208 protein-coding genes, 1 tRNA gene, 1 other RNA gene, 4 pseudogenes and 1 other annotated feature (2 of these 215 cut by a window edge) are annotated in these 229,656 nt (G+C 58.4%); of the genes and pseudogenes, 98 read left to right on the top strand and 116 right to left on the bottom strand.

Going from position 1 to position 229,656, the window contains the following annotated elements; all coding sequences use genetic code 11:
* On the bottom strand, positions 1 to 188 hold the 5' end (the start) of the coding sequence (locus LGL98_RS18460) for a transporter substrate-binding domain-containing protein (RefSeq protein WP_002893184.1). It extends 664 nt beyond the left edge of the window; 188 of the gene's 852 nt are visible here — the first part of the coding sequence; the start codon lies at positions 186 to 188; the stop codon falls past the left edge of the window.
* A 240-nt stretch (positions 189 to 428) separates the two neighbouring features.
* On the opposite strand from LGL98_RS18460, the gene pdxR (LGL98_RS18465) reads away from it, so the two are divergent.
* On the top strand, positions 429 to 1,892 hold the full coding sequence (gene pdxR / locus LGL98_RS18465) for a MocR-like pyridoxine biosynthesis transcription factor PdxR (RefSeq protein ID WP_136033262.1): 1,464 nt from the start codon (positions 429 to 431) through the stop codon (positions 1,890 to 1,892).
* Here the strand turns inward: pdxR (LGL98_RS18465) and LGL98_RS18470 are convergent.
* Positions 1,889 to 3,223, bottom strand: a complete 1,335-nt coding sequence (locus LGL98_RS18470; RefSeq protein ID WP_136033264.1) for an aminotransferase-like domain-containing protein — start codon at positions 3,221 to 3,223, stop codon at positions 1,889 to 1,891. The genes pdxR (LGL98_RS18465) and LGL98_RS18470 overlap by 4 nt on opposite strands.
* A gap of 123 nt (positions 3,224 to 3,346) precedes the next feature.
* Here LGL98_RS18470 and LGL98_RS18475 point away from each other — a divergent pair, with 123 nt between their 5' ends.
* Complete coding sequence (locus LGL98_RS18475) at positions 3,347 to 4,255, top strand: DMT family transporter (protein ID WP_136033266.1); 909 nt, start codon at positions 3,347 to 3,349, stop codon at positions 4,253 to 4,255.
* Between the two features lie 103 nt (positions 4,256 to 4,358).
* On the opposite strand, the gene LGL98_RS18480 is transcribed toward LGL98_RS18475, so the two are convergent.
* The 6 genes from LGL98_RS18480 to LGL98_RS18505 all read right to left on the bottom strand — a co-directional run bounded on the left by LGL98_RS18480 (position 4,359) and on the right by LGL98_RS18505 (position 11,301).
* Complete coding sequence (locus LGL98_RS18480) at positions 4,359 to 5,627, bottom strand: Zn-dependent hydrolase (RefSeq protein ID WP_012542516.1); 1,269 nt, start codon at positions 5,625 to 5,627, stop codon at positions 4,359 to 4,361.
* A gap of 97 nt (positions 5,628 to 5,724) precedes the next feature.
* Positions 5,725 to 6,735, bottom strand: coding sequence for an ABC transporter ATP-binding protein (locus LGL98_RS18485; RefSeq protein WP_023322195.1), 1,011 nt, complete (start codon positions 6,733 to 6,735; stop codon positions 5,725 to 5,727).
* Complete coding sequence (locus tag LGL98_RS18490; RefSeq protein WP_004223507.1) at positions 6,725 to 7,762, bottom strand: ABC transporter ATP-binding protein; 1,038 nt, start codon at positions 7,760 to 7,762, stop codon at positions 6,725 to 6,727. The genes LGL98_RS18485 and LGL98_RS18490 overlap by 11 nt, the downstream gene beginning before the upstream one ends.
* Before the next feature lie 3 nt (positions 7,763 to 7,765).
* Positions 7,766 to 8,659: an ABC transporter permease gene (locus LGL98_RS18495; protein WP_136033268.1), complete on the bottom strand. Its 894-nt coding sequence runs from the start codon at positions 8,657 to 8,659 to the stop codon at positions 7,766 to 7,768.
* A 2-nt stretch (positions 8,660 to 8,661) separates the two neighbouring features.
* Positions 8,662 to 9,615: an ABC transporter permease gene (locus tag LGL98_RS18500; RefSeq protein ID WP_012968749.1), complete on the bottom strand. Its 954-nt coding sequence runs from the start codon at positions 9,613 to 9,615 to the stop codon at positions 8,662 to 8,664.
* Positions 9,616 to 9,633: 18 nt separating this feature from the next.
* Positions 9,634 to 11,301, bottom strand: a complete 1,668-nt coding sequence (locus LGL98_RS18505) for an ABC transporter substrate-binding protein (RefSeq protein ID WP_023297185.1) — start codon at positions 11,299 to 11,301, stop codon at positions 9,634 to 9,636.
* Positions 11,302 to 11,624: 323 nt separating this feature from the next.
* Between LGL98_RS18505 and LGL98_RS18510 the strand changes: the two genes are divergently transcribed.
* Both LGL98_RS18510 and LGL98_RS18515 read left to right on the top strand, forming a co-directional pair.
* The gene (locus tag LGL98_RS18510) at positions 11,625 to 12,740 is read left to right on the top strand and encodes a YbdK family carboxylate-amine ligase (RefSeq protein WP_136033270.1); all 1,116 of its coding nucleotides are present in this window, start codon (positions 11,625 to 11,627) and stop codon (positions 12,738 to 12,740) included.
* A 47-nt stretch (positions 12,741 to 12,787) separates the two neighbouring features.
* Positions 12,788 to 13,507: a phosphodiester glycosidase family protein gene (locus LGL98_RS18515; RefSeq protein ID WP_136033272.1), complete on the top strand. Its 720-nt coding sequence runs from the start codon at positions 12,788 to 12,790 to the stop codon at positions 13,505 to 13,507.
* 260 nt (positions 13,508 to 13,767) lie between these two features.
* On the opposite strand, the gene LGL98_RS18520 is transcribed toward LGL98_RS18515, so the two are convergent.
* The 3 genes from LGL98_RS18520 to LGL98_RS18530 are packed head-to-tail and all read right to left on the bottom strand — an operon-like array spanning position 13,768 to position 20,729.
* Entirely contained in the window at positions 13,768 to 16,860 is a 3,093-nt protein-coding gene (locus LGL98_RS18520) for an efflux RND transporter permease subunit (protein WP_128206650.1), read from the bottom strand.
* 13 nt (positions 16,861 to 16,873) lie between these two features.
* A complete protein-coding gene (locus LGL98_RS18525) occupies positions 16,874 to 17,953 on the bottom strand; it encodes an efflux RND transporter periplasmic adaptor subunit (protein ID WP_136033274.1) in 1,080 nt (359 codons plus the stop codon).
* A 52-nt stretch (positions 17,954 to 18,005) separates the two neighbouring features.
* A complete protein-coding gene (locus tag LGL98_RS18530; protein WP_168435361.1) occupies positions 18,006 to 20,729 on the bottom strand; it encodes a cation-transporting P-type ATPase in 2,724 nt (907 codons plus the stop codon).
* 502 nt (positions 20,730 to 21,231) lie between these two features.
* On the opposite strand from LGL98_RS18530, the gene LGL98_RS18535 reads away from it, so the two are divergent.
* The gene (locus LGL98_RS18535; protein WP_002893037.1) at positions 21,232 to 21,480 is read left to right on the top strand and encodes a DUF1158 domain-containing protein; all 249 of its coding nucleotides are present in this window, start codon (positions 21,232 to 21,234) and stop codon (positions 21,478 to 21,480) included.
* A 17-nt stretch (positions 21,481 to 21,497) separates the two neighbouring features.
* On the opposite strand, the gene LGL98_RS18540 is transcribed toward LGL98_RS18535, so the two are convergent.
* Positions 21,498 to 21,839: a RamA family antibiotic efflux transcriptional regulator gene (locus LGL98_RS18540; protein WP_002893035.1), complete on the bottom strand. Its 342-nt coding sequence runs from the start codon at positions 21,837 to 21,839 to the stop codon at positions 21,498 to 21,500.
* Between the two features lie 30 nt (positions 21,840 to 21,869).
* The gene (locus LGL98_RS18545) at positions 21,870 to 22,985 is read right to left on the bottom strand and encodes an MBL fold metallo-hydrolase (protein WP_168435362.1); all 1,116 of its coding nucleotides are present in this window, start codon (positions 22,983 to 22,985) and stop codon (positions 21,870 to 21,872) included.
* 179 nt (positions 22,986 to 23,164) lie between these two features.
* Between LGL98_RS18545 and LGL98_RS18550 the strand changes: the two genes are divergently transcribed.
* The 3 genes from LGL98_RS18550 (at position 23,165) to nfsB (ending at position 24,887) form a co-directional block, all read left to right on the top strand.
* Positions 23,165 to 23,749: a TetR/AcrR family transcriptional regulator gene (locus LGL98_RS18550; protein WP_002893026.1), complete on the top strand. Its 585-nt coding sequence runs from the start codon at positions 23,165 to 23,167 to the stop codon at positions 23,747 to 23,749.
* The gene (locus LGL98_RS18555; protein ID WP_002893024.1) at positions 23,746 to 24,114 is read left to right on the top strand and encodes an MmcQ/YjbR family DNA-binding protein; all 369 of its coding nucleotides are present in this window, start codon (positions 23,746 to 23,748) and stop codon (positions 24,112 to 24,114) included. Before LGL98_RS18550 ends, LGL98_RS18555 begins: the two co-directional genes overlap by 4 nt.
* A gap of 119 nt (positions 24,115 to 24,233) precedes the next feature.
* Complete coding sequence (nfsB, locus tag LGL98_RS18560; protein ID WP_012542524.1) at positions 24,234 to 24,887, top strand: oxygen-insensitive NAD(P)H nitroreductase; 654 nt, start codon at positions 24,234 to 24,236, stop codon at positions 24,885 to 24,887.
* A 447-nt stretch (positions 24,888 to 25,334) separates the two neighbouring features.
* Here the strand turns inward: nfsB and LGL98_RS18565 are convergent, their stop codons facing one another.
* Both LGL98_RS18565 and LGL98_RS18570 read right to left on the bottom strand, forming a co-directional pair.
* Positions 25,335 to 26,378, bottom strand: a complete 1,044-nt coding sequence (locus LGL98_RS18565; protein ID WP_136033276.1) for a DUF2157 domain-containing protein — start codon at positions 26,376 to 26,378, stop codon at positions 25,335 to 25,337.
* Positions 26,379 to 26,974: 596 nt separating this feature from the next.
* Positions 26,975 to 27,841 carry a helix-turn-helix transcriptional regulator gene (locus tag LGL98_RS18570; RefSeq protein ID WP_004151823.1) on the bottom strand — a complete coding sequence of 289 codons (867 nt, stop codon included), beginning with the start codon at positions 27,839 to 27,841 and terminating at the stop codon, positions 26,975 to 26,977.
* Between the two features lie 108 nt (positions 27,842 to 27,949).
* On the opposite strand from LGL98_RS18570, the gene LGL98_RS18575 reads away from it, so the two are divergent.
* The gene (locus LGL98_RS18575) at positions 27,950 to 29,377 is read left to right on the top strand and encodes an MFS transporter (protein ID WP_136033277.1); all 1,428 of its coding nucleotides are present in this window, start codon (positions 27,950 to 27,952) and stop codon (positions 29,375 to 29,377) included.
* Positions 29,378 to 29,447: 70 nt separating this feature from the next.
* The gene (locus tag LGL98_RS18580) at positions 29,448 to 30,692 is read left to right on the top strand and encodes a mechanosensitive ion channel family protein (RefSeq protein ID WP_004142570.1); all 1,245 of its coding nucleotides are present in this window, start codon (positions 29,448 to 29,450) and stop codon (positions 30,690 to 30,692) included.
* A gap of 2 nt (positions 30,693 to 30,694) precedes the next feature.
* Here the strand turns inward: LGL98_RS18580 and LGL98_RS18585 are convergent, their stop codons facing one another.
* Complete coding sequence (locus tag LGL98_RS18585; protein ID WP_136033279.1) at positions 30,695 to 31,675, bottom strand: LacI family DNA-binding transcriptional regulator; 981 nt, start codon at positions 31,673 to 31,675, stop codon at positions 30,695 to 30,697.
* 234 nt (positions 31,676 to 31,909) lie between these two features.
* Between LGL98_RS18585 and LGL98_RS18590 the strand changes: the two genes are divergently transcribed.
* The gene (locus LGL98_RS18590) at positions 31,910 to 32,326 is read left to right on the top strand and encodes an Exc2 family lipoprotein (protein WP_136033281.1); all 417 of its coding nucleotides are present in this window, start codon (positions 31,910 to 31,912) and stop codon (positions 32,324 to 32,326) included.
* 8 nt (positions 32,327 to 32,334) lie between these two features.
* Here the strand turns inward: LGL98_RS18590 and LGL98_RS18595 are convergent, their stop codons facing one another.
* The 7 genes from LGL98_RS18595 to LGL98_RS18625 form a co-directional block, all read right to left on the bottom strand.
* Positions 32,335 to 33,486 carry a Gfo/Idh/MocA family protein gene (locus LGL98_RS18595; protein ID WP_136033283.1) on the bottom strand — a complete coding sequence of 384 codons (1,152 nt, stop codon included), beginning with the start codon at positions 33,484 to 33,486 and terminating at the stop codon, positions 32,335 to 32,337.
* Position 33,487: 1 nt separating this feature from the next.
* The gene (locus LGL98_RS18600) at positions 33,488 to 34,510 is read right to left on the bottom strand and encodes a sugar phosphate isomerase/epimerase family protein (RefSeq protein ID WP_136033286.1); all 1,023 of its coding nucleotides are present in this window, start codon (positions 34,508 to 34,510) and stop codon (positions 33,488 to 33,490) included.
* Positions 34,511 to 34,526: 16 nt separating this feature from the next.
* Entirely contained in the window at positions 34,527 to 35,732 is a 1,206-nt protein-coding gene (locus LGL98_RS18605) for an MFS transporter (RefSeq protein WP_168435378.1), read from the bottom strand.
* Between the two features lie 187 nt (positions 35,733 to 35,919).
* Positions 35,920 to 37,296, bottom strand: a complete 1,377-nt coding sequence (gene pheP / locus LGL98_RS18610) for a phenylalanine transporter (protein WP_136033289.1) — start codon at positions 37,294 to 37,296, stop codon at positions 35,920 to 35,922.
* 107 nt (positions 37,297 to 37,403) lie between these two features.
* Complete coding sequence (locus LGL98_RS18615; protein ID WP_064177580.1) at positions 37,404 to 39,602, bottom strand: TonB-dependent receptor; 2,199 nt, start codon at positions 39,600 to 39,602, stop codon at positions 37,404 to 37,406.
* A 59-nt stretch (positions 39,603 to 39,661) separates the two neighbouring features.
* On the bottom strand, positions 39,662 to 40,744 hold the full coding sequence (locus tag LGL98_RS18620; protein ID WP_136033291.1) for a YncE family protein: 1,083 nt from the start codon (positions 40,742 to 40,744) through the stop codon (positions 39,662 to 39,664).
* A gap of 395 nt (positions 40,745 to 41,139) precedes the next feature.
* Entirely contained in the window at positions 41,140 to 42,624 is a 1,485-nt protein-coding gene (locus tag LGL98_RS18625) for an aldehyde dehydrogenase family protein (protein WP_136033293.1), read from the bottom strand.
* 158 nt (positions 42,625 to 42,782) lie between these two features.
* Between LGL98_RS18625 and LGL98_RS18630 the strand changes: the two genes are divergently transcribed.
* The 4 genes from LGL98_RS18630 (at position 42,783) to LGL98_RS18645 (ending at position 47,011) form a co-directional block, all read left to right on the top strand.
* The gene (locus tag LGL98_RS18630; protein WP_136033295.1) at positions 42,783 to 44,084 is read left to right on the top strand and encodes an NAD(P)/FAD-dependent oxidoreductase; all 1,302 of its coding nucleotides are present in this window, start codon (positions 42,783 to 42,785) and stop codon (positions 44,082 to 44,084) included.
* A 13-nt stretch (positions 44,085 to 44,097) separates the two neighbouring features.
* Entirely contained in the window at positions 44,098 to 44,463 is a 366-nt protein-coding gene (locus LGL98_RS18635) for a cupin domain-containing protein (RefSeq protein WP_002892824.1), read from the top strand.
* A 477-nt stretch (positions 44,464 to 44,940) separates the two neighbouring features.
* Positions 44,941 to 46,440, top strand: a complete 1,500-nt coding sequence (locus LGL98_RS18640; RefSeq protein WP_136033299.1) for an APC family permease — start codon at positions 44,941 to 44,943, stop codon at positions 46,438 to 46,440.
* Positions 46,418 to 47,011: a DUF3156 family protein gene (locus LGL98_RS18645; RefSeq protein WP_136033301.1), complete on the top strand. Its 594-nt coding sequence runs from the start codon at positions 46,418 to 46,420 to the stop codon at positions 47,009 to 47,011. Before LGL98_RS18640 ends, LGL98_RS18645 begins: the two co-directional genes overlap by 23 nt.
* A gap of 6 nt (positions 47,012 to 47,017) precedes the next feature.
* On the opposite strand, the gene LGL98_RS18650 is transcribed toward LGL98_RS18645, so the two are convergent.
* The 3 genes from LGL98_RS18650 to LGL98_RS18660 form a co-directional block, all read right to left on the bottom strand.
* Positions 47,018 to 48,133 (bottom strand): class II histone deacetylase, encoded by a 1,116-nt coding sequence (locus tag LGL98_RS18650; protein WP_136033304.1) that lies wholly within the window; start codon positions 48,131 to 48,133, stop codon positions 47,018 to 47,020.
* A gap of 16 nt (positions 48,134 to 48,149) precedes the next feature.
* Positions 48,150 to 49,322: an MFS transporter gene (locus LGL98_RS18655; protein ID WP_136033306.1), complete on the bottom strand. Its 1,173-nt coding sequence runs from the start codon at positions 49,320 to 49,322 to the stop codon at positions 48,150 to 48,152.
* Positions 49,323 to 49,438: 116 nt separating this feature from the next.
* Entirely contained in the window at positions 49,439 to 50,122 is a 684-nt protein-coding gene (locus LGL98_RS18660; RefSeq protein WP_136033307.1) for a response regulator transcription factor, read from the bottom strand.
* Positions 50,123 to 50,547: 425 nt separating this feature from the next.
* On the opposite strand from LGL98_RS18660, the gene LGL98_RS18665 reads away from it, so the two are divergent.
* The 4 genes from LGL98_RS18665 (at position 50,548) to LGL98_RS18680 (ending at position 55,194) form a co-directional block, all read left to right on the top strand.
* The gene (locus LGL98_RS18665; RefSeq protein WP_136033309.1) at positions 50,548 to 51,735 is read left to right on the top strand and encodes an anaerobic sulfatase maturase; all 1,188 of its coding nucleotides are present in this window, start codon (positions 50,548 to 50,550) and stop codon (positions 51,733 to 51,735) included.
* Positions 51,736 to 51,779: 44 nt separating this feature from the next.
* Positions 51,780 to 53,513, top strand: a complete 1,734-nt coding sequence (locus tag LGL98_RS18670; RefSeq protein ID WP_136033311.1) for an arylsulfatase — start codon at positions 51,780 to 51,782, stop codon at positions 53,511 to 53,513.
* Between the two features lie 87 nt (positions 53,514 to 53,600).
* On the top strand, positions 53,601 to 54,377 hold the full coding sequence (locus tag LGL98_RS18675) for an SDR family NAD(P)-dependent oxidoreductase (RefSeq protein WP_136033313.1): 777 nt from the start codon (positions 53,601 to 53,603) through the stop codon (positions 54,375 to 54,377).
* Between the two features lie 25 nt (positions 54,378 to 54,402).
* Positions 54,403 to 55,194 carry a MoaF C-terminal domain-containing protein gene (locus LGL98_RS18680; protein WP_136033315.1) on the top strand — a complete coding sequence of 264 codons (792 nt, stop codon included), beginning with the start codon at positions 54,403 to 54,405 and terminating at the stop codon, positions 55,192 to 55,194.
* A gap of 394 nt (positions 55,195 to 55,588) precedes the next feature.
* Here LGL98_RS18680 and LGL98_RS18685 read toward each other — a convergent pair whose 3' ends face one another.
* From LGL98_RS18685 to LGL98_RS18695, 3 genes are all read right to left on the bottom strand, one after another.
* Positions 55,589 to 56,542, bottom strand: coding sequence for an aldo/keto reductase (locus tag LGL98_RS18685; protein WP_136033317.1), 954 nt, complete (start codon positions 56,540 to 56,542; stop codon positions 55,589 to 55,591).
* A gap of 127 nt (positions 56,543 to 56,669) precedes the next feature.
* Positions 56,670 to 57,446, bottom strand: a complete 777-nt coding sequence (locus LGL98_RS18690; RefSeq protein ID WP_136033319.1) for an ABC transporter substrate-binding protein — start codon at positions 57,444 to 57,446, stop codon at positions 56,670 to 56,672.
* 19 nt (positions 57,447 to 57,465) lie between these two features.
* Positions 57,466 to 58,644, bottom strand: coding sequence for a M20 aminoacylase family protein (locus LGL98_RS18695; RefSeq protein WP_136033321.1), 1,179 nt, complete (start codon positions 58,642 to 58,644; stop codon positions 57,466 to 57,468).
* Between the two features lie 540 nt (positions 58,645 to 59,184).
* Here LGL98_RS18695 and LGL98_RS18700 point away from each other — a divergent pair.
* Positions 59,185 to 59,466, top strand: coding sequence for a lipid-binding SYLF domain-containing protein (locus tag LGL98_RS18700; RefSeq protein ID WP_229588915.1), 282 nt, complete (start codon positions 59,185 to 59,187; stop codon positions 59,464 to 59,466).
* Between the two features lie 64 nt (positions 59,467 to 59,530).
* On the opposite strand, the gene LGL98_RS18705 is transcribed toward LGL98_RS18700, so the two are convergent.
* Both LGL98_RS18705 and LGL98_RS18710 read right to left on the bottom strand, forming a co-directional pair.
* Positions 59,531 to 59,986 (bottom strand): RcnB family protein, encoded by a 456-nt coding sequence (locus LGL98_RS18705; RefSeq protein ID WP_136033324.1) that lies wholly within the window; start codon positions 59,984 to 59,986, stop codon positions 59,531 to 59,533.
* Positions 59,987 to 60,154: 168 nt separating this feature from the next.
* Positions 60,155 to 60,544: a KPN_00521 family repetitive protein gene (locus LGL98_RS18710; protein WP_136033326.1), complete on the bottom strand. Its 390-nt coding sequence runs from the start codon at positions 60,542 to 60,544 to the stop codon at positions 60,155 to 60,157.
* A 271-nt stretch (positions 60,545 to 60,815) separates the two neighbouring features.
* Between LGL98_RS18710 and LGL98_RS18715 the strand changes: the two genes are divergently transcribed.
* The 3 genes from LGL98_RS18715 to LGL98_RS18725 are packed head-to-tail and all read left to right on the top strand — an operon-like array spanning position 60,816 to position 63,817.
* Positions 60,816 to 61,934, top strand: coding sequence for an ABC transporter substrate-binding protein (locus LGL98_RS18715; RefSeq protein WP_136033331.1), 1,119 nt, complete (start codon positions 60,816 to 60,818; stop codon positions 61,932 to 61,934).
* 60 nt (positions 61,935 to 61,994) lie between these two features.
* A complete protein-coding gene (locus LGL98_RS18720) occupies positions 61,995 to 63,023 on the top strand; it encodes a FecCD family ABC transporter permease (RefSeq protein ID WP_168435379.1) in 1,029 nt (342 codons plus the stop codon).
* Positions 63,020 to 63,817 (top strand): ABC transporter ATP-binding protein, encoded by a 798-nt coding sequence (locus LGL98_RS18725; protein WP_021314466.1) that lies wholly within the window; start codon positions 63,020 to 63,022, stop codon positions 63,815 to 63,817. Before LGL98_RS18720 ends, LGL98_RS18725 begins: the two co-directional genes overlap by 4 nt.
* Before the next feature lie 41 nt (positions 63,818 to 63,858).
* Here the strand turns inward: LGL98_RS18725 and LGL98_RS18730 are convergent, their stop codons facing one another.
* From LGL98_RS18730 to LGL98_RS18740, 3 genes are all read right to left on the bottom strand, one after another.
* A complete protein-coding gene (locus LGL98_RS18730) occupies positions 63,859 to 65,001 on the bottom strand; it encodes an HlyD family secretion protein (RefSeq protein WP_136033335.1) in 1,143 nt (380 codons plus the stop codon).
* Positions 65,001 to 65,345, bottom strand: coding sequence for a DUF3302 domain-containing protein (locus tag LGL98_RS18735; protein ID WP_131025546.1), 345 nt, complete (start codon positions 65,343 to 65,345; stop codon positions 65,001 to 65,003). Before LGL98_RS18735 ends, LGL98_RS18730 begins: the two co-directional genes overlap by 1 nt.
* Before the next feature lie 135 nt (positions 65,346 to 65,480).
* Positions 65,481 to 66,122 carry a Crp/Fnr family transcriptional regulator gene (locus LGL98_RS18740; protein WP_168435363.1) on the bottom strand — a complete coding sequence of 214 codons (642 nt, stop codon included), beginning with the start codon at positions 66,120 to 66,122 and terminating at the stop codon, positions 65,481 to 65,483.
* A gap of 238 nt (positions 66,123 to 66,360) precedes the next feature.
* Between LGL98_RS18740 and cscK the strand changes: the two genes are divergently transcribed.
* The 5 genes from cscK (at position 66,361) to LGL98_RS18765 (ending at position 72,875) form a co-directional block, all read left to right on the top strand.
* Entirely contained in the window at positions 66,361 to 67,284 is a 924-nt protein-coding gene (gene cscK / locus LGL98_RS18745) for a fructokinase (RefSeq protein WP_136033339.1), read from the top strand.
* Between the two features lie 164 nt (positions 67,285 to 67,448).
* Entirely contained in the window at positions 67,449 to 68,966 is a 1,518-nt protein-coding gene (locus tag LGL98_RS18750) for a carbohydrate porin (protein ID WP_136033341.1), read from the top strand.
* Between the two features lie 104 nt (positions 68,967 to 69,070).
* Positions 69,071 to 70,441, top strand: coding sequence for a sucrose-specific PTS transporter subunit IIBC (locus LGL98_RS18755; RefSeq protein ID WP_136033343.1), 1,371 nt, complete (start codon positions 69,071 to 69,073; stop codon positions 70,439 to 70,441).
* Entirely contained in the window at positions 70,441 to 71,841 is a 1,401-nt protein-coding gene (locus LGL98_RS18760; RefSeq protein ID WP_136033344.1) for a sucrose-6-phosphate hydrolase, read from the top strand. Before LGL98_RS18755 ends, LGL98_RS18760 begins: the two co-directional genes overlap by 1 nt.
* Positions 71,842 to 71,864: 23 nt before the next feature.
* Entirely contained in the window at positions 71,865 to 72,875 is a 1,011-nt protein-coding gene (locus tag LGL98_RS18765) for a LacI family DNA-binding transcriptional regulator (protein WP_168435365.1), read from the top strand.
* A 44-nt stretch (positions 72,876 to 72,919) separates the two neighbouring features.
* Here the strand turns inward: LGL98_RS18765 and LGL98_RS18770 are convergent.
* The 5 genes and pseudogenes from LGL98_RS18770 to LGL98_RS18790 form a co-directional block, all read right to left on the bottom strand.
* Positions 72,920 to 73,529, bottom strand: a pseudogene (locus LGL98_RS18770) (hypothetical protein).
* Between the two features lie 184 nt (positions 73,530 to 73,713).
* On the bottom strand, positions 73,714 to 74,736 hold the full coding sequence (locus tag LGL98_RS18775; RefSeq protein WP_004152946.1) for an ABC transporter permease: 1,023 nt from the start codon (positions 74,734 to 74,736) through the stop codon (positions 73,714 to 73,716).
* Between the two features lie 19 nt (positions 74,737 to 74,755).
* Positions 74,756 to 76,240, bottom strand: a complete 1,485-nt coding sequence (locus LGL98_RS18780; protein ID WP_004142660.1) for a sugar ABC transporter ATP-binding protein — start codon at positions 76,238 to 76,240, stop codon at positions 74,756 to 74,758.
* A gap of 32 nt (positions 76,241 to 76,272) precedes the next feature.
* Positions 76,273 to 77,196 (bottom strand): sugar ABC transporter substrate-binding protein, encoded by a 924-nt coding sequence (locus tag LGL98_RS18785; RefSeq protein ID WP_136033350.1) that lies wholly within the window; start codon positions 77,194 to 77,196, stop codon positions 76,273 to 76,275.
* A gap of 428 nt (positions 77,197 to 77,624) precedes the next feature.
* Positions 77,625 to 78,644, bottom strand: coding sequence for a LacI family DNA-binding transcriptional regulator (locus LGL98_RS18790; protein WP_040187963.1), 1,020 nt, complete (start codon positions 78,642 to 78,644; stop codon positions 77,625 to 77,627).
* A gap of 101 nt (positions 78,645 to 78,745) precedes the next feature.
* Here LGL98_RS18790 and LGL98_RS18795 point away from each other — a divergent pair, with 101 nt between their 5' ends.
* Positions 78,746 to 79,753, top strand: coding sequence for a Gfo/Idh/MocA family oxidoreductase (locus LGL98_RS18795; protein WP_136033352.1), 1,008 nt, complete (start codon positions 78,746 to 78,748; stop codon positions 79,751 to 79,753).
* Between the two features lie 183 nt (positions 79,754 to 79,936).
* Complete coding sequence (locus LGL98_RS18800) at positions 79,937 to 80,560, top strand: hypothetical protein (protein ID WP_226651766.1); 624 nt, start codon at positions 79,937 to 79,939, stop codon at positions 80,558 to 80,560.
* A 563-nt stretch (positions 80,561 to 81,123) separates the two neighbouring features.
* Here the strand turns inward: LGL98_RS18800 and LGL98_RS18805 are convergent.
* The 3 genes from LGL98_RS18805 to iolE are packed head-to-tail and all read right to left on the bottom strand — an operon-like array spanning position 81,124 to position 84,254.
* The gene (locus LGL98_RS18805) at positions 81,124 to 82,155 is read right to left on the bottom strand and encodes a Gfo/Idh/MocA family protein (protein WP_136033356.1); all 1,032 of its coding nucleotides are present in this window, start codon (positions 82,153 to 82,155) and stop codon (positions 81,124 to 81,126) included.
* Positions 82,156 to 82,164: 9 nt separating this feature from the next.
* The gene (locus LGL98_RS18810) at positions 82,165 to 83,337 is read right to left on the bottom strand and encodes a Gfo/Idh/MocA family protein (protein WP_136033358.1); all 1,173 of its coding nucleotides are present in this window, start codon (positions 83,335 to 83,337) and stop codon (positions 82,165 to 82,167) included.
* On the bottom strand, positions 83,334 to 84,254 hold the full coding sequence (iolE, locus tag LGL98_RS18815; protein ID WP_136033360.1) for a myo-inosose-2 dehydratase: 921 nt from the start codon (positions 84,252 to 84,254) through the stop codon (positions 83,334 to 83,336). Before iolE ends, LGL98_RS18810 begins: the two co-directional genes overlap by 4 nt.
* 571 nt (positions 84,255 to 84,825) lie before the next feature.
* On the opposite strand from iolE, the gene LGL98_RS18820 reads away from it, so the two are divergent.
* Entirely contained in the window at positions 84,826 to 85,251 is a 426-nt protein-coding gene (locus LGL98_RS18820; RefSeq protein ID WP_136033362.1) for a hypothetical protein, read from the top strand.
* A gap of 44 nt (positions 85,252 to 85,295) precedes the next feature.
* On the opposite strand, the gene LGL98_RS18825 is transcribed toward LGL98_RS18820, so the two are convergent.
* The 8 genes from LGL98_RS18825 to LGL98_RS18860 all read right to left on the bottom strand — a co-directional run bounded on the left by LGL98_RS18825 (position 85,296) and on the right by LGL98_RS18860 (position 96,351).
* Positions 85,296 to 85,727: a cell envelope integrity TolA C-terminal domain-containing protein gene (locus LGL98_RS18825; RefSeq protein ID WP_136033364.1), complete on the bottom strand. Its 432-nt coding sequence runs from the start codon at positions 85,725 to 85,727 to the stop codon at positions 85,296 to 85,298.
* A gap of 157 nt (positions 85,728 to 85,884) precedes the next feature.
* Positions 85,885 to 87,402, bottom strand: coding sequence for a lysine--tRNA ligase (gene lysS / locus LGL98_RS18830; protein WP_136033366.1), 1,518 nt, complete (start codon positions 87,400 to 87,402; stop codon positions 85,885 to 85,887).
* Positions 87,403 to 87,732: 330 nt separating this feature from the next.
* Positions 87,733 to 89,208, bottom strand: coding sequence for a dipeptide permease DtpD (gene dtpD / locus LGL98_RS18835; RefSeq protein WP_136033367.1), 1,476 nt, complete (start codon positions 89,206 to 89,208; stop codon positions 87,733 to 87,735).
* A gap of 59 nt (positions 89,209 to 89,267) precedes the next feature.
* On the bottom strand, positions 89,268 to 91,415 hold the full coding sequence (cadA, locus tag LGL98_RS18840; RefSeq protein WP_002892486.1) for a lysine decarboxylase CadA: 2,148 nt from the start codon (positions 91,413 to 91,415) through the stop codon (positions 89,268 to 89,270).
* Between the two features lie 82 nt (positions 91,416 to 91,497).
* Positions 91,498 to 92,832 (bottom strand): cadaverine/lysine antiporter, encoded by a 1,335-nt coding sequence (cadB, locus tag LGL98_RS18845; protein ID WP_025714894.1) that lies wholly within the window; start codon positions 92,830 to 92,832, stop codon positions 91,498 to 91,500.
* Between the two features lie 365 nt (positions 92,833 to 93,197).
* Complete coding sequence (gene cadC / locus LGL98_RS18850) at positions 93,198 to 94,766, bottom strand: lysine decarboxylation/transport transcriptional activator CadC (RefSeq protein WP_136033369.1); 1,569 nt, start codon at positions 94,764 to 94,766, stop codon at positions 93,198 to 93,200.
* Positions 94,767 to 95,057: 291 nt separating this feature from the next.
* The gene (locus LGL98_RS18855; protein ID WP_002892402.1) at positions 95,058 to 95,330 is read right to left on the bottom strand and encodes a YdgH/BhsA/McbA family protein; all 273 of its coding nucleotides are present in this window, start codon (positions 95,328 to 95,330) and stop codon (positions 95,058 to 95,060) included.
* A gap of 100 nt (positions 95,331 to 95,430) precedes the next feature.
* A complete protein-coding gene (locus tag LGL98_RS18860) occupies positions 95,431 to 96,351 on the bottom strand; it encodes a Kdo(2)-lipid IV(A) acyltransferase (protein ID WP_136033370.1) in 921 nt (306 codons plus the stop codon).
* 509 nt (positions 96,352 to 96,860) lie between these two features.
* Here LGL98_RS18860 and LGL98_RS18865 point away from each other — a divergent pair.
* Entirely contained in the window at positions 96,861 to 97,727 is an 867-nt protein-coding gene (locus LGL98_RS18865) for a GNAT family N-acetyltransferase (RefSeq protein ID WP_136033372.1), read from the top strand.
* Positions 97,728 to 97,799: 72 nt separating this feature from the next.
* Here LGL98_RS18865 and LGL98_RS18870 read toward each other — a convergent pair whose 3' ends face one another.
* Together LGL98_RS18870 and LGL98_RS26350 are read right to left on the bottom strand one after the other, a co-directional pair.
* A complete protein-coding gene (locus LGL98_RS18870; RefSeq protein ID WP_136033374.1) occupies positions 97,800 to 99,104 on the bottom strand; it encodes a citrate synthase in 1,305 nt (434 codons plus the stop codon).
* A gap of 46 nt (positions 99,105 to 99,150) precedes the next feature.
* A pseudogene (locus tag LGL98_RS26350) lies at positions 99,151 to 99,237 on the bottom strand (hypothetical protein); the annotation flags it as partial.
* A gap of 367 nt (positions 99,238 to 99,604) precedes the next feature.
* Here LGL98_RS26350 and LGL98_RS18880 point away from each other — a divergent pair.
* Positions 99,605 to 99,775, top strand: coding sequence for an ATP-NAD kinase (locus tag LGL98_RS18880; RefSeq protein ID WP_136033377.1), 171 nt, complete (start codon positions 99,605 to 99,607; stop codon positions 99,773 to 99,775).
* Positions 99,776 to 99,853: 78 nt separating this feature from the next.
* Here LGL98_RS18880 and uraH read toward each other — a convergent pair whose 3' ends face one another.
* Positions 99,854 to 100,255 carry a hydroxyisourate hydrolase gene (gene uraH, locus LGL98_RS18885; RefSeq protein WP_002892366.1) on the bottom strand — a complete coding sequence of 134 codons (402 nt, stop codon included), beginning with the start codon at positions 100,253 to 100,255 and terminating at the stop codon, positions 99,854 to 99,856.
* Between the two features lie 378 nt (positions 100,256 to 100,633).
* Here uraH and LGL98_RS18890 point away from each other — a divergent pair, with 378 nt between their 5' ends.
* The gene (locus tag LGL98_RS18890) at positions 100,634 to 101,173 is read left to right on the top strand and encodes a hypothetical protein (protein WP_004183237.1); all 540 of its coding nucleotides are present in this window, start codon (positions 100,634 to 100,636) and stop codon (positions 101,171 to 101,173) included.
* Between the two features lie 468 nt (positions 101,174 to 101,641).
* Here the strand turns inward: LGL98_RS18890 and LGL98_RS18895 are convergent, their stop codons facing one another.
* The 3 genes from LGL98_RS18895 to LGL98_RS18905 all read right to left on the bottom strand — a co-directional run bounded on the left by LGL98_RS18895 (position 101,642) and on the right by LGL98_RS18905 (position 103,726).
* Positions 101,642 to 101,926: a hypothetical protein gene (locus LGL98_RS18895; RefSeq protein WP_004183235.1), complete on the bottom strand. Its 285-nt coding sequence runs from the start codon at positions 101,924 to 101,926 to the stop codon at positions 101,642 to 101,644.
* A gap of 328 nt (positions 101,927 to 102,254) precedes the next feature.
* Positions 102,255 to 103,468 (bottom strand): IS3 family transposase gene (locus tag LGL98_RS18900; RefSeq protein WP_136033379.1). Its coding sequence is split into 2 segments (ribosomal slippage): positions 102,255 to 103,174 and positions 103,174 to 103,468, totalling 1,215 coding nucleotides; the frame shifts between segments, so codons are not numbered across the junction.
* A 181-nt stretch (positions 103,469 to 103,649) separates the two neighbouring features.
* Positions 103,650 to 103,726, bottom strand: a tRNA-Arg gene (locus tag LGL98_RS18905).
* Between the two features lie 340 nt (positions 103,727 to 104,066).
* On the opposite strand from LGL98_RS18905, the gene folD reads away from it, so the two are divergent.
* Positions 104,067 to 104,933, top strand: a complete 867-nt coding sequence (gene folD / locus LGL98_RS18910) for a bifunctional methylenetetrahydrofolate dehydrogenase/methenyltetrahydrofolate cyclohydrolase FolD (RefSeq protein ID WP_004143017.1) — start codon at positions 104,067 to 104,069, stop codon at positions 104,931 to 104,933.
* 1 nt (position 104,934) lies between these two features.
* Positions 104,935 to 105,147 (top strand): ribosome-associated protein YbcJ, encoded by a 213-nt coding sequence (ybcJ, locus tag LGL98_RS18915; protein WP_004143016.1) that lies wholly within the window; start codon positions 104,935 to 104,937, stop codon positions 105,145 to 105,147.
* 45 nt (positions 105,148 to 105,192) lie between these two features.
* Here ybcJ and cysS read toward each other — a convergent pair whose 3' ends face one another.
* Entirely contained in the window at positions 105,193 to 106,578 is a 1,386-nt protein-coding gene (gene cysS / locus LGL98_RS18920; protein WP_004143010.1) for a cysteine--tRNA ligase, read from the bottom strand.
* A gap of 175 nt (positions 106,579 to 106,753) precedes the next feature.
* Between cysS and ppiB the strand changes: the two genes are divergently transcribed.
* From ppiB to mnmH, 6 genes are all read left to right on the top strand, one after another.
* Positions 106,754 to 107,248, top strand: coding sequence for a peptidylprolyl isomerase B (gene ppiB, locus LGL98_RS18925; protein WP_004151319.1), 495 nt, complete (start codon positions 106,754 to 106,756; stop codon positions 107,246 to 107,248).
* Between the two features lie 3 nt (positions 107,249 to 107,251).
* On the top strand, positions 107,252 to 107,974 hold the full coding sequence (gene lpxH / locus LGL98_RS18930; protein WP_136033381.1) for a UDP-2,3-diacylglucosamine diphosphatase: 723 nt from the start codon (positions 107,252 to 107,254) through the stop codon (positions 107,972 to 107,974).
* A gap of 106 nt (positions 107,975 to 108,080) precedes the next feature.
* Positions 108,081 to 108,419: a hypothetical protein gene (locus LGL98_RS18935; protein ID WP_136033382.1), complete on the top strand. Its 339-nt coding sequence runs from the start codon at positions 108,081 to 108,083 to the stop codon at positions 108,417 to 108,419.
* Positions 108,420 to 108,515: 96 nt separating this feature from the next.
* Positions 108,516 to 109,025 (top strand): 5-(carboxyamino)imidazole ribonucleotide mutase, encoded by a 510-nt coding sequence (gene purE / locus LGL98_RS18940; protein WP_136033384.1) that lies wholly within the window; start codon positions 108,516 to 108,518, stop codon positions 109,023 to 109,025.
* Positions 109,022 to 110,089 carry a 5-(carboxyamino)imidazole ribonucleotide synthase gene (gene purK, locus LGL98_RS18945; RefSeq protein ID WP_004143002.1) on the top strand — a complete coding sequence of 356 codons (1,068 nt, stop codon included), beginning with the start codon at positions 109,022 to 109,024 and terminating at the stop codon, positions 110,087 to 110,089. Before purE ends, purK begins: the two co-directional genes overlap by 4 nt.
* A 111-nt stretch (positions 110,090 to 110,200) precedes the next feature.
* Positions 110,201 to 111,277: a tRNA 2-selenouridine(34) synthase MnmH gene (gene mnmH, locus LGL98_RS18950; RefSeq protein WP_136033386.1), complete on the top strand. Its 1,077-nt coding sequence runs from the start codon at positions 110,201 to 110,203 to the stop codon at positions 111,275 to 111,277.
* Between the two features lie 108 nt (positions 111,278 to 111,385).
* Here the strand turns inward: mnmH and LGL98_RS18955 are convergent, their stop codons facing one another.
* Positions 111,386 to 112,531, bottom strand: coding sequence for a porin (locus LGL98_RS18955; protein WP_025714049.1), 1,146 nt, complete (start codon positions 112,529 to 112,531; stop codon positions 111,386 to 111,388).
* A 90-nt stretch (positions 112,532 to 112,621) separates the two neighbouring features.
* Here LGL98_RS18955 and LGL98_RS18960 point away from each other — a divergent pair, with 90 nt between their 5' ends.
* On the top strand, positions 112,622 to 112,735 hold the full coding sequence (locus tag LGL98_RS18960) for a hypothetical protein (protein WP_042929758.1): 114 nt from the start codon (positions 112,622 to 112,624) through the stop codon (positions 112,733 to 112,735).
* Here the strand turns inward: LGL98_RS18960 and ybbP are convergent.
* Positions 112,712 to 115,126, bottom strand: a complete 2,415-nt coding sequence (ybbP, locus tag LGL98_RS18965; protein ID WP_136033388.1) for a putative ABC transporter permease subunit YbbP — start codon at positions 115,124 to 115,126, stop codon at positions 112,712 to 112,714. The two genes, LGL98_RS18960 and ybbP, sit on opposite strands and share 24 nt — an antisense overlap.
* On the bottom strand, positions 115,123 to 115,809 hold the full coding sequence (ybbA, locus tag LGL98_RS18970) for a putative ABC transporter ATP-binding protein YbbA (protein WP_009484704.1): 687 nt from the start codon (positions 115,807 to 115,809) through the stop codon (positions 115,123 to 115,125). Before ybbA ends, ybbP begins: the two co-directional genes overlap by 4 nt.
* Here ybbA and tesA point away from each other — a divergent pair.
* The 3 genes from tesA to LGL98_RS18985 are packed head-to-tail and all read left to right on the top strand — an operon-like array spanning position 115,780 to position 118,115.
* Positions 115,780 to 116,403: a multifunctional acyl-CoA thioesterase I/protease I/lysophospholipase L1 gene (gene tesA, locus LGL98_RS18975; RefSeq protein ID WP_029503605.1), complete on the top strand. Its 624-nt coding sequence runs from the start codon at positions 115,780 to 115,782 to the stop codon at positions 116,401 to 116,403. The two genes, ybbA and tesA, sit on opposite strands and share 30 nt — an antisense overlap.
* Positions 116,393 to 117,202, top strand: a complete 810-nt coding sequence (locus LGL98_RS18980; RefSeq protein ID WP_009484702.1) for an SDR family oxidoreductase — start codon at positions 116,393 to 116,395, stop codon at positions 117,200 to 117,202. Before tesA ends, LGL98_RS18980 begins: the two co-directional genes overlap by 11 nt.
* Before the next feature lie 58 nt (positions 117,203 to 117,260).
* On the top strand, positions 117,261 to 118,115 hold the full coding sequence (locus tag LGL98_RS18985) for a co-chaperone YbbN (protein WP_136033390.1): 855 nt from the start codon (positions 117,261 to 117,263) through the stop codon (positions 118,113 to 118,115).
* 108 nt (positions 118,116 to 118,223) lie between these two features.
* Here the strand turns inward: LGL98_RS18985 and fetB are convergent, their stop codons facing one another.
* Positions 118,224 to 119,006 carry an iron efflux ABC transporter permease subunit FetB gene (fetB, locus tag LGL98_RS18990; protein WP_065808268.1) on the bottom strand — a complete coding sequence of 261 codons (783 nt, stop codon included), beginning with the start codon at positions 119,004 to 119,006 and terminating at the stop codon, positions 118,224 to 118,226.
* Positions 118,993 to 119,670 (bottom strand): iron efflux ABC transporter ATP-binding subunit FetA, encoded by a 678-nt coding sequence (fetA, locus tag LGL98_RS18995; RefSeq protein ID WP_136033393.1) that lies wholly within the window; start codon positions 119,668 to 119,670, stop codon positions 118,993 to 118,995. Before fetA ends, fetB begins: the two co-directional genes overlap by 14 nt.
* Positions 119,671 to 119,810: 140 nt before the next feature.
* Between fetA and LGL98_RS19000 the strand changes: the two genes are divergently transcribed.
* Together LGL98_RS19000 and LGL98_RS19005 are read left to right on the top strand one after the other, a co-directional pair.
* A complete protein-coding gene (locus LGL98_RS19000) occupies positions 119,811 to 120,728 on the top strand; it encodes an SPFH domain-containing protein (protein WP_002892258.1) in 918 nt (305 codons plus the stop codon).
* A complete protein-coding gene (locus LGL98_RS19005; RefSeq protein WP_136033395.1) occupies positions 120,725 to 121,183 on the top strand; it encodes an NfeD family protein in 459 nt (152 codons plus the stop codon). Before LGL98_RS19000 ends, LGL98_RS19005 begins: the two co-directional genes overlap by 4 nt.
* On the opposite strand, the gene cueR is transcribed toward LGL98_RS19005, so the two are convergent.
* Positions 121,180 to 121,590: a Cu(I)-responsive transcriptional regulator gene (gene cueR / locus LGL98_RS19010; protein WP_069197067.1), complete on the bottom strand. Its 411-nt coding sequence runs from the start codon at positions 121,588 to 121,590 to the stop codon at positions 121,180 to 121,182. The genes LGL98_RS19005 and cueR overlap by 4 nt on opposite strands.
* 106 nt (positions 121,591 to 121,696) lie before the next feature.
* On the opposite strand from cueR, the gene copA reads away from it, so the two are divergent.
* The 3 genes from copA to ybaK all read left to right on the top strand — a co-directional run bounded on the left by copA (position 121,697) and on the right by ybaK (position 125,804).
* Positions 121,697 to 124,198 carry a copper-exporting P-type ATPase CopA gene (gene copA, locus LGL98_RS19015; protein ID WP_136033397.1) on the top strand — a complete coding sequence of 834 codons (2,502 nt, stop codon included), beginning with the start codon at positions 121,697 to 121,699 and terminating at the stop codon, positions 124,196 to 124,198.
* 130 nt (positions 124,199 to 124,328) lie between these two features.
* Positions 124,329 to 125,123, top strand: a complete 795-nt coding sequence (locus LGL98_RS19020) for a TraB/GumN family protein (protein ID WP_136033398.1) — start codon at positions 124,329 to 124,331, stop codon at positions 125,121 to 125,123.
* Between the two features lie 201 nt (positions 125,124 to 125,324).
* Complete coding sequence (gene ybaK / locus LGL98_RS19025; protein ID WP_002892205.1) at positions 125,325 to 125,804, top strand: Cys-tRNA(Pro)/Cys-tRNA(Cys) deacylase YbaK; 480 nt, start codon at positions 125,325 to 125,327, stop codon at positions 125,802 to 125,804.
* A gap of 105 nt (positions 125,805 to 125,909) precedes the next feature.
* On the opposite strand, the gene ushA is transcribed toward ybaK, so the two are convergent.
* On the bottom strand, positions 125,910 to 127,562 hold the full coding sequence (gene ushA, locus LGL98_RS19030) for a bifunctional UDP-sugar hydrolase/5'-nucleotidase UshA (RefSeq protein WP_032734896.1): 1,653 nt from the start codon (positions 127,560 to 127,562) through the stop codon (positions 125,910 to 125,912).
* A 269-nt stretch (positions 127,563 to 127,831) separates the two neighbouring features.
* Here ushA and LGL98_RS19035 point away from each other — a divergent pair, with 269 nt between their 5' ends.
* Positions 127,832 to 129,052 carry an MFS transporter gene (locus LGL98_RS19035; RefSeq protein ID WP_023341120.1) on the top strand — a complete coding sequence of 407 codons (1,221 nt, stop codon included), beginning with the start codon at positions 127,832 to 127,834 and terminating at the stop codon, positions 129,050 to 129,052.
* Positions 129,053 to 129,277: 225 nt separating this feature from the next.
* Positions 129,278 to 130,954, top strand: coding sequence for a YbaL family putative K(+) efflux transporter (ybaL, locus tag LGL98_RS19040; protein ID WP_002892195.1), 1,677 nt, complete (start codon positions 129,278 to 129,280; stop codon positions 130,952 to 130,954).
* A 34-nt stretch (positions 130,955 to 130,988) separates the two neighbouring features.
* Here ybaL and LGL98_RS19045 read toward each other — a convergent pair whose 3' ends face one another.
* The 9 genes from LGL98_RS19045 to LGL98_RS19085 form a co-directional block, all read right to left on the bottom strand.
* Positions 130,989 to 132,293, bottom strand: coding sequence for an inosine/guanosine kinase (locus LGL98_RS19045; RefSeq protein ID WP_136033401.1), 1,305 nt, complete (start codon positions 132,291 to 132,293; stop codon positions 130,989 to 130,991).
* A gap of 63 nt (positions 132,294 to 132,356) precedes the next feature.
* A complete protein-coding gene (hemH, locus tag LGL98_RS19050; RefSeq protein WP_136033403.1) occupies positions 132,357 to 133,319 on the bottom strand; it encodes a ferrochelatase in 963 nt (320 codons plus the stop codon).
* Between the two features lie 128 nt (positions 133,320 to 133,447).
* Positions 133,448 to 134,092 (bottom strand): adenylate kinase, encoded by a 645-nt coding sequence (gene adk / locus LGL98_RS19055; protein ID WP_002892184.1) that lies wholly within the window; start codon positions 134,090 to 134,092, stop codon positions 133,448 to 133,450.
* 445 nt (positions 134,093 to 134,537) lie between these two features.
* Positions 134,538 to 136,412, bottom strand: a complete 1,875-nt coding sequence (gene htpG, locus LGL98_RS19060) for a molecular chaperone HtpG (RefSeq protein WP_136033405.1) — start codon at positions 136,410 to 136,412, stop codon at positions 134,538 to 134,540.
* Between the two features lie 112 nt (positions 136,413 to 136,524).
* Positions 136,525 to 137,130: a recombination mediator RecR gene (recR, locus tag LGL98_RS19065; RefSeq protein WP_002892177.1), complete on the bottom strand. Its 606-nt coding sequence runs from the start codon at positions 137,128 to 137,130 to the stop codon at positions 136,525 to 136,527.
* A complete protein-coding gene (locus LGL98_RS19070; protein ID WP_008805448.1) occupies positions 137,130 to 137,462 on the bottom strand; it encodes a YbaB/EbfC family nucleoid-associated protein in 333 nt (110 codons plus the stop codon). The genes recR and LGL98_RS19070 overlap by 1 nt, the downstream gene beginning before the upstream one ends.
* Positions 137,463 to 137,519: 57 nt before the next feature.
* On the bottom strand, positions 137,520 to 139,430 hold the full coding sequence (gene dnaX / locus LGL98_RS19075; protein ID WP_136033407.1) for a DNA polymerase III subunit gamma/tau: 1,911 nt from the start codon (positions 139,428 to 139,430) through the stop codon (positions 137,520 to 137,522).
* Positions 138,123 to 138,187: a sequence feature (DnaX frameshifting element), on the bottom strand. It overlaps the preceding gene by 65 nt.
* A 92-nt stretch (positions 139,431 to 139,522) precedes the next feature.
* On the bottom strand, positions 139,523 to 140,074 hold the full coding sequence (gene apt, locus LGL98_RS19080; RefSeq protein ID WP_025710700.1) for an adenine phosphoribosyltransferase: 552 nt from the start codon (positions 140,072 to 140,074) through the stop codon (positions 139,523 to 139,525).
* 150 nt (positions 140,075 to 140,224) lie between these two features.
* Positions 140,225 to 140,602, bottom strand: coding sequence for a DUF454 family protein (locus tag LGL98_RS19085; RefSeq protein ID WP_002892144.1), 378 nt, complete (start codon positions 140,600 to 140,602; stop codon positions 140,225 to 140,227).
* A gap of 69 nt (positions 140,603 to 140,671) precedes the next feature.
* On the opposite strand from LGL98_RS19085, the gene priC reads away from it, so the two are divergent.
* From priC to LGL98_RS19100, 3 genes are all read left to right on the top strand, one after another.
* The gene (gene priC, locus LGL98_RS19090; RefSeq protein WP_136033409.1) at positions 140,672 to 141,199 is read left to right on the top strand and encodes a primosomal replication protein N''; all 528 of its coding nucleotides are present in this window, start codon (positions 140,672 to 140,674) and stop codon (positions 141,197 to 141,199) included.
* Between the two features lie 11 nt (positions 141,200 to 141,210).
* Complete coding sequence (gene rsmS / locus LGL98_RS19095; protein ID WP_136033410.1) at positions 141,211 to 141,384, top strand: pleiotropic regulatory protein RsmS; 174 nt, start codon at positions 141,211 to 141,213, stop codon at positions 141,382 to 141,384.
* A 67-nt stretch (positions 141,385 to 141,451) separates the two neighbouring features.
* Complete coding sequence (locus LGL98_RS19100) at positions 141,452 to 142,351, top strand: Rpn family recombination-promoting nuclease/putative transposase (protein WP_136033412.1); 900 nt, start codon at positions 141,452 to 141,454, stop codon at positions 142,349 to 142,351.
* A gap of 35 nt (positions 142,352 to 142,386) precedes the next feature.
* Here the strand turns inward: LGL98_RS19100 and mscK are convergent, their stop codons facing one another.
* Both mscK and acrR read right to left on the bottom strand, forming a co-directional pair.
* Positions 142,387 to 145,734 carry a mechanosensitive channel MscK gene (mscK, locus tag LGL98_RS19105; protein WP_136033414.1) on the bottom strand — a complete coding sequence of 1,116 codons (3,348 nt, stop codon included), beginning with the start codon at positions 145,732 to 145,734 and terminating at the stop codon, positions 142,387 to 142,389.
* Between the two features lie 129 nt (positions 145,735 to 145,863).
* Positions 145,864 to 146,514, bottom strand: a complete 651-nt coding sequence (acrR, locus tag LGL98_RS19110) for a multidrug efflux transporter transcriptional repressor AcrR (protein WP_136033416.1) — start codon at positions 146,512 to 146,514, stop codon at positions 145,864 to 145,866.
* Between the two features lie 142 nt (positions 146,515 to 146,656).
* On the opposite strand from acrR, the gene acrA reads away from it, so the two are divergent.
* From acrA to maa, 5 genes are all read left to right on the top strand, one after another.
* Positions 146,657 to 147,850, top strand: coding sequence for a multidrug efflux RND transporter periplasmic adaptor subunit AcrA (gene acrA / locus LGL98_RS19115; protein ID WP_136033418.1), 1,194 nt, complete (start codon positions 146,657 to 146,659; stop codon positions 147,848 to 147,850).
* A gap of 22 nt (positions 147,851 to 147,872) precedes the next feature.
* On the top strand, positions 147,873 to 151,019 hold the full coding sequence (acrB, locus tag LGL98_RS19120) for a multidrug efflux RND transporter permease subunit AcrB (RefSeq protein ID WP_136033420.1): 3,147 nt from the start codon (positions 147,873 to 147,875) through the stop codon (positions 151,017 to 151,019).
* 484 nt (positions 151,020 to 151,503) lie between these two features.
* Positions 151,504 to 151,878: an Hha toxicity modulator TomB gene (gene tomB / locus LGL98_RS19125; RefSeq protein ID WP_025710692.1), complete on the top strand. Its 375-nt coding sequence runs from the start codon at positions 151,504 to 151,506 to the stop codon at positions 151,876 to 151,878.
* 26 nt (positions 151,879 to 151,904) lie between these two features.
* Positions 151,905 to 152,123, top strand: coding sequence for a hemolysin expression-modulating protein Hha (gene hha / locus LGL98_RS19130; RefSeq protein WP_002892050.1), 219 nt, complete (start codon positions 151,905 to 151,907; stop codon positions 152,121 to 152,123).
* A 157-nt stretch (positions 152,124 to 152,280) separates the two neighbouring features.
* Positions 152,281 to 152,847, top strand: coding sequence for a maltose O-acetyltransferase (gene maa / locus LGL98_RS19135; protein ID WP_136033421.1), 567 nt, complete (start codon positions 152,281 to 152,283; stop codon positions 152,845 to 152,847).
* Here maa and LGL98_RS19140 read toward each other — a convergent pair.
* Positions 152,819 to 152,947, bottom strand: a pseudogene (locus LGL98_RS19140) (hypothetical protein); the annotation flags it as partial. The gene maa and the pseudogene LGL98_RS19140 overlap by 29 nt on opposite strands.
* 36 nt (positions 152,948 to 152,983) lie before the next feature.
* Here LGL98_RS19140 and LGL98_RS19145 point away from each other — a divergent pair.
* Complete coding sequence (locus tag LGL98_RS19145; protein ID WP_025710690.1) at positions 152,984 to 153,454, top strand: YlaC family protein; 471 nt, start codon at positions 152,984 to 152,986, stop codon at positions 153,452 to 153,454.
* Here the strand turns inward: LGL98_RS19145 and pdxR (LGL98_RS19150) are convergent.
* Positions 153,429 to 154,880: a MocR-like pyridoxine biosynthesis transcription factor PdxR gene (gene pdxR, locus LGL98_RS19150; protein ID WP_136033423.1), complete on the bottom strand. Its 1,452-nt coding sequence runs from the start codon at positions 154,878 to 154,880 to the stop codon at positions 153,429 to 153,431. The genes LGL98_RS19145 and pdxR (LGL98_RS19150) overlap by 26 nt on opposite strands.
* Before the next feature lie 100 nt (positions 154,881 to 154,980).
* On the opposite strand from pdxR (LGL98_RS19150), the gene LGL98_RS19155 reads away from it, so the two are divergent.
* Positions 154,981 to 155,679, top strand: coding sequence for a GNAT family N-acetyltransferase (locus tag LGL98_RS19155; RefSeq protein ID WP_136033425.1), 699 nt, complete (start codon positions 154,981 to 154,983; stop codon positions 155,677 to 155,679).
* Here the strand turns inward: LGL98_RS19155 and ykgO are convergent.
* From ykgO to LGL98_RS19170, 3 genes are all read right to left on the bottom strand, one after another.
* A complete protein-coding gene (ykgO, locus tag LGL98_RS19160; RefSeq protein WP_136033621.1) occupies positions 155,676 to 155,816 on the bottom strand; it encodes a type B 50S ribosomal protein L36 in 141 nt (46 codons plus the stop codon). The two genes, LGL98_RS19155 and ykgO, sit on opposite strands and share 4 nt — an antisense overlap.
* A complete protein-coding gene (locus tag LGL98_RS19165; RefSeq protein WP_080924893.1) occupies positions 155,816 to 156,079 on the bottom strand; it encodes a type B 50S ribosomal protein L31 in 264 nt (87 codons plus the stop codon). The genes ykgO and LGL98_RS19165 overlap by 1 nt, the downstream gene beginning before the upstream one ends.
* A 115-nt stretch (positions 156,080 to 156,194) precedes the next feature.
* Positions 156,195 to 157,265, bottom strand: a complete 1,071-nt coding sequence (locus LGL98_RS19170) for a LacI family DNA-binding transcriptional regulator (protein ID WP_136033427.1) — start codon at positions 157,263 to 157,265, stop codon at positions 156,195 to 156,197.
* Between the two features lie 270 nt (positions 157,266 to 157,535).
* Here LGL98_RS19170 and LGL98_RS19175 point away from each other — a divergent pair, with 270 nt between their 5' ends.
* Entirely contained in the window at positions 157,536 to 158,807 is a 1,272-nt protein-coding gene (locus tag LGL98_RS19175; protein ID WP_025710684.1) for a maltoporin, read from the top strand.
* 136 nt (positions 158,808 to 158,943) lie between these two features.
* On the opposite strand, the gene LGL98_RS19180 is transcribed toward LGL98_RS19175, so the two are convergent.
* The 6 genes from LGL98_RS19180 to LGL98_RS19205 form a co-directional block, all read right to left on the bottom strand.
* Positions 158,944 to 159,258: a PTS sugar transporter subunit IIB gene (locus LGL98_RS19180; protein WP_095033402.1), complete on the bottom strand. Its 315-nt coding sequence runs from the start codon at positions 159,256 to 159,258 to the stop codon at positions 158,944 to 158,946.
* 64 nt (positions 159,259 to 159,322) lie between these two features.
* Entirely contained in the window at positions 159,323 to 161,380 is a 2,058-nt protein-coding gene (locus LGL98_RS19185; RefSeq protein WP_136033429.1) for a beta-galactosidase, read from the bottom strand.
* A gap of 30 nt (positions 161,381 to 161,410) precedes the next feature.
* Complete coding sequence (locus LGL98_RS19190) at positions 161,411 to 162,613, bottom strand: glycoside hydrolase family 53 protein (RefSeq protein WP_136033430.1); 1,203 nt, start codon at positions 162,611 to 162,613, stop codon at positions 161,411 to 161,413.
* 4 nt (positions 162,614 to 162,617) lie between these two features.
* Complete coding sequence (locus LGL98_RS19195; protein ID WP_000079398.1) at positions 162,618 to 163,469, bottom strand: sugar ABC transporter permease; 852 nt, start codon at positions 163,467 to 163,469, stop codon at positions 162,618 to 162,620.
* Positions 163,470 to 163,479: 10 nt separating this feature from the next.
* Positions 163,480 to 164,787: a carbohydrate ABC transporter permease gene (locus tag LGL98_RS19200; protein ID WP_008805425.1), complete on the bottom strand. Its 1,308-nt coding sequence runs from the start codon at positions 164,785 to 164,787 to the stop codon at positions 163,480 to 163,482.
* A 62-nt stretch (positions 164,788 to 164,849) separates the two neighbouring features.
* The gene (locus LGL98_RS19205; RefSeq protein ID WP_025710680.1) at positions 164,850 to 166,082 is read right to left on the bottom strand and encodes a maltodextrin ABC transporter substrate-binding protein; all 1,233 of its coding nucleotides are present in this window, start codon (positions 166,080 to 166,082) and stop codon (positions 164,850 to 164,852) included.
* Positions 166,083 to 166,438: 356 nt separating this feature from the next.
* Here LGL98_RS19205 and LGL98_RS19210 point away from each other — a divergent pair, with 356 nt between their 5' ends.
* Both LGL98_RS19210 and LGL98_RS19215 read left to right on the top strand, forming a co-directional pair.
* Complete coding sequence (locus LGL98_RS19210; RefSeq protein WP_136033432.1) at positions 166,439 to 167,548, top strand: ABC transporter ATP-binding protein; 1,110 nt, start codon at positions 166,439 to 166,441, stop codon at positions 167,546 to 167,548.
* Between the two features lie 235 nt (positions 167,549 to 167,783).
* Positions 167,784 to 169,343: a cyclic di-3',5'-guanosine monophosphate phosphodiesterase PdeB gene (locus tag LGL98_RS19215; protein WP_136033434.1), complete on the top strand. Its 1,560-nt coding sequence runs from the start codon at positions 167,784 to 167,786 to the stop codon at positions 169,341 to 169,343.
* 34 nt (positions 169,344 to 169,377) lie between these two features.
* Here LGL98_RS19215 and LGL98_RS19220 read toward each other — a convergent pair whose 3' ends face one another.
* On the bottom strand, positions 169,378 to 169,650 hold the full coding sequence (locus LGL98_RS19220; RefSeq protein ID WP_136033436.1) for a metal/formaldehyde-sensitive transcriptional repressor: 273 nt from the start codon (positions 169,648 to 169,650) through the stop codon (positions 169,378 to 169,380).
* A 165-nt stretch (positions 169,651 to 169,815) separates the two neighbouring features.
* On the opposite strand from LGL98_RS19220, the gene LGL98_RS19225 reads away from it, so the two are divergent.
* Positions 169,816 to 170,652 (top strand): nickel/cobalt efflux protein RcnA, encoded by an 837-nt coding sequence (locus LGL98_RS19225; RefSeq protein WP_136033439.1) that lies wholly within the window; start codon positions 169,816 to 169,818, stop codon positions 170,650 to 170,652.
* 44 nt (positions 170,653 to 170,696) lie between these two features.
* Here LGL98_RS19225 and yczE read toward each other — a convergent pair whose 3' ends face one another.
* Positions 170,697 to 171,311: a membrane protein YczE gene (yczE, locus tag LGL98_RS19230; RefSeq protein ID WP_136033441.1), complete on the bottom strand. Its 615-nt coding sequence runs from the start codon at positions 171,309 to 171,311 to the stop codon at positions 170,697 to 170,699.
* 88 nt (positions 171,312 to 171,399) lie between these two features.
* Here yczE and yczR point away from each other — a divergent pair, with 88 nt between their 5' ends.
* A complete protein-coding gene (gene yczR / locus LGL98_RS19235) occupies positions 171,400 to 172,827 on the top strand; it encodes a MocR-like transcription factor YczR (RefSeq protein WP_136033443.1) in 1,428 nt (475 codons plus the stop codon).
* A 134-nt stretch (positions 172,828 to 172,961) separates the two neighbouring features.
* On the opposite strand, the gene LGL98_RS19240 is transcribed toward yczR, so the two are convergent.
* From LGL98_RS19240 to ffs, 3 genes are all read right to left on the bottom strand, one after another.
* Positions 172,962 to 173,177, bottom strand: a complete 216-nt coding sequence (locus LGL98_RS19240; RefSeq protein ID WP_004142688.1) for a hypothetical protein — start codon at positions 173,175 to 173,177, stop codon at positions 172,962 to 172,964.
* A complete protein-coding gene (locus tag LGL98_RS19245; protein ID WP_136033445.1) occupies positions 173,174 to 173,431 on the bottom strand; it encodes a hypothetical protein in 258 nt (85 codons plus the stop codon). The genes LGL98_RS19240 and LGL98_RS19245 overlap by 4 nt, the downstream gene beginning before the upstream one ends.
* 310 nt (positions 173,432 to 173,741) lie before the next feature.
* Positions 173,742 to 173,838, bottom strand: an RNA gene (gene ffs, locus LGL98_RS19250) — signal recognition particle sRNA small type.
* A 242-nt stretch (positions 173,839 to 174,080) separates the two neighbouring features.
* On the opposite strand from ffs, the gene LGL98_RS19255 reads away from it, so the two are divergent.
* A complete protein-coding gene (locus tag LGL98_RS19255; protein WP_136033447.1) occupies positions 174,081 to 174,488 on the top strand; it encodes a dTDP-glucose pyrophosphorylase in 408 nt (135 codons plus the stop codon).
* 67 nt (positions 174,489 to 174,555) lie between these two features.
* A complete protein-coding gene (locus LGL98_RS19260; RefSeq protein ID WP_136033449.1) occupies positions 174,556 to 174,867 on the top strand; it encodes an MGMT family protein in 312 nt (103 codons plus the stop codon).
* Between the two features lie 37 nt (positions 174,868 to 174,904).
* Here the strand turns inward: LGL98_RS19260 and LGL98_RS19265 are convergent, their stop codons facing one another.
* Positions 174,905 to 175,396, bottom strand: a complete 492-nt coding sequence (locus LGL98_RS19265; protein ID WP_136033451.1) for a YbaY family lipoprotein — start codon at positions 175,394 to 175,396, stop codon at positions 174,905 to 174,907.
* Positions 175,397 to 175,612: 216 nt separating this feature from the next.
* Between LGL98_RS19265 and tesB the strand changes: the two genes are divergently transcribed.
* A complete protein-coding gene (gene tesB / locus LGL98_RS19270) occupies positions 175,613 to 176,476 on the top strand; it encodes an acyl-CoA thioesterase II (protein ID WP_136033453.1) in 864 nt (287 codons plus the stop codon).
* 50 nt (positions 176,477 to 176,526) lie between these two features.
* On the opposite strand, the gene amtB is transcribed toward tesB, so the two are convergent.
* From amtB to LGL98_RS19295, 5 genes are all read right to left on the bottom strand, one after another.
* On the bottom strand, positions 176,527 to 177,813 hold the full coding sequence (gene amtB, locus LGL98_RS19275; RefSeq protein ID WP_168435370.1) for an ammonium transporter AmtB: 1,287 nt from the start codon (positions 177,811 to 177,813) through the stop codon (positions 176,527 to 176,529).
* 33 nt (positions 177,814 to 177,846) lie between these two features.
* Positions 177,847 to 178,185: a P-II family nitrogen regulator gene (gene glnK, locus LGL98_RS19280; RefSeq protein WP_002891893.1), complete on the bottom strand. Its 339-nt coding sequence runs from the start codon at positions 178,183 to 178,185 to the stop codon at positions 177,847 to 177,849.
* 243 nt (positions 178,186 to 178,428) lie between these two features.
* On the bottom strand, positions 178,429 to 180,207 hold the full coding sequence (locus tag LGL98_RS19285; protein ID WP_136033455.1) for a SmdB family multidrug efflux ABC transporter permease/ATP-binding protein: 1,779 nt from the start codon (positions 180,205 to 180,207) through the stop codon (positions 178,429 to 178,431).
* Positions 180,200 to 181,972, bottom strand: a complete 1,773-nt coding sequence (locus LGL98_RS19290; RefSeq protein WP_136033457.1) for a SmdA family multidrug ABC transporter permease/ATP-binding protein — start codon at positions 181,970 to 181,972, stop codon at positions 180,200 to 180,202. The genes LGL98_RS19285 and LGL98_RS19290 overlap by 8 nt, the downstream gene beginning before the upstream one ends.
* Before the next feature lie 43 nt (positions 181,973 to 182,015).
* Positions 182,016 to 182,474: an Lrp/AsnC family transcriptional regulator gene (locus tag LGL98_RS19295; RefSeq protein ID WP_002891873.1), complete on the bottom strand. Its 459-nt coding sequence runs from the start codon at positions 182,472 to 182,474 to the stop codon at positions 182,016 to 182,018.
* Positions 182,475 to 182,589: 115 nt separating this feature from the next.
* Between LGL98_RS19295 and LGL98_RS19300 the strand changes: the two genes are divergently transcribed.
* Positions 182,590 to 183,642, top strand: a complete 1,053-nt coding sequence (locus LGL98_RS19300) for a PLP-dependent cysteine synthase family protein (protein ID WP_136033459.1) — start codon at positions 182,590 to 182,592, stop codon at positions 183,640 to 183,642.
* 44 nt (positions 183,643 to 183,686) lie between these two features.
* Here LGL98_RS19300 and cof read toward each other — a convergent pair whose 3' ends face one another.
* Positions 183,687 to 184,505: an HMP-PP phosphatase gene (cof, locus tag LGL98_RS19305; RefSeq protein ID WP_136033461.1), complete on the bottom strand. Its 819-nt coding sequence runs from the start codon at positions 184,503 to 184,505 to the stop codon at positions 183,687 to 183,689.
* A gap of 127 nt (positions 184,506 to 184,632) precedes the next feature.
* On the opposite strand from cof, the gene LGL98_RS19310 reads away from it, so the two are divergent.
* The gene (locus LGL98_RS19310) at positions 184,633 to 186,333 is read left to right on the top strand and encodes an SgrR family transcriptional regulator (protein ID WP_136033463.1); all 1,701 of its coding nucleotides are present in this window, start codon (positions 184,633 to 184,635) and stop codon (positions 186,331 to 186,333) included.
* Between the two features lie 66 nt (positions 186,334 to 186,399).
* The gene (queC, locus tag LGL98_RS19315; RefSeq protein ID WP_061155548.1) at positions 186,400 to 187,101 is read left to right on the top strand and encodes a 7-cyano-7-deazaguanine synthase QueC; all 702 of its coding nucleotides are present in this window, start codon (positions 186,400 to 186,402) and stop codon (positions 187,099 to 187,101) included.
* Positions 187,102 to 187,212: 111 nt separating this feature from the next.
* Here queC and LGL98_RS19320 read toward each other — a convergent pair whose 3' ends face one another.
* From LGL98_RS19320 to bolA, 9 genes are all read right to left on the bottom strand, one after another.
* Positions 187,213 to 187,614, bottom strand: coding sequence for a YbgC/FadM family acyl-CoA thioesterase (locus LGL98_RS19320; protein WP_008805405.1), 402 nt, complete (start codon positions 187,612 to 187,614; stop codon positions 187,213 to 187,215).
* 111 nt (positions 187,615 to 187,725) lie between these two features.
* On the bottom strand, positions 187,726 to 188,094 hold the full coding sequence (locus tag LGL98_RS19325; protein ID WP_136033465.1) for a helix-hairpin-helix domain-containing protein: 369 nt from the start codon (positions 188,092 to 188,094) through the stop codon (positions 187,726 to 187,728).
* 148 nt (positions 188,095 to 188,242) lie between these two features.
* Positions 188,243 to 190,117 carry a peptidylprolyl isomerase gene (gene ppiD, locus LGL98_RS19330; protein ID WP_136033467.1) on the bottom strand — a complete coding sequence of 625 codons (1,875 nt, stop codon included), beginning with the start codon at positions 190,115 to 190,117 and terminating at the stop codon, positions 188,243 to 188,245.
* A gap of 214 nt (positions 190,118 to 190,331) precedes the next feature.
* The gene (hupB, locus tag LGL98_RS19335; RefSeq protein ID WP_002444653.1) at positions 190,332 to 190,604 is read right to left on the bottom strand and encodes a nucleoid-associated protein HU-beta; all 273 of its coding nucleotides are present in this window, start codon (positions 190,602 to 190,604) and stop codon (positions 190,332 to 190,334) included.
* 209 nt (positions 190,605 to 190,813) lie between these two features.
* Positions 190,814 to 193,168 (bottom strand): endopeptidase La, encoded by a 2,355-nt coding sequence (gene lon, locus LGL98_RS19340; protein ID WP_004151336.1) that lies wholly within the window; start codon positions 193,166 to 193,168, stop codon positions 190,814 to 190,816.
* Positions 193,169 to 193,351: 183 nt separating this feature from the next.
* Positions 193,352 to 194,626, bottom strand: coding sequence for an ATP-dependent protease ATP-binding subunit ClpX (gene clpX, locus LGL98_RS19345; RefSeq protein WP_002891807.1), 1,275 nt, complete (start codon positions 194,624 to 194,626; stop codon positions 193,352 to 193,354).
* Between the two features lie 250 nt (positions 194,627 to 194,876).
* Positions 194,877 to 195,500, bottom strand: coding sequence for an ATP-dependent Clp endopeptidase proteolytic subunit ClpP (clpP, locus tag LGL98_RS19350; protein ID WP_002891804.1), 624 nt, complete (start codon positions 195,498 to 195,500; stop codon positions 194,877 to 194,879).
* A 309-nt stretch (positions 195,501 to 195,809) separates the two neighbouring features.
* The gene (tig, locus tag LGL98_RS19355; protein WP_136033469.1) at positions 195,810 to 197,108 is read right to left on the bottom strand and encodes a trigger factor; all 1,299 of its coding nucleotides are present in this window, start codon (positions 197,106 to 197,108) and stop codon (positions 195,810 to 195,812) included.
* 345 nt (positions 197,109 to 197,453) lie between these two features.
* Complete coding sequence (gene bolA, locus LGL98_RS19360) at positions 197,454 to 197,771, bottom strand: transcriptional regulator BolA (RefSeq protein ID WP_025710659.1); 318 nt, start codon at positions 197,769 to 197,771, stop codon at positions 197,454 to 197,456.
* Positions 197,772 to 198,073: 302 nt separating this feature from the next.
* On the opposite strand from bolA, the gene LGL98_RS19365 reads away from it, so the two are divergent.
* The 8 genes from LGL98_RS19365 (at position 198,074) to LGL98_RS19400 (ending at position 206,018) form a co-directional block, all read left to right on the top strand.
* Positions 198,074 to 198,652 (top strand): lipoprotein, encoded by a 579-nt coding sequence (locus tag LGL98_RS19365; RefSeq protein ID WP_136033471.1) that lies wholly within the window; start codon positions 198,074 to 198,076, stop codon positions 198,650 to 198,652.
* Positions 198,653 to 198,695: 43 nt separating this feature from the next.
* Positions 198,696 to 200,171, top strand: coding sequence for a muropeptide MFS transporter AmpG (gene ampG / locus LGL98_RS19370; protein WP_136033473.1), 1,476 nt, complete (start codon positions 198,696 to 198,698; stop codon positions 200,169 to 200,171).
* Positions 200,172 to 200,650: 479 nt separating this feature from the next.
* The gene (gene cyoA, locus LGL98_RS19375) at positions 200,651 to 201,595 is read left to right on the top strand and encodes a cytochrome o ubiquinol oxidase subunit II (protein ID WP_025710657.1); all 945 of its coding nucleotides are present in this window, start codon (positions 200,651 to 200,653) and stop codon (positions 201,593 to 201,595) included.
* 19 nt (positions 201,596 to 201,614) lie between these two features.
* The gene (gene cyoB / locus LGL98_RS19380; protein WP_004204804.1) at positions 201,615 to 203,606 is read left to right on the top strand and encodes a cytochrome o ubiquinol oxidase subunit I; all 1,992 of its coding nucleotides are present in this window, start codon (positions 201,615 to 201,617) and stop codon (positions 203,604 to 203,606) included.
* The gene (locus LGL98_RS19385; protein ID WP_002891635.1) at positions 203,596 to 204,207 is read left to right on the top strand and encodes a cytochrome o ubiquinol oxidase subunit III; all 612 of its coding nucleotides are present in this window, start codon (positions 203,596 to 203,598) and stop codon (positions 204,205 to 204,207) included. Before cyoB ends, LGL98_RS19385 begins: the two co-directional genes overlap by 11 nt.
* Positions 204,207 to 204,536, top strand: coding sequence for a cytochrome o ubiquinol oxidase subunit IV (locus LGL98_RS19390; protein WP_002891634.1), 330 nt, complete (start codon positions 204,207 to 204,209; stop codon positions 204,534 to 204,536). Before LGL98_RS19385 ends, LGL98_RS19390 begins: the two co-directional genes overlap by 1 nt.
* 11 nt (positions 204,537 to 204,547) lie before the next feature.
* Complete coding sequence (gene cyoE / locus LGL98_RS19395) at positions 204,548 to 205,435, top strand: heme o synthase (RefSeq protein ID WP_136033475.1); 888 nt, start codon at positions 204,548 to 204,550, stop codon at positions 205,433 to 205,435.
* A 250-nt stretch (positions 205,436 to 205,685) separates the two neighbouring features.
* Positions 205,686 to 206,018 (top strand): hypothetical protein, encoded by a 333-nt coding sequence (locus tag LGL98_RS19400; protein WP_136033477.1) that lies wholly within the window; start codon positions 205,686 to 205,688, stop codon positions 206,016 to 206,018.
* A 39-nt stretch (positions 206,019 to 206,057) separates the two neighbouring features.
* Here LGL98_RS19400 and LGL98_RS19405 read toward each other — a convergent pair whose 3' ends face one another.
* Positions 206,058 to 206,816 carry an IclR family transcriptional regulator domain-containing protein gene (locus LGL98_RS19405; RefSeq protein WP_136033479.1) on the bottom strand — a complete coding sequence of 253 codons (759 nt, stop codon included), beginning with the start codon at positions 206,814 to 206,816 and terminating at the stop codon, positions 206,058 to 206,060.
* 152 nt (positions 206,817 to 206,968) lie between these two features.
* Here LGL98_RS19405 and LGL98_RS19410 point away from each other — a divergent pair, with 152 nt between their 5' ends.
* From LGL98_RS19410 to LGL98_RS19445, 8 genes and pseudogenes are all read left to right on the top strand, one after another.
* A complete protein-coding gene (locus LGL98_RS19410) occupies positions 206,969 to 207,790 on the top strand; it encodes a shikimate dehydrogenase family protein (RefSeq protein ID WP_136033481.1) in 822 nt (273 codons plus the stop codon).
* Positions 207,787 to 209,463, top strand: a complete 1,677-nt coding sequence (locus tag LGL98_RS19415; RefSeq protein ID WP_136033483.1) for an FAD-dependent oxidoreductase — start codon at positions 207,787 to 207,789, stop codon at positions 209,461 to 209,463. The genes LGL98_RS19410 and LGL98_RS19415 overlap by 4 nt, the downstream gene beginning before the upstream one ends.
* Positions 209,464 to 209,476: 13 nt before the next feature.
* A complete protein-coding gene (locus LGL98_RS19420) occupies positions 209,477 to 209,797 on the top strand; it encodes an NIPSNAP family protein (RefSeq protein WP_004204812.1) in 321 nt (106 codons plus the stop codon).
* 10 nt (positions 209,798 to 209,807) lie between these two features.
* Positions 209,808 to 211,504, top strand: a pseudogene (locus LGL98_RS19425) (FAD-dependent oxidoreductase).
* A 57-nt stretch (positions 211,505 to 211,561) separates the two neighbouring features.
* Positions 211,562 to 212,380 carry a sugar phosphate isomerase/epimerase family protein gene (locus tag LGL98_RS19430; protein WP_136033487.1) on the top strand — a complete coding sequence of 273 codons (819 nt, stop codon included), beginning with the start codon at positions 211,562 to 211,564 and terminating at the stop codon, positions 212,378 to 212,380.
* A 10-nt stretch (positions 212,381 to 212,390) separates the two neighbouring features.
* A complete protein-coding gene (locus LGL98_RS19435) occupies positions 212,391 to 213,752 on the top strand; it encodes an MFS transporter (protein WP_136033489.1) in 1,362 nt (453 codons plus the stop codon).
* A gap of 345 nt (positions 213,753 to 214,097) precedes the next feature.
* Positions 214,098 to 215,276 (top strand): Gfo/Idh/MocA family protein, encoded by a 1,179-nt coding sequence (locus LGL98_RS19440; RefSeq protein WP_004191717.1) that lies wholly within the window; start codon positions 214,098 to 214,100, stop codon positions 215,274 to 215,276.
* 158 nt (positions 215,277 to 215,434) lie between these two features.
* The gene (locus LGL98_RS19445) at positions 215,435 to 216,799 is read left to right on the top strand and encodes an MFS transporter (RefSeq protein WP_136033491.1); all 1,365 of its coding nucleotides are present in this window, start codon (positions 215,435 to 215,437) and stop codon (positions 216,797 to 216,799) included.
* Between the two features lie 43 nt (positions 216,800 to 216,842).
* Here LGL98_RS19445 and LGL98_RS19450 read toward each other — a convergent pair whose 3' ends face one another.
* Positions 216,843 to 217,334, bottom strand: a complete 492-nt coding sequence (locus LGL98_RS19450) for a YajQ family cyclic di-GMP-binding protein (protein ID WP_002891465.1) — start codon at positions 217,332 to 217,334, stop codon at positions 216,843 to 216,845.
* Positions 217,335 to 217,525: 191 nt separating this feature from the next.
* Here LGL98_RS19450 and panE point away from each other — a divergent pair, with 191 nt between their 5' ends.
* Genes panE through LGL98_RS19465 form a run of 3 tightly spaced genes read left to right on the top strand, consistent with a single transcriptional unit; the run spans position 217,526 to position 219,520 of the window.
* Positions 217,526 to 218,437 carry a 2-dehydropantoate 2-reductase gene (panE, locus tag LGL98_RS19455; protein ID WP_136033493.1) on the top strand — a complete coding sequence of 304 codons (912 nt, stop codon included), beginning with the start codon at positions 217,526 to 217,528 and terminating at the stop codon, positions 218,435 to 218,437.
* The gene (yajL, locus tag LGL98_RS19460) at positions 218,400 to 218,993 is read left to right on the top strand and encodes a protein deglycase YajL (protein ID WP_136033495.1); all 594 of its coding nucleotides are present in this window, start codon (positions 218,400 to 218,402) and stop codon (positions 218,991 to 218,993) included. Before panE ends, yajL begins: the two co-directional genes overlap by 38 nt.
* Before the next feature lie 50 nt (positions 218,994 to 219,043).
* Positions 219,044 to 219,520 (top strand): SRPBCC family protein, encoded by a 477-nt coding sequence (locus tag LGL98_RS19465; RefSeq protein ID WP_136033497.1) that lies wholly within the window; start codon positions 219,044 to 219,046, stop codon positions 219,518 to 219,520.
* A 66-nt stretch (positions 219,521 to 219,586) separates the two neighbouring features.
* Here LGL98_RS19465 and thiI read toward each other — a convergent pair whose 3' ends face one another.
* Positions 219,587 to 221,035, bottom strand: coding sequence for a tRNA uracil 4-sulfurtransferase ThiI (gene thiI, locus LGL98_RS19470; RefSeq protein ID WP_136033499.1), 1,449 nt, complete (start codon positions 221,033 to 221,035; stop codon positions 219,587 to 219,589).
* 181 nt (positions 221,036 to 221,216) lie between these two features.
* On the opposite strand from thiI, the gene xseB reads away from it, so the two are divergent.
* Genes xseB through LGL98_RS19490 form a run of 4 tightly spaced genes read left to right on the top strand, consistent with a single transcriptional unit; the run spans position 221,217 to position 225,276 of the window.
* Complete coding sequence (gene xseB, locus LGL98_RS19475; protein ID WP_002891398.1) at positions 221,217 to 221,459, top strand: exodeoxyribonuclease VII small subunit; 243 nt, start codon at positions 221,217 to 221,219, stop codon at positions 221,457 to 221,459.
* A 1-nt stretch (position 221,460) separates the two neighbouring features.
* Entirely contained in the window at positions 221,461 to 222,360 is a 900-nt protein-coding gene (gene ispA / locus LGL98_RS19480; RefSeq protein WP_136033501.1) for a (2E,6E)-farnesyl diphosphate synthase, read from the top strand.
* 18 nt (positions 222,361 to 222,378) lie between these two features.
* Positions 222,379 to 224,241 carry a 1-deoxy-D-xylulose-5-phosphate synthase gene (gene dxs / locus LGL98_RS19485; protein ID WP_136033503.1) on the top strand — a complete coding sequence of 621 codons (1,863 nt, stop codon included), beginning with the start codon at positions 222,379 to 222,381 and terminating at the stop codon, positions 224,239 to 224,241.
* Between the two features lie 60 nt (positions 224,242 to 224,301).
* A complete protein-coding gene (locus tag LGL98_RS19490) occupies positions 224,302 to 225,276 on the top strand; it encodes an aldo/keto reductase (RefSeq protein WP_136033505.1) in 975 nt (324 codons plus the stop codon).
* A 45-nt stretch (positions 225,277 to 225,321) separates the two neighbouring features.
* Here LGL98_RS19490 and pgpA read toward each other — a convergent pair whose 3' ends face one another.
* The 6 genes from pgpA to nrdR form a co-directional block, all read right to left on the bottom strand.
* The gene (gene pgpA / locus LGL98_RS19495) at positions 225,322 to 225,789 is read right to left on the bottom strand and encodes a phosphatidylglycerophosphatase A (protein ID WP_004204830.1); all 468 of its coding nucleotides are present in this window, start codon (positions 225,787 to 225,789) and stop codon (positions 225,322 to 225,324) included.
* Positions 225,790 to 225,817: 28 nt separating this feature from the next.
* The gene (gene thiL / locus LGL98_RS19500) at positions 225,818 to 226,789 is read right to left on the bottom strand and encodes a thiamine-phosphate kinase (protein ID WP_136033506.1); all 972 of its coding nucleotides are present in this window, start codon (positions 226,787 to 226,789) and stop codon (positions 225,818 to 225,820) included.
* Between the two features lie 71 nt (positions 226,790 to 226,860).
* On the bottom strand, positions 226,861 to 227,280 hold the full coding sequence (nusB, locus tag LGL98_RS19505; protein WP_002891356.1) for a transcription antitermination factor NusB: 420 nt from the start codon (positions 227,278 to 227,280) through the stop codon (positions 226,861 to 226,863).
* A 19-nt stretch (positions 227,281 to 227,299) separates the two neighbouring features.
* Positions 227,300 to 227,770: a 6,7-dimethyl-8-ribityllumazine synthase gene (gene ribH, locus LGL98_RS19510; RefSeq protein ID WP_001021161.1), complete on the bottom strand. Its 471-nt coding sequence runs from the start codon at positions 227,768 to 227,770 to the stop codon at positions 227,300 to 227,302.
* 87 nt (positions 227,771 to 227,857) lie between these two features.
* Complete coding sequence (gene ribD / locus LGL98_RS19515) at positions 227,858 to 228,961, bottom strand: bifunctional diaminohydroxyphosphoribosylaminopyrimidine deaminase/5-amino-6-(5-phosphoribosylamino)uracil reductase RibD (protein WP_136033508.1); 1,104 nt, start codon at positions 228,959 to 228,961, stop codon at positions 227,858 to 227,860.
* 3 nt (positions 228,962 to 228,964) lie between these two features.
* Entirely contained in the window at positions 228,965 to 229,414 is a 450-nt protein-coding gene (gene nrdR, locus LGL98_RS19520; protein WP_002890417.1) for a transcriptional regulator NrdR, read from the bottom strand.
* 147 nt (positions 229,415 to 229,561) lie between these two features.
* Between nrdR and LGL98_RS19525 the strand changes: the two genes are divergently transcribed.
* Positions 229,562 to 229,656, top strand: the start of a protein-coding gene (locus LGL98_RS19525) for a SadB/YajI family lipoprotein (protein WP_136033510.1). Its footprint extends 442 nt past the window's final position; 95 of the gene's 537 nt are visible here — the first part of the coding sequence; its start codon is at positions 229,562 to 229,564; its stop codon lies beyond the right edge, outside the window.

The following is a 229,656-nucleotide window of genomic DNA, read 5'->3' on the forward strand; positions in this document are numbered from 1 at the left end:
AGCATATCTTTGTTAAAGCCATCGGCCTGGCCATTATTCATAAAGTTAAACGGCGCATAATCATCTTCTGTCGCCACTTTCAAGGTGCCGGATTTTTCTATTTCCGGAAGATCGGCCGCGACGGCGTGATAAGAAAAAGCGACCGTTAATACGGCGCTCAGACACATTGATGCCAATGATTTTTTCATTATTTCACCCCTGATGGATTGGCCAGACGGGTTCATTCCAGAACGCGAAAAGGTTTATGCAAAATAGAGGCCGGGAGGTTCCGATCCGCGGCGGCTGAATGCGTTTTTAATGTGGGAGCGTTTTGCAATTCCGTATAGAGCCAGATGGGCCGCATCGCTGTGTCAGATGGCGGAAGGGTGGTATGGAATTTGCTGAGCTTAGCGGGTGGTCGCAATGCGTTATTGCCAAAGGAGCCCCCTATGATCCGTCACCTGTTACACGTTGATTTTCAGCCTGGCCGCGGTTTGCAGGAGCAGGTGCGAGAGACGCTGGTGAATGCCATTCTCAGCGGGATCTTCGCCGCCGACACCCCGCTGCCCTCCTGTCGCCAGCTGGCCAGCCAGCTTCGCGTCTCGCGCAACACCACCGCGCTGGTGTTTGAAAGTCTGGTCAACGAGGGCTACCTGATTAGCCGCCCACGAAGCGGTTACTACCTGCATCCCGACTATCATGAAGCTTCGCCTGCCGCCGTCGAGAGTGCACCGCAGCGCGAAGCCGCTGCACCACGCTGGGGCGACCGGCTGCAGATGACCCCCAGCCAGCAGGAGTCGATCCTCAAACCGGCGGGCTGGATGCACTACCGCTACCCGTTTATCTACGGCCAGCCTGATACCCGGCAGTTCCCGCTGGCCACCTGGCGCTCGGCGGCAAACTGGCTGCACGGCGGGGTGCGCGACCCGGCGTGGGTCATCGACCATATTGACCAGGATGTGCCGATGCTGATCGAGCAGATCCGCACCCGGGTGCTGCCCAAGCGCGGCATTGTCGCCGCGCCGGATGAAATTCTCATCACCCTTGGCTCGCAAAATGCGCTCTACCTGCTGACCCGACTGCTGCTCTCTTCCACCACCCGCATTGGCGTCGAAAACCCCTGCTTTCGCGAAGCCATCAACACCTTTCTGCTCGCCGACGCCGAGGTGGTGCCGCACCCGGTTGATGAAGAAGGGATCGTGCTTAATGAGCGTCCCTGCGATTACTACTATGTCACCCCCGGCCATCAGGTGCCCACCGGGGTGGCGATGAGCAGTGCGCGGCGTCGCCAGCTGCTGGAGCATGCCGCCCACCATGACGCGGTGATTATTGAAGATGATTATGACTCGGAGAGTAACTTTACCCTCAACCCGCTGCCAGCGCTGAAGGCCAGCGATCGCAGCGGCCGGGTGGTGTATGTCAGCAGCCTGTCAAAAGCGCTGTCACCGGGGCTGCGGTTGGGGTTTATGGTCGCCGACCCGGACCTGATCGACGAGGCGCGCGCCCTGCGCCGGCTGGTCTATCGCCATCCGCCGACCAACATTCAGTACCAGATGGCCCACTTCCTTGCCCAGGGCCATTATGAAACCCATCTGCGGCGATACCACTACGACTCCGCCCAGCGCTGGGAGCGCCTGCACGCCGCCCTGCAGCGCTATCTGCCGTCGTGTCGCGCGCTGGCGGGGAGCGAACATGCTAACGCCTTCTGGCTGCAGACCCCGGTGCAGATCAACACCCAGCAGCTCACCTGGCGCGCCGCCCACGCCGGCGTACTGATTGAGCCCGGGGCGCGCCATTTTCTCAGCGCCGCGCCGCCGGATAACTATTTTCGCATGGGATTCCACGCCATTAACCCTGACGCCATTGCCCAGGGGGTGGAAGTCCTGCGCGGCCAGCTGGAGCAGATGGGTTAGCGGTATTGTTCATACTCAACGGCATCGCGCACGCTGAGCAGCGCCGGGCGCAGGCTGTCGAAAGGCACCGATCCGAGCGCGATGCGCAGCGCCTGTGGGATCGTGGCGGAGACGCAGAACGGCTCGGCGGTCGATACCGAAATACGGCGTTCCATCAGCGCGTTCGCCAGCCGATCGGCCCGGCTCTCTTCACCCAGAGGCAGCCAGACGAAGTACGAATCGGGATGAGTCACGACGGGAAGCCCACAAAGCACCTCGCGGGCCACCTGCTGCCGCTGTCGCGCATCCTGTCGTTTCTGCGTTTCAAAGCGGGCCACCGTGCCATCTTCAATCCAGGCGCAGATCAGCGAACTTATCAGCGTCGGCGTATTCCACGTCGTGGCCCGGATGGCGCGCTCAATCTCCGGCCGGTAGCGCGGCGGAGAGATCACCACGCCCACGCGCAGTCCGGTGGCGATATTTTTTGAAAATCCGGTGACATACACCGTTCTTTCCGGCGCATAGCTGATCAACGGTGGCGGCGGACGGCTCACCAGCCGGGCGTAGGCGGCATCTTCAATAATCAGCAGGTCGTGCTGGCGCGCGAGATCGGCCAGCGCCTGCCGCTGCCCGGCGTTGAGCACCCAGCCCAGCGGATTGTGCAGCGTCGGCATGGTATACACCGCCCGCACCCGCCGCTGCTGGCACAGGGTATGAAGCGCCTGCAGGTCCGGTCCCTCCGGCCGACAGGGGATCGCCGCCAGCTCCAGATGATACAGCGCCGCCAGAACTTTGAAGCCCGAATAGGTCAGCGCATCCACCGCCACCACATCCCCCGGACGTAACAGCCCCATCACGGTCACCGCCAGCCCGTGCTGTGCACCGTTGACGATCAGGACATTTTCCGCGTCCGGGGCAAAGTGCTGGCAGGTTAAATGGCGGGCGATAATGTCCCGCTCGGCGAGCCGTCCGGCATGGGGCTGATAGCGCAGATGCGAGTCAATATCGCCCGCCATCGCCAGCTGCCTGAGCGCCTCGCGCAGCGCATCGCCCTGCTCCGGCAGCGAAGGGTAGTTGAAATTGAGATCCACGACATCGGCAGCCACCACCTGCTGATCGACCCCGTGCCCCGGCGGCAGCGAGAGGTCGCGCACGAAGGTGCCGCGGCCGGTTTCGCCGCTGACCAACCCCATCTCTTCCAGTTCACGGTAGACCCGCGTGGCGGTGGCCAGCGAGAGGCGTTCTTCGGCGGCAAGGGTGCGGTGCGTCGGCAGACGGGTGCCTGCGGGCAGCTGCCCGCTGCGAATCGCCTGGGCATATCGGTCGACAACGGCTTTATATCGGGCTTTCATCGTGAAATGTATCTATGACAATAATTTGATTGTATTAGATTGGCCACATTACCATCGCCGCTGACGATGCTCAAGCGGGTGCAGCCCATCTGATAACGCGAGGTTAACGTGGTAGATTCAACATTGGATAAATCAGTGCCCGGCCCCTGGTCCGGATGGCTTCATGGTTTACTGGGGGTGATTATTTTTAGCGGTTCACTGCCCGCGACGCGGCTGGCGGTGCAAGATATGGATCCGTTGTTATTGACCTTTCTGCGCGCCTCCATTGCCGGGCTGCTTGCCGTCGTGCTGCTGGCAGGCTTTCGCCAGAAACGCCCGCACCTGGGGCAGCTTGTGCCCTTGATCATCGTCTCATCAGGGGTGGTGATCGGCTTTCCCCTGCTCACGGCGCTGGCCCTGCAGCACATCACCTCGGCGCATTCGATTGTGTTTATTGGCCTGCTGCCGCTGATGACCGCCCTCTTCGGCGTACTGCGCGGCGGCGAACGTCCGCGGCGCGCTTTCTGGATCTTTTCGCTGCTGGGCAGCCTGCTGGTGATGGGATTCGCCCTGACGCAAAGTACGACGGCATCGCTCAGCGGCGATCTGCTGATGCTGGCGGCGGTTATCGCCTGCGGCCTCGGCTATGCGGAAGGGGCAAAGCTGACGCGGGAGCTCGGCGGCTGGCAGGTGATCTGCTGGGCGCTGGTGATAGCCCTGCCGTTGATGCTCCCCGCCTCGCTGCTGGTTCAGCCCGCCTCCTGGCATGCCATCTCGGCTTCCTCCTGGGCGGCGCTCGGCTATGTGTCGCTGTTCAGCATGCTGATCGGCTTCATCTTCTGGTACAAAGGGCTGGCCGCGGGCGGGATCGCCGCCGTCGGCCAGCTCCAGCTATTGCAGCCGTTCTTCGGCCTTGGCCTGTCGGCGGCGCTGTTGCACGAAACCGTCAGCCCCTTGATGCTGGCGGTCACGCTGGGCGTGGTGCTGTGCGTGGTGGGCTCGCGCAAATTTGGCCGCCAGCGGGTAAGCGCAGGGAGCGGGAGCCGTGATTGACCGCCCCGTCATCCGCCGTCCCGGGTCGCGGCGGTGTAACCGCCTTACCCGGGTGACAGCATGATAAACCGCTGGAGGACGCGCCGCCGGGGAGGACGACCGTCTACACCGGCCGCGCGTACTGAAGCATCACCTGCAGCAGCACGTTGGCCCCGGCGGCGACGTGCTCCGGCGAGGCATACTCAATTTCGTTATGGCTGATCCCGTCCTTGCAGGGGATAAAAATCATCCCGGTGGGCGCCAGGTAGCTCATATACACTGCGTCATGCCCGGCGCCGGAGACGATCGGCCGCGCCGGATAGCCCAGCCGCTGCGCGGCATCGGCAATGGCCTGCTGGCATTCAGCATCGAACGGCGCCGCCGGATAGTGGCTTACCTGCTTCAGGGCCACCTGCAGACCGCTCTCCCGCTCAACCTCCGCGATAAACGCCCGCAGCTGGCGATCCATCTCGTCCACCAGCGCATCGCTGAGATTGCGCATATCAATGGAGAAGGTGACCTCCCCTGGCACCACGTTGCGGCTGTTGGGCCACACCTGCACGCTGCCGACGGTGCCGCGTCCCTCTTCGCTGCGCCCGGCAATGGCCACCACTTCCTGCATAATGCGCGTCGCCACCTGCAGGGCATCCTGACGCAGGCGCATCGGCGTGGGTCCGGCGTGCGAGGCCTGGCCGGTGACCACGCAGTCGTACCAGCGGATCCCCAGCACGCCCTGCACGATACCGATGGTTTTCGCTTCATCTTCGAGAATCGGCCCCTGCTCAATGTGCGCCTCAAAATAGGCGCCGATGGGATGCTCCCCCGGGGTCTGCTCGCCGATATAGCCGATCTGCGCCAGCGCCTCGCCAACGCTGACACCCTCTTTATCCGTGACGGCCCAGGTCTCTTCCAGCGGGAAGACGCCGGCAAAGACCCCGGAGCCCATCATCACCGGCACAAAGCGCGACCCCTCTTCGTTGGTCCAGAACACCACCTCAATCGGCGCGTCGGTATCAATCTGCAGATCGTTGAGCGTGCGCACCACCTCCAGTGCCGCCAGCACGCCGTAGTTGCCGTCAAATTTGCCGCCGGTGGGCTGGGTGTCAATATGGCTGCCCGAGACGATGGGCGGCAGGCCGGGGTTGCGGCCTTCCCGGCGCATAAACACATTGCCGATTTTATCGATGGTGACGCTCATCCCGGCCTCCCGCGCCCAGCCTATTACCTTGTCCCGCCCCTGGCGGTCGAGGTCGGTGAGGGTCAGACGGCGGCAGCCGCCCTTCGGCGTGGCGCCGATCTGCGCGAGATCCATTAACGACGCCCACAGGCGGTCGCCATTGATGCGCCAGCCGGTGGTGTCGGTCGCGGGGGTAAAAAGTACATCACTGCTCATGGTAGTCTCCTGACATCAAGGTCGCCGCCAGCGTAACCGGCGGTGGGAATGCGCTATCAACGCCTGGTCTTCATCCTGTATGGTTTTTTGCCGCCGATCAGACGGCCAGGGCCTGGGCGTTAGCGTCAATCGCCAGCTCGCGCCAGCGGTGGCAACTCACCGCGTGGCGCTCCGCGACGGATTCCGTCGGCGGCAGACTCTGCTCACAGACCGGGCGACGGTGCGGGCAGCGCTCGGCAAAAGCGCAGCCGGGCGGCAAGCGCGCCAGATCCGGCGGCGCGCCGGGAATGCAGTGCAGGGCATCACCTTTCTTAAGCCCCTCTTTCGGCCGACTGCCCAGCAGCACCTGGGTATAAGGATGGCGCGGGTGGCGCAGGATCTCGCTCATCGACGCTTCCTCGACGATCCGCCCGGCGTACATCACCGCCACCCGGTCGGCGATCTCCACCGCGGCGCCGATATCGTGGGTCACAAACACGATCGACAGCCCGCGCTGCTTTTGCTGCTCACGCAGCAGGATCAGGATCTGGATTTGCACCGTGGCGTCGAGGGCGGTGGTCGGCTCATCCGCCAGCAGCAGCTGCGGGTTACAGGAGAGCGCAAGGGCGATCATCGCCCGCTGGCGCATCCCGCCGGACATCTCGTGCGGGTAAGCATCCAGCCGCCGCTCGGGGCTGGGAATGCGCACCTGGCGCAGGGCCTCCAGCGCCCTGTCCCGGGCCGCCTGGCGCGATAGCCCTTCGTGGCGGCGCAGCCCTTCAATAATCTGCTGCCCGACGGTGTAGACCGGATCGAAGGCCAGCAGCGGCTCCTGAAAAATCATCGCGCAGCGTCCGCCGCGATAGCGCCGCAGCTGACTGGTGCTCATCGTCAGCACCTCGTCGTCCCCCACCTGCAGGGTGCCGGAGAGCTCACTGCTCCCTGGCGGGTGCAGGCGCATCAGCGCCCGCAGGGTCACGCTCTTGCCGGAACCCGACTCGCCAATCAGCGCCATCACCTCCCCCTTTTGTACGTCAAAGGAGACTCCATTGACCGCGTTGATGGTCTGTCCGTCGCGGCGAAAGACGACCCGCAGGTCGTGCACATGGACAAAGGCGTTATCCGACATGGCTGACCTCCTTAAGGGGGATGCTTTGATGCCAGGGCGAGGCCGGCTGCGCCATCAGGCAGGCGCTCTGGTGCCCCTCCCCGACCGCCTCCAGCCGCGGTTTCACCTCGGCGCAGACCGCCTTCGCATGCGGGCAGCGGGTGTGAAAGCGGCAGCCGCTCGGCGGCGCGATGGGGCTGGGGGGATCGCCGCTCAGCGGTGAGGTCAGGGTGCGGTTTTCCGGGTCCATGGAGGGCATCGAGCTTAACAGCGCCCGGGTATAGGGGTGGGCGGAGGCGGTAAACAGCTGCTCCGCAGGGCCAATCTCCACCACTTCGCCAAGGTACATGACGAGGATCCGATCCGACAGCCAGCGAACCACGTGCAGATCGTGGCTGATGAACACGTAGGTCAGCTCGAGAGTCCGTTTCAGCTCCTGCAGCAGCTGCAGCACCTGAGCTTCCACCGATTTATCCAGCGCCGACACCGCCTCATCGAGGATCACCAGCCGCGGCTTCATCGCCAGCGCGCGGGCGATATTCACCCGCTGCCGCTGGCCGCCGGAGAGCGCATGCGGGTAGCGGTCGGCAAAGCGCGCCGGCTCAAGGCCAACGTGCGCCAGCAGATAGCGGGCATATTCGCTGGCCTCTCTGGCGCTGACGCCATGGACGCGCTGGCCGAAGGCGATGCTCTCCTCCATGGTCAGGCGCGGATTGAGCGAAGCATAGCTATCCTGAAAGACCATCTGCACCTGGCGACGGTAGGCTTTCAGCGGCAGACGCGACGAGCCGACCCCCTGTCCGTCGAAGATCAGTTCGCCGCTGTCCTGGGTGAGCAACTGCATCAGCAGCCGGGCGGTGGTCGATTTGCCGCAGCCCGACTCGCCGACCACCCCCAGGGTTTCGCCTTTCATCACCGTGAAGCTGATATCGTCCACCGCCTGCACCACCTCCCGGCCTTTGCCGCCGCGAAAGTACTTCAGCAGGTGATTGACCTTCAGCAGCGGCTGCGCCGGCCCGCCAAGGTCGATATTGATAAAGGGTTGCATCGCTTACTCCTTAATCGCCATTGCCGCACGCAGGCGGTCCGCGAGGATATTGAACGAAATGGAGGTGATAAAAATCATCAGGCCCGGCAGGGCGGCCACCCACGGCTGGGTATAGATTGCCGTGCGCAGCGTATTGAGCATCAGCCCCCACTCGGGCTCCGGCGGCCGCACGCCGAGGCCGAGAAACGACAGGCCGGAGGCGAGGATCATGCACACCGAAATCAGTCCGGTGGAGAAGACGAAGATCGGCCCGAGCACGTTGCCCAACACCTGGACGCGGATAATGGTGAACGCGCTGGCGCCAGTGGCCCGGGCGGCGTCGATATAGTCCATATGTCGCACCTGGGCGGTCACGCTCTCGGCAATCCGCGCCACCTGCGGGACAAACACGAGGATCAGCGACAGCAGCGCATTGCCGATGCCCGCCCCCAGCGCTCCCGACAGCGCAATCGCCAGCAGGACGGAGGGAAAGGCATAGAACACATCCACGGTGCGCATAATCACGGTATTGGTTTTGCCGCCCGTATAGCCGGCGATAATCCCGATGGCCCCGCCGATAAAAAAGGCGAACACCACCGGGACAATTCCCATAAACAGCGACAGTCGGGTGCCAAGGATCAGCCGCGACAGCATGTCGCGTCCCAGCTCATCCGAGCCCAGCGGGAAGCCGTCGCTGCCGATGGGTTTCAGGCGCAGGAACATCGACGTTTGATAAGGATCTTTGACGATAAGCCACGGACCGAACAGCGCCAGGGCCAGCAGCAGGAGGATCACCACGCCCACCACCACCCCGCCGGGGTCGCGCAGTAAGCGGCGCAGCACGCCGCGCCAGTAACCTTGCCGGGAAGCGTGGGCCGCTGCGGCCGGGACCGCTTTCGTCGTTGCTGTATCCACCATGGTCAGCTCCTCTTAATACGCGGGTCGAGGGTGGTCTGCAGAATATCCACCAGCAGGTTGAGCAGCACGAAAAACAGCGCCAGCACCCAGATGGTGCCCTGCAGCAGGGGCAGGTCGCGCTGAAAAATGGCGGTATTGAGCAGCAATCCGGTTCCCGGCCAGGAGAAAACGGTCTCCACAAGGATCGAGCCGCCCATCAGATAGCCCACCTGCAGCCCCATCACCGCCAGCGCGGTGGGCGCGGCATTTTTCATGACGTGGACGAAGATGCGCGACTCGTTGAGCCCGCGAGCGCGCAGGCCAACGATAAACTCCTGGCTGAGGATATCGGCCACCTGCGAGCGCACGGTGCGGGCGATAATCCCGGTGGGGATCACCGACAAGGTGAGGGCTGGCAGCAGCATGAACTGCAGGTGCGCCCAGTCCCATTGCCAGCCCACCTCGCCTATCGGCCCGCCGCCGGTGGCCGGCAGCAGCGCGAACTTGACGCTGCAGAGGATCACCAGCAGCATCCCCAGCCAGTAGTGCGGCACGCTGACGCCAAATACCGACAACACTGAGGCCAGACGGTCAATGACGCTGTTGCGAAAATAGCCGGCGACAAAGCCGAACAGGCTGCCGAGGACAAAACCGATCGCCGTCGCCAGCAGCGCCAGGCGCAGGGAGTAAGCCACCGCGGTCATCACTTCGTCTATTACCGGGCGGCCGGTGGCGACCGACATACCAAGGTCGCCGTGCAGCGCCCGCCACAGCCAGTGGATAAACTGCATGGGCAGCGGCTTATCAAAGCCGTAAGCCTGCATTAACGTCTGACGCAGCGCCTCCGAGGCGTCCGGCGGCATTACCGACACCAGCGGGTCGCCCGGAGCGATCTGCACCAGCATGAAACAGATCACCGCCACCCCAAGCATGGTGGGGATAGCCAGCAGAATGCGGTATAGTAGCGTATTGATCATCAGTCGCCCCTTTCGCGATTACTCTTTTTTGCTCACCAGGCTGAGGTCGATAAACCAGCTCTGCGGTTGCACCACCCCGGTCACCGCAGGGGAAATCGCACGCGGCCCGACGTCGTGGGCGACAAACAGGAATGGCACCTGATCTACCAGCGCGGCGTGCAGCTCACCGGCCGCTTGGTTCATCTCCGCCGGGGTAAAGGCGTGCTTGACGGCGGCGGCCAGCTTCTCCGTCTCCGGAGTGGAGAAGTAACCCCAGTTGGTCGCCACCGGCGGAAACGCTTTGGCGGTCGAGAAGCGGATCAGGCCAAAGTAAGGATCGTTAACCGCGGCGCTGACGTTGATCGCATCGATCCCTTTCGCCGAGGGGTCCCGGGCGCCCAGGCGCCAGTTGGTAAACAGGGTGTTCCATTCCACCACTTTGATATCCACATTGAAGAAGCAGCTCTTCAGGCTCTGCTGGATATACTCGTTCATCGGCAAGGGCTGCATCTGCCCGGAGCCGGAGGCCGAGGTGGCCACCGTGACGTGCAGCGGTTTGCTGGCGCTGTATCCGGCCTCGGTCATTAGCTGGCGGGCGGTATCCGGGTCATATTTGATCTGGAAGGTGGGTTTGCCATGCCACGGGCTGTCAGCCTCATAAACCCCGGTGGCCTCGGTCATGTAGCCGCCGAGGTAGCTCTTCAGCTCGGCACGGTTCAGACACAGGTTGGCCGCTTTGCGCACGCGGATGTCCTGCCACGGCGATCCTTTTTCAAAGGAGAACTGCCAGGGCCACAGGTGCGGCTGGGTATTGGCGTAGAGGTGAAAACCCTGAGACTTGATCTGATCGATGGCGTCCGGCGCCGGGGCTTCAATCCAGTCCACCTGCTTCGACAACAGCGCCGCGGTACGGGCGTTGGCCTCCGGCAAGGGGATCAGCACCACTTTATCCACCCGGGGAATGCGATCTTTGTTCCAGTAGTCGGGGTTTTTATCGAGGATCAGCTGCTGACGCGGCACCAGCTTCTCCAGTTTGAACGGGCCGCTACCCACCGCGTGGGCGGCGAAGGCGGTCCACGCCTGTTTGCTGCGCGCGGCGCTATCTCCCGCGCTGGCCGGCACCGCGTCATACTGTTTCTGCCACGCCGTCGGCGAGACGATAAACAGGTTGGTGATGTTGTACGGCAGCAGCGCGTCTGGTTCCGAGGTGGTCAGCGCCACAGTGTGGTCGTCAATTTTCTCTGCGCCGGTGAGGGTCGGCATGCGCGACAGGGTGTTGCCGATCTGCCCCGGGGCGTACTGCGGCGCCGCTTTATTCAGCACCTTATCCACGTTCCAGACGATGGCGTCGGCGTTCACCTCCGTCCCATCATGGAACCTGACGCCCGGACGCAAGGTGAAAATCCAGCGGCTGGTGTTCTGCGGATCGATGTGCCACTCGGTCGCCAGCCCCGGCACCAGACCGCTGGGCTTTTCACCTTGCGACAGATCCCACTCCACCAGCGCGTCGTACAGCGGGATGCCGGTAAAGCGGTTGCCCTCATAGCCTTGATCCGGCTGGCCAAGGGTTAACGGAATATCCGCGGCGGTCATGGCAATCCGCAGCGTGGAGGCGTTGGCAGGTAAGGCGGCGCCCGCCAGGGCCAGTGCGCCGCTCACCGCCACGGCGAGACGACCGGCACGCGAAAATAACGTCTTTTTGTGCATCACATGATCCCTGTTAAATAAAGTGTCACGGATTAACAGGCAAAATGCGTACCAGCTCTTACGCGGGCGATAATAGGCCAAAACCGACCGGTAAAATAAGAAGGACTTATATTATCACCATGATAATTATGGGAAAATAATTGCGCCTTATTCCGCCGCACCGCCAGCGGGAAATATGTTGCAGAATTGCACCAGCCGCTATATGGCAAATTTCAAATAATCACGCTGCGTCACTTTTTATTCATCCCCCGTCCGCCGCCGCGTATTCTCCGTCGGGATCAATCCCTTCTATACTTCAGGGAACACATCGACCGGGAGAGACTATGCCTTTAGCCGATTTTCACCGCTCCGATCCTTTTACCCTGGGTATCGAACTGGAGCTGCAGGTGGTGAACCCGCCGGGTTATGACCTCAGCCAGGATGCCTCGACGCTGATTGCCGACGTCCAGCATGAGCTGACCGTGGGAGAAGCCAAACACGACATCACCGAGAGCATGCTGGAGATTGCCACCGGGGTGTGCCGCGACATCAGCCATGCCCAAACCCAGCTCAGCGCCATCCAGCAGGCGGTTCAGCGCGCGGCGCTGCGCCATCATCTGCAGATCTGCGGCGGCGGTTCGCACCCCTTTCATGCCTGGCAGCGCCAGCAAATCAGCGACAATCCGCGCTATGTCAAAACCGTCGAGCATTTTGGCTATCTGGCGCAACAGGCGACGGTCTTTGGCCAGCATGTGCACGTCGGCTGCCAGAGCGGCGACGACGCCATCTATCTGCTGCACGGCCTGTCGCGCTTTGTGCCGCACTTCATCGCCCTTAACGCCGCCTCGCCGTGGTTTGACAGTACCGACAGCCGCTTCGCCTGTTCACGCCTGAACCGCTTCTCCTCCTATCCCGACAACGGTCCGATGCCGTGGGTGGCAGACTGGCAGGGGTTTCGTCGACTGTTCCGCCAGCTGAGCTACACCAGCATGATCGACAGCATGAAGGATCTGCACTGGGACATTCGCCCCAGCCCGCAGTTTGGTACCGTCGAGGTGCGGGTGATGGACACCCCCCTGACTCTCGCCCAGGCGATCCATATCGCCGGCTTTATTCAGACCCTGGCCTGCTGGCTGTTGACGGAGCGCCCTTTTAAGCACCAGCCTGACGATTATCTGCTGTATCCCTTCAACCGTTATCAGGCGTGCCGCTATGGGCTTGACGGGACCCTCACCGACGTGCGCAGCGGAGAGCAGCGCAGCATCCGCCAGGAGATCCTGCAGCTCGCCGACCGGCTGGCCCCCTTCGCCCATCAGCTGAAGGCGACGGCGGCGCTGGAGGCGGTGGTTCGCCAGGCGAAATCGCCGCATAGCGAGGCGCAGCAGATGCGCGAGTTTATCGCCAACGGCGGTTCGCTTTCCGGGCTGGTGCAAAAACACTGTGAGATTTGGGCGGCATAAGGCAGCGAGGCGGGTATACTCGGCGCAGACTATAGAAAGGACTGCCCATGTTATTACGTTGCCTGCTCCCCCTGGCGCTGCTGCCCCTGGCCGCCGTCGCCAGCGCCACCTGTACCCTCACCGACCCGTCGCTGACTCTGCAGAGCTATCGGGTGGATGCGCAGAAAGAGCGCATTGCGATGTACTGGCAGGATCGGCACGGCAAAGCCTGGGGGTCCCTGCGTTCGCTGCTGGCGGGTATTGATGGCGATGGCCGGGTGCAGATGGCGATGAACGGCGGCATTTACGATAAAGCCTACGCGCCGCTGGGGCTGTATATCGAAGACGGCAAACGGCTGACGCCGGTAAACCGTTCCGCCGGCGGCGGGAACTTCTTTATCCGCCCCGGCGGCGTGTTCCTGGTGGCGAACGGCCGGGCGAAAATCGTGCCGCTGCCGGCGTACAAACCCTCTCCCGCCATCCGCTATGCGGTGCAGTCCGGCCCGATGCTGATTGAGAATGGCGTCATCAACTGGCGGCTGAAGCCCTCCGCCAGTTCGCGCAAGCTGCGTAACGGGGTGGGCATCGATAAGCAGGGCCGGGTGGTGTTTATGCTCAGCGATCGCGAGACCAACTTCTATGATTTTGCCTGCTATGCGCAGTCAAAGCTCGGGGTGCGGCAGATGCTCTATCTCGACGGCACCCTGTCGAAGATGTACCGCAAAGGCGGCAGCGTGCCGTGGCAGTATCATCCGTTCGTGACCATGATAACGGTGGAGAGGAAGTAGCGGGCGCCCGGCACAAAAGCAGCGCCGTGCCCGCCGTCCTTACCCGTTCACCAGCGAAGGACTACCCTTTTCTGCCAAACGCAACGTGAACGGAAAATTCCCCCTCACCCTAACCCTCTCCCACAGGGAGAGGGGACCGCCCGGCAGTCGCTGTTGCTCCGGCAGATAAGGCCAAACGCGACGTGAACGGAAAATCCCCCTCACCCTAACCCTCTCCCACAGGGAGAGGGAATCGACAGGCAGACGCTGTGGCGCAACGCTTACCCCCGCCGATGCGCCCACTCACGCATACGCTGAAACAGCACATACAGCGACGGGATAAACAGGATGCCAATCATCGTCGCCACCAGCATACCGCTGAATACCGTGGTGCCGATGATCCGCCGGCTCTGCGCCCCGGCGCCGGTGGCGAGCATCATCGGCATGATGCCGATAATAAACGACACCGCGGTCATCATCACCGCGCGGAAGCGGCGGGTGGCCCCCTCGCGCGCAGCGTCAACTATCGACAGCCCCTCCTCGCGCCGGCTGCGGGCGAATTCAACAATCAGAATCGCGTTCTTCGCTGCCAGGGCAATCAGCAGCACCAGCCCTATCTGAACATACACATCGTTGGCATAGCCCGCGGTCCACAGCCAGAGCAGCGCTCCGCCGATGGCGAACAGCACCGAGAGCATGACGCTCGCCGGCAGCGTCCAGCTCTCATACTGCGCCACCAGGAACAGCCACGCCATCGCCACCGCCGCCAGCACGATCCACACTGCCTGATTGCCGGTCTGCTGCTCCTGCCAGGAGATCCCGCTCCAGGCGTAGTCATATCCCGGCGGCAGATGGGCCTGCAAAATCTGCTCCATGGCCGCCATCGCCGTGCGGCTGCTGACCCCCTCGGCCGCTGAACCGCTCACTGAAACGGACGGGAACTGATTGTACTGCTGAATAAACGGCGCCCCCACCGTCGGCGTAATGGTGACCAGATTGCTCAGCCGCACCCGCTCGCCGTCGCGGCTGCGGACGTACAGCTCGCTAATCTGCTCTGCCCGCTCGCGCCACTGCATCTCATTTTGCATCACCACATGATAGACACGATTGTTACGGCTGAAATCGCCGGCGCGCGTGCCGCCGAACGCCGTCTGCAGGCTGCTGAAAATCTGCGCCACCGGCACATCCAGTAGCGCCGCCCGGTCGCGGTCGACCGTCAGGGTCAGCTGCGGCACGTTGCTGCTCCAGGTGGTAAACACCCGGCTCAGTTGAGGATGCTGGTTCGCCAACTGGAGGATCTCCCGCGTCACCTGCTCCAGCTCCGCCGACGACTGACCGGCCTGCGCCAGGATGCGCAGGTCAAATCCCGAGGCATTGCCCAGGCCCGGCAGGGTCGGCGGCGCGAAGGTCATGATCGTCGCCTCGGGTAGCGACAGCAGCTGGCGCTGAATATCCGCCATCACCGCATCCAGCGGCGGCCGCTGGTGCCAGTCCTTGAGCATCACCGAGATAAACCCGCCGTTAGAGGCGCTGGTGCCGTTGAGAATGTTGAACCCGGACACCTGAATCACATCCTCCACCGCCGGGTTAGCCATCAGCAGCTTGCGCGCCTGGGCCATCACCGCTTCGGTACGCTCCAGCGACGCCGCCTCCGGCAGCTGCACGCTGGCAAACAGGTAACCCTGATCTTCCTGCGGCAGGAAGCCTTTCGGCATCGAGGTGAAGCTGAACGCCACCAGCGCGCCTGCCGCCACCGTCGCCGCCAGCGCCAACCAGGGACGGCGGTTCATCCAGCCCACCAGCCGGCCATAGCCGTCGCGGGTGCCGTCGAGAAGACGGTTAAACGCCCGCCACACCGCCGCTGGCCGGGCAGGACGCGGGCGCAGGAGCAGCGCGCAGAGGGCCGGCGTCAGGGTTAGCGCCACCAGGCTCGACAGGGCCACCGCGGTGGAGAGCGTCACGGCAAACTGCCGGTACAGCTCGCCGACGATCCCCGGGAGCAGCGCCACCGGCACAAACACCGCCAGCAGCACCAGGGTCGTGGCGATCACCGGCCCGGCGATCTGCCGCAGCGCCTGGGCGGTGGCCTGCAGGCGATCCAGCCCTTCCGCCATTTTGGTTTCCACATTCTCCACCACCACAATGGCGTCATCCACCACCATCGTCAGGGCGAGAATGATCGCGAACAGGCTGAGGGTGTTGGCGCTGTAGCCCAGCAGATAGAGCACCGCAAAGGTGCCGATCAGTGACACCGGGATCGCCAGCACCACGATCAGCGTCGCCCGCCAGCTCTGCAAAAATAGCGACACCACCACGACCACCGCCAGCAGGGTCAGCGCCAGCGAGACGCCGATCTCTTTGATCGTCGCCGCCACAAAGCGGGTGGTATCAAACTTCACCTCCCAGGTGAGATCCGCCGGAAAGCGAGTGTGCAGGCGGTTAAGCTCCGCACGCACTGCGCTGGCGACCTGCAGGGCGTTGGCGGTGGGCGTCGGATAGATCCCCAGATAGGCCGACGCTTTACCGTTCAGCTGGGCGCCGGAGCTGTAGCTGCGGGCGCCCAGCTCAATGGTCGCCACGTCGGCGAGGCGCACCAGCTGCCCCTGCGCGCCGCGGCGGATAATAATCTCGCCAAAGCTGGCCGCCTCGTTCAGACGCCCCAGCCCGTTGATGGTCAGCGTCTGCTGCTGGCCGTTAAATACCGGCGGGGTGCCCACCTGCCCCGCCGCGCCCTGCACATTCTGCTCGCGCAGCGCCTGGGCGACATCATCCGTGGTGATGTTGAGCGCGTTCATGCGGTCCGGGCGCAGCCAGATACGCATGCTGTAATCCCGGGCGCCAAACATCTGGACCTCGCCGACGCCGGGCAGGCGGGCCAGCGCCTCGCGCACCTGGGTGCTGGCGTAGTTGCTGACAAACAGCGGCGACAGCGTGCCCAGCGGCGAGTAGAGGCTTACCCCCATAAGCAGATTGCTGGCGCGCTTGCGGACCTGGACGCCATTCTGCTGCACCTCCGCCGGGAGCTGCGCCAGCGCCTGCGCCACCCGGTTTTGCACGTCGATCGCCGCCAGGTCGGCATCGGTGCCCGCCGCGAAGGTTATGCTCAGGCGGTACGTCCCCTCATCCGAGCTGGTGGACTCCATATACAGCATATGATCGACGCCGTTGAGCTGGGTCTCCAGCGGGGCGGCGATGGCTTCCGCCACGTCTGACGCGCTGGCGCCCGGCCAGCTGGCGCTGACGTTCACCACCGGGGGGGTGATCGCCGGGTACTGCTCCACCGGGATCAGCTTCAGCGACACCGCGCCGACAAAGGTCAGCAGCAGCGCGATCACCATGGCAAATCGCGGACGACGGATAAAAAAGGTCAGCATCCCTTCTCCTTACTTAGTTCAGCACCTGTACCGCGGCGCCTTCGCGTAAACGCTGCGCGCCGTCGGTGATCACCTGCTCGCCCGCCTGCAGCCCTTTCTCAACCGCAAACTGCTGCCCCTGCTGCCCCGCGAGGGTCAGACGACGCTGTCCGGCAGTGTGGTCCGGCTTCAGCACCCAGCTGAAAAAGCCCTGCGGATCCTGCTGCACGGCGGCGGCCGGAACCATCACCCGCGACTGCAGTTCCTGCGGACGGAACAGGATCGTCACGCTGCCGCCCGGCAGCAGACGGTGCTGCGGATTGGCGAACTCCGCCCGCACTGCCACGCTGCCGGTGCGGGCGTCAATCCGGTTATCGATAGAGGTCAACACCCCGTCGCGCCGTTTGCCATCAACCTCAATCTGCGCCAGCCACGCCTGCTTCAGGGCGTGGATGTCGGCGTGCTGGCCGGTTTTGCTGAAAAACGCGGCTTCGTCGAGGGCGAACGACACCCGCACCGGATCCAGCTGCACAATGTCCACCAGCACGCCGCTGGATGGGTTAATCAGCGTCCCGACGTGAAAGGCGCTGTGCCCCACGCGACCGGTCACCGGCGCCGCAATCCGGGTGTAGCTGAGCACTATCTGCTGGGCCTCGACGCGGGCTTTGGCCTGCTGTACGGCGGCGGCGGCGACGTCGCGCTGCATCCGGGCTGTATCGACGTCGTTGCGGCTGATGGAGTGGTTGTTGATAAGCCGCTCGTAGCGAGTGAGCAGCTGCTGCGACTGGCGTAATGAGGCTTCGGCGCTTTTCAGCTCGGCTTGCGCCAGGGCCAGCGCCGCGCGGGGCTGCGCGTCGTCGAGGGTAAACAGCAGATCGCCTTCGGTAACATACTGCCCGTCCTGGAAGTGGCGCTGAACAATCACTCCTTCGGTGCGCGCGCGAATGTCGACGGCGCGGATCGCCTCGACCCGTCCGGGGATAGCGCGTTCTTCAGCGTGAGGCGCCAGTTCAACCGTGGCGACGCGGACCGGCACCGCCGGCGCGGCGGTCGCCGTCAGGGCGCCGCCGGCCAGACCGCAGGCCAGCAGAGCAAAGCGGAAGGTTTTAATCATAGGGGATCCTTGCGACAGTAACGCGCGCCTGCAGCGAGGCGCGCGAGATTGTTCAGGCCGTTTTGCGGAACCGGCGCGTCAGACGCTTCTCGACTTCCACCACCAGGAACATGGCGATACCGATAACCAGGGTAACAAACCAGTAGCGCAGCGGCAGCGCTTCCGTACCAAACATGCTCTGCATCAGCGGGACATAGATAATGACCAGCTGCATCAGCAGCAGGACGCCGGTCACCAGCCAGATGCCTTTGTTGCGCAGCAGACCCATGCTCAGAGAGAAGCTGTCGCTGCTGCGGCAGTTGATCATGTAGACCCACTGCGCCGTCACCAGCATCTGCAGCAGCACGGTGCGGATAAACTCCGGGCTGTGGCCGCGCGGCGCCAGCCAGGCCTCAAGGATAAAGGCGGCAATGGCAATCATAGACCCGACGAAAGCCACTCGCCACACGGCGAAACCATCCATCACGTGCTGGCCGGTTTTACGCGGCGGGCGGTTCATCACGTTGCGCTCTGCGGCTTCAAAGGCCAGGCCGAAGGAGAGCGTCGCCGACGTCGCCATGTTCATCCACAGGATCAGCACCGGGGTCAGCGGAATCATGTTCCCCGCCAGCAGGGCGATGATGATCAACAGCCCCTGCGCCAGGTTGGTCGGCATGATGAAGAGGATGGTCTTCTTCAGGTTGTCATAGACCCGACGGCCCTCTTTCACCGAGCTGGCGATGGTCGCGAAGTTATCATCGGTCAACACCATGTCGGCCGCCTCTTTGGTGACTTCGGTGCCTTTGATACCCATGGCGATACCCACGTCGGCCTGGCGCAGCGCCGGCGCGTCGTTGACGCCGTCGCCGGTCATGCCGACCACTTCGCCGTTATCCTGCAGGGCTTTCACCAGACGCAGCTTATGTTCCGGGCTGGTACGGGCGAAGATGTCGTACTCCACTGCCGCCTTCGCCAGCGCCGCATCGTCCATGTGCTCCAGCTGGTAGCCGGTCATGGCCTGGCTGCTGTTGGTGATCCCCAGCATCTGGCCGATGCTCATCGCCGTCTGCGGGTGGTCGCCGGTGATCATCTTCACGCGGATGCCAGCGGTCTGGCAGGCGTGGATGGCGTCAATGGCCTCTGGCCGCGGCGGATCCATCATCCCGGCGATGCCGAGGAAAATCAGCCCCTCCTGCAGGTCCTCATGGTTCAGCGTGGTGGCATCTAGGCTGGCAGGCTTACAGGCCGCCGCCACCATCCGCAGTCCCTGACGGGCGAAGCGCGCCATCTCCTCTTCCCAGTACTGCGCCTCGAACGGTACCGCGCCCTGGCGGCTCATCTGCTCGCGGCACATGGCGAAGATAACGTCCGGCGCACCGGTGATCAGCACCCGGGCATCGCCATCAATGTGCTGCAGGGTCGACATATATTTGTACTGTGAGTCAAAGGGGATCTTGGCCACCAGACGGGCCTCCACCGCCGGGAGCTGCGCTTTCGCCGCCAGCACCTTCAGCGCCCCTTCGGTCGGCCCGCCGGTGATCCCCCACAGACCGCGTTCATCCTGGATAAGCTGGCTGTCGTTACACAGGTCGATGGTGCGCAGCCAGGTCTCCAGCACGGTGCCGGGCTGAACCTGCACAGGCTCATCGCTCCCCTCGAGGAAGATCCGCCCCTGCGGCTCATAGCTGTCGCCTTCCACCCGGTAGCAGCAGTCTGCCGTGATGATCGCTTTGACGGTCATTTCGTTCATTGTCAGGGTGCCGGTTTTATCCGAGCAGACTACGGTCATGGCGCCGAGGGTTTCCACGGTCGGCAGCTTACGAATAATCGCCCGCTTGCGCGCCATCGTCTGCACGCCGAGCGACAGGATAATCGAGATGATCGCCGGCAGCCCTTCCGGTACCGCGGCTACCGCCAGGCTAATCAGCGACAGCAGCAGCTCGCCCATCGGGATATCCCGCAGCGCGAGGCTGAAGATAAACAGCGCCACCATCATGGCGAGAATAATGGCGAAAATCGCTTTGCCGAGCTTATCCATCTGCACCAGCAGCGGGGTACGGTGCTTCTCAATGCCCGCCATCATCTGGTTGATATGGCCGAGTTCAGTCTGCGCGCCGGTGGCAGTCACCACGCCGACGCCGCCGCCGGCGCTGACGGTGGTCCCGGAGAAGACCATATTCACCCGGTCGCCCAGCGGCAGATCGCCCTCCAGCGCGTCGGTGATTTTATCGACGACCGTCGACTCGCCGGTAAGGATCGCCTCTTCCACCCGCAGGTTGTGGGTTTCAATCAGGCGCATATCCGCCGGTACGCGGTCGCCGGCGCGCAGGATAACGATATCCCCCGGAACCAGGTCGCGCGTCGGGATAGTCTCATGCTTGCCGTTACGCTGAACGCGGGCATCGCTGGAGAGCATGTTGCGGATCCCCTGCAGGGATTTTTCGGCGTTGCTCTCCTGGATATGACCGATCAGAGCGTTGATCACCGTCACGCCGAGGATCACCAGGGTATCGACCCAATGCCCCATGATGGCGGTCAGCGCCGCGGCGGCCAGCAGCACGTAAATCAGTACGTCGTTAAAGTGGGCGAGAAAGCGCAGCCAGGCCGGCTTGCCTTTCTTTTCCGGCAGCGCGTTCGGCCCACAGCTATTCAGGCGCTCGGCGGCGTCTGCGGAACTTAACCCAGCGGCCTGGCTTTTGGTCTGCGCCAGCACTGCGTCAACGGTCTGCTGCCAGACCTGCCGTGGCGCGGTGTCGCCCGAGGGCGTCGTAAACTTTGGGTTATTCATCTTGGTCAATTTACATTTTCCTTATAAATTCCGTGAGTCGGAAAGCCTGAAATCATTCCTGGCCAATGAAGTAAAAGAGGGCAAAAATGCCGATAAAAATGTGAACCAATACAAGTCTAAATTTTTCGCAAAATAAAAAAATTGTGATAAGTTAATTCCACAAACCAACTATTACAGAATATTAATAAACCAAAACTAAACGAGGTAAAATATGTTTGGAATCTACCGAGGACGCCGTCTGGTGCTGTACATCGCACTAGCCATCATCATTGCTACGCTGGTGGGATATAGCACTTACAGTTTTGTAAAAGCGCTGGCATAATAATGACGTTAATTTACAGAGAAGCGCATTTAATTTAATTACAAATTATTTCACATTAATTAACATGAGAATAAAAGGCAGGCAATTATATTTAAAAAAGACGTATTAAGATGAGTAAAAAAACAAAGCATATTGCGTTAAGCATTATTTTACCGGACAATATGTTTTTTAACTGACGATTAACATGACATGAAACATCCGCTGGAAACACTGCTCTCCGCCGCCGGGATCTTACTGCTGGCCCTGCTCTCCTGTCTGCTGTTGCCCGCGCCTTCGCTGGGCCTGACGCTGGCGCAAAAGCTGGTTGAGACATTCCATATGATGGATCTCAACCAGCTTTATACGGTGCTGTTTTGTCTGTGGTTCTTAGCGCTGGGCGCCATTGAGTATCTGGTGCTGCGCTGGGTGTGGCGTCGCTGGTTTTCCCTCGAGCGGTAAACCAGGAGGGGCGCGCCTCAGTGGGCGCGACTGTGGTTCTCTTTGCGGTAGGCGCCCGGCGGCTGATTGAAGGTCCGGGTGAAGACGCGGGTAAAGGTTTGTTGCGAATCGAAGCCATACTTCAGGCAGATATCGTAGACCCGCTGATCGGTGTCGCGCAGATCGCGGGCGGCCAGCAGCAGCTTCCTTTCGCGAATATAGCGCCCCAGGCTCTCCCCTTTGTACTGTAAAAACAGCCGTTGCAGATGCCATTTCGAATACCCGGCATGGCGAGCGATATCATCAATACGCAGCGGTTGATGCAGGTTATCATCAATCCACTCGACGATAGTATCAATCACCTGAGCGGAAATCGTCATATGCTCTCTCCTCTGATACTGCACTGGCGCTTAGCGCCACCAGGCGTTAAATGATTGCGTCTTATCGGCGACCCACACCGGCTCGCCCTGCACAGGCGTCAGCAGACGCCAGGCCCTTCCTTCGCTGGCAGCCGCCAGCCGTTGATACGGTTCATCCCAGCTGTGTTTCGCCAAAACGAATCGTCCTGCATGCCCAGGCAGCACCGCGCGAGCGCGTAGGTCGTCGGCAGCCTGAGCCGTTTCATCCGGCATCATGTGGATATATTTCCAGTCCTGGTCATACTGCCCGTTCTCCATGATCGCCAGATCGACCGGACCGAACTCATCGCCTATCGCTTTGAAGTGCGGCCCATAGCCGCTGTCGCCGCTGTAATAAATTTTTTGCTGCGGGGTGACGAACAGAAAACTGGCCCACAGCGTCTGGTTACGCTTCAGCCCACGGCCGGAAAAGTGCCGCGCCGGCAGAACGTGAACGGTTAACTCATCGCTGACCGATACCGCCTGCTGCCAGTCCGCTTCAGTAATCAGCGCCTCGTCCATTCCCCAGTAACGCAGGTGCGACCCTACCCCCAGCGGCGTAATGACCCGCTTAATTTTCGGCAGCAGAGCGCGGATGGTGGCGTAATCCAGATGATCGTAATGATCGTGGGAGATGATCAGCAGATCGATCTCCGGCATCCCTTCCGCCCGCCACGGATAGTCGCCGGGGAAAGCTTTATTAATAAAGGAGAACGGCGCCGCGTAATCGCTAAACACCGGGTCGATCAGGATGCGTTTTCCCGCCAGCTGCAGGTACCAGGAGGAGTGGCCGAGCCAGACCATCACGTCCTGCCCGAGGGGCAGCGTCGCCAGATCGGTCTTCACCAGCGGCAGCGGTTGCGCGGGACGGGCGTTCTCCCGTTTGGTCATCAAAAAATCCCACCATGCCGCCAGCATATTTTTCTGCCCGGTGAACCCCGGCGTGGGCAATTGGTTATGGAACTGGCCGTCCCGGTAGTGGGGAGACGCTTCCACCTGGCTAAGCTGTGCCCCCTGCGGTGCCTTACCAAAACCGGCATTAAGAACAAACGGCAATGTCGTTGCTGCTGCGAGTAACATGATGGCGACCACGCTAAAAGTGACACGGTTCATATCCTGACCAGACAAAAGCCCCCATCCCGGAGGCTTTGTGATATAACTTGATTATGAGTGAGTACGCACTCATTATTAGGAAAGCGATGAAAGTCGTCAAGGCGATTTTCAATTTTTGCGTTCCGCCGTTGCAGCAACCTGGTCAGACGTGCAAAGATCGGCGGTTTGTTTAAACCTGCGTGAGGAAAAAAGTAGTGGCTCGTCCAAAGAGTGAAGATAAAAAGCAAGCGTTACTGGAAGCTGCCACCGCGGCTTTCGCCCAGTCCGGCATCGCCGCCTCGACGTCGGCCATCGCCCGCAGCGCCGGTGTGGCCGAGGGGACGCTGTTTCGCTATTTCGCCACCAAGGATGAGTTGCTCAACGAGCTATACCTCGCGATTAAGCTGCGCCTGGTGCGCACAATGATCGCCGGGCTGGATCCGGACGAAAAGCGCCCGAAAGAGAACGCGCGCAATATCTGGAACAGCTATATCGACTGGGGCGTGCGCAACCCGATGGAGCACAAGGCGATCCGCCGGATGGCGCTCAGCGAGCGCATCACCGACGAAACCCGCCGCCAGGTAAAAGAGAGCTTTCCGGAGCTCAACGAAATGTGCCAGCTGTCGGTGAAAGAGATATTCCTCAGCGAGGCGTACCGCGCCTTTGGCGACGCCCTGTTTCTGTCGCTGGCGGAAACCACCATCGAATTCGCCAGCCACGATCCGCAGCGCGCCCGGGAGATTATCGCCCTCGGCTTTGAAGCCATGTGGCACGCCCTGCATGAGGCGGACGCCAAATGACCCCCGAGATGCTGCATCCCTGTGCTCACCGTATCGCCCTGACCTACCCGTTTACCGAGCACTGCTGGCCCTTTGGGCCAGAGTACGACGTGTTTAAGGTCGACGGCCGCATTTTTATGATCACCATGACTATTCGCGGTCGGGCGCTGGTCAATCTCAAGGCCGAGCCGCAGAAGTCGCTGCTCAATCAGCAAATTTATCGCAGTATCGAACCCGGCTACCATATGAACAAGAAACACTGGATCACGGTGGTGCCAGGAGAGGATATCAGCGAGGATTTGCTGGCCGAGCTGATTGATGATTCGTGGCATCAGGTGGTGAACAAACTGAGTAAAAAGGCGCAGCAGCGGCTGCGTCCGCGCTGATTTTCAGCCAAATGCGATAAGTGTTATCGCATTTTTCACCCTTATCATTTTGCGATCTTCGCTGTACTCTTCCTCTCCTGAACGCACCGGTAAGGTGCTGTAAACTGTGAGGATGAGTTATGGATATCGTATCGGTCGCTTTGAAGCGCTATTCCACCAAGGCCTTTGACGCCACGAAAAAGCTGACTGCCAGCGAAGCCGAACAGCTGAAAACGCTGCTGCAGTATAGCCCGTCTAGCACCAACTCCCAGCCGTGGCACTTTATCGTCGCCAGCACCGATGAAGGGAAAGCCCGCGTAGCCAAAGCCGCCAGCGGTACCTACGTGTTCAACGAACGTAAAATTCTCGATGCCTCGCACGTGGTGGTGTTCTGCGCGAAAACCGCGATGGACGACGCCTGGCTGCAGCGCGTGGTGGATCAGGAAGAGGCCGATGGCCGTTTCGCCACCCCGGACGCAAAGGCCGCTAACCACAAGGGTCGTACGTTCTTTGCCGATATGCATCGCAAAGAGCTGAAAGATGACGATCAGTGGATGGCGAAGCAGGTGTATCTCAACGTCGGTAATTTCCTGCTGGGCGTAGCGGCGATGGGTCTCGACGCCGTGCCGATCGAAGGGGTCGATTTTGCGATCCTCGATGAGGAATTTGACCTGAAAGCCCAGGGCTACACCAGCCTGGTGGTGGTCCCGGTTGGCCACCATAGCGTGGAAGATTTCAACGCTACCCTGCCGAAGTCGCGTCTGCCGCAGTCGACGACCATCACCGAGATTTAATCTCTCCACCAGGCGCCTTTCACCGGGCGCCTCTGGTGCCGCTTGTTATTGCCGGGTGGCGGCTACGCCTTACCCGGCCTACGTAACCATCTCTCTATCAGATTGTTACCCCTCAACGTAGGCCCGCGCAAGCGCAGCGCCGCCGGGCAGGGGCCGCGGGTGCGGGGCGGCTTTTATGCCGGGCGGCGGCTCACGCCTGACCCGGCCTACATAACCATCCATATATCAGATTGTTACCCCTCACCGTAGGCCCGCGCAAGCGCAGCGCCGCCGGGCGATGACAACGGGCACGGAGCCGATTTTATGCCTGGTGGCGGCTACGCCTGCCCCGGCATACGGGATCCTCTTACAGGCTTACACCTCGCAGCGCCGCCAGGCGCGTTAATTTAGTAAAGTAAAAGGCCGCGACTGAGCGCGGCCTGAGTGGTTAGCGTTCTCAACGCGAGCTTATTTTTTCTCCACCTGCCCTTCGCCGGCGTGCCAGATGCGCTCGGCATAGCGGCCAATCACCGCCAGCGAGACGGCAAGGATCAGGAAAAACAGCACCTTGTGCATCCCGTTCCAGAAAAACTCAAAGAAACGGGTATAGAGATTGATCGCCAGGAAGGTTAGTCCGAAGCCGCGCAGCATTCCGTCATCGGTTTTCAGGCTGATAAAAATGCAGACGCCGGCCGCTACGGCAAACAGCAGCCCCCACGGCAGGAGTCGCGCCTGGCTCACCTGGTACCAGCTGTCTGCGTCGTAATTGCCGAAAATCGACATGATCCACAGCGCAATAAACAGGTACGTGAGGCCCATCGCCTTACTGACGGTAAACAGCTGCCGCTGGCGAAGCAGGGATTGCGCGCCGTAGCAGAGCGCCAGCAGCGCGCCGCCGAAGAGGACGAAGCGAATCGGGTAGTTCATGCCCAGCCAGTAGGCGCCCCACCCCGAGACATAGCCGGTTTCCGCGCCGAACCAGTTACCCAGCGCCAGCAGAAAAAAGAGCCACACCAGCCCGGAGCGGGCAATATAGCCGATGGCGCCGTAAATCACGCATCCGGCCAGAAACAGCGGTGCGATATGGCCACTGCCGTTATCCAGCCGTTCGCCAAGCTGCCATATCGCCACGGCGGTAAAGACGACGCCCAGAAACAAAATCGCCTCGGTGCTGTAGTGCCACTGCGTCTCCCGCCGCTGGCGGCGAAAACCCCAGCCGTAGCAGGCGACTGCCAGCAGCGCAGGCAGCAGGATCCGCATCAGCGCCGAGTGGCTGAACAGGCTCAGCAGCCACGCCACCAGCTCGCTGTCGGCGAACAGACTGCCCAGGGAAATCAGCACGCAGGCCAGCGCGGTCCAGAAGGCATAGCGGCTCAGGCGCCGCCAGTCGAAGGGGGAGACGCGCATCGTTTGCGCCAGCCGCTGGCTGTCCGACGGGGTTAACTCCCCGCTGGCCTGCCAGGCATTCAGCGCGCGCTGAATAATGCGCTGCTCTTTTCGGGTTACGTTCATAGGCATTCCTTGAGACTGATGACAAACCTGTTCGCTAATGTGCTCGCCTTTCTGCCGGGCAGCAGCTGTCGCCTTCCCCGGCCTACTTAATCATTTATATATCAGATTGTTACCCCTTACCGTAAGCCCGCGTAAGCGCAACGCCGCCGGGCATGATATCAGGCTCGATACCCGTCATATTGCCGGGTGGCGGCTACGCCTGACCCGGCCTACAGCCCCAAATCACCGCTGGCGCAGGGGCTGCTGAAACTGCCGGTGCTGGCGGCCTCAACATCGCTGAGACGTTCCCGGAAGGCCGGGGCAGCCCGCATGGATGCGGGCTGAGGGCCGTGTTTTGCATGGACGCTGCCTCGGCCCGACCCGAAGCCTGCAGGGATAAGTCGAAGGCACCACGCAGTGGCGATGTTGCTGGCCGGAGCCCGGGGGTACAGGGGGCGGCGGCGACTGGCCGCCCCCTGTGCGCTCCCTGCGCCGTAAGAGACATAACGCAGAAGACTAACCGGGAGCGCAATGTGCGCTGAAGCCACAGATAACATAAAAGCCCTGCCGGGCAATACCCGAAGATGGCACATTGCCAGCCATCTGATTCCTTGTGATTAATGTTGGTCCAGCCACGCCAGCGCCTGCTCGCCCGCCTCGTCCATCGGCAGATAGACCAGCAGGCGCGAACCGTTGCGCGGCGCCGAATACCAGTACATCTGCTGCAGACTGAATCGCCCGAGCTGCGGGTGGTTAAAATGTTTAATCTGGTTTTCCACACCACGCACCTCGTAGCGCTGATGCCACAGCGCTTCAAACTCCGACGAGGCGGCGAAAAAGCGCGCCAGTTTGTTTTCCCACGCCGGATCGCCGCGGTGCTCGGCCATCGCGGCGCGAAAATAAGAGACGAAGGTCGGCAGCACATCGCGATTTTCGATCCGGCTGCGCCAGGTCTCATGGGTCAGATAGAGATAAATGCAGTTGCGATCTTCTTCCGGAAGGGTGGCAAAATCGATGCCCATCAGGCGGCAGAAGCTGTCGTTCCACGCCACAATATCAAAGTTCGGTTTCTGAATGCTGGCCGGCTGCGGCATCAGGCTATCCAGCATGCGGCGGGTACCGGGGCTGATGCCTTCGCACACTGTCACCTGGGTGGCTTCCGGCGGGGTCAGCCCGGCGAGCACGAACAGATGCCGGGTCTCCAGCGGACTGCACTGCAGGGCATTCGCCACCCCCACCAGCACCGCCTCCGACGGATTCACCTCCCGCCCCTGCTCCAGCCAGGTGTACCAGGTGACGCCGACGTCGGCGAGCATCGCCACCTCTTCCCGGCGCAGACCCGGCGTGCGCCGGCGGCCTACCCTGGGCAACCCAAGGCGCTGCGGATCGAGGCTTTCACGGCGGGCGCGCAGAAAGGCCCCCAGCTGTTTGCGTCGATCGTCCGGCACGGCGATCGTCGACTCCCGTTGCGGCATCGTGGTCATCACCCCTCCAGCATAGTAGTGCCAATACCAGTATAGACAGGAACTGGTACCCGTTTAATTTATCGGTAATGCTACGTCGGTCTGCTGAATGACGCAATGGAGAATCCCATGAATACGTCTGCTGTTTCACCCGGCCGCGCCGGTCTGTTGCTGCTGCTGAGCGGCCAGATGCTGCCGCTTATTGATACCTCGATCACCAATGTGGCGCTGGACGCCATCACCCACACCCTGGCGGCCAGCGCCACGCAGCTGGAGCTTATCGTCGCGCTGTACGGCGTCGCCTTTGCCGTCTGCCTGGCGATGGGCAGTAAGCTCGGCGATAACTACGGTCGCCGGCGCCTGTTTATGTGGGGCGTCGCCCTCTTTGGCATCGCTTCCCTGCTGTGCGGGATGGCGAACAGCATCGGCGCCCTGCTGGCGGCCCGCACCCTGCAGGGTGCCGGGGCGGCGCTGATTGTGCCGCAGATCCTCGCGACCCTGCACGTCACCCTCAAAGGCCCCGCCCACGCCAGGGCCATCAGCTTATATGGCGGCATCGGCGGGATCGCCTTTATCGTCGGTCAGATGGGCGGCGGCTGGCTGGTGTCGGCGGACATCGCCGGGCTGGGCTGGCGCAACGCCTTTTTTATCAATGTGCCGATCTGCCTGCTGGTGCTGGCTCTGAGCCGCCGCTATGTGCCGGAAACCCGTCGCGAGACGCCGTCGCGGATTGACTGGCAGGGTACGCTGTACCTCGCGCTGATCCTCTGCTGCCTGCTGTTCCCGATGGCCCTCGGTCCGGAGCTGCACTGGCCGCTGTGGCTGCAGCTGATGCTGGTGGCGGTCCTGCCGCTGCTGTTCGCCATGCGTCAGAGCGCTCTGCATCAGCAGCAGCGCGGCGACCATCCCCTGCTGCCGCCGCGTCTGCTGCAGTTAACCAGCATCCGCTTCGGGATGGCCATCGCCCTGCTGTTTTTCAGCGCCTGGTCCGGCTTTATGTTCTGCATGGCGCTGACCATGCAGGAGGGGCTGGGGATGGCGCCGTGGCAGTCCGGCAATAGCTTTATCGCCCTCGGCGTGGCCTATTTTATTTCGGCGCTGTATGCCCCGCGGCTTATCGCCCGCTATAGCATGGGGCGGATCCTGTTGACCGGTCTGGCGGTGCAGATTGCCGGACTCCTGCTGCTGTGCGCCACCTTCTCCCGCTTCGGCGTCGCCACCAGCGCCCTGACGCTGGTCCCCGCCACGGCGCTGATCGGCTATGGCCAGGCGCTGATCGTCAACAGCTTTTACCGGATTGGTATGCGCGATATCAGCGCCAGCGACGCCGGGGCCGGGAGCGCAATCCTCAGCACCCTGCAGCAGGCGACCCTCGGTCTCGGACCGGCTATCCTTGGTTCGCTGTTCCTGGCGCTGGCCCGTCGCGGCGGCGGAAACTATCCGCAGGCGCTGATTGATTTTCTGCTGGTCGAGGTGGCCATGATGCTGTTGCTGGGGGCGATAGCGCTGTGGCTACGCCATCATCTCAACCGACAGCCGGCGACGGTGGCCTCGTAATACCGGCGGCGGTAATTTGCATAATAGCTATCCAGCGGTCATCATACCCGCTGGATATTCAGGAGACGTTATGCAGGAATTAATATCGCAAATTGCCGCCTTAGGAATCGAAATAACCCCCACCCGCTCGCTGATGATTATCTTCGGCATTATCTTGTTCACCGCTGTGGTCGTGCATCTGATATTGCACAAAGTGGTCCTGCGCGCATTTGAAAAACGGGCGCTGGCCAGCAGCCATCTGTGGCTGCAAATCATCACGCAGAATAAACTCTTTCACCGACTGGCCTTTACCCTGCAGGGGATCATCGTCAACGTCCAGGCGGTGCTGTGGCTGCAAAAAGGCAGCGAGGCCGCGGAAATATTAACCACCGTGGCCCAGCTATGGGTGATGATATATGCCATGCTGTCCTTCTTCTCGCTGCTGGATGTGATTTTAAAGCTGGCGCAGAAATTTCCCGCCGCCTCACAGCTGCCGCTGAAGGGCATATTCCAGGGAATTAAGCTGGTGACGGCGATTATTATCGGCATTCTGATTATTTCGCTACTGATAGGTCAGTCACCGGCGATCCTGATTAGCGGGCTCGGCGCGATGGCCGCGGTGCTGATGCTGGTGTTTAAAGATCCGATCCTCGGCCTGGTGGCCGGTATTCAGCTCTCGGCTAACGATATGCTCAAGCTTGGCGACTGGCTGGAGATGCCGAAGTACGGTGCCGACGGCGCGGTGATCGATATCGGCCTCACCACGGTCAAGGTGCGCAACTGGGACAACACCATCACTACCATTCCGACCTGGTCGCTGGTCTCCGACTCGTTTAAAAACTGGAGCGGCATGTCGGCCTCCGGCGGCCGCCGCATCAAACGCAGCCTTAACATAGACACCACCAGCATTCATTTTCTTGATGAACAGGAGCAGCAGCGCCTGATCCGGGCGAAATTACTTAAACCCTATATGGATTCACGCCACGAAGAGATAAGCGCCTGGAACCAGCAGTACGCCGGGGAGCAATCGATCCTCAACGAGCGGCGGATGACCAACGTCGGCACCTTCCGCGCCTATCTGCAGGAGTATTTACGCCATCATCCGCGCATCCGCCAGGATATGACCCTGATGGTGCGCCAGCTGGCGCCGGATGCCAACGGCTTGCCGATCGAGATCTACTGCTTCACTAACACCGTGGTATGGGCGGAATATGAGGGCATCCAGGCGGATATTTTCGACCATGTCTTCGCCGTGGTGGATGAGTTTGGCTTACGCATTCATCAAACGCCCACCGGCAACGACATTCGCGCGCTGACCGGCGCCTTCTCCCGCTGACCTCAGGCGCTGGCGCGGGCTATCACGCGCCAGTCCATCATCACCCGCTCGACGGCGGCGTCGGGATCGTCGATGCGTTTCATTAACAGAGACACCGCCGTGCGGCCGATCGCCCGGGAGGGCTGTTCGACGGTGGTCAGTTGCGGGGAGACAACTTCCGCCAGCTCGGTGCCATCGAAGCCGATCACCGCGATATCCTCCGGCACCCGCAGTCCGGCCTGGTCAATCGCCCGCAGCGCCCCGGCGGCGAGGGAGTCCGAAACGGCAAACACTGCGTCGGGCTGCTCGTCTTGCGACAGCAGTTGCTCCATCGCCCGTTTACCGGCCGCCGCGCTAAGATCCTGCGCGTAGGTCACCTGCTGATACGCCAGACCGTGCACGTGCAGCACGCTTTTATAACCGCGCTCGCGCAGACGAGCGTAGCGATAGCTGAGGTCATGATTAATGAGCGCGATGCGGCGGCGGCCGCCGTCGGCCAGTCGGGACACCGCCCCCTGGGCCGCCTCGACGTCGTTAATCCCGACGCAGGAGATGCTGCCGGTGTCGGCATACTCCGCGCACTGCACCCAGGGCGCATCGCCAATCATGGTGGTCAATTCCGGCAGGCTGGAGAGCGCGTTCATGGTAATAATGCCGTCGACCATTTTGCCGGAGAGCAGCTGCAGGCCCGAGGTCGATCGGGCCAGATCCGACCCGGAATTACACAGCAGAATGCGGTAGCCATTCTTCTCCGCCTCTTCTTCTATCCCCTTCACCACCTCGGCGCAAAAGGGGTTAGCGATATTGGAGACCATCACCAGGATCATATTGCTGCGAGCGGTTCGCAGCTGACGCGCCAGCAGGTTCGGCTGATAGTTGCTCTCTTTGATCGCCTGCAGCACGCGCTCACGGTTTTTGGCTTTTACCGTATCGCTGTTGTTCAGCACCCGCGACACCGTGGCCACCGAGACGCCGGCCAGACGAGCAATTTTCTGAATAGACATAAACCCTGCACTTCCTGCGATAGAGGTGGATCCTGCAGGCTATCATAAATGACCTCTGGTCAGCCTGCCAGCCTGACGCGAAAGCGCGGGAGCGGCCGAGAAAACTATTAAAAATCAGGGCTTCTCTCCCACGCCGTTAACGCGCATCCTTTTTCCGTTCCACCCGGTTCGCGCTCTGGCGACAGCCCCCCCTGGCGCCCTGTTTCTTCGTTTATGATTAAGGATGATATCTTCATGAGGCTCTCTACCGCGGTTCTCGCCCTCAGCTGTGCCCTGGCTACACTTACCGGCTGCACCTCGTCAAAATCGTCACCGGAACGCCACGCTTACGCGTTTGTCGCCCACCGCTCCGATTTTGTCGGCGGTAATTTCACCGTCAACCGCCAGGAAAATTACCGTTTAAACCTGCCGACCTTCACGGCAATGTACGCCCGCGGCCAGCAGGATAAAGCCACTGGCATGAGTGAAAGCGACGCCCGCCGCACCGCCGAGGCCATCAAACAGCAGGCGGCGCAGGGCACCCGCACCGAGCACGCCTTTACCGGCAACGCCAGCGACAAATGGGATAATGCGATGGAAAATAAAGATGCCATCCTGTTCGGCAACGAGCTCTCCGGTGCCTATCTCGACGGCTATCTTGGGGTGAAATAATCCTGCGCTCAGCGTTCGACGCTGACCCAGCGCTGTTCCTGATGGCTTTTGACGATCGCCTCGATGATGTACATCACATCGGCGCCGTCGTCGAAAGCGGCGAAGCGCCGGGCCCCGGCCGCCGGCATCTTCCCGGCGCGCACTGCCTGATAAAAATGCCCCATCATATTTTTAAAGGCGTCCGGCCAGCCCTCAATATGGCCGCCGGGGTAATGGGCGCTGGCGGCGGCCTCCGGCCGCAGCAGGCTCGGGTCGTCGCTGAGCAGGCGATCCGGCTGCTCGCGGTGACCGATCCATAGCCGCTGGGGCACTTCCTGATCCCAGGCCAGGGAGCAAAGGCTACCGTTAATCTCCACCGCCAGACGGTTTTTCCGCCCGGCGCTCACCTGGGAGACCATAAAGCTACCCTTGCTGCCATCATCAAAACGCAACAGTACTGAGCCAATGTCCTCGGTATTGACAGGCCGCGTTTCATACTTCTGCGTCTCGTGAACGGCGCTGAAGGTCGCTTTGCCATTGACCAGCGCTTTACGCGTTGGCCAGACGATAGACAGATCCGCCATCACCTCGACAATCCGCCGACCGGTCATAAACTGCACGGTATCGCACCAGTGGGAGCCGATGTCGGCCACCGTCCGCGACGCACCGCCCTGCGCCGAATCGACCCGCCAGTTGTAGTCGGTCTCCAGCAGCATCCAGTCCTGCAGATAGCTGCCGTGGGCCGCGAAGATTCTGCCGACCTCGCCATGGCGGATCATCGCCGCCGCCTGCTGGACCATGGCGAACTGGCGATAGACGAAGCTGACGCCATGCACCACGCCAGCCCGGGCGGCAAGCGCCACCAGCTCCCGCGCCTCCCCCGCCGTCATACACAGCGGTTTTTCGGAGAAGACGTGCAGCCCGGCGGCGAAGATCTGCCGGTTAATCTGGGCGTGCAGATGGTTCGGCGTACAGTTATGCACCACCTGCAGCCCAGGATGCGCCAGCAGCGCTTCCACGCTGTCGTAGGCATGGGCAATGTTCAGCGCGTTTGCTTTGTGCTGCGCCGCTTCAAGGCTGCTGTCGCACAGCGCCACGACCTCAACATCACCCAGACGCCGCAGCGCCTCCAGATGCGCCGGGCCAATAAACCCTGCCCCGATAATCGCAACCTGAATCATGTTATTCCCTCCCGCCGGCGGCAAAGTCATCAAAGGCCCGCCCGGAAACGGGAATGATATGGCGGCGGATAAACTCGCTACCCTCGCGCGCGCCGGTCTCACTATCCTTCAGGCAGCACTCCCACTCCAGCACCGCCCAGCCGGCAAAATCATATTCGGTCAGCTTACTGAACACCCCCTTGAAGTCGATCTGCCCGTCGCCGGGAGAGCGGAAACGCCCAGCCCGCTGCTGCCAGGGCTGGTATCCGCCGTAGACGCCATTGCGCCCGTTGCGGCGAAATTCGGCGTCCTTGACGTGAAACGCTTTAATTCGCGAGTGATAGATATCGATATAGGTCAGGTAGTCCATCTGCTGCAGGTGCAGATGACTCGGGTCATAGAGCATATTGCAGCGCGGATGGTTATCCACCAGCGCGAGAAAACGCTCAAAGGTCACGCCATCATGCAGGTCTTCGCCGGGGTGGATCTCATAGCAGACATCGACGCCCTGTTCGTCGAAGAGATCCAGCAGCGGCCGCCAGCGCCGGGCCAGCTCGGCAAAGGCCTCATCCAGAAGCGGCTGATTGTGCGGCGGCCACGGATAAAAAAAGGGCCATGCCAGCGCCCCGGAAAAGGTCGCATGCGCTTTCAGCCCCAGGCGGCCGGAGGCCACCGCCGCCTGGCGCACTTTCTCCACCGCCCAGCGCTGGCGCGCCTGCGGATCGCCATGCAGCGCCGCCGGGGCGAAGGCGTCAAACGCCGCATCATACGCCGGATGCACCGCCACCAGCTGTCCTTCAAGGTGAGTGGACAGCTCGCTGATCACCAGCCCATGCTCCGCCAGGGTGCCGCTGACCTCGTCGCAGTAGGTCTGGCTCGCCGCCGCCCGCTCGACATCGAAAATCGCCGGATGGTTGCAGGGGATCTGTAATGCCTTGTACCCCAGGCCGGCGGCCCACTGCGCCACCCCCGCCAGGGTGTTAAACGGCGCCTGCGAGCCGATAAACTGCGCCAGAAAAATGCCCGGACCCTTAATCGTTTTCATACCACCTCCTGAAAAATTAGTGCGGCTCTTTCTCGTTGTACTGGAAAGAGAAAAGGAAAATCAGCGCGATAACCGCGGCGGCCACCGCCGGGATCCACCAGAAGGTCACCCAGGCCTGCGGCACGCTCTGGCCGGCCACCAGGCGGTTATACAGCGCGCCGGAGATCTGCGAGCCCAGCAGCATGCCGATCCCGTAGGTGAACATTACAATCATGCTCTGCGCCTGGCCTTTGACCTTCTCGCCCGCCACGCGGTCGGTGTAGATAAAGCCGACGACAAAGAAAAAGTCATAGCACACGCCGTGCAGCAAAATGCCCAGATAGAGCAGGAAGCGCCCCTCCTCGCTGACCCCGAGGGCGAAAAAGGCGTAGCGGACAAACCACGCCGCCATGCCGATGAGCAGCATGTATTTCACCCCGAGACGACGGAACAGCAGCGGGATCACCAGCATAAAGACGATCTCTGACATCTGGCCGAAGGACATCGCGGTGCTGACATCTTTGACGCCGGCATCCGCCAGATACGACGCGGTATAGGCGTAATAGGTGCCTAACGGCACGGAAATTAAGGTGGCGCAGAGGGAGAAAATCAGGAAATGGCGGGTTTTCAGCAGCGCGAAGGCGTCCGCGCATAGCAGGTCGCGAAACTGAACCGGCATACCTTTGGCCGGCGCCGGGGTGTGGGGCAGCGTCAGGCTGTAAATCGCCAGCGCGACCGAACAGAGCGCCGCCAGGGTGAAGATGCCGGTGGTATCAGAGATACCGGTCACCCCGATGCAGATCCCGGCGATAATCCAGCCGATGGTGCCGAACACGCGAACCACCGGGAAGGTTTTATCGATGTTCGCCAGGCTGTGAAAGGCGATATTGTTGGTCAGCGCCAGGGTCGGCATATAGCACAGCGTATAGCCGAACAGCAGGCCAATCAGCAGGGCGCCGTTCTGCGCCACCAGCGCCTGGGGGACAAACCACAGGATCGCCGCCCCGGCCAGGTGCATCACCGCCATCACCTTCTGCGAGGCGAAAAAGCGATCCACCAGCATCCCCAGCACAAAGGGAGACAAGATGGAGGCGATTGGCCCGGCGGAGAACGCATCGCCGATCAGCAATGACATCTCATAGCGGGTCATCACCAGCCCCAGGGTCACCGACCAGCTGCCCCAGATAAAGAACTGCATAAACATCATTAACGACAGCCGCGGCACCAGAAAACGGTGGCTCACGCGGGCACTTACCTGACCTTCTGTTGTGGTGATCATGTTGTTCGCCCTCATAAAAGTAATCGATTACAAAATCGCTCAAGACAAAAGTAATCGATTACAAAAAGAAGATCGCCAGGCAAATGCCCCACCTGCGAAGAGGATCACAATAAAAAGACAGGCAGCCCCGCCGGACGGCGGGGCGTCTCGCTTACGCCGGACGGCGCAGCAGTTTGAAGGCGATAAACAGGAAGATAATCCACACCGGCAGCAGGATCGCCGACAGACGCATGCCGTCGATAGTGCACATCAGCACCAGAATCAGCCCAAGGAAAGCAATGCAGAAGTAGTTGCTGGCGGGCGCCAGCAGCGCTTTGAACTTCGATTCACGCCCTTTGCGGCGCTGGGCGGCGCGGAACTTCAGGTGCGCCATACAGATCATGCTCCAGTTCAGCAGCAGCGTCGCCACCACCAGGGCCATCAGCAGTCCCAGCGCTTCATGCGGCAGCAGGTAGTTCAGCACCACCACCAGCGAAGTGATAATCCCCGACAGCAGCAGGGAGTTCACCGGCACGCCGCGTTTGCTGACGCGGGCGAGGAACGTCGGCGCATTGCCCTGTACCGACAGGCCGAACAGCATCCGGCTGTTGGAATAGACGCCGCTGTTATAGACCGACAGCGAAGCCACCAGAATGACGAAGTTTAGCGCGGAGGCCACCACGTTGCTGTCAAGATTATGGAAAATCATCACAAACGGGCTGCTGTCAGATTTGATCTCCACCCACGGGTAGAGCGCCAGCAGCACTACCAGCGAACCGATATAGAACAGCAGGATACGATAAACCACCTGGTTGACCGCTTTTGGAATGCTCTTTTCCGGATTTTGCGCTTCGGCGGCGGTAATGCCGATAAGCTCCAGCCCACCGAAGGAGAACATAATTACTGCCAGCGACAGAATAAGGCCGTGCCAGCCGGTGGCGAGGAAGCCGCCGTGTTTCCACAAGTTGTCGAACCCGGCGTTGCTGCCGCCGTGGCCGCCAAACAGCATCCACAGGCCAAAGGCAATCATACCGATAATCGCCAGCACCTTGATCAGCGCGAACCAGAACTCCGCTTCGCCATACAGTCGCACGTTGACCAGGTTGACGGCGTTAATAATGAGGAAGAAAGCCGCCGCCCAGACCCAGGTCGGGACATCGGGCAGCCAGTACTGCATATAGATCCCGGCGGCGGTCAGCTCCGCCATTCCCACCAGCACGAACATCACCCAGTAGTTCCAGCCGGACAGGAAGCCGGCGAACGGGCCCCAGTATTTGTAGGCAAAGTGGGCAAAGGAGCCGGATACCGGCTCTTCCACCACCATCTCGCCCAGCTGGCGCATAATTAGAAAAGCGACAATCCCGGCCACGGCATAGCCCAATAAGACCGCCGGACCGGCCATCTGGATAGCGGGACCAATGCCGAGAAACAGGCCGGTGCCAATCGCGCCGCCAAGGGCGATAAGTTGAATGTGTCGGTTCTGTAAACCGCGATGAAGCGTCGGGCCGCTCTCTTCTACGGCATCCGACGACGTTGACGCGTCTTTCACGTCGTTCCCCTGTGTGTTTTTGTGAAGGGGCACCTTTTATCACTTAGGGGGGATTGTCGCAAGTTGCGTGGGGCGAGCGTCAGCCGCCCGCCCCGCTTTTTTTAGCGTCAGAAGTCGTAGCTCATTGAGACGCGGACGGTACGCGGATCGCCTTCGAACAGGTAAGTACCGGTATCGTCAATGCCAGACCAGTACTTCTCGTTGGTCACGTTGGTCACCCCGACGCGCCAGATCATTTCGTTCTGGTCGGCGTTCAGACGCATACGATAGCGCAGGCCTAAATCCAGGGTGGTGTAGCTATCCAGCTTCTTGGTATTGGCCGCATCGGCATACTGCGAGCCGCTATGATTGACGCGCGCGGTGGCGGTCAGGCCTTCCACCGGCTTGATGTCATATTCGGCGCCGAGTACCGCGTAGAAGTTAGCCACCCCGATGGCATCTTTACCGTCGGTTGCGCCTTCAGCGGTTTTAGTCTGTTTGGCATCCAGCCAGACGGTACTGGCGTTAAGACGCAGTCCCAGCATCGGCTCGCCAAAGACGTTCATCTCTACGCCGCGGTTACGCTGCTCGCCGTCGAGGCCGTAATTGCCAGCGGTATCGGAAATGGCGTTCGGTTTTTTGATTTCAAACAGCGCCAGCGATCCTCCGATCGTACCGTAGTCGATCTTGACGCCCACTTCGTCCTGCTTCGAGTGCGCGATCCCGGTACTCTGCCCGGCATTGGCCGCCGTCGTCGGCGCCACAGAGCCCGGCTGCAGCGCTTCGGTATGGTTAGCATACAGCGACAGCTGCTCCCACGGCTTGTACACCAGGCCAAACGTCGGCATCCAGCGGCTTTGGGTATAACGCGAAGAGGTATCTTCCAGCCCGGTGGCGTTGCTGTAGTTGCGCACAACCACTTTCTGATGACGAGCAGCGGCGGTAAACAGCACTTTATCGTTAAAGAAGCCGAGGGTATCACTCAGCAGCCAGCCCTGCGTACGGCTGCGCGAGGTGACCAGCGGATCGTGGTAGTTGCCGCCAAAATAGGCGTTATCCGGCATCGCCACATCATGATTGTCATAGATATTAGTGGTCGGGTTTCTGGCCGACATCCGCCAGGCGGTCGCATCGGTATGCACCTGCGCCGCATAGCCGAGGTTCACCTTATGCGAAATCGCGCCGGTATTGAAATCGCCGCGTACCCCGCCCATGCCGCTGATCGCGTCGATAATGCGGTTAGTATCCAGGCGGCCCACCGTCGCATCGCCGTTTTTATTCAGAAGCTTCGGCGCGCTGTAGGTACCAATTTCATGCGAATGCTGGCCGCCGAGGGCGCTGTATACCGTCCAGCTATCGGTCAGGTCATATTCTGCCTTCGCCATGCCGAACTCGCTTTCAATATCGCTATAGCCCCACTTCTGGCTGTAGTTTTTGCTGTTGTCCGGCAGCGTCGGAACGAAATCCACGCCGCTGATATTGACGCCCATCGTACCGCCGTGGAACGTTTTCTTCTGATAGCCGAAATCGAGCGAGGAGCGGAAACGGTCGCCGCGGTAATCAAGCCCCAGCGAAGCCAGCGTGGTACGGCGTTTATCATTATCGATAGCGCCTTCACCCTCGCGGTGCACCAGGTTGACCCGGGCGCCGAACTGGTTGTTGTCGCCGAAACGGCGCCCCAGGTCGAGGGTGCCGCCCACCTGAGAATCAGAGGTATAGTCGACGCCAACGCGTGCGGTCGGCAGATCTTCCGCCCGCTTCGGCTCGAGGTTAATCATCCCGCCGACGCCGCTGCTGGCCGCGCCGTTAAGCAGGCTGTTAGCCCCTTTGAAAATTTCAACGCGCTCCAGCATCTGGGTGTCCATCACCTGACGCGGCACCACGCCCGCCAGGCCGCCCATGGTCATGTCGTCGCCATCGAGCTTAAACCCGCGGATTCGATAGGTCTCGGCGAAGTTGCCGTAGCCCTGTACGGCCTGCACGCCAGCGTCGTTACTGACGACATCGGCGATAGTTTTCGCCTGCTGATCCTGAATCAGCTTCGAGGTATAGCCGATGACGTTAAACGGGACGTCCATCGCTTTTTGTTCGCCAAGCATCCCCAGACGGCCGCCGTGGGCGATCTGGCCATCGAGGAATGCCGGAACCACCAGGTCGCCGCCGGATTTAAAATCGCTGGTTTCGTTAGCCTCGACGATGAGGGTCTCTTCGCCAGGCTGCTTCGCGGCGGCAGCGTCCGCGGCCATCGCCGTTTGACTGGCGGCGCCGATGGCTAAGGCCAGCAGCGTTTTACGCAGCGGGAAGGATGAATAGTGCGTGGTGTGCATAATTTGCCCCATGGATGAGGATAAATGAATCAAAGGGCCCGTCGCCGGACCCGTTATTTTTATTGCGCGTTCAGGTCGATACGTACGACGCTGTCCGGGCCTTTAGTGGAGTGGTCTTTATTGAAGGGCTGTTTGACGGTGACAAACAGCGTCTGACCATCGGCGGAAAGCAGCAGGCTGTTGGGATTGGCCGGCAGCGCCCAGCTTTTCTTCAGCGTGTAGCGGCTGGCGTCAAGGCTGATGACCTTGCCGGATTCACGCTGTGAAATATAAATTTCGTGGCGTTTCTTATTGAACTGCACCGCCAGCGAATCGCCGACGTCGAGCTGTTTAAGCAGCTTGCCGCTGTGGATATCCAGCACCAGAGTGGTTTTCGCTTTCGAGTTGTCGGTCACGAACAGACGGCCGGTGTCGCTATCTTCGGCCATATTAAGCAGCAGCGCCGGCTTGTCGCCCAGCGGCTTCCAGCGCTGTTCAATGCGTTGGTTACGCGGGTTGATCACCAGAATTTCACCGCTGCCGTTAGCGGCGTACACGCGACCGGTTTGCGCGGAGTAGTGCAGGCCGGTCATCCATTTACCGGTATTTTTAATCCGCGTTTTCAGCTTCAGGGTAGTGGCGTCAACCACCCAGATTTGCGCCGGGTCGGCGACCGCGCCAACGTAGAGAGTATTATTCAGCAACAGCAGCTGACGGGCCCCATAAGGGCGACCTTTTTCATTGCGCTCGCTGAACAGCAGGCGGTTTTTTACCGTGCCGGTGGCGGTGTCGATAGCGCTGATGCCGCCGTCCAGCGAATTGCTGACATACAGCGTTTTACCCTCCGCAGAGAGCTGTAAAGCGAAGTTTTTCAGATCGGTATGCGTCAGGCCGATGGTATTGAGGGTGTGCGGATCCAGTGTGTAAACCGCCCCGCCCTGCACATTTTTAAAGCCTTCAGCGCTGGCGACGTACAGCGTATCACCCTGCGGGCTTAACGCCATCTCGTACAGCCCTTCCGCTAGCTGGCGCTGCAGCGGTTGCGCCACGTTAGGGACTGGCGAGTCGACAACCGGTTGGGAAACGGCAGAGGAATGAGGCGTCGCGCAGCCGCTTAACGCCGCGCTGATGGCCAGCGTCAACGCCGGAAGTGTGTATTTCATTGGATCAACCCTATAAAAAATCAATGACCCGATGGACGCACAGCGGCCGATATTGTGTGTTTCCAGCCTGCTGTCTTTACGTCACCCTACGCCTTCGCGACTCTTAGTGAACGACTCACTGGCGCAGCTCGAACCTTGCCAAAATTACGAATGAAAAAGAGAATGAGAACTATACTCATTATCTAATGTCAAACAAGTCCTGGCGGGCAAAAAAGATAATCTGCTGATTTTTTTTACGGCAATGGCGGATTAGGAGGGGAAGAAAGGATCCGTGACGGGAAAAGCGTCCCGGAAGCGATGCCGTGCACCGCCCGGGTTGCAGGCCAGAAGGCACACAATGTGTTGCCTATCTGGCGCAAAGCGACACATGACAGCGCTATGTCGCTGAACGGCGATTAATAGCGCACCATCACCGACTTCAGCTCCGTATAATCATCGATAAACGCGCTGCCGAATTCGCGCCCGATGCCCGAGCCCTTCATGCCGCCGAACGGTACCGCCGGGTCGAGGAAGGTATGCATATTGACCCATACGATGCCGGCCTCAATGGCCTCCGAGTAGCGTAGCGCCTGACGAATATTATCCGACCAGACGCTGGCCGCCAGGCCATACGGTGAGGCATTGATCCGCGCCAGCGCCTCTTCTTCACTGCGATAGCCGATAAAGCTGCACACCGGACCGAAGGTCTCTTCGCGCATCAGGGTGCTCGCTTCGCTGCGGACTTTGACCGCCGTCGGCTGCAGGAAATAGCCCTCGCCGGGCAGCGCTTCGCCGCCGCAGACGATGGTATCGCCCTCGTCGCGGGCGGTCTGGATCAGTTTGAGCACTTTCTCGTACTGCTGGCGGTTGGCCAGCGGCCCCATCAGCGTCCGTTCATCCAGCGGCGATCCCGGCGCGAAGGCGCTGAGTTTGTCTTTCAGCAGCGCCAGCACCACATCCAGTTTGCCCTCCGGCAGATAAAAACGCTCCGCAGCGGCGCAAATCTGCCCCTGGTTCAGATAGCCGGCTTCAATAATGCCGTTGACCATCGCCTCCGGCGTCAGGTCATCGAGGAACAGCGCGGCGTTTTTGCCTCCCAGTTCAAGGGTTACCCGTTTACCGAAAGCGCTGGCCGACTGCTGGACTTTTTCACCGGTGGCCACCGAACCGGTGAAGCTCACCTTGGCGCAGGCCGGATGCGCGATCAGCCGCTGGGCAATCTCGCCGCCGGCGCCGTTGACCACGTTAATCACCCCATCCGGGATACCCACCGCTTTCGCCAGCTCCGCCACGCGCAGCAGCGTCAGCGGCGTATACTCGCTTGGCTTGAGGACGATGGTGCAGCCGCAGACCAGGGCCGCCGCCAGCTTCCAGATGGCAATCATGATGGAGAAGTTCCACGGCACGATGCCGACCACCACCCCCAGCGGCTGGCGGCGGGTAAAGGCGGTATATTTCTCACCATTCATGGAGGGGAGCGAGACATCCAGCGTTTCGCCGGTGACTTTCCCCGCCCAGCCGGCGAAGTAGCGCAGGAACGCCACCGATTGATCCAGCTCGAGCATCCGCGCCAGCATGATGGTTTTACCGGAGCAGAGACTTTCCAGCTGCGCCAGCGCTTCACGATGTTCGGCCAGGGCATCCGCCAGCTTCAGCAGCAGCGCGCCGCGCGCCAGCGTCGGCATCTCGCGCCACTGATTAAACGCCTGGCGGGCGCTCTCCATCGCGCGATCCGCCTGGCCGACATCCGCCGCCGTGACCTCAGCAATCGCCTGTCCGGTCGCCGGGTTGATCACCGCGAACGGCGCGCCGCGGCCCGCTTCATGTTGACCAGCAATAAACTGCCCGTGCGGCTGGCGTAAAAAGGCGGTCACTTCCGCCAGTAAGGTTATCTCGCTCATCGTCAGCACCCGTTTTTCAGCAAAGTGAGTCCATCACAACACGGCTTATCGCCGCCGCCCATCGTTCTAAAGAACGTCATTCTTCCGGACGATATTCAACGCCCGCGCGGCGTGCTGTGATGAGGACCTTGAGCCAGGCAAGACCACAGGGTAACGCGATGAATATTAAAATCGATGCGCTGAACTACTACGGCGCGACGAAGAAATACCAGCTCCATTTTCCGGCGCTGCGGGAAGATATTGAAGCCGATGTGGTGATTATCGGCGGCGGCTTCTCTGGCATTAACACCGCCCTTGAGCTGGCGGAACAGGGGATCACCAACGTGGTGGTGCTGGAAGCGCGCCATCTCGGCTACGGCGGCACCGGGCGCAATGGCGGCCAGGTGATGGCCGGGATCGGTCACGATATCGAAGCGGTGAAAAAACACGTCGGCAAAGAGGGGCTGGAGACGCTGTTTAAAATCGCCAACCTCGGCGCGGGCATCATTCGCGAACGCATCCGCAAATACAACATCGACGCCGATTTCGTCCCCGGCTACGGCTATCTCGCCTATAACCAGCGACAGCTCAAAACGCTGCGCCAGTGGGAAAAGGAGTTTAAAGCCGCCACCCCCGATGAAGAAATCGAACTGTATACCGGGAAAGAGGTGCAGCAGGTGGTCGGCTCCGAGGTCTACTGCGGCGCGCTGAAACATATGGGCGGCGGGCAGATCCACTCCCTGAATATGCTGCTCGGTTCGGCGCAGGCCGCCCACTCGCTGGGGGTGAAGATTTTCGAATCCTCGCCGGTGGTGGAGGTGACTTATGGCAAACAGGTGCGGGTGCGCACCGCGATGGGCAGCGTCAAAGCCGCCAAACTACTGTGGGCCTGCGACAGCTTCCTCAACAATATGGAGCCGGAGATCTACAACAAGACGCTGGTCACTTACTCCTACCAGGTGTCGACCGAGCCGCTCTCCGATGAACTGATCGAGCGCATCAGCCCGCTGCGCGGCGCCTTCAGCGATATTCGTCCGGTGATTAACTACTATCGCGTCACTCGTGAAAACCGCCTGCTGTTCGGCAGCGCCACCCGCTTTGTGGAGTATACACCGAACGATTTCGCCGCCTGGAATCGCACCCTGCTGGCAGAGGTCTTCCCCTATCTCAAGGATGTGAAGATTGATTTCGCCTGGGGCGGGCCGATGGCCTGTAGCGCCAACCTGTTCCCGCAGATCGGCACCTTACGCGATCACAACAACGTCTTTTACGTCCAGGGGTACTCCGGCTTCGGCGTCACCCCGTCGCACATCGTATGCAAAATCCTCGCCGAAGGGATCAACGGCGGTTCCGACCGCTATCGTCTGCTGAGCAGCATCCCCCACGCGACCATCCACGGCCGTGACAGTCTGCGCTTGCTATTAGTCACCGCCGGAAAACTGATGCATCAAACCGCCGGTTTCTGGAAAGGCCGGAGTTAACCAGGAGAACGCTATGCACGCTTTTAAACTTAAACACCCGGTACCTGATCTGCAGCCGATCGGCAGCGTCAGCCTGCTCGGCGCGACGCCGACCGCAGGTGACCCGCAGGTAGCGGGCGCGATGATCTACGGCGAGCCGCAGGACGCCTTTACCTGCGGACTGTTTTCGTCCACAGAGGGGAGCTTTACCATGACCTATCCGTTTACCGAACACGCCACCGTCCTGGAGGGCGAAGTGGAGCTGACCGTCGCCGGCGGCGAGCCGCAGCGCTTTGCGCCGGGCGACAGCTGGTTTGTCAAACAGGGCACCGAAGTGGAGTGGAAAATTCTGACGCCGCGCTTTGTGAAGCACTACCTGGCGAACGTCGAGACCCGCTAACAAACTGATAATGCCCGGCGGCGCTGCGCTTGCACGGGCCTGGGAGACTCTCTTGGCGTAGGGAGCGCACAGGGGAGGCCCCGGAGGCGGCGCATTACGCCTTTTCCGGGCTACCAAATCGCGCAGCGCTGTAGCCCCGGTAAGCGGCAGCGCCACCGGGGGTTTTGAGGCCGCCAACACCGGCAGTTTCAGTCAGCATGGTGAATAAATTAAAGGCAGGCCGCACGGACCGTCGGCCGGATAAGGCGCAGCCGCCACCCGGCAGAAACAGGCGCAATGTGACAGGACGAATGGCCCCGGTTTTCGGGGTCATGTTGTTTATCAGCCGCCACATTCATCGACGCCGTCACAGAATCATGCGCCGCCCTCCACCTTCCGGACGATATTCGTTGAGCAGGATGCCCGCCTAAATTATGACTATCCGGGAGTGGCGCTGGCTATTCCCTGCCCTACCCCATTATTGTGCAGAGGTTGACTATGTTTAGTAACAGACTCGCCAGCCATCTTGAGCGCGGCGTCGTCGGCTTCCCGACCACCCTCGCCAGCTCCGTCGGGCTGATCATGGCCAGCCCGGTGATCCTGACGGTGACCAGCGGCTTCGGCATGGGCGGCGATACCTTCGCGCTGGCGGTACTGCTGGCCTTTATTATGATGCAGGCGCAGGTCACCACCTTCGCCGAGGCAGCGACGCTGATCCCCACCACCGGTTCGGTGTACGACTATATCTCCTGCGGCATGGGCCGCTTCTTCGCCATTACCGGCGCGCTGTGCGCCTATCTGATCGTGCATATTTTCGCCGGGACGGCGGAGACGATCCTGGCGGGCATTATGGCGCTGGTGAACTTCGAGTCGATCAACGCCCAGATGGCCGCTCGCCAGAACACCTGGATGGTCGGCGTCGGCATGGTGGTGATTTTCGGCCTGCTCAACGCCATCGGCGTGGAAATCTTCGGCAAGGTCGAAGTGGTGCTGACCTTCGGCATGTGGACCACGCTGACCATTTTCGGCCTGTGCGGCATTTTTATGGCGCCGGTCACCCATCTTTCCGGCTGGTTCGGCACGCCGCTGAACGTTAGCGATATCAACGGCCTGTTCGGCTATATCGGCATGGCGATGTTTATGTTCGTCGGTTGCGAACTGGTGACGCCGATGGCGCCGGAGATCAAACAGGCCCACCGCACCATACCGCGGGCGATGGCGCTGGGCCTGCTGGGGGTTGCCAGCTGCATGTTTATCTACGGCGCGGCGATTAACCGCCAGGTGGAGAACACCGTGCTCGACGCGGCCAACAACGTCCATCTGCTGGATACGCCGATGGCGATCCCGGCCTTCGCCGAGCGAGTGATGGGCCACGCCGGCCAGTACTGGCTCGGGGTCGGCCTGCTGCTGGCCGGCTGCGCCACCATCAATACGCTGATGGCCGCCGTGCCGCGTATTATCTACGGCATGGCGCTGGACGGCGCGCTGCCCCGCTTCCTGACCTGGCTGCATCCGCGCTTTAAGACGCCGGTGATCGCCATTGCCATCGGGGTGGCGATCCCCTGCCTGCATGCCTGGTATCTGAACGGCGATCTGGACCGCATCGTGCCGCTGATCCTCGCCGCGGTCTGCGCCTGGGGCGTCGCCTATCTGCTGGTCACGCTGTCGGTGGTGATGCTGCGTATCCGCCGCCCGGACCTGCCTCGTGCCTACCGCTCGCCATGGTTCCCGCTGCCGCAGATTATCTCCAGCGTCGGGATCATCATCGCTATCGTCAATATCACGCCGCCGGGGATGGACAGCCGCCAGGTACTGGTGCCGTTCGGCATTATGCTCGGCCTGACCGCCGCCTACGCCCTGTTCTGGACGGTGTGTGTGCAGCGCGTCAATCCGTTCAAGCCGCTGGTAGTGGAAGAGGTGGTTGAGCGCGCCATCAGCAATTATGAAAAGCAGACCCGCGGGGAGATGACGCCAGATGTCCTCCGTCCCCTGGTTTGAAACGCCGTTAATGAACGCGGTGCAGCGCGATCTGGCGGGATGGCCCTGCGAAAAGCTCAGCGAACGCAGCGCGCTGCTGCGCTTGAACGACGCCACCGCCGTCACCTTCAGCGTGCGTCAGAAGCGGCTATTTATGGCCAGCATTCACAGCTGCGAGTTTGTCGTCGAGGGGCGGGTGACCCGGCCCGTGCGCGGTAACATTCGCGGCCATCAATCCGGCTGGTGGAAACGCCAGCCGATCCGCTTTATCGGCAGTAAAGAGAGCGCGGAACTCGCCGGCTATCTCAACGGTTTTCCTAATCTCCAGCAGACCTTAAGCGAGCTGGACTACCGCCGCTTTTCGTTGACCTTTGACGATAGCGGCTGGCGCTGCTGCATTGAACCCTGGGCCGCCAGCGAAGTGGTCTGTAAAATGCCGCCGCTGCGCCGTTATCTGAAGCTCGAAGCGCAGCAGCGGATGCTGCTGCTCAGCGTACTGGCGATGATTAATCAGGCGATAAGTCAGTGGATGCGCGGTGAAATCGCAGAAGAGAAAGCATTGACTTCCCCGCCATCACCGCGGGGAAGCTGAGGTGGTTTATAGCAGACCAAACTGTTGCGCCAGCCGATCGAGAGCCTGCCTCTGGAACTGCGCAAACTCCGTCCGCGGCTGCTGCTGTTGAATAAATTCCAGCAGCGGATCCTGGACCTCGGTGCGGATGCCGCTCAGGGCTTCCATCACCGCCAGGCCGCAGAACGGCACGTAGGATTCGGCGTAGCCGCCCTCGTGCACCATCACCAGTTTCCCGCCGCACAGGCGATCCGCCGCCTGCTGGACCTGTTCAGTCATCGCCCGGAAGCTATCGCTGTGCAGCTGCATCCGCGCTAATGGATCCATGGCGTTGGCGTCATAGCCGCAGGCGATAATAATCAGCTCCGGCTCAAAGCGCACCAGCGCCGGAAGAACGATAGTTTCCAGCGCATAGCGCCAGCTGTCGTCGCCCGCCCCGGCCAGCAGCGGAATATTAATGTTGTAACCTTCGCCCGCGCCCACGCCGCGATCGTCTTCGCCGGCGTAGCCCGGCGGGAAGCAACCATCCTGATGCAAGGAGATAGTCAGTACGTCGTCGCGCTGCAGGTAGATATGCTGGGTGCCGTTGCCGTGGTGAACATCCCAGTCAATGATCGCCACCTTGCCCAGCCCCAGCCGCGCTTTCGCCCGCTCGACGGCAATGGGAATATTGGCGAGGAAACAAAATCCCATCGACTGATCCGGCAGACAGTGGTGTCCGGGCGGGCGCGACAGCGAATAGGCGTTATCCAGCTCCCCCTTCAGCACCGCTTCCACCGCCGCACAGGCCAGTCCGGCGGAAAGACAGGCGATTTCATAACTGCCCGGCCCCAGCGGCGCCTCTTTGCCAAGCATGCCGCCGCCGTTATCGCTTATCGCCTTAAAGCGCTCCAGATAGCTGTCGGGGTGGATCCGCCGCAGGTCCTCAAGGCTCGCCGGCGCCGCGCTGCGCAGCGCCAGCTGCGGCGTCAGCCCGGAGACATCCATCAGGTTTTTCATCCGCCGCTTGGTCTCCGGCGATTCGGCATGGCCGCCGCCGGCGGGCGGCTGCACCCAGCCACCCACCGGCAGCGTCACCGCGTGCAGGCCGGTACTGTGCCAGAAACAACGTTCATCAAAGAAGAAACCGGTTTTTCTTTTCACTCAATCCTCCCGTGGGCTAAGCCTTCCCGGCGGCGGACGCCGCCACAATTAAAATCAGTGACAGCAGCGCGCAGACGCCTGCCGCCGCCAGCAGCGGGTCGGCGCTGGCGAAGTGTTGCAGTAAGGCCCCCGCAAGCGCCGGGCCAGCCGCCATGCCGCCGCCGATCACCAGATTGATGCTGTTCATCAACCGACCGCTGTTATCAAGCCCGGCCACGCGGGCGAGAATAAAGGGCAGCACGAAGGTCCAGGTGAACTTAAACAGCAGCGCCGCAATGGCGTAGCGCACCAGCAACGGCTGGCCGATCAGCAGCCCAACGCTGACGATCAACAGCCCGTAGCCCAGCCACACCGGTAAACGATCGGCCCGCCGGGTGCCGCGCAGGGCCGCGCCGCCGGCGCCGATAATGCCGCAAACCGTCGCCGCCGCCAGCACCAGACCGACCTGCGTCGGGCTCAGTCCCGCCGCACTGCCGATGGTGCCGATAAAGGTCCACACGGCGCTGAGGCTGATATAGAAAGTGAGCACCGCCAGCACCGCCAGCGCCTGACGCCACAGCGCCGTCAACGGCTGCTGGCGGGAGGCTGAGAGCGGTTGAAAGCGCGGAGGGAAAGCGGATACCAGCGGCAAACAGCAGAGCATGATGGCGGCGAGGATCAGATACACCACCTTCAGGCCAAAGGTCGCGAACAGGCCGGGCAGCGCCAGCAGGCCAAGCATCCCTAACAGCAGTTGCCCTAGCACCCAAAAGGCGTAGACCCGCGACGGGTTCGGCGTTCCCGCCGCGCAGCTGATGCACAGAATCATCAGCGTGCCGCCCGCCAGCGAGGCGATAAAGCGCGCCGCCAGCAGCGCCTCATACTGGGTGACCACCGCCGAGGCGAGGTTGGCGGTCAGAAACACTACTCCGGCCGTTAGAGCGACCTGCCGCCAGTCCAGACGGCTCATCCACCACCACGCCGGAAGCGTCGCCAGACTCATCGCCCCCAGCTCCGCTGAGAACAGCCAGCCGATCTGCCCAGGTTTTAGCTGCCATTCGCTGGACAGCTGCGCCGCCACCGCCGGCGCGGTCATTAAAATCCCCGGCGCAATGGCGGCAAAAATCACGATCGCCGCCAGCAACCGCGGGGACACCACCAGCCCGGCGGGCCGGGAAAGCGCATTATCAGTGAGAGGTGTACTCGACATCGTAGGGCGTGCTCCGGTCAAAAAAGCCTCCCCCCGGAGGATCTCCAGGGAGTGATACCCACAGGCATCAGGAAAACGCCGTGCTGCCACGGCGCGCGCGGGATGCGAAAGTCAGATTACAGATGCAGCGTACGCTGAGCGGCCGGCATCCAGGTTCGGGAAACCAGTTCGGTACGATTGACCACTTCGGTCTTGGCGAAAATATTGCGCAGGTGCGTTTTTACCGTCGAGAGCGAGATATCCAGCTGGCGGGCAATCAGCTTATTGCTGGCGCCTTCGCGCACCATGCCGACGATTTCCCGCTCTTTGGCCGTCAGGATGGCGGGCAGGTCATCTTCTTCCTGCAGACAGTCGCGAATGGCCAGCTCCACCAGCGGCAGCACCGCCTGCGCCCGGTGACGCTCTTCGCAGGAGAAAGGCACGTCACGCATCAGCGAGATACCGGCGATGATCCGACGCTCGCGGCGAATAAAGATCTCGGTCATGTCGCGCACGTTATTCGGCAACATAAATTCATGATAATAATGCCGGTTGCGATCGCAGAGCCGCGGCGTCATCGCCGCCACGGTGGTGTTCTGGTGGCTAAAGTGCGCCGGTAAATGCGGATCCAGCGGCTGGAAGTTTTCCAGATATTGTTGGTGCGTATTATCGGAAATATTATGCAATATATAGTTTTCGGGTTTTAACCGGTTATTTACTCGATAAAACACCGCTGAAGTCAGTGGAATTAACTGGGAAATAGTCTGTAAACAACGGGCTATTATCGCATCATTACGGCTGGCTTTTAACAAAGCAGACATGATAGGGCCTCCCCGTCGAGATGATGGAACATGACACATGGATGACTACCGATAATTGAAGCATACATTTCACATTTAAGTAACACAATCATTAACATATTAACAATGTGATAGCCGTTACAAAATTTTCAGCAATGCATTGTTATATAAAGCATTTAAAAAACACCCTAACCATGCTTTACGATAGTGGCGTTAAAACATAAACAAAAAAGATTAACCCCCGGCGTACCTGCCTCTGGTGATAAAAAAACCCTATCCCCGACGCGTTATTCTCATCCTAAAGAACGATGGATTTTTGTTTTTTTTCACTTATACCCTTAACAGGATGCAATTAATTTTCGCCGCGGCTTAATCATGTGATTACGCCTGACCCGCTGTTGCCAAAATAATATCAACAGCACCGGTCATTTACCGAGGATAAGCCGATGCTGAATATCGCCGCCCTGCGCCAGCAGCAAATTCCGCTGGCCGCTGAGCCGCGCTCGCCGGTGCCGTTTCATATTCTGATGAAGCCAATTGGCCCCGCCTGCAATCTCGCCTGCCGCTATTGCTATTACCCGCAGGACGAAACGCCGGTCAACAAGATGGATGACGCGCGGCTGGAGCAGTTTATCCGCCGCTATATTGCCGCCCAGCCGGCCGGCGCGCGGGAAATCAACTTTGTCTGGCAGGGGGGCGAGCCGCTGCTGGCCGGCCTGAGCTTCTACAAAAAAGCGCTCGCCCTGCAGGCGCACTATGCCCCCGACGGCGTGACTATCAGCAATAGTCTGCAGACCAACGGAACGCTGATCAACGACGCCTGGTGCCGGCTGTTTCGCGAACATGGTTTTATTATCGGGTTAAGCCTCGAGGGCAACGAAGCGCTGCAGGACTACCATCGTCCGGATAAACGCGGCCGGTCGACCTGGTCGGCGGCGCTGCGCGGCATTGACCTGCTCCATCAGCATCAGGTGGACTTTAATCTGCTGGTGGTGGTGCATAACGAGATGGCGGCGCACGCGGCGGCGATTTATGACCGGCTGGTCAGCCTCGGCGCGCGCTATCTGCAGTTTCAGCCGCTGATGAGCGAAGGCGCGGCCCTGCGCGAAGGATACCAGCTCAGCGCCGATAACTGGGGACGTTTTATGGTCGGCATCTGGCGACAGTGGCGGAAGCGCTGCGATAGGGGGCGGGTGTTCGTTATCAATATCGAACAGGCGTGGGCGCAGTATTTCACTCATACCAGCGGCAGTTGCGTGCACAGCGCCCGCTGCGGCAGCAACCTGGTGATGGAGCCCGACGGACAGCTCTACGCCTGCGACCACCTTATCAACGCCGAACATCGGCTCGGCCGCCTCGATGAGCAGACGCTCGCCGCCGCGGTCGACGCCTCGGTTCAACTGCCTTTCGGTCAGCAGAAAAGCCTGCGCCGCGAATGCCAGACTTGCGCGGTAAAAATGGTCTGCCAGGGCGGCTGCCCGGCGCATCTCAACGCCGCGGGCAACAACCGCCTCTGCGGCGGCTACTACCGCTTCTTTAGCGAAATTCTGGCGCCCGTGCGCCCCTTTTCCCGCGACCTGCAGGGGCTGCAAGCCTGGCGGGCCGCGTTTGTTGGGACTGCGCATACTGCGTAGCACCTTACCCTGATGATATCCCCCTCTGAACAGGAGAGTCAGTCGTGAACAAAAAAGCCATGGCCGCGGCGGTCAGTATGATCCTCGCCGGTGGCGCGCACGCCGCGCAGCAGGAGCGTCCGAACGTCATCGTGATTATCGCCGATGATATGGGCTACTCGGACATCAGCCCCTTTGGCGGCGAGATCCCCACCCCTAACCTGCAGGCGATGGCCGAGCAGGGAATGCGCATGAGCCAGTATTACACCTCGCCGATGTCGGCCCCGGCGCGCTCAATGCTGCTCACCGGCAACAGCAACCAGCAGGCCGGGATGGGCGGCATGTGGTGGTACGACAGCACCATTGGCAAGGAGGGTTACGAGCTGCGGCTGACCGACCGCGTCACCACCATGGCCGAGCGCTTTAAAGATGCCGGCTATAACACGCTGATGGCCGGCAAATGGCATCTCGGTTTTGTTCCCGGCGCCACGCCGAAGGACCGCGGCTTTAACCACGCCTTCGCCTTTATGGGCGGCGGCACCAGCCACTTTAACGACGCGATTCCGCTCGGAACCGTCGAGGCGTTCCACACCTACTACACCCGCGACGGCGAGCGCGTCTCCCTGCCGGATGATTTTTACTCCAGCGAAGCCTACGCCCGCCAGATGAACGGCTGGATTAAAGCGACGCCGAAGGAGCAGCCGGTCTTCGCCTGGCTGGCCTTCACCGCCCCTCATGACCCCCTGCAGGCGCCGGATGAGTGGATCAAACGTTTTAAAGGCCAGTATGAGCAGGGTTACGCCGAGGTCTATCGCCAGCGCATCGCCCGCCTGAAAGCGCTGGGGATTATTCATGACGACACCCCGCTGCCGCATCTGGAGCTGGATAAAGAGTGGGAGGCGCTAACGCCAGAGCAGCAGAAATATACGGCGAAAGTGATGCAGGTCTACGCGGCGATGATCGCCAATATGGACGCGCAGATCGGCACCCTGATGGAGACGCTGAAGCAGACCGGACGCGATAAAAACACCCTGCTGGTCTTTTTAACCGATAACGGCGCCAACCCGGCGCAGGGTTTTTATTACGAATCCACCCCGGAATTCTGGAAGCAGTTCGATAACCGCTATGAAAACGTCGGCCGCAAAGGCTCATTTGTCTCCTACGGCCCGCACTGGGCCAACGTCAGCAACGCCCCCTACGCCAACTACCATAAGACCACCAGCGCTCAGGGCGGCATTAACACCGACTTTATGATCTCCGGCCCCGGGATCACCCGCCACGGTCACATCGACGCCTCGACGATGGCGGTGTATGACGTGGCGCCGACCCTGTATGAATTCGCCGGTATCGACCCGAACAAGTCGCTGGCGAAGAAGCCGGTGTTGCCGATGATCGGCGTCAGCTTTAAGCGCTATCTCACCGGTGAAGTCCAGCAGCCGCCGCGCGGCAACTACGGCGCCGAGCTGCACCATCAGGCGGCGTGGGTGGATGGCGAATGGAAGCTGCGGCGGCTGGTGCCGCGCGGCCTCACCGCCGGCGACGCGCCGTGGCAGTTGTTTAATCTGCACGACGACCCGCTGGAGACGCATGATGTCGCGGCCGAACACCCCGATCGGGTCAAAGCCATGAGCGAGGCCTACGAGGCGTTCGCTAAACGCACCATGGTCACCCGGGCAGAGGGCAAGATGATCGACTACGTCGGCATCGACAGCAAAACCGGGCGCTATCTGGCAGTCGACCCCGCCACCATGAAGCCGGTTCCGGCGCCGCAGGCGATCCCTGTGAGCGAACTCCACTAACTGGCACGGCTATCGTTCTTCCGGGCGATAGCCGGGACCTGACGCGCTTTTTAAGGTAATTGGAAACCCCATTACAGGAGAGTGCGGATGGCGAGAGTCGTGGTGATCACCGGTGGCGGAACCGGAATTGGCGCCGCCTGCGCGCGGCTGATGCGCGCCGCGGGCGATCGGGTGTTTATTACCGGACGGCGCGAGGCGCCGTTGCAGGCTGTCGCCGCTGAGACCGGCGCCACGGCGCTGGTGGGCAATGCCGCCGACGGCGAGGTGTGGCGCCAGCGGCTGCTACCGATCATTCTCGCCCAGACCGGCGGGATTGATGCCCTCATCTGCAGCGCCGGCGGGATGGGCAACAGCCCCGCCGCCGAGACCAGCGACAGCCAATGGCGCGAGGCGCTGGACGGCAATCTCACCAGCGCGTTCGCCAGCGTTCGCGCCTGCCTGCCTTCGCTGATTGCCCGCCGCGGCAATGTGCTGTTTGTCGCCTCCATCGCTTCTCTGGCCGCCGGGCCGCAGGCCTGCGGCTACGTCACCGCCAAACACGCCTTGATCGGCCTGATGCGCTCCATCGCCCGCGATTATGGCCCACAGGGGGTACGCGCTAACGCCGTCTGCCCCGGCTGGGTCACGACGCCGATGGCGGATGAAGAGATGATCCCGCTGATGCAGGCGGAAGGGCTATCGCTGACTGAGGCTTATCAGCGGGTCTGTCGCGACGTTCCGCTGCGCCGCCCCGCCAGCCCCGAGGAGATAGCCGAGGCCTGCCATTTTCTCTGTTCGCCACAGGCCGCCATCATCAGCGGCGCTACGCTGGTCGCCGACGGCGGCGCCAGTATCGTCGATGTACCCACTCTGGCGTTTGCCTAACGCCCTACTCTGTTCAGGAGCCCCTATGACTTCAGAAGCCGTATTTATCCAGGTCGGCGCGCTGGCCGATGGTTTTGCCCCGCACGGTAATTTACTCGCCACCACCAACCTGCCCACCGGCGAAAACTTTACCTTTTATGTCGCCGGGAGCGAACCGCAGCAGCTGGTTATCGAAGATGAGCAGACGCTAAGCTGGAACGGCAAGCGCGCCCCCTGGCGGGCGACCGCCCTGCGCCCGGACATTCTGTTTATCGACTTCCTTGACCCGGAGCGGGATAACGCCAGCATTAGCGCGGTATGCAACCTGACGCAGCGCAACGCCACCCTGGTATACGGCCAGTTGCCGGACGAAGCCGCCGCGCGTCTGGACGCCTTCAGCCGGGTGGAGCGAGGCCTACCGCTGACCGCAGTAGAAGCGCGCTTTGTCTTCACCCGCCTGGATGCGCAGCCGGGGCCGCTGCCGGACTTTACCACTGCGCTGGTCGGCATGCGCAATCAGTACACCTACAGCCCGACCGAGCGCTATGAGCACATCTATCTCAACGACAATTTTTACGCCTGGCAGTGTCTGGACGGCGTGGAAAAGGGGCTGGCGGATGTCGATCGCTGCCACTACGTGCAGGTGGCGGAAGATCTCTATCTGTTTGTCTGGCGGGAGAAAATCATTCCGACGCTGGGCGTGATCCTCATCGATCTGCAGCAGATGCGCACCGACGGCAAGATCATGGGCTATCAGGGCAGCGATTTCGGTGCCATGAGTAATTTCCCGGTCGGCGCCAGCGCGAAGATCCTCAATGTCACCCGCCATCAGGAATAAAGGGGCGCCGCCGGGCACGCTTTCAGGCGCCCTGCCCGTCATGTTGCCGGGTGGCGGCTGGCGCCTTACCCGGCCTACGGCAGCCTCTCACAGGATCACACCTCCCAGGCCCGGTAAGCGCAGCGCCACCGGGCGATGCCATCAGGCACGGAGCCGCTTTATTGCCGGGTGGCGGCTGCGCCTTACCCGGCCTACCAGGGCCTCTCACAGGCTCACACCTCCCAGGCCCGGTAAGCGCAGCGCCACCGGGTGAAGACAACGGATACGGAGCCGCTTTATTGTCGGGTGGCGGCTGGCGCCTTACCCGGCCTACCAGGGCCTCTCACAGGCTCACACCCCGTAGGCCCGGTAAGCGCCATTTATCGCCCTCTCCCCTCCGGGGAGAGGGAGTGACTCAGGCGCTGGCGCTGTCCAGCCGCGCCACTTGCTCCGCGCTCAGGCTCAGCGCTGCCGCGCGGGCAAAACTCTCCACCTGAGCCACGCTGGTGGCGCTGGCGATCGGCGCGGTCACCCCTTCGCGGCCGATCAGCCACGCCAGGGCCACCTCAGCCGGCTTCGCGCCCTGCTCGTCCGCGACCGCCACCAGGGTATCGATAATCCGCATCCCGCGCGGATTCAGGTACTTACCAATCCCGCTTCCGCGCTGGCTCTGCGCCAGATCCGACGGCTGGCGGTACTTACCGGTTAAGAACCCGGAGGCCAGGCTGTAGTAGGTCACCACCCCGATGTCGCGGCTGACGCAGAGATCGCACAGCGCGCCTTCAAACGCGGAGCGGTGGTAGAGGTTATATTCCGGCTGCAGCACCTGCCAGGCAGGTAAGCCGCCTTTACGCGCTACCTCCAGCGCCCCTGCCAGCTGCATCGCATCGAGGTTAGAGGCCCCCATCGCGCGGATTTTTCCGGCCTGCTGCAGGCTATGGAAAGCCTCCAGCGTTTCCGCCACCGGGGTTTGCGGATCCGGCCAGTGGGAGAAGTAGAGGTCGATATAGTCGGTATTCAGGCGACGCAGAGAGTCGTCCACCGCCTGTTGGATCCAGGCTTTGCTGAGCCCTTTATGGCCGGGGAGGCCTAAATCGGAGCCGACTTTGGTGAAGATTTTCACCTTATCGCGCATGCCCGGGCGCGCCTGCAGCCAGCGGCCAATTATGGTTTCGGATTCGCCGCCCTGGTTGCCCTCCGCCCAGCGGGAATAAACATCCGCCGTATCGATAGCGTCAAAACCGTGGTCAACAAAAGCATCAAGAAGAGCAAAACTGGTTTTTTCATCGATGGTCCAGCCAAAGACGTTACCGCCAAAGACTAATGGGGCGATGGAAAATCCGGTTTTGCCCAAAGGACGTGTCATCATGCCGAGTACTCCTTAGCTTATATTCTGCTTCCCTCAGGTAACCACAATGGTCAGGAGAGGAGGTGAATGGATAATCAGAAAAGGAATCATACGGCGGGCGCTCCATGCCCGCAGGTACACTCAGACATTATGTCCCGGAATAAACATCAAAGCTAAAATATTTGCCGGCTAATTTTTTATAGGTGCCGTCGGCAAGAATCTTCGCAATCGCGCCGTTTATTTCCTGACGCAGCGCCTCATCGTCTTTACGCAAGCCTATCGCCGCCCCGGCGCCAAACAGCGTATCGTCCTGCAGATGGCCGCCGACAAAGGCGAATTCCTTACCCTGCGGCTGCTGCAGGAAGCTGTAGTCGGCCATCATCCCGGAGAGCACCGCGCCGTCGATGCGCCCGGACTCCAGGTCACGCACCACGCTATCGGCCCCCTGGTAGGCCACAATGTTGATCCCCTGCGGCCGCCAGTGCTGATTAACATATGTCTCCTGCGCCGAGCCCTGCTCCACGCCGATGGTTTTGCCCTTCAGCTGTTCCGGCGTATTGCCTTGCAGGGTATTTTTACGCGCCACGAGGAACACCGGTCCGTTATACAACTTGTCGCTAAAGGCAATCTGCGCTTTGCGCTTCTCGGTCATGTACATCCCGGAAAGGATCGCGTCGAATTTACGCGCCTTCAGCGCCGGGATAATGCCGTCGAAATTGCTTTCCACCCACACGCATTTCGCCTGCAGCTGCTGGCAAATGGCGTTGCCTAAATCAATATCAAACCCCGCCAGCTTGCCCTGCGGATCTTTCCATTCAAACGGCGCGAAAGTCGGGTCGACGCCGAAGCGGATTTCCTTTGCTCCTTCGGCCAGCGCCGACGTCGACGCCATTAATGCCAGCCATAGCAACAGTGATTTTTTCATTCGCGTTCTTCTCCAGAGATTAGCGACAGTGTTTTTCCACCAGGCGGGCGAACAGCGTCGCGCCGGTGGTGATAATGTCATCGTTAAAGTCGTAGCCGGGGTTATGCACCATGCAACCGCCCTTTTCCCCTTTCTCACCATTGCCGAGCAGGAAGTAGCTGCCCGGACGTTCGCGCAGCATAAAGGCGAAATCCTCGCTGGCGTTCATCGGCGAGACTGACTCCAGGACCCCTTCGCTGCCAAACACCTCCAGTGCCAGCGCCCGGGCGAAATCGGTCTCTTCAGGACTGTTGGTTAATACCGGATAGGAGTCGTAAACCTCCACTACACTGCTGGCGCCATAGCTTTTGGCGGTAAAGTCAGCGAGCTCGTGAATACGCTTGATCAGCAGGTCGCGGATTTCCGGCTTCATTGCCCGCACGCTGAGCTCCATCACCGCGCTCTCCGGAATGACGTTGGAGGCGATACCGGCCTGGAAGGTGCCGACGCTGACCACTGCCGTTTCCCCCGGCGGCACGTTGCGCGCCACAATGCTCTGCAGGGCCATCACCAGCGCCGCACCGGCGACGATCGGGTCGACGGTGCGCTCGGGGTGGGCGCCGTGGCCGCCGTAGCCGGTAATCGTGATTTTGACGGTGTCCGCCGAGGCCATAAAGTTGCCGGCATAGAAGCCCAGCTTGCCTACCGGCAGGCCTGGCATGTTGTGCAAGCCAAAGATGCGTTCGCAGGGGAACTGCTCGAACAGCCCGTCTTTAATCATTAAATCGGCGCCGCCGATAGCCTCTTCCGCCGGCTGGAAAATCAGATGTACCGTGCCGTTAAACTGGCAGGCCGGCGAGGCGATATATTTTGCCGCCGCCAGCAGAATGGTGGTGTGACCGTCATGGCCGCAGGCGTGCATTTTCCCTGGCGCCGTGCTGGCCCAGGGTAAACCGGTGGTTTCCTCGATCGGCAAGGCATCCATATCGGCGCGTAAACCGATGGTGCGCGGAGAATCGCCTTTGCGCAGGCTGCCGACCACGCCGGTCTTGCCGAGACCGCGCGTCACCTGATAGCCCCACTCCGTCAGCTTGCTGGCGACCAGTTCGCTGGTATTAAACTCTTCCAGACTTAATTCCGGATTGGCATGTAAATAATGACGGATAGAAATCATTTCCGCTTCCGTCGCTTTAATTTCTGGAATTACATAATCACTCATGCCGCTCTCCGGGAAATAAATTAAGGACTTAACACGGTATCGCGGTCAAAAGTTTATGCAAGCAGCATTTCTAATACCTGGAATGAACTCATCTTATTTAATAATCTGCTCATTACAGCGTAATTAATAAACAAAATAGCAAAATTTAAAAATAAACGTTTATTTTATAGAGAGTTTACCGTTATTTACCCTACCATCCACGGCCATATTCAGATTTAAATAAAATAAACGTGTATGAAATTACAGACACTTTTCCTCGCCGCCATCGTCATGCTGGCGGGCTGCAGCGCGCAAGGCGATACCGCCAGCCAGCAGCAGGCCAGCATCCAGAAGATGCGCAGCGAAACCCTCAATAAACTTTACGCCCTGCAGCCTGAGGCCCGTAGCGATATTCAGCATGCGAAAGGGTATGCGGTATTTGCCAATAACAGCAGCAAGATCCTGCTGTTCGGGTTTGGCAGCGGTTACGGCGTGGTGCGGAATAACGCCACCGGAAAGGACACCTATATGAAAATGGCCCAGGGCGGCGCCGGCCTGGGGATGGGGATTAAGCAGCAGCGCACGGTGCTGGTTTTCCATGATAAAGCGGCCCTGGAGACCTTTATCCGCCAGGGATACATGGTTGGCGCCGATGCGAACGCCGCGGCAAAATATGATGACAAAGGCATCGCGCCGATCGCCGCCTCCACCAGCGGCGTGGCGTCAGATACCGCCTCGCTGCCCTCGAAGGTCAACGTCTACGACCTGACCGAAAAAGGTCTGGCCGCCCAGGCAATGATCAATGGCTATAAATACTGGCCGGATGATGCGCTGAACCCATAGCTTTCCGCGAGTGCGCCGTCGCCGGATCAGGCTTTCCCTGACCCGGCGTCGCGGAGCAGCGCATTTAGTGGCCGAGGGCGCCGCTCACCAGAATCGAGGTGATGATCCCGGTCGCCGCAGCGATCAGCACATAGTTACCGTCGATATAGGACCAGTGATGGCCTTCCGGCGGGGGCGGCAGGCCGCGGTCGCTCCAGTCGCGGACGCGATATTCATCGCCACGGAACGGCGCCGGGGCCGGATGGCCTTTACGGAAATCGTTGCCACGCCAGGCGAAATGGTCCTGCTCGTGACGCCCTTGATCGTGCCCGTCATGCCCATCGCGATCCGGTGCACGGTGATCATGATCGCCCTGATGATGGGCGTCAGGTCCCCCCTGCGGTGCATGCCTGTCATGGTCCGGTCCGTTCTGCCACACCGTGGGCTGCCCCGGACGATGCCCGTCGTTCGGGCCATCGGCAAAGGCCGGGACGCTCAGCACACAGGATAAAATTACTGCCAGAGAAATCATCTTTTTCATGGTACACCTCCTGATTCAGCTCCTTTGTACCGGGCAAATGTGAAGAAAGAGTGAGTAACTGGTTAACCAGGACGATTCCTGGCATCCGCTGTCAGCAAGTGGTTGTGCTGATGGAGGTGCAATAAAAAAGGCCGCTTTCGCGACCTTTATTCAGACAGGTAAAAGGACTTATTCAGTCGCTTTATTTTTTAACTCTTCGGCGCCGGTTTTGGTTTTATCCCAGCCCTTTTCCGCACCGGATTTGGTGGCGTTCCAGCCTTTTTCACTGACCTCTTTGGTCTTATCCCATCCCTTCTCGGTGCCTTCTTTGGTCTTGTTCCAGGTTTTCTGCGCGCCCTCGCTCACCTGGCTGCCGACGCTGTCCTGCTTGCCTTCGGCGGCGTGTTTCGCCTTCAGCTGCTGCTCTTCACCCTCATGCTGGGCCTGATGCAGCTTCTCTTTGGCGGTGTTGGCGTTAGCGTTCGCCGCCGCGACGGTATCATCTGTTGCATGTGTTGTCGCAGCAAAAACCGGAGCCGCAACCAGAATAGCCGATAACGCAATCATTGCTTTTTTCATAATATCCTCTCTCACGTGTCGTGTTATGAGTCGCATTCAGGATGGCACAACGAACCGGGGATGACATTAGGAATTAGCCTGAAAAACGTCTTCGATCTCCAGCCATGGTAGAAAATGCTGCCGCCGTGCGCGCCCTGTCGGCGTTCACATAATTTCCAACATGTTTGTTACATTTTATGAAATTTGCCCTTGATATACTTGCCGTTGATGTTTGTTCGAGAATAATTCTCAGAATCATTATATTTATAAATTAGCAAACGGAACTCCTTTTATGGCAAGAAAATCAGTAAGATCGCTGTTGCTTACTGCGCTGATCGCGACGCCCTTCCTCAGCTATGCGACCCAATATCCCCTGACGGTCACCGACCTTGACGGCCGGCAGGTCACCCTCGCCAAAGAGCCGCAACGTATTATTCTGCAGGATGGCCGCGACATTATGACCCTCGCCCTGCTGGACCGGGACAATCCGTTTAAACGGCTGGTGGCATGGAATAATCTGGCGAAAAAGCAGGACGTTGCCACCTGGCAGATGCTGAAAACGACGTGGCCGCAGTCGGCCACGATCCTTGACATGGGCTTCAGCGACAAGGGCAACGTCGATCTTGAAAGCGTCATCGCCCGCCAGCCGGATCTGATGATCGCCCAGCTGCGCGCCAGGCCCGCACTGATGGAGAGCGGCGTCATCGACAAGCTCAGCGCCCTGCACGTTCCGGTGCTGTTTGTCGACTATGAGATCAACCCGGCGAAAGATACCGCCCCCAGCATCGATCTGCTGGGCAAAGTCCTTAACCGCGAGAGCCAGGCCAAAGCCTTTACCGATTACTATCGTCAGCAGCTGCAGACGATTCGCCAGAAAACCGCGGCCATCACGCCGAAGGCCAACGTCTTCGTGGAAGCGCTGGCCGGCAACAGCGACGCCTGCTGCTTTACCCACGGCCACAGCGGCTGGGGCGGACTGGTGGAGGCGGTCGGAGCGAACAATATCGGTTCGCAGCTGCTGCCGGGCGCCTCCGGGTTCGTCTCGCTGGAGAAAATCATCAGCATGAAGCCCGACGCCTGGATCATGACCGGCTCGAAGCGCGGCAACAGCCAGGTGCTGCCCCTGGGCTATGAGGTTAAGCCAGAGGTGGTGAACGCCCAGGCACAGACGCTGCTGGCGCGACCTGGGGTCAGCCAGATCCCGGCGGTACGGGAAAAGCGGGCCTATGGCGTCTATCACCACTTCTATAACCACCCGTGGAATATTGTCGGCATGGAATACCTGGCGAAAGATATCTATCCGCAGGCCTTCGGCGATCTCAACCCGGATGAGACTTACCATTATATTGTGCGTCATTTCACCGACCTGCCGGACCAGCCGTTCGTCTTCTCCTGGCAGCAGAGCGAGTAATCCGGCATGCGTTTAACCTCCGACTCCGTGCTCGACGGGCTGCCCGCCGGGACCTCTGGCGTGATGGATGACTATCGCCGTATCGTGCGTCGCCGCCTGCTGCTGATGCTCCTGCTGGCGCTGTTGATTGTCGCGTCGCTGCTGCTCGATTTTATGCTCGGCCCCGCCGGTCTGCCGCTGCAGAGCCTGTGGCAGACGTTAACCGATCCGGCCAGCGCCGATCCGGGCACGCGCGCCATCGTCTGGGATATCCGCCTGCCCTATGCGGTGATGGCGATTATCGTCGGTCTGGCGCTGGGACTGGCCGGCGCCGAAATGCAGACCATCCTCAATAACCCGCTGGCCAGCCCGTTTACTCTCGGCGTCTCCTCGGCTGCGGCGTTTGGCGCCGCGCTGGCGATTGTGCTGGGTATTGGTCTGCCCGGTATTCCCGGCCAGTGGTTTATCTCGGCCAACGCCTTTATCTTCGCCCTGCTGGCGGCCCTGCTGCTGGACGGCATCACCCGCTGGACCCAGGTTGCCACCTCCGGCGTCATTCTGTTCGGTATCGCGCTAGTCTTTACCTTTAACGCCCTGGTCTCGATGCTGCAGTTCATCGCCAACGAAGACACGCTGCAGGGGCTGGTGTTCTGGACCATGGGCAGCATCGATCGCGCCTCCTGGAGCAAAGTCGCCATCCTGCTGGTCGCCCTGGCGCTGGTGATGCCCCTGTCGCTGCGCAGCGCATGGAAGCTGACCGCCCTGCGGCTGGGTGAGGACCGGGCCGTCAGCTTTGGCATTAACGTTCGCCGCCTGCGCCTGACCACGCTGCTGCGGATCAGCATTCTGTCGGCGCTTTCGGTGGCCTTTGTCGGGCCAATCGGCTTTATCGGCCTGGTGGCGCCGCATATTGCGCGGATGCTCTTCGGCGAAGACCATCGCTTTTATCTGCCCGCCAGCGCGCTAATCGGCGCTCTGGTGCTCTCCCTGGCCTCCATCGCCTCGAAGAACCTGATCCCGGGGGCCATTATTCCGGTGGGGATCGTCACTTCCCTGGTCGGGGTCCCGTTCTTTTTGAGCATTATTTTACGTCACCGGGGGCAGGTATGAGCGACCAGACGTTATCCGGGCTGTCGCTGTCTCACTTCAGCGCTGGCTACCCCAGACGCAAGGTGATCGAGAACCTGACGGTTCCCCATCTGCCGCGGGGAAAAATCACCGCGCTGCTGGGGCCAAACGGCAGCGGTAAATCGACGTTAATGCGGGCGATGGCGGGTCTGGGCCCCTGCCGTGGCGAGCTGCTGCTGGAGGGGGAAAATCTGCTGACGCAGCCGTTCTCACGTCGCGCGGAGCAGGTGGTCTATCTTCCACAGACGCTGCCTGCCGGCGTGCATCTGCATGTGCTGGAGTCGATTATCGTGGCCCAGCGCGCCGCCGGAGGACGCCACAGTCCGCAGCACCAGGAGGAGGTGATGGCGCTGCTGCGACAGCTGGGGATTGCCCACCTGGCGATGAGCTACCTCGATCAGCTCTCTGGCGGACAAAAGCAGCTGGTGGGGCTCGCTCAGTCGCTGATCCGCCAGCCGCGCCTGCTGCTACTCGACGAACCGCTCAGCGCCCTTGACCTCAACTACCAGTTTCACGTGATGGATCTGGTGCGTAGGGAGACCCGGCGGCGCAACATCGTGACCCTGGTGGTGGTGCACGACATCAATATAGCCCTGCGTCACGCTGACCACGTGCTGATGCTCAAGGCGGGCCAGCTGCTCGGCGACGGCACCCCGGCCGCGGTCATCACCCCCGAGACCCTGGCGGCCGTCTATGGCGTGCGCGGGCGTATTGAACCCTGTTCGCAGGGGGTGCGGCAGGTAATTATTGACGGGCTGGTAGACAGCGAGGCCTGAGCGCGGCGCGGGGATGGTTCGTCCTCCCCGCGTCCGCCGGCTTAGTGATCGAGATAGAGGTAGTTTTCCCAGCTTTTCATGCGGATCAGGATCTTCCGGATCAGCGACAGCTCTTTCAGGTGATCCGAGTAGACCGCCGCCTCGAGGGTGGCCCCCTGCGGTAGAGCGTATTCGGCAAAACGCGGATCGGTCACCTTCAGCACCACCAGCGCCCGGCCATGGGTATTGAGCGCGTCTGTGGTCAGCAGTTTGCCCTGCCCCTGGAACTGACTCTCGCCAATCGCCGGCAGCACGTCGGCCACTTCTCCGCGAAAGACGGTGCCCGGGATGGCCGGGAACATCAGTTCCGCAGGCTCGCCTTTGTGCAAACGCTGCAGGGCGTTCTGGCGAAATGCCGCGACGTACTCCCGCGAGGCGGCACCCTCCACCGGTACAAAGGTCATCAGCGGGATCATCCCCAGCGCAGTGGACATCGTACCCGGCCGTAAGCCGACGGTGCTGACGTAGCCGTCTTCCGGGGCGCGGACAACGGTGTTCTCCAACTGAAACTGCGCCTTTTGCAGCTGCGCCAGCAGGGAGGCCACGGTGGTATTTTTGCCCTTCACTACCGAGTCCAGCGCGTTGCGCGCCTGTACCACCTTCGCCTGAGCGGCGCTGACGCTGGCTTCATCGGCTTTCCACGTCTGCAGACGGGTATCAACCATTTGATCGGAGAAGGCGCCCTGGGCGTGGCCCGCCCGATAGCGAGCATACTCCCGCCGCGACTGGTCGCGCTGGGCCACCGCACGGCTCAGCTCGGCCTGCGCCTGGCTTAACGCCGCGTTTAAGGAGAGCGCATCCTGACTGGCCGCTTTTATCTGCGCCTGCAGATCGTCTACTTTCGCCTGGAACGGCGTCGGGTCGAGGGTAAACAGCACATCGCCCTTATGCAGCATCTGGTTAGGCTTCACCGGTACGCTCTGCACCCGGCCGCGCACCTGCGACACAATCGGCACGGTGCGAAACACCTGATTACCGACATCGGTATAAGGGAAGTTGTAGTTCATCCCGAAGATCACTGCGCCAATCAGGGCGATACCGCCGAGCACCGCCGTCGGTACGGTCCACTTATTGAGCGGAATGCGGAAGACTTTAAACACCACGATGCATAGCGCAGCGTAGGTGAGCAACATTAACGTTTCCATTATTTTGCCTCCTTCGCTTTCAGGGCGTCGACCTCGCGCTGGACCTGTTCCAGCTGCTGGGCCACCGTTTCCAGACGCTGATGCAGCGCTTGCTGATCGTCGGCAATATGGCGCATTCCCCACCCGCGATCTTCGCGCCACAGCGTTGCCCAGATCCATAACAAAGGCCACAGGGCGTGGAGGGTAAATAAGCTGACCCAGCCGGCATAATGAATCGCATCCTGATGAGGATGGCGCCGCTCTTTGGCAATTTCATAAGGAATATCGTGAATAACAATGACGCCATAAAAAAGTATTAAGGCCACAGCGATTAGAATGGCCAACGCAACATAATCCAGGGTCATAAAATAACTCCAGAGTGAAAGGTTAACTAAATAAAACGGCCAGATTCAGGCGTAACGGGGCCGGGGAAAACGCGCGCTTAGCGCTTTTCCCTGGCGGTGATAGCAACGTGATGGCGTGAATCTGCCGAATCGGGTTCAGAATTTCTCAGGAATATGACGGTCGATGGAGATCAGCTTGCCTTTTTTCACCGTGATATATCCCCCCTCGCGCAGGGCGGCCAGCACCTGGTACACATAGCTGCGCGAAAGATTGGTTCGTTTAATAATAAATGCCGACAGGCTCTCATGCTGACCCCCATCAATTTCGCCACGATATAAATAGCGCGACAGCATCGATTTAATGGTCTGAAAGCTGGTCTGGCTGCCGCGTTCATAGTGGGCATCAAGGGCAAATATACCCATGTAGGCCAGGATCGTGGTCAGCTCTTGCATATAGGCCGGGGACGACTGAAAAAATATTCGCTCAAAGTCGCTGACGGTTATTTTCGCCAGCTGGCACTCGCCCAGACACTGATAATAGAGCGCCACCGACGGACAATAATGTTCCAGTAATCCTAACGGCATATGCGCAATAACAATGCCGATCAGGTTCTGCTCATCGCCGAAGGCCAGCGTCATTTGCCCCTGCAGCAGAAAATAGAGATAGCCCGGCTGCGGAATAAAGCGCTGGTCTTTGCTCAGATTCAATGTTTCACTGCAGGCGATCACCGCCGGCAGATGCGTGGTCAACGTCAGCTTCTGGTACCGATCGTAAATATCGCCAAAACCGGGGTTCATCGCGCTACGCACTCCTTTACCGTTGGCCACCGCGGCGGGGCTAACCGCGACCTGTTGAACTATACCTAAGCGGGTGGGGAAGGAAAAGTCCAGATCTGGAGTGGCGAAATATTCCGCCTGGCTCACATTTTTTACCCTCGCCTCCCTGTTTCGTGACCCGATCGTTCCGCTTACCACCAGGCTGTGCTTTAATGAGCTAAACCGGTTTAACAAAGTTTAGCTTAGAGGAGTTTGTCGTATGAATGGAAAAATCTGGGTACTCGGCGATGCGGTCGTCGACCTCCTGCCTGATGGAGAGGGTCGCCTGCTGCAATGCCCCGGCGGCGCGCCGGCCAACGTCGCGGTCGGCGTGGCACGGCTCGGCGGCGACAGCGGGTTTATCGGCCGCGTCGGCGACGATCCCTTCGGGCGCTTTATGCGTCACACCCTGGCGCAGGAGCAGGTAGATGTGAACTATATGCGCCTCGATGCGGCGCAGCGCACTTCCACGGTGGTGGTCGATCTCGATCAGCACGGGGAGCGCACCTTTACCTTTATGGTCCGCCCGAGCGCCGACCTGTTCCTTCAGCCCGAGGATCTCCCGCCGTTTGCCGCCGGCCAGTGGCTGCACGTCTGCTCTATCGCCCTCAGCGCCGAGCCGAGTCGCAGCACGGCATTCGCGGCGATGGAGGCGATAAAGCGCGTCGGGGGCTATGTCAGCTTCGACCCCAATATTCGCAGCGACCTGTGGCAGGATCCGCAGGAGCTGCGCGACTGTCTCGACCGGGCGCTGGCCCTCGCCGACGCCATAAAACTCTCGGAAGAGGAGCTGGCCTTTGTCAGCGGCAGCGACGACATCGTCAGCGGCATCGCCCGGCTGAATGCCCGCTTCCAGCCGACGCTGCTGCTGGTGACCCAGGGCAAAGCGGGGGTCCAGGCCGCCCTGCGCGGCCAGGTTAGCCACTTCCCCGCTCGCCCGGTGGTGGCCGTTGATACCACTGGCGCCGGCGATGCCTTTGTCGCCGGGCTGCTCGCCGGCCTCGCCGCTCACGGTATCCCTGACAACCTCGCCGCGCTGGCTCCCGACCTTACGCTGGCGCAAACCTGCGGCGCGCTGGCCACCACCGCCAAAGGCGCCATGACCGCCCTGCCCTACAGGGACGATCTTCAGCGCGCGCTGTGATCCCGTTGGGCCGGCTAACGGCCCACTTTGCTGGCGATATCACAATTCTTAAACCGGTTTAGCAATTTTTATTTTCACCGCGTAACCGACATGTTTACCATATCAACTAAACCGGTTTAGCAAACATTAGCACACTCACTGATTTACCTTTGGATGTCACCAACATGTATAAAAAACGGAAGTTAGCCATTCTTATTGCTTTGCTAACCGGCACCGCCGCCGCCCATGGGCAGACAGACCTGAACAGCATTGAAGCGCGTCTCGCCGCCCTGGAAAAACGCCTGCAGGATGCCGAGACCCGCGCCAGCACTGCCGAAAGCCGTGCCGCCTCGGCGGAGCAGAAAGTTCAGCAGTTAACCCAGCAGCAGCAGCAAACCCAGGCCACCACCCAGCAGGTGGCCAGGCGCACCACTCAACTGGAAGAAAAAGCCGAACGGCCCAGCGGCTTTGAGTTCCACGGCTATGCCCGCTCCGGGGTGATCATGAACGACTCCGCCGCCAGCACCAAATCCGGCGCCTATATGACTCCCGCCGGGGAGACCGGTGGCGCCATTGGTCGTTTGGGTAACCAGGCCGACACCTATGTGGAAATGAACCTCGAACATAAGCAGACGCTGGACAACGGGGCAACCACCCGTTTCAAAGTGATGGTGGCCGACGGGCAGACCACCTATAACGACTGGACGGCAAGCAGCAGCGACCTGAACGTGCGCCAGGCGTTTGTCGAGCTGGGCAACCTGCCCACCTTCGAAGGCCCGTTCAAAGGCTCGACCCTGTGGGCTGGGAAACGCTTTGACCGTGACAACTTCGACATCCACTGGATTGACTCGGATGTGGTGTTCCTCGCCGGGACCGGCGGCGGGATCTACGACGTGAAATGGAACGACAGTCTGCGCAGCAACTTCTCGTTATACGGGCGCAACTTTGGCGATATCGCTGACAGCAGTAACAGCGTGCAGAACTATATCGTCAGCATGAATAACTTTGCCGGCCCGGTGCAGATGATGGTCAGCGGGATGCGGGCGAAAGATAATGACGACCGCCAGGACGCGAACGGCAACCTGGTGAAAGGCGATGCCGCTAACACTGGGGTTCATGCCCTGCTGGGCCTGCACAATGAGAGCTTCTATGGCCTGCGCGACGGGACCAGCAAAACGGCCCTGCTGTACGGCCACGGGCTGGGCGCTGAGGTTAAAGGCATCGGCTCCGACGGCGCGCTGCGCCCGGGGGCCAATACCTGGCGCTTCGCCAGCTATGGCACCACGCCGCTGAGCGATCGCTGGTTTATTGCCCCGGCCGTGCTGGCGCAGAGCAGTAAAGATCGCTATGTCGAAGGCGATAGCTATCAGTGGGCCACTCTCAACCTGCGTCTGATTCAGGAAGTGACGCAGAACTTCGCTCTCGCCTGGGAGGGTAGCTATCAGTACATGGATCTGCAGCCTGAAGGCTACAACGATCGCCATGCGGTGAACGGCAGCTTCTACAAGCTGACCTTCGCCCCGACCTTCAAGGTGGGCAGCATCGGCGACTTCTTCTCGCGGCCGGAGATCCGCTTCTATACATCGTGGATGGACTGGAGCAAAAAACTGGATAACTACGCCAACGATGATGCATTAGGCAGCAACGGGTTCAAATCGGGCGGCGAATGGTCGTTCGGTATGCAAATGGAGACCTGGTTCTGACGGCAACCGGGGCAACAGGGTAAGTAACACATAAATATAAGGTTCGCGGTGCCTGCCACGGCCGGCACCGCCCACGCCATATCATCATGCATTCAGAGGGTACTATGGATTTTGAACAAATTTCCCGCTCACTGCTTCCCCTGCTGGGCGGCAAGGAAAATATCGCCAGCGCCGCGCACTGCGCCACCCGCCTGCGGCTGGTGCTGGTCGACGACGCGCTCGCCGACCAGCAGGCGATTGGCAAAATCGACGGGGTGAAAGGCTGCTTTCGCAATGCCGGTCAGATGCAGATCATCTTCGGCACCGGGGTGGTCAATAAAGTCTATGCCGCCTTTATCCAGGCCGCAGGCATCAGCGAATCGAGCAAATCCGAAGCCGCCGACCTGGCGGCGAAAAAGCTGAACCCTTTCCAGCGCATCGCCCGCCTGCTGTCCAACATCTTCGTGCCGATTATTCCCGCCATCGTCGCCTCCGGCCTGCTGATGGGGCTGCTGGGGATGGTCAAAACCTACGGCTGGGTCGACCCGAGCAACGCTATCTATATCATGCTGGATATGTGCAGCTCGGCGGCGTTTATCATTCTGCCGATCCTGATCGGCTTCACCGCCGCCCGCGAATTTGGCGGTAACCCCTATCTGGGCGCGACCCTCGGCGGGATCCTCACCCACCCGGCGCTGACCAACGCCTGGGGCGTCGCCGCCGGCTTCCACACCATGAATTTCTTCGGCATCGAAGTGGCGATGATCGGCTACCAGGGCACCGTCTTCCCGGTGCTGCTGGCGGTGTGGTTTATGAGCCTGGTCGAGAAGCGGCTGCGCCGCGTGATCCCTGACGCGCTGGACCTGATCCTCACCCCGTTCCTGACGGTGATTATCTCCGGCTTTATCGCCCTGCTGCTGATCGGCCCGGCCGGTCGCGCGCTCGGCGACGGCATTTCGTTTATCCTCAGCACGCTTATCAGCCACGCCGGCTGGCTGGCGGGCCTGCTGTTCGGCGGCCTCTACTCGGTGATCGTCATTACCGGCATCCATCACAGCTTCCATGCTATCGAGGCGGGTCTGCTGGGCAACCCATCGATTGGCGTCAACTTCCTGCTGCCGATCTGGGCGATGGCCAACGTCGCTCAGGGTGGCGCCTGCTTTGCGGTGTGGTTTAAAACCAAAGATGCCAAAATCAAAGCCATCACCCTGCCCTCGGCGTTTTCGGCGATGCTGGGGATCACGGAAGCGGCAATCTTCGGCATTAACCTGCGCTTTGTGAAGCCGTTCATCGCCGCGCTGGTGGGCGGTGCCGCCGGCGGCGCCTGGGTGGTGTCGATGCATGTCTATATGACCGCGGTGGGCCTGACGGCGATCCCGGGGATGGCCATCGTACAGGCCAGCTCGCTGCTGAACTACATTATCGGTATGGCGATCGCCTTCGCCGTGGCCTTCATGCTTTCTCTGACGCTGAAATACAAAACGGACGCTGAATAATGTCATTACCGTCACGCCTGCCTGCGATCCTGCAGGCCGTTATGCAGGGCCAGCCGCAGGCGCTGGCCGACAGCCATTATCCGCAATGGCATCTGGCGCCGGTCAGCGGACTGCTGAACGATCCCAACGGCTTTTGCCAGGTCGCCGGGCGTTACCACCTGTTTTATCAGTGGAACCCGCTCGCCTGCGACCATACCTATAAGTGCTGGGGACACTGGAGTTCAGCCGATCTGCTGCACTGGCGGCATGAACCTATCGCCCTGATGCCGGACGAAGAGTATGACCGCAACGGCTGCTACTCCGGCAGCGCGGTCGAGTTCGAGGGCGCCCTGACCCTGTGCTACACCGGCAACGTGAAATTCCCCGACGGCGGGCGCACCGCCTGGCAGTGCCTGGCGACAGAGAATGCCGATGGCACCTTCCGCAAGCTGGGGCCGGTGCTGCCGCTCCCTGACGGTTACACCGGCCATGTACGCGACCCTAAAGTGTGGCAGCAGGACGGGCGCTGGTACATGGTCCTCGGCGCGCAGGATGTACAACAGCGCGGTAAAGTGCTGCTGTTTACCGCCAGCGATCTGCGGGAGTGGCGCCTGGTGGGCGAGATCGCCGGACATGGCGTGAACGGTCTGGCGAACGGCGGCTATATGTGGGAGTGCCCGGATCTCTTTCCGCTGGCGGACACCCACCTGCTGATCTGCTGCCCGCAGGGGCTGACCCGCGAAGCGCAGCGTTTTCTCAACACCTACCCGGCGGTATGGATGGCAGGCCGCTTCGACGCCGAACGCGGCACCTTCGACCACGGCCCGCTGCACGAGCTGGACAGCGGATTTGAGTTCTACGCGCCGCAGACCATGCAGGCCGAAGATGGCCGCCGCCTGCTGGTCGGCTGGATGGGCGTCCCGGACGGGGAAGAGATGCATCAGCCCACCCGCGCGCAGGGCTGGATCCACCAAATGACCTGCGTGCGCGAGCTGGAGTGGCAGGCGGGCACCCTGTATCAGCGCCCGCTGCGCGAGCTGGCCGCCCTGCGCGGGGAAGCCCAGGGCTGGCGCGGGCAGAGCCTGCCCCTCGCCCCGATGGAGCTGGCCTTTGACATCGCCCCCGACAGCACGCTGGGGCTGGACTTTGCCGGCGCCCTGCAGCTTACCGTCAACCGCGACGGCTTACGCCTGTCGCGCCGAGGGCTGCAGACGGCCGAGATGCATCACCGCTACTGGCGCGGCGACGCGCGGCGCCTGCGGATCTTTATCGACCGCTCCAGCGTGGAGATTTTCATCAACGATGGCGAAGGGGTAATGAGCAGCCGCTTCTTCCCGGGTTATCCGGGGCAGTTAATCTTCAGCGGTGCGACGCCGGTGGCATTCTGCCGCTGGCTGCTGCGGCCATGCATGGTAGTATAAGCGTTTTGCTTTCAGGCTCCTGAGTGGTGATGAAAACCAAACGCGTAACTATCAAAGATATCGCCGAACTGGCGGGCGTCTCCAAAGCGACCGCCAGTCTGGTGCTCAACGGTCGTGGTAAAGAGCTGCGCGTGGCGCAAGAGACGCGCGAGCGCGTGCTGGCGATCGCCCGCGAACAGCACTATCAGCCGAGCATTCACGCGCGCTCGCTGCGCGATAACCGCAGCCATACCATTGGCCTGGTGGTGCCGGAGATCACCAACTACGGGTTTGCCGTTTTCTCCCATGAGCTTGAGACGCTCTGCCGGGAAGCCGGCGTGCAGCTGCTTATCTCCTGCACCGACGAAAACCCCGGCCAGGAGAGCGTGGTGGTCAATAACATGATCGCCCGCCAGGTCGACGGCCTGATTGTCGCCTCTTGTATGCACAGCGATGCCGACTACCTGAAGCTCAGCGAACAGCTGCCGGTGGTGCTGTTTGACCGCTCCCCCAGCGACAGCGCCCTGCCGCTGGTGATGACCGACTCGGTGACGCCAACCGCCGAGCTGATCTCCCGTATCGCGCCTCAGCATGCGGACGAGTTCTGGTTCCTCGGCGGCCAGCCGCGGCTGTCGCCGTCGCGCGACCGGCTGGCGGGGTTCACCCAGGGCCTGGCCCAGGCGGGGATCACGCTGCGCCCTGAGTGGGTGATCAACGGCAACTACCACCCCAGCTCCGGGTATGAGATGTTCGCGGCGCTCTGCGCGCGGCTGGGACGTCCGCCGAAGGCCCTGTTTACTGCGGCCTGCGGGCTGCTCGAAGGGGTGCTGCGCTATATGAGCCAGCACCATCTGCTGGGCTCCGATATTCATCTTGCCAGCTTCGACGATCACTATCTGTATGATTCGCTTTCCCTGCGCATTGATACCGTGCAGCAGGATAATCGCCAGCTGGCCTGGCACTGCTACGATCTGCTCAGCCAGCTGATCGACGGTCAGGCCCCCGAGCCGCTCCAGCGCTACCTGCCCGCCACCCTGCAGATTCGCCATCCCTGACGGCGCGGTTGGCAATTAGCGTTTTTGCCGGCGCGCCGCCTGTTTCAGCGCCAGCAGCGCGCCGGCAAACAGCATGCCCAGGCCGATCGTTACCGGCCAGCGGTAAGCTACCAGCAACGAGGGCAATCCGCCATCCGGCGCCAGCATCACCAGATTCCAGCCCGCCAGCCCCGCGTTGCCGTTTAGCGCCCGGCTTAACATCCGCTGATGCGGGGCGAATGGCTGAATGGTCTGGTAGTGGCTGCCGAACAGCGGAGGCTGCATCTCCCTGGGGAACTGCACCTGCACCTGGGCCAGTACGCTGGCCGGCAGCGCGTGCGATGCCGCCAGCAGATGCCCGTCGCCATTCACCAGCAGCAGCTGATAATGCCGCTCCCGGGCCAGGGTATGAAGTTCGGCGCGCATCACCGCCAACGGCCAGACGGCCTCCCGCTGCGGCGCCGGGGTGTTCATCCGGCGTTCAAGGCGTTGCGCCACCCACTGTGCATCCTCCTCCAGCTGGCGGGTCTGCATCTCACGGTAAACCTCTCTGGCCGGCAAATTCACGCCCCGACCGAGCGCCAGGATCGCCAGGCCGGCGATCAGTGTGACGATAATGCCCCTGCTTGCCGGTCGCCAGCGCGGCGAGGATTTGACGACGGATGGTGTATTCATACGACTCCAGAAACAAGAAGCCACGCATGGGCCCCTGACGAATGGACAACGGAAGTGGCAAAACTGTACAGGATGCGCAGCGCGGGCAAAACAGACAGGCGGAGCCTGGCGGGGAGTATTTTGTTTATTTCTGGACAGGACGGGCGGCAACGACATCCTTCGCCGTTACCGCCCGTTGATAAGATTAGTGTTTTTTCCGGTTGCGGCGCATGTCGATAGTCACCGCCGCGACGATAATGATGCCTTTAATAATATCCTGCACGTAGGCATCGACGCCGACAAAGGTAAAGCCGCTTTTGATCAGGCCAAGGATCATCGCGCCAATCAGGGTGCCGGTAATGCGCCCCACCCCGCCCATCAGGCTGCTGCCGCCGATCACCGCGGCGGCAATCGCGTCCAGTTCATAGGACATCCCCATGCTCGACTGGCCGCTGCTGACGCGCGCCGCCAGCACCACCCCCGCCAGCCCGGAGAGCGCCCCGGCGATGGTGTAGACGATCACCAGATATTTATTCACGTTGATGCCGGACACTTTGGCCGAGGTCATGTTGCCGCCGATGGCATACACATATTTGCCATACCGGGTATGCTTCAGCGCAATGTGAAACACGGCGGCGATCACGAAGAAGATAATCACCGGCATCGCCCCCTGGCCTATCGCCGTAAAGCTGTCGGAGAGGAAGCTGATCGGGTTGCCCTGGGTGTAATACTGCGCCAGACCGCGCGCCGAGACCATCATCCCGAGGGTGGCGATAAACGGTGGAATACCGGTCCGCGTCACCAGAAAACCGTTGGTCAGCCCGCACAGCAGGCCGACGCCGATCCCCGCGCAAATCGGGATCACTGCCGGCAGGTTGACCAGCGCCGGGAACATCGGCGACAGGCTGTCGGAGGTTTGCGCCAGGCTCGCCGCCACCACCGCCGCAAGGGCGATAACCGAGCCGGAGGAGAGGTCAATCCCGGTGGTGATGATCACCTGGGTGACGCCGACGGCGATGATGCCGATAATCGCCACCTGCAGCACAATCAGCACCAGCCGGTTGGTATTGAGCAGGAACGACTGGTCGCGAACATACCAGCCGGCGATTTCAAAGGTCAGGGCAATCACCAGCATCACCACAAAGATGCCGGTATCTTTCGGCATTTTGTGCCGCAAATTAGCGAAGAAGGAGGAACCCTCGCTGGCCGGAGCCGCCGTTAATTTCATATTACTCATTCTCTGTGCCTCAATGGGATGCCAACGACAAAATGGTTTCCTGGTCGGCTTCGTCTTTTTCCAGGATGCCGGTGATACGACCTTCATGCATCACCATGACCCGATCGCTCATGCCAAGGATTTCCGGCAGCTCAGAGGAGACCATAATCACCGCCACCCCCCGATTCGCCAGTTCACTGATCAGATGATAAATCTCCGCCTTCGCCCCGACGTCGATCCCGCGGGTCGGCTCATCGAGAATTAAGATTTTCGGTTGCGCTAACAGCCAGCGCGCAATCAGGACTTTTTGCTGATTCCCCCCGCTGAGGTTATTAATAATTTGATCCATCGTCGGCGTTTTAATATTGAGCCGGCGTATTTGCTCCATGCAGTCTTCGGCCATTTTCACGTGCTGGACAAAACCGCTCTTGCCGATATATTCCGGCATTTTGACGATACTCATATTTTCCAGCACCGACAGCACCAGAAACAGGCCCGACTTTTTACGGTCTTCGGTTAATAACGCCATCCCCTTTTCAATCGCCACGGAGGGGGAATCGATGGTCACCGGCGCCCCGTCGATCAGCACTTCGCCGCTGTCGAAGCGTTCCATACCGAACAGGCTTTCCATCACCTCGCTGCGCCCGGCGCCCACCAGCCCGGCCACGCCCAGAATTTCGCCGCGACGCACGCTAAAGCTGACGTCATGAAACACGCCCTGACGCGTCAGGTTGCGCACCGTCAGCACCTCTTCGCCGATGGTGTTATTAAATTTCGGAAACAGCTGGGTTAATTCGCGGCCCACCATCTGGGTGATCAGCGACTGGCGGGTAAATTCGGTGGTGTTTTTGCTCCCCACCCAGGTGCCATCGCGAAAGACGCTGATCTCATCGGTAATGGCAAAGATCTCATCCATTTTGTGGCTGATATAGATGATCGCTTTACCCTGGGCGCGCAGGTCGCGGATGATGGTGAACAGGTGAGCCACCTCGCCTTCGGTCAGCGCCGAGGTGGGCTCATCCATGATCACGATATCCGCGTTCCACGAGACCGCTTTGGCAATCTCCACCATCTGCTGGGCGGCGATGCTCAGGTCGCCCACCAGCCGGTCGGCGGTTAAGCGGATATTGAGTTTATCCAGCAGCGCCTGGGTCTGGCGGGTCAGTTGGCCGTGGTCGACAAAGCCGTATTTCATCGGCTCGCGCCCCAGCCAGATGTTCTCCGCCACCGTCATATGCGGCACCAGATTGAGCTCCTGGTGGATCATCGAGATCCCGGAGCGCAGCGCATCCATGGTGTCGGTAAACTCCACCGGCTCCCCTTTCACGCGAATCGACCCTTTATCGGGGCGATAGATACCGATCAGGCACTTCATCAGCGTGGATTTACCAGCGCCGTTCTCGCCCATCAGGGCATGCACCGTTCCCGGACGCACGCGCAATGAGACATTATCGAGCGCCTTCACGCCGGGGAAGAACTTACTGATACCTTCGGCTTCAAGTGCAAAAGCGTTCATACATCCACCTCCGTACCACAGGTTGGCCAGGACTATTTTTGATTACGGTTGGTAAATTCAGCCATGTTATCTTTGGTGATCAGCTGATACGGCACATCGATGATTTTTTCCACTTTCTCGCCGTTCGCCAGCTTGATGGCCGCGTCGACTGCGCCTTCACCCTGGCCTTTCGCATCCTGGAAGATGGTGGCGATCATCTTGCCGCTCTTCAGCATCTGCAGGGCATCCGGGGTGCCATCCACGCCAGCGATGAGAATATGGTTCGGGTTTTTGCCCAGAGCCTGCAGGGCGCCGATCGCCATTTCATCGTTGTTGGAGGCGATGGCCTGGATATCCTCACCGCTGGTCATCCAGTTGCTGACCACGTCCACGGCGTCATTGCGGGTAAATTTCGCGGTCTGCTTCTGGACGATTTTGATGTTCGGGTATTTCGCCACCACCTCTTCCACCCCTTTGGTACGATCGCGGGTGGACTCATTCGCCAGGTCGCCGAGCAGGATCGCCACATTGCCCTTACCGTTCATCGCTTTCGCCAGCGCTTCCATCTGCAGACGGCCAGCGAGAATGGAATCCGACCCCACATAGGCCATCTTGTCGGTCAGCTCCGCCTGCGGACGGCGGTTAACAAACACCAGCGGGATCCCGGCTTTGGTGGCCTGATCCATGATTGGTTTCACCGCGTTGGTATCCACCGGGTTGACGATAATGGCGTCCACCCCCTGACCGATAAAGTTCTGCACCTGCTGCAGCTGCTGGGAGACATCCCCTTTCGCGTCCTCGATCTGCGATTTAACGCCATCTTTTTTCATCTCTTTTTGCATCGAAGTCCGCAGGATCGTCAGGAAGTTATCGTCAAACAGCGCCATTGAGACGCCAATGGAGACGTCTTTTGCCATAACCACCGCAGGCAGCATGCAGGCTAACAAAGAGGCAACAATCGTTTTCTTAATATTCATAGTTGATCCTTGATTTTGTAGGTACGCCGGTGAATGAAACAAAATGAAAAATTAATTTCAGTTACGTTGCGGCAAATGTCTGTTGTGACGGCGACGGCGCTGCGGGGTTTTCCGCATTTCGTCGTGATCGGAATCACAAATAATGGCTGTTTTATCATCACTTTTTTGAAACATCAGTCCATTTATGCCACACCGTGAATTCCAGACCATTTATTTCATTAACAAGACATTTGAAACTTTTATAAGTAAATAACTGAAATGAAAATTTTAAAACTATGCAGTAACAGAATTTTGACAGACATCTAACATTGCCGCATAAATGAGCGAAAAATGAGAGGCAGACAACGCTTTGACGCGATCGCTTCCGGCGGGTTGGTATTTACCCGCCAGGGGAATCGGTGTTGTCAGGAAGGGAGGCGCCGCACGCCTTAGTCCACGTTTTCGGCGCTGTAGAGGATAAAGTCGACTTTACCGTCGGCATAGGTTTGCGGCTGGTAGCCGGACTCCAGATGGCGCAGCATCAGGTCGATCGCCAGCTGGGCGTGCTGGCGGGTGTTCTGATCGAGCGTTAACGCCAGGCTGCCCTTCGCCAGCTGCTGCCGGGTGGTGTTGTAACGCTCATGGGTGATCCAGCAGACGTCGCCTTCGCGGCGGTGGCGGGCCAGCGCTTCGGCAATCTGGGTATTGCCAAGCCCGGTGTTATAGATCCCAACAATATTCCGGCTGCGGCACAGGGCTTGCTCCACGAGGCGGGTGATCTGCTCCCGCCGCTCCTCACCCGCCAGCACGTCGCTGAGCTGCAGGTGGGGAAAGCGCTGGCTCAACACCTCGCGAAACCCCTGAATGCGCAGGCGATGCGCGCTGTAATCTTGCCGGCCGCTGACCATCAACACCTCGCCGGGCCGCGGCGTCATTCTCCCCAGCATTAACCCCGCCGTACGGCCAGCCTGCAGCTGATTGATCCCCACGTGGCATAGCCGGTCGGCCCCGGGCAGGTCCGTCGCCAGGGTGATCGCCGGGACGCCCGCCTCCCGGCAGCGGCGCAGCGCGTCGTGCACCGCGGGATGGTCATTGCCGAAGACGATGATCCCCTGACGCTGCTGGCAGCTGCGCACAATGCGCCGGGCCAGCGTCGTTGGCTGCGACTCCGGGACAAAGGTGCGGTGTAGGGTCAGACGGCGATAGCCGAGGCTATCCGCCACGGCGGCAAAATCCTGCGCCAGCTGCGGAAAGAAGAACGAGTCATTGCTGCTGAGAAAGACCTCAACCTGCCAGGGAAAGCGGTGCTCCTCCGGCAGGATCCGCTTCAGGCCCGCCTCGCGCGCCGCCTGCAGCACTTTGCGCGTGGTCTGCGGCGATACGCCGCCGCGCTCGTTCAACACCCGGTCAACGGTGGCCACGCCGACGCCAATCTGTCTGGCCAGCATCGCCAGTGAAATGTTTTTCATCGCCCCTCTCTTCATGATGGAAATCCATCAAAACGGCAGTGTCAGTGAGTTTAGCAAACCGATTATGGTGGCAGCGTCCCCTCGCCATTCTGGAGAAAAAAATGATCTGCAAACGTTTTGCCCTGGTAGGCAGTGGTTTTATCGGTCAGGTTCATGCCGCCAGTCTTGCCCGCCATGAAGGAAGTGCGCTGACGATGGTGGCCGATGCCGCCCCGGAGCGCGCCCAGGCGCTGGCCGCCCGCTATGGCGCCCGGGCGGTGACCGTGAGCGAGGCGATCCATAGCGACGCCATCGACGCGGTGCTGATCGCCAGTTCAACCCCGTCGCATGCCGAACTGCTGGAAGCCGCCGCCAGGGCGGGCAAGGCGGTCTATTGCGAAAAACCGATCGACCTCTCCCTGGCGCGCGCCCGTGAGGTGGTGGAGCGGGTGCTCCCCCTGAACGTGCCGGTGACTGTCGGCTTTAACCGGCGCTTCGACAGCAGCCATCAGCAGCTCCGCCGCCAGCTGGAGCAAGGGCTGATCGGCCGGGTTGAGCTGGTGCAGATGGTCTGCCGCGCCTCCAGCATGCCGCCGCTCGACTATCTGCGCAGCTCCGGCGGCCAGATGCGCGATCAGGCGATCCACTTCTTCGATCTTCTGCGCTTTCTCACTGGCGATGAAGTGCACACCGTGGCGGCGATGGGCGCGGCGCTGGCCCTGCCGGACATCGCCGAATTTGGCGATGTCGACACCTCCATCCTGATGATGCAGATGCGCGGCGGCGCGCTGGCGCAGCTGGACAACACCCGCCGCACCGGCCACGGGTACGATGAACGGATCACGCTGCTGGGCGCCGAAGGCGCGCTGGAATCCGGTAGCCAGTCGCCGGCGGGCCCTACCCTGTGGCGCGGCAATCAGCGCATAGAGCCGGGCCTGTGGCCGGACTGGTTCAGCCGGGTACAAGGATCTTATTACCAGCATCTCGACGCCTTTATTCGCACCCTGAATGGTGAAACCGTGGCCGACCTGCCCGGCCTGCTGGACGGCCTGCAGGCGCAGGCCATTGCCGAAGCGGCGGTTCAGTCCCTGCAGCACGGCCAGTTTGTCGCCGTCGACGACTGTCGCTGAGTGGTTGCGTGGCAACCGCGATCAGGCGCTGTACCAGTCTTTATGCCGGGCGGCGGCGACGCCTTGCCCGGCCTACATAACACAGGCATCAATACACTTTACTATCAAACAGTTGCAGTGACCTCCCAGGCCCGCGCAAGCGCAGCGCCGCCGGGCAAGGACAGCGGGCGCGGAGCCGCTTTTATGCCGGGTGGCGGCGACGCCTTGCCCGGCCAACATAACACAGGCATCAATACACTTTACTATCAAACGGTTGCAGTGAAATCCCAGGCCCGCGCAAGCGCAGCGCCGCCGGGCAAGAACAGCGGACGCGGAGCCGCTTTTATGCCGGGCGGCGGCGATGCCTTGCCCGGCCTACATAACACAGGCATCAATACACTTTACTATCAAACGGTTGCAGTGAAATCCCAGGCCCGCGCAAGCGCAGCGCCGCCGGGCAAGAACAGCGGGCGCGGAGCCGCTTTTATGCCGGGCGGCGGCGACGCCTTGCCCGGCCTACATAACACAGGCATCAATACACTTTACTATCAAACAGTTGCAGTGACCTCCCAGGCCCGCGCAAGCGCAGCGCCGCCGGGCAAGAACAGCGGGCGCAGAGCCGCTTTTATGCCGGGCGGCGGCGACGCCTTGCCCGGCCTACATAACACAGGCATTAATACGCTTTACTATCAAACGGTTGCAGTGACCTCCCAGGCCCGCGCAAGCGCAGCGCCGCCGGGCAAGAACAGCGGGCGCGGAGCCGCTTTTATGCCGGGCGGCGGCGACGCCTTGCCCGGCCTACATAACACAGGTATTAATCCGATTTAATATCAATCGGTTGCACTAAAATCGTAGGCCCGCGCAAGCGCAGCGCCGCCGGGCAAGGACAGCGGGCGCGGAGCCGCTTTTATGCCGGGTGGCGGCGATGCCTTGCCCCGCCTACATAACACAGGTATTAATCCGATTTAATATCAATCATTTGCAGTGAAAGCGTAGGCCTATGCAAGCGCAGCGCCGCCGGGCAAGAACAGCGGACGCGGAGCCGCTTTTATGCCGGGCGGCGGCGATGCCTTGCCCGGCCTACATAACACAGGCATTAATACGCTTTACTATCAAACGGTTGCGGAGAGATCGTAGGCCCGCGCAAGCGCAGCGCCGCCGGGCAAGAACAGCGGGCGCGGAGCTGCTTTTATGCCGGGCGGCGGCGATGCCTTGCCCGGCCTACATAACACAGGCATCAATACACTGTAATATCAAACAGTTGCAGTGACCTCCCAGGCCCGCGCAAGCGCAGCGCCGCCGGGCAACAGACATCAGGCATCGTACACGTCCTGGGCCGGGCAATGGCAGATACGCTCGCGCTATCTGCAAACCAACACCCGGCCGACTCCTTAGCGTTCTTCGTTAAACACCGCGCCCACCTGGTGCCGCACCTCATCCATCACCTGCAGATTCTGCAGCACCCGACTGAGCGGCCGCAGCGGCGAGTCCTGCAACCCCTGCCCGATGCACCAGGCAAAATGCTCCGCCTGCCAGAACAGCTGGTCGTAGCGATTGCGCGGCTCTTCCCAGCGCAGCACATGCCCGCCCTGGCTGGCGGCGAGCGTGAAGCCGCCGGGGGCGTAAAACTGACCGTCGATCGTCAGGGTCGCCTGGCGTCCGGCCACCACCGCCCCGCCCGGCGTGTTGCTGAACAACGTCGTGTTTAACAACCCCTGCATCCCGTTCTGCCAGCTAAACAGCATCGACGTCTGACCGTTAAGCCCCTCCGCCGTGGCGCTGCCGCGGGCGACAATCTCCTGCGGCATGCCGCCCACCATCAGCGCAAACGAGGTCAAATAGCTGCCGAGATCCATCATCGGCCCGCCGGCAAGGTCGGCATTGAAGATGCGGTGGTCGGGGGTGAAATACTCGCCATGATCGGCCAGCAGGGTATGCAGGTCGCCGAGCGCCCCATCCTCCAGCAGCTGGCGGATCACATCATATTTCGGCGCGTAATCGCACCACATCGCTTCCAGTGCCAGTTTCCCCTGGCGGGCGGCTTCAGCCTGCAGCTCACGCCCTTCGCCGAGGTTGAGCGCGAAGGGCTTCTCAATCAGCACGTGTTTACCCGCCTTCAGCGCCAGCATGCCGTCGGGAAAGTGATGGTTGTGCGGCGTTGCAATATACACCGCATCAATATCCGGGCGCGCCAGCATCTCCTCCACATGGCCGTAAGCCTGGGGGATCCCCCATTCCGCGGCCACCCGCTCGGCCTTCGCCTGGCTGCGGGAGGCCACCGCCACCACCTGCTGCCAGCTGTAAGTTTTCAATGAGTGCACAAAGCGCTCGGCGATCCAGCCAGGACCGATAATGCCCCAGCGCAGGATGGGAATGCTCTGCGCCGCCGGGCGGCGCGGGGTTGGTAAGTGTGACGGAAACATAGCGGCTCCTTAGTCTTTAACCACGTTCACCCAGCGACGGCTGACCATCGAGGCTTCAATCGCCGACAGCACGCGCTGATTCTGCAAACCAAATTCAAAGTTGGGATAGCAGTCGTTCTCTCCGCAAATCCCCTGTACCAGGTCATGCACCTCGATCACCTTGACGTCAAAATAGCCCAGCCCGCCACCGCCAAAATCGAAGCCGAAGAAGCCGGCATAGGCCGGGATCTGGCTCCCGGCATACAGCGTCTTAAAGCCGCGGTCATGTTTGTCATCGTTGAAGCGATACACCTGCAGCTCGTTAAAACGCTCCCCGTCCATATACAGCGTGCCTTCGGTGCCGGAGACCTCCCAGAACACGCCGAAGATCCGCCCGGCGGCGATGCGCGAGGCCTCAATCACTCCCGCCGCGCCGCTGTCGAAAGTGACCAGGCACTGAACCTGATCGTCATTTTCCACTTCCCGCCACTCGGCATCGGCCGCGACCCGGCTGGCATACCCGGCATCGCTCTGCGGCACCGGACGCTGGCGCAGGCAGGTTTGCGCGCTGGCGGTCACTTCGCGGATCCCGCCCAGCAAAAACTGGGCGACCGACAGGGTATGGGCGCCGAGGTCGCCAAGCGCCCCGCTGCCGCCGAGAGTTTTCGAGCAGCGCCAGGACCAGGGCAGGTTTGGGTCGTTATAAAACCCCTGATCAAAGGTGCCGCGAAAGCGCACCGGTTCGCCAATATCGCCCCGGGCGATAATCTGCTTTGCCAGCAGTGCCGCCGGGGTTTTGATGTTGTTAAAGGCCACCATGGTCTTCACTCCCGCGCGCCGCGCCGCCTGCGCCATCTCTTGCGCCTGCTGCTCGTTAACCGCCAGCGGCTTCTCGCAATAGACATGTTTACCCGCCGCGATCGCCGCCATCGCCATCGTATAGTGCAGATGGTTCGGCGAGGTGATATCCACCACGTCAACCTGCGGATCGTTTACCAGCTCGCGCCAGTCGCCGTAGGCCTTTTCCGCCCCCAGTTTCGCCGCATGGCGTTCGGCCATCGCCTGATCCTGATCCGCCAGCGCGTAGAGATGCGGGCGCTTCGGCAGATCGGGATAGAACATGGCCGCGCGACGGTAAGCGTCGGCGTGCGCCTGACCCATAAAACCCGAGCCGATAAGACCGATATTTAACCGCGCGCTCATGCTGCGTGCTCCTCTGACGGTGAAGGGGAAGATAAATGATGTGCCAGCCAGGCAAAGGCGCGGCGGGCGGTAGCCAGCGGCGGCGCCATCGTCGGGTCCTGCTCGGCTTCGATAATCAGCCAGCCGAGATAGTCGCTGTCCCGGACAAAGTCGAGGATCGGCGCATAGTCGATGCAGCCGTCGCCGGGGATGGTAAACAGTCCGGCGCGCACCGCCTTGTTAAAGCTCAGGTTTTCACGATACAGGCGCCCCAGCACCTGCGGACGGACGTCTTTCAGATGCAGATGACGGATACGGTGGCCATATTTTTGCAGCACGCGCGGGATCTCGACCCCGGCGACAAAGGCGTGCCCGGTATCAAACGCCAGCCCGACGTTGTCGTGGGTGTGGGACAGAAACCGCTCCAGCTCGTCATCATGCTCCACCAGCATCATCAGATGATGGTGGTAGGCCAGCTGGAGGCCATAGTCGCGCAGCAGCAGGTCGGCAAAGGTATTTAGCTTGTGGCAATACGCCGCCAGGCTAACGCGGCTTAACGGCGGCGAAAGCGAGATAGGCTCATCCAGCGGGGTTTCGCCAGGCAGTTGCCCGCACTCGCCGTAAACCATCACCCGCGCGCCGAGCTGCCGGAGGAGCTGGGCGTGCTCCCGCACCGCCTCCAGCTCCGCTTCCACGCTGCGGTCGGCCAGCAAGCCGCTGTACCAGCCGGACGCCAGGCGCAGGTCAGCCGCCGCCAGCAGCGGGCCCAGCGTCTCTGCCTGGCGGGGAAATTTCCGACCTAACTCAATGCCCTGATAGCCCGCCTCCCGCGCCTCGCGCAGGCAGGTATCCAGGGGGATATCGCCGCCTAAATCCTCCAGTACATCGTTGGTCCAGCACAGGGGGCTCACACCCCACTGCAGATGCTCTGTCGCCATCTTGTTCTCCTTCTCATCCTGTGGTCTTGTCTGGCGTCACTATAAGCAGGCGACGACCGGCGATGAAAACGGAGAAATGATGGAAATCCATCATTGCGCTGGCGATATATTCGCTATTTCAGGTAACCCTGAAAAATAAATAGAAATAATGCTTGCCGCCGGCTTATTTTGCGGATAAAAATTACTGGCTTAATAACCCGCTTTCGAGGTTATCCCTTTCATTCGAAATATGATGATAGCAATATGAAAAAAACTCAACACCGCACCGGCGCGGGCTTTTGCCGTGCGCCCAGGCCAGGCCTGCTGTTATTTGCCTGAATGACAAATAACCACTTTTAAAACATCAAATAATTAACATTCTCTCTGCAATAATATGACAAGCAGCGGGAAGGTCGGCCTGTGAAATAAGCATTCGGCCTTGATGTTTTACCAATAAATAACCCTTCAGCGTCCTGTTTATTATTTTCAGGAAGGGCGGAGGTTATTTTATTCTGATGCCAACGGGAGAATACAACGATGTATATCACTCTCTTTGACCCTGCACGCCGCTATCGCGATGAGAAACAAGAAGATGAATAAGACCTGGCTTTTCACCACCCTGACCCTGGCGCTGATCGCCGCCGCGCCGGCCCATGCCATTAGCGCGAAATACCGGGAACAGCTTGAACGTTCCGGCTGCACGCAGATGACCGACGGGACCACCTGCGATATTCATAAATCCAAAGCCGAGAATGCCGCCGCCGCGCAGCACGCCAGCAGCGGCTTCGGCCCCTGGGTGGGCACCTGGTATGTTTATACGGAGTATGGCAATAAAATTGATGAGATTGTCGTCACCGCTAAAACGGTGAAAACCCGCGGCCATCTGGTTGAGGACGCGAAAGCCAGCCAGGGCAAATTGACCTTCCGGGTGCAAAACTCAGCGTTTACCCTCAACGACGCCTTTAACGGCGTCTGGAAAAACGGCAGCCAGCGCGGCACGTTGCAAAAGGTATTGTAATCGCATCGCCCCTGCCATCCGGCGGGGGCGGAAAGCCGGGTGCGCTAAGGCTTAAAATCCAGTAGCGGATGGTTAAAGATCTGGTAGACCCCTTCGCTGGCAAAGGGCGGGAAGGTTGTGCGCAGTACCGCATCGCTCACTACCGCGCAGAACGCCGGATCGCCCCCCTCCTGCTGCAGTCCGGTCAGTTTTGCACTGCGGTTAAGCGACAGCCGCACGGAGCATATTTTCCCCTGGTAGCGCGCGCTGTTGGGCAATTGAACCATAACCGCCTCTCTGAGCGTGAAGGCGTAGCGCATCAGTTGGTCCTGCGTGGCTTTGCCCGGCGGCAGTGGGTGCGTATCCGGGGCCGCGGCCCGCTGCTGCATCTGGCGGATCAGTTCCTCCTGCGTCGGATGCTTCTCCTTCGCTGCCTGGCAGCCGCTCAGCAGGCTAATAGCCGCCGCGGTCATGAGGGCAATACCGAATTTGCTCATAGCGTCTCCTTGCGAAATGGCCCCTATTGTCGCGCGTCTGGCCACGGCAAAACATCCCGATAAATAGCGGTTAGCGGTTAATAAAGCAGGGAAAACGACAGGAAGGAGATAATGCACACAGGCCCTCCCGGCGCAGGCCGGGAGAGCGTGTAACGGATTACTTCTGCGGACGCATGGCCGGGAAGAGGATCACGTCGCGGATGGTATGGCTGTTGGTAAACAGCATCACCATGCGGTCGATACCGATGCCCAGACCCGCGGTCGGCGGTAAACCATACTCGAGGGCGGTCACGTAGTCTTCGTCGTAGAACATCGCTTCGTCATCGCCCGCCGCTTTGGCGTTCACCTGATCCTGGAAGCGCTGCGCCTGGTCTTCGGCATCGTTCAGCTCGCTGAAACCGTTACCGATTTCGCGGCCGCCGATGAAGAATTCGAAGCGGTCAGTGATTTCCGGGTTCACGTCGTTGCGGCGCGCCAGCGGGGAAACTTCCGCTGGGTATTCGGTGATAAAGGTCGGCTGAATCAGATGCGCTTCCGCCACTTCATCGAAGATTTCAGTAACAATGCGTCCCAGACCCCAGCTTTTCTCTACCTGAATACCGAGAGATCCCGCCAGCGCTTTCGCTGCGTCGAAGTTATCCAGATCCGCCATGTTGGTTTCCGGACGGTGTTTCTTGATCGCTTCGCGCATGGTCAGTTTTTCAAACGGCTTGCCGAAATCAAACACCTGGTCGCCATACGGCACTTCGGTTTTGCCCAGCACCGTCTGCGCCAGGGTGCGGAACAGCGACTCGGTCAATTCGATCAGATCTTTGTAGTCCGCATACGCCATATACAGTTCCATCATGGTGAACTCTGGGTTATGGCGTACGGAGATCCCTTCGTTACGGAAGTTACGGTTGATTTCAAATACGCGTTCGAAACCGCCGACCACCAGACGTTTCAGATACAGTTCCGGCGCGATGCGCAGGTACATATCCAGGTCCAGGGCATTGTGATGGGTGATGAACGGACGGGCGGACGCGCCGCCAGGGATCACCTGCATCATCGGGGTTTCCACTTCCATAAAGCCGCGGGCCACCATGAACTGACGCATGGTGGCAAGGATCTGCGAACGGATACGGAACGTATGACGCGACTCTTCGTTGGCGATCAGATCCAGATAACGCTGGCGATAGCGGACTTCCTGATCCTGCAGGCCGTGGAATTTATCCGGCAACGGGCGCAGGGCTTTGGTCAGCAGACGCAGCTCGGTGCAGTGGATCGAGAGTTCGCCGGTTTGCGTTTTGAACAGCTTGCCGCGGGCGGCGATGATGTCGCCGAGATCCCATTTCTTAAACTGTTCGTTGTAGACGCCTTCCGGCAGGTCATCGCGCGCCACATACAGCTGAATGCGGCCGCCGACGTCCTGGAGGGTGACGAAGGAGGCTTTCCCCATCACGCGGCGAGTCATCATCCGGCCAGCCACCGCAACTTCAACGTTCAGGGAAGCGAGTTCATCGTTGTCCTTCGCATCGAATTCAGCGTGCAATTGGTCAGAGGTATGATCGCGACGGAAGTCGTTGGGGAAGGCTACGCCCTGCTCACGCAGCGCAGCCAGTTTTTCGCGACGAGTTTTCAGTTCATTATTAAGGTCAATGGCCTCATCGGCGCCTTGTGCTTGTTGTTCAGACATATGGATTCCTCATAACCTTGCTTTCAAACTAGCTTCGATAAATTGAACCAGGTCACCCTTCCGCGCGGCCTGCTCCCGGCTTTACGCCGCAGAACAAGAGTAACGACTCTGGCTTCACTTCAAGCTGATCTCACTCAGCTATGGCTTCACTAACGGTATTTTTTATCGTTGGCTTCCGCGCCTGCCAGAATATCCTCCTCCTGTTCACTGAGCTGTGCAAGGAGCGGCTTTACACTCCCCTGTTAATGTAATGCCCCGGTCGCGCTGCGCTTACCTGGGCGACGAATCGCGGCCCGGATAAGGTGTTTACGCCACAAGCCGGGACGAGCGTCAGGCGCCGCCGTCGGTAATTTCACCCGCAGCCGCACGGCGTTTGCCGACGCTACAGGCCGTAGCAAACGCGATAATGACCATCACCGCCACGCAGCCGAGGGTCCATTCGCCCATCTGCGAGAAGAAATGCTGATAGGCGGCAATCGCCGTGTCGCTGATTTGCGATTCGGTAGTTTGCTGGGCGACCACGCCCGCCAGCCAGTTGGCCACCGCGCCGGTCGCCAGCATATAAATGCCGGTCAATACGCCGGTGACGCCGGGCATGTTCAGACGGGTGATTTGCGCCATCGCCACTGGGTCGATAAACAGTTCGGCAAACCCCATCATCGCCAGCCCGGCGACCATCATGCCCATTGAGGCCTGACCGTCAGCCGCGCCATGGCGGGCATTGAGCGCCAGCAGCATAAAGCCGCCGCCCATCAGCAGCAGGCCGAAAGAAAATTTCAGCCAGACGCGCAGCACTGAACGCACGCTGCCTTCCGGGCGCATCAGCCACGCCAGCACCACACCGGCCGCCATCACCGCTATCGCGTTAACTGACTGGAACAGCGCGGTCGGCACGTCCCAGTTCAGCAGACGACGATTGACGAAGTGGTCGATAAACAGGCTAATCGAGCTCCCGCCCTGCTGCGCCAGCACCCAGAACAGCGTTCCGGCGAGCATCAGCAGGACGATCTGCCACAGCGCGCGACGATGCTCCGGGGCTTTGATCATGATCCGCGCCACCATTTGGGCGGCAAACAGGCAGACGATCGCCAGCAGATAGCCGGACCAGTTGTTTTGCAGCAGCAGCGTGAAAAATACCGGCGCCAGGCAGAGCATCACCAGCAGCCAGCCCCAGGTCGGCAGCACGAACTTCACCGCCCGCAGCGCCGGTTTATCGACGCCGCGGGTATGGCGGAAGTGGCGGCTGCCGCTTAAGAAAATCATCAGGCCGATAAACATGCCGATCCCCGCCAGGGCAAAGCCGATATGCCAGCCATACCATTGCGCCGCCAGTCCGCAGGCGATGGGCGCAGCGATCGACCCGACGTTGCCGGCGGCGTACAGCAGCGAAAAGCCGCCGTCGCGACGCGGGTCGTCGTGAGCGTACAGTTCGCCGAGCAGGCAGCTGATATTGGATTTGAACAGGCCGTAGCCGCAGATGATGATCGCCAGCGCGACGTACAGACTCCATGCGGAGGTCGACTCGACGCCCAGCACCACGTGGCCGAGGGTCATCAACAGCGCCCCGGCAATCACCGCCGTGCGGTTGCCGAGCAGGCGGTCGGCAAGCCAGCCGCCGAGAATAGGGGTAACGTAAACTAAAGATGCGTAAGCGCTGAACAGACTGATGGCGTGGCTGTCGTCAAAGCCAAGCTGGTGGGTGAGATAAAGGATGAGTAAGGCACGCATGCCATAAAAGCTGAAGTACTCCCAGATCTGGATCGCAACGATGTAGTAAATCGCGCGCGGCTGTGAGGGTGTTTTCATGTGTTCTCCTTGCAGCGTGAAAAAGGGAAGTGGCAAGCCACTTCCCTGATGTGCGTCTATTACTTGTTATTCTCTTCTTTCAGCACTTTAACGGTGTAACGACCATCCGCCTGACGATAGGCGCCATGGATATCGGTTTCGAAGCCCGGGTAGTGGGCGCCGATTTCGCACAGCATCTGCAGGAACTCCAGCACCGGACGGCTCTCTTCGGTGATCATCTCACCCGGCATCACCAGCGGAACTCCCGGAGGATACGGCAGGATCATGTTGGCGTTGACGCGGCCGACCATCTCTTCGAGGTAAACCTCTTCCGTCTGACCGTGCAGCTCTTTCTGGAACGCGGCATACGGGGTCATCACCATCGATGGCAGCACTTCAAACGCGCGGAACATCAGATCCGGCAGGTTGTGATGCTCAATCAGTTTGTGGATGTTCTGCGCGAGGTCCTGAATACGCATGTTTTCATAGAATTCAGGATCTTCACGGTACAGCGACGGCAGCATGTTTTTCACCCGCAGGTTCAGGTCGAACGCGCGTTTGAAGTCGGTCAGCGCACGCAGCAGGCTCAGCGCTTTAGTCTTATCGATACCGATACTGAACAGGAACAGCAGGTTGTACGGACCGGTTTTCTCTACCACGATGCCGTGTTCGTCAAGGTATTTCGCCACGATGCTTGCCGGAATACCGAAGTCATCCATGGTGCCGTCTTTCTTCATCCCCGGAGTCAGCAGCGTGACTTTGATCGGGTCGAGGTACATGTGTTCGTTATCGATGTTTTTGAAACCATGCCATGCGCTGTCGGAACGCAGCGGCCAGCATTCAGGACCATCGATATGCTCCGGCTGCCAGACGTCGAAGAACCAGCCGTCAGACTCGCCTTTCAGACGTTTGATCTCTTTACGGAACTTGATGGAACGTTCAATAGAGCCGTCGATCAGACGCTTACCAGCGTTCCCCTTCATCATCGCCGCCGCGGTTTCGGTGGAGGCCACGATCCCGTAGTGTGGAGAGGTGGTGGTGTGCATCATGTAGGCTTCGTTGAAGGTCTCTTCGTTTACGTCGCCTTTCACGTGGATCATCGACGCCTGGGAGAACGCCGCCAGCAGTTTGTGCGTGGACTGGGTTTCATAAATCACTTTCCCTTCGACGCGGCCACCGCTCATCCCGCATTTGCCTTCATAGATCGGCGAGAAGTTGGTGTAAGGCACCCACGCGGAGTCAAAGTGGATGGATTTCACATCCAGGGTTTTCTTGATGAAGTCGGTGTTGTACAGCAGACCATCGTAAGTCGAGTTGGTGATCACCGCGTGTACCGGCCAGGTCGCGTTCGGCGTCTCTTTCACACGCTTGGCGATAGTCGCGTGCTGGAATTCGCTCTGCGGAATACCGCCGAGGATACCGTAGGCGTTACGGGTCGGACGGAAGTAGATCGGCGTAATGTCGCTCATCATCATCAGGTGAGTCAGCGATTTGTGGCAGTTACGGTCAATCAGCACGGTGCTGCCGGCCGGCGCGGAGTACATGCCGACGATTTTGTTAGCGGTAGAAGTACCGTTGGTGACCATGTAGCTGCGTTCTGCGTTAAACACGCGAGCGATATATTCTTCCGCTTCTTTGTGCGGGCCGCTGTGGTCCAGCAGAGAACCCAGTTCAGAAACCGAAATGGAGATATCGGATTTCATGGTGTTGGAACCGAAGAAATCGTAGAAGATGCTGCCTACCGGGCTTTTCTGGAACGCGGTACCGCCCATGTGGCCTGGGGTACAGAAGGTATATTTGCCTTCACGCACATATTTGAACAGCGCTTTGGTCAGCGGCGGCAGAATGGTGTCGATGTATTCGTCAGTGTTCTGTTTGATTTTGTTCGCGATATCTTCCGCAGCGCCCAGTGCATATTCGAAGAAGCGAACCTGCATGCGCAGATCGTTGAGGCTAACGTCCAGAGTCGAGTAGGTGTTAGCGAACGCATACAGCGGCATGTACTCGTTCATTTTGCTGATTTCTTCGCACAGTTCGAGATTGTATTTATCCCAGTCGAAGATCACGCCGCACAGACGAGAGTTGTTTTCGATCAGTTTTAATAAGTCGTCACGGTCGTTCGGGTAGACAATACGGAAGTCCAGGCGTTCGAGAGCACGATGCAGTTCACGGATGGGTTCTTCTTTGAAGTAAACACCCATGTGATTCATGATTGCAATAACGTTCATAGTCAAATCTCCAGATGTAGAAAGCCCCTCCCGTCGCGTGATGACAGGTGATGGAAGGAGCCTCAGGAAAACGGGTTGCTGATTAGTGCGCGTTAGCGGTGGTGTTGTTATCTGATGCGTTGTTCTGGCGCTGGTGCATTTTGCGACCGTAGAACATCAGGATAATCAGGCTAACGATGAAGGTGCCGGCCAGTTCGAAGGAGCTTGCGCCCATCAGCGCGATGAAGCAGAACACGCAACCCAGTACCGAACAAATCAGGCTAACGAAGTTACGGATGTTGATGCCTTCGAAACGAATCAGGTCAACACAGGAGTAGAAGTAAGGCAGCATGGTCAGCAGTACCGCGATACCGGTCAGTTCGCCGAACAGGTCAGAGGCTTTACCACCGGCGGAGTTCATCAGGGTAATCAGCACCATCAGCGCGGTCATTTTCACTGCGGCCAGCAGCAGGCCTTTTTTCGGAATACCGTTGCTATCAACTTCGCCATACACTTTCGGGAAGTTACCGTCGTTGGCGGCACGTACACCGGCCTGGCCAACCAGCATCATCCACGAGCCCAGAGAAGTCAGGCAGGCAAAGGCGGTGAAAGCGGATACCATCGGTGCAGCCCAGCCGCCGAGGATGGTAGAGGCGCTAATTGCGAACGGCGCACCGGACGCGGCCATCTGAGAAGCAGGATACATACCGGCGATAACCTGAGTCGCGGCGATATAGACGATACCGGCCATCGCGGTACCCAGCATGGTAGCCAGCGGCACAGTACGTTTCGGGTTTTTCACCATCCCGGTACTCACGGCGGCGGATTCTACGCCAACGAAGGCCCACAGGCAGAGCAGGATACTTTTAATAACCGCGTGGCTATCGGTGGTGCTGGAGGTGTTCCAGTTCGCCTGATAGGTAGCGACGTCAAACCAGTGCCAGCCGACGACCGCGGTCATGACTACCGGAATAAGCACCAGTACCAGACCAATAGTGGTCAGACGGCTGACCCAGGTCCCGCCGAGCATATTAACGAAAGTAAAGATCCACACGATGGCAATACAGGCAATACCTGCTGGCACCGGGTTATTTAAAATTGGGAAGAACGTAGAGAGATAAGAAACGGCGGTAATCCCGATGGCCAGGTTACCAATCCAGTTTGCATGATAATAAAGGACGCCGGTCTGGAAACCGAATGCCGGAGATATTTCGCCAGCATAGGCAATAGGACCGCCCTGCTGCGGGTTTTTAGTGGCCAGTCGGGCATAAACATAAGCCAGAGACATCGCACCAATAATTGAAATTACCCAGCCCCAAATGGCAATACCACCGATGCTGGCCAGGTTCGCAGGTAATAATGCAATCCCGCTCCCCATCATATTACCGGCGACGACACCGGTACAGGCAAATAGCCCGATCTTCTTGGCAGAACTCATGGTTGTTTTTCTCCTAAGTTTATTTGGGAGGTACAGATCATGATACAGAACCATTAATTGACCCGACCAACTGCCAACAAGATTACTGATTTGTACGAGATAAGTCCTAAAGATAAAGTGAAATAACAACAAACATCAGACAAATGATATTTTGACCTTTTTCGCTTAACATATAAACATGACAACAGGGTGTCAGAAAAAGATAAACATCGTTGTATTACAGCGGGTTATGATCAGGAAGGTGTGTTACTTAACTGTTATTTAAAGCCTCCTGGATGCTAAATACAACTAACAACAAGAGGCTTCATGAGAAACATAAATTTAACCTCATCATGCCCAAAACCTTGCGCATGATGAGGGTTTACTTATTCTGAAGAGAGGAAATTATCGAGATACGGAACTACCCGGTTGACTGACGTCTGAAAAACCCCATTTTCAATCCAGTACAGGGTATCTTCGCCAGGGCGTAAATTAAACGCCGTGATGTAAGAATCGGCAGCCAGTCGGTTCTCACCTTTCATCTCATAGACTTTGCCTAACAGCACATAATTCAGCCATGACATTTCTAAATCAATCGCACTGTTAATCGCGGTATTCGCTTCGTCGACTTTCCCTTTACCCAGCGAATCCACCGCTTTTATTTGATAATAAATCGCCATGTCTTTTATACCCGGCATCGCCCCTACCCGCTCGACTTCGCTGTAGAGGGCAGCCAGCTGTTTATCGTCCAGCGGCTGTTGCGAATGGCGCAATACATCCACCAGCGTTTTTTCGGCATAGGCGTAAATAAAATCCGGCGCCCGCTTAATCACATCATCCAGCAGGCTACTGGCCTTACTTAATGAATCGACGTCGCCCTTCATTAACAGCTGATGCGACTGGTAGAAATAGGTTAACGCCACGCTTTGCGAGGGCTGATATTGCCTGAGCATCGCCTGCATTCGCGCCGGCCACGGTTGCGCCAAGGCATCCGACAGGCTGTTCATCAGATCGTTCTGGATGGTCAGCTGGTTATCGTTGGTCACAAAGTAGCGTTTATCCAGCATCGTCGAGCTGTCGGCGTTGTCCACCAGCTGGACCGACATAAAGCACTGCTGCGCCCGATAATGGCGCTGATTAACGAACTCAATGGTCAGCGTTTTGCCGGAACTGCTTGGCTCATTGATGTTGTAGTCCGTTTTGTCATGCACCATAAAGGTCGAGAAGGTGTTCAGCGAGGTGGTGATCAGGCTGGCCAGTCCAACGGCGTAGGAGTGCTGCGACGACCAGTTAGCGCAGGAATTGCCATTCACCAGGTGGATATCGATATCGCGCGGATTGAGCAGCAGACGCGCCTTGTTGACCGGCGGCCGCGACTCCATGCTCGACAGCGCCACCAGCGCCACGCAGGTGCCCAGCGCCAACAGGAACAACCCCCACACGAGGGCGGTAGTGAGACGTTTGCGGCCTGACGGCGTGCTGGCCACGGTCGGAGCCGCTGGCGGCGCGGCGGCATCAGGGAGAGGGACAGAGACGTCGGATGACGCACCGGCGGCCGGCGGCGCAGAAACGACGGCCGACGGCGCAGGCGTCAGCGCCTCCATCGACGGGGCTAGCTCCTCTCCCTCTTCGGTGCACCAGATCACCGGCACCGTGAGCTTATACCCCCGTTTGGGTACCGTCGCGATGTACTCAAGGCTAACGTCGTCGCCGTCTTTGAGCGACTTGCGCAGTTCAGAAATACTCTGCGTGACGACGTGGCTGGTCACAACGTTCCGGGTCCAGACGTTTTCGATAAGCTCGTCCCGGCTAAGTACTTCCCCCGGATGGCGGGCAAAAAAGACCAGAAGATCGATTAAACGCGGTTCAAGGGTAAGCTGGCGCCCCTTCCTGCTGATTTGATTTACAGAGGGGGTTACCAGCCATTCACCGACGCGAACAACAGGTTGTAGCATACAAAAAGCCCCAGACAAAAAGGGAAAGGCGCGATGATAACACATTTGTCCTACCTATTTTTGCCAGGGGTCACTCCCTCAGGCATTAGGTCGGAATCCGCTTTTTAATGACGAAAAAAGCAATATTTCATTAACATCGTGATCATGAAATTTATCTATAGCGATAAAAACACGTTTTCGCTGTTGCCATTGCCGATGACAATCCCGATCGCAGGAAAAAAAGAAGCCTGGAGGCTTAACGCGCTCCAGGCTCATTGTGTCGCGCGCCGCTACGGCACGCTTTAAAAAAGGTTATTTATACACTTCCGCTGTGGCTTCAAAGTTTGGGCCATGCTCACGCGCAGCGGTGATCACGTAGTACTTTCCGCCTTTCTCATCGGCCAGCTTGGAGAGCTGATCGTGCAGATCGGAAGGCGAAGAGAATTCGCCGCCGGACGGCCCCACCGAGATCGGCCCGACCTTGGTCAGTTTGAAGTGTTTCACTTCTTCTTTGGTGATCAACTGCGCGGCGGAGGCGCCAAACGCAACGGCGGAAAGGGCTAACGCGACTATCACTTTTTTCATCCTGCAATCTCCTTGGAATTAGCCTTCAGTCAGGCTCTTTCAGTATAGACGGCGATTTACTGAGCGTGCTACCGATGCGCTTATTTTTTGATCGAGGCGTTCAGTAACGCGGTGGAACCCCTTCCGGGCGGGTCTTAAAGCGCCGATGCAGCCACATATATTGCTCGGGCGCCATCAGGATGCATTTTTCAATTATCTGGTTCATCCAGGCCGCCGTAACCTCAGCGCTCGCCAGCGGCGGGGTGCGCTCCGGGGTCAAGGAGATCAATTCATACCCCATGCCGTTGGGCTTGCGCCGCGGTACAAACGGCACAATCGTCGCCCCGGACATTTTCGCCAACATCCAGGTGCCGGTGGTGGTCGCCGCCTGCTCAACGGCAAACAACGGCGCAAAGACGCTGCTGGCCGGACCGTAGTCATGATCCGGCGCGTACCAGAGGATCTCCCCCTCTTTTAGCGCCCTGACCATCCCTTTCAGATTTTTTCGATCCAGCATGGTCTTGTTAGAGCGCAAACGTCCCCAGGTCTGCAGCCAGTCAATTAGGGGGTTATCGTTGGGCCGGTAGACGCCAATGCCTGGAGTAAACATGCCATACATCCGGGCCCCCATTTCGAGAGTCAGAAAATGGATACCGATCAGCAAGATGCCCTGCTTTTCCTCCAGAAGCTCCACCACCTCGTTAACGCCGCTGGTCTCGGTCCAGCGCGCCACCCGGTGCGTCGGCCAGAACCAGGCCATGCCGGTCTCCATCAGCCCCATGCCCAGCGATTCAAAGTTTTTCACCAGCAGCGCCTCGCGGTCGGCGGCGCTCATCGCGGGAAAACAGAGTTCGAGATTACGTCTGGCAATCCGCGCGCGGCTTTTCATCACCCGCATTGCCAGCCGCCCAAGCCGAGTACCCAGGCGATAGATCACCGGATACGGTAATTGCACCAGCAGCCATAAAAAGCCAATTCCCAGCCACAACAGCCAGTAACGCGGGTGCAACAGCGCGCGGGAAAATTTGGGTAAATTTGACATAATAATCCTGTTAATTCACTCAATAATAGCTGAGCAAAAACCGCGAAATAAAGTAGCGGATCCTGCATGTAGTATTTTTCCAATTCGTGCGGTAATACTCAGTCACAAAGCGCGTTATTATAAGCCGATTCCAGGATAAATTCAGCCCTTACGCTGGGGACTACTCTATTATTAGACGCAACGCGTAAAATTTCCTGTTTAATGCATAAATAAATAAACCGGACCTCTACAACGCGCTCGACTGCCGATAAAATCGCCAGTTCATTTTCCGCCTTCCTTCATTCCTCTCCCTTTTGTTCACGCTTTTTTATGGCGACAGCGAACGCAAACAGGGCGTTCAGCCCGGTCTGACAAGGCCAGCATGCGGTTATTTGTGACTGGGGCGAAGGTTAAGCATCGACATTGCGGATCCTTTCCCCAGATATGCTACGTTTACAGCGCTCATTCGACGCAAGTGCCTTTGCCGACGTCGTCGCTTTCAGAAGCCATAGTGAGAAGGAACTATGACAATGAATTATCAATTAGTGAAGCAAGTCAGAGAAAATAACACATTAAGAAAAAGCTTCATTGACCTTGCCGTTAAGACTTTTGATCTGTCTTTTGAGGAGTGGTATCAGCAAGGTTACTGGACCGACGCCTATATCCCCTACGCCTTTGTCGAACGCAATAAAGTTATCGCTAACGCCTCGGCCAACATCATCGACCTGCGCTGGCAGGGGGAGCCCCGGCGTTATATTCAGATTGGCACGGTGATGACCGAACCGGATCATCGTAATAAGGGATTAGCCGGCCAGCTTATCCATCATATCCTGCAGGACTGGCAGCAGGAGGCGGACGCCTTCTTTTTATTCGCCAATCCCACCACGGTGGATTTTTATCCCAAATTTGGCTTCACCCGCAGCGAAGAGCATCAATATATTATGCCGGTCTCCCCGCGCGCCGGTGATTTTCGCAAACTGAATATGGACAGCGCAGATGATGTCGCCCTGCTCCGGTATTACTATGAAAAATCCAACCCGTTCTCCCCCCTGCGGGTGGAGCATAACTTTGGCCTGCTGATGTTTTACTGCTCAGCCTTTATGAAGCATTTCGTCTATTACTCGGCAAAAAATGAGGCGGTGGTTATCGCCATGCAAAACGGTCCGGTGCTGATCTGCTTTGACCTCTTCTGCGACGAGGGCAAGAGCCTGTCGACGCTGGTCAACGAACTGGCCGATGACCATGTTTACCAGGCCATCCTTGGTTTCACCCCCAATGAAGACCGGCTCGGCGAGTATGAGAAGATTGAGGGAGAAGACATCCTCTTCGTCTATGACCAGAAGGAAAACCTGTTTAAAGACAGGAAGTTGATGTTTCCTTTACTGGCGCACGCCTGACGGCGCCGCGCCGTCAGGCAGATCAGTTATAAGTCACCACAAAGGTCGCGCTGGCGTTCGCCTCGCCCGCCTTCACTGCGGGCCAGCAGGCTGCTCGCCGCGTCGGGAGACGTAATCCCGATAGTCTTCACCAACGTAGATTTGCCGCGGACGGTAGAGGGTCAGCGGCGCCTGGTGCATCTCGTTCCAGTGCGCCACCCAACCGACCGTCCGACCGACCGCCGTGACCACCGCAAACATCGACGAAGGCAGATTCATCGCTTTAAGGATCACCGCGGTATAGAAATCCACGCTTGGCGACAGGCCATTGTCCACAAAATAGGGGTCGGTCAGCGCCACGTCCTCAAGGGCCATCGCCACCTGCAGCAGGCGGTCGGACATGCCTACCTCCGCCAGAACCCGATGGCTGGTTTCACGCAGGATCCCGGCACGCGGATCGCGATGACGGTAGCGCGAGTTGCCAAAGCCCAGCCGACGAAATGTCTGCGGATCGCGCTTCGCCTGGCGCAGAAACGCCGGAACCTGATCGACGCTTTCAATCTCCTCCAGCATTCGCATGCTCGATTCATTGGCTCCGCCGTGCATCGGCCCCCACAGCGACGCCAGCCCGGCGGCGATGCAGGCGAATAAATTCGCCCCGGAGGAGCCCGCCGCACGTACCGTGGTGGTCGAGGCACACTGCCCGTGATCGGCATGCAGCACCAGGATCTGGTTCATTGCCTGCTCGATGACCGGATTGAGGACGTACTTCTCGGCCGGGATAGCAAACAGCATCTGCAGGAAATTGCCGGCATAAGAGAGATCGTTGCGCGGATATGCGGCGGGTTGCTCAATCGTATACTTGTAGCTCATGGCGGCGATGGTGGGCATTTTCGACAGCAGCCGGGTGGCGGCCAGCGCGCGGTGTTCCGGATTTTCCACGTCCAGGACATCATGATAAAACGCCGCCAGCGCCCCCACCAGGGCGCACATCAGCGCCATCGGGTGCGAGTCGCGACGAAATCCGCTGCACATACGGGCTATCTGCTCATGGACCAGAGTATGGCGGGTGATGGTCTCGCGAAAGGTTTGATAGCTGGCCTCATCCGGCGCGTCACCGTTCAGCATGATGTAGGCCACTTCGAGAAAATCGCACTGGCGAGCCAGCTGATCGACGGGATAGCCGCGGTGCAACAGCACGCTGTTTTCCGTATCGATCCACGAGATCGCCGACTGGCATCCGGCGGTGTTGGCGAAGCCGGGGTCATAACTGCAGAGCCCGGACTGATTCAGCCCGCGTATGTCGACCCCTACCGGGCCCCGGGTTCCCGGCACCTGCGGCAGGGTGATGGGCGTTTGTTGCCCGGCAATAGAAAGCGTTAACGGTGTGGTGCTCATCCTGTCAGTTCCCCCAGCAAACTCATCAGCAACCTGAAGTCATTCTTCAGGCGGAAAGACCAACATAACCAATGTGATGCAGCTTATTCATTGATGTCATCACTATAAGGCGGATAAAGAGGATATTTTGCTCCCATTAGCGGAAAAACCAACGAGCAAACACCAGCTTACCCCGCCATACCGCCAGATAGCGGCACAAATCGCCAAGGATAATGGTGATTATCACTGTCAAAATTTACGTTGAGTAAAGAAAGGATGAAGAGGAGCTACCATGAATTTTGTGCTATCGATGACCCTCATCTGCATCGCCATCGCCTGGCTGATGATGAGCCTGCTGCCGATGTAGGCCCAGCGCTATCCGCCTTGCCCTTCACTTTCTCCCCTCGCAGTCTTCCGGTCTCAGGTTTCACCTCTGCTGCGGATGGTGTACTGGTTGCATATCAGGCTTTGCCGAATACCTGCCGGGGGGTAGGCTAAAAGCCCATCACTAAGGAGGTAATATGTCTGGACTTATTAATCCGCAGGCGGCTCCGGAAGAAGCAGCCTATGCGCTGATAATTGAGCTCGTCCGCGCCCAGCGCGTGCCGCAATATGAGGGCGATCTTTCCAGCCTGCTGGCAATGTACGACGAAGCCGTTAAACACTTTAGAGAGAAAGAGACCGAGCGTTAGACGTGGGTGTCGTTGTGTGGGGAAAGTGTGACGCCTGCGGAAGCCGCGCAGGCGTTAGCTGGATAGCTGCTTGCGTCATCAGCTGCCGCGGTAGGTAGAGTATCCGTACTGACTGAGCAGCAGCGGGATATGCAGTTTTTGATTTTGCTTTGTGACGTTGAAAATAACCGGAATCACCGGGAAGAACGTATTCATATTTTGGCTTTTAAAATAGTCACCGGTTTTAAACGTCACTTTATAAACCCCCGGCTCCATATTTTCCGCCTGCGGATAGAGCGATTTAATCCGCCCATCGGCATCCGTTTTACCGGTAGCGATATGCTGCCAGCTCTCCCCCTGCTGCTTATCCAGCTCAATCTGCACCCCTGGCGAAGGGAGCCCGGTTTGCTGATTAAGAATGTGTACGCTGAGCGTCCCCTCTGGCGCCGCCAGCGCGCTGAAGCTGAGCAGGGATATAACGGATGCGATAACTAATTTCATAATCGTGACCTTATTGGGCAAGTGAAGTTGCCCTAACTATAGTCAGCGCGGCGGGGAAAAAAATTAAACTTTTTGTTATCAGATTGCGGTTATTTGGCGGGGAACGGTACAACTGGGTGTACTCTGAAACAGGCCGCAAGCGGCCTCCTGCACAGGGAAAGCCGGCTAACAGATAGGGTTTGCGAAGCCACTTTTCATCTTGAAAAGTAGATTTTTTCCGGATGGCGGGTAACGATCGGGACCCACTGCTGATATTTATACCGTTTGACGCTCGTTGTCAGAAGAGGGATTGATTGTATATAGACTTTGGATAAATGTTTGACCAGGATGGGAGCATAGCTTGTCACTGATGCGCTCAATTTTACAAGGAATAACCCGATGCCATTACCCGAACGTCTGCAACCAGCCAAAGTAAACCGCCAGAAACTGAAACAGCTAGCGGATATGGCCGAAGAGATACTGGCGCAAATTGATAACGGGGCTAAGGAAGAAGATGCCGGGTTGAAAATGTTGATAAATGACTGGAATAGCCAGGTTATTAACCCGTATGCATTCTCTGATTTCCGGGATTTCTCTTCATGGACCAGTGCAAAAGACTTCACCCGGATGGCGTTTAATCAAGAAAAATACGTGGCGGATTTATCCTGGGATGAGCTGATTCAGATCATCCAGTTTGTGTGTCAGGCCGAAGGTAAGGAATCTGAACAAAGCTACGCGCTGGGACTGCTTGAGAAAAACTTTGATGCCAATCCATCCGACCTCATCTACTGGCCTAATGAATGGTTTCAGGATAAAGACATGCTTCATGTCGATTTGACGCCTGAAGAAATCGCCGGATACCTGATGGCAAAATCTGGCCGGCGGCTAAGCGATGCGCCGCAAATCGAGCTGAAGTATCCTATCCCTTCAAATATTTAAGGTGTATTACCCTGCCCGCAAAATGTAAGTACGGGCCCCGCTCCAGTGAGGAGTCTACCAGGTATATAGCCTGCGGATATTCAACGTAATGCGCGACTATTATGAATAGTTCAGAGTAACGAACCATGCATAATTTGCGTTATGTCCGACGCCCTTCAGAAGCCAGCGATAGTGTAAGTATCACTGCAAAAAGCAGGGCGAGGCTAAACGTTGTCTTGCAATAGGTAGACCAGGCGATCAACTACTGATGAATCCGTTTAACGCTCCGCCAGGCGCCAACTCAATGAATGCCGAGTCATCGACAGCATGCACATCTTTGCTGATGAGTTACCATTTAATAAACCCCTGAGTGCTATCCAGGGTTGATATCGGAAACTAGAGGATAAAAGTACATAGCTGCAAAGGTGTTCGAGTTAGTCGGTTACGTCGTGCCCATGAACCTATTTTCGGGTAATCTGGATGTTGCTATTACCGCGGATGCGGAAAGTATTTCTCCATTTTCACGAACTCTGGTTCAACCCATTTAGGCCCCTTCACTACTTGACCATTCTCACCAGTCATCAAAATTCCGGCCTGATATAATCGGTCAAACGACTCGATTAATTCCGCATTTGTGATGTGCTCTGTTCGCCCCCTGATGATTAATGGGTCTAATCTGTACAAAGGAATCTTGTACGCAAGCGCGGTTAGCAGGTCATCAATAGACTCATCACGAAGCATTGCCTTAAATCTTTCAAGTTCAATATCTGACATGTGAAATCAGGCTCCTGTTCCTTCAATATAACGAACGAGTATTCATATATTACCCAAGCCTTAATATTTTTGAGGAGGGCTCCTGACAGCAACTGTATCCTACCACAGCCGCCATGCTTAGCGCTCGCTGATTATCGGTCTGAAAACATGATGCGGGTAATGAAGTGCCCCTGCTGTTACGTGTCGTTGACTGACAATCATGCATTCCAGCTCACGCGCATCAAACGGTGCTAAAGGCCACCGCCATCAGACAGTTTATAGGGTTTGTCCTTAGTTATGATATATCGACCTGGCGGGCTGCGAGCTTCACCTGGGGTATATGTAGTGGTCAAGTAATATTGGCCACGGTTTTACAGTAAAAATGGTATCTGTTCTCAGACTCTTCCGGAGTCAACCCACCGTTATAATGGTGAGGTCTGACGCTGTTGTAGTAGTTCAATATGTAACCATTAATTTGCTGTCGGGCTTCGTCCTTGCCTGCGTAACCATTCACCGGTACCCATTCTGTTTTCAGACTGCGGAAGAAGCGTTCCATGGGACTATTGTCCCAGCAGTTTCCCCGCCGACTGACGCTTTGTTTTATTCTGTAACGCCAGAGAAGTTGTTGATATTTCAGACCGGTATACTGGCTTCCCTGATCGCTATGGAACATGACATCATGCGGTTGACCACGCGTCTCATAAGCCATCCGCAGAGCGTTGCTTATCAGTGCGGTATTGGCATGCGCTGACAGACTCCAGCCGATAACCCTGCGGGCAAAAAGATCCATAACGATCGCCAGATAGCACCAGCGATTTCCTGCCTGGATATACGTAATATCTCCGCACCATACCCGATCTGGCTCGGGCACAGCGAACTGGCGCTCAAGCAGATTCGGCAGGCAGGTATGCTCCTGACGGGCATTTTTGTACTGATGTTTTCCGGGCTGGCAACTGCTCAGGTTCAGATATTTCATCAGACGCCCCGCACGGTAACGGCTCATCGGGACGCCGTTCTGGGTCAGCATGTCAGCCAGAGTGCGCGCCCCTGCTGAGCCCCGGCTCTGATTCCACGCCCGGCGTATTTCGCTGCACAGCCTGACTCGCGCCGGATTAACCGTATCGCGTCGTTTTCGCCAGTATCGGTAACTGCTGCGGTGTATTCCCAGAGCAGAACACAGGCTGACGACCGTGTGGCTGTCACTCAGTCTGGCAACTATCGTGAACCGTTCAGTGAGTCGGACATCAAGAGCGCGGTAGCCTTTTTTAATATCGTATTCTGCTCCTCCAGGCGACGAACCTGCTTTTCCAGCTCGCGGATACGTTGCTGGTCTGGAGTAATAGGTGTGGCAGAGGGCGTAATCCCCTGGCGCTCTCGCCTGAGCTGGCGTACCCAGCTCTCAAGCGTGGTAGAACCGACATTCATCGCTTCACTGGCTTGTCGATAGGAGTAGCCCTTATCAACAATCAGCTGTGCACATTCCAGCCTGAACTCGGGGGTGAAAGTACGCTTAGTTTTCTTGTTCATTAAGTCACCTGTTTTGTGTTGAGGTGAGAATATCACCTTTAATCAGGTGGCCAAATTTACTGTGCCACTACAATATCCTTTCATTGAACAGGAATCTCCCTCCACATGAATGTGGATTTCAATGAATCATAGAAGTCATTGAGATAATGGAATATTTGAAAATGTCGCGTATATACTGGGTTGAGTAGACTTCAGAGGACGCTAAGAGAAGTGAGTATGGCACGCCCTACAGGATTCGAACCTGTGACCTACGGCTTAGAAGGCCGTTGCTCTATCCAGCTGAGCTAAGGGCGCCCTGAGAAGCGGGAGCTTCGCGGAGTGAAACGCGTGGAATTATACGGTCCACGTCCGTTGAGTCAATCCATTTTGCCAGGAAACTGCGGGGCTTATTCGCCGCTGGTGAAATATCCCTCACCAACTGTATAAGAAGCATACCGTCAGGGCTTCCTGGCGAGTCATTCATCTTAGTGGGCAGGCGTCACGCGCCAATAGCCATGCAAAAAGCAGGGACAAAAACTGGTTAAATTCACCGCAGACAGGATAAATCAGTAAACGAGGACTGACAGCGAGGCCCGCTTCTGACAAAATATCCCCATCCCCCTTTCGTAAAGATACAGATGGAATCCTCTCTCTGATGGCAGCAAAAATTATTGACGGTAAAACGATTGCGCAGCAGGTACGCTCTGAGGTTGCGGAAAAAGTGAAGGCTCGCGTTGCGGCCGGAAAACGCGCCCCTGGGCTGGCCGTCGTGCTGGTCGGCAGCAACCCGGCCTCGCAGATTTATGTCGGCAGCAAGCGCAAAGCATGTGAAGAAGTGGGCTTCGTCTCCCGCTCTTACGATCTCCCGGAAACCACCAGCGAAGCCGAGCTGCTGGAGCTTATCGACACTCTGAATGCCGATAAGACCATCGACGGTATTCTGGTTCAGCTGCCCCTCCCCGCAGGGATCGACAACGTCAAAGTGCTCGAGCGCATCGCGCCGGATAAAGACGTCGACGGCTTCCATCCTTACAACGTTGGCCGCCTGTGCCAGCGGGCGCCGCGCCTGCGTCCGTGCACCCCGCGCGGTATCGTGACCCTGCTGGAACGCTACAATATCGACACCTACGGTCTGAATGCGGTAGTGATTGGCGCGTCCAATATCGTTGGCCGCCCGATGAGCATGGAGCTGCTGCTGGCCGGCTGCACCACCACCGTCACCCACCGTTTTACCAAAAACCTGCGCCATCACGTCGAAAACGCCGACCTGCTGATCGTCGCGGTGGGTAAACCGGGCTTTATTCCTGGCGAGTGGATCAAAGAAGGGGCGATTGTGGTCGATGTCGGCATTAACCGTCTGGAAAGTGGCAAAGTGGTCGGCGACGTGGTGTATGAAGATGCCGCCGAACGCGCATCCTACATCACCCCGGTTCCCGGCGGCGTTGGTCCGATGACCGTCGCCACCCTGATTCAGAACACGCTGCAGGCGTGCGAAGAGTATCACGACGTTGAGGAGGCCTGAGATGGCAACATTTTCCTTAGGAAAACACCCGCACGTTGAGCTATGCGATCTGCTGAAGCTGGAAGGCTGGAGCGAAAGCGGCGCCCAGGCGAAAATCGCTATCGCCGATGGTCTGGTGAAAGTTGACGGCGCGGTGGAAACCCGCAAACGCTGCAAAATCGTCGCCGGTCAGACGGTGAGCTTTGAAGGCCAGAGCGTGACCGTCACGGCCTGACAACGAAAAGAAAAACGCCCGCTTTTGCGGGCGTTTTTTTATGGCTTACTTCCGGCGCCAGGTGGTCCCCTGCGGGCCATCTTCCAGCACAATGCCCATCTCGTTGAGACGGTCGCGCGCCGCATCCGCCGCCGCCCAGTCTTTCGCTTTGCGTGCGTCCAGACGCTGCTGGATGAGCGATTCGATCTCCGCCACTTCCGCGTCGTCAACCTGCGCGCCGCTCTGCAGGAACGCCTCCGGCTCCTGCTCTAGCAGACCCAGCACCGCAGCAAGCTTACGCAGGTGGGCCGCCATGGCGTTCGCCGCGGCCGCGTCCTCGGTTTTCAGGCGATTTACTTCACGCGCCATATCGAACAGCACCGAATAGGCTTCCGGGGTGTTGAAGTCGTCGTCCATCGCCTCGATAAAGCGTGCTTCGAAGGCTTCGCCGCCCGCCGCGTCGACGGATTTGTCCGTCCCGCGCAGCGCGGTGTACAGACGCTCCAGCGCCGAACGCGCCTGCTTGAGGTTCTCTTCGCTGTAGTTCAGCTGGCTGCGATAGTGGCCGGACATCAGGAAGTAGCGAATCGTCTCCGCATCGTAATACTTCAGCACGTCGCGGACGGTAAAGAAATTACCCAGCGATTTCGACATCTTCTCGCGGTCAACCATCACCATGCCGGAGTGCATCCAGTAGTTGACGTACTCGCCGTCGTGGGCGCAGGTGGACTGGGCGATTTCGTTTTCATGGTGCGGGAACATCAGATCCGAACCGCCGCCGTGAATATCGAAGTGGTTGCCAAGCTGCTTGCAGTTCATCGCCGAGCACTCGATATGCCAGCCCGGACGGCCCGCGCCCCACGGCGACGGCCAGCTCGGCTCGCCCTCTTTCGACATCTTCCACAGGACGAAGTCCATCGGGTTACGCTTGACGTCAACCACGTCGACGCGCGCCCCCGCCTGCAGTTGATCGAGATCCTGACGCGACAGCAAACCGTAGTTCGGGTCCGTCGGCACGTCGAACATCACGTCGCCGTTATCTGCCACGTAAGCATGGCCTTTGGCGATCAGCTGCTCGGTGATCTCAATGATCTCCGCAATATGGTGCGTTGCGCGCGGCTCGCTGTCGGGACGCAGAATATTCAGCGCGTCAAAATCTTTGTGCATTTCGGCAATCATGCGATCGACCAGCGCGACAAAGCTTTCGCCGTTTTCATTAGCGCGCTTAATGATTTTGTCGTCAATATCGGTGATATTGCGCACGTACTTCAGCTTATATCCGAGAAAACGCAGATAGCGCGCCACAACGTCAAAGGAGACGAAGGTACGCCCATGGCCGATATGACAGAGATCGTAAACGGTAATACCACACACGTACATGCCGACTTCCCCGGCATGGATAGGTTTAAATTCCTCTTTCTGGCGCGTCAGTGTATTAAAAATTTTTAACATCGAAGATTCCGTGTAGACGTGTGTGGGTAATGAAGTCTCTATAATACCCATAATTCAGACCGGACGCAGCACACATTGCAAGGTGCATCGACCCCCGCGGTTATGCTATAACACCCCCCTATATCTCACCCGACACCGGGTGCTGGCACCACACTCATCGGAACAGGATGCAAAAATGGTTACTTTCCACACCAATCATGGCGATATCGTAATCAAAACGTTTGACGACAAAGCGCCGGAAACAGTTAAAAACTTCCTGGACTACTGCCGCGAAGGTTTCTACGACAACACCATTTTCCACCGTGTTATCAACGGCTTCATGATTCAGGGCGGCGGTTTTGAACCTGGCATGAAACAAAAAGCGACCAAATCTCCGATTCAGAACGAAGCAAACAACGGTCTGAAAAACACCCGCGGCACGCTGGCAATGGCCCGTACTCAGGCGCCGCACTCTGCCACCGCGCAGTTCTTCATCAACGTGGTTGACAACGACTTCCTGAACTTCTCCGGCGAAAGCCTGCAGGGCTGGGGCTACTGCGTGTTTGCGGAAGTGGTTGAAGGCATGGACGTGGTTGACAAAATCAAAGCGGTTGCCACCGGCCGCAGCGGCATGCATCAGGATGTGCCGAAAGATGATGTGATCATCAAAAGCGTCACCGTCAGCGAGTAATTCGTGGCGACACTTTTTATTGCAGATTTGCACCTGCAAACAGAAGAACCGGCGATCACCGCCGGTTTTCTGCGTTTTTTACAGGGCGAAGCCCGCCAGGCGGACGCCCTGTATATCCTTGGCGATCTGTTTGAGGCGTGGATCGGCGATGACGATCCGAACCCGTTGCATCACCAAATCGCTACGGCAATCAAAGCCGTCGTCGACGCCGGCGTGCCGTGCTACTTCATCCATGGCAACCGCGATTTTCTTGTCGGCCAGCGCTTTGCCCGCCAGAGCGGGATGATCCTGCTCGCCGAAGAAGAGCGACTGGACCTCTATGGCCGTGAAGTCTTGATCATGCATGGCGACACGCTGTGCACCGATGACCAAGGCTATCTGGCGTTTCGCGCCAAAGTCCACACCCCGTGGATCCAGCGTCTGTTCCTCGCCCTGCCGCTGTTTATCCGCCGCCGCATCGCCGCCCGCATGCGCGCCGACAGCAAAGCCGCCAACAGCAGTAAATCAATGGAAATTATGGATGTAAATCCACAGGCGGTAGTTGACGCGATGGAGCGGCATCACGTGCAGTGGCTGATCCACGGCCATACCCATCGCCCGGCGGTCCATGAACTGCAGGCTAACGGCCAACCCGCATGGCGTGTGGTACTTGGCGCCTGGCACAGCGAAGGTTCGATGGTCAAGGTAACGCCGGACGACGTCGAACTCATCCACTTTCCGTTTTAGTTCCCCCGCAAGCACAATTCCGAAATCGTCCCTCACCTGGGCGAAGATGCGACTTCCCCCCGCCCTGCATGCTAGTCTTCCACAACGTCACTCTCAAGGAACGAGCATGAGCAGGAAAAAGTGGAGTCAGCCGCTGATGTGGGGAATGATCATCGCGATCCTCAATCCATTAGGGGTAAGTTATATCGCCTTAGTCGGCGTCGCTATTGGCAACACGCTGACATTTGTCTGGTGTGCGCTGCTGGCGTGGGCTATGTATTTTTATGCCATTTATTTGCTCTGCACCCGCCCCCACGATAGCCGGCTGGTACAAATCTATTTACTGCTTATGGGCACCCTGATGCTCCCGTGGGGGTTAGTGCTGCTTATCACCTGTATCATGAGGGAGATAAAGGCTAATAACCAGCGCTCGCCATCACCGCCGGGCGAGACAAAAGACGGCTAACCATGCGCACGCAACCGTTTTCCTTACCGGCAGTTCATGCTATTCTCTGTGGCCTCTAAAGCAGTGTGAAACACACCCACAGGAGTTTTAAGACGCATGTCTTCCCGCAATAATTCGGCGCGTATCGCCATCGTGATGGGGTCCAAAAGCGACTGGGCTACCATGCAATTTACCGCAGAAATCCTTGATGCCCTGAACGTTCCGTATCATGTCGAAGTGGTCTCTGCCCACCGCACGCCCGATAAGCTCTTCAACTTCGCTGAAAGCGCCGAAAGCCACGGTTATCAGGTGATTATTGCAGGGGCAGGCGGCGCGGCGCATCTGCCGGGCATGATTGCGGCGAAAACCCTGGTGCCGGTGCTCGGCGTACCGGTACAGAGCGCGGCCTTAAGCGGTGTCGACAGCCTCTACTCCATTGTACAGATGCCGCGCGGCATTCCGGTCGGTACCCTGGCTATCGGCAAAGCCGGGGCCGCAAACGCAGGCCTGCTCGCCGCGCAGATCCTTGCCCAGCACGATGCTGAACTGCACCAGCGCCTGAGCGCCTGGCGTCAGGCGCAAACCGATGAAGTGCTGGATAACCCGGACCCGCGGGGTGCGGCATGAAACAGGTATGCGTGCTCGGTAACGGCCAGTTAGGCCGTATGCTGCGCCAGGCCGGCGAGCCGCTGGGCATCGCCGTTTGGCCGGTCGGCCTGGAAGCCGACCCGGAAGCGGTGCCGTTCCAGCAGAGCGTCATCACGGCAGAAATTGAACGCTGGCCGGAAACCGCCCTCACCCGCGAGCTGGCCCGCCACCCGGCGTTCGTCAACCGCGATGTCTTCCCGATTATCGCCGACCGCCTGACGCAAAAGCAGCTGTTCGATAAGCTTGGTCTGGCCACTGCCCCATGGCAGCTGCTGGCGGATAAAAGCGAGTGGCCGGCGGTGTTTGCCCGTCTCGGCGAGCTGGCGATCGTTAAGCGTCGCGTCGGCGGCTACGACGGCCGCGGCCAGTGGCGTCTGCGGGAAAACGAGATCGATCAGCTACCGGCCGATAACTACGGCGAGTGCATCGTCGAGCAGGGAATTAACTTCTCCGGCGAGGTATCGCTGGTGGGTGCCCGCGCTCATGACGGTAGCACCGTCTTCTACCCGCTGACCCGCAATCTGCATCAGGACGGTATATTGCGCGCCAGCGTCGCCTTCCCGCAGGCCAATGCCCGCCAGCAGGAACAGGCGGAAAGCATGCTGACGGCGATCATGAACGAGCTGAACTATGTCGGCGTGATGGCGATGGAGTGCTTCGTTACCGCCGAGGGGCTGCTGATCAACGAACTGGCGCCGCGCGTGCATAACAGCGGCCACTGGACGCAAAATGGCGCCTCCATCAGCCAGTTTGAACTACATCTGCGGGCGATTACCGGTCTGCCGCTGCCGCCGCCGGTGGTCAACAGCCCGTCGGTGATGATCAACCTGATCGGCACCGATCTTAACTACGACTGGCTGAAGCTGCCGCTGGTGCACCTGCACTGGTACGATAAAGAGGTACGCCCGGGTCGTAAAGTCGGCCACCTGAACCTCACCGACAGCGATACCGATCGCCTGAGCGCCACGCTGGAAGCGATCAAGCCGCTGCTGCCGCCGGAATACACCAGCGGCCTGTTCTGGGCGCAATCGCAGCTCAGCTAAGCTCTTCGTGCCGGGGATTTGATCTATCCCCTTCCCCGGCACACCTTGAGGCGCGTACAATTCCCCCCTTGCTGTAAAGCCCATTTCTGTTTTGACCTCAGAGGATACCCCATGACCGATGGGACGGATTATCGCGCCATTCTCGCCAGCGATACGCCACTGATTGACGTACGCGCCCCGGTGGAGTTTAGCCAAAGCGCGATGCCGGCGGCGATCAACCTGCCGCTGATGAATGATGAAGAACGCGCCGCGGTCGGCACCTGCTACAAGCGTCAGGGGCCGGAAGCGGCGCTGGCGCTCGGCCATAAGCTGGTCCAGGGTGACCTGCGCGCCAGCCGTACTCAGGCGTGGCTGGAAGCATGTGCCCGTTACCCGCACGGTTACCTGTGCTGCGCCCGCGGCGGCCAGCGATCGCATATCGTCCAGCAGTGGCTGAAAGAAGCTGGCGTGGATTACCCCCTGATCGTCGGCGGCTATAAAGCGCTACGCCAGACGGCGATCCAGGCCACCGACGAACTGGTGCAGCGTCCGATCGTGCTGATTGGCGGCTGCACCGGTAATGGCAAAACTCAACTGGTCTGCTCGCGCCCGGACGGTATCGACCTGGAAGGGCTTGCCCATCACCGCGGTTCTTCATTCGGTCGAACCCTGCAGGATCAGCATCCGCAGGCCACCTTTGAAAACCACCTGGCGGTCAGCCTGCTTAAAAAAGCCGCACAGCAGACCCGCTGGGTGCTGGAAGATGAAGGCCATATGATCGGCGCCAACCATCTGCCGGAGTGCCTGCGCATCCGCATGGCGCAATCGCCGCTGGCGGTGGTGGAAGATCCGTTTGACGTTCGCCTAGAACGGCTGCGCGAAGAGTACTTCGATCGCATGTATCGTGACTTTATCGCCGCGTATGGCGAAGAGAAAGGCTGGCAGGCATATGGCGAGTATCTGCATCACGGCCTGTTTGCTATTCGCCGCCGCCTGGGGTTGCAGCGTTTTGCCCAGTTGACTGAACGCCTCGATGAGGCGCTGGTGGTGCAGCAGCGCACCGCCAGCACCGAGGCGCACTTCGCCTGGCTGGTGCCGCTGCTGGAAGAATACTACGACCCGATGTATCGCTATCAGCTAGGGAAAAAAGCCGGCAAAATCCTGTTTCGCGGTAGCTGGCAGGAGGTTGCCGCCTGGCTGGCGCAGTAATCGCATGCTCTATTGTCCCGGCTTGCGGCGTAAACGCCTTAGCCGGGCCAATGGTCGACGCGATTTGTAGCCCCGGTAAGCGCAGCGCGACCGGGGAGTTGTGACCGCTTAGAAGTCGTAGCGCAGACGCACCAGGTTCATATCGCCCAGGTTGTCGGTGCTGGAGGTAAACACGTGTTCATAGTCAACGCGGAAGCCGTAATCCAGCTGGAAGCTAATCCCCAGACCGTTATCGATACGCTGGTAGTTGCGGCCATTCACGTATTCCAGGCGGTCGCCCATAAAGTACGGCTGAATAGATTTAACAGCGTATTGGTTGATCGGGAATTTATAGCCCGCAAAATATTCAATCCCCCAGGCATCACCGGCAAAGTAATTATGCACATCGGTTTTCTTGGTGGTGAGGAAGTTCTGATACCAGCCGCCGCCGAAGGAGAAGGTCCAGTTATCCGGCGTCCAGCTCAGCGCGGTACCCACGATATTCTGGTCATAGGTTTTGCTGTCGGCGCTTGACGGGTCGCGCATTTCGGCGCGAGTGTAGTTCCACGCGGTACCCCAGGTCAGATCCTTCATGATGTGGTAATCCGCACCAATCGAGCCGCCGCCTTTACGCTTATAGCGCAGGCCATTACCCGGCAGGTATTCACTGTCTTCGAACAGGTAAGAACCGTAGAGATCAACATCGCCGACGGTTTTCTTATATTTCAGCATCGCGCGCGAACGATAAGAACCATCATAATCGCCGTTAATCCCGTTGCCCGGTGCCTGGGCAATCATATCGTAGTCCCAGATATCGGTTTTCGCGCCGACCACATCGTAATAAATGCTGTTCTGCTTACCGTAGGTTAATGTCCCCCAGGTATCGCTCTTCAGGCCGGTATACAGCATACGACGGCTGGTATTATTCGCGCCTTCCGCATAGTGATTATCCCAGTCGAACAGCGCCGGAATATTCACGCCCAGTTCGTAGTAGCTTATCCAGCTAATGTCATCAAACAGATAGTAATCTGCTGCGAAGCGGAAACGGGTGCCGCCGTCGAAACCGTTACGTTTGTAGGAACCTTTATCGCCATCGCCGGTCATCATATTGAACTGCGGACGAATACTGCCGCCAACGGTAAAGTTTAGGCGACTTAACGGGTCCCCCGCCTGCGGGTCTTGTTTCAACAGCGTGATTTCGGCGTGAGAAGCAAATGAAGCGAGTGCCAGTGTTGCGCCGATCGAGACCGCCAGCGCTTTTATTTTATGTGCCATGCTTTTTCCTTGAGTAATAAGCAACCTTATATTTGCAAGGGCATATTACCTGCGAAATTTGATGGCGTGTTGGCGGTTTTTTAATGTTTTGTGCGCTTAAAAATCAATGAATTATCATTTTGTGCGCTTAAAATAAAAGCGCCGCCAAAAATGGCGGCGCATCATCAAAATGCAATAATTTCACTGGCTAAACTGGCGGAATAATGCTCTGCCCTTTAACAGACGCAATCCCAGCCCGCCGCCACACAGCGATAATAATACCGCCCCCGTCAGCGGTAGCATCGTCCATAAACGCCAGTCTGGCGCCCAGGGGAAATCAAACACTTTAGTCTGCAGCATCGCCAGCGCCACTTCAGCGCCTATCGCCGCCACCAGACCGGAGACCAGCCCCAGCAGAGCAAACTCCGCCCACAGCGTGGCGCGCAGCAGCGATTTACCCGCGCCCAGCGTGCGCCAGACCACCAGCTCCTGATAACGCTGGCGCATTCCGACCTGCACCTGCGCCAGCAACAGCAGCACACCGCAGGCCGTCACCAGCCCCACCATTACCTCCAGCGCCCGACTGACCTGGGAGAGCACCTGGCCGACCTGGCGCAGAATGGCGCCGATATCCAGCAGGCTGACAGTGGGAAATTCGCGGTTCAGTTGGGTCAGCATCGCAGGACCGTTATCCCAGCGGAAGCTGGTGAGCCAGCTCTGCGGCTGCCCGTCCAGCGCCCCGGCGGGGAAAATAAAGAAGAAGTTTGGCCGCAGACTCTCCCAGTCAACTTTGCGCACGCTGCTGACCTTCGCGCTGAAGTCCTGGGTATCGCCGGTAAAAGTCACCGTATCGCCAATCTTCACCCCGAGCCGCTGCGCCAGCCCCTCTTCAATCGACACCTCGCCCGGCTTCGGCGGCCAACTGCCGGCCATCAGCGGATTATGATCCGGACGCTGCTCACTCCAGGTGAGATTAAGCTCGCGATTCAGCGCTTCATCTTTGTTCCCGTCCGTGGACTGGCCGTTGATCTGCGTCAGACGAGCCCGGACGATCGGATAAAATTCCGCCGCCCGGGTCTGGTGTTCGGCGAGGAAAGTCTTCACCGGCATTATCTGCTCAGGGGCGATATTGATCAGAAAGTAGTTCGGGCTTTCCGGGGGAAGCTGTTGTTGCCAGCGGTCAAGCAGATCGCCGCGCAGTACCAGTAACAGCGCCAGCAGCATAAACGACAGGGAAAACGCCGCCAGCTGGCTGAGAGTTGACCACGGCTGGCGCAGCAGGCGGTTTACCGCCAGGCGCAGCGGCAAAGCTTTCAGCGTCAGGCGTTTAAGCAGCCACAACACTCCCCAGCCCACCAGGCCGCACAGCAGCGCCAGCACCACCGCCCCGGCCAGCACCGACCACAGCAGCGGGCTGCCGCCCATTAGCCAGGCCAGCAGGCCCACCACCACGACGCTAACCGCCGGGATCCAGATTTTCAGCGGCCAGACGTTAGCCACCACATCCTGGCGCAGCACCCGCAGCGGCAGGGTCGCCAGCAGCAATCGATACGGCCGCAGGCCCACCAGCAGGGATATCACGCCTGTCGCCCCGATAGCCCACAGCCACGGCCAACCGCTGGCAGCGGGTAGCGCGGCTGGCAGCACCGGTTTGAGCACCAGCAGCAGCAGACGCTCCAGCGCCAGGCCCGCCACCCCGCCGGTTATCACCGACAGCGTCAACAGCAGCAGCCACTGGCCGACGATAAGCTTGCGCAGCTGCGACCTTCCAGCGCCCAGCGTCTTGAGAATGGCGACCAGATCGTAGCGGCTGCGGCAGTAGTGGCTCATCGCTACCGCCACTGCGGCGACGGCCAGCAGCAGCGTCAACAGCGCGGATAACAACAGGAATTGCTGCGAGCGCTCAAGGGATTTACCCAGCGCGCTGTCGTCCTGTTCAAGACCAATCCAGCGATGCTCCGGGCCGAGCTTCGGCAGCAGCCATTGTTCATAATCCGCCAGCTGTTGCGCGTTACCGGCGAACTTATAGCGCCATGCGACGCGACTGCCGGGCTGCACGGCCCCGGTTTTTGCCACGTCGGCCATATTCATCATCAGCCGCGGCGCCATCTGGAAGGGGTTAAACCCTGCATCCGGCTCCTGAAGCACTTCCCCGGCAATGCGCAGCGTGGCATCGCCAACGTCAATCGTATCGCCGGTTTTCAGGTTCAGGAGCGCCATCAGCCTTGGCGCCAGCAGCACGCTGCCCGCCTGGGGCTTCAGCCCCGGAGGCTGCGTCTCGAGAGTGCCATACAGCGGATAGCGGTCGTCCACCGCCTTAACGTCCGCCAGCTGCGGCGTATCCCCGGCGAACGTCATGGTGGCGAAGCTTAGTTGCTCGCCGACGGTCAGCCCTGATTTCCGCGCTTGTGCGATCCACTCGGCGGGTACCTCGCGCGAACTGCGCAGCGTACGGTCGCCGGCCATAAACTCACGGCTTTGCTGGCTGAGGCCTTTCTCCATCCGATCGCTTATCGACCCCAGGGCCAGCACACAGGCCACGGCGAGGCTTAACGCCAGCCAAACGATCAGCAGTGACGGCGAGCGCCATTCGCGCCAGAACCAGCGAGCGATCATGCTTCCTCCCGTAGCTGACCATCCACCAGGCGCAGACGGCGATCGCAGCGCGCCGCCAACAGCGGATCGTGGGTCACCAGGATCAGAGTGGTGCCGTGTTCGCGATTAAGCGAGAACAGCAGATCGGCAATTTTGTCCCCGGTCTGACGATCGAGGTTGCCGGTGGGCTCATCGGCAAACAGAATGGCCGGACGCCCGTTAAAGGCCCGGGCCAGCGCCACCCGCTGCTGTTCACCGCCGGAGAGCTGCGCTGGCAGATGGTGCAGGCGTTTGCCAAGCCCCAGTTGCTCAAGTAGCGCGCGGGCATCGCCCCGGCTCTGGCTATCGCTGGTGCCGCGCAGCAGCGCCGGCAGCTCGACGTTCTCCAGGGCGTTGAGCGTCGGGATCAGCATAAAGGACTGAAATACAAAACCGACGTGCTGCGCCCGCAGCGCCGCCCGCGCCTCTTCATCCATCCGGTGCAGCGGTTTGCCCAGCATCGATACTTCCCCGCTGCTGCCATCGTCCAGGCCTGCGAGGATCGCCAGCAGGGTCGATTTACCGGAACCTGACTCGCCGATCAAGGCGATGGTCTGCCGCGGTTTGACAACCAGCTCAACTCCGGTAAGGATGGAGAGCTGATGCTCTCCCTGACCGACGGACTTCTTAAGATGATGAACTTCAAGTATGTTTTCCGCTGGCATGTGCCTTTCCTGTTGTTGTTCCTGTTTACCTGCCGCGCGATGGCGGCAGACACGCTGCTGATCCTCGGCGACAGCCTGAGCGCTGGCTATCGGATGGCGGCCAACTCCGCCTGGCCTGCGCTGCTCAATGAGCAGTGGCAGGCGAAAACGCCGGTGGTGAACGCCAGCATCAGCGGCGATACCTCGCAGCAGGGGTTGGCTCGCCTGCCAGCGCTGCTTAAGCAGCACCAGCCGCGCTGGGTGCTGGTTGAGCTCGGCGGCAATGACGGACTGCGCGGTTTTCCGCCGCAGCAGACCGAGCAGACGCTGCGCACCATTATTAAAGATATCAAAGCGGCCAACGCCGAGCCGCTGCTGATGCAAATTCACCTGCCGGCGAACTATGGCCGCCGCTATAATGAAGCCTTCGGCGCGATTTACCCGGCCCTGGCCAAAGAGTTCGCTATTCCTCTCCTGCCCTTTTTTATGGAGGAGGTCTATCTCAAGCCGCAATGGATGCAGGACGACGGCATTCACCCAAATCGCGACGCGCAGCCGTTTATCGCCGACTGGATGGCGAAGCGGCTGGCTCCCTTAGTTAATCATGACTCCTGAACGCCAGGGGTCGCTGACAGGTAAAGTTATGCAAAAAACGGTTTTAGTGACAGGCTGTTCCAGCGGAATTGGTCTGGAAAGCGCGCTGGATTTAACCCGCCAGGGCTTTCGCGTGCTGGCGGCCTGCCGCAAAGCAGAGGATGTCGCGCGGATGCAGGAGCTGGGGCTAACCGGTATTTTGCTCGATCTGGATGACCCGCAGAGCGTGGAGCGCGCGGCAGCGGAGGTGATTGCGCTGACCGATAATCGTCTCTACGGCCTGTTCAATAACGCCGGGTATGGCGTCTATGGCCCGCTGAACACCATCAGCCGCCAGCAGATGGAACAGCAATTTTCCGCTAACTTTTTCGGCGCGCATCAGCTCACCATGCTGCTGCTGCCGGCGATGACGCCGCACGGCGAAGGGCGCATCGTGATGACCTCCTCGGTGATGGGGCTTATCGCCAGTCCCGGCCGCGGAGCCTATGCCGCCAGTAAATATGCCCTCGAGGCGTGGTCCGACGCGCTGCGCATGGAGCTGCGCCACAGCGGTATTCAGGTCAGCCTGATTGAACCGGGCCCGATCCGCACCCGCTTTACCGATAACGTCAACCAGACGCAAAGCGACAAGCCCGTAGAAAACCCGGGTATCGCCGCCCGCTTTACCCTCGGGCCGGAGGCGGTGGTGGAAAAAGTGCGCCACGCTTTTACCAGCGATAAGCCAAAACTGCGCTATCCGGTCACCCTGGTCACCCACGCGGTGGCGCTGCTTAAACGTCTGCTGCCAGCTCGTGCGATGGACAAAATTATCCACGGCTGAGTTGAAGCGCGGAATGCCGCCCCCATGTAAAACAGAAATCGACTAACGAGAAATGCCCATGTCCGAACAGAATATTATCAATATTAGCGAAGCGAACCTACAGCAGACGCTACAGCAGTCAATGAATGCCCCGGTGCTGTTTTATTTCTGGTCTGCCCGCAGCCAGCACTGCGAACAGCTGACCCCGGTACTCGAGCGCCTGGCCGCCCAGTATAACGGCCAGTTCACGCTGGCGAAGGTCGATTGCGACGCCGAGCAAATGCTCGCTTCACAGTTTGGTCTGCGCGCCATCCCTACGGTGTATCTGTTCCAGAACGGCCAGCCGGTGGACGGTTTTGAAGGCCCGCAGCCGGAAGAAGCGATTCGCGCCCTGCTGGATAAAGTCCTGCCGCGCGAAGAGGAGTTAAAAGCCCAGCAGGCGCTGGCCCTGATGCAGGAAGAAAAATACGCCGAGGCATTACCGCTGCTGAAGGAAGCCTGGCAGCTGTCGAATCAGGAGAGCCAGATTGGTCTGCTGCTGGCGGAAACGCTGATTGCTCTGCACCGTTCCGATGAAGCGGAAAGCGTGCTGAAAACCATCCCGCTGCAGGATCAGGATACTCACTATCAGGGTCTGGTGGCGCAGATTGAGCTGCTCAAACAGGCCGCCGACACGCCAGAAATCCAGCAGCTGCAGCAGCAGGTGGAACAAAATCCGGACGATGCGCAGTTGGCCTCCCAGCTGGCGCTGCAGCTGCATCAGGTCGGGCGTAATGAAGAAGCGCTGGCGCTGCTGTTCAGCCATCTGCAGAAGGATTTAGGCGCCGGCGACGGCCAGGCGCGCAAGATGCTGCAGGAGATCCTCGCCGCCCTCGGTACCGGCGATGCGCTGGCCGCCAAATACCGTCGTCAGCTGTATTCGCTGCTGTACTAATCTGTTGCCCTTACCCGGATAGCGCTGCGCTTATCCGGGCTACAGGAGATATGCAGAACCTGGCCTGCGCCGCCCGGGTAAGGCGTGAACGCCGTAACCCGGGATAGTTTACGGGTGCTTTTTCAGCTGCGTCACCACCAGCTGATGGCGGGCATTGAAGAATTTCCGATAGGTCAGATAACCGGCGATAATCGTCGACAGGCTGGCGGTCGACAGCAGCATAAAGGTCACCATAATCTGGTACTTAATCGCCTTCACCGGATCAATACCGGCAAAAATAAGCCCCGACATCATCCCCGGCAAACTCACCAGCCCGACCGTTTTTGCTGAATCGACGGTGGGAATCAATGACGCGCGAATGCTCTCGCGAATCAGCCGCGCCGCAGCCATCTTCGGCGTCGCGCCGAGGCTCAGTTTCTCCTGGATCTGCTGCTGCTCACTGCTGAAGCGCTGGCCCATATTGTTGTAGCACAGCCCCACCGCCACCATGGCGTTCCCGGCCACCATCCCGGCAATCGGGATCACCTGCATCGGCACGAAGGCGATCGAGCCAGAAAACACCAGTACCGCCAACGTTAGTCCGGCGCCGGTGGTGATGGCGATAAACGACGAGACAAACGCTTTATCGATATATTTACTGCGCTTCTTCGCATTCCACGCCGCGTTAAAGCAGATAAACAGCACCATCAACAGCGTCAGAACCGCATGATTGACGTTAAAAATATATTTCAGCACATAGCCGACGATAACCAACTGCACGATCGCCCGGCAAATGCTCCAGATAATATCTTTTTCCAGCGCCAGCTTTTCCCGATAGCTGACCAGAATAGCGATCAGCACCAGCACCATCGACAGCGCCAGCGATTCGTTGGTAATGTTATGCCCGTTCATGCTGTACCTCCTGCATGTTTCCGCCGGCAGGCTGCAGCGTAATTACTTCATCGGCATGCGAAATTTCGTTGCGATCGTGGGTGACCCACAGAACAGCGACCTGTTTTTCCGTCGCGTAGCCATGAATAATGTCATTTACATTCTGTTTATTACTTTCATCCAGCGCGCTGGTAATTTCGTCCAGCAGCAGCACGCGCGGTAGAAATTGCAAATTGCGGATCAACGATACGCGCTGTTTTTCCCCGCCTGAAAGCTCATTAATAGATTTTTCCAGCATATTTTCGCCAAGACCAAAGCGCTGCAGGTCGGCCACCAGCGCCTGCGGATCCGGTTGTTTATTGCGGATCTGCCACGGAAAAACCAGGTTGTCGTAGACTGAATCACCGAATAGCGCCGGCGTCTGCGCGCAGTAAGACACCTGCTGGCGATAGGTTTCCGGCGACAGCGTCGCGACATCGGCATCGTCAAAAAACAGGCGCCCGGAGGTCGGGCTGAGCAGCGAGGCGATAATCTTCAACAAGGTACTTTTCCCGCAGCCGGAAGGCCCGGTAATCAACTTGAATTCTCCGGCACGAAGCTGAAGATTGATATTGTGTAAAATAACTGCGTCGTCGGTCTTAAAACCCACACCCTCGAGACGCAAAAGCGCGTTATTTTCCTTCATGAGGCTTCCTGATTATTTTCTGAAACACCGCTAGTTTACCCCACTTTCCTTTCTCCAGGATGAGGAGAAAGATATACTCAGTTTAAACATGCGCTATTTTCTTGTGGCGCCCCACCAGGCAACAAGACAGGAGGTTTTTGATGCTGATTTTTATTCCTATCCTTATTTTCGTCGCGCTGGTCATTGTGGCCGCGGCGGTGAAAATTGTCCCGCAGGGCTATCAGTGGACGGTAGAGCGCTTCGGGCGTTTTACCCAGACGCTGCAGCCGGGATTAAGCTTAGTCGTGCCGTTTATGGACCGTATCGGCCGCAAAGTGAACATGATGGAGCAGGTGCTCGATATCCCCTCGCAGGAGGTTATCTCCCGGGATAACGCCAACGTCACCATCGACGCGGTCTGCTTTATTCAGGTGATTGACGCGCCAAAGGCCGCCTACGAGGTCAGCAATCTTGAGCAGGCGATCGTCAATCTGACGATGACCAATATCCGTACCGTACTCGGCTCGATGGAGCTGGACGAAATGCTCTCCCAGCGCGACAGCATTAACACCCGCCTGCTGCATATCGTCGACGACGCCACTAATCCGTGGGGGGTGAAAATCACCCGCGTCGAAATTCGCGACGTTCGCCCACCGGCGGAGCTTATCGCCTCGATGAACGCCCAGATGAAAGCCGAACGTACCAAACGCGCCTATATTCTTGAGGCCGAAGGGGTGCGACAGGCGGAAATTCTGAAAGCGGAAGGGGAAAAGCAGTCGCAGATCCTCAAGGCCGAGGGCGAACGACAGTCCGCATTCCTGCAAGCGGAAGCTCGTGAACGTTCCGCCGAAGCGGAAGCCCGCGCCACCCAGATGGTCTCCTCGGCGATCGCCTCAGGCGATATTCAGGCGATCAACTACTTTGTAGCGCAGAAATACACCGATGCGCTGCAGCAGATTGGCGCCGCTAACAACAGCAAAGTGGTATTGATGCCGCTGGATGCCAGCAGCCTGATGGGATCGATCGCCGGGATCAGCGAGCTGATCAAAGAGGGCGCTGGCGATCGGAAAAAATCATGATCGACATGATCCTCGCCCACCCCCATCTGTTCTGGCTAAGCCTGGGCGGGCTGCTGCTGGCGGCCGAGATGCTGGGCGGCAGCGGCTATCTGCTGTGGAGCGGCGTCGCTGGCGTGGTGACTGGCGCCCTGACCTGGCTCCTGCCGCTGAGCTGGGAATGGCAAGGGACGCTGTTTGCCGTTCTCACCCTGCTGGCGGCGTGGCTGTGGTCGAAATGGCTGCGCAAGCGCGTCAAAACGCAGCGCCCGGCCGATGCTCAGCTCAACCAGCGCGGGCAGCAGCTGGTGGGCCGCCGCCTGACGCTGGATGCCCCGCTGGTGAACGGCCGCGGCCACGTCCGCGTGGGCGACAGCTCCTGGCCAGTGATTGCCGATGAAGACTTCGCGGCGGGCAGCAAGGTTGAAGTGATTGCCGTAGAAGGGATTACGCTACGCATCAGACCCGCCGTCCGTTAAACCTGCGCCTTGCGATGGCAGCAGCCGGAAAGATTATCGATAATCGGGCACTCCGCGCTGTCGTCGCCAGGGCAGGATTCGGCCAGCGCCAGCAGGTGCGCGCGCATATTTTGCAGCTCGCGGATATGGTTCTCGATATCCGCCACTTTCTCCAGCGTGCGTTTTTTCACATCGGCGCTGTGCCGTGACGGGTCGTTGAACAGGGCCACCAGCTCGCGGCACTCTTCCAGGTTAAACCCCACCTGCCGCGCCTGGCGCAGCAGCGTCAGCTCATCGAGATGCTGCTGACTGTAAGTGCGGTAGCCGTTTTCGCTGCGCAACGGCGGCGTCACCAGCCCCTTCTCTTCGTAAAAACGAATCGCTTTGCTGGTTAAGCCGGTTTTTTTCGCCACATCGCTGATATTCATTTTTTCTCCTTGACCTTCCCCTTGCTGGAAGGTTTAACCTTCTTAATACTCGATGAAAGAGTGGGTCTGGTCAATCGTTGACCGGAAAATTATTCAGGAGTTATTTATGTCTAACACTATCGACCTGACGCTGGATGGCCTCTCCTGCGGCCACTGCGTCAAACGCGTGAAAGAGAGTCTGGAGCAGCGTCCTGACGTTGAGCAAGCGGAAGTCACCCTCACTGAAGCCCATGTAACGGGCAGCGCCAGCGCGCAAGCGCTGATTGAAACCGTTAAACAAGCCGGATACGGCGCGGAGCTCAGCCACCCAAAGGCTAAACCGCTGGCAGAATCATCAATCCCGTCGGAAGCACTGACAGCGGCCACTCCTGAGCTTCCGGCAGCCCATGACGAAGATGACAGTCAACAGCTGCTGATCAACGGCATGAGCTGCGCCAGCTGCGTCTCCCGGGTACAAAACGCGCTTGCCGCGGTGCCGGGCGTCTCACAGGCGCGGGTTAACCTGGCGGAACGCACAGCGCTGGTGATGGGCAGTGCGTCCGCCGCAGAATTAGTGCAGGCGGTGGAGAAAGCGGGCTACGGCGCGGAGGCGATCGAAGACGATCTGGAACGCCGCGAACGTCAGCAGGAAACTGCCATCGCGACGATGAAGCGTTTTCGCTGGCAGGCGATTGTCGCCCTGCTGGTCGGCGTGCCGGTGATGGTCTGGGGGATGATCGGCGATAACATGATGGTCAGCGACGACAACCGTTCGCTGTGGCTGGTCATCGGCCTTGTCACCCTCGCCGTCATGGTCTTCGCCGGCGGCCACTTCTACCGCAGCGCGTGGAAAAGCCTGAAAAACGGCACCGCCACCATGGATACGTTGGTGGCGCTCGGCACCGGCGTCGCCTGGCTGTACTCGATGAGCGTCAACCTGTGGCCACAGTGGTTCCCGATGGAAGCCCGCCATCTCTATTACGAAGCCAGCGCAATGATTATCGGCCTGATTAACCTCGGCCATATGCTGGAGGCCCGCGCCCGTCAGCGCTCCTCGAAAGCGCTGGAAAAACTGCTCGACCTGACGCCGCCTTCGGCTCGGGTCGTCACGCCCGAGGGTGAGAAAGATCTGCCGCTCGCGGAAGTTCAGGCCGGCATGACGCTGCGCCTGACTACCGGCGACCGCGTCCCGGTCGACGGCGTGATAAGCCAGGGCGAAGCCTGGTTTGATGAAGCGATGCTCACCGGCGAACCGGTGCCGCAGCAAAAAGGCGATGGCGATGCTATTCACGCCGGTACCGTGATGCAGGATGGCAGCGTGCTGTTTACCGCCAGCGCCGTCGGCAGCCAGACCACGCTGGCACGTATTATCCGCATGGTGCGCCAGGCGCAGAGTAGCAAACCGGAGATCGGCCAGCTGGCGGATAAAATCTCCGCGGTGTTTGTTCCGGCGGTGGTCGCCATTGCGCTGATCAGCGCCGCGATCTGGTTCTTCTTCGGCCCGGCGCCGCAGATCGTCTATACCCTGGTCATTGCCACCACGGTACTGATTATCGCCTGTCCGTGCGCCTTAGGCCTGGCGACGCCGATGTCGATTATCTCCGGCGTTGGCCGGGCAGCGGAGTACGGTGTGCTGGTGCGCGATGCCGATGCGCTGCAGCGCGCCAGCGAACTCGACACCCTGGTATTCGATAAAACCGGCACCCTGACCGAAGGCAAGCCGCAGGTGGTGGCGGTGAAAACTTTCGCTGGCGTTGATGAAGCGACTGCTGTCCGTCTTGCCGCCGCGCTGGAGCAGGGCTCAAGCCATCCGCTGGCGCGAGCGATCCTTGATAAAGCTGCCGATGGCCCATTGCCGGAAGCCAGCGGCTTCCGCACCCTGCGCGGCCTTGGCGTCAGCGGCGAAGCGGAAGACCATCGCCTGCTGCTCGGCAACCAGGCGCTGCTCAACGAGCAGCATATCAATACCGCCGAGGTGGAAAGCGAGATGACAGCCCAGGCCTCACGCGGCGCCACGCCGGTGCTGCTGGCTATTGATGGCCAGGCTGCTGCCCTGTTCGCCATTCGCGACCCGCTGCGCGAAGACAGCGTCGACGCCCTGGCGCGCCTGCATCATCAGGGCTACCGGCTGGTGATGCTCACCGGGGATAACCCCACCACCGCGAAGGCCATCGCCAAAGAAGCGGGCATTGATGAAGTGATCGCCGGCGTGCTGCCGGACGGTAAAGCCGACGCCATTAAACGGTTGCAGAGCCAGGGGCACAAAGTGGCGATGGTCGGCGACGGCATTAACGACGCCCCGGCGCTGGCGCAAGCGGATGTCGGGATCGCCATGGGCGGCGGCAGCGATGTCGCTATTGAAACCGCGGCGATCACCCTGATGCGCCATAGCCTCAACGGCGTGGCCGATGCGCTGGCGATTTCGAAGGCGACCTTACGCAATATGAAGCAGAACCTGCTGGGCGCGTTTGTCTATAACTCGCTGGGTATCCCGATTGCCGCCGGGATCCTCTGGCCGCTGACCGGCACGCTGCTCAACCCGGTGGTTGCCGGCGCGGCGATGGCGCTGTCATCGATCACCGTGGTCAGTAACGCCAACCGCCTGCTGCGCTTTAAACCAAAAGAGTAAACGCCATCACATGAAACGGGCGCCGACGTTGTTCGGCGCCCGTTTTTTGCTGAGACAAGAAAAGCCCGCCGGAAGGGTGACGTGTATCACCATATGCGCTAGCATGAAGTCCTCACACTTCGGAGCGCGTATGGGCCTGTTAAACCGGATAAAAATGCTGTGGCAAGCCGCCGTCGGCTCGTCTTATTCCTGGCCTGCGATGGATGTCGTCCTGCCCGGCGAACGCTATTTGCACCTCGTCGGCAGTATCCATATGGGCACCCGTGACATGGCGCCGCCGCCGGCAAAGCTTCTGAAAAAAATACGTCAGGCCGATGCGTTAATCGTCGAGGCCGATATCAGCGGCAATGAAACCCCGTTTAGCAATCTCCCCACTTACCCACCGCTGGCGGAACGCCTGAGCGATGCGCAGCTGAGCGAGCTAGAGGCGCGAGCCGGCGAGCTGGGCCTGTCGGTCGGGCTGTTCGACAGCCAGCCGCTGTGGCAGGTGGCGATGGTCCTGCAGGCCACCCAGGCGCAGAAGCTGGGACTGCGACCGGATTACGGCATCGATTATCAGTTGCTGATGGCCGCCCGCGAGAGCAACATAAGGGTGATGGAGCTGGAAGGCGCCGACAGCCAAATCGCGCTGCTGCGCGATCTGCCCGACGGCGGAATGGCCCTGCTGGAAGATACACTGACCCACTGGCGCACCAATGCTCGTTTACTGCAGGTGATGATTGGCTGGTGGTTGGAGCAACCGCCGTCGCGCGGTGCGGTATCGCTGCCGACGACCTTCAGCCAGTCTTTATATGATGTGCTGATGCACCAGCGCAATCTCGCCTGGCGCGAGACGCTACTGGCCCTGCCACCGGGGCGCTACGTGGTTGCCGTCGGCGCGCTGCATCTGTATGGCGAAGGGAATCTGCCGGATATGCTGACATAAAAAAATGGCCAATATTGCTATTGGCCCGTCAAAGAGGAATTTCATCATTATTATTATCCCGGGATTTGCATCCCGGATCGTCTGATTGTCGCTCAAAGTGACCATCACTGCCAACACTATTGCGCAAGATGGTACTATTTTTTAGACAACCTGCGGGCGTATTCTAACGTCACGCAAAACCGGTTGGTAAGAAGGATAGCTATGACTCCCGCCGTTAAATTACTCGAAAAAAACAAAATTTCCTTTCAGATCCACAGTTACGATCACGATCCCAATGAGACCAACTTCGGCGACGAAGTGGTGCGCAAGCTCGGCCTCAATGCCGACCAGGTTTACAAGACCCTGCTGGTCGCCGTGAACGGCGATATGAAGCATCTGGCGGTCGCCGTCACCCCGGTCGCCGGGCAGCTGGATTTGAAGAAAGTGGCGAAAGCGCTGGGTGCTAAGAAAGTCGACATGGCCGACCCGATGGTGGCCCAGCGTATCACCGGCTATCTGGTGGGCGGTATCAGTCCGCTGGGGCAAAAGAAGCGCCTGCCAACGGTAATTGACGCCCCGGCGCAGGAATTTGCCACCATCTATATTTCCGGCGGCAAACGCGGGCTGGATATTGAGCTGGCGGCCAGCGATCTGGCGCAGCTTCTCGATGCGAAGTTTGCCGATATCGCCCGCCGCGATTAAGCGCACCATCCCGGATAGCGGCGCACGCGCCTTATCCGTGTTAGCCAATTCGTAGCCCCGGTAAGCGTAGCGCCACCGGGGAAATAGCCAACCTGAAGCCCGGGCTTACTGCCAGCTCACCTCGCCTTTCGGCTCGTAGGCCGCGGCATCCAGCGGCGAGTTCTTCTCGATATACTCTTTCAGCACTTCGGCATCGATAAAGCCGGTATTCACATACCCGGGTTTATCGGCAATGTTCGGGTAGCCATCGCCGCCGGTGGCGTTAAAGCTCAGCGTCGCCATCCGATAGGTCTTCGCCGGGTCCACCGGTTCGCCTTTGATTTTCAGATCGTTCAGCTTGCCATCTTTGGCCACGAAGCTGACGTTGGCAAACTGCGGATAGGCGCCGGAATCCGGCTTCATCTGCGCGACGGCGGTCAGGTAATCCACCACCTCCTTGCCGCTCATATCGACATAGGTTAGCACATTGCCGAACGGCTGGACCTTCATCACATCCTTGTAGGTGATATCGCCCGCCTCGATGGAGTCGCGGATCCCGCCGCCGCTCATCACCGCGAAATCTGCGTTGCTGCGCGCCATTTGCGCCGCCAACAGCAGATGGCCCATATTGGTCTGCACAAAGCGCACTTTACTGCGGTCGCCCTCCAGATGACCATTCACGCTGCCGATTTTGACCTGCAGTTGCGCCTTGCCTTTGTTCTGGAACGGCGTCAGCAGTGACATCATCTGCGGGTTCTCGGCGATCTGCGGCGTATACAGCACCCGCTCGCTTTGGCCGTTATCGTAAGTCACTTTTTTCTTCAGGTTGACCGGGATCAGCTGATAGTGCACCAGCTTCATCTCGCCGTTGCGGAACTCAAAATCGGCGCGGCCGACGTATTTGCCCCACTCGTGCGCCTGGACGATCCAGATGCCGTTCTGACGATCCGGGGCGCACGGCGTTCCTGGCACATAGTCGACCTGCTTTTTATTTTCCGACGCCATGCATACCGGATCCTGCGAGTGGCCGCCGACGATCATCGCCAGCGATCCCGCAGGTAAACTCCGCGCCATTTCCACGTCGCCCGGCGCGTTAGAGCCGTGGTTGCCATTGTCGTAATGGCCCATATGGGTGGTGGCCAGGATCACGTCAGGTTTTTCGTTCTGCTGCAGCTCCTGGATCACCAGCTTCGCCTCTTCCGCCGGTTTGCGGAATTCTATATCGGTGAAATATTCCGGATTGCCAATCTTGGCCGTATCGTCGGTGGTTAAACCAATCACCGCGATTTTCAGCCCACCGCGCTTAAACAGCGCCCAGGGTTTGAACAGCCGTTCGCCGGTGCTTTTCTGATAAATATTGGCTGACAGGAACGGGAACTTGGCCCACTTCTCCTGCTGGCGCAGCACGCTCAGCGGATTATCAAATTCATGGTTACCCACCGCCATCGCGTCGTAGCCGATCAGGTTCATGCCGCGAAAATCGGGCTCTGCATCCTGTAAATCTGACTCCGGCACGCCAGTATTAATATCGCCGCCGGATAACAGCAGGACACTCCCCCCTTCCGCCGCTACCTCTTTGCGGATGCCATCGACCAGCGTTTTCTGCGCCGCCAGACCATATTCGCCGTAGTCATTGCGCCAGAAATGGCCATGGTGATCGTTGGTGTGCAGGATGGTAATTTTATAGGTTTTATCCTGCTCATAGGCCTGCGCGGACAGGCTGCCCAGCGATAAGGCGGCAAATAACGCCAGCGCTACGCTGTGTTTGAAATAATGCATGCTTCACTCCCTGACTTAATCCCAAGTGCCGAAAGTATAGCGAGTTAGTCGCGTTGACAAATATGTTTTCAGAATTGCGACTTCCTTCAAACCTTATCAGCAGGTATGTTAGTTGGATAATAATTCCACCTGCATCCTCTATACGCCTTCGCGTTGTATGACATTGCGTCTGCCCGTTGGTCATATTTCCCATGTAGTAGCCGGGAAAATCAGGGCCGTCTCCATGGCGTACAAATGACGAAAGCTATATAAAAAAGTGACGTGAACCTATGGCAATCAATCAGACCGCTCAACCCCTGTCCGGCCCCGCTGCGCCGCCGCAAAAAGCACGCACCTCGTTTGGCATCTTAGGCGCGATCAGCCTGTCCCATTTGCTTAACGATATGATCCAGTCGCTTATTCTCGCTATCTACCCGCTGCTGCAGGCGGAGTTCTCCCTCACCTTCGTGCAGATCGGGATGATCACCCTCACCTTCCAGCTGACTTCATCGCTATTCCAGCCAGTGATTGGCTACATCACCGACAAACGCTCGATGCCGTGGTCGCTGCCGGTGGGCATGTGCTTCACCCTCTGTGGTTTGATTCTCCTGGCGCTGGCCGGCAGCTTCGGCATGGTGCTGCTGGCTGCCGCGCTGGTGGGTACCGGCTCCTCGGTTTTCCATCCGGAATCATCCCGCGTGGCGCGGATGGCCTCTGGCGGCCGTCACGGCCTGGCCCAGTCGCTGTTCCAGGTCGGCGGCAACTTCGGCAGCTCGCTTGGCCCATTGCTGGCGGCGGTGATTATCGCTCCCTATGGCAAAGGTAACGTCGCCTGGTTCGTGTTGGCCGCCCTGCTGGCTATCGTCGTGCTGTCGCAAATCAGCCGCTGGTATGCCGCGCAGCACCGAATGAATAAGGGCAAACCGAAGCCGGCGATCGTTAATCCGCTGCCGCGCAATAAGGTGATTCTGGCGGTAGGTATTCTGCTGATGCTGATTTTCTCGAAATATTTCTATATGGCCAGTATCAGCAGCTATTACACCTTTTATCTGATGCATAAGTTCGGATTATCGGTGCAAAATGCCCAGCTTCATCTGTTTGCCTTCCTGTTCGCGGTTGCTGCCGGGACGGTGATTGGCGGGCCTGTTGGCGATAAGATTGGCCGAAAATATGTTATTTGGGGCTCTATCCTCGGCGTGGCGCCGTTTACCCTCGTTTTACCCTACGCCAGCCTTGAATGGACGGGGATTTTGACGGTGATTATTGGTTTTATCCTCGCCTCGGCCTTTTCCGCAATTCTGGTCTATGCACAAGAGCTGCTGCCGGGCCGAATCGGCATGGTTTCTGGGCTGTTCTTCGGCTTCGCCTTTGGCATGGGGGGCCTCGGCGCCGCAGTGCTGGGCCTGTTGGCGGATCATACCAGCATCGATCTGGTGTATAAAATCTGTGCCTTCCTGCCCCTGCTGGGTTTCCTGACGATATTTCTTCCTGATAACCGGCAAAAAGCCTGATTATCCGGCGGCCAAAGTGCAACTCTGGCCGCCGTTAACCCTTGTGCCATCAGCCTGATACACGGTTTCCCCCCACCATTTTCCCTTCTGTGCCTTTTGGCAGGCTAATTCCATTTTTTTACACAATTCAAGAATTATTCATAAACAAAGTGAACGTTTTTGTCATAAACTATTACCCGGATAGGGTAGCAAAATGGACCGATACACCACTGGAAAGGAGACGGAATGCACCACGCAACACCGCTTATCACCACCATTGTCGGCGGCCTCGTGCTCGCCTTTATTCTCGGCATGATTGCCAATAAGCTACGTATTTCTCCTCTGGTGGGATATCTCTTAGCGGGCGTGCTGGCCGGACCTTTCACCCCTGGCTTTGTTGCTGACACCAAACTGGCTCCGGAACTGGCAGAACTCGGCGTGATCCTGCTGATGTTCGGCGTCGGGCTGCATTTTTCCCTCAAGGATCTGATGGCGGTAAAGTCGATCGCCATTCCCGGGGCCATCGCCCAGATAGCCGTGGCGACGCTGTTGGGTATGGCACTCTCCGCCGCCCTTGGCTGGTCGCTGATGACCGGCATCGTCTTTGGCCTGTGTCTCTCCACCGCCAGTACCGTGGTGCTACTGCGCGCCCTCGAGGAGCGACAGCTGATTGACAGTCAGCGCGGGCAGATTGCCATCGGCTGGCTGATTGTGGAAGACCTGGTGATGGTCCTGACGCTGGTCCTGCTGCCGGCGATTGCTGGCATGGCGGAGAAAGGCAACGTCGGCTTCGCCTCTCTGGCTCTCGACCTCGGGATCACCATTGGTAAAGTGGTGGCCTTTATCGCCATCATGATGCTGGTCGGCCGTCGACTGGTGCCGTGGATCATGTCGCGCAGCGCGGCCACCGGCTCACGTGAGCTGTTCACCCTGTCGGTGTTGGCCCTGGCGCTAGGCATCGCCTTCGGCGCGGTGGAGTTGTTTGATGTCTCCTTCGCCCTTGGCGCCTTCTTCGCCGGTATGGTGCTTAACGAATCCGAGCTCAGCCACCGCGCCGCCCATGACACCCTGCCGCTGCGCGACGCCTTTGCGGTGCTGTTCTTTGTCTCCGTCGGCATGCTGTTTGACCCGATGGTACTGGTCCAGCAGCCGCTGGCGGTGCTGGCGACGCTGGCGATTATCATCTTTGGTAAATCCGCGGCCGCCTTTTTCCTTGTGCGAATGTTTGGCCACTCACCACGTACCGCGCTGACCATTGCCGCCAGCCTGGCGCAGATCGGTGAGTTCGCCTTTATTCTCGCCGGCCTGGGAATGGCGCTTAACCTGCTGCCGCAGGCCGGACAAAATCTGGTGCTGGCCGGGGCAATCATCTCGATTATGCTCAACCCGGTGCTGTTCACCCTGCTGGAGAAATATCTCGATAAAACCGAAACCCTCGACGAGCAGACGCTGGAAGAGGTCCTGGAGGATGAGAAGCAAGTGCCGGTGGATATCTGCAACCACGCGCTGCTGGTCGGCTTCGGCCGCGTCGGCAGCCTGTTGGGCGAGAAGCTAATGGCCCAGGGGATCCCGCTGGTGGTGGTTGAGACCTCGCGCACCCGCGTGGATGAGCTACGCGAGCGCGGGATCAGCGCGGTGCTCGGCAATGCCGCCAATGAAGAGATCATGGAGCTGGCGCATCTCGACTGCGCCCGCTGGCTGCTGCTGACGATCCCTAACGGCTACGAGGCCGGTGAGATTGTCGCTTCCGCACGGGAAAAATGTCCAAATATCGAGATTATCGCCCGCGCCCATTACGATGACGAAGTGGACTACATTATCGATCGCGGGGCCAATCAGGTGGTGATGGGCGAACGGGAAATTGCCCGCGCCATGCTGCGGCTTCTGGAAACGCCACCCGCCGGCGAAGTCGTCACCGGCTGATGTACTGCCCTCTCCCGTTGGGAGAGGGACGCGCTTACCGATCCCAGTACGCCTCTTCCAGGCTGTCCTCACGCTCCGGCAGGCCGCGGGTTAAACGCGGCGAGTGCTGGTTCAGCACCTGATAGCTCACGCGGTTGGCATATTTACACACCTGCGCCAGCGAGGAGTAGGTCAGCCATTTGCATTTGTGCTTGCTGGAGTTGGGGACGTTATTGCGGTGGTAGTTATTGGCGGTGATGTCGTGCAGCAGCGCCGCCAGCGCGCCGTCGCCTGCGCCGTTGGTGTTCATGATCTTCTCGGGGCCGCCCATATAGGGAGCGATATGGGAATAAATGCGCCGCGGATTAACGCAATCCTGGTGGCGCATCGCGCGGCTGAATTCAAACTGGTTAAACTCCGGGATCGCCCCCGGCAGCAGCGGATGCTGGGTTTTCCGCTTCGCCTCTTCTTCGGTAAAGCCCGCCATATACAGCCCCGCCGGTCCGGCAGTGCACAGCACCAGGTCAACCCAGTCCAGCGCTTTATCCGCCGCCGACAGCGGATCGGCAAGGCCAGTCAGGGCTTCCCCTTCTTCTTCATTCATCGCCAGAATAGAGACATGTTCCTGGAGGAACTGCTGCCACCACGCCGGGTTATCGGCAATCACGTATTTGGTTCCGAGGGTTAGCACCACCGGCACATCATGCTTTTTGGCATACTCGATGGCTTTCATCGTCGCGTCCGGCATTGGCTCGCCCGGCTTGCAGCGTACCAGGTAGGAGGTCAGCACCAGCGCCGAGGCGCCGGCGATCACCGCTTCCGGAATGCTTTCCGGGCGCAGCTTATTCATGTGGCCCGGGCTGATGGCGAAGGTGCGCTCGCCGCTGTCACCGATCAGGGTAAAGCAGCGGCCAATGGCGCCGTCGACGCCCTGCAGATAGTTCAGATCGGTGCGACTGGAGGTATTGCACAGGTAACGATAGGCATAACCGCCGATTTCAATATTACTGCACATCACGCCAAGCAGCACCGAGCGATCGTCCGCCAGCACCGAGTAGTTGTGCATGGTATTGCCGATGGTGCCGCCGGCAAACTGATGGGTAATGAGATTGTTGCGCACCAGCTCCTGGTACAGCGCCTCGGCGACGTCATCTTCAATCACCAGCGAATGGCCCGCGCTCAGGCCATAGCGCACGATAAACGCCTCATCTACCTTCGCTTCGATATCCACCAGCGTCTGGTCGATACCGACCACCCAGGAGACGCTGGATTCATTCTCCGGCTGAATTTGCTGGAGCAGCGGGTCGCGGGCGTTAACGGGAAAATAGTGTTTGGATTTGCGTTTACCGGGGAATTTCATAGTGGCGCTTAAATAACAGGGAACAAGCGGGAAATAGTAGCATATTTCCCGCCCTGCGCGCGATCAGCGATAAGGCGCCGTCAGATTGACCATCATTTCAATATGCGCTGCGTCCGCATTAAGCGCTGGAATATATTCATATTGCTTGCCACCCGCTTCGAGGAAAATTTCCCGGTTCTGGACGGCGATCTCTTCCAGCGTTTCGAGACAATCGGCGGCAAAGCCCGGGCACAGCACCTGGATATGCTTCGTCCCCTTTTCACCGAGCATTTTTAGCGTTTCATCGGTGTAGGGCGTCAGCCAGGGTTCGCGGCCAAAGCGCGACTGGAAGGTCATCATCACCCGCTCCGGCGGCAGCCCCAGCGCCGAGACCAGCTCCCGCGTGGTATCGCGACAGCGCTGAGGATAGTCATCCCCCTGGTTGGCATAGCGCTGCGGGATCCCATGATAGGAGAGCAGCAGCAGATCGGGTTCACCATGCACCGCGAAGGAGGCGCGCACGCTGGCCGCCAGCGCATGGATATAGTCCGGGCGATCGGCATAGTCGCGAATAAACGAGATCCCCGGAATGGCGCGTTTTTTCGCAAGGATCCGCGCCAGCTCATCCCAGACGGCGGCCACCGTCGAGCAGGAATATTGCGGATACAACGGCAGCACCACGATGTGCTCCACCCCCTGCGCCAGTAAATCATCCACCGCGCTGGCCAGCGACGGCGAACCATAGCTCATGCCCAGCGCCACCGGGGTATCCGGCAGCCTGGCGGCCAGCGCCTGCTGCTGGCGGCGGCTGTATACCATCAGCGGTGAGCCCTCCTCCATCCAGACAGACTGATAGAGCTTCGCCACGCGCGGGGAGCGAATCGGCAGTATGACGCCGCGCAGCAGCGGCCACCATAGCAGACGAGACGTATCCACCACCCGTTTGTCGCTGAGGAATTGTCGCAGATAGCGCTTCACCGCACCGGGGGTGGGCGCATCGGGAGTGCCTAAATTGGCCAGCAAGATACCTGTTTTCGTCTGATGCATTACCGCCTCTTAACCATTTGAATCGCAGCCAATTGTAGCTGAAATGGCGCTAAACGGAACCAATCATAGCAAAAGGTAGAAATGAGAGGAGTTCTCATCCTGCCGCAGCAGGATGAGAAAAGGCTTTATCAGCCGAGGATTTTTTCCAGTTCGGCGCGCACGTCAGCCACCGCTTTGGTGCCGTCAACTTTGGCGTATTTGGTGTTGCCCGCCTGCGCTTCTTTGGTGTAGTAGCCGATCAGCGGCGCCGTCATCTGATGGTATTCTACCAGACGCTTACGCACGGTCTCTTCCTGATCGTCTTTACGGGTGGTCAGCTCTTCGCCGGTCACGTCGTCTTTGCCTTCCACCTTCGGCGGATTGAATTTGATGTGGTATACACGACCGGATGCCGCGTGAACGCGACGGCCAACGATGCGGTCGACGATCAGTTCGTCCGGCACATCGAATTCCAGCACGTAATCAACGGTAATGCCCGCCTCTTTCATGGCGTCAGCCTGCGGAATGGTGCGCGGGAAGCCGTCCAGCAGGAAGCCGTTACGGCAATCTTCCTGGGCGATACGCTCTTTCACCAGCGCGATGACCAGCTCATCGGTCACCAGCTTGCCGGCGTCCATAATGTCTTTCGCTTGCTTACCGAGCTCAGAGCCGGATTTTACCGCCGCGCGCAGCATATCGCCGGTGGAGATTTGCGGAATACCGTATTTCTCCATGATGAACTGAGCCTGAGTTCCTTTACCCGCGCCCGGAGCGCCAAGCAGAATAATACGCATTACGAAAATCCCCTCAAAAGTCGATTCAATTTTTCAAAAACGCTAAACCATACCACCAGAACGGCGATGGCTCAAGGAAGGCGGTGCGGCTGAAACGGTTAATGGTGAGATATTTTACCGACAGGGAGGATTATGCCCCTCACCCCGGCCTCTCCCCCAGGGAGAGGGAGAAAACCCGTCCGGCACCGGGCCGTCCTATCAAGGAGGGGGAAGCATTGCGCCAGGCCATTCCCCTGTCAGGAAAACGCGAGGACCAGCGCCGGGACATCCCCTCTCCCCCAGGGAGAGGAAGAAAACCCGTCCGGCACCGGGCCGTCCTATCAAGGAGGGGGGAGCATTGCGCCAGTCCATTCCCCTGTCAGAAAAACGCGAGGACCAGCGCCGGGACATCCCCTCTCCCTTCAGGGAGAGGGTTAGGGTGAGGGTCTCCGTTTACAGAGGAAACTTACGACGCCAGCAGCTGGTTCATACGGCGGATAAACTGGTTCGGATCTTCCAGCGTGCCGCGCTCGGCCAGCAGCGCCTGATCCAGCAGCAGTTCCACCCATTCGCCGAATTGCGCGTCATCCTGGGTATCGGCGGCGCGTTTCACCAGCTGATGCGCCGGGTTCAGCTCGAAGATGTACTTCACTTCCGGCGCCGCCTGGCCCGCTGCGGCGAACAGCTTCGCCATCTGGGTGCTCATCTCGTCGGCATCGGTGGTGACAATTGCCGGGGTATCGGTCAGACGATGGGTCAGACGCACCTCTTTCACTCGGTCGCCAAGCAGGTTTTTCACCCGCTCAACGAACGGCTCCAGCGCTTTTTCAGCTTCTTTGGTGGACTCGTCCACTTCATCCGCCAGCTTGTCCAGCGACTCGTCGGCTTTAGCGACAGACTGGAACGCTTTGCCGTCGAACTCGGTCAGGTAGCTCATCATCCATTCGTCGATGCGATCGGAAAGCAGCAGAACTTCAATCCCTTTCTTACGCAGCAGTTCGAGGTGCGGGCTGCTCTTCGCCGCCGCATAGCTGTCGGCAGTGATGTAGTAGATCTTCTCCTGGCCTTCTTTCATACGCGAGACATACTCTTCCAGCGACACGGTCTGTGCGGAGGAGTCGGTGTGAGTGGATGCAAAGCGCAGCAGTTTAGCGATCGCTTCCTGATTGCTCGGATCTTCCGCCGGGCCCTCTTTCAGCACCAGGCCGAACTGTTTCCAGAAGGTCTGATATTTTTCAGCATCGTCTTTCGCCAACTTATCCAGCATCTGCAGCGCGCGTTTGGTCAGCGCGGTGCGCAGGTTGCGGGTCACGCTGCTGTCCTGCAGGATTTCACGCGAGACGTTCAGCGGCAGATCGTTGGAATCGATCAGGCCGCGTACAAAGCGCAGGTAGTTCGGCATAAACTGCTCGGCGTCGTCCATGATGAACACACGCTGGACGTACAGCTTCAGGCCGTGTTTATGATCGCGGTTCCACATATCCCACGGCGCCTGGGACGGGATGTACAGCAGGCTGGTGTACTCCTGCTTCCCTTCCACGCGGTTGTGGCTCCAGGTCAGCGGGTCGCTGTAGTCGTGAGCGATATGCTTATAAAACTCTTTGTATTCGTCGTCGTTAACTTCGGATTTGCTGCGGGTCCACAGGGCCTGCGCCTTGTTGATTTTTTCCCACGAAATCACGGTTTCGCCGTCTTTCTCTTCCCGTTTTTCAATCTCAACCGGCAGCGCGATATGGTCGGAATACTTGCTGATGATAGAGCGTACGCGCCAGTCGTTGAGGAAATCATCTTCGCCTTCGCGCAGATGCAGGGTGATTTCGGTCCCGCGATCGGCTTTGGTGATATCAGCTACGGTATATTCGCCTTCGCCGGCGGATTCCCAGAACACGCCGTTTTCCGGCTTGTCGCCCGCCGCACGGGTACGCACGGTCACTTTGTCCGCCACGATGAAGGCCGAATAGAAGCCGACACCGAACTGACCGATCAGCTGGCTATCCTTCGCCTGGTCGGAACCCATCGATTCGAGGAACGCTTTGGTGCCGGATTTGGCGATGGTGCCGAGATGGTCGATAACCTCTTCCCGGTTCATACCGATACCGTTATCGGCAATGGTCAGGGTACGGTTGTCTTTATCAAACGAAACCCGTACGCGCAGCTCGCCATCCCCCTCATACAAATCCGGCTGCGACAGCGCGCGGAAACGCAGCTTATCGGCCGCATCAGAGGCGTTGGAAATCAGCTCACGCAGAAAGATTTCTTTGTTGGAATAGAGGGAATGGATCATCAGGTGCAGAAGCTGTTTTACTTCTGACTGAAAACCACGAGTTTCTTGTCCTTTCATCTGATTCAACCTCAACAATGCCATTTTAAATGGGGTAAAAAACCGTTGAGTGGGAGATGGGGACAGCGGGGAAATTTTTCAAGCGGAGGCGGCGCTGGCCGCCTCCATTTGTTCAGAAAGTAATCTTGTGGCGACCGGCCAGCGAGTGGGACAGCGTGGTGCCGTCGACCATCTCCAGCTCGCCGCCCACCGGCACGCCGTGGGCGATTCGGCTGGCGTCGACGCCATACTGCGCGCACAGCTCCGCGATGTAGTTGGCCGTCGCCTCACCCTCAACGGTCGGGTTAGTGGCGAGGATCACCTCGGTGATCGACTCCGCCTCCAGCCGTTGCTCCAGGCGATCGAGCCCGATGTCATCAGGCCCGATGCCGTCGAGCGGCGACAGGTGCCCCATCAGCACGAAGTAGCGACCGGAATACTGCCCGGTCTGCTCAATGGCATAGATGTCCGCCGGACTCTCTACCACACAGATCTGGCCGTTTTCCTGGCGACGCGGGTTGCTGCAGATATTGCACACCTCCTGCTCGGTGAAGGTGCGGCAATCGGCGCAGTGGCCGATCTCCGACATCGCGCGCGTCAGCGCTTGCGCCAGGCGCATACCGCCGCTGCGATCGCGCTGCAGCAGGGTAAACGCCATGCGCTGCGCCGACTTCGGGCCGACGCCCGGCAGACAGCGCAGCGCTTCCATAAGCTGAGTTAACAGCGGGCTGGTTTGCATCAGAACGGCATCTTGAAGCCTGGCGGCAGCTGCATACCGGCAGAAACGGAAGCCATTTTCTCTTTCTGGGTCTCTTCAATACGGCGCGCGGCGTCGTTAAACGCGGCAGCCACCAGATCTTCCAGCATCTCTTTGTCGTCTTCCAGCAGGCTTGGGTCGATTTCCACACGGCGGCAGTTGTGCGCGCCGTTAATGGTCACTTTTACCAGACCCGCGCCGGATTCGCCGGTCACTTCCAGCTGAGCGATCTCTTCCTGCATCTTCTGCATTTTGTCTTGCATCTGCTGGGCCTGCTTCATCAGGTTACCCAGGCCGCCTTTTCCACCAAACATAGGCTTCTCTCTCAGTCAGTCATCGTTAAAGGTACTGAATGCCAGTCAGACTGGCGTTCAAATGGGGCGGATACTCTCTTCATCCAGATCGGCGTCGAAGAAACGACGCAGAGTCTGAATGTTATTATCCGCGATAATGGCTTCGCGCGCCTGCGCGAGCTTTTCTTCATAAATAGCCTGCCGCCACTCCAGCGGCGTACGCATCGCGGGATTATCATCTTCCACGATGGTCAATTCAACCGGCGTACCGTACAACACCCCCAGCGCTTCAGCCAGCTTTTGCTGCGCGCCGGCGGAATTGAGGTGACGCTGGCTGGGGCGCAGATGCAGACAGACGCGGCTGCCCTCCTGCTCTTTCCACGCGTTGAGCGCCACTTGCTCGACCAGCTTAGGTACCGCCAGCTGGCTCACTTCCGCCGCCCAGCTGTCGCGCTCCACCGCTTCTTCGGCGAGCTTGGCCGCCAGCTCCGGCGTCTTCTCATGCTCCAGCGCCTTTTTCAGCGCTTTGGGCGTGGCGACGTCGACTTTGGTCTCTTCCACCACCGTCGTCGCCTTCCAGCGATAGGCCTCTTTCTTCGCCGGAGCCTGCTCCAGCGCGGCCGCGGCCGGACGAGCCTGGACGCGCTCGGTAATCGAACTCAGTCGTTCCAGCGCAGCGTTATTCACCGGCCGCGCGCGGGAAGCGGCTGCCGGTTCACTCTTTTTTGGGGTGGTTGCTCCCTGGCTACGCTGCAGGTGGCTGCGGGCCGCCAGCACCTGGCTGGTGGTTGGCGGCAAACTCGGCGAAGGCTGTGGCGGTGGCGCTGCTGCGGGGGCCCCCGCCTGACGCAGCGCAGGCGCGGCAGCCTGTACCGGCTGCACCTCCGGCTCCGGCAGCGGCTTACGCGGATGAAACGCCAGGGCGCGCAGCAGCGTCATTTCGACGCCCATTCTCCGGTCCGGGGCGTAAGGCAGCTCTTTGCGGCCAATCAGCAGCGTTTGGTAGTAGAGCTGAACATCGCCCGGCGGTACGGTTCGCGCCAGTTCGCGCATCCGCACTTCGACGGCGGCCATGTCGGCGCCCAGCGCCGAAGGCGACAGCTGAACCATGGCGATGCGGTGCAGCAAGCTCTGCATCTCGACCAGCAGCGCCTCCCACTCGACGCCGCGTGCGGCGGCGTCATTGACCCCTGCCATTACCCGCTCGCCGTCAGCAGCGACCAGCGCTTCAATCAGCGACAGCGCCTGATCGTCATCAAGGGTGCCAAGCATGGTGCTCACCGATGCCGCCGTCAGCTGTCCTTCCCCACTGGCAATCGCCTGATCGGTCAGGCTTAAGGCATCGCGTAGGCTGCCATCGGCCGCCCGCGACAGCAACTGCAGCGCACGGGGCTCAAAGGCAATCTGCTCTTCGCCAAGAATATGCTCCAGCTGATGGCGGATCTGTTCAACGTCCAGCGCCTTCAGGTGGAACTGCAGGCAGCGGGATAAGATCGTCACCGGCAGCTTCTGCGGATCCGTCGTCGCCAGCAGGAATTTGACGTGCGCCGGCGGCTCCTCTAGCGTTTTTAACAACGCGTTGAAGCTGTGACGCGACAGCATATGGACTTCGTCGATGAGATAGACCTTAAAGCGGCCGCGGGCTGGCGCGTACTGGACGTTATCCAGCAGATCGCGGGTATCTTCGACTTTAGTTCGCGAGGCGGCGTCAATCTCAATCAGATCGACAAAGCGCCCCTGTTCAATTTCCCGGCAGTTATCGCACACGCCGCAGGGGGTGGCGGTAATGCCAGATTCACAGTTTAACCCTTTCGCCAACAGACGGGCGATGGAGGTCTTCCCGACCCCGCGGGTACCGGAAAAAAGATAAGCGTGGTGAATGCGCCCTAACGACAAGCCGTTCGCCAGTGCGGTCAGCACATGTTCCTGGCCGACGACGTCAGCAAAGGTTTGTGGGCGCCATTTACGGGCTAAGACCTGATAACTCATGGGCTGGCTCTGAAACGCTGGAAGGTGAAATCACGAAGGGGTCATGCTATCACAGCCCCGCCCGATCGGCGAGGCTATGTGGAGGGATTTGCTTAGTGGCCCGGGAACGGCACCAGGCTGTAGCAGTGGATCCCCAGCTTTTCCAGGCGCTGTTCGCCGCCCAGATCGAAGAGGTTGATAATGAAGGCGGCATCATGCACTTCGCCGCCAAGACGGCGGATCAGTTTGACCGTCGCGTCGATGGTGCCGCCGGTCGCCAGCAGATCGTCCACCACCAGCACTTTGTCGCCCGGTTTAATGGCATCAACGTGGATCTCCAGCTGATCGGTGCCGTACTCCAGTTCATAGCTCTCGGCAATGGTTTCGCGCGGCAACTTACGCGGCTTGCGTACCGGAACAAAGCCTACGCCCAGCGCCAGCGCAACCGGTGCGCCGAACAGGAAGCCACGCGCTTCGGTCCCCACCACTTTGGTGATGCCGGCGTTTTTATAACGCTCGGTCAGCAGTTCAATGCTAAGCGCGTAGGCTTTTGGGTCTTCCAGTAAGCTGGTGACATCGCGGAAAAGGATGCCCGGTTTCGGATAATCCTGGACGCTTTGGATGCTGTTCTTCAGATATTCAAGCTGCTGTGCAGTTGCGGTCATAAGTGTATGCCTGATTGAAACGGTGTTACCCACGGGCGTGCAAAATGGGCCAAAGAAACATTTGCTTAACCTTTGACCAGGCTTACCCGCGCTCGAAAACGCCAGAATTTACTGGCTGTTGGCAACAATTGCAACAGGCATTATTGCGCATCAGTGCTTTTGTTGCTTTGCGTCAACCACCGGAATGCGCCACATAAAGATCAGCAGACAGGCCAGAATGACCAACAGCATGATGCGCACCCACGTAAGCTTAACCAGCCATAGCGAAATAGCAAAAGTCACCACGATCATCGCAATGGCGCGCGGTTTAGCGCCCCGAGGCATGGCGCGGTACTGTTGCCAGTGGCGAAGATAGCCGCCAAACCAGGAGCGATACAGAAGCCATTGGTGAAAGCGCGGCGATGAGCGAGCAAAGCACCAGGCGGCAAGCAGAATAAACGGCGTCGTCGGTAGCAACGGTAAAAAGACACCCAGCGTGCCCAGCGCTACCGCCAGCCAGCCAATAATGGTTAAAATGACAGGTGGCATAATGCGAATCGTTATCAAACAGATGAGGCTACTGTAGCACAGTTGGCTGAGGGGAAATGGAGAGGTTTGGTGAAAACAGCTCAACTTTTACAAACGCTGAACGATCAGCTCAACGAGCTGGCCGCGCTGGTTGCGCCGCTGGCGGAGCACGCGACCCTGAGCCCGCGTTTTGACCGCCAGCTCTTCCACACCCGCAGTACACGGATGCAGGCCTATCTGACGGAAGCCCAGCAGAATTTTAACCAACTCCGCCAGGCCGTGGAGCGCCAGCGTTTGTCGCAGGTGGCCTGGATTGCCGAGCGTCTGGCGGCGCAAATCGCCGCGCTGCGACGGGAAACCGCCACCTGGTCCTTACGCAGTTGGGACCACGCTTCGCCAACGCTGAGCCGCTGGCAGCGCCGTCGCCTGCAGCATCAGGAGTATGAGCGCCGCCTGCTGGCGATGCGCGACCAACGTCAGAACCTTTTGACGCAGACAACCAGCCTTGAGGAGCAGCAGCGGCTGGCCAGAGAAGTCGACGTCTACAACGGCCGGCTGGCGCGCTGCCGACAGGCGCTGGACAAGATTGAAAACGTACTGGCGCGGCTGACGCGCTGACAGGAGAGGCAATGTCACTGGAAAATGCATCCGATGAGGTCAAACTGGCCGTCGATTTAATCATGTTGCTGGAATCGCATCAGATCCCGGCGCAAACCGTGCTGGCCGCGCTGGAAATTGTCCAGCGGGATTATGCAAACAAGTTAAAGAACGTGGAAAGCGGGTCGCAATCTCCTGAGAAGTAGGATGTTGCCTCCGGCGGAGTGCTGGCAGAGTGGTCCTCTGAGCATGACGCTAATGGAGGCAATATTTATGGAAAAAGTCAGTCAAACCCCACACGACGCGGTGTTTCGCCAGATGTTAATGCATCAGGCGGTCGCGAAGGATTTTTTGCAGCTGTATTTGCCCGCGCCGTTTCTGGCGATCTGCGAACTGGATTCGCTGCAGCTGGTCTCCGGTAGCTTTGTTGAAGAGGACCTGCGCGCCAGCTATTCCGATATCCTTTACTCACTGCGCACACATCACGGAACGGGCTATGTTTACGCGCTGATTGAGCACCAGAGCACGCCGGACAAGCTGATGGCGTTTCGCCTGCTGCGCTATGCGCTGGCCGCCATGCAGCGTCATCTGGACGCTGGCCACGACACGCTGCCGCTGGTAGTGCCGATTCTGTTTTATCACGGCAAAGTTAGCCCCTGGCCCTGGGCCCGCAACTGGCAACAGCTATTCGCCGATCCGGCGCTGGCGAAGGCGCTCTATAGCAATGATTTTCCGCTGGTGGACCTCACCGTAATGCCAGATAATCAGATCGCCCGTCATCGGCGGATGGCCATGCTGGAGCTGCTGCAAAAGCATATCCGTCATCGCGATCTGGCCGAGCTGCAGGTGCCGTTGATTGCGCTGATGACGCAAGGCTATCTGACAGAAGCGCAGCTGAATACGCTGCTGCGCTATATGTTGCAGGCGGGAACCACGGAACATCCGGGGGCGCTGATCCGCACGCTGGCGGCGCAGTCGCCCAGGCATAAGGAGCTAATGATGACCATTGCCGAATGGCTGGAAGAGAAAGGCCGTAAACAGGGGCAGCAGGAAGGTGAGCAGGAAGCCACCCGCAGCATCGCCGCCAGAATGCTGGCGCGCGGCCTCGAACGTCAAACCGTGCAGGAGCTCACCGGGCTCAGCGATGAAGAACTCGCCGCGCTGGTGCCCTGAGGCAGCAGGGGCGGCTTTGCACCGCCCCACTTTCGTTAAGGTACAACAGAGGGCGCCAGATCGTCGCCTTTCCCGTCCCGCTTCACTTCGGTGACTTCATCACCCTTTTCATTGCGCAGATGAACTTCCAACTGGTTAAAGGCAATGTTGATGTCATTCTCCCGGCACAGGCGGTCAATGGCGCGGTTGAGCTCATCCACGGTGTAGCTGCGATCGCGCAGTTCACGAACATACAGACGCAGTTCATGATCCAGCGTACTGGCGCCAAAGGTAGTGAAGAAGACCGATGGCGCCGGCTCCTGCATCACTTTCGGGTGATCGTGTGCGGCCTTCAGCAGCACCTCTTTCACCTTATCCAGATCTGAGCCATAGGCAACGCCGAGGCGGATCACCACGCGAGTCACAGTGTCGGAGAGCGACCAGTTGATCAAGCGCTCGGTAACAAACGCTTTGTTCGGGATGATCACCTCTTTGCGATCAAAATCGGTGATGGTAGTGGCGCGAATACGGATTTTGCTTACCGTCCCCGAGAAGGTCCCGATAGTCACCGTATCCCCAATGCGCACCGGACGTTCGAACAGAATAATCAGGCCGGAGACGAAGTTACCGAATATCTCCTGCAGACCAAAACCTAAACCAACCGACAGGGCAGCCGCCAGCCATTGCAGTTTATCCCAGGAGACGCCCAGCGCCCCGAATACCGTCATCGCGCCGATAGCGATAATCGCATAGTTGAGAATAGTGGTGATGGCGTAGGAGGTTCCCTGACGCATGTTGAGCCGCGACAGAACCAGCACCTCCAGCAATCCCGGCAGGTTGCGGATTAGCGCCCAGGCGACCATTGACGCAACAATAGCGAACAACAGGCTGCCCATCGTGACGCTGCGCACCACGCTAGCCCCCGCCTCGGTGCCGTTGTAGTGCCACAGGGTAATGCTGTCGAGGTAGGCGAAAACGGTGATCAAATCAGACCAAATCGCCCAGAACATCACCGCGAACAGAGCGACCATCACCAGCATGGTGATGCGCAGCGTCTGCTGGTTGACCTGCTCAAGGGCGATAGTTGGCTCTTCCTGCGGCTCGGCGCCTTCCGCCCCTTCCTTCACCAGATGTTGACGGCGCGCCAACGCCCGGCGCCAGGCGATACGCCGCGCCGCCACGCTCAGGCCGCGCAGCACGGTCTGGTACAGCAGGTTCCAGATCATCACCAGATACACGGTCTCGATCCAGCGTCCCGCCAGACGCAGTGTCGTGTAGAAGTAGCCGGTTGCCGTCAGCACCATCAGGGCTACCGGGACGATAGACAACACCGTGATCGTCAGCAGGCGTAAGCTGTGCGATTCTTTATCACGCCAGCTTTCCCGGCACATCGGCCAAACCAGCACCGCGATCAGCAGCAGATTGAAGAAAATCACAAACTGCCCCAGCACGTCGTCCATCAGGTTCAGCGGCGACAGCTCGGAAATCACCGACCAGAAATTCAGCGGCAGCAGCGCCAGGCTGACGCGAACAATCTGCCGCCGCCAGTGGCTGGTCAACTGCGCAGGCATATTGAAGTGGCTGACCGCGACGCCGTTCTTTTCCAGCACCTTCCAGCAAAGGCCAAAGACCAGCCAGAACATGGCCAGCTTTTTACTGTACGCCCACAGCAAACCGCTGATATTAAGCTGCATGGTGAGTAAAATCAGGCCAATCGCCAAAATCACCAGCACTACCGGTAAGGCCCTGATCAGGTCGATAAGAATTGCCTTTGGCGTATGCAGCTGGGTATCGTTGCGCAGTTGCCCCACCTGGGAAGCAAGCTTAGCCTGATAATCCTTAAGCCACTGCAGACGCCAGCGGATCAGGCCGGCAATCAACAGCAGCGGTAAACCGGCCAGGAAAGCGACAAACACCGCAGGCCACGCTTTTTCCCAGTTCACGGTGATTTTCATCGCCTTAAACTGACCTTTCAGCGCCTCCGGGAAGGCCTTAATCCACTCCCAGTCCATCGGTTTATTGCTGTTCACCCAGAAAATTTGCTGGGTCAGAATTTCCTTCAGGCTGCTCGAGACGCTCATCAATTGCTGCTGATTGATCTGCAGATTGATGGCCATCATCAGCTGGTTCCCCAGCTGTTTGTTGAATTGGTCGAGTAGTTCGCGACGCATATCGATCACTTCCAGTAGCGCGGCGTGTACTTCATCGTTCACCTCGCTGCTGTGCCCCTCTTCCAGTTTGGCGACAAAGGCATCGCTCTGGAACAGCGCATCGCGCTGCTGGTTCACCTCAAACTGTTCGAGCCGCAGGTCGGCGATGCGGTTGGTCATATCCTGCAGTTCGTCCGCCGACGGCAATGTCTGTTGCTGTTGGTAAAGAATACGCGACAGCAACAGGCTCCCCCGCAGAACAGAAATTTGCTCTTTAATATCCCGTTCAGACTGCAGCGCACGGTCGAGCCAGTTCTTAACCTGAATATTGCGCTGCACCAGCTGGTTACCGTTCTCTGTTGCCTGGATCAGCTTCTCGCTCAGCTGATGGTTAATATCCAGCTCTTGTTTGACCAGCGGATTGGCCTGAATGCGCGCCGTTTCATCCGGGGTCACCGCCTCCTGGGCCGTTTTTTCGGTCAGCGTCAGCCGCTTGCTGTTTACCGCCTCTTGCAGCAGCTGCAGCTGATGCTCCAGCCGGTTGCTCCAGGCGGTGACGTAGTCACGCTGCTTCTGCAGGGTATCCTGCAGGACGGTGTTGCCTTCGAGGCTCTTGCGCTGCTGCTCGATCTGCGCGTTGAGCAATGCCTGTTGAGCCTGCAACAGCACCTGCTGGGTCGGGCGCAGGGTCTCGTCGCCCACCGAGGTGCCATTCAGACGATTGCGGATCTGCTGCAGCTGCTGGGAGGCGTTGTACATCGCATTTTGCACGCGTTCCGGCTGCGTTTGCAGGGAAACCAGCTGGCTGTTATAGGTCGCCAGATCGTTTTGCGCGTTCTGCAGATCGTCCAGCGTCTGGGTGACACGCGACTCCAGTTGACGCAATGAGAGCGTGCTGAGCGTTTTGCGCGTCACGTCGTCATTTGGGACGTCGCTCAGGTTGTTGAGGCTCTCCACCGCCTGGCGCAGCTTCGCCGGCGCTTGCTCGACCTGCTGACGCAGCTGTGCCGTCTCGCTTTTAATACGCTCGATTTTATCCAGCGTTTCCAGCGTCTGGGTCAGATCCTGCTGGACCAGTTTGTCCTGCGGGGTCAGTTCTTTTTGTTTATTTAACGTATTGAGCTGGCTCTGCACCTCAGCCCGATCGGGGAGATCCGCGGCGCGGCCCTGGACTGGGCTGAAAAGGCCAATAAGACAGAGCAGCGTGATAATAAAGATGAACGTGGCGCGTTGCCTGGAGATCGTGTGCAGCATAGTTAATATGAATGAATGCAAATGCCGGAGAATACCGGGGGTCGTCGCAAGCGCGCAGAATAGCACTTCTCAGCGCTGGCGAATAGCAGCGGACGGCGCTAAAAATTCACGCCCATCCGCACGCTATCTTTAAGCTGACAGGCTCTCCGGGGCGCGTAGCGTGGGACAGAACTGATACATCTCCAGCAGGATGGCGACGTAGTCTCGCGCCTCCGCATGCAGGTCGAACGAGTCGGGGGCAAACAACCAGTTCTCCATCAGTCCAGAGAGGTAGCTGCGCATCAACACGGCCGCTCGCCGGGTGAGCAAATTAGCGGGCAACAGCTTCGCGGCGATACACTCTTTTAAGGTCTGCTCAATACGCTCATAGCTCGCCAGGGAGAGTTGTCGCTGGGCTTGCTGCACCACGGTCATCTCACCGACAAATTCACATTTATGAAAGATAATCTCCATCATCAATCGGCGGCGCTCTTCTGTCACCGTCGCTTCAAGAACATAGACTAATATCTCCCTGATAACTGAGAGTGGATCGTTGGGGAATTTTGCCCGATACTCAGTTTCGAGATCGCTAATACTGGCGTCTGACAGCTCCCAAATTTCATTGAATAGATCTGACTTATTCTTGAAATGCCAGTAGATAGCTCCCCTCGTTACACCTGCAGCTTTTGCAATTGTTGCCAACGAGGTAGATGATACGCCTTGCTGCGAAAACAGACGCAGAGCAACATCCAGAATAAGTTGCCGGGTTTCACGTGCCTGTTGTTTGGTTTTTCGTGCCATAGGTTAATGACTTTACAGAGGTTGCGTTTACATACATTTGTGAATGTATGTACCATAGCATGACCATAATAGAAAGACTGTAGTGGGTTTGTGGTTGTTTGAGCCACTGAACATTTTGAAATTGGACACTCGAGGTTTACATATGAACAAAAACAGAGGGTTAACGCCTCTGGCGGTCGTTCTGATGCTCTCAGGCAGCTTAGCGCTAACAGGATGTGACGACAAACCGGCTCAACAGGGAGCCCAGCATATGCCGGAAGTCGGTATTGTGACGCTCAAATCCGCACCTCTACAAATAACCACCGAACTGCCAGGCCGCACCAGCGCCTATCGCATTGCGGAAGTACGTCCTCAGGTCAGTGGCATTATTTTGAAACGTAACTTCGTGGAAGGTAGCGATATCCAGGCCGGCGTCTCCCTGTATCAGATCGATCCAGCCACCTATCAGGCCAGCTATGACAGCGCCAAAGGCGATCTGGCAAAAGCCCAGGCGGCGGCGAACATGGATCAACTGACGGTCAAGCGTTATCAGAAACTGTTGGGCACTAAATATATTAGTCAACAAGACTACGATACCGCCGTCGCGACGGCGCAGCAGAGCAATGCGGCCGTGGTCGCAGCAAAAGCGGCTGTTGAAACCGCGCGCATCAATCTGGCCTACACCAAAGTCACTTCGCCAATTAGCGGCCGGATTGGTAAATCCGCCGTGACCGAAGGGGCGCTGGTGCAAAATGGTCAGTCGACTGCGCTGGCAACCGTGCAGCAGCTGGACCCGATCTATGTTGACGTCACCCAGTCGAGCAACGATTTCCTGCGCCTGAAACAGGAGCTGGCCGACGGCCGCCTGAAACAGGAAAACGGTAAAGCTAAAGTCGAGCTGGTGACCAACGACGGTGTTAAATACCCGCAGGGCGGTACGCTGGAATTCTCGGATGTCACCGTTGATCAGACCACTGGTTCTATCACATTGCGCGCTATTTTCCCGAACCCGGACCACACCCTGTTACCGGGAATGTTTGTGCGTGCGCGGCTGGAAGAAGGGGTTAACCCTGATGCCCTGCTGGTACCGCAGCAGGGTGTTACCCGTACGCCGCGCGGTGACGCCAGCGTCATGGTGGTAGGCGAAGGCGATAAAGTCGAAGTTCGCCAGGTCACCGCTACCCAGGCTATTGGCGATAAATGGCTGGTCACTGACGGTCTGAAAACCGGCGATCGCGTTATCGTCACCGGCCTGCAAAAAATCAAACCAGGCGTGCAGGTAAAAGCGCAGGAAGTAGCTTCTGATGATAAACAGCAAGCCGCAGGCAACGCGCCATCAGAACAAACCAAGTCTTAACTTAAACAGGAGCCGTTAAGACATGCCTAATTTCTTTATCGATCGCCCCATATTTGCATGGGTGATCGCCATCATCATCATGCTGGCTGGGGGATTATCGATCCTCAAATTGCCGGTAGCGCAATATCCGACGATTGCGCCGCCAGCAATTTCCATTACCGCCATGTACCCCGGTGCTGACGCCGAAACCGTGCAGAACACCGTGACTCAGGTTATCGAACAGAATATGAACGGTATCGACCACCTGATGTACATGTCCTCCAATGGCGACTCCACCGGTACGGCGACCATCACCCTGACCTTCGAATCCGGCACCGATCCGGATATCGCTCAGGTCCAGGTACAGAACAAGCTGGCGCTGGCGACGCCTCTGCTGCCGCAAGAAGTACAGCAGCAAGGGATTAGCGTTGAGAAAGCGTCCAGCAGCTTCCTGATGGTTGTCGGCGTTATTAACACCAACGGCACCATGAACCAAGACGATATTTCGGACTACGTGGCGGCCAACATGAAGGACCCGATCAGCCGTACCAGCGGCGTCGGCGACGTTCAGCTGTTCGGTTCCCAGTACGCCATGCGTATCTGGATGGATCCGAACAAACTGAACAACTTCCAGCTTACGCCGGTGGATGTGATCAGCGCCCTGAAAGCGCAGAACGCCCAGGTAGCCGCGGGTCAATTAGGCGGTACGCCACCGGTGAAAGGCCAGCAGCTTAACGCCTCGATCATCGCGCAAACCCGTCTGACCAATACCGAAGAGTTTGGCAACATTCTGCTGAAGGTGAACCAGGACGGTTCCCAGGTTCGTCTGCGTGATGTCGCCAAAATTGAACTGGGCGGTGAAAGCTATGACGTGGTGGCGAAGTTTAACGGCCAGCCGGCATCCGGTCTGGGTATTAAACTGGCTACCGGCGCGAACGCGCTGGATACCGCCAATGCTATTCGCGCTGAACTGGCGAAGATGGAGCCGTTTTTCCCGTCGGGGATGAAGATCGTTTACCCGTATGACACCACCCCGTTCGTGAAAATTTCTATTCACGAAGTGGTTAAAACGCTGGTGGAAGCGATCATCCTGGTGTTCCTGGTCATGTATCTGTTCCTGCAGAACTTCCGCGCCACGCTGATCCCTACCATCGCGGTACCGGTAGTCCTGTTAGGCACCTTCGCGGTGCTGGCGGCGTTTGGCTTCTCGATAAACACCCTGACGATGTTCGGGATGGTACTCGCCATCGGCCTGTTGGTGGATGACGCCATCGTGGTGGTCGAGAACGTCGAGCGTGTAATGGCGGAAGAAGGCCTGCCGCCGAAAGAAGCAACCCGTAAATCAATGGGGCAGATTCAGGGCGCGCTGGTCGGTATCGCCATGGTGCTGTCGGCGGTATTTATCCCAATGGCATTCTTCGGCGGTTCAACCGGGGCTATCTATCGTCAGTTCTCCATCACCATCGTTTCCGCGATGGCACTGTCGGTACTGGTGGCGTTGATCCTGACGCCGGCGCTGTGCGCCACGATGCTGAAACCTATTCAGAAAGGCAGCCATGGCGCGACCACCGGTTTCTTCGGCTGGTTTAACCGCATGTTCGATAAGAGCACGCACCATTACACCGACAGCGTAGGCAACATTCTGCGTAGTACCGGTCGTTATCTGCTGCTGTATCTGATCATCGTGGTAGGCATGGCATGGCTGTTCGTGCGTCTGCCGAGCTCATTCCTGCCGGACGAGGACCAGGGGGTATTCCTGAGTATGGCGCAGCTGCCTGCCGGTGCGACCCAGGAACGTACGCAGAAAGTGCTGGATGAGATGACGAACTACTATCTCACCAAAGAGAAGGATAACGTGGAATCCGTGTTTGCGGTTAACGGCTTCGGCTTCGCCGGTCGTGGCCAGAACACCGGCATCGCGTTCGTCTCGCTGAAAGACTGGAGCCAGCGTCCGGGTGAGGAAAACAAAGTTGAAGCGATCACCGCTAGAGCAATGGGCTACTTCTCGCAGATTAAAGATGCGATGGTCTTCGCCTTTAACCTGCCGGCTATCGTTGAACTCGGTACCGCGACCGGCTTTGACTTCCAGCTCATTGACCAGGGCGGTCTGGGCCACGAAAAACTGACCCAGGCGCGTAACCAACTGTTTGGCATGGTGGCGCAGCACCCTGACGTGCTGACCGGCGTGCGCCCTAACGGTCTGGAAGATACCCCGCAGTTTAAAATCGATATCGATCAGGAAAAAGCTCAGGCACTGGGCGTCTCCATCAGCGACATTAACACCACGCTGGGCGCGGCCTGGGGCGGAAGCTATGTCAACGACTTTATCGACCGCGGCCGCGTGAAGAAAGTGTACATCATGTCTGAAGCGAAATACCGTATGCTGCCGGAAGACATCGGCAAGTGGTATGTTCGCGGCAGTGATGGTCAGATGGTGCCGTTCTCCGCCTTCTCGACCTCGCGTTGGGAATACGGCTCGCCGCGTCTGGAACGTTACAACGGTCTGCCATCGCTGGAAATTCTCGGCCAGGCAGCGCCAGGCAAGAGTACCGGTGAAGCGATGGCGCTGATGGAAGAGCTGGCGGGTAAACTGCCATCGGGTATCGGCTACGACTGGACCGGGATGTCTTATCAGGAACGACTGTCCGGCAACCAGGCCCCTGCCCTGTATGCCATCTCGCTGATTGTCGTCTTCCTGTGTCTGGCGGCCCTGTACGAGAGCTGGTCGATTCCATTCTCGGTTATGCTGGTTGTACCGTTGGGTGTGGTCGGTGCGCTGTTAGCCGCCACCTTCCGCGGGTTAACCAATGACGTTTACTTCCAGGTGGGTCTGCTGACCACCATCGGCCTGTCGGCGAAGAACGCGATATTGATCGTTGAATTCGCCAAAGACCTGATGGAGAAAGAAGGCAAAGGGCTGATTGAGGCGACGCTTGAAGCAGTACGTATGCGTCTACGTCCAATCCTGATGACCTCCCTGGCGTTTATCCTCGGGGTAATGCCGTTGGTTATCAGCTCCGGAGCCGGCTCCGGCGCGCAGAACGCCGTTGGTACAGGCGTAATGGGCGGGATGGTGACCGCGACGATTCTGGCGATCTTCTTCGTGCCGGTGTTCTTCGTGGTGGTTCGCCGCCGCTTTAGCAAGAAATCGGAAGATATTGAGCACAGCCATCAGGTTGAGCATCATTAATCATCAATCCTGAACAAAGGGCCGCCATCGCGGCCCTTTTTTTGTCTGCCTGCTACAGGGCACATATTGCCATTGTTTATTTTTCGTGCTGCATTTAATATATATACATATGTTCCAGGCTGTTTTTATCAGATTGCTCAGCATTCAGGTTCAACATACGTACTTTTACCAGGAATAATCCTAATATCATTGTCAGTGGTCGGCGGTTTCTGAACGCGACAGCTGCCAGCCTTAAGCCAATGATTGATAAGACTTCTCTATTTTTCAGGTCTGGTACCGAAATCGAGGAAATTAATTCGTCTATTTTTAAGATAATTTCTCCCTGATAATTGTAATTTTTCGTAATAGCACGATGAAATCTTTTGGAGAGTGGATTATAGTTAAATCAGCAGGATTACTCAGTTAGTGCCAGGTCAGTTAGTCGTGTTCATCCCACAACGGTGTTTGTTAGTCGTCGTTTAAACCACTCAAAAGGGGATGCGTTATGGACGAATACTCGCCAAAAAGACATGATATTGCGCAGCTACGCTTTCTCTGCGAAACGCTGTATCATGACTGCCTTGCAAACCTGGAAGAGAGCAACCATGGGTGGGTTAACGACCCGACATCGGCTGTCAATCTTCAGTTAAATGAATTGATCGAGCACATTGCCACGTTCGCGCTTAATTATAAAATTAAGTATGCCGAGGATAATAAACTGATCGATCAAGTTGACGAATATCTGGACGATACTTTCACATTGTTCAGTAACTACGGCATTAACTCCTCGGATTTGCAGAAGTGGAAAAAATCCGGTAATCGACTATTTCGTTGCTTTGTCAACGCCAGCCGGGAAAACCCGGCCAGTCTTTCGTGTTAGAATTATTACAATCAAAAGGTGGAATTATGTCTGATAAGCCATTAACTAAAACAGACTATTTGATGCGCTTACGCCGTTGCCAGACAATTGACACGCTGGAGCGCGTCATCGAAAAAAATAAATATGAACTGTCTGATAATGAACTGGCGGTATTTTACTCAGCAGCCGATCATCGTCTGGCTGAACTGACGATGAATAAGCTCTACGATAAGATCCCGACGTCGGTCTGGAAATTTATCCGTTAATTCTTGTGCAGAGCGAGGCCTATTGTCGAGGTGACAATCCCTGCATCTGCAGGGTATCTTTGTGATAGTACTCACATCTTTCCTTTTACAGCGAGCCTGTAACCGGTTTCTTTTTTATACTGCTACGGTGATAAAGAATCAGGTATAAGGAAATTCCATGAGTGAAGAAAAACGCAAAATGATCGCTGGTGAGCTCTATTTATCTGGCGACCCTACCCTCTGCGCCGATCGTCTGCGGGCCAGACATCTGCTGCATCGTTATAATCATTCTGCTCCGGATGCACAGCAAGAGCGTCAATATATTCTGGCCGAATTGTTCGGTCGCGCCGGCGATGCGTATATCGAGCCGAGCTTTCGCTGCGATTACGGCTACAATATCTTTCTCGGTTCCCATTTTTACGCCAATTTCGACTGCGTGATGCTGGACGTCTGTCCCATCCACATTGGAGATAACTGTATGCTGGCGCCGGGAGTCCATATTTATACCGCCACCCACCCCCTCGATGCCGATGCTCGTAACAGTGGTCAGGAATACGGTAAGCCTGTCACCATTGGTCATAACGTGTGGATCGGCGGCCGGGCGGTGATTAACCCCGGGGTAACCATTGGCGACAATGCGGTTATCGCCTCCGGCGCGGTCGTCACCAAAGATGTTCCGGCCTTTGCTGTCGTTGGCGGTAATCCGGCGCAGATCATCAAGCGGCTTCCGCAGCCAAATACGTAACTGTTATGCTTTTCTGTAACTGATCTGTTACTTTCACCCCGGAATATTGCAACATAAAATAGCCTTCAGGCTGAGCCTGCTATGCCCGGTCCGCCGGGCGCTCGTTGTTGGCTCATGGCAGAATTCGGGGACCAAGATGACAGAAATACAACGCCTGCTGACTCACACCATTGACGAACTCAACGTTCAGGAAAAACGCGATAATCGCCCGCGTTTTAGTATCAGTTTTATCCGCAACCATCCCGGGCTGTTTGTTGCCATGTATGCCGCGTTTCTGGCGACGCTGGTGGTCATGCTACGCTCTGAAACGCTGGTAGACTCGGTGTGGTTGCTGGTGGTGCTGTTCATCCTGTTCAACGCCTTTTTCTTCTTTGACGTCTATCCTCGCTATCGTTATGAGGATATCGATGTCCTCGATTTTCGCGTGTGCTACAACGGGGAATGGTACAACACCCGCTTTGTCCCCCGACAGCTGATCGATCGCATTCTTCAGTCGCCGGACGTCGATAGCGAGCAGAAGGCGCAGCTCAAAAAAATGGTCGCCACCAAAGGCGAGCTCTCCTTCTACGATGTCTTTACCCTCACTCGCGCCGGTGCTGCGCAATAAGGCGATTTAGCGTCCGTAGCGCCGAGAGATAGCGAGAAGCAGAGGTATTACCATATCCCAGCACCAGTCCGCTCCGCGCTCGCTGCGGGTCGAGATAGAAATGACTTAACGCGGCAGGCGCCAGCTGAAACTGGCGCGCCTGCTGCACAAGCATCCGGTCATTAACGCCCTCCATAGCCACTGTCAGATGCATCCCTCCTTCTCCGCCGAGAACCTCACACGGCACGGTGATCTCTTGCGCCAGCGCTTCGCGCAGCTGTTGTTGACGTTTGCGGTACAAACGACGCATGGCCGCCAGATGACGGGCATAGTGTCCCTTCTCAATAAATCTGGCCAGTGCGCGCTGTTCGGTACGGTGTCCCCCACGCAGCAGTGCGCCAATCACTTCCTGGGCAGCATCCGCCAGCGCAGACGGCATGACCATAAAGCCAATACGCAGCGCAGGAAAGAGCGTTTTGCTGAAGGTGCCGAGATAGACCACCGGCGCGTCAGGGATCATTCCCATCATCGCCGGGATCGGTTCACCGCTATGGCGAAACTCGCTGTCATAGTCATCTTCTACAATCCAGGCCCCGTGCAGGCGGGCGTACTCCACCAGCGCCAGACGTCGCGCAGCGCTCATGACGCTCCCGAGGGGATACTGATGAGAGGGAGAGGTGAAGATCAGCCGGGGGGGGGCCGCGACGCCGTCTGCTATTTGCATTCCGTCACCATTGACAGCCATGCCGCTGACCCGCAACCCCGTCCGCAGAAAGACACTTCTGGCCCCCACATAACCCGGCTCTTCCACCCACACGCTGTCGCCAGGATCCGTTAACAGCGAAGCGCATAAGTTCACCCCTTCCAGTGCCCCCTCGGTAATGACAATCTGCCGAATATCACAGCGGATCCCGCGGGAGAGCGCCAGATGGCGAGCGATAGCCTCCCGCAGCAAGGGGTCGCCTGCCGCCTCGCCATAGCCCAGCAGCGCGCTACCTTCTTCACGTAATACGCTATCCATCAGCCGCCGCCACAGCGGCAACGGGAAATAGTTCACCGCCGGCATGCCAGGGGTAAACAGCAGCGCCGGAGAGTCGCGGCGCATTGCGGCTGGCAGCCCTTGCAGCCGTTCAGGCAGCACGACGGGCGGCACCTTCACGGGCTCTTCGCGGCAGGCGGCGAGCGGTACCACCTGTGTCCCCTGACGGCTCCGCGTCAGGTATCCCTCCAGCGCCAGCTGCTCCAGTGCAGCATTAACCGTATTTCGCGACAGCTGCAGCTGTCCAGCAATCACTCGCGATCCGGGCAAACGGCAGCTGGCCGCCAGCGTTCCCTGCAAGATGGCATTGCGCAATGTGTGGTACAGCGCGCGCTGTAGGGTATCATCCCCACGCTGCCGTACACCCTGCGCCAGCAACGCAAAAAATGCCTCGTCGGGTATATTCATTTCGCCTCCTCGTGGCCCCATAAAAACATACTATGATGGTCCTTTTTATGGAACCAGCTAGCGCGTACGCTGCCAGCAAATCCCCGATGAGGAAACCGTAATGTGTGAATACAATCAGTTTGGACAGGCAATCGGCGCCGCGCTGCCTGACTGGCAACCGCGTCCCTGGCCAACACGGCAGATCTTACAGGGCAGTCGCTGTCGGCTCGAACCACTGACTCTCGCGCATGCTAGCGATCTGTTTGCGGCCCACCAGCTGGCGCCCGACACCCGCAGCTGGACCTGGCTGCTGCGTGAACCTGAGAGCAACCTTGCAGAATACAGTGCCTGGGTGGAACAGGTGGCCACGCTGGCGGACCCGATCCATTTTGCTGTCGTTGACCAACAACACGGAAAAGCAATCGGCTCGCTGGCGTTAATGCGTATCGATGCCACCCACGGCGTAGTCGAGGTGGGACATGTGCATTTTTCACCGTTACTGAGCCGAACGGCCATGGCGACCGAAGCGCACTGGCTATTGATGCAATATGTCTTCGACACGCTTGGCTACCGGCGGTATGAATGGAAATGCAACAGTCTTAATATCCCATCAGCCCGGGCGGCAAGACGGCTGGGGTTTCAGTACGAAGGACGTTTTCGCCAGGCGCTGGTGAGCAAAGGACACAACCGGGACACGGACTGGTTTTCGGTGATTGATGGTGAATGGCCGAAGCTGGATAACGCCATGCGGCAATGGCTGGCCGTCGACAATTTTACCGCCGACGGCCAGCAGCGCCTTTCCCTGGAAAGTTTCCGTTAACGACGTTTTTTACGCCCCTGTACCGCTTTGAAGCGGGGGTTACTCTTACAGAGCACATACAGCCGCCCTTTGCGCTTGACCAGCTGGCAATCCGGGTGGCGCTGTTTGGCGCGGCGTAATGAGTTGACGACCTGCATCATGCTTTCCTTTTTGCATCAATAAAGCCGCCGAAGCGCTGACGGAACCGGGCCGCGCTGCCCTCGCTGGCGAAGGTTTTTTGTTTGCCCGTGTAGTACGGATGCGATTTCGAGGAGACATCGATCGTCACATACGGAAATGTTTCGCCATCGAGCTCAATCACGCGATCGGTGCGAATAGTTGATCCGACTTTAAAATACTCATTCGCGCTGGTGTCGTGAAACACCACCGTACGATAGGGAGGATGAATATGGGCTTTCATGATGATCTCTTCATTACGTTATAACATAACAACAAGATTACGCCGTGCTGTGACAAAGATCAACCCTGCTCAATTTAAGGGTAAGGTGATAAGGCGAGTTTCCCCGCCTTTGGCATTAGGGTGCCAGACGGTGGGCGATGGCGCGGAGTTGTTCCGCAATGGCCTGCAGATCTTTTCCCTGCTCGATTCGGGCGCCGCTGGAATGGCGTATCACCAGGCGCGCCGGCAGAATGGATGAGGTATGCGGCGCGCCGCTGGTGCTGGCGAGGATCCGCCGCACCGCCTCCTTCCCCTGCAGATCGAGATCCAGCGACACCGTACTCAACGACGGATAGAAAAAAGAGCTTTCGTAGGTATCGTCATAGCCAATGACGGACTTCTCACCCGGCACCGCCACCTGATGCTGATGGAAGGCGCTGAGCACCCCCAGCGCCATCTGGTCATTACCTACCAGCACGGCGCTGAAATTGGGCGTTTCGCGCAGCATCTGCAGCGCACCGGCATAGCCGCTTTGCGCATCCCAGTTGCCGTGCAGGACGGTCACCGGCTTCAGACCGTAGCCCTCCAAAGTCTCCAGCCAGCTTTTTAACCGGAGTTTAGCCGAGACTGAGCTGTCCGGCCCTGCCAGCAGCGCGATCTCCCGATGCCCCATCTCATAGAGATATTTGACGCTAGCCCGCGTGCCGTCCGCCGGATTAAACGAAACGTTAAACACGGAGCTGTAAGGATCAACATCGAGAAACAGGCAGACGATATCATCGTTGTCAGCGGCGATTTTCTGCGCCTGTTCGGTCTCCAGTGGCACGTTGATAATGACTTTGTCCACTCGCTGAGATTTCAGCTCATTGATAGAATCCTGGATACTTTGGTTGACGCTCTCATCAATCATCGAAATCAGAACCTGATAACCTTCCAGATTGGCATAACGTTTTACCGCCGCCGCCACCTGGGAAGGCGCATGCCAGGCCAGCGAAATAGTCACCAGGCCGACCGTCTGACTCTCCTTTCCCACCAGCTGCTGCGCCAGCCGGTTTGGCACATAGCGTAATGCCTCTATCGATTTCTCCACCTTGCGGCGCGTCGCTTCGGATACATTGGCAGATTTGTTGAGTACCCTGGACACGGTCTGGTAAGAGACGCCCGCATGACGGGCAACGTCTTCCAGAGTAGCGCTTTTAGACTTCATGGTCCGGTTCCTTATGTTGTTATCTCATGATTGTAACAGGGGCCATTTAAAAAAACGCTCACCGCCACCTCACGCTGCAAAACACCACCTAAAAAAGTATTACGTTCACAATACAGTGAATTGTGAATCACCTCACCCATTGCAACAAAAACCAGTGTAATTATTTGCAGTTAGTCACACAACAATCATATCTCATTTGCCTGGAGTTACATTTAGGCATTTTATGACATCAGTTATGTGAACGTAATACAAAACAATAAGAGGATAGAGATGAACACTACACTGCGCGCTCTTTCAGTCGCGTTAGCCGCTGCGCTAATTGCCCCTTCCGCGTTTGCGGCTTCCGCCGCGATCCCAACGATCGATTTCCATGGCTATATGCGCGCCGGGGTTGGGGTCTCCGGCGATGGTAGCGAAGCGGAATGGCAAAAGAACAAGCTGGGCCGTTTGGGGAACGAGTCGGATACCTATGGCGAGCTGGAGCTGGGCTCTGAGGTCTATAAGAAAGATGACGTCAGCTTCTATCTCGACAGTATGGTCAGCATGGTCTCCGACGGCTCTAACGATAATGAAACCACGCTGAACGATGATGCACAGTTCGGCTTACGTCAGTTGAACCTGCAGATAAAGGGGCTGATCCCTGGCGATCCAAATGCGGTGATCTGGGGCGGTAAACGTTACTACCAGCGCCATGATCTGCATATCATCGATACCAAATACTGGAACATTTCCGGCTCCGGAGCCGGGGTGGAAAACTACACTCTCGGCCCGGGCGCCGTCTCGCTGGCCTGGATCCGCGGCGATGCCAACGATGTTGACTATCGCGTCGATGGCGACAGCAACGTCAATATCAACTATATCGATTTACGCTACGCGGGCTGGAAGCCGTGGGCGGGCTCGTGGACCGAATTCGGTATCGACTACGCGATGCCAAACACCACGAAAAAACAGGATAGCTATGGCGGACTGTACGATGCTGACAACGGCGTCATGCTGACCGGTGAAATCAGTCAGGATATGCTGGGTGGCTATAACAAAACCGTGCTGCAGTACGCCAACAAAGGCCTGGCGCAGAACATGGTCTCCCAGGGCGGCGGCTGGTACGATATGTGGAACTACGTGAATGACGCCACCGGTTATCGTGTGATTAACACCGGCCTGATCCCGATTACTGAGAAGTTCTCTATCAACCACGTTCTGACCTGGGGCTCGGCGGATGACATTACCGACTATACCGACAAAACGCGGATGCTGTCGCTGGTCGCCCGCGGGCAGTACCAGTTTACCGACTACGTGCGCCTGATTGGCGAAGTCGGCGGTTTCTATCAGAAAGACAGCTACAACAATGGCACCAGCTACAAACAGGCCGGTGAGAAATACACCATTGCGTTGGGCCTGGCGGACGGGCCAGACTTTATGTCACGTCCGGAATTACGCATTTTTGCTTCGTATTTGAATGACTCCGAAGATGGTAAACCGTTTGAAGACCAGACGGCGAATAATACCTGGAATTTCGGCGTGCAGGTAGAGGCCTGGTGGTAATCGCGTACGGTTAAGACTCATACGTTATTTTTATCTCCTGCTGTAAGACTGTTAATTATCTTCCGGTAAACTTTATTGCCACTGCTGTCTTTGTCTTATTTTCGGGATAACCTGTTTTCAGGTTATCCCGTTTTATTTATTTCCGGGCGGCAAAATGTTCATCCAGAAGCTGACGCAGCGCATCGGACTGTTTACCGAAAATAGCATGCACCTGCTGACCAAGAATAATAACCCCCAGCGCGCCCTGCTGCTGTAATGCGTCCGTATCTACGTCTGCAAGATGACGAACTGTCACGCGCAGACGCGTAATACAGGCATCCACTTGCGTAATATTCGCTTCGCCGCCGAAGGCCTGAATAAGCGCCTCGATTTGCTGTTTTTCCGCCTCGCTTAATGGCTGTGCCGGACGCGCTGGGGAGAAATAGTGCAGGAAGGATTTTAAACTCACCATAATAAACTCCAGGTTTAAGATAAAAAAAAGCCTGCTCGTCAGAGCAGGCGTGGAAAAGAAGAAATTACGCGTGACGACGGAGAACACGGCAATCCCATGCCGACAGGGTCAGTGGAGCCGACACCGCCGCGTCGGTCAGGCAATCCCAATACCCTTGCGGCAGGGTCAGGGTATGGTTTTGGGCGCTGTAGTTCTGCAGGAAGATAAATGCGTTGTCACCGTCGGTGCGCGCAGTAGCCACCACGCCGGGTGGTAACTCCGTCGCAATCGCTCGCGGCAGGGCCAGCTCCTTGCTCAGGGCGGTAAAGAAATCGCGCTGGAAGGCTAAATCGTTGCGGGAGGCCACATGCCAGGCTTTGCCTTTCCCGAACTCGTTCACCGTCACAGCCGGCCGTCCGGCATAAAAATCATCCCGGTAGGTGGCCAGCGCCTGGGCGCTCTCGGTATGGATCAGTTCGCAGAGATGGCGCACCTGATAAGGGCCCTGCAGACCGCACTGATTCCCGGCAAGTCCCTGCACCAGATTAAACTCGCCGTCATTGAGGCAGTCGATCTCTTCCGCCCAGATCCCCAGCAGATTGCGCAGCGGGCCCGGGAAGCCGCCGAGATAGCAGAGATCGGACTCATTGACAATACCGGTCCAGTAGGTGGTCACCAGGTGGCCGCCGTTGGCGACAAACGCCTCCGCCCGCCCGGCAAAGCCGTCGCGCACCATATATAACATTGGGGCAATCACTAACTGGTACGGCGTTAAATCAACATCGGCGTCAATCACATCGACGGCGATGCCCTGCTCCCAGAACGGGCGGTAGTGCTCGTTGACCGTCTTCTCATATTCCATCCCAAGATTGCGCGGCCCCTGGGCGTCATCCAGCGCCCAGCGGTTCTGCTGGTCGAAGATAATCGCTACTTTCGCCTCGGTGCGACAGCCCCTCACCTCCGGCAGCTTACTGAGGATCTCGCCGAGCTGGCAGACTTCGCGGCCAATGCGGGTATCAATATGTCCGACGTGGTCGACCACTGCGCCGTGAAATTTCTCAACCGAACCGCGGCTTTTCCGCCACTGGAAATACTGCACCGAGTCGGCGCCATGCGCCACCGCCTGCAGCGAGGAGAGAATATGCATTCCCGGCTTCTTCAGTTTGCTGGTCGGCTGCCAGTTGGTGGCGCCCGGTGTGGACTCCATCAGCACAAACGGCTTGCCGCCCTTCAGGCTGCGCATCATGTCGTGATACATCGCGGTGTAGCAGGCCAGCGCAGTTTCGTCTTTATCGCGGTGCCACATCGGATAGCTATCCCAGGAGATGAAATCCAGCGCCTCCGCCAGCTGCCAGTAGTCGTAGTCGTAGAAATATTCCATAAAATTGGTGGTCACTGGCAGAGCGGCATTCGCCGCTTTCAGCGGAGCAATTTCATGGCGGCAAAAATCGGTCACCTGAGCGGTGTTAAAGCGATGCCAGTCAAGATTGAGACCGTGGATCGACACCTCGCCCTGCGGCGCAGGCGATTCAATCTGTGACCAGTCGGTATAGGTATGGCTCCAGAAGGTGCTCCACCAGGCCTGGTTGAGATTCTCCAGGGTCTGGTAACGCGCCTTCAGCCAGTCGCGAAAACGGTTCTGGCAGAGATCGCAATGGCATTCACCGCCATATTCGTTGGAAATATGCCAGCCCAGCACGGCCGGGTGTGAGGAGTAACGTTCTGCCAGCAGGCTATTGATTTTCAGGGTCTTCTCGCGATAGACCGGCGACGACATACAATGATTGTGACGGCCGCCGTGCAGGGCCGGCACCCGATCGCGCCCTACCCGCAGAACCTGCGGATAGCGTTGCGACATCCACGCCGGACGCGCGCCGCTCGGCGTGGCCAGAAAAACATGTATACCGGCGGCATACAGTTTATCCAGAATAGTGTCCAGCCAGGCGAAATCAAATACCCCTTCGCGTGGCTCAAGTTTCGCCCAGCTAAATATTCCCACCGACATCACATTGCATTTTGCCTGCTGCATCATGGCAATGTCTTTATCAATAATATCGGGGTCATTCTCCCATTGCTCCGGATTATAATCCGCGCCATGCAGCAGCGTATTAACCTTCGGATGTAAAGGTGCAAATTTATTCATAATAAACTTCCTGAAAAGAACGACAAAAAATTAATTAAATACTTTTACCGACGGCAATACTTTTCCCTGACAATCAAATAGCGCCTGATTTTCACGTGCATTGCCCTCTTTCCACTCGTCATGGATATATTTCATTCCCGCCGGCGTGGCCCAGGTATTTCCCGGCACGGCAATCCATGTAGGCTCCCAATAGAAAATACCTTTACCGCGCTGGTCAGGCACATCAACCACCGCCTGCATTAAATCGTGAATATAGTTATATTGTCCCTGTACGGTGGCGGGATATCCCCCATCCTTTTCTTCTTTCGCCTGGAAACTATTTTCCGCGTTGTCGCAGTTGGCCAGGGTATAGGCGTAGGCCGCCTCGACGACGATAACGTCTTTGTTATAGCGTTTGCTAATGTCATCCATATTGGCCTTCAGAGCGCTGATCGGGCCATTCCAGTAGGTGTACATCGACAGCCCAATCACGTCATACGGCACATGGCGTTTATCAATCTCATCAAACCACCAGCGGAAGGTATCATTTTTGGTCCCTTCGGCCAGATGCAGCATGATTTTCACCTGCTCGCCGTGGCGCAGGTTCTCCTTCAGGCCATCGATAGCCGCGTTCAGCAGGCCGGCCAGCCGGTCGAATTCTCCGCCACCCTGCCCCCAGCTTTTCCCTTCCGGCCACAGGATGCCGCCGTTGATTTCATTGCCAATCTGCACCATATCCGGCAGAACGCCCGCCTGCTTAAAGCGGGCGATAGTATCGCGGGTATAGTCATGAATCGCCGTTTTCAGCTGCGGGTAATCCATCTTTTCCCAGGCTTTCGGCTTGAACTGCTTGCCGGGATCGGTCCAAAAATCGCTGTAATGAAAATCAAGCAGCAGCTTCATCCCCTGGGCTTTCGCCCGCTTCGCCAGCGCCAGGGTGGTGGCCAGATCATTGTTCCCGCCGCCATAGTCCTCGCCGCTCGCCGATTGCGGATCGACCCACAGACGGAGGCGGACATAGTTGACGCCGTTCTCTTTCAGAATGGCGATCGGATCCTTGCGCTGATTATTCTGGTCGTAAAAGGTCGCCCCGTGTTTTTCCGCATCCAGCAGCGTGGAGATATCCGCGCCTTTGATAAAGTCCGCTGGCATGCCCTGAAACGCGCGGGTTTCAAGCGCGTCCGCGGCCAGAGAAGAGGTGGAGAAACTGCATGCCAGACAAACCGCAAGCCATGCGGGTGTGAATCTTTTCATGTGCTTATCCTTTAGTACTGCCCGAGGTCAGGCCGGAGACGAAGTATTTTTGTAACGCCAGGTAGAGGATCGCCACCGGTACGGCGATCAGCACTGCCCCCGCCGCGTAGGTGGTGTAGCTGGCACCCATTTTTTGCGCCACCAGGTTATACAGACCGATAGGCAGCGTGTATTTATCCGGGGTACGCAGGATGGTGCTGGAGAGGATGAAATCCCCCAGCGGACCAGTGAACGAGAACAGCGCCACCACCGCGAGGATCGGCCTCGACAACGGCATGATGATCTCGATAAAGATGCGAAAGCTGCTGGCGCCGTCCATGCGAGCGGACTCATCCAGGTCTTTGGGGATCGCATCGAGATACCCCTTCATCAGCCAGGTATTCATCGGGATCATCCCCCCGACGTAGATCAGCACCAGCGCCAGATGGCTGTTAATCAGGCCAAGCAGTTGCGACAGGACGAAGATCGCAATCAGTGCAGAAAACTGCGGGATCATCTGCAGCAGCAGGAACAGCATCAGCCCGTTCTGCCGCCCTTTAAAGCGGAAGCGGGAGAAGGCGTAAGCGGTAAAGCTAACGCTAATCAGGGTCAGCACCATGGTCAGGAAGCTGATTTTCATCGAGTTCCAGTACCAGGTGAGGTAATTCACATTGCCATTAAACAGATCGGCATAGTGCTGGAACGACACATTTTCCGGAATGATTGAGGTACTGAGCAGGCTATTGCCGGCGTTCAGCGACGCCCCGACCGTCCAGACCAGCGGATAGATAATCACCACCGAGACCAGGATGACCACCAGCCAGGTGAGAGAGAGTCGGATCCACTTTTCGCGTTTAATACTGGGTGATTGAGCCATGTTGCTTCCCTTACGCCATGTCGTCATTTTTGAAGGATTTGGTGGCGCGGAACTGCCACAGCGCCAGGCCGACGACAAAGATCGACAGCAGGATCGTGATGGTCGCCGCGATGGCGTACTGCGACGAGGACATCGTCAGCTTATAGATCCACGACACCAGAATATCCGTCCCGCCGGCGTTAGAGCCCGCCACCGCAGGACCGCCGTTGTTGAACAGGTAAATGATGTTGAAGTTATTAAAGTTGAAGGTGTACTGGGTGATGATGATCGGCGCGATCGCGTACAGCACCAGCGGCAGAGTGATGGTGCGCAGACGGGTAAACGCGCTGGCGCCGTCCATCGTTGCGGCTTCATACAGATCGTCCGGGATCGCCTGCAGCACGCCGGTGGTCATGGCAAACACAAACGGGAAGCCAAGCCAGGTCTGCATCATGATCAGCGCCGTTTTGGTCCAGAACGGGTCGGTGAGCCATGCCTTAGGACTGATGCCGAAGAAGGACAGGATCGCGTTGTTGATGACCCCGAAGGAGTCGTTGAACATCCCGGCAAAGACGAGGATGGTGACAAACCCCGGCACCGCCCACGGCAAAATAAAGATGGTACGGATCAACGGCTTAAAGCGCAGATCTTTTTGGTTGACCAGAATGGCCAACAGCACGCCCACCGTACACTGCAAAGTGGTCGCCAGCAGCGTCCACACCACCGTCCACTGCAGCACATCCAGGAAAGTGGAGCGCCAGATGGAGAGGGTAAAAATATTGACGAAGTTTTTCAGCCCCACCCAGTCAACCAGCTTCGCTGGCGGTGTGTGGTAGAGGTTGTAGTTGGTGAAAGCGATGGCGAAACCAAACAGAATCGGAAAGATCACCACAAAGACCAGCAAAATAAAGCCCGGGGTGATCATCAGGTATGGAAAGCCGTCGCTCAGCAGCATCTGGTACTGCTTACGCACGCTGTTGAGGGCGATCCCCTCATCACGTTTTTTACCGTTGAGCCACGCATCACGCAGCGAGAGAAAATAGATCAGCACGCCAAAGGCGACGATCAGTACGCTGATAATCCCCTCGGCTAACAGGAAGATAGAGTTATCCCGCGGTACCTCCTCGCCCAGGGTATATAGCCCCCACAGCCCCTCGCGCAGGAAATCATAAAAAATACCCAGAAAGCTGCTCAGTAGCACCAGGAAGACCAGCCCTTTCAGCCACTGGCGATGATAAAACTGACCAAAACCCGGCACGATTGCCAGCAGCAGGCCGCACCACGCATGCCGCCCGGGCCCGCGCGCGTCGCTAAAATTTTCGCTGGAATGGATGCTCACACTCGACTCCTTCTACAAACGGGAGGTCCCCCTCCCGCTCTGTGACTTCACGTGACGGTGAATTACTGATTGCTGGCCTGCATTGCTTCGATCTGCATCTTGATCTGTTTCACCGCGTTATCGAGCGCGGCCTGCGGCGCCTGCTTGCCGGTAAGGCTCAGTTCAAGCGCGGCGTTGGCCGGCCCCCACACTTCGCCCATCTCCGGAATGCCCGGCATGGCCATTGCCCGCGCCGACTGTACGGCGACAGCGCTCGCCTTTTCGTCGTTTTTAATCACCGGATCGTCAATCATCGCCTTCAGCGGCGGAATTTCACCGGTTGCGATGTAGCGGGCTTTCACATACTGCGGCTGGTTGATGAACTCGATAAACTGTTGCGCCAGCGCTTTGTCTTTACTCCAGGTCGATACCACATAGCCCTTCACGCCGAGGAAGGAGCTCATTGGCTTGCCGTCCGGCAGCGTTGGTAGCGGCACCACGCCATAGTTGATGCCTGCAGCTTCATACGGCTGGAAGGCCCAGGGACCGTTGATCACCGCCGCCGCTTTTTTCTCGGTAAACAGCGAATCGATGGCATTCAGCCCGTTATCGCCGAGGATCCCCGCCGGGAAGGCCTGCTCGGCATAGAATTTTTTCAGGAAGGTGACAGCTTCCACGGCGCCGGGGGTATTGAGGCCCACCTGCTGCGGATTAAAGCCGCCGCTGTCGTTTTTAGCGAAGATATAGCCGCCCATCGGGCCAATGGCTCCCCAGCTGTAGTAGATCTGATCAAACTTGGCCAGCAGGCCGTATTTGTTCTGTTCGCGCTGGGTCTTCGAGTAGTCGAGCCAGGCCTGCAGGCTGTCCAGCGGCTTGTCGATCAGGTCCTTGTTGTAAATAAGCACCAGGGTTTCCACCGCCTTCGGGATCCCGTACAGCGCGTTGTCCATGCGGAAGGCATTGATGGAGGCTGGCGTAAAGGCATCCTGTTTCGCCTGATCGACATTGAGCGGCGAGAGAAGTCCCTGAACCACGGCACCGCCGAGCTGGTCATTCGGGATCACCAGCACGTCCGGCCCGATACCCGCCGGCCCGTCAAGGCGCAGCTTTTCCAGCTGCTGGGCATAAGGCATCTCCTGCAGATTGACCTTCACGTTGTACTGCTTCTCAAAATCACTGACCGCGGTTTTAATACCCGCGGATTTCTTAATGTCTTCCCAGACGTTGAGCTGGCCGGCGGCATGCGCCTGCAGGCTGGTGAGTTGCCCCGCCGCCAGGGTGGTAAGGATTAGTGCAGCAAGCGTGTTCTTTTTCATTATCAACCTCATGTGAAGGTATAACAATTTAATGGTTTTTATGTGACTTACGTCTGTCAGTAAGAAAAATAAATCATTTCAAACTGCCGTGTTACATGGAAAACATGTTCTGATTCGCTTTTGTTATACGCTACGCTTTGATCGTTGATAAAACTACCATAAGCTGCCAGTTGTGTGATCATCCTTGCAGAAATGAAACGTCCCTGTATGGCGCAAAATCCGCGGAAGTTATAGTCGGGCGATGACTTTACTGCTGTTGAACATCGTCACACCGATTTGTTACACGTAATACAAATCACGCTCAGCATAGTGACAAACCAACGGCAAATAACAGCTACTCACTCCGGGGAATGTGGATGTCCAATATACGACTGAGGAATGTCACCAAAAGGTTCGGCAGCACGGTGACGCTGCACCAGGTCAATCTCGATATTGAAGATGGCGAGTTTGCGGTCTTCGTCGGCCCTTCCGGCTGTGGAAAATCGACGCTGCTGCGCATGATTGCCGGGCTGGAAGAGGTCAGCGAAGGAGAAGTGCTGATCGGCGATGAGGTGATGAATGATGTGGTGCCCGCCCGCCGTGGCGTAGCAATGGTCTTCCAGTCCTATGCGCTCTATCCGCATATGACCGTGGCGGAGAATATGGGCTACGGGCTGAAGGTGAATAAGGTGCCGAAGGAGGAGATCCGCCGCCAGGTGGAAATGGTGGCCAAAACCCTGCAGCTCTCGCACCTGCTGGACCGTAAACCGAAGCAGCTCTCCGGCGGCCAGCGGCAGCGCGTGGCCATTGGCCGCGCGATCGTGCGTAATCCCCGGGTGTTTATGTTCGATGAGCCGCTCTCTAACCTTGATGCGGAGCTGCGCGTCGATATGCGCCTGCATATTGCCCGCCTGCACCAGGAGCTGAAAACCACCATGGTGTATGTCACGCACGATCAGGTGGAAGCGATGACCCTGGCCGATAAAATCGTGGTCATGAACTACGGAAAGGTCGAACAAATGGGTTCGCCGATGGCGCTGTATTACAATCCGGTCAACAAATTCGTCGCCGGCTTTATCGGCTCGCCGAAGATGAACTTTTTGCCGGCCGTCGTCAGCGACTGGCAGCCGGAACGCCTAACGGTCACCCTCGCGCAGGAGCATCAGCTGACCCTGAACATCGCCACCCAACCGCTGAAGCCCGGCGCCGCGGTAACGTTGGGGATCCGGCCAGAACACCTCACTCCGGAGGTTACTACCGGTACGGTGGTGGAGTTTCAGTGTGAAGTGGTGGAGCGTCTGGGTAACAATACTTACCTGTTTGGCCAGTGCTACGGCCACGATAACGTCAAGGTTTTGCTGCCCGGCGACGTCCATTTCCGCCCGTGGCAGAAGATTAATCTGGCCTTCGACGACCGCTTCTGCATGGTGTTTGATGAGAACGATCTGCGCATCAGCGCCGACATCACGGCTCCGGATGCGCACTAGCTAACATATTGCTGTCATCTGCGCAGCGTATGCTGTGACTGAATGCCGGAATACACCCTGCCCGGCATTCACACCCTCATTTTTATTCTGCTGCATCGGAATCATCCTTCTCTCCCGGCATCGCAGGCGCTTGTGATGCCGGCTTTTTTCCCTGAGCGGCATTCTTTCTCCCGCTGCGCCGGGTTTATCTTTCGCATATACTGATGGCAACCCGCGAGATAAAAAGGATACAGGCATGAGGACCCGGCATCTGGTAGCGCTGTTTACAGGGGTGCTGATACTGGCCATCATCCTGCCCATCTCCTTCAGCATCTGGCAGGCAGCGCGGCAGGCCAAAATGCAGTTCTATCGTGAACTGGATGATTATTCCAACCGTATCGTCGTTCGGACGCTGCAGGTCGCTGACCAGGCCCGGGAAGCGCTGCGAGAGGCCGACGCACACACCGCCGCCTCCTGTAGCCCTGAACATCTGCTTACGCTCCGCCGCATTGCCTACACTCACCGCTATATCCAGGAAGTGCTCTGGCTACGCGATTCCGTACCACAATGTTCCTCCCTGGAAGACCATAGCGTCGCGGTCACCTTTCCACCGCCGGACCACATTGCCCCCGACGGCTATCGCACCTGGCTAACCTCAATTAACGATCTTGGCCTCGATCATCAGATGACAGCCATGGGCAGCCAACAGCATATGGTGATGATCGATCCCATCTCCTTTATCGATGTGGTTCCCGCCAGCGAAGAGAAGATCCATACCATGCTGTTTGGTTTGGACCACCTGAAAATGGTGATCAGCAGTCAACCGCTGCCGGCGAAAGTCTGGCAACGTATAAAAGATCCACATGTGGATATGCTCACTCTGGATAACACGGTCTACCGGATCCAGCGCATTCCCGAGCTGGGCTCTGGCATCGTGACCTGGTCTTCCACCCTGCCGCTGCAGCAGCGCATTCGACAGCAGCTGATCTTCTGGCTCCCTGCCGGCATCTTCACCAGTCTGCTCGCCACCTGGCTGCTGCTGCGCCTGCTCAGGCACCTGCGTTCACCACGCAACAGTATGCTGGACGCACTCAACTCCGAAGCGATTCAGGTTTACTATCAGCCGATAATCTCGTTGCAGGACGGGAAAATTGCCGGCGCAGAAGCGCTGGCCCGCTGGCAGCAACCCGATGGCACCTTTTTATCGCCGGATATTTTTATTCCTCTGGCCGAACAGACCGGGCTTATCACGCAGCTAACGGAAGATATCGTCAGGAAAATTTTTACCGACCTGGGGCCCTGGCTGCGGCAGCGCCCGGAAATACATATCTCCATCAACCTGTCGGTGGATGATTTACGCTCGCCCACCCTGCCGACGTTGTTACACGATCAGCTGCAGCACTGGGGGATCGCCGCTGAACAGATCATCCTTGAGATCACCGAGCGCGGGTTTGTCGACCCGGAGAGCACCCTGCCGGTGATCGCGCACTACCGTCAGGCCGGCCACCGCATTTCGATTGATGACTTTGGCACCGGCTACTCCAGCCTGAGCTATCTGCAGGAGCTGGACGTCGACACGCTGAAAATCGATAAATCCTTTGTCGATACCCTCGAATACCGGCCACTGACGCCGCACATTATTGAAATGGCCAAAGCGCTCAATCTGGCCACCGTTGCCGAAGGGGTGGAAACGGAAAGCCAGCGCGACTGGCTACGACAGCATGGCGTTCAGTACGCCCAGGGGTGGCTGTACAGCAAAGCGCTGCCAAAAGAGCAGTTCATTCTGTGGGCGGAAAATCACCTCCATGCGCATTAAGCGGCAGGTGGCCTGTACAGAACGTCAGGGGGCGCTACTTCAGATAGGATTTAATGACCTGCATCACCGTCTCCAGATCCGCTTCACGCTGCGTCTCTTCAGGTTCTTTCACCACATGGTCGGTCAGATGCCCCTGAATAACCTGCAGCATCATGCCGTTGACCGCGCCGCGGATCGCCGCCAGCTGCTGTAGCACCTCAGCGCACTCATGGTCGCGATTCAGCATTTTCTCTAACGCGGAACTCTGCCCCTGAATTTTCTTCAGCCGGGTCAGTAACATCTTCTTGTGTCGAACTGTATGTGACATTGCACGATCCACCGTTTCATTCTGTTCTTCATTGTCCGGCCCTCGACGCCGGCAACGCCCGCCAGCATAGCATGATCCCTTTTACCCGCCGCTTTTTCTACTGGGGGGTAGTATTTTACTACTGGGGGGGAGTAGGATAAACGCACTTTTGGCAAGGATCCCGATATGAACGATTTCACTTCCCTTTTGCAGCAGGGCAATGCCTGGCTGTTTATTCCCAGCGCGATACTGCTCGGCGCTCTTCATGGCCTCGAACCCGGGCACTCTAAAACCATGATGGCCGCCTTTATCGTGGCGGTACGGGGAACCTTAAAGCAGGCGATACTGCTGGGGCTTGCGGCGACGGTTTCGCATACGGCGGTCGTCTGGCTGATCGCTATGGCCGGCCTATGGTTTGGCCGCGGCTGGAACGCACAGACCTCTGAACCGTGGTTTCAGCTGATCTCGGGGATAGCGATTGTACTGATTGCCTGCTGGATGCTCTGGCGCACCTGGCGCGAATCGCAGCCCCATACGCACTCTCATCATCCGCACGCTCATGAACATGAACATGAACATGAACATCATCACCATAAACATGACCATCACCATGCGCCTTCATCCGCCGCGCCGCTGGTGGCGGAAGAGTGGCAGGACGCACATCAGCGGGCTCATGCGCAGGAGATCAATCGACGCTTCGATGGCCGCCAGGTGACGACCGGGCAGATCGTACTGTTTGGCCTGACCGGCGGGCTGATCCCCTGCCCGGCGTCCATTACCGTGCTGCTTATCTGTTTACAGCTGAAGAAATTCTCGCTGGGTGCCACGCTGGTGCTGGGCTTTAGCGTCGGTCTGGCGCTGACGCTGGTCGCTTCCGGGGCCATCGCCGCCCTGAGCCTCAAACATGCCACCCGTCGCTGGCCGTGGCTTAACGACCTCTCGCGCAAGGCGCCCTGGATCTCAGGCTTACTGATCATCGTGGTGGGGATTTACATGATGCTTCATGGCCTGAGCGGCCTGTAAGCGATGAAAGGCCCTCTCCGTGATGAAGAGGGCGAGTCATTAATTCAGGAGACGGTTTGCTGGGGAGTGCTGACCGCTTTGCGAGTGACGGGTCGGCTAAACCACGGCAGGCACAGCTGGATCAGCGGGCCAATCGCCAGCGCGTAGATGACGGTCCCGACGCCAAATTTGCCCCCCAGCAGCCAGCCAATCAGCAGTACGGAAAGCTCGATCGCCGTCCGGATACCGCGCAGTGACCAACCGGTGCGAGCATGCAGACCGGTCATCAGGCCATCGCGCGGCCCGGGGCCAAAGCCCGCGCCAATATACATCCCGGTGGCGATAGCGTTCAGCACAATCGCCACCACCAGCAGCGTACTGCGGGCTACCATCGACTCCAGCGGCGGCAGGACGGCCAGCGTGGCGTCCGCCGCCAGCCCCAGCACGATGACGTTGCTCACCGTGCCGAGGCCTGGCATCTGGCGGATTGGGATCCACAGTAGCAGCACCGCCGCGCCGGTGAGAATAATCACCGTACCGAAACTGATCCCCAACTGTTTTGCCACCCCGAGATGGAAAACATCCCACGGATCGGCGCCAAGATTGGCATGCACGAAGAGCGCCGTGGACACGCCGTAAAGCACCAGACCAATATATAACTGCAGCAGGCGACGAAGCATATTTTTTCCTCAACATCATTGCGAATGCCCTCATCATCAGCAAAAATGGACTGATAATTAATGGCCAGTTTTGGAAAAGTGGATCGCTATGTCAGCCCGACGCTTTGGAACCCAATCCCTGGTACGCCTGCTCGGCAACTGGCAGGAGTCCAGCTCACGCACACCGCTATGGCGCCAACTGGCGGAAGCGCTCCGCCTGCTGATCCTTGATGGTCGCCTGACGCTGCAAACGCGACTGCCCGGCGAGCGCGAGCTGGCGGCGGCCCTGAACGTCAGCCGGACCACCATTACCAGCGCGCTCGGCCAGTTGCGGGAGGAAGGTTATCTCTACAGCCGCCAGGGGAGCGGGTCACGCATTGTTTTGCCGGAACGCCCCGCCGATCTTCCTCTGCCTACCGGCATCTCATCTACGCTGAATCTCTCTACCGCCGCGCTGAGCGCCGGGCCGGAGGTCCATCAGGCCTTCCAGCACGCCATGACCCTGCTGCCGCCCTATCTCGCACAGACTGGCTATGACCAGCAGGGGCTGCCGGTGCTGCGGGAGGCTATTGCCCGGCGCTATAGCGAACGCGGTCTGCCGACGCGGCCCGATGAAGTGATGGTGGTCAACGGCGCCCTTAGCGCCTTCGCGCTGATCCTGCGCCTGTTCACCGGGCCGGGTGACCGGGTGGTCATTGACGCCCCAACCTATCCTATGGCCATTAGCGCGATTCAGGGTGCCTCCTGCCGCCCGGTCGGGGTCGCACTTCCGCAGCAGGGGTGGGACTGCGACGGACTTGCGGCGACTATTGCGCAGACCGCGCCACGTCTGGCGTGGCTGATGCCGGATTTTCACAATCCCACCGGGCGCTGTATGGATGCCCCCACCCGCCAGCGGGTCGCGGATATCGCCGCCAGGACGCGAACAACGCTGGTAATCGACGAAACCATGGCCGACCTTTGGTATAACGCGCCGCCGCCTCCGCCGCTGGCCAGCTTTAATCCCGATGCCGCGGTGATCACCATTGGTTCGGCCGGGAAAAGTTTCTGGGGAGGACTGCGCATCGGCTGGATCCGCGCCAGTGCGCGAACCATCGCCTCGCTTATTCAGGCCCGCGATTCGCTGGATTTGGGTACGCCGCTGCTGGAGCAACTGGCCTGCAGCTGGCTGCTGGACAATGCCGCAACGTTGCTGCCGCCGCGGCGGGAAATGCTCAAGGCGCGCCGGGACATGTGCGAAACGCTGATGGCGGAGTATTTTCCCCGCTGGCGCTTTACGCCGCCGGAAGGTGGGCTCTCTTTTTGGGTGGAGCTGCCGGACATGCTGGCCACCCTGTTCTCTGCACGCGCGGAAAGCCAGGGGATACATATTGGTACCGGCACGCGATTTGGTCTGGAAGGGGCGTTCGATCGCTATTTACGGCTACCGTTTACGCTGCCGGATGACGCATTGCGCCAGGCCTTCTCCACACTACAACCGCTGTGGCAAAGCCTTACTGAACAGAAGGAAAATACACGTTTGCGAAAAATAATATAAGAAAATATCGACGGGCTGATTTCAGCCCGTCAAATGACCATCATCCATGAGGTATATGAGATGTTTTTATAAAATTGCCGGGATATTCTGCCCTCTGGTTATGGCAAACCAATGACAGAAACAGGACAATTTCATTAATGCTGGCGCGGAATGGGAAACCCTTTCAAGGAAATAATAAAACCATCTTCATCTTTTTTAATTTTAGCGCCGGTATCACACCAGTCGGAGGCAATGCGAAAAAACTCATCACTACCGATATTCCAGTTCAGGCGGACGTGTTTGACGTATCCTGAGCGCAACATATCGCAAGCTTCGCTATAGTTGCTGGCTGTAGAGAATTGTTGTTTCATTTTTTCTTCTTCAGAAGTTTTCTTAATGCTTTGATTTCTTTAGGGGTTAATGGCGTCGCTTCCTCTTCGGTATGCTGGCTGTCAATGTCCTCTTCTGTCACCCCCGCCTCACCTGCTGATGCCTCAAGCTGAAAAGCCAGCTGCAACAGCTTTTCCGTTGCCGTACCCAGGTTCTCGTTATTCTCTTCCGCATAATGACGCAACTTCTCTTTTAACTCGGCGTCAATTTTTACATTCAAAACCACTGTGGTCATAGCTACGCTTCCCGTGCAATAAAATCATCATAATTAATACACGAAGTTAACATGCTGATCCAGAGATATATTTTATAGCATGGATCGGTCAACAAATTCCCATCAATAAGATGCACCTTATTTATGACAAAGATATGACATTAATATTTCAGTAGAATTTCAGATTTATGACAAGTGAATATTATGGAATAAAAATGGGGTGTTTTAACAACCAAATATAATATGTGATCTTTATCAGAAATAAACTTTAGCAGGAGTAAAGACCGGATAAATACAAGGGAAATAACAGGCAGGCTGAAATGGGTGGGGGCCCTGCCAGCTACATCCCGGCACACACGTCGTCTGCTCTGGCTGCTTCCTTCCGGACCTGACCTGGTAAACAGAGTAGCGTTGCGGGAGAACCAACAGAGCCCCCATTGAGAGCGTTGGTTACCCAACGCGCTGGCGCATTATCCCTGCTGACCCGGTGAATTGCAAGCGCACACCGACTGCCTGCTGGTTTATTGTGCAATAACGCGAATAAAACCAACAACTCACAGTTAACCGGTGAGATTGCGAGCGCGCCCTCAGCTTACAGGCGGGATATCCATCATACTTAGCCACCTTACCCCTTCTTTTATAATCGGCATATTGTCTCTACGGTACTCGAATGACTGACTCATCACCCCAGACCATTACTCTGCCTTTACCCGCTATGGAAGGGATGACCATCGCCTTTCAGGGCGTAAACTATTTGCGTCCGGGAAAAATGCTGGACTTCGTGACCCTCAGCCAGGCGCCGGTACGGGCGGTCACACCGCTGGCACTGCTCTATTCCACCGTCGGCGTGCTGCGCCAGGTCGAACTGCGTAAGCTGCCGGTCTACATCAGCGGTCGGGTGGTATATCCCATTTCATCGCTCACGTTGCCGGGTCTGCGCGCGAAGCTCATCATTAACACCGCCTCGCAGCGCCTGAAATTTCTTGAGAGTTTGATCGCCAGTTCACCGTCTGACAATGTCCATGGCATGCAGATCCTCGGCCTGGCCTTAACGTTCACCGTCGAACAGCCCGCCTGACCCTGGTCGACTGTACAGCCTGCGGCACAGCGCTTATGCTGGCGTTTTGCCGGTAACAGGACAGAACATGGATCCGCACGACTCATTTCCCCAACGCGTCTGGCACATCGTGGCGTCGATACCGGAAGGATACGTCACGACCTACGGCGATGTCGCCCGCCTGGCAGGTTCACCGCGCGCAGCGCGTCAGGTGGGCGGCGTACTGAAACGCCTGCCGGAAGGCTCTACCCTTCCCTGGCATCGGGTTGTCAATCGCCATGGCGATATCTCCCTCACCGGGCCCGATCTTCAGCGACAGCGTCAAGCCTTGCTGGCTGAAGGGGTTCAGGTTTCCGGCAGCGGCCATATCGATCTCCAGCGCTATCGCTGGGTTTACTGAAGACAAAAAAAAGCCCCCTTCTGGGGGCTCAGCGAGCTTATGGCGCGACAGGAACGGCGGTTTGCTGGACCGGTACCAGCGTCAGGTCGGCATGGGTGCCCCCCTGATTGATGACCGGCTGCACGGTATCGGTAATAAACATCAGCTGGCCGTTAACTGCGATCGCGGCACTCAGCAGAATACGGGCGTTCGGTTGCACGTCTGCCGGGTTGTAAGGCAGCGCAAAGTTAAATGGCGCCTGTTTGCCTTCGGTACGCACCGCTTTTTGCGACAATACACGGGCTGGCGCATCTGCCAGAGAAGCATCCGACAGGGTCACCGTCAGTACCGCATCCGGCGGTAAAGCGATTCTCTGGCGGATATTAATCGTCCCCGTGACGCTCGGCTGCTGCTGCGCCACGCTCAGTGTCGCGATACCGTAAGGGTCGGGCGCAGCCGCCTGAGTCGAAGAATTGTTCGAGTTGTGATTAGCACAGGCGGTCAGCGTCGCGGCGACGGCTAATGCACTAAACATATAGGCAAATTTCATGATGTTCTCCTTATCATCCCTTAATACCCAGGAGGATGTTCCGCCGCTTCGCCGGCAGGAACTTTCGTGTCGTCAATAAGTGTGGCACAGATCTCAGATTTGTTCCTGTTAACCGGGCGTTATTCAGATTATTACACCCATCGGACCACTTGCGATTCCAGGTTATACTTGGCGACATTACGCGCACTGCGCCGCCATTGTTAATTGAGGATAAGTATGAGTCAGGCACTCTCTAACCTGCTGGCATTGTTAGATCTGGAAAAAATTGAGGAAGGGTTATTCCGCGGACAGAGCGAAGACCTGGGATTGCGCCAGGTTTTTGGCGGCCAGGTAGTGGGTCAGGCGCTGTATGCGGCAAAAGAGACGGTACCCGTTGAGCGTCTGGTGCATTCGTTTCACAGTTACTTTCTTCGCCCTGGCGATAGCCAGAAGCCGATCGTCTACGATGTGGAGGTGCTGCGCGACGGCAACAGTTTCAGCGCCCGTCGGGTCGCCGCTATCCAGAACGGGAAGCCGATCTTCTATATGACCGCCTCCTTCCAGGCGCCAGAGAATGGCTATGAGCATCAGAAAGCAATGCCAGCCGCCCCCTCCCCTGACGGCCTGCCTTCGGAAACCGATATCGCTCGCAAGCTGGCGCATCTCCTGCCGCCGCAGGTGAAAGACAAATTCCTCTGCGATAAACCGCTGGAGATCCGGCCGGTGGCGTTTCATAACCCGATGAAAGGCCATATCGCCGAACCGGTGCGCCAGGTCTGGCTGCGCGCCAACGGCGCCGTTCCCGACGATCTGCGCATTCACCAGTATCTGCTGGGCTATGCTTCGGACTTTAACTTTCTGCCGGTGGCGCTGCAGCCGCACGGCGTCGGTTTCCTCGAGCCCGGCATGCAAGTCGCCACCATCGACCACTCGATGTGGTTCCACCGGCCGTTTAATATTAATGAATGGCTGCTGTACAGTGTCGAAAGCACCTCGGCCTCCAGCGCCCGTGGCTTCGTTCGCGGTGAGTTCTACACCCAGGATGGCACGCTGGTTGCCTCAACGGTTCAGGAAGGGGTAATGCGCAACCGCAACGCATAAAAAAAGCCTCCCGTTCGGGAGGCTTTTTGCTACAAGGAGAAGGGTTTCTATCAGGCGTTGTAGGCGTTTTCGCCATGGCTGTTGACGTCCAGCCCTTCGCGCTCCTGCTCTTCCGGCACGCGCAGCCCGACGGTCATGTCCGCCACTTTATAACCGATGAAAGCCACCACGCCGGACCAAACTACGGTGATGGCGATACTTTCCAGCTGCACCAGCAGCTGATGGCCCATGGTGACACCTTCCGCATAACCGACGCCGCCGAGAGACGTCGCCGCGAAGATACCGGTCAGGATACAGCCGACGATGCCGCAGACGCCGTGAACACCGAAGACGTCGCAAGGATCATCCACTCGCAGCCAGCGCTTCAGCGCCGTTACGCCCCAAATACCAGCCAGACCAGAAGCGATACCGACGATCAGCGCCCCGCCGACACCGATATAGCCACACGCCGGTGTGACGCCGACCAGACCGGCAATCGCCCCAGAGCAAGCACCCAGCAGTGAAGGTTTACCACGCAGGGCCCATTCGCCAAAAGTCCACGCCAGGATAGCCGCAGCTGTCGCCACAACGGTGTTAACGAAGGCCAGGGCCGCAATTTCATTCGCTGCGCTGGCAGAGCCGGCGTTGAAGCCGAACCAGCCCACGTAGAGGATAGCGGTGCCAGTGAACACCATCGGCAGGTTATGCGGTTTGAACGCTTCTTTACCGAAGCCCACGCGTTTGCCCATCATATAGGCGCCGACCAGCCCGGCGACCGCGGCATTAATATGCACAACGGTACCGCCGGCGAAGTCTAGTGCGCCATGGGTCGCCAGCAGACCGCCGCCCCAGACCATATGCGCAATCGGCACGTAGGAGAGCGTCATCCACACCACCACGAAGATCAGTACCGCGGAGAAACGAATACGTTCCGCCAGCGCCCCGACAATCAGCCCGACGGTGATGCAGGCGAACGAGCCCTGGAAAGCCACGTGGATATACTGATAGAAGGTGCCCATCAGCGCTTTCAGTTCAATATTTTTCAGCATCACCCAGTCAAAGCTGCCGAAGAAGCTGCCGCCGGTGCCGAAGGCCAGGGTATAGCCATAAATTACCCACAGTACGCAGACCAGGCCAAAGGTGACAATCACCTGAGTCAGCATGGACAGAACGTTTTTACCGCGGATCAGGCCGCCGTAAAATAGCGCGATCCCCGGGATAGTCATAAACAGAACCAGCGCGGTGCAAATCATCATAAACGCGTTATCGGCTTTGTCCGCCACCGCAGGCGCGGCCATCGCCAACCCCGGCAGAAAGGCTAATGCCCCCAGACCCGATTTCATTGTTGCCATTTTCATTGTTTCGTTCCCCATCACTGTGTGGTCTGGAAATTACAGTGCCGCTTCGTCAGCTTCGCCGGTACGGATGCGAATGACGCGCTGCAATTCAGCGACGAAAATTTTGCCGTCGCCAATTTTTCCGGTGTAAGCCGCTTTGCTGATGACATCGATGACTTCATCCAGCTGATCGTCGGCAATCGCCACATCGATCTTCACTTTTGGCAGGAAGTTGACGCTATATTCGGCGCCGCGGTAGAGCTCCGCGTGACCTTTTTGACGGCCAAATCCTTTAACTTCAGTGACCGTCAGGCCCTGAATGCCGATGGAAGACAAGGCTTCACGCACGTCTTCCAGTTTGAATGGTTTGATTACCACGGTAACCAGCTTCATAAGTCCCCTCCAGTCAGTATTCGGTAATGGCCGCAGCTAACACGATGGATATAAAGCAAGGGCTATGCCAGAAATGAAAAAAGGCCGCAGAGCGGCCCTTTGATGGCAAAAAATAGAAGACAGGTCAGGCAATAGCCTGCGCAAAGACATTTGCTGCGCAAAAATGCACCACGACGGTGCATTTCATGTAACGTTTTTGCACCATGGCAGGCCGCCCAGCGTTCCCTGCCTGCTGGTGGTGCATCAGGCGCTGAGCGATTCCTCTCTGGCGCTGGCCGCCAGCTCTTCGCCGGCCAGCTGCAGCTGATACATCTGCCAGTAACGGCCTTTCGCCGCCAGCAGCTGCTGATGGGTGCCCCGCTCAACAGCCTGACCGCGATGCAGAACCAGGATGGTATCGGCCTCGACAATGGTCGACAGCCGATGAGCGATGACCACCAGAGTGGTATGCTGGCGAACCTTCGCCAGCGCCTGCTGGATCGCCTGCTCGGTGCCGGAGTCGATGTTGGCCGTCGCCTCATCCAAAATCAGAACCTGCGGGGTGTCCACCAGCACGCGCGCCAGCGCCAGCAGCTGTTTCTGCCCGACGGAGAGATTATTGCCCTGCTCACCCAGTTGGGTGTACAGACCCTCGCTCATGCTGCGCGCCACCGCCGCCAGCTGTACTGCCTCCAGCGCTTCCCAGACCTGCGTTTCACTGATGTCCCGACCCAGCGCGACGTTAGCGTAGAAGGTATCTGCCAGCACCACGGGATCCTGCTGCACCATCGCGATGCCCCGACGCAACGCGCTGTGGCTGAGCGAAGAGAGCGGTCGGCCATCGATGCGGATCTCCCCGTGGGTTAACGGGTAATAGCCCATCATCAGACTGGCGAGGGTACTTTTTCCGCTGCCGGTATGTCCGACCAGCGCCACGAAACTGCGGGAGGGAATATCCAGCGTGATATCCTGCAGGACCAGGCGGTCTCCCCGGTAGGCAAAGGAAAGATGGTCAATTTCCACCCGGCCGCTGCCCAGCGGCGCGTCATCCGAACCCCACGCCTGGCGCGGGCGATCCATCAGCTCGAAAACACGTTCGCCGGCAACCACCGCCTGCTGCAGCATCGACTGCTGGGTGGTCAGCTCGATAAGCGGCTCGTTGAGACGCCCAAGATAGCTGATAAACGCGTACAGGACTCCGACCTCAATCGTGCCCGCCGCGCTAAAGCCAAACAGCATCAGCAGCCCGCACAGCACCAGCGAGGAAAAAAGGCTCAGCAGCGGGCGCAGCAGAAAACCGTCGAGGCGTAGCGTCTGCATCCGCGCCAGATAGTGGGCATAGCTGGCCTCGCGCATCCGTTCGCCAAAGCGCGCCTGCTGGCGAAACTGCTGGATCACTCCCATGCCGTTGATCACTTCGTTGAAGCCATCGTTGATATCGGCAAGCCAGGCGCGCACCCGCCGCACGATCGGCGTGCTATAGCGCTGATAGATGATCATTACGATCAGCACCGCCGGGAAAATCGCGATCGCCACCAGCGCCATCCGCCAGTCGAGACTGAACATCGCCACCAGCATCGCGCCGATCAGCGCTGCGCTGCGCAGCACCGTCGCCACCACCGTCACGTACAGATCGCGAATCACCTCCGTATCGTTGGTCACCCGTGAGATAAGTTGTCCGACTGGCTGGGTGTCGAACTCGCTAAGCGGCTGATGCAGGGCGGCATCCATCACGTCGCTGCGCAACTGCTGAACGACGCCGACCGCGGCGCGGTTAAACAACAGCGACTGGTTATAGTGCAGGAGCGCCGCCAGCAGCTGCAGGCCAATATAGGCTGCCGCCAGGCCTGCCACCAGCTTCAGGGGCAGCGTATGTTTCGCCACCATATTGTCGATAAAATAGCTGATGAGCAGCGGGCCGCTCACTTCCGCCGCCGCCGCGATCCACATCATCCCCACCGCGATGGCCAGCGGCTTACGCCACGGTGAACCATAGGCCAGCAGACGTTTAAGCGTCGGCCAGAGTTCCGTAAAGCTACGCATCCAGGGCCTCCTCTTGCGCCTGCGGAACCTCATCGAGCGCCGCCTCAAGCTGCTGATAACGATACATATCGCGATACCAGCCGGGCTGCACGGCCAGCGCCTCATGGCGGCCACGCTGGGCAATATGCCCATGCTGCAGCACCAGAATTTCGCTGGCCTCGGTGAGCGCCGACAGCCGGTGGGCGCTGATGATCACCGTCCGTCCCTCCCCCCACTGGCGCAGGTTGTGCAGGATCTGGTGCTCGGTGCGGCCATCCACCGCCGATAAGGCATCGTCGAGGATCAGGATTTCGGCCTCCAGCAGCAGGGCGCGGGCGATAGAGATGCGCTGTTTCTGACCGCCGGAGAGCATCACGCCGCGCTCGCCCACTTCGGTCTCGTAGCCCTGAGGCAGACGCAGAATGTCGTCATGCACGCTGGCCAGCCGCGCCACCCGCTCAATCTGTTCCGCCGTCGCATCCGGTTTTCCCAGCGCGATATTATTGGCGACGGTGTCGGAGAATAAAAACGGCGTCTGATTGACTACCGCCAGCCGGGCGCGCCAGCTGTCGAGCTGCAGACGCGGCAGCGGCAGATCGTGAAAGCGGATCTCGCCGCTGGTGACGTCAAAATGACGTTGCAGCAGCGCCAGAATGGTGCTTTTGCCGGCGCCCGTCGGCCCGCAGATGCCCAGCATTTGCCCGGGCTGGAGGGTAAAATTAACCTGCTCCAGCGAAGGTTTGCTCGCCTGCGGATAGATGAAATCGCGAATAGCAACCTGCAGGACGCCGCGGCCTGCCGGTACTGCCTCGGTCCCGTCGTCCACCGCCGGCGCCTCTTCGAGCATCGTGCGGATACGGCCATAGGCCGCGCTACCGCGCTCAACAATGTTAAACATCCACGCCAGCGCCAGCATCGGCCAGATCATCAGGCCAAGATACATCACGAAGCTGGTCAGCTGGCCCAGCGTCAGGCTGCCGTGGATCACCATCCAGCTGCCGCCGCCGATGGCCAGCAGATTAGCCGCCCCGATGGCGATATAGATGGTGGGGTCGAAGCGGGCGTCAATGCGCGCCACGCGCATATTTTTTGCGCCGGTATCGGCTGCATCGGCGGCAAACTGCGCCGACTGGCGATCCTCCAGCCCAAACGCCTTGATCATGCGAATGCTGGTCAGGCTCTCCTGCGTACGATCGTTGAGGCTGGAAAAGGCCGCCTGAGCCACGCGGAAACGTTCGTGAAGCGCGTCGCCGTTGCGTTTAATCGCCAGGGCCATCAGCGGCATCGGCAGCAGCGCCAGCAGGGTGAGCTGCCAGCTAATCTGCGTCGACATCACAATCAATACCGCACAGCCCATCACCAGGGAGTCCACCAGGGTTAATACCCCTTCGCCAGCGGCAAACACCACCCGGTCCACGTCATTGGTGGCGCGGGCGATCAGATCCCCGGTGCGATGGCGCAAATAGAACGCCGGATGCTGGCGACTCAGCTGCCGATAAAAATCTTCCCGCAGCTCGACCGCCAACTGATAAGAAGCACCGAACAACAGTACGCGCCAGACATAGCGCAGCAGGTAGACCATCACCGCGATCAACACCAGCGCGCCGATCCACATCCACACCTTCTCCGCGGTGTAATGTTGTTGCGTCACGCCATCCACCACAATGCCCACCACCTTCGGCGGAATAAGCTGCAGGACGGCAATAATGGCCAGCAGGGCAATCGCGCCAAGATAGCGGCGCCACTCCCGGCGGAAGTACCAGCTGAGTTGAGCAAATAATCGCAAGCAGTAAGATCCTGATTTTGTAATGGGTTACGGCACAATACCGTTATTCGACAGGCAAGGCGGTGGTATATTTTATCTGTTCCATGGCAAAACTCGAAGTGACATCTGACAGACCGGGCACACTGTTCACTAAACGTTTATAAAAGTCGTCATAGCGTTTCATATCAGCCACCTGCACCCGTAGCAGGTAGTCATACTCACCCGCCATCCGCCAGAAGCCGAGCACTTCCGCCATCTGTGTCACTTCGCTAACGAACTGACAGTACCAGTCGCTGCTGTGATGTTGGGTCTTGATGAGGACAAACGCCGTCAGCCCCAGCCCCACCTTTTCCGCGTCCAACAGGGCGACGCGCCCACGGAGAATCCCCTCATCTTCGAGCCGTTTCAGGCGTTTCCAGCAGGGCGTGGTGGTCAGATTAACGGCATCGGCCAGCGCCTGCAAAGAGAGGGTACAATCTTCCTGCAGCAGCGCCAGCAGCTTACGGTCAATTTTATCTAGCATCGGGCATCCTAAGAGAAAATTTTGCTCTCATAATGGTAATCCAAAGATTAAATGGCAACAATTTTCCCTCCCCTTTCCGCTAAGCTAGGCACAAAATGACAAACAGGAAATCACGATGAATAGCGCCTGGGTTAAACACGCCATTAGCGAAATCAATGCCGACTATCAGCGCTCCGCCGACACGCACCTGATCCGTCTGGCGCTGCCCGCTTTTCCGGGCATCCACCTGTATCTGAAAGATGAAAGTACTCACCCCACCGGCAGCCTGAAGCATCGCCTGGCGCGGTCGCTGTTTCTCTATGGCTTGTGCAACGGCTGGATCAAAGAAGGCACGCCAATTATAGAGTCCTCCTCAGGATCAACCGCCGTTTCGGAGGCCTATTTCGCCCGGCTGCTGGGGTTGCCGTTTATCGCTGTGATGCCTTACTGCACCGCCAAGCGCAAAATCGAACAGATCGAGTTTTACGGCGGACGCTGCCATTTTGTGCAAAGCGCCTGCGAAATCTACGACGCGTCTGAGACTCTGGCCCGCGAACTGAACGGCCATTATATGGATCAGTTTACCTTTGCCGAGCGGGCCACCGACTGGCGCGGCAATAACAATATCGCCGACAGTATTTTCCGCCAGATGAGCCATGAGCCGCACCCGCAGCCATCGTGGATCGTCATGAGCGCCGGCACCGGCGGCACCTCGGCAACCATCGGCCGCTATATTCGCAGCCAGGGTCATGAGACGCAGCTGATGGTCGTTGACCCGCAGAATTCGGTATTCCTTGATTACTGGCAGACCCGCGACGCCAGTCTGCGCAGCCCGGTCGGCAGCAAAATTGAAGGCATCGGTCGCCCGCGCGTCGAACCGTCGTTTATTCCTGATGTTGTCGACGAGATGCTGCGTGTGCCGGATGCGGCGAGCGTAGCCACCGCCCTGTGGCTGGAAACGCAGCTTGGGCGCAAGGTCGGCGCCTCGACCGGCACCAATATGTGGGGTGTATTGCAGCTGGCCGCGCGGATGCGCGAGGAGGGTCGCACCGGCTCGATAGTGACACTCCTGTGCGACAGCGGCGAGCGTTACCTGGAAAGCTATTACAACCCGCAGTGGGTGGCGGACAATATCGGCGATATTGCGCCCTGGCAGGCGGAGATCGCCGGTCTGGTCGAAAGGCGATAAAAAAAGCCAGATAGAAGACTATCTGGCTTGCTGGAAGGGTCTCTCTATTCGGGGGAATAAGGAAGATCAGGATTATCCAGCCAATGTGTTAAAAAGTGGGAGACTGCCTGATTCCGGCAGTCGCCAATTACCGGCAGATGCGGCAGCTCAGCTTTCAGCTGCGGCATCGCGTTGCCCATGATGAACCCCCGCCCAACGCTGCCCAGCATCTCGCGGTCGTTCATCGCATCGCCGAAAGCCATGCACTCCTGCAGGGTGAAGCCTAAATGCTGGCTGAGTACCGCCAGCGCCGCGCCTTTATTGCAGCCAACCGGCAGCACCTCCAGACAGTCCATCGCCGAGAAGCAGAGAAATGCGCGATCGCCGAGCGTCTCATTCAGCTGGATCCGCAGACGGCGCAAATCGTCATGATCGCCGCAGAAACAGATCTTGGTGACATGCTGCGCCGACAGGCGCTTCAGATCGCACAGTTGATAGTGAAAGCCGCTGAAGACATGCGCTTGCAATAATTCAGGCCTTGCCTGGCCGGTGAACCAGCCGCCATCGTTAAAGACGTGCATGCTGGCCTGGGTATCCCATTTGCTGTGTAGCACCGTTTCCGCCGCCTCGGGAGCGAGATCCTGGCGATAAAGCTCGTCCCCTTCCAGCGAATGGATGCGCGTCCCATTGCCGGTGATCAAAAATGCATCAAGGGAAAATTCGCCAATCACATGGTGCATCTCCAGCACATGGCGGCCGGTGGCGAAGGTCAAGGTGATATCGCGCTCACGCAGCCGTTTCAGCGCGGAAAGCGTCTTTTCTCCAAGACGATGGTCCGGCATCAGCAGGGTGCCGTCCATATCAAATGCCGCCAGTTTTGCCATGGTATATTCCCCGATGTGTGATGGACTTCGCTTGTGTTGCAGTATCACCTGGGATATACGGAAGTAATAGTGAATAGATATTATTAATTGTTCCGGGTTTACAGCGGCCCGGTGGATGACGGCCCCCATGCGACTCTTACACCGTTTAAATCAGTACCAGCGATTGTGGCAACCCTCAGCCGGGGCGCCACAGCAGGTCACCGTCGGCGAACTGGCGGAGCGCTGTTTTTGCAGCGAGCGCCACGTCCGCACTCTGCTGCGTCAGGCGCAGGAGGCCGGGTGGCTAAGCTGGCAGGCCAGCTCCGGGCGCGGCAAACGCGGACAGCTCTCATTTCACAAAACCCCGGACAGTCTGCGCAACGAGATGATGGAGCAGGCGCTGAGCAAAGGCCAGCAACAGAATGCGCTGGAGCTAGCGCAACTGGCCCCGGTGGAGCTGAAAGCCCTGCTCCATCCTTTCCTCGGCGGTCAGTGGCAAAACAATACCCCGACGCTGCGTATTCCTTACTATCGCCCGCTGGAGCCGCTGCGCCCCGGCTTTCTGCCCGGACGCGCCGAGCAGCATCTGGCCGGGCAGATCTATGCCGGGCTGACGCGCTTCGACGAAGGCGACAATATGCCGATCGGCGATCTGGCGCACCACTGGCAGGTCTCCCCGGACGGTCTGCGCTGGCATTTTTATATTCGCTCCACGCTGTACTGGCACAATGGCGATGCGGTGGAAACCGCGCAGTTGCGACAGCGGTTACAGCTGCTGCTTGAGCTGCCCGCCTTACGGACCCTCTTCGCCAGCATCAGCCATATCGATGTCACTCACGCCCAGTGTCTAACCATCACGCTGCATCATCCTGATTACTGGCTGCCGTTCCGCCTGGCCAGCTACTGCAGCGTGCTGGCGCATCCTGACGATCCGGCCATCGGCTGCGGGCCGTTCCGCCTGAAGCGGTTTAGCCCGGAACTCGTCCGGCTGGAAAACCATCCCCGCTACCACCTCCAGCATCCGCTGATCCAGGCGGTAGAGTACTGGATCACCCCTCAGCTTTTCGACCGCGATCTCGGCACCAGTTGCCGCCATCCGGTGCAGATCACCATCGGCGATCGCGAAGATCTGCATAATCTGCGCCAGGTCAGCAACAGCATCAGCCTTGGCTTCTGCTATTTGACCCTGCGCCACAGCCCTCGGCTTAGCAAAGCGCAGGCCCAGCGGCTGGTGTCGATAATCCATCACTCGTCGCTACTGGATACGCTGCCACTGGACGAGGACCTGATTACGCCAAGCCATGAAGTGCTGCCGGGATGGTCTATCCCGCAGGGACCGGCAAACAACGCGGTACCGCTGCCGGCCAGGCTCACCCTGCTCTATCATCTGCCGGTCGAGCTACATGCGATGGCCGAACAGCTGAGGCAACGTCTGGCTCTGCTGGGCTGCGAGTTGACGCTCCTGTTTCACGACGCTAAAAACTGGGAAGGCTGCCAGCACCTGGGGCAGGTCGACCTGATGATGGGTGACCGTCTGATCGGCGAAGCGCCGGAGTACGCCCTGGAACAGTGGCTGCGCTGCGATATGCTGTGGCCTAATTTGCTGACCGGGGCGCAATATGCTCATCTGCAGGCGACATTAGACGCGGTGCAGTCTCAGCCCGACGCCCGCAGCCGCAACGATGCGTTGCGCAACGTATTTAACAACCTGATGGAAGACGCCATCATGACGCCGCTGTTCAAGTATAACTATCGGATCAGCGCGCCACCGGGGGTCAATGGCCTGCGCCTCAACGCCCGGGGCTGGTTCGACTTCGCCAGCGCCTGGCTGCCGGCCTCGTCGACGTGAGAGAGCTGGTGATGGCGGGCGTCTGGCGCTACCATATCGCCTTTATTCATTTAGTCAGGAATTGCCATGAAACGCGCCGTAGTTGTCTTCAGCGGAGGACAAGATTCAACCACCTGTCTGGTGCAGGCTCTGCAACAGTATGATGAAGTGCATTGCGTCACTTTTGATTATGGCCAACGCCACCGCGCGGAAATCGACGTTGCGCGCGAACTCGCCCTGAAACTGGGCGCCGTCGCGCATAAAGTGCTGGACGTCACTCTGCTCAACGAACTGGCAGTCAGCAGCCTGACCCGCGATAACATTCCGGTACCGGACTATCAGCCTGATGCCGAGGGCATTCCCAACACCTTTGTCCCCGGGCGCAATATTCTGTTTTTAACCCTGACGGCAATCTACGCCTATCAGGTAAAGGCCGAAGCCATCATCACCGGCGTGTGCGAGACCGACTTCTCCGGCTACCCGGACTGCCGTGATGAGTTTGTCAAAGCGCTGCACCACGCCGTCAGCCTGGGTATGGCGAAAGACATTCGCTTTGAGACGCCGCTGATGTGGCTGAATAAAGCCGAGACCTGGGCGCTCGCCGACTACTGGGGTCAGCTGGATCTGGTGCGCCAGGAAACCCTCACCTGCTACAACGGCATTAAGGGCGATGGCTGTGGCCAGTGTGCCGCCTGTAACCTGCGCGCAAACGGACTCAATCAGTACCTGGGCGATAAGGTCGGCGTAATGGCGGTGATGAAGCAAAAAACCGGGCTGGCACAGGCATAGCCTCCGGGGAGCGATTTACCGGAGCTTTGACTCAAATTCCCCGGTGGCGCTACGCTTACCGGGGCTACGGGTTCATCACCTGCCGTGGGCCCGTCACTCGCACGGCGGTTGTCAGCGCAAGTTCATCTGGTCAAGTTTCTCGCGCAGTTCCCCCTCCAGCGGCAGCGCCTTCTGGGTTTTTAAATCGATACAGACGAAGGTAATCAGCGCATCGGCCACCACTTCGCCATTGGGGTTGAGGGTGACCACCTGGCTGAGGGTACCGCTTTTGCCGTTGAGTTGCTCCAGTTTGCTACTCACCGTCAGTACATCACCTAAAACCGCTGGACGACGGTAATTAATATTGATGTTCACCACCACAAAGGCGATGTTTTTCTCCATCATCCACTGAAACGCGGGGCTGTTCTCCAGGCCATCCCAGCGCGCCTCCTCAAGGAACTCCAGATAGCGTGCGTTGTTCACATGCTGATAGACGTCCAGATGATAGCCACGAACTTTAATTTGTGTCTGCATAGCACCAATGCCTTTCTGTTATTGTTGTTTATCAGGTAAGAGGTCACACCACTTGATGCAACCTCTTTATCCTGGCAAAAATTCACCGCTGTGCAAGCGCTGGCATAAAATTTACAACGTCAGATGAGCTAAATTCCGCTCCACCAGCGCACTCCCCATCCCTGGCACCTGCTTCAAATCATCCAGGGTTTTGAACGGCCCGTACTCTTCGCGGTAGCTGACAATCGCCTGGGCTTTTTTCAGGCCTACGCCATTCAGTGCCTGCGCCAGCTGTTCAGCGCTGGCACGGTTAATGCTGACCTTTGTCGCCACGTTGTCGGCCTCGCCGGGCACCGCTTCCGCCTTCGCCGAAGCGGTCGCCTGCACATTTTCTTTATTCACCGCCGCTTTGCCGCTGGCGGACGCAGCCAGCGCGCCCTGTATGCCTACCGCGAAAATCAGAACGCCCGCGGCCATCAGTGCTTTTATTCCATATTTCATGCTGAGATCTCCTTGTGTGTAGACAGCAAGGTCACGATAGCGTCAGTGCGGATGGTCGACAAAAGGCAAATCACAGAAATGGAAAGGGCCGCGAAAGCGGCCCTTGAGGATTACATCGTGTTGCTCATTTTTGCGAGACGACGCGAAATTACTGCTGCTGGTCGATGCTGTCGCCGAGCTTAATTTTCGCTGCCTTGCGCAGGTTGCTCATCAGCGCTTCGAAAGCGATTTGGGCATTGTTCTGGGTAATCCCCTGAACCATGGCCTTCTTCTGCTCTTCCGGCATGTTGCCTGCTTTCACTTCATCCAGCGCCACCAGCACCACATCGCCTTGCATATTGCTGCCAACGCCGTAGACCGGTTTGCCCTGCTGCGGCAACGGCAGAGTGAATGCCAGCTGGCTCAGCGGATCCTGGCCGGTACGGGAGAGCGTCTGCGGCGCGCCAAAGCTCAGGCCAGCCGCCTTCATCGCGTCATCGCCTTTGCCGTCTTTCAGCGCCGCCAGCAGCTTGTCTGCATCCAGTTTCGCCTGCTGTTCCGCTTTATTGTGCTTAACCATATCGCTGACCTGCGCCTTCACTTCGGCCAGCGGTTTCACCGCCTCGGCTTTGTGCTCGCTGATACGCAGAACAAATGCGCGATCGCCGTCAACGGTAATGATGTCGGAGTTGCTGCCCGGTGCGCCGTTCTCACCCACCAGACCGCCGTTGAAGATAGCGTCAGCGACCGGTTTAAAGTTCAGCTCTTCCGGCAGGTTATCGCGACCAAACCAGCCGGTTTCTACGACCTTCAGCCCGGCAACCTGCGCCGCGCCCGCCAGCGATTCATTATCGTTGCTGGCCGCATCGCTCACCTTCTGCTGCAGCGCGTAGTAAGCATCCAGCGCTTTTTCCTGCTTCACTTTCGCCGCAATGTCATTGCGCACGTCAGCCAGCGGCTTCACCTGCGCCGGCTGGACGTCATCCAGACGGGCCACCAGGAAGCCAACCGAGGATTTAATCACGCCGGAGAGCTGACCTTTCTCTTTCAGCCCGGCGTTTTTCAGCTCTGGCACGGTAGAGGCATCTTCCATCCACCCCATATCACCGCCGTTGCGGGCAGAGATAATATCGGTCGATTTTTCTTTCGCCAGCGTGGCGAAATCTGCCCCTTTTTGCAGCTCAGCCAGCACCGCTTTCGCATCGGCTTCGGTTTTGGTCTGAATCACGCTGTAGCGGTTGCGCTGCGGCTGAGTGAACTGATCCTTGTGCTGATCATACCAGGACTGAATCTCTTCGTCAGAGGCACTTTCCTGCATGCTGGCGGCATCCATTTTGATATAGCTGACGCGGAACTGCTCCGGCGCCATAAAACGGGCCTGATTCTGCTGCCAGAAGGCGTTGATTTCCTCATCGCTGGCGGTCTGTTTTGCCGCCAGGGCGTTTACGTTGATGGTCGCTTCGCGCACTACCCGCTGCTGAGATACCAGCGACGCCAGCTGATCGGACTCGCCCGGCAGCATGAAGTCGGTACCGGCAATGGCGTTAATCAGTTGCTGCGTGGTCAGCTGGTTACGCAGCGCCTGGGCGTACTGATCGGTGGTCATCCCCATCTGGGCGACAATGCCGCTGAAACGCTGGTTGTCGAACTTACCGTCCGTCTGGAACGCCTGGGTCTGGAAGATGGCCTGCTTCACCTGCTCATCGCTGATGCTGAGGCCCAGCTCGCGGGCATACTGATCCAGAAGCGATTCATCGATCAGGCGGTTCAGCACCTGCTGGCGCATAGTCTTCATGTAGTTTTCGTTCGCCGCCAGCTCGGAGAACTGGTCGCCAAGCTGCTGCTGCATACGGTTACGTTCGCTGGCGACGGCGTTTTCAAACTGCCCACGACCAATCTCCTGGCCGTTCACTTTTGCGGCATAGTTTTTGCCACCGCCAATCAGGTAACCACTCACCCCGGTCAAAATGAACGAGACGATAATGATACCGAAAATAATCTTGAGCACGACGCTGTTGGCGGCCGTGCGTAGGTTGTCCATCATGGTGTAACAACGCTCCGCTGTAGATGACTTTAGCTCGCGCAGCATAGCACGTGATGGCCGCCGCGCGTGAGGACGTATTTTGACAAGAAAACAGGGTGATTGTCAGCCCACAAGTGGCGATAAACACACATAAAGTGGTCTGAAAAGGCAATAAAAAAGGCACATCTCACGATGCGCCCTTGTACTTCGTCACATTCCCTGACGGGAAAGCCGATCAGTTCACCGCGTCTTTCAGCGCTTTACCAGCACGGAAGCCCGGTACTTTTGCGGCAGCGATAGTAATTTCTTTACCTGTTTGTGGGTTGCGACCAGTACGGGCGGCACGTTCTTTAACAGCAAAGGTACCAAAACCTACCAGCGCAACGTCATCCCCGGCCTGCAGAGATTCAGTAACAGAAGCGATTAAAGCATCTAACGCACGTCCAGCTGCAGCTTTAGAAATGTCCGCACCCGCAGCAATTTTGTCAATCAGTTGAGATTTATTCACTGTTCTCTTCCTCTCTTTATAATTTATATCGCACCGGAGTCCTTCATAGTGCGACCGCGCAGCAGTTATATCAGGACTGTCATGCCCTTACAACAGCAGTTGTCGATGACCCCCCTGCCAGCGATCTAAGTTAGCTACACAAAAAAAGGCTGGCAAGTGCGAAATGCCTTACCAGCCCTATTTTTATTAGCGCAATTTGCGCAGAATCACTATTTCGCGGTCACAACCTGCATGCCGAACGGTTCGTTTTGCAGCGCAAGTGTCAGAACTTCCTCGATTCGTTTCACCGGATGGATATCTAAATCGGCGATAACGTTATCTGGAATTTCTTCAAGGTCGCGTTTGTTCTCATCAGGAATCAGAACAGTCTTAATGCCGCCGCGATGCGCCGCCAGCAGTTTTTCCTTCAGACCGCCGATCGGCAGTACCTGACCACGCAGAGTAATTTCCCCGGTCATCGCCACATCGGCGCGGACTGGGTTACCCGTCAGACAGGAGACCAGCGCCGTGCACATGGCAATCCCCGCGCTCGGGCCATCTTTCGGCGTCGCCCCTTCCGGCACGTGGACGTGAATGTCACGCTTCTCGTAGAAATCGGCGTTAATGCCCAGTTTGTCCGCCCGTGAACGTACCACGGTCAGCGCAGCCTGAATTGATTCCTGCATTACCTCACCCAGCGAACCGGTGTAGGTCAGCTTGCCTTTGCCCGGAACGCAGGCGGTTTCGATGGTCAGCAGATCGCCGCCCACTTCGGTCCACGCCAGACCGGTGACCTGACCAACGCGGTTCTCGCTGTCGGCACGACCATAGTCGAAGCGCTGTACGCCAAGATAATCATGCAGATTCTCACCGTTAATTTCGATGTGTTTCAGCGACTTATCCAGCAGCAGCTGCTTAACGGCCTTACGGCACAGCTTGGAGATTTCACGCTCCAGACTACGAACGCCCGCTTCCCGCGTGTAGTAACGAATAATACCGATAATGGCGCTATCGTCGACGGTCAGCTCGCCTTTTTTCAGCGCGTTACGTTCGATCTGCTTCGGCAGCAGGTGACGTTTGGCGATGTTCAGCTTTTCATCTTCGGTATAACCGGAGAGGCGAATCACTTCCATGCGGTCCAGCAGCGGCGCCGGAATGTTCATGGAGTTGGAAGTCGCCACGAACATCACGTCGCTGAGATCGTAATCCACTTCCAGGTAGTGGTCGTTAAAGGCCACGTTCTGTTCCGGATCCAGCACCTCAAGCAACGCGGAAGCCGGATCGCCGCGCATGTCGGAAGACATTTTGTCGATCTCATCCAGCAGGAACAGCGGGTTTTTGACCCCTACTTTCGCCATTTTCTGGATCAGTTTGCCCGGCATCGAGCCAATATAGGTCCGACGGTGACCGCGGATTTCCGCTTCATCGCGCACGCCGCCCAGCGCCATGCGCACGTATTTCCGTCCGGTCGCTTTGGCGATGGATTGGCCCAGCGAGGTTTTACCTACCCCCGGCGGTCCCACCAGACAAAGGATCGGCCCCTTGATTTTGTTCACCCGGCTCTGCACCGCGAGATATTCAAGGATGCGGTCCTTCACGCGCTCCAGACCATAGTGATCGGTATCGAGGATCTCCTGGGCCTGACGCAGGTCTTTTTTGACCTTACTGCGCGCATTCCACGGCACCTGCACCATCCAGTCGATGTAGCCACGCACGACGGTCGCTTCCGCAGACATCGGCGACATCATCTTCAGCTTCTGCAGTTCCGCTTCGGTTTTTTCTTTCGCCTCTTTAGGCATTTTCGCCGCGTCGATCTTGCGCTTCAGCGCTTCGTTTTCGTCCGGGGCGTCGTCCATCTCACCGAGTTCTTTCTGAATCGCTTTCATTTGCTCGTTCAGATAGTACTCGCGCTGGGATTTCTCCATCTGCTTTTTGACGCGGTTGCGAATGCGCTTCTCAACCTGCAGCAGATCGATTTCCGATTCCATCATCGCCATCAGATATTCCAGACGTTCGTTGACGTCGGACATCTCAAGCACAGACTGCTTGTCAGCCAGCTTCAGCGGCATGTGCGCCGCGATGGTATCCGCCAGGCGCGCCGGATCGTCGATGCTGTTCAGCGACGTCAACACTTCCGGTGGGATCTTCTTGTTCAGCTTGATATAGCCTTCAAACTGGCTGATAGCGGTGCGAACCAGCACTTCCTGCTCGCGTTCGTCAATCGCCGGCGAGTCGAGATACTCCGCTTTCGCCGAGAAATGCTCGCCATTATCAGACAGCGCAGAAATGCGTGCACGCTGCAGCCCTTCGACCAGCACCTTCACGGTGCCGTCCGGCAGCTTCAGCATCTGCAAAATAGACGCCACGGTTCCAACGGTGAAAAGATCGTTTACACCCGGCTCATCCGTCGACGCTTCTTTCTGCGCAACCAGCATGATTTTTTTATCATGGTCCATGGCCGCTTCGAGGCAACGGATAGATTTTTCCCGCCCTACGAACAGGGGTATGACCATGTGCGGATAAACCACCACATCGCGCAATGGCAATACGGGGATTTCAATGCGTTCAGAACGCTCAGGATTCATAGAGCTCTCTCTTAGTTTAAAGTCCGCCAGGTAGCCGACGACGCCACACTCCACTGCATCGTCGTTAATATGTAATCCAGTATATGGGGATGTATTCCACACATTCAACGGCGGGAATGCAGGAAAAATAAAAGGGGAGATAAAATCCCCCCTTTTTGTTAACTGCTTGAGTGAATTGGCTAATTATTCACCAGATGCCTGCTGGGCTTCGGGTTTGCCGTAGATCAGCAGCGGCTTGCTTTGACCGGCGATAACCGACTCATCAATGACCACTTTTTCGACATCTTCCATCGAAGGCAGGTCATACATGGTATCCAGCAGCGCTGCTTCCACAATGGAACGCAGACCACGGGCGCCGGTTTTACGCGCCATTGCTTTCTTGGCGATGGCATCCAGCGCTTCGTCGCGGAACTCAAGCTCTGCGCCTTCAAGGCTAAACAGCGCCTGGTACTGCTTGGTCAGAGCGTTTTTCGGCTCTTTCAGGATCTGGATCAGTGCTTCTTCGCTCAGCTCATTCAGGGTCGCCACCACCGGCAGACGGCCGATGAATTCCGGGATCAGACCAAACTTGATCAGATCTTCCGGCTCGACCTGGGCCAGCAGCTCGCCTTCGCTCGCTTTGTCGGACTTCGCTTTTACCGTCGCGCCAAAACCAATGCCGGAGCCGGTTTCAACACGGTGAGAGATCACTTTGTCCAGGCCAGCAAATGCCCCGCCGCAGATAAACAGAATCTTGGAGGTATCAACCTGCAGGAACTCCTGTTGCGGATGTTTACGCCCGCCCTGTGGCGGAACGGCGGCAACGGTGCCTTCGATAAGCTTCAGCAGCGCCTGCTGTACACCTTCGCCGGAGACATCGCGGGTAATCGACGGGTTATCGGATTTACGCGAAATTTTGTCGATTTCGTCGATATAAACGATGCCGCGCTGCGCTTTCTGCACGTCATAATCGCACTTCTGCAGCAGTTTCTGAATGATATTTTCGACGTCCTCTCCCACATAACCGGCTTCGGTCAGGGTGGTGGCGTCCGCCATGGTAAACGGCACATCCAGCAGGCGCGCCAGCGTTTCCGCCAGCAGCGTTTTACCGGAGCCGGTCGGCCCGATCAGCAGGATGTTACTTTTACCCAGCTCTACGCCATTGCTGGTATCGCCATTGCGCAGACGTTTGTAGTGGTTGTATACCGCGACCGCCAACACTTTCTTCGCCTGTTCCTGACCGATGACGTAGTCATCAAGGTGATGGCGAATCTCGTGCGGCGTCGGCAGCGCGCTGCGCTCGCGGTGCGGCGCAACTTCTTTAATCTCTTCGCGAATGATGTCGTTACATAAATCAACGCATTCGTCGCAGATATACACGGATGGCCCGGCGATCAGCTTACGCACTTCATGCTGGCTTTTGCCGCAAAAAGAGCAATACAACAATTTGCCCGAACCATCTTTGCGTTTATCTGTCATGAGTCCAAACCTCTTTTTAAGTTCTTTGTGCCGCACACGACGACGCAAATGCCATTCTCAGGCGCAAGCCGCCATATAGCGTTGTGCCGCCCTTCATTAGTATATACACAAAATCCTTCGCGCTACATCGAGGCGGTGGTGAAGCTACCGGCCGCGAGCCTGCCCGGCAAGCGCCCGGTATAAGACCAACCACCTACGCAGACGTGGCGAGAAGGATGAAGCGTAAAGCGGCACCCTTGCGCCTTGGGCATCAATTACGATGGGTCAAAATAGAGTCGACCAGCCCGTACTCCACGGCCTCCGCAGCAGACAGGAAGCGGTCACGCTCGGTGTCACGCTCAATCTGCTCAAGAGACTGGCCGGTATGATGCGCCATCAGCTCATTCATGCGTCCTTTCACCTTCAGGATTTCGCGGGCATGGATCTCAATATCCGTCGCCTGTCCCTGATAGCCGCCCAGCGGCTGGTGGATCATCACGCGGGAGTTCGGCAGGCAGAAGCGCTTGCCTTTCGCTCCGGCGGTCAGCAGGAACGCGCCCATGGAAGCGGCCTGGCCCATACAGATGGTGCTGACATCCGGCTTGATGAACTGCATGGTGTCATAAATCGACATCCCGGCGGTGATCACCCCGCCCGGAGAGTTAATGTACAGGTAAATGTCTTTTTCCGGGTTTTCCGCTTCCAGAAACAGCATCTGCGCCACGATCAGGTTGGCCATGTGGTCTTCAACCTGGCCGGTCAGAAAAATGACGCGTTCCTTAAGCAGACGGGAGTAGATATCAAAAGAACGTTCACCGCGTGAGGTCTGTTCAATGACCATCGGCACCAGGGCCATATGGGGTGCAAAGTTGTCTCGTTCGCCACTGTATGACATTTCCGTCTCCTGGAGTAATTTTAAAATACCTGCTGCACTGATTGTAACCTTACGGACGGATTATCAGCCACAGTTTCTATCCGCTGAACGCGTCACCGCCTCTTTAACACGCGTGCGATTGCGGATGCAGTTGCCTCCCCCGGTAATGGGGATGGTGTTGCCATATTTCAAGCATAACAAGCTTTTGCTGTAACGCTATCATGGTAAATGCGTTTTAGCACCGTGCCTGAGGCTATCATTATCTTAAAAAAAAACCCGCCGCCTTTCGGCAACGGGTTTTTGCTCGAACCTTAAACAATCGCGGCGAAATTACGCCTGCTGGTTCATCAGTTCGTTGAAGGAAGTGGCTTTTTCAGACACTTTGGCTTTCGCCAGCACAGCTTCAACAGCCTGTTCTTCCAGCGCCACGTTGCGCATGTTGTCCATCAGCTCTTTGTTCTTGCTGTAGAACTCAACCACTTCTGACGGATCTTCGTACGCAGAAGCCATCTCTTCGATCAGGCCTTTCACGCGCTCTTCGTCAGCTTTCAGCTCGTTGGTGCGAATCACTTCGCCCAGCAGCAGACCGACAACAACGCGGCGTTTAGCCTGCTCTTCGAACAGCTCGCGCGGCAGTTCCAGAGCCTGTTTCTCGTTGCCACCGAAACGCTGAGCAGCCTGACGACGCAGCACGTCGATTTCGCTGTCGATCAGGGCAGCCGGAACGTCGATCTCGTTGGCTTTAACCAGGCCTTCGATAGCCTGAGACTTCACGCGGTTACGCACAGCGCCTTTCAGCTCGCGCTCCATGTTTTTACGCACTTCAGCGCGCAGGCCAGCAACGGAACCATCTTCCACGCCGAAACGTTTGATGAATTCTTCAGTCAGCTCCGGCAGTTCACGCTCTTCAACTTTTTTCAGGTTGATAACGAACTTAGCCGCTTTACCTTTCAGGTTTTCTGCGTGGTATTCTTCCGGGAAGGTCACGTCGATGGTGAACTCTTCACCCGCTTTGTGGCCTTTGATACCGTCTTCGAAGCCCGGGATCATACGACCCTGGCCCATCGCCAGTACGAAATCAGAGGCTTTGCCGCCTTCGAATTCTTCGCCGTCTACAGAACCGGTGAAGTCGATGGTGACGCGATCTTCAGCGTCAACGGCGCCATCTTTTTCTTTCCAGGTCGCCTGCTGCTTGCGCAGGGTTTCCAGCATAGTATCAACGTCAGCGTCGGTGACTTCAACAACCGGTTTTTCAACTTCGATCGCGTCCAGACCCTGCAGTTCAACTTCCGGATACACTTCGAACTCTACCGCGTAGGTGAAGTCTTCGCCCAGTTTGTATTCGCCCGGAACGTAGTTCGGCGCGCCGGCCGGATTAATTTTTTCTTTGATGATCGCGTCAACGAAATGACGGCTCATCAGGTCACCCAGCACGTCCTGGCGAACGGATGCGCCATAACGCTGAGCAACAATATTCATCGGCACTTTGCCTTTACGGAAGCCGTCAATGCGAACTTTTTTCGCTACGTTGACCAGCTCGCTTTTGACAGCATTCTCGATGCTGTCAGCGGCGATAGTAATCGTTACACGGCGCCCAAGGCCCTGAGTGGTTTCAACTGAAACTTGCATCTTGTTACCTCAAAAAAATCACAGTGCTCGGTCAACTCTGGAAGCGCGTGTAGGTGGCTTCGCAGAACCGGGATGCCCTCTTCAAATCAGAAACACATTCCCTGTCGTCAGAATCATCCCGAAGACATTCATATATAAGACGCGGCATTATAGCGGCATCACTTTTGTGAGTCGAGAACGGTTGTCGCCTGGTGCTGCGGCATTTTTCACATTTCCCGCTCAAATTTGCCCGCAAAAGCGCTGACTTTGCGCATTTTCCAGGCAAAACAAAACGGCCCGTAGGCCGTTTTTGCTAAATCTGCAAGCAACATACTGGAAAAGCGCCAGCGGTTGCAAATGGGATTTCTAGGCGATACTCCCCGCACCGCGGCACGGCGGCGAGGCGAATACCGTATCCTGTAATGCTTCCCATTCTTTAATCGTATAGGTGTGCAGCGCCAGGGCATGCACTGTACTCGACAGCTCCTCGGTTAGCGTGCCGTAGATCATACGGTGGCGGTTGAGGAAACGTTCGCCAGTGAAGCGATCGCTCACTAACACCACTTTAAAATGACTTTCAGAGCCCGCTGGGACGTTGTGACGATAACTTTCATCCACGACTTCGAGATACATCGGGTCGAACGCTGCTCTAAGTTTTGCTTCGATCTGTTCACGTATCATCATGAATTTTCTCCTCCGACAACGCTGAGATGCCGCCACTCCATTTAAATGTTAGCCGCTTTTACCGCTTCCATTAGGAGAAAACAACAAAAAATTAGCATTGTTCTGATATTTTCATTCAAAAGTATCACGTTTACTGGCTCTGATCGCCAAATCCGCCGGGGAACAAGCCATTAACCGAGGCGGGACGCTCAGAAAACCGCCAGCACGATGGATTTACACGCGTTGCCACTTCCCCTTGCCGTTGGCGATGCTATGATGGCGGTAATTTTCCTTATAACAACACCATGCGTTGAGACCTGAACATGCTTAAGAAGATCCTTTTCCCGTTGGTCGCCATGTTTATGCTGGCAGGATGCGCCACGCCGCCGACCACTATTGAAGTATCGCCGAAAATCACGCTGCCGCAGCAGGATCCGAGCCTGATGGGCGTGACCGTCAGCATTAACGGCGCCGACCAGCGTCCGGACCAGGCGCTGGCGAAAGTGACGCGTGACAATCAGCAGGTCACTCTCACCGCCTCTCGCGATCTGCGCTTCCTGCTGCAGGAAGTGCTGGAGAAACAGATGACGTCTCGCGGCTACATGATTGGCCCGAACGGCGCGGTCGATCTGCAGATCATCGTTAACAAACTCTATGCTGACGTCTCTCAGGGTAACGTGCGTTATAACATCGCCACCAAAGCCGATATCGCCATTATTGCCACTGCGGCAAACGGCACGAAGATGACCAAAAACTACCGCGCCAGCTACTCCGTTGAAGGCGCCTTCCAGGCCTCGAACAAAAACATCGCTGATGCCGTCAACAGCGTCCTGACCGATACCATCGCCGATATGGCGCAGGACACCAGCATCCACGATTTCATCAAGCAAAACGCGCGTTAATGCCACCACGAACCCGGCCTCCGCCGGGTTCGTGCTTTATGCTATGTCCAGTCACTACTTACGCATTTTTCAGCAGCCGAAATCAGCGATTTTGCTGATCCTTGGTTTCGCCTCCGGTCTGCCGCTGGCTCTCACCTCCGGCACCCTACAGGCCTGGATGACGGTGGAAAATATCGATCTGAAAACGATCGGTTTTTTCTCACTCGTCGGCCAGGCCTATGTCTTTAAATTCCTCTGGTCCCCGCTAATGGACCGCTACACGCCGCCCTTTCTTGGACGTCGTCGCGGCTGGCTGTTGACCACCCAGGTATTACTCCTGCTGGCGATCGCGGCGATGGGCTTTCTTGAGCCGGTCACCCAATTACGCTGGATGGCGGCGCTGGCGGTGGTTATCGCCTTCTGCTCGGCGTCACAGGATATTGTGTTCGACGCCTGGAAAACCGACGTATTGCCGGCAGAAGAGCGTGGCGCCGGCGCGGCGATCAGTGTGCTGGGCTATCGCCTCGGGATGCTGGTCTCCGGCGGACTAGCCCTGTGGCTTGCCGACCGCTATCTCGGCTGGCAGGGGATGTACTGGCTGATGGCGGCGCTGCTGGTGCCCTGTATTATCGCCACACTGCTGGCGCCCGAACCGAGCGATGTTATCCCGGTTCCCAGATCGCTGGAGCAGGCGGTAGCCGAACCGCTGCGCGATTTTTTCGGCCGCAACAACGCCTGGCTGATTCTGCTGCTTATCGTCCTTTATAAGCTTGGCGACGCGTTTGCCATGAGTCTGACCACCACCTTCCTGATCCGCGGCGTGGGGTTTGACGCTGGTGAAGTGGGCATGGTGAACAAAACCTTAGGCCTGTTTGCCACCATTCTCGGCGCCCTGTACGGCGGCGTCCTGATGCAGCGGCTGACGCTGTTTCGAGCGCTGCTCATTTTCGGTTTGCTGCAGGGGGTCTCTAACGCCGGTTACTGGCTGCTGTCGATTACCGATAAGCACCTCTATTCCATGGCGACCGCGGTATTCTTTGAAAACCTGTGCGGAGGAATGGGAACGGCGGCGTTTGTCGCACTGCTGATGACGCTATGCAATAAATCATTCTCCGCCACCCAGTTCGCGCTGCTCTCGGCGCTCTCTGCGGTAGGTCGCGTGTACGTCGGGCCGATCGCCGGCTGGTTTGTCGAGGCCCACGGCTGGTCGACGTTCTATCTCTTCTCTGTTGTCGCGGCGGTGCCGGGGATTGCCCTGCTGCTGCTATGCCGGCAAACGCTTGAGCATACCCAGCGCACGGCTAGCTTTATGCCGCGAAGCGAGTTCCCGCAGGCCTACGCGCTGGCGCTGGGGATCCTGACGCTGGGCTGCCTGCTGCTGACGGTATGGCTGATACTACTGATCATGAACGCGCTGGATTATACGGCATTCTCCTTCCTGCCCGGCCTGCTGGAGGTTGCCGCGCTCACCGCCGTTGGCGGTATTTTGTTCGGCGGACTGCTTGACTATCTGGCGCTGCGTAAAACCCGCCTGATTTAAGGATGCTGCATCATTATTAGCCGTTGTAATTACGAAACGTAATTATAACGGCTTATTAACGCTTTTATATTGCCCGCTGCGCTATTTGTTGTTTTGTGCGTTTTTGTTTTCTGGAAATTATTGACAGTTTTCATTCGATTCTTTAAATAATTTAACCGATTCAGCTACGGCGATTTTATTTTACGTTTTCACAATGTCTTTTATTTGATAATTAAATGTTAACTAATTGTTCTAATTTATGGGTGGTTATGCCCATTCGCCGCTAAGCACTCCTTTTCTTATCCCTTTCGTTATCAATCCCACGAAAATCAGGCTTTGCAAGCTATTACGTAACACTACGTAACATATGTGACAAACCAAGCAGAAGCCGCTAACACAGAACTGACAGAGATCCAATCATGTTTACAGTAATGCAACCTTACCGTAAAATGCCCGTACACTTTAAACGCCACCAGATCCCGTGGAATTGAGGTCGTTCAATGAGACTCAGGAAATACAATAAAAGTTTGGGATGGATGTCATTAATCGCAGGTACTGTATTACTCAGTGGTTGTGATTCTGCACTCCTTGACCCAAAAGGACAGATTGGACTGGAGCAACGCTCTTTGATTCTGACGGCCTTCGGCCTGATGATGATTGTCGTTATTCCCGCCGTCTTGATGGCAGTAGGATTTGCCTGGAAGTATCGCGCGAGCAATAAAGATGCGAAGTATAGCCCGAACTGGTCACACTCCAATAAAGTGGAAGCTGTGGTCTGGACGGTTCCTATTCTGATCATCCTGTTCCTGGCCGTTCTGACCTGGAAAACCACTCACGCACTGGAGCCAAGCAAACCGCTTGCCCATGACGAGAAACCAATCACCATCGAAGTCGTTTCGATGGACTGGAAATGGTTCTTTATCTATCCGGAACAGGGTATTGCTACCGTTAACGAAATCGCCTTCCCGGCGAACGTACCGGTACACTTCAAAGTGACCTCTAACTCGGTGATGAACTCGTTCTTTATTCCGCGCTTAGGTAGCCAGATTTACGCAATGGCCGGGATGCAGACTCAGCTGCACCTCATTGCTGATGAAGCGGGTACTTATGACGGTATCTCCGCTAGCTACAGTGGCCCTGGCTTCTCTGGTATGAAGTTCAAAGCGATTGCGACCCCGGATCGTGCGACTTTCGATCAATGGGTTGAAAAAGCCAAACAGTCTCCGAACTCCATGGACTCCATGGCCGCGTTCGAGAAAGTGGCTGTGCCTAGCGAATACAACAAAGTGGAATACTTCTCTAACGTGAAACCGGATCTGTTCAAAGATGTTGTGAACAAATTCATGTCTCACGAGAGCATGAACATGTCCAAACCTGAAGGCGAGCATGCCGCTCACGACGGGATGGAAGGCATGGACATGAGCCACGCGGAAACCGCTCACTAAGGGGCCGAGGAAGAAAACGATGTTCGGAAAACTTACACTGGATGCAGTGCCCTACCACGAACCTATTATCGTGGTAACGGTGGCTGCGATTATCATTGGGGGACTGGCGCTTCTGGCAGCCATCACTTACTTCGGTAAGTGGTCCTACCTGTGGAACGAGTGGCTGACTTCTGTCGACCACAAACGTCTCGGCATCATGTACGTTATCGTGGCAATCGTCATGCTGCTGCGTGGCTTTGCTGACGCCATCATGATGCGTAGCCAGCAGGTGCTGGCCTCGGCCGGGGAAGCAGGCTTCCTGCCGCCTCATCACTACGATCAGATCTTTACCGCCCACGGCGTTATCATGATCTTCTTCGTGGCGATGCCGTTTGTTATCGGTCTGATGAACCTGGTGGTTCCGCTTCAGCTCGGCGCACGCGACGTAGCCTTCCCGTTCCTCAACAACCTGAGCTTCTGGTTCACCGTTGTGGGCGTGATCCTGGTTAACCTGTCTCTGGGCGTTGGTGAGTTCGCGCAGACCGGTTGGCTGGCCTATCCGCCGCTGTCGGGAATTGAATACAGTCCTGGCGTAGGGGTCGATTACTGGATTTGGGCGCTGCAGCTCTCCGGTATCGGTACTACCCTGACCGGTATTAACTTCTTCGTGACTATTATCAAGATGCGCGCCCCGGGCATGACCATGTTCAAGATGCCAGTGTTCTCCTGGGCATCTCTGTGCGCCAACATCCTGATTATCGCCTCCTTCCCCATTCTGACCGTCACCATCGCGCTGCTGACCCTGGATCGTTACCTGGGCACCCATTTCTTTACCAACGATATGGGTGGCAACATGATGATGTACATCAACCTGATTTGGGCCTGGGGTCACCCGGAAGTGTACATCCTGGTTCTGCCGGTGTTCGGGGTCTTCTCGGAAATCGCAGCGACCTTCTCGCGTAAGCGTCTGTTCGGCTACACCTCCCTGGTGTGGGCAACCGTCTGTATTACCGTTCTGTCGTTCATCGTTTGGCTGCACCACTTCTTCACCATGGGTGCTGGTGCGAACGTAAACGCCTTCTTCGGTATTACGACCATGATTATCGCGATCCCGACCGGGGTTAAGATCTTCAACTGGCTGTTCACCATGTATCAGGGTCGCATCGTCTTCAACTCGGCGATGATGTGGACTATCGGCTTTATCGTGACCTTCTCCGTAGGTGGGATGACCGGCGTGCTGCTGGCGGTACCGGGCGCGGACTTCGTTCTGCACAACAGCCTGTTCCTGATCGCGCACTTCCATAACGTTATCATCGGCGGCGTGGTATTCGGTTGCTTCGCAGGCCTGACCTACTGGTGGCCAAAAGCCTTCGGCTTCACCCTGAACGAAACCTGGGGCAAACGCGCTTTCTGGTTCTGGATCATCGGCTTCTTCGTGGCGTTTATGCCGCTGTACGTGCTGGGCTTCATGGGGATGACCCGTCGTCTGAGCCAGCAGATCGATCCGCAGTTCCATCCGATGCTGGTTGTTGCAGCTTGCGGTGCGGCGCTGATCGCCTGCGGTATCCTGTGCCAGCTGATTCAGTTCTACGTGTCTATTCGCGACCGCGATCAGAACCGTGACCTGACCGGTGACCCATGGGGTGGTCGTACGCTGGAGTGGGCAACCTCTTCTCCACCGCCGTTCTACAACTTCGCTATCGTTCCTCAGGTTCACGAACGTGATGCCTTCTGGGAAATGAAAGAGAAAGGTGAAGCGTACAAACAGCCTGCTCACTATGAAGAAATTCATATGCCGAAAAACAGCGGCGCCGGCATCGTGATTGCCGCCTTCGCTACGGTATTTGGTTTCGCCATGATCTGGCATATCTGGTGGATGGCGATCGCCAGCTTCATCGGCATCGTAGCGACCTGGATTATTAAGAGCTTTGACGAGGACGTGGATTACTACGTACCGGTTGCAGAAGTCGAAAAACTGGAAAAACAGCATTTCGATGAGATTAACAAAGCAGGGCTGAAAAATGGCAACTGATACTCTTGCGCATACTGCCCACGCGCATGAACACGGGCACCATGATACAGGACCGATGAAGGTATTCGGTTTCTGGATCTACCTGATGAGCGACTGCATCATCTTCGCTACGCTGTTTGCTACCTATGCCGTTCTGGTGAACGGCACGGCCGGCGGACCGACGGGCAAAGATATTTTCGAACTGCCGTTCGTTCTGGTTGAAACCGCACTGCTGCTGTTCAGCTCCATCACCTACGGCATGGCGGCTATCGCCATGTACAAAAACAACAAGAGCCAGGTCGTTTCCTGGCTGGCGTTGACCTGGTTGTTTGGTGCTGGATTTATCGGGATGGAAATCTATGAATTCCATCACCTGATCATGGAAGGCTTCGGTCCGGATCGTAGCGGTTTCCTGTCGGCGTTCTTCGCGCTGGTCGGCACCCACGGTCTGCACGTAACCTCCGGTCTGATCTGGATGGCGGTGCTGATGTTCCAGGTTTCACGTCGTGGCCTGACCAGCACTAACCGCACGCGTATCCTGTGCCTGAGCCTGTTCTGGCACTTCCTGGATGTCGTGTGGATCTGCGTGTTCTCGGTTGTCTATCTGATGGGGGCGATGTAATGAGTCATTCTACCGATCATAGCGGCGCTTCTCACGGCAGCGTGAAGAGCTACATGACAGGATTTATCCTGTCCATCATTCTGACGGTCATTCCGTTCGCCATGGTGATGAGTGGCTCCGCCTCGCATGCGGTTATCCTTGGCACCATTCTGGTGACCGCTGTGGTGCAGATCGTGGTACACCTCGTGTACTTCCTGCATATGAACAGCAAGTCCGATGAAGGTTGGAACCTGACCGCATTTATCTTCACCGTAATCATCATTGCGATCGTGGTTGTCGGCTCCATCTGGATTATGTGGAACCTGAACTACAACATGATGATGCACTAAGAGCGGCGAGTATGTTTAAGCAATACCTGCAAGTAACGAAACCAGGCATTATTTTTGGCAACCTGATCTCCGTGATCGGCGGTTTCCTGCTGGCCTCCAAAGGCCACATCGACTATCCGCTGTTCGTCTGGACGCTCCTTGGAGTATCCCTGGTGGTCGCCTCGGGTTGTGTATTCAACAACTACATCGACCGGGACATCGATCGTAAGATGGAACGGACGAAAAACCGGGTGCTGGTCAAAGGGCTGATCTCGCCAGAAGCTTCGCTGGTGTACGCCACCTTGCTGGGTATTGCTGGCTTCATGCTGCTGTGGTTCGGCGCTAACCCGCTGGCCTGCTGGCTGGGGGTGATGGGGTTCGTGGTTTATGTCGGCATCTACAGCCTGTACATGAAGCGCCACTCTGTTTACGGCACGCTGATTGGCTCACTCTCCGGCGCCGCGCCGCCGGTGATTGGCTACTGCGCGGTCACCGGTGATTTCGACAGCGGTGCGGCGATCCTGCTGGCTATTTTTAGCCTGTGGCAGATGCCTCACTCTTACGCCATCGCGATTTTCCGCTTTAAGGATTATCAGGCGGCGAATATTCCAGTGCTGCCGGTGGTAAAAGGCATTTCGGTCGCCAAAAACCATATTACGCTGTACATCGTTGCCTTTGCTGTGGCAACCCTGATGCTCTCGCTGGGCGGCTACGCTGGGTATAAATACCTGGTCGTGGCGGCAGCGGTCAGCGTCTGGTGGCTGGGCATGGCGCTGCGTGGCTATAAAGTGGCCGATGATAAAGTCTGGGCGCGTAAGCTGTTCGTCTTTTCTATCGTCGCCATCACCGCGCTGTCCGTGATGATGTCCGTTGACTTTATGGTACCGGATTCACATAGCCTGCTAGCTTACGTGAGATAGTTCCGCACTCCAGTACGTTCTAAGGCCCCGTATTTACGGGGCTTTTTCTTTTTTGTTTCATCATCGCATTCTTCCTCATTTCATACTTCTCTCCCCTCCCCCATCGCTTGACCGCTATCTTTCCTGGCAAAAAATGAGGAAAAATTGAGCCAGCACACACCGGACATCACTCGCGCCGCACGGTCCTGCGATGCTACCTTTCGCCCCGGGCTTATGCCCATTTGGGAAATAATCACAACAAGGAATCGCAATGAAAGAATTAACACTGAACGAAATGGCGTACATCTCTGGTGGCTTTAACCTGATCGGTGCAGCCACTGGCTTTGCCAGCTTTGCCGCCAGCTCTGCCGTTGGCTTCACCTCGTTTGTTCTGACCTCCGGCACCGCGTTCGCCTCGTTCGTCGGCGAAAGCGCAATGGCGTTTGGCTCCTTCCTGACCGGGCAGTCAAATTGGGAAACCTTTGTCACTGCCGGCAAGGAAAACTGGGGAAGCTTTGTTAACACCGCCAGCACCAGCTGGAACACCTTTGTCGATAATGCTGCCAGCGAATGGAGTACCTTCCAGACCAAAGCGTCCGCATAAGCGACGTCTCTCTAAGGGCAGCGCCACTGGCTGCCCTGTTTAGCCCACCAACATCGCTTGCGCGCTGTAGAGCAGATCAAGGTGGTCGCGGCATAAAGCCTCAAGTGAAGTACGCGATTGATGGCTGGTCAAACTCAGCGCCCCCCACCAGGTCCCTTCCCTGTCGGTTAACGGCACCGCCAGCACCAACATGCCAATCTCAAACTCCTGTTCAAGGGTGGCGTATCCCTGGCGCCGCACCTGGGCGATCTTCTCCATCAGCGGCGCGATGTCAGTCACCGTATAGGGAGTACGTTGTTCCCGGGTAATGCGCTGCAGCACCGCCTCGCACTCGGCTTCCGGCAGCGAAGCCAGCCACAATCGCCCCCCAGCGGTACAGAAAATGGGCACCCGCTCCCCGAGCCGCACCGACGTAGAGTTAAACGGCGTATGACGACTGCGGGCGATATAGACCAGTTCATCTTCGTCCACCACCCCCACCGAGGCATGCTCCTCGGTCCGACTGGCGATGTATTCGACAATCGGCCGCACCATACGAGGAAACTGCGCCGAATCCACGTAGGCCTGGCCAAGCCGCAGCGTCTTTGGGGTAAGCCAGTAATAGCGTCCGTCGGTTTGCAGATAGCGCTCATGCAGCAGCGTGAGCAGAAAACGCCGTGCGGCGCTTTGCGTCAGGCCGCTCATTTTCGCCGCCTGGGCAACGGTGAGCTTTGGGTTAGTTTTGGAAAAAAGCTGGATTAGCGCCAGCCCTTTTTGTAAACCGACGATCAGATCGCGTGGATGAATGGGGTTTTGCATATTCGCTCACATTTTTGCAACATCATTATCGATTTCCTGCGATTATCGCAGCGTTCGTGCGATTAACAACCGACATGTCCGAATTCTGCGTTGTCGCTCCCAGCTTCCACTGAAATACTTTCACAACATTCATTTAACAAATGAGGTTTGAAATGGTCAGTGGAACTACCCAGGTTGTCGCCGTGATTGGTCATCCGATCGCCCAGGTCAAATCACCGGATAACTTCAACCGCTACTTTGCTGAACAGCACATGGACAGCGTCATGATCCCGGTAGATATTGCCCCGGACGCGGTGGCCGACTACCTCAACGCCCTGCGCGGCTGGCAGAACATGACCGGCGTGCTGGTGACGGTGCCGCATAAGCAGCGCGCCGCCGCGCTGGTCGATGACCTTACCCCGCGCGCCCGCCGACTCAACGCCATCAATGTGATCCGCAAGCTCGCGGATGGGCGTTTACAGGGCGATATGCTGGACGGTGTTGGCTTTCAGCTCGCCGCCGAAGCGCAGGGTTTTCAGCCGGCAGGTAAGCAAGCGCTGCTCTCCGGTTGCGGCGGCGTCGGCAGCGCCATCGCCTGGGGACTGTGCGAGGCGGGGATGCGTCAGCTGGCCCTGCACGATCAAAACCCGGCCACCCGGCAGCGCCTGCATGACCTCCTGGCTGAGGCCTTTCCGGCGGTGCAACTGAGCGCGCTGCCGGACACCCTTCATGGCGTCGATCTGTTGGTCAACGGCTCGCCGGCTGGCATGGCCGGATTTGATGCGCTTCCTCTGCCGCAGGCGCTGCTGGATACGCTCGACAGCACTACCCACGTGGCCGACGTTGTCACCGCCCCGGTCATGACGCCGTTACTTACCTTCGCCGCCGCCCGCGGTTGCCGGGTGCAGACCGGGCCGGAAATGGCGTTGGCGCAGATGAGGCTAATGGGCCAGTTTATCGGCGCCATCCCGCAGACGCAGGGAGCGGCAGCATGAAGAGCTGGGATGTGATCGTCATCGGCAGCGGCGCGGCCGGTTTTGCCGCCGCGGTCACCGCCTGCTGTAAAGGGCTGTCGGTGCTGATGCTGGAGAAAGCTGGCCAGTTCGGCGGCACCTCGGCTATCTCCGGCGGCGCCGTGTGGCTGCACGATACCGACCAGGCGCGCGCCGAGGGCAAAAGCGGTAGCGCCGAGGCGATGAAAACCTACCTGCGAACCATTATCGGCGAGGGCCAGTACCGCGAAGATCTTGCCGAAGCATTTATCAGCGCCGGGCGAGAAGCGCTGGCCTTTCTCGAGCGTGAGGGAGCGGTGAAGTACAGCCTGCGTCCACTCTCGCCCGATTACTATCCGGATGAACCCGGCGCAGTCGACGTTGGGCGCGCGCTGGAGGTGGTGGAATATGACGGCCGTGAACTGGGGGACACCTTTCGCGACCTGCGTTCGCCGCCGCCGGGGATGCTGCTGTTTGGCGGGATGATGGTCAACCGCGTCGATATTCAACATTTTCTCGACATGCGCCGCTCGCTACGCTCCCTGGCCCATTGCACCCGGCTGCTGCTGCGCTATGCCCGCGACCGGGTGAAGTATCCTCGCGGTACCCGTCTGGCGATGGGCAACGCGCTGATTGCCCGCATGGCGACCACGGCGCTGCGTAAAGGCATGAGCCTGCGGCTGAATGTTAATGTTCTGGCGCTGTGCGATGCGCAAGGCGTGGTTACCGGGGTGGAGATTGAGCATCAGGGACAAAGAGAGACGCTGCACGCCCGTCAAGGGGTGGTGCTGGCCGCAGGCGGCTTTGCCGCGGGCGCGCTGGCGGCGCGCTATCGGCCCCACACCCGCGAACACTTCACCATGTCACCGCCCGCCAACGATGGCGCCGCGCTGCGTCTCACGGCGGCGCTTAACGCCCGCGAAGGAGCCGATCGGCCATCCAATTTTTTCTGGGCGCCGGTATCGGTGTTGACCCGGGCCGACGGCAGCGAAGAGCGCTTCCCCCATCTGGTGACCGATCGCGCCAAGCCGGGGGTGATTGCCGTCAACCAGCGGGCGGTACGCTTCGTCAACGAGTCCAGCTCCTATCACCATTTTGCCAGCGCGATGCAGGATGCAGCGGAAAATGCCCCCTGTTTTTTACTCTGCGACGCCCAGGCAATGAAGCGTTATGGCCTTGGGCTGGCACGCCCGGCGCCGGTCAATAATGACGCCCTGATCGCCGCCGGCTATCTGCGCAAAGCCGATACCCTGGCCGCGCTGGCGCAACAGCTTGGTCTGGATGCCCAAACCCTGAGCGAGACGGTAGCCCGCTACAACCGCGACGCCGCGCAGGGCGTGGATCGGGAATTTGCTAAAGGCGGCAACAGCTATAACCGGGCGATGGGCGATCCGGGCCATCAGCCTGACGCCTGTAATGCTCCCCTGCTCAGCGCGCCGTTCTATGCCATCAAACTTTATACCGGCGATCTGGGGACCTCGCGGGGCCTGGTCACCACCGCCGATGCGCAGGTCGTCAACGCGGAAGGAAAACCCATCCCAGGGCTATACGCGGTGGGAAACGACATGGATTCGCTGATGGCTGGCACCTATCCGGGCCCCGGCATCACCCTCGGCCCTGGGCTGACGTTTGGCTATCTCGCCGCCTGCCATCTGGCACAACACTCCACCCACTAATCAGGAAAACATCATGATCTACGAAAAACGCACTTACACCATCAATCCGCTGAAAATGGCCGACTGGCTGGCGCTGTACCAAAGCGATGCCCTGGCGGTGCAAACCGACCATCTCGGCAAGTTGATCGGCTTCTTTTTTACCGAGATCGGTGTGGTCAATCAGGTAGTGCATATCTGGGCTTATGAAAGTCTGGACGATCGCCTGGTGCGCCGCGCGCGGATGGCCCAGGACGAACGCTGGCAGACCTTCTCGCGCAAAAATCGCGAACTGGCCGCCGTGGAACGCCTCGAGTCGGTGCTGATGCGCCCCACCGCTTTTTCACCCCTGCAGTAAGGAGTCCATCATGAGCGGGCCTGTGAAGGTGGATGTGCTGGTGGTCGGCTCCGGCGCGGCGGGGCTTTCTGCCGCGGTGACCGCGGCGATGCACGGCGCCAGCGTCATGGTGGCGGAGAAAGCGTCAGTGCTCGGCGGGACCAGCGCCTGGTCCGGCGGCTGGCTGTGGATCCCCCACAACCCGCTGGCGCGGGCGGAGGGCATCGACGAAGCGGCCGACGCGCCGCTGACCTATCTGCAGCATGAGATGGGGGGCGAAGCCGCCGACGTTCGTCTGCAGACCTTCCTGCGCTACGGGCCGGAGATGGTGGAATTTTTCCATCAGCGGACGGCGGTGCAGTTTCTCTCAGGTAGCGCCATGCCGGACTTTCACGCGTCGCCAGGCGCAGCGAACGGCGGGCGGTCGGTCACCGCGCAGCCCTACGATGGCCGCCTGCTCGGTGACTGGCTCCATCGCCTGCGTCCACCGCTGGAGACCATTAGCCTGGGCGGGATGGGCATCGCCGGCGGCGCGGATATGGCGCATTTTTTCAATGCCACCCGCTCGCCGCGCTCCGCGCTGTATGCCGCCCGTCGCCTGCTGCGCCATGGCTGGCAGCGGCTGCGTGCCGGACGGGGGCAGCATCTGGTCAATGGCAATGCGCTGGTCGCCCGTCTGCTGCGTTCCGCCCTCGACGCCGGAGTGCGTTTTCAGCTTAATGCTCCGGTGGTCCGGCTGCTGCAGGGTCCGCCGGGGGTGTCCGGCGCGGTGCTGCGCAGCGACGGCGGGGAGATTCACGTCGAAGCAGGCGCCGTGGTGCTGGCCTGCGGCGGTTTTCCCCACGATCGACAGCGCCTGGCGCAGGTGGTGCCTCACGCTGCGGAGGGTTACGGCCATTTCTCCGCTGCACCGCCGGACAATCAGGGCGAAGGGATCAGACTTGGCGAATCCGTCGGCGGACAGTTCGACACTTCCCTGCGCCACCCTCTGGCCTGGGCACCGGTGTCCCGCGTCACCCTGGCCAGCGGCCAGCAGCTGATGTTTCCCCATCTGGTGGAACGCGCCAAACCTGGAGTGATCGCCGTCCTGCCCAACGGCAAACGCTTTGTTAACGAGGCTGACTCTTATCATGACTTTATCGCCGCCCTGCTGGCGGCCACACCCGCGGGCGACACGCCGCAGGCCTGGCTGCTGGCCGATCGTCGCGCACTGCGTCGCTACGGCCTGGGCCATGCCAGACCTTTCCCGTTCACCCCCACCGCCTGGCTGCGTACCGGTTACCTGCTGCGGGGAAACACGCTGGCGGATCTGGCGAAGCAGTGCGCCATCGATGCCGATGCGCTGGCGGAAGCCGTTGAACGCTTTAACCACTTCGCCAGCACTGGCGAAGACGTCGATTTTCACCGTGGGGCATCAGCCTATAACCGCGCCCAGGGTGACCATCAGGTGACACTCGGAGCGCTGTGCGAAGGGCCGTTCTACGCGGTGCGCATTCTGCCCGGCTCGCTGGGCACCTTCAGTGGATTGCAAACCGACGAACTTGCCCGGGTGCTGGATGAGCAGCAGCAGCCGATACCGGGTCTGTTCGCCATCGGCAACGACATGTCGAGCGTGATGCGCGGCTATTACCCCAGCGGAGGGATCACCCTCGGGCCCGCCATGACCTTCGGCTATCTGGTGGGCAAAAAACTGGCAGAAAAACAAATAAAAACAACATCATAAATTGATTCCCACGGATGGATGAACACTAACTCTCTTCACCTGCAACTGTACCGGAGCCATTTATGAATATGCGTACCCTATCGCTCGCCGCGCTGACCCTGCTTGATGTCCCTCCCCCCGAACAGGTGCGGATTGCGGCCAGAACCGGTTTTACCCACGTGGGGCTGCGGCTGCTTCCCGCCACACCCGCGGACCCGGACTACGACATGCTGGGCGATACCCCGTCCGTCCGGGCGACGCTCGCCGCGCTGATGGAAACCGGCATCCGCGTATCGGACGTGGAGATCGTTCGCCTGACCCCCGGGTTTACGCTCGACGATCGGCTGCAGCGTTTTATGGAGACCGCCGCGCGTCTTGGCGCCAGACAGGTGTTAGTCGCCGGCAATGATGACCACCTTCAGCGCAGCGCTGACAATCTCGCCATCCTCGCCGCGGTCGGTCGTCCATTTGGGCTGACCATGAACCTTGAGCCGATGCCCTGGACCCAGTTGCGCACGATCGCTGATGCGCAGGCGCTGATCGCCGCCAGCGGGCGGGAAGACATCGGCATTCTGGTGGACGCTCTCCATTTCTGGCGCGCCGGTGAATCACTCAGTACCCTCACCAGCCTGCCAACACATCAATTGAATTATATGCAACTCTGCGATGGCGCGGCGCAGAGGCCGGAGAGCGAGCAGGAACTTATCCGCCAGGCCCGCTCGGCGCGCAACGTGCCAGGGGAAGGCGGTCTGGATCTGCACGGTCTGATGTCGGCCCTGCCGGCGTCGCTGCCGGTCTCCCTCGAAGTGCCGCTCGACGGCGAGCAAGGCGCCCTGCCGCCTCTTCAGCGGGCGCAGTTACTGTTCGATGCCGCGCAGCCCTACCTGCGCGCCTGCGCATAAGGAATACGCTATGACACAGACTCAACGCCTGGATGTCAGAGAGTTAATTAACCGTAACCCGCTGAGCCGCTTTCAAAAGCAGATCATTTTTCTCGGTTTTTGCGTCATCGCTCTCGATGGTTTTGATATCGCGATCATGGGCTTTATCGCCCCGACGCTAAAGCTGGAATGGGGGGTAAGCAACCACCAGCTGGGTCTGGTGATCAGCGCCGCGCTGATCGGCCTCGCGCTGGGGGCGATTTTCTCCGGCCCGCTCGCCGACTGGCTGGGACGCAAGAAGATCATTATCAACAGCGTCTTCTTCTTCGGTTTCTGGACCATCGCCACCGCCTTCTCGCACAACGTAGAGCAGATGATGTTCTTTCGCTTTATGACTGGCCTCGGGCTGGGCGCCGCGATGCCGAATATCGGGACGCTGGTGTCGGAATACGCCCCGGAACGCCAGCGCTCCTTTATCATTACCGTCATCTTTTGCGGCTTCACCTTCGGCGCGGCAGCAGGGGGATTCTCGGCATCGTGGCTGATCCCCCAGTTTGGCTGGCACTCGCTGATGGCGCTCGGCGGTATTCTGCCGCTGCTGTTTGCCCCCCTGCTTATCTGGCTGCTACCGGAGTCGGTTCGTTTTCTGGTGATCAAACAAGCGCCCGCGGCGCGCATTCGCGCCATTCTTAACCGTCTCTATCCCGGACAAATCAGCGACAACGTGACGTTTATCCTGCCGGCGCAGCCGGCGGCCGGCAACGCAATGCGCATTGTCCTCTCCCGCCAGTACGGCTTCGGCTCGCTGATGCTATGGCTGGTCTACTTTATGGGGCTGTTCCTGGTCTATATCCTCGGCAGCTGGCTGCCAACGCTGGTTAAAGCGGTAGGAATGACCGTTAGCCAGGCGGCCATCATGACGGCGATCTACCAGGCGGGCGGCACCCTCGGCTCTTTGTTTGCCGGCTGGCTGATGGACAGGATCAACCCCCATCGCGCGCTGGGGATGATCTACGCCGTTGGCGGCCTGTTCACCATGGCGATGGGCTACGCCGCGGGCAGCTTTGCCCTGCTCTGTATGCTGGCGTTTATCAGCGGCGCCTGCCTGAACGGCGCGAATACCGGCATGAACGCCCTCTCCGCCCGCTACTATCCGACACAGGCGCGGGCGACGGGCTCCAGCTGGATGCACGGCGTCGGGCGTATCGGCGCCATTCTCAGCGCCTTTGCCGGCGCCGAGATGATGGCGCTCAACCTGCCCTTTGAAAGCGTCTTTTTGATCCTCGGTATTCCGGCAGCCCTCACCGTCGCAGGCCTGGCGGCAAAGGGCATCTTTGCCGCCGGTCACCCTCCCGCCGCTTCGCCAGCCCCCGCGTCTGCGCGCGGAGCGTAAGAGCGACATCTGCTCCCCGGTGCAATCTGCGGATTGCACCGTGTTACGGGGTTAAAAAGAAAATTTATTTCATATTCCTCAGCAACGAAAATTACCAACGACGGCGGGCTCTGCTCCGATAAATCATTATCCTTTACTCATCTCTTCTACTCATCTCTTCCACGGCGGTGATGACAAACTTTCACTTATTCGATCCTCCTCGCAATATGAAAAATAAATTTCATATTTAAATTGAATCAGAACAAACATTTCCTTAAATTTACGTCAGTCTATCCGGATGCGCGTTGCCGCAGGCGTCGGCATTCAGCGCCTCAGAGTGCGAATGATTTCAAAAAGGAGAGCACCATGTTAAACGGCCTGAAACCTTTATCCCGTTCCCTGCGCTGGGGCATGGTCGGCGGCGGGGGAACCAGTCAGATCGGCTACAGCCACCGCTGTGCGGCACTGCGTGACAATGTTTATACCTTGCTGGCCGGCGCGCTTGACGTCGATGCCGAGCGCGGGCGCGCGTTCGGTGAGCAGCTGGGCATCGCGCCGGAGCGCTGCTACGCCGACTACCAGACCCTGTTTCGTGAAGAGGCGCAGCGCCCTGACGGCATCGAGGTCGTCTCGGTCACCACCCCGAATAATACCCATTTCGCCATCACCAAAGCGGCGCTGGAAGCGGGTCTCCACGTCATCTGTGAAAAGCCTCTCTGCTTTACTGCCGAAGAGGCGCGCGAGCTGGTGGACCTGAGCAAAAAACAGAACAAAATCGTCGGCGTCACCTATGGCTATGCCGGCTATCAGATGATCCAGCAGGCACGGCAGATGATTGCCGATGGGCTGCTCGGCGAGATCCGCATCGTTAACATGCAGTTCGCCCATGGCTTTCATAACCAGGCCGTCGAGCTGCAGGCAGAATCCACCCGCTGGCGCGTGACGCCGAAGTTTGCCGGGCCCAGCTATGTGCTTGGGGATCTGGCCACCCATCCGCTGTTTGTCGCCGAAACCATGGCGCCGCAGCTCAATATCAAACGGCTGATGTGCTCCCGCCAGAGCTTTGTTCCCTCCCGCGCGCCGCTGGAAGATAACGCCTTTGTCCTGATGGAATATGACAACGGCGCGGTTGGCTCGATGTGGACCAGCGCGGTCAACAGCGGCGCCATGCACTCGCAAAAAGTGCGCATCGTTGGCGAAAAAGCAAGCATCGAATGGTGGGATGAGCATCCTAACCAGCTCAGCTATGAGGTACAGGGTGAGCCGGCGCGCATTCTGGAACGTGGGATGCCCTACCTGTCGCCGAACGCGCTGGCGGATGACCGCATTGGCGGCGGCCATCCGGAAGGGCTGTTCGAAGCCTGGGCCAACCTCTATCGCCGCTATGCGCAGGCGATTGACGCCACGGACCGTGACGATCGCGCCTTCCTGCAAGACTTCTGGTATCCGGACGTCGAAGCCGGACTGCACGGCGTCTATTGGGTAGAGCAGTGCGTGAAATCGGCTGATGCTGGCAGCCAGTGGGTTGACTTTACTTTACCTTAATTTTCCCCTCGCCAGTGGAGTCCCCCTCCACTGGTTTATTGATTTTTACCAACTTGTCTCATCGCGCAACAGCCCCGTAATATCTGTTAAACAAACATTTATTTACGCTTCTTACCCCCCGCCGCTACACTAGGCGCAGTTTTTATATTGAGGTGGTAATGAACGATAACAAAATGACGCCAGGGGAACTGCGCGCGACCTGGGGTTTGGGGACAGTATTCTCCCTGCGCATGCTTGGCATGTTTATGGTCCTGCCGGTTCTGACCACGTATGGCATGGCGTTGCAGGGCGCTAGTGAAGCGCTGATTGGCCTGGCGATCGGTATCTACGGCCTGGCGCAGGCGGTTTTCCAAATCCCCTTCGGACTGTTATCTGACCGTATTGGCCGTAAGCCGCTGATCGTCGGCGGCCTGCTCATCTTTGTACTGGGCAGCGTCATCGCCGCGCTTACCGACTCCATCTGGGGCATCATTCTTGGCCGCGCCCTGCAGGGCTCCGGCGCCATCGCCGCCGCGGTCATGGCCCTGCTGTCCGATCTCACCCGCGAACAGAACCGCACCAAAGCGATGGCCTTTATCGGCGTCAGCTTCGGCGTCACCTTCGCCATCGCCATGGTGCTGGGGCCGATTGTCACCCACCAGTTGGGTCTGCACGCGCTGTTCTGGATGATCGCCATCCTGGCGACCGTCGGCATCCTGCTCACCCTGTGGGTGGTGCCCAATAGCCATAACCATGTCCTTAACCGCGAATCCGGGATGGTGAAGGGCTGCTTTAGCAAGGTGCTGGCGGAGCCGCGCCTGCTGAAGCTTAACTTTGGCATCATGTGCCTGCACATCATGCTGATGTCCACTTTTGTCGCCCTGCCCGGACAACTGGAGGCCGCCGGCTTCCCGGCCGCCGAGCACTGGAAGATTTACCTTGTCACCATGGTTATTTCGTTCATCTCGGTGGTGCCGTTTATCATCTACGCCGAAGTGAAGCGCAAGATGAAGCGCGTCTTCCTGCTCTGCGTCGCCATCCTGCTGATTGCGGAAATTGTCCTCTGGGGCGCCGGAGGCTACTTCTGGGAGTTGGTGGCGGGCGTTCAGCTCTTCTTCCTGGCGTTTAACCTGCTGGAAGCGCTGCTACCGTCGCTAATTAGCAAGGAGTCGCCGGCGGGCTACAAAGGCACCGCGATGGGCGTCTACTCCACCAGCCAGTTCCTCGGGGTAGCCATTGGCGGGGCGCTTGGCGGCTGGGTCGATGGTTTCTTTGATTCGCAAACCGTGTTTCTGCTGGGCGCCCTGCTGGCGATGCTGTGGCTGCTGGTGGCCAGCACCATGAGCGAGCCGCCGTACGTCAGCAGCCTGCGGGTGGAGGTGCCGGACGGCGTGGTTGTCGATGATGCCCTGCAGGCGCGTCTGCTGAGCGCCAGCGGGGTTCATCAGGCGCTGGTGGTACCCGAGGAGCGTTCGGTGTATATCAAAATCGACAGCAAGGTCACCAACCGCTTCGAGATAGAGCAGCTCATCAAAGGGGTATAAAAAAAGCGGGGAATTCCCCGCTTTTTGCTGTCTGTCCGCCGTGTTAGTCGCGGAAGTTTTTGAACTGGAACGGCTGTCCCAGATCGCCACCGCGCACCAGCGCCATCACCGACTGCAGATCGTCGCGGGACTTACCGGTCACGCGGATCTCTTCGCCCTGAATCTGGGCCTGTACTTTCAGCTTGCTGTCTTTGATCAGTTTGACGATCTTCTTCTGCACCGCACTTTCAATGCCCTGCTTCAGCTTCGCTTCAACAAACCAGGTTTTACCGCTGTGCACAATATCTTCCGGCACGTCGAGGGAGGTGCCTTCAATGCCACGTTTGAGCAGCTTGGCGCGCAGGATATCCAGCAGCTGGTTTACCTGGAAATCAGACTCGCTCAGCACTTTAATGGTCTTGTTGGCGTCGTTTAATTCAAAAGTGGCTTCAACACCACGAAAATCAAAACGCGACTCGACTTCGCGGCTCGCGTTGTCCACCGCGTTACGGGCTTCCTGAAGATCAACTTCAGAGACAATATCGAAAGATGGCATCTTTTCCTCTCCTTCCGTTTCTTTTGCGTTGCATAATACCTGCAACGCGGCATAACTCAACTTGTTATCCTGGAAGCTTAGCTGATTACGCAACGCTCGCGCTATTTTCCCCGTGATGTCCGACGATGCAAAAAGCGACGAGATAGATTTTAGCCATTAGCGCCTGGGGTAGCAGCAGAGGAGGAGGAACAATGAAAGTAACCGTACTGGGATGCGGTGCACTGGGACAACTATGGCTGACCGCGTTGTACAAACAGGGACATGACGTCCAGGGCTGGTTGCGCGTACCGCAGCCATTCTGTAGCGTCAACGTCATTGAAACCGATGGCTCGGTGTTCAACGAGTCGCTGACGGCCAACGACCCCGATTTTCTTGCCAGCAGCGAGCTGCTCATGGTCACCTTAAAAGCCTGGCAGGTTTCGAACGCGGTAAAGCACCTGGCCGGGATCCTGCCGGTTACCACGCCGATTGTGCTGATGCATAACGGCATGGGCACCGTCGAAGAGCTGCGCAGCGTGAAACAGCCTTTGCTGCTGGCCTCCACCACCCAGGCGGCACGACGCGACGGCAATGTCATCATCCACGTCGCCCACGGCACCACCCATATCGGACCTGCGAAAAGCTACGAGGAGGACTACAGCTACCTCGCTGAGGTACTGCAGAATGCGCTACCGGATGTCGCCTGGCACAACAATATTTTCTCAGCCACCTGGCGCAAACTGGCGGTTAACTGCGTGATTAACCCGCTGACCGCGCTCAAAGGGTGTAAAAACGGCGATCTGCGCGACTATCCGCAGGAGGTTGCCGCAATTTGCCGCGAGGTGGCGGCGGTAATGGAACGCGAAGGTATTCATACCTCCGCGGAAAACCTGCTATTTTATGTCGGTCAGGTAATTGAAAGTACGGCAGAAAATATCTCTTCCATGCTCCAGGACGTTCGCGCCCAGCGGCATACAGAGATCGACTACATCACCGGTTTTCTGCTCAACCGCGCCCGCGCCCACGGCGTCGCCGTACCGGAAAACGCCCGCTTATTTGAACTGGTCAAGCGTAAGGAGAATGAATATGAGCGCGTCGGCACTGATTTGCCTCGCCCCTGGTAGCGAAGAGACCGAAGCGGTCACCACTATCGACCTGCTGGTCCGCGGCGGAGTAAAGGTGACCACCGCCAGCGTCGCCAGCGACGGTAGCCTGACCATCGTCTGCTCGCGCGGCGTCAAACTGCTGGCGGATGCCCCGCTGGTCGAGGTGGCCGATGGTGATTTCGATATCATCATCCTCCCGGGCGGTATCAAGGGCGCGGAGTGCTTTCGCGACAGCCCGCTACTGGTGGAAACTGTCCGCCAGTTCCATCTCTCAGGCCGCATTGTGGCCGCCATCTGTGCCGCCCCGGCGACCGTGCTGGTGCCTCATCAGCTGTTCCCGATCGGCAACATGACCGGCTTTCCGGCGCTGAAGGAGCATATCCCCGCCGAGCAGTGGCAGGACAAACGGGTGGTCTGGGATCCGCGGGTTAATCTGTTAACCAGCCAGGGACCGGGGACATCGATTGATTTCGCCCTGAAAATGATTGACCTACTGGTGGGTCGCGAGAAAGCGTATGAGGTCGCCTCGCAGCTGGTGATGGCGGCCGGCATCTATAATTACTACGAAGCCTGATAGCCGGTCCGCGCTGCGGACCGGCTCCCCTTTTCCTGAGGAGTCGTAGCATGTCCGGTAGCGCAACCGATTCTCGCGATCTTGTCATCAGCCGCCTGCTCAGCGCGCCCGCTTCTGCCCTGTGGCGCGCGTGGGCCGACCCGGTATTACTCAAAACCTGGTGGTGCCCGAAGCCCTGGCAAACAGAGGTGCTGGCCTTTGACTTTCGCCCCGGCGGCGCGTTTCACACGGTCATGCACGGCCCTGACGGTGAGCGCAGCGATAACCCCGGCTGTTTTCTTGCGGTCATCCCACAACAAAAAATCGTCATGACCACGATGCTGACGGCAGACTATCGTCCTGCCGTTTCCCCCTTTGCCATGACGGCCATTATCACCTTTGCCGATGAACAGAGCGGATGTCGCTATACGGCCACAGTGCTGCATGCCGATGATGAAACCCGCGAGCAGCACGAGCAGATGGGATTTTTTGCGGGCTGGAATATCGTCATCGATCAGCTGAATGACCTGGCGATGACCCTGCGCTAATACACTCCCCTGCCAATAGTAAAAAGGCCTTCCATCAGGGAAGGCCTTTTGCATCATAACAACCAGTTACGGGCGATAAACTTTCACGTTGCTGAAGCCCTGCTCGCGCAGATAGAGCGCCTGCAGACGGCTCATCACCCCACGCTCGCACCACAGCAGCCAGGTTTTGCTCTGATCGAGATCGCCAAACTTGGTGCTTAGCTTGTAGAACGGCAGCGAAACAACCTCAACGCCCTCGACCTTCAGCGGCTTGTCTTCCTGCTCGTCGATGGAGCGAATGTCGAGGATCGCGTCGTTGGCGCCAAAGCCGGTCACGGTTTCCACTTCCACCACCGTCTCTTCCGTCTGCTGGGCGATTTCACGGATATCGATATTGCTCGCCTCTTCCACCACTTTATCGAGGATACTGAAATCGAAGTGTTCTTCTTCCGCTTCAATCTTCGCCTTCACCGCCTTCACGGTCGGGCTCTTGGAGATCACGCCGCAGTATTCCGGCATGGTGCGGGCGAAATCTTCCGTGCCGATCTCACGCGCCAGGTCGATGATGTGCTCTTTATCGTGCGAAATCAGCGGGCGCAGGATCAGGGTATCAGACACATTGTCGATCAGGCGCAGGTTGGTCAAGGTCTGGCTGGAGACCTGACCCAGCGCTTCGCCGGTGACCAGCGCCTGCACGCCGTAGCGTTCCGCGACTTTTGACGCGGCGCGGACCATCATGCGCTTGAGCACCACGCCCATCTGGCCGTCGTCCACTTTTTCGAGGATTTCGCCGACCACGGGCTCAAAGTTAATCGCCACAAAGCGAACGCGGTGCGAGCTGCCGAAGCGGTTCCACAGGTAATGTGCGACCTGGCGGACGCCAATCTCATGGGCGGCGCCGCCCAGGTTAAAGAAGCAGTAGTGCACACGGCAGCCGCGGCGCATCAGCATGTAGCTGGAGACGCCGGAGTCAAAGCCACCGGAGATCAGCGACAGCACATCTTCTTGGGTACCGATCGGGAAACCACCGATACCTTCATAGCGGCCTTTCACCAGCAGCAGGCGATCGTTTTCAATCTCGAGATTGACGGTGACGTCCGGGTCAGTCAGCTTCACGCGCGCCGTTTCAATATGCTGATTCAGACCGCCGCCGACGTAACGCTCTACCTCAATTGAGGTGAATTCATGTTTGCCGCGACGCTTCACCCGCACGCAGAAGGTTTTGCCTTCCAGCGCCTCGCGCCACAGCGGCAGCGTCTTTTCAAAAATATCGTGCAGCGAGGTGAACGGTACGTCTTCAACTTCCAGAATATGGTGGATGCCGGGGATACGGGTCAGCGCATCGCGAATAGCCGGGCGCTGATTTTCATCTTTCGCGCGAACTTCGATATGATCCCAATGACGGACGACGGCCAGCGTCTCGTCATAGTTTTTGAGAACGTTACGAATGTTCCCGGTTAAGATTTTAATGAAGCGCAACCGCACAGATTGGCTTTTGATGGTGATTTCCGGGAACAATTTAATGATAAACTTCATGGCGACAATAGTTCGTTGGCAAGCCCGACAGGGCTATAAGCAAAAGTTGTAAAGCAGCGCACACCGGTGCCTGCATCCTGGGCGCGGAGTATATCACCATTGCGCGTTATTTGCTTACACGCGTGACTTCGTTACCATACCCGGTATTGCCGTCGCGACATAACAAGAGTCTACATTCACTATGCCAAAGAAAAATGAGGCCCCGGCCAGCTTTGAAACTGCTCTGGGCGAACTAGAGCAGATCGTTAACCGTCTGGAAAGCGGCGATTTACCGTTAGAAGAAGCGCTAAGCGAATTTGAACGCGGCGTCCAGCTGGCGCGCCAGGGGCAAAGTCAGCTGCAGAAGGCCGAACAGCGCGTGCAGATCCTGCTGGCGGATAGTGAAGATTCCCCGACCACGCCTTTTACGCCGGACGCTGAATAAAATGGATTTCCCGCAACAATTGCAGGCCTGTGTCGAACAGGCAAACGAAGCGCTGCGCCGTTTCATCGCCCCGCAGCCCTTTCAGAACACTCCGCTGGTGGAAGCGATGCATTATGGCGCATTGTTAGGCGGTAAACGTCTGCGTCCCTTCCTTGTCTACGCCACCGGCGCGATGTTCGGCGTAAGCCGTACCACGCTGGATGCGCCTGCCGCGGCGGTCGAATGCATTCATGCCTACTCCTTGATGCATGATGATTTGCCGGCGATGGATGACGACGATCTGCGTCGCGGCCTGCCGACCTGCCATATTAAATTTGGCGAAGCCAACGCAATTCTTGCGGGAGATGCCCTGCAAACGCTGGCGTTCTCTATACTGAGTGATGCACCGATGGCCGATGTCTCTGACCATGATCGGCTGGCGATGGTCTCCGAACTGGCGCAGGCCAGCGGCGTAGCGGGCATGTGCGGCGGCCAGGCGCTGGATCTGCAGGCGGAAGGACAGCAGGTGGATCTGCAGGCGCTGGAGCGTATCCACCGCCACAAAACGGGGGCGTTGATCCGCGCCGCCGTCCGGATGGGGGCGCTGAGCGCTGGCGAGCGCGGCCGCGCCGCCCTGCCCGCGCTGGATCGCTATGCGGAAAATATCGGTCTTGCCTTCCAGGTCCAGGATGACATTCTCGACGTGGTAGGGGATACTGCGACCCTTGGCAAACGTCAGGGTGCCGACCAGCAATTGGGTAAAAGCACCTATCCCGCCCTCCTGGGTCTTGAGCAAGCCCGGAAGAAAGCGCACGACCTGATCGCTGATGCCCGCCGGTCGTTAGATGAGCTGGCCGCACAATCTCTGGATACTTCGGCACTGGAAGCGCTCGCGAATTACATTATTCAGCGCGATAAATAAACAATAAATGAGTCTCTGATGAGTTTTGATATTGCCAAATACCCGACCCTGGCGCTGGTAGATTCCACCCAGGAGTTGCGCCTGTTGCCAAAAGAGAGCCTGCCGAAGCTGTGTGATGAGCTGCGGCGCTATCTGCTGGACAGCGTCAGCCGCTCCAGCGGTCACTTTGCCTCCGGCCTCGGCACGGTGGAACTGACCGTGGCGCTGCACTACGTGTATAACACGCCGTTCGATCGCCTGATCTGGGACGTCGGCCATCAGGCCTACCCGCATAAAATTCTGACCGGCCGCCGCGACAAAATCGGCACCATTCGCCAGAAAGGCGGCCTGCATCCTTTCCCGTGGCGCGGCGAAAGCGAGTATGACGTACTAAGCGTCGGCCACTCCTCCACCTCCATATCAGCTGGTATTGGGGTGGCTATCGCCGCCGCGAAAGAGGATAAGCAGCGGCGCGCGGTATGCGTGATTGGCGACGGGGCGATCACCGCCGGCATGGCGTTTGAGGCGATGAACCACGCCGGGGATATCAAACCCGACCTGCTGGTAGTGCTGAATGACAATGAAATGTCGATTTCTGAGAACGTCGGCGCGCTGAACAATCATCTGGCGCAGCTGCTCTCCGGTAAGCTCTACTCCACCCTGCGCGAAGGGGGCAAAAAGGTCTTCTCCGGGGTGCCGCCGATAAAAGAGCTGCTTAAGCGGACCGAAGAACATATCAAAGGGATGGTGGTGCCGGGCACGCTGTTTGAAGAGCTGGGCTTTAACTACATCGGGCCGGTAGATGGCCATGACGTACTCGGTCTGGTCAGTACCCTGAAGAACATGCGCGACCTGAAAGGCCCGCAGTTCCTGCATATTATGACCAAAAAGGGCCGCGGCTATGAGCCCGCCGAGAAAGACCCGATCACCTTCCATGCGGTGCCAAAATTCGACCATACCAGCGGCGTGCTGCCTAAAAGCAGCGGCGGCCTCCCCACCTACTCGAAAATCTTCGGCGACTGGCTGTGCGAAACGGCCGCCAAAGACAGCAAGCTGATGGCGATCACCCCGGCGATGCGCGAAGGCTCAGGGATGGTGGAATTTTCGAAAAAATTCCCCGATCAGTACTTTGACGTCGCCATCGCCGAGCAGCATGCGGTCACCTTCGCCGCCGGGCTGGCGATTGGCGACTACAAGCCAGTCGTGGCCATCTACTCCACCTTCCTGCAGCGAGCCTACGATCAGGTGATCCACGATGTGGCTATCCAGAAGTTGCCGGTGCTGTTTGCTATCGACCGTGCCGGGATTGTCGGCGCAGACGGTCAGACGCATCAGGGAGCGTTCGATCTCTCCTTCCTGCGCTGTATTCCGGATATGGTGGTGATGACCCCGAGCGATGAAAATGAATGTCGCCAGATGCTGTACACCGGCTACCACTACAGCGAAGGGCCAAGCGCGGTACGCTATCCGCGCGGTAGCGGCACTGGCGCGACGCTGGAGCCGCTGGCGTCGCTGCCGATCGGCAAAGGCGTGGTGAAACGCCAGGGCGAGAAGATAGCGATCCTCAACTTCGGCACCCTGTTACCGGAAGCCGCGGCGGTGGCGGACAAACTCAACGCTACCCTGGTAGATATGCGCTTTGTGAAGCCGCTGGATACCGCGCTGATCCTGCAGCTGGCCGGTGAGCATGACGCGCTGGTGACGCTGGAAGAGAACGCCATCATGGGCGGCGCCGGCAGCGGCGTGAACGAAGTGCTGATGGCCCATCGCCGGGCGGTACCGGTGCTCAATATTGGCCTGCCGGATTATTTTATTCCTCAGGGCACTCAGGAAGAGATCCGCGCCGATCTCGGCCTTGATGCCGCCGGTATTGAAGCCAAAATCCTCGACTGGCTGGCATAATCGCCCCACCTGCTCCTGCTATGCTTAAGGGATACCCTTGATGAATAGCAGGAGCGCACTATGCACTACATCCCCCTCGGTGACACTGCCTTACGTGTTTCCCGGCTCTGCCTTGGCTGCATGACCTTCGGCGAGCCTGACCGCGGCAGACACGCCTGGACGCTTCCGGAAGAGAGCAGCCGCCCGCTTATCCAGCACGCCATTGAAGGCGGCATCAACTTCTTCGATACCGCAAACAGCTACTCCGATGGCAGCAGCGAAGAGATCGTCGGTCGCGCTCTGCGCGACTTCGCCCGCCGCGACGAGGTGATTGTCGCCACCAAGGTATATCACCAGGTTGGCGACCTGGCGGAAGGCCTCTCCCGGGCGCAGATCCTGCGCTCTATCGACGACAGCCTGCGCCGTCTTGGCATGGACTATGTCGACCTGCTGCAGATCCACCGCTGGGACTACAGTACCCCGCTTGAAGAGACGCTCGAAGCGCTGGACGAGGTGGTGAAAGCGGGCAAAGCCCGCTATATCGGCGCGTCGTCCATGCATGCCAGGCAGTTTGCCCAGGCGCTGGCGCTCCAGCAACAGAACGGCTGGGCGCGCTTCGTCACGATGCAGGATCACTACAACCTGATTTACCGGGAAGAAGAGAATGAAATGCTGCCCCTGTGCCAACGTAACGGTGTAGCAGTGATCCCCTGGAGCCCGCTGGCGCGCGGCAGACTGACCCGCCCATGGGGAGAGACCACCGCCCGGCTGGTCTCGGATGAATTCGGCAAATCGCTGTACAGCACCAGCGAAGAAAACGATGCGCAGATCGCCGAGAATCTCGCGGACGTGGCGGAAGAACTTGACGCCAGCCGCGCGCAGGTCGCCCTCGCCTGGCTGTTAAGCAAACCCGGCGTCGCCGCGCCGATTATCGGCCCGTCGCGTCAGGAACAGCTCGATGACCTTCTGCAGGCGGTGGATTTGACGCTCTCCCCGGAACAGATCGATAAACTGGAGGCGCCGTATCAGCCGCATCCGGTGGTGGGATTTAAGTGACGGGCGTGGTTTCCCCGACAGCGTAGCGCTGCCGGGGAGAGGCGGTTAAAGCAGACCAATGGGCCAGTGATGGCCAATGACGTACAGCACGCCGGCGGAGATCACGCCGGCGACGATGTCGTCGACCATAATCCCCATTCCGCCGTGGATATTGCGGTCAAACCAGCGAATCGGCCACGGCTTCCACATATCGAAAATACGGAAAATCACGAAGCCCGCGGCCACCCACTGCCAGTCCAGCGTCGGCAGCGCCATCAGGGTGATCCACATCCCGACGAACTCGTCCCAGACGATGCTGCCGTGGTCATGGGTGCCCATATCTTTAGCCGTACGGTGACAAAGATAGACCCCGATACAGATGCTCATCATCACCACCAGCGAGTAGAGCTGCCAGGGGAGAAAAGTCATCAGATACCAGAACGGGATCGCCGCCAGCGACCCCATCGTGCCCGGGACCACCGGGCTTAAGCCGCTGCCAAAGCCGGTCGCCAGCAGATGCCACGGATTACGCATGCTCAGGCGGCTAAGCGCCTCGTCTCGACTACGCAAAGTGATCGTATCCCTTTAAATCAAGCGCGACCGGCTTACCGTCGCGGATAAACTGTAGCCCTTCGCTCTCCGGCGCAATCTGTCCGATACAGGTAAAACGCGCGCCAAGATGGCCAAGGGCCACATCCAGCGCCCCGCGGTTCAGCTCCGGTACGGTAAAGCACAGTTCGTAATCTTCCCCACCGGCGAGCGCCCAGCGCAGCGCCTGCTCAGCATCAACCTGGCGCAGCATCGCGTCGGAGTATGGCATGGCATCGAGATCGATACGTGCGCCACAGCCGCTGGCTTTTAGAATATGGCCCAGATCGGAGATCAGGCCGTCGGAAAGATCGATAGCCGAGGTCGCCAGGTCACGCAGCGCCTGGCCCTGCAGCACGCGCGGCATCGGCCGCAGATGGCGGGCCAGCAGGTAGTCGGCGTCAGACGGTTCATCCACCGTCAGCCGGTTCTGCAGCACCGCCAGGCCGGCGGCGCTGTCTCCCGGGGTACCGGTAACATAGATCCAGTCGCCCGGCTTCGCGCCAGCGCGTTTCATGGCGCGTCCCGGCGGCACAAAGCCGTGGATACCCAGCGTCATGGCGAGCGGACCACGGGTGGTGTCGCCGCCAATCAGCTGCATATCGTAATAGTCCAGCTGGACAAACAGGCTGTCGCTGAAGGCTTCGAGCCATGCTTCGTCCACCTCCGGCAAAGTGAGTGCCAGTGTGAGCCACGCCGGCTCCGCGCCCATTGCCGCGAGGTCGCTCAAATTCACCGCCAGCGCTTTATAGGCGAGGTCGGCCGGGTCGATATCAGGTAAAAAGTGATTGCCCGCCACCAGAGTGTCGGTGCTGATTGCCAGCGTTTTTTTCTCAGGAATATTCAGAAGAGCGCAGTCATCGCCGATGCCGGTTTCAACATCAAGGCGGGCGCTTTTAACGCGATCAAAATAACGGGCAATCAGGGAAAATTCGCCGCATGCCATACGTTATGCCTCAGCAAAATAATAAATAAGGCCGGGCTGCGAGGCGACCCTCGCAAAACCCGGCCTGCAGTTTACTTCTTGTGGGGACGAATTACCGGAGCCGCTTTGTCCAGCACGCCGTTAACGAACTTGTGGCTATCTTCAGCGCCGAAGGTTTTCGCCAGTTCGATAGCTTCATTGATGGCCACTTTATACGGTACGTCGTCACGTTTGGACAGCTCAAACAGCGCGATACGCAGCACCGCTTTTTCCACCTGGCCCAGCTCTTCCAGCTGACGGGACAGGTAGGGCTTCATCAGGCCGTCGAGGTACGCGCTGTTAGTCGCCACTCCGGACAGCAGTTCGCGGAAATACAGAACATCAACATCTTTTACGTCCTGTTCCGCCAGGAACTGGTATTCAACATCAGCGATGTCGTTGTGGGACAACTGCCAGGAGTAGAGCGCCTGGACGGCACACTCACGGGCGCGGCGACGAGCAGCAGGTTTCACGGAATTCCCCTTACAAAAATCAGGCCTTGATGGCTTTCAATACGTTAATCATTTCCAGCGCGGTCAGCGCAGCTTCTGCGCCTTTGTTACCGGCTTTGGTGCCAGCGCGCTCAATGGCTTGTTCAATACTTTCAGTGGTCAGAACACCAAAGGCTACCGGGATTTCGCTATCCTGAGCGACATGCGCCAGGCCATTGCTGGCACCGCCTGCCACATATTCAAAGTGGGCGGTACCGCCGCGAATCACCGTCCCCAGCGCAATCACCGCGTCATATTTACCGGTTTTCGCCAGTGCGCCAGCCGCCAGCGGCAGCTCATACGCGCCTGGAACCCAAACAACGGTGATGTTTTCATCTTTTACCTGACCAATGCGTTTCAGAGCGTCAATCGCACCTTCCAGCAGGCTGTCATTGATAAAGTTGTTGAAACGCGCAATGGTGATGGCGACGCGAGCGTCCGGGGTAGCAACGTTAGCTTCAATAATGTTCATACTCTTCCTTCGGGTTCATGTGCCCCGCAAGGGGGGCGGATTTTATCATATTATTCTGAGCGCTGCTTCCTAATAATCAGGAAAGCCTCACGCAGTGGTTAAATGCAGGCAGACATCGGGGCCAACCTGACGTATCTCATTGAATTTAAAATGGGGGGCCTGGCTTAGTTTCTCAAGCCCCGGCAGCGCGCATAAACCGCGTGCATCACTGCCTAACAGTTTAGGCGCAATATAGACGATAAGCTCATCCACCAGACCGGCCTGAAGCAATGCGCCGGCCAGCGTAGCTCCCGCTTCCACCCAGACGCTGTTAACCTGCTGTTTGCCGAGCAGCATCATCAGCAGCACCAGATCGAGATGGCCGTTATGCTCCGGAACCAACAGCGTGCGGGCGCTTTCCGGCCACTGCCGTTCATCCGCGCGCAGGCGGGCAAACAGCGTTTCTCCCGCCTGCCGCACAATACGGTGTTCAGGCGTGACGCGGTTCTGACTGTCGATGACGACGCGCAGCGGCTGGCGCAAATTCACTTCGGGATAAAGCGCCTGGGTATCGGCGCTCAGCTCCTGCCAGCGCACGGTCAGCGCCGGATCGTCCGCCAGCACGGTGGCGCTGCTGGTAAGAATGGCATGGCTCTGCGCACGCAGGCGCTGCACGTCGCGCCGCGCCTGCGGGGAGGTGATCCACTGGCTTTCGCCGCTGGCCATCGCCGTGCGGCCGTCCAGCGAGGCGCCCAACTTCAGCTGCACCCAGGGAAAACCGGTGCGCATCCGCTTCAGGAAGCCCTTATTCAGCGCTTCCGCTTCGTTCATCATCAGCCCATGGCTAACCTCAATACCGGCCTGCTGCAGGCGATACAAACCGCGCCCCGCCACCTGCGGGTTCGGATCCTGCATCGCAGCGACAACGCGGCTGACACCGGCGGCGATCAGCGCATCGCAGCATGGCGGCGTACGGCCATGGTGACTGCAGGGCTCAAGAGTGACGTAGGCGGTCGCGCCGCGCGCCTTTTCGCCAGCCATGCGCAGGGCGTGCACTTCAGCATGCGGCTCGCCGGCGCGATAGTGAAACCCCTCACCGACGATCTCGCCGTCTTTTACAATGACGCAGCCGACGTTAGGGTTAGGATGGGTGGTAAAGCGTCCGCGCGCGGCAAGCTTCAGCGCACGCGCCATGTACATTTCGTCCTGCATGGCTTAGTCCTGTAAGCGGGCGATCTCTTCGCCGAATTCTTTAATATCTTCGAAGCTGCGATAGACCGACGCGAAGCGAATATAGGCGACTTTATCCAGCTTTTTCAGCTGCTCCATCACCAGGTTGCCGATCATTTTGCTGGCCACTTCGCGCTCGCCGGTGCCGCGCAGATGAGTCTTGATATGGTTAACCGCCATTTCCACGTCATCAGCGCTAACCGGACGTTTCTCCAGCGCTTTCAGCATCCCGCTGCGCAGCTTGTCTTCGTTGAAGGGTTCGCGCACATCGTTACTCTTCACCACCCGCGGCATCACCAGCTCGGCCACTTCGAAGGTGGTAAAGCGTTCATTACAGACCAGGCACTGCCGACGGCGACGCACGGAAGAGCCTTCCCCCACCAGACGAGAGTCGATCACTTTGGTATCCACGGCGAAACAGAAAGGGCAATGCATAGCGCGTCCTGACAGGTAGTTAAACTGAAGGGTAGTTTACCGCGAAGTGACCTGACTACAAAGAAAGAGCTTTTGAGACAAAGGATCTATGGGAGATATGCCTGGTTTGGCTACCATTAAGCATCTTCTGTAAACGGAATCCTGACCATGACAAGACGTTATCTGAAGCTCGCCATCGCGGGCAGCCTGTTCACCCTGACCGCCTGCGCCCAGCAAAGCGAAGTCCGCCAGATGCACCAGAG

Source organism: Klebsiella africana, assembly GCF_020526085.1.
In the GTDB taxonomy this organism is placed as follows: domain Bacteria; phylum Pseudomonadota; class Gammaproteobacteria; order Enterobacterales; family Enterobacteriaceae; genus Klebsiella; species Klebsiella africana.

Coding starts and splice junctions, on each gene's coding strand:
- LGL98_RS18500 (WP_012968749.1), bottom strand. CDS start 9,615: ATGATCAATACGCTACTATACCGCATTCTGCTGGCTATCCCCACCATG.
- LGL98_RS19190 (WP_136033430.1), bottom strand. CDS start 162,613: ATGAAAAGATTCACACCCGCATGGCTTGCGGTTTGTCTGGCATGCAGT.
- LGL98_RS19195 (WP_000079398.1), bottom strand. CDS start 163,469: ATGGCTCAATCACCCAGTATTAAACGCGAAAAGTGGATCCGACTCTCT.
- LGL98_RS19180 (WP_095033402.1), bottom strand. CDS start 159,258: ATGGTGAGTTTAAAATCCTTCCTGCACTATTTCTCCCCAGCGCGTCCG.
- bolA (WP_025710659.1), bottom strand. CDS start 197,771: ATGATGATACGTGAACAGATCGAAGCAAAACTTAGAGCAGCGTTCGAC.
- ispA (WP_136033501.1), top strand. CDS start 221,461: ATGGATTTCCCGCAACAATTGCAGGCCTGTGTCGAACAGGCAAACGAA.
- LGL98_RS19020 (WP_136033398.1), top strand. CDS start 124,329: ATGGGCCTGTTAAACCGGATAAAAATGCTGTGGCAAGCCGCCGTCGGC.
- LGL98_RS18985 (WP_136033390.1), top strand. CDS start 117,261: ATGTCCGAACAGAATATTATCAATATTAGCGAAGCGAACCTACAGCAG.
- clpX (WP_002891807.1), bottom strand. CDS start 194,626: ATGACAGATAAACGCAAAGATGGTTCGGGCAAATTGTTGTATTGCTCT.
- tomB (WP_025710692.1), top strand. CDS start 151,504: ATGGACGAATACTCGCCAAAAAGACATGATATTGCGCAGCTACGCTTT.
- iolE (WP_136033360.1), bottom strand. CDS start 84,254: ATGGCGACAGAGCATCTGCAGTGGGGTGTGAGCCCCCTGTGCTGGACC.
- LGL98_RS19185 (WP_136033429.1), bottom strand. CDS start 161,380: ATGAATAAATTTGCACCTTTACATCCGAAGGTTAATACGCTGCTGCAT.
- queC (WP_061155548.1), top strand. CDS start 186,400: ATGAAACGCGCCGTAGTTGTCTTCAGCGGAGGACAAGATTCAACCACC.
- folD (WP_004143017.1), top strand. CDS start 104,067: ATGGCAGCAAAAATTATTGACGGTAAAACGATTGCGCAGCAGGTACGC.
- LGL98_RS18630 (WP_136033295.1), top strand. CDS start 42,783: ATGAATATTAAAATCGATGCGCTGAACTACTACGGCGCGACGAAGAAA.
- LGL98_RS19410 (WP_136033481.1), top strand. CDS start 206,969: ATGGTCAGTGGAACTACCCAGGTTGTCGCCGTGATTGGTCATCCGATC.
- LGL98_RS18595 (WP_136033283.1), bottom strand. CDS start 33,486: ATGATTCAGGTTGCGATTATCGGGGCAGGGTTTATTGGCCCGGCGCAT.
- ybbA (WP_009484704.1), bottom strand. CDS start 115,809: ATGCCAGCGGAAAACATACTTGAAGTTCATCATCTTAAGAAGTCCGTC.
- clpP (WP_002891804.1), bottom strand. CDS start 195,500: ATGTCATACAGTGGCGAACGAGACAACTTTGCACCCCATATGGCCCTG.
- purE (WP_136033384.1), top strand. CDS start 108,516: ATGTCTTCCCGCAATAATTCGGCGCGTATCGCCATCGTGATGGGGTCC.
- LGL98_RS18685 (WP_136033317.1), bottom strand. CDS start 56,542: ATGATGACACGTCCTTTGGGCAAAACCGGATTTTCCATCGCCCCATTA.
- LGL98_RS19000 (WP_002892258.1), top strand. CDS start 119,811: ATGCTGATTTTTATTCCTATCCTTATTTTCGTCGCGCTGGTCATTGTG.
- LGL98_RS19420 (WP_004204812.1), top strand. CDS start 209,477: ATGATCTACGAAAAACGCACTTACACCATCAATCCGCTGAAAATGGCC.
- LGL98_RS19045 (WP_136033401.1), bottom strand. CDS start 132,293: ATGAAATTCCCCGGTAAACGCAAATCCAAACACTATTTTCCCGTTAAC.
- LGL98_RS18570 (WP_004151823.1), bottom strand. CDS start 27,841: ATGACCACGATGCCGCAACGGGAGTCGACGATCGCCGTGCCGGACGAT.
- LGL98_RS18675 (WP_136033313.1), top strand. CDS start 53,601: ATGGCGAGAGTCGTGGTGATCACCGGTGGCGGAACCGGAATTGGCGCC.
- LGL98_RS18480 (WP_012542516.1), bottom strand. CDS start 5,627: ATGAGCAGTGATGTACTTTTTACCCCCGCGACCGACACCACCGGCTGG.
- LGL98_RS19145 (WP_025710690.1), top strand. CDS start 152,984: ATGACAGAAATACAACGCCTGCTGACTCACACCATTGACGAACTCAAC.
- LGL98_RS18645 (WP_136033301.1), top strand. CDS start 46,418: ATGTCCTCCGTCCCCTGGTTTGAAACGCCGTTAATGAACGCGGTGCAG.
- LGL98_RS18525 (WP_136033274.1), bottom strand. CDS start 17,953: ATGATTAAAACCTTCCGCTTTGCTCTGCTGGCCTGCGGTCTGGCCGGC.
- htpG (WP_136033405.1), bottom strand. CDS start 136,412: ATGAAAGGACAAGAAACTCGTGGTTTTCAGTCAGAAGTAAAACAGCTT.
- LGL98_RS19100 (WP_136033412.1), top strand. CDS start 141,452: ATGGAAAAAGTCAGTCAAACCCCACACGACGCGGTGTTTCGCCAGATG.
- LGL98_RS18805 (WP_136033356.1), bottom strand. CDS start 82,155: ATGTTTCCGTCACACTTACCAACCCCGCGCCGCCCGGCGGCGCAGAGC.
- LGL98_RS18725 (WP_021314466.1), top strand. CDS start 63,020: ATGAGCGACCAGACGTTATCCGGGCTGTCGCTGTCTCACTTCAGCGCT.
- LGL98_RS18540 (WP_002893035.1), bottom strand. CDS start 21,839: ATGACGATTTCCGCTCAGGTGATTGATACTATCGTCGAGTGGATTGAT.
- mnmH (WP_136033386.1), top strand. CDS start 110,201: ATGACCGATGGGACGGATTATCGCGCCATTCTCGCCAGCGATACGCCA.
- LGL98_RS18640 (WP_136033299.1), top strand. CDS start 44,941: ATGTTTAGTAACAGACTCGCCAGCCATCTTGAGCGCGGCGTCGTCGGC.
- thiL (WP_136033506.1), bottom strand. CDS start 226,789: ATGGCATGCGGCGAATTTTCCCTGATTGCCCGTTATTTTGATCGCGTT.
- ribD (WP_136033508.1), bottom strand. CDS start 228,961: ATGCAGGACGAAATGTACATGGCGCGTGCGCTGAAGCTTGCCGCGCGC.
- ybcJ (WP_004143016.1), top strand. CDS start 104,935: ATGGCAACATTTTCCTTAGGAAAACACCCGCACGTTGAGCTATGCGAT.
- LGL98_RS19430 (WP_136033487.1), top strand. CDS start 211,562: ATGAATATGCGTACCCTATCGCTCGCCGCGCTGACCCTGCTTGATGTC.
- LGL98_RS18865 (WP_136033372.1), top strand. CDS start 96,861: ATGAATTATCAATTAGTGAAGCAAGTCAGAGAAAATAACACATTAAGA.
- cadA (WP_002892486.1), bottom strand. CDS start 91,415: ATGAACGTTATTGCAATCATGAATCACATGGGTGTTTACTTCAAAGAA.
- ybaL (WP_002892195.1), top strand. CDS start 129,278: ATGCACCACGCAACACCGCTTATCACCACCATTGTCGGCGGCCTCGTG.
- acrR (WP_136033416.1), bottom strand. CDS start 146,514: ATGGCACGAAAAACCAAACAACAGGCACGTGAAACCCGGCAACTTATT.
- LGL98_RS18955 (WP_025714049.1), bottom strand. CDS start 112,531: ATGGCACATAAAATAAAAGCGCTGGCGGTCTCGATCGGCGCAACACTG.
- LGL98_RS19210 (WP_136033432.1), top strand. CDS start 166,439: ATGTCCAATATACGACTGAGGAATGTCACCAAAAGGTTCGGCAGCACG.
- LGL98_RS19310 (WP_136033463.1), top strand. CDS start 184,633: ATGCGACTCTTACACCGTTTAAATCAGTACCAGCGATTGTGGCAACCC.
- LGL98_RS19070 (WP_008805448.1), bottom strand. CDS start 137,462: ATGTTTGGTGGAAAAGGCGGCCTGGGTAACCTGATGAAGCAGGCCCAG.
- LGL98_RS18750 (WP_136033341.1), top strand. CDS start 67,449: ATGTATAAAAAACGGAAGTTAGCCATTCTTATTGCTTTGCTAACCGGC.
- LGL98_RS19220 (WP_136033436.1), bottom strand. CDS start 169,650: ATGTCACATACAGTTCGACACAAGAAGATGTTACTGACCCGGCTGAAG.
- cyoA (WP_025710657.1), top strand. CDS start 200,651: ATGAGACTCAGGAAATACAATAAAAGTTTGGGATGGATGTCATTAATC.
- LGL98_RS18755 (WP_136033343.1), top strand. CDS start 69,071: ATGGATTTTGAACAAATTTCCCGCTCACTGCTTCCCCTGCTGGGCGGC.
- LGL98_RS18585 (WP_136033279.1), bottom strand. CDS start 31,675: ATGTCTATTCAGAAAATTGCTCGTCTGGCCGGCGTCTCGGTGGCCACG.
- LGL98_RS18795 (WP_136033352.1), top strand. CDS start 78,746: ATGATCTGCAAACGTTTTGCCCTGGTAGGCAGTGGTTTTATCGGTCAG.
- mscK (WP_136033414.1), bottom strand. CDS start 145,734: ATGCTGCACACGATCTCCAGGCAACGCGCCACGTTCATCTTTATTATC.
- LGL98_RS18660 (WP_136033307.1), bottom strand. CDS start 50,122: ATGTCTGCTTTGTTAAAAGCCAGCCGTAATGATGCGATAATAGCCCGT.
- LGL98_RS19175 (WP_025710684.1), top strand. CDS start 157,536: ATGAACACTACACTGCGCGCTCTTTCAGTCGCGTTAGCCGCTGCGCTA.
- LGL98_RS19435 (WP_136033489.1), top strand. CDS start 212,391: ATGACACAGACTCAACGCCTGGATGTCAGAGAGTTAATTAACCGTAAC.
- cyoB (WP_004204804.1), top strand. CDS start 201,615: ATGTTCGGAAAACTTACACTGGATGCAGTGCCCTACCACGAACCTATT.
- LGL98_RS18635 (WP_002892824.1), top strand. CDS start 44,098: ATGCACGCTTTTAAACTTAAACACCCGGTACCTGATCTGCAGCCGATC.
- LGL98_RS18735 (WP_131025546.1), bottom strand. CDS start 65,345: ATGACCCTGGATTATGTTGCGTTGGCCATTCTAATCGCTGTGGCCTTA.
- LGL98_RS19260 (WP_136033449.1), top strand. CDS start 174,556: ATGGATCCGCACGACTCATTTCCCCAACGCGTCTGGCACATCGTGGCG.
- cscK (WP_136033339.1), top strand. CDS start 66,361: ATGAATGGAAAAATCTGGGTACTCGGCGATGCGGTCGTCGACCTCCTG.
- LGL98_RS18655 (WP_136033306.1), bottom strand. CDS start 49,322: ATGTCGAGTACACCTCTCACTGATAATGCGCTTTCCCGGCCCGCCGGG.
- tig (WP_136033469.1), bottom strand. CDS start 197,108: ATGCAAGTTTCAGTTGAAACCACTCAGGGCCTTGGGCGCCGTGTAACG.
- cueR (WP_069197067.1), bottom strand. CDS start 121,590: ATGAATATCAGCGATGTGGCGAAAAAAACCGGCTTAACCAGCAAAGCG.
- LGL98_RS18895 (WP_004183235.1), bottom strand. CDS start 101,926: ATGTCAGATATTGAACTTGAAAGATTTAAGGCAATGCTTCGTGATGAG.
- apt (WP_025710700.1), bottom strand. CDS start 140,074: ATGACCGCAACTGCACAGCAGCTTGAATATCTGAAGAACAGCATCCAA.
- LGL98_RS18470 (WP_136033264.1), bottom strand. CDS start 3,223: ATGAAAGCCCGATATAAAGCCGTTGTCGACCGATATGCCCAGGCGATT.
- LGL98_RS18825 (WP_136033364.1), bottom strand. CDS start 85,727: ATGAGCAAATTCGGTATTGCCCTCATGACCGCGGCGGCTATTAGCCTG.
- nfsB (WP_012542524.1), top strand. CDS start 24,234: ATGGATATCGTATCGGTCGCTTTGAAGCGCTATTCCACCAAGGCCTTT.
- LGL98_RS18785 (WP_136033350.1), bottom strand. CDS start 77,196: ATGAATATTAAGAAAACGATTGTTGCCTCTTTGTTAGCCTGCATGCTG.
- tesA (WP_029503605.1), top strand. CDS start 115,780: ATGAACTTCAAGTATGTTTTCCGCTGGCATGTGCCTTTCCTGTTGTTG.
- LGL98_RS18880 (WP_136033377.1), top strand. CDS start 99,605: ATGTCTGGACTTATTAATCCGCAGGCGGCTCCGGAAGAAGCAGCCTAT.
- dxs (WP_136033503.1), top strand. CDS start 222,379: ATGAGTTTTGATATTGCCAAATACCCGACCCTGGCGCTGGTAGATTCC.
- LGL98_RS19035 (WP_023341120.1), top strand. CDS start 127,832: ATGGCAATCAATCAGACCGCTCAACCCCTGTCCGGCCCCGCTGCGCCG.
- LGL98_RS18510 (WP_136033270.1), top strand. CDS start 11,625: ATGCCTTTAGCCGATTTTCACCGCTCCGATCCTTTTACCCTGGGTATC.
- purK (WP_004143002.1), top strand. CDS start 109,022: ATGAAACAGGTATGCGTGCTCGGTAACGGCCAGTTAGGCCGTATGCTG.
- LGL98_RS19255 (WP_136033447.1), top strand. CDS start 174,081: ATGACTGACTCATCACCCCAGACCATTACTCTGCCTTTACCCGCTATG.
- cysS (WP_004143010.1), bottom strand. CDS start 106,578: ATGTTAAAAATTTTTAATACACTGACGCGCCAGAAAGAGGAATTTAAA.
- copA (WP_136033397.1), top strand. CDS start 121,697: ATGTCTAACACTATCGACCTGACGCTGGATGGCCTCTCCTGCGGCCAC.
- yajL (WP_136033495.1), top strand. CDS start 218,400: ATGAGCGCGTCGGCACTGATTTGCCTCGCCCCTGGTAGCGAAGAGACC.
- recR (WP_002892177.1), bottom strand. CDS start 137,130: ATGCAAACCAGCCCGCTGTTAACTCAGCTTATGGAAGCGCTGCGCTGT.
- LGL98_RS19240 (WP_004142688.1), bottom strand. CDS start 173,177: ATGAAACAACAATTCTCTACAGCCAGCAACTATAGCGAAGCTTGCGAT.
- maa (WP_136033421.1), top strand. CDS start 152,281: ATGAGTGAAGAAAAACGCAAAATGATCGCTGGTGAGCTCTATTTATCT.
- LGL98_RS18515 (WP_136033272.1), top strand. CDS start 12,788: ATGTTATTACGTTGCCTGCTCCCCCTGGCGCTGCTGCCCCTGGCCGCC.
- LGL98_RS19205 (WP_025710680.1), bottom strand. CDS start 166,082: ATGAAAAAGAACACGCTTGCTGCACTAATCCTTACCACCCTGGCGGCG.
- LGL98_RS18780 (WP_004142660.1), bottom strand. CDS start 76,240: ATGAACGCTTTTGCACTTGAAGCCGAAGGTATCAGTAAGTTCTTCCCC.
- LGL98_RS18760 (WP_136033344.1), top strand. CDS start 70,441: ATGTCATTACCGTCACGCCTGCCTGCGATCCTGCAGGCCGTTATGCAG.
- ybbP (WP_136033388.1), bottom strand. CDS start 115,126: ATGATCGCTCGCTGGTTCTGGCGCGAATGGCGCTCGCCGTCACTGCTG.
- panE (WP_136033493.1), top strand. CDS start 217,526: ATGAAAGTAACCGTACTGGGATGCGGTGCACTGGGACAACTATGGCTG.
- LGL98_RS19365 (WP_136033471.1), top strand. CDS start 198,074: ATGCTTAAGAAGATCCTTTTCCCGTTGGTCGCCATGTTTATGCTGGCA.
- LGL98_RS18775 (WP_004152946.1), bottom strand. CDS start 74,736: ATGAAATTAACGGCGGCTCCGGCCAGCGAGGGTTCCTCCTTCTTCGCT.
- LGL98_RS18520 (WP_128206650.1), bottom strand. CDS start 16,860: ATGCTGACCTTTTTTATCCGTCGTCCGCGATTTGCCATGGTGATCGCG.
- pdxR (WP_136033423.1), bottom strand. CDS start 154,880: ATGAATATACCCGACGAGGCATTTTTTGCGTTGCTGGCGCAGGGTGTA.
- LGL98_RS19415 (WP_136033483.1), top strand. CDS start 207,787: ATGAAGAGCTGGGATGTGATCGTCATCGGCAGCGGCGCGGCCGGTTTT.
- adk (WP_002892184.1), bottom strand. CDS start 134,092: ATGCGTATTATTCTGCTTGGCGCTCCGGGCGCGGGTAAAGGAACTCAG.
- ppiB (WP_004151319.1), top strand. CDS start 106,754: ATGGTTACTTTCCACACCAATCATGGCGATATCGTAATCAAAACGTTT.
- cof (WP_136033461.1), bottom strand. CDS start 184,505: ATGGCAAAACTGGCGGCATTTGATATGGACGGCACCCTGCTGATGCCG.
- LGL98_RS18855 (WP_002892402.1), bottom strand. CDS start 95,330: ATGAAAAAAGTGATAGTCGCGTTAGCCCTTTCCGCCGTTGCGTTTGGC.
- LGL98_RS19165 (WP_080924893.1), bottom strand. CDS start 156,079: ATGAAAGCCCATATTCATCCTCCCTATCGTACGGTGGTGTTTCACGAC.
- fetB (WP_065808268.1), bottom strand. CDS start 119,006: ATGAACGGGCATAACATTACCAACGAATCGCTGGCGCTGTCGATGGTG.
- ykgO (WP_136033621.1), bottom strand. CDS start 155,816: ATGCAGGTCGTCAACTCATTACGCCGCGCCAAACAGCGCCACCCGGAT.
- LGL98_RS18810 (WP_136033358.1), bottom strand. CDS start 83,337: ATGAGCGCGCGGTTAAATATCGGTCTTATCGGCTCGGGTTTTATGGGT.
- LGL98_RS18575 (WP_136033277.1), top strand. CDS start 27,950: ATGAATACGTCTGCTGTTTCACCCGGCCGCGCCGGTCTGTTGCTGCTG.
- rsmS (WP_136033410.1), top strand. CDS start 141,211: ATGTCACTGGAAAATGCATCCGATGAGGTCAAACTGGCCGTCGATTTA.
- LGL98_RS18870 (WP_136033374.1), bottom strand. CDS start 99,104: ATGAGCACCACACCGTTAACGCTTTCTATTGCCGGGCAACAAACGCCC.
- LGL98_RS19440 (WP_004191717.1), top strand. CDS start 214,098: ATGTTAAACGGCCTGAAACCTTTATCCCGTTCCCTGCGCTGGGGCATG.
- LGL98_RS19005 (WP_136033395.1), top strand. CDS start 120,725: ATGATCGACATGATCCTCGCCCACCCCCATCTGTTCTGGCTAAGCCTG.
- LGL98_RS18695 (WP_136033321.1), bottom strand. CDS start 58,644: ATGAGTGATTATGTAATTCCAGAAATTAAAGCGACGGAAGCGGAAATG.
- fetA (WP_136033393.1), bottom strand. CDS start 119,670: ATGAAGGAAAATAACGCGCTTTTGCGTCTCGAGGGTGTGGGTTTTAAG.
- cadB (WP_025714894.1), bottom strand. CDS start 92,832: ATGAGTTCTGCCAAGAAGATCGGGCTATTTGCCTGTACCGGTGTCGTC.
- LGL98_RS19465 (WP_136033497.1), top strand. CDS start 219,044: ATGTCCGGTAGCGCAACCGATTCTCGCGATCTTGTCATCAGCCGCCTG.
- LGL98_RS18700 (WP_229588915.1), top strand. CDS start 59,185: ATGGGGATTAAGCAGCAGCGCACGGTGCTGGTTTTCCATGATAAAGCG.
- glnK (WP_002891893.1), bottom strand. CDS start 178,185: ATGAAGCTGGTTACCGTGGTAATCAAACCATTCAAACTGGAAGACGTG.
- LGL98_RS18565 (WP_136033276.1), bottom strand. CDS start 26,378: ATGAACGTAACCCGAAAAGAGCAGCGCATTATTCAGCGCGCGCTGAAT.
- LGL98_RS19265 (WP_136033451.1), bottom strand. CDS start 175,396: ATGAAATTTGCCTATATGTTTAGTGCATTAGCCGTCGCCGCGACGCTG.
- LGL98_RS18485 (WP_023322195.1), bottom strand. CDS start 6,735: ATGTCGGATAACGCCTTTGTCCATGTGCACGACCTGCGGGTCGTCTTT.
- LGL98_RS18600 (WP_136033286.1), bottom strand. CDS start 34,510: ATGAAAACGATTAAGGGTCCGGGCATTTTTCTGGCGCAGTTTATCGGC.
- LGL98_RS19445 (WP_136033491.1), top strand. CDS start 215,435: ATGAACGATAACAAAATGACGCCAGGGGAACTGCGCGCGACCTGGGGT.
- LGL98_RS18615 (WP_064177580.1), bottom strand. CDS start 39,602: ATGCACACCACGCACTATTCATCCTTCCCGCTGCGTAAAACGCTGCTG.
- LGL98_RS18800 (WP_226651766.1), top strand. CDS start 79,937: ATGCCGGGTGGCGGCGACGCCTTGCCCGGCCAACATAACACAGGCATC.
- acrA (WP_136033418.1), top strand. CDS start 146,657: ATGAACAAAAACAGAGGGTTAACGCCTCTGGCGGTCGTTCTGATGCTC.
- LGL98_RS19285 (WP_136033455.1), bottom strand. CDS start 180,207: ATGCGTAGCTTTACGGAACTCTGGCCGACGCTTAAACGTCTGCTGGCC.
- LGL98_RS19385 (WP_002891635.1), top strand. CDS start 203,596: ATGGCAACTGATACTCTTGCGCATACTGCCCACGCGCATGAACACGGG.
- hemH (WP_136033403.1), bottom strand. CDS start 133,319: ATGCATCAGACGAAAACAGGTATCTTGCTGGCCAATTTAGGCACTCCC.
- ampG (WP_136033473.1), top strand. CDS start 198,696: ATGTCCAGTCACTACTTACGCATTTTTCAGCAGCCGAAATCAGCGATT.
- tesB (WP_136033453.1), top strand. CDS start 175,613: ATGAGTCAGGCACTCTCTAACCTGCTGGCATTGTTAGATCTGGAAAAA.
- cyoE (WP_136033475.1), top strand. CDS start 204,548: ATGTTTAAGCAATACCTGCAAGTAACGAAACCAGGCATTATTTTTGGC.
- LGL98_RS18495 (WP_136033268.1), bottom strand. CDS start 8,659: ATGGTGGATACAGCAACGACGAAAGCGGTCCCGGCCGCAGCGGCCCAC.
- LGL98_RS19245 (WP_136033445.1), bottom strand. CDS start 173,431: ATGACCACAGTGGTTTTGAATGTAAAAATTGACGCCGAGTTAAAAGAG.
- LGL98_RS19170 (WP_136033427.1), bottom strand. CDS start 157,265: ATGAAGTCTAAAAGCGCTACTCTGGAAGACGTTGCCCGTCATGCGGGC.
- LGL98_RS19325 (WP_136033465.1), bottom strand. CDS start 188,094: ATGAAATATGGAATAAAAGCACTGATGGCCGCGGGCGTTCTGATTTTC.
- LGL98_RS18820 (WP_136033362.1), top strand. CDS start 84,826: ATGAATAAGACCTGGCTTTTCACCACCCTGACCCTGGCGCTGATCGCC.
- LGL98_RS19450 (WP_002891465.1), bottom strand. CDS start 217,334: ATGCCATCTTTCGATATTGTCTCTGAAGTTGATCTTCAGGAAGCCCGT.
- LGL98_RS19320 (WP_008805405.1), bottom strand. CDS start 187,614: ATGCAGACACAAATTAAAGTTCGTGGCTATCATCTGGACGTCTATCAG.
- LGL98_RS19085 (WP_002892144.1), bottom strand. CDS start 140,602: ATGCCACCTGTCATTTTAACCATTATTGGCTGGCTGGCGGTAGCGCTG.
- LGL98_RS18580 (WP_004142570.1), top strand. CDS start 29,448: ATGCAGGAATTAATATCGCAAATTGCCGCCTTAGGAATCGAAATAACC.
- pdxR (WP_136033262.1), top strand. CDS start 429: ATGATCCGTCACCTGTTACACGTTGATTTTCAGCCTGGCCGCGGTTTG.
- LGL98_RS18665 (WP_136033309.1), top strand. CDS start 50,548: ATGCTGAATATCGCCGCCCTGCGCCAGCAGCAAATTCCGCTGGCCGCT.
- lysS (WP_136033366.1), bottom strand. CDS start 87,402: ATGTCTGAACAACAAGCACAAGGCGCCGATGAGGCCATTGACCTTAAT.
- ushA (WP_032734896.1), bottom strand. CDS start 127,562: ATGCATTATTTCAAACACAGCGTAGCGCTGGCGTTATTTGCCGCCTTA.
- cadC (WP_136033369.1), bottom strand. CDS start 94,766: ATGCTACAACCTGTTGTTCGCGTCGGTGAATGGCTGGTAACCCCCTCT.
- LGL98_RS18790 (WP_040187963.1), bottom strand. CDS start 78,644: ATGAAAAACATTTCACTGGCGATGCTGGCCAGACAGATTGGCGTCGGC.
- LGL98_RS18980 (WP_009484702.1), top strand. CDS start 116,393: ATGACTCCTGAACGCCAGGGGTCGCTGACAGGTAAAGTTATGCAAAAA.
- LGL98_RS19295 (WP_002891873.1), bottom strand. CDS start 182,474: ATGCTAGATAAAATTGACCGTAAGCTGCTGGCGCTGCTGCAGGAAGAT.
- LGL98_RS18740 (WP_168435363.1), bottom strand. CDS start 66,122: ATGAACCCCGGTTTTGGCGATATTTACGATCGGTACCAGAAGCTGACG.
- dtpD (WP_136033367.1), bottom strand. CDS start 89,208: ATGAAAACACCCTCACAGCCGCGCGCGATTTACTACATCGTTGCGATC.
- LGL98_RS18490 (WP_004223507.1), bottom strand. CDS start 7,762: ATGCAACCCTTTATCAATATCGACCTTGGCGGGCCGGCGCAGCCGCTG.
- LGL98_RS19215 (WP_136033434.1), top strand. CDS start 167,784: ATGAGGACCCGGCATCTGGTAGCGCTGTTTACAGGGGTGCTGATACTG.
- uraH (WP_002892366.1), bottom strand. CDS start 100,255: ATGAAATTAGTTATCGCATCCGTTATATCCCTGCTCAGCTTCAGCGCG.
- yczR (WP_136033443.1), top strand. CDS start 171,400: ATGTCAGCCCGACGCTTTGGAACCCAATCCCTGGTACGCCTGCTCGGC.
- thiI (WP_136033499.1), bottom strand. CDS start 221,035: ATGAAGTTTATCATTAAATTGTTCCCGGAAATCACCATCAAAAGCCAA.
- LGL98_RS18890 (WP_004183237.1), top strand. CDS start 100,634: ATGCCATTACCCGAACGTCTGCAACCAGCCAAAGTAAACCGCCAGAAA.
- LGL98_RS18860 (WP_136033370.1), bottom strand. CDS start 96,351: ATGTCAAATTTACCCAAATTTTCCCGCGCGCTGTTGCACCCGCGTTAC.
- LGL98_RS19155 (WP_136033425.1), top strand. CDS start 154,981: ATGTGTGAATACAATCAGTTTGGACAGGCAATCGGCGCCGCGCTGCCT.
- LGL98_RS19300 (WP_136033459.1), top strand. CDS start 182,590: ATGAATAGCGCCTGGGTTAAACACGCCATTAGCGAAATCAATGCCGAC.
- LGL98_RS18935 (WP_136033382.1), top strand. CDS start 108,081: ATGAGCAGGAAAAAGTGGAGTCAGCCGCTGATGTGGGGAATGATCATC.
- hha (WP_002892050.1), top strand. CDS start 151,905: ATGTCTGATAAGCCATTAACTAAAACAGACTATTTGATGCGCTTACGC.
- LGL98_RS18535 (WP_002893037.1), top strand. CDS start 21,232: ATGAAACATCCGCTGGAAACACTGCTCTCCGCCGCCGGGATCTTACTG.
- yczE (WP_136033441.1), bottom strand. CDS start 171,311: ATGCTTCGTCGCCTGCTGCAGTTATATATTGGTCTGGTGCTTTACGGC.
- LGL98_RS19490 (WP_136033505.1), top strand. CDS start 224,302: ATGCACTACATCCCCCTCGGTGACACTGCCTTACGTGTTTCCCGGCTC.
- LGL98_RS18620 (WP_136033291.1), bottom strand. CDS start 40,744: ATGAAATACACACTTCCGGCGTTGACGCTGGCCATCAGCGCGGCGTTA.
- LGL98_RS18715 (WP_136033331.1), top strand. CDS start 60,816: ATGGCAAGAAAATCAGTAAGATCGCTGTTGCTTACTGCGCTGATCGCG.
- LGL98_RS19400 (WP_136033477.1), top strand. CDS start 205,686: ATGAAAGAATTAACACTGAACGAAATGGCGTACATCTCTGGTGGCTTT.
- LGL98_RS18680 (WP_136033315.1), top strand. CDS start 54,403: ATGACTTCAGAAGCCGTATTTATCCAGGTCGGCGCGCTGGCCGATGGT.
- ribH (WP_001021161.1), bottom strand. CDS start 227,770: ATGAACATTATTGAAGCTAACGTTGCTACCCCGGACGCTCGCGTCGCC.
- LGL98_RS18705 (WP_136033324.1), bottom strand. CDS start 59,986: ATGAAAAAGATGATTTCTCTGGCAGTAATTTTATCCTGTGTGCTGAGC.
- nrdR (WP_002890417.1), bottom strand. CDS start 229,414: ATGCATTGCCCTTTCTGTTTCGCCGTGGATACCAAAGTGATCGACTCT.
- ybaK (WP_002892205.1), top strand. CDS start 125,325: ATGACTCCCGCCGTTAAATTACTCGAAAAAAACAAAATTTCCTTTCAG.
- LGL98_RS19405 (WP_136033479.1), bottom strand. CDS start 206,816: ATGCAAAACCCCATTCATCCACGCGATCTGATCGTCGGTTTACAAAAA.
- LGL98_RS18730 (WP_136033335.1), bottom strand. CDS start 65,001: ATGGAAACGTTAATGTTGCTCACCTACGCTGCGCTATGCATCGTGGTG.
- LGL98_RS18590 (WP_136033281.1), top strand. CDS start 31,910: ATGAGGCTCTCTACCGCGGTTCTCGCCCTCAGCTGTGCCCTGGCTACA.
- LGL98_RS18505 (WP_023297185.1), bottom strand. CDS start 11,301: ATGCACAAAAAGACGTTATTTTCGCGTGCCGGTCGTCTCGCCGTGGCG.
- amtB (WP_168435370.1), bottom strand. CDS start 177,813: ATGAAAATGGCAACAATGAAATCGGGTCTGGGGGCATTAGCCTTTCTG.
- acrB (WP_136033420.1), top strand. CDS start 147,873: ATGCCTAATTTCTTTATCGATCGCCCCATATTTGCATGGGTGATCGCC.
- LGL98_RS19390 (WP_002891634.1), top strand. CDS start 204,207: ATGAGTCATTCTACCGATCATAGCGGCGCTTCTCACGGCAGCGTGAAG.
- dnaX (WP_136033407.1), bottom strand. CDS start 139,430: ATGAGTTATCAGGTCTTAGCCCGTAAATGGCGCCCACAAACCTTTGCT.
- ppiD (WP_136033467.1), bottom strand. CDS start 190,117: ATGATGGACAACCTACGCACGGCCGCCAACAGCGTCGTGCTCAAGATT.
- pgpA (WP_004204830.1), bottom strand. CDS start 225,789: ATGCGTAATCCGTGGCATCTGCTGGCGACCGGCTTTGGCAGCGGCTTA.
- lon (WP_004151336.1), bottom strand. CDS start 193,168: ATGAATCCTGAGCGTTCTGAACGCATTGAAATCCCCGTATTGCCATTG.
- xseB (WP_002891398.1), top strand. CDS start 221,217: ATGCCAAAGAAAAATGAGGCCCCGGCCAGCTTTGAAACTGCTCTGGGC.
- LGL98_RS18710 (WP_136033326.1), bottom strand. CDS start 60,544: ATGAAAAAAGCAATGATTGCGTTATCGGCTATTCTGGTTGCGGCTCCG.
- LGL98_RS18555 (WP_002893024.1), top strand. CDS start 23,746: ATGACCCCCGAGATGCTGCATCCCTGTGCTCACCGTATCGCCCTGACC.
- LGL98_RS19225 (WP_136033439.1), top strand. CDS start 169,816: ATGAACGATTTCACTTCCCTTTTGCAGCAGGGCAATGCCTGGCTGTTT.
- LGL98_RS18690 (WP_136033319.1), bottom strand. CDS start 57,446: ATGAAAAAATCACTGTTGCTATGGCTGGCATTAATGGCGTCGACGTCG.
- LGL98_RS18625 (WP_136033293.1), bottom strand. CDS start 42,624: ATGAGCGAGATAACCTTACTGGCGGAAGTGACCGCCTTTTTACGCCAG.